Raw genomic sequence first — 230,686 nt, 5'->3', positions numbered from 1 at the left:
ATGCAGTTGCATCTATAACATTCAATGCTGATCAGACAATATCAGGTATTGCTATAAATTTATTAGGTGCAGGTTTCTCTTTATTTACATGTAGGTTATTATTTGAAGGAGCTACTATGACTAAACCAGTAGCTACTAAATTACCTAAAGTATTTGGCGTAGATATTACAGTTTTTATAGCGATTTTAATTACAGTAGTTATTTGGTTTATTTTATATAAAACTAAATGGGGATTACGTATTCGTGCTGTAGGAGAGCATCCAGCAGCTGCAGATACTCTTGGAATAAGTGTAACTAGAACTCGTTACGTGTGTGTTATGATCTCTGGAATACTTGCAGGGTTTGGTGGAGCATCTATGACACTTGCAATAATAGCGCAATTCACTCCAACAGCAATCAGCGGTCAAGGCTTTATTGCATTAGCAGCAGTTATTTTTGGTAAATGGACTCCACATGGCGCATACGGAGCTTGCTTATTATTTGGATTTGCTCAAGCATTAACAGTTGTATTAGGTGGCGGAAACTTTGCTATTCCTTCGCAAATACTTGCAATGCTACCATACATTTTAACAATTGTAGTATTGATTCTTTTTGTAGGAAAATCAGTTGCACCAAAAGCTGATGGAGTTCCTTACGAAAAAGGTACTCGTTAATTGAAAGGAGAAACATTGTTATTTCACAGGACTGCGAAAATTTCGCTGAAAGTTCTAAATTTCAGGTTGCACCACTAATGTTTGCTACAGATTTCCTAGGGAAACTCGACTCATTACATTCGCTGAGGAAGTTCGACAACCTAAAATGAAATTTTGGACTCTCACTTCACAAGCGTTAATGGAAGAACCATTAGCGGAAACTCGACTCACATACGTTTGCTGAGTAAGTGATAAGTGAATCACGTGTCACCTGTAATTTGTCACTAGTATCAACTTGTTATTTAATCAATCTAAACCATGAACTGCATGTTATAATTCTAATAATATTACAAGAATTTTATTCGTAATTGTGAATTACGAAATGTGTATTGTGCATTATGAATTATGCATTGTAAATTGTGAATTGTAAAATATATAGTTATAAAATAAATTTAAGGAGTAATGAAATATGAATATTGCCCAATATATAGATCATACAATATTAAAACCAGAAGCGACAGTAGAGGATGTAAAGAGATTATGCAGAGAAGCTAAAGAATACAATTTTGCATCTGTTTGTGTAAATGGATGTTATGCAAAATTAGTAAGTACTGAACTTGCAGGAAGTGAAGTGAAAACTTGTGTGGTAGTAGGATTTCCACTTGGAGCAATGACAAAAGAAGCGAAAGCATTTGAAACATCTCAAGCTATTGAAAATGGTGCGAGCGAAATAGATATGGTTATAAATGTAGGGGCACTAAAGTCCAAGGATTATAACTTTGTAAAAGAAGATATAGAAGCTGTAGTAAATGCAGCTAAAGGAAAAGCATTAGTTAAAGTTATTATTGAAACATGTTTATTAACTGATGAGGAGAAAGTTAAGGTTTGTGAAATAGCTAAAGAAGCTAAAGCTGATTTTGTTAAGACATCAACAGGATTTTCTAATGGTGGAGCAACTAAGGAAGATATTGCTTTAATGAGAAAGACTGTTGGACCAGATTTAGGCGTAAAGGCATCAGGTGGAGTTAGAGACTTCAAAGCTGCTATGGATATGATAAATGCAGGAGCAAGCAGAATAGGATCAAGCAACAGTATTGCTATTGTTAATGAGAGCAAATAATTTTTAGGCTATAAGCTAAAGAAAAGATAAAATGATAAATTGTGATAAATAGCTAGATAGAACCATGAGGCAAAAAATAATTCATGGTTCTATTATTTATATTACTCTGAAAATGAAAGAAGATTTAGTAAGGAAAATAATTTGATTTTTTGCAGAGAATTATGCTATTTTAAACTAATGTAGTGAGATAAGACTATATCAGGATTAATGTGAATTAAAATGAAGAGATTATAATTTTTAGATTTATTTATATAATCTGTAACATCATTGATAAATATCTGTTACAGAACTGTAACAATAATTTCCTATAATTAAATCGAATAAGAGATATGCATTAAAAAAAGATGTGGAGGAGCAATAACAAAAGATAAGGAAACTACTGTTATAGAAGCTTTCACTCCTTCAAAATAAAAAAACACGCTAACAAAATTTGGAGAGAGGATTAATATAAATTCTATAAATGAGTAAATTTTAAGGTTAGTTATGCAAATGAATAACTAGCCTATTTAATTTAATTGGAAAAAAATAAAACATTACATAACTACACTCTATAACGCGCACTTTGTATAAAAAGGAAATGTATAGATATATATGGTTAAAAACTAAATATTTATAATCTAAATTAGTAGTATGATAATAAAAAAATATATATATGTTGTAAAAATAATTCTTCATCATAATTCTAAAAATATTACAAGAATTTTAGCCATAATTGTGAATTGTGAAATGTGCATTGTGAATTTCAATATATATAAATAAAAACATATAAAATTGTAATAATTAGAAAAATTTATGTCGAAATGCTATTATATTTTAACAATTTTTGATAAAATATAATTTAGTAAGGGGTTGAAATAAGCTGCAAATTATTATTAACTTTAAAATTTTACTATAAGAGGGAGATGGTATACTGATGATAAAGAATTTATCAATAAAAACAAAATTGTTAATTGGCTTTATGAGTATGGTTATACTAATTGGAATAACTGGTTTCTTCGGAAAGTTTGGTCTATTAAATACTGAGAGTAGTATGGAACAAATATATTCTGATAATTTAAAAAGTATTGATGAAATACATTCGGTTAAAGAGAATTTTTTAATTGAAATTAAAATTGTTAATGATCTAGTTCTAGAACAGGATAATTCCAAGGTACAAACAGCGCTACAACAACTTGATCAAATCAAAACTAAAAATTCAGCTGTAGTTGAAGCTTTTGGTAATAGTAGTATGTCGACTGATGAGAAGAAAGAGTTTGATGATCTTAATTCTATTTTAGGAGATAAGTTTGCAACTGAAAAAGACAATCTTTTTGAGTTACTCAAAAATGGGAATTATTCAGAAGCAAAAATTAAATTATCTGAAATTAACCAAACCACAGAAATTATATCAAAACATCTTGATAACTTGGTTGAAATAAACCAAAAACAAGCAGATGAAGCTTATAGCAGTGCAAAAGAAAACTATCTCATAACAACTCATATAATGCATGCAATTCTAATAGTAGGGATTATTTTGGCGCTTATTATAGGGACAGGATTATCAATATATATATCTATGATAATTAAAAAAGTTTTATTATTTGCAGAAGCTTTAGGAAACGGAGATTTAACATATTCAATAGAAAGTAAAAATAAAGATGAATTAGGATTATTAATTAGAGCATTAAATAATGCAAAAGAAAAAATTAAATCAGTGATTGAAAATATTGTGATTCAGGCTCAGGGTGTAACAGCATCTAGTGAAGAATTATCCGCTACATTAGAAGAATTATCAAGCAATTTTGAAAGCATAGATAAGAACACATCTGGAATAGTAGAAAATATACAAGGAATAAATTCAATTACAGAAGAGTTAGCTTCAACAATGGAAGAAGTTAATTCTGGAATAACTCAGCTGGCTTCGAATTCAACTGAAAGTAGTCATCAGTCTATCGAAATTAAAGAAAGAGCTACTGAAGTAAAGGAAACTGGAATTAACTCTATGAAAGCTACAGATGAATTGTATGAAGAAAAGCAAAATAATATACTTAATGCAATAGAGCAAGGAAAAGTAGTTAGTGAAATAGGTATAATTGCACAATCAATAGCATCAATAGCAGAACAGACAAATCTGCTTGCCTTGAATGCAAATATAGAAGCTGCAAGAGCTGGAGAACAAGGAAAGGGATTTGCGGTAGTTGCAAATGAAGTAAGGATACTTGCTGAGCAATCAGCAGATTATGTTAAGAATATTCAAAATGTAGTTTCAAATGTCCAGGCTGCCTTTAATAATCTATCAGGTAATTCAAAGGAGGTACTACATTTTGTTAATGAGAATGTTAAAAAAGATTATGATTTATTGATTGAGACAGGGAATAAATACGAAAATGATGCTGCATATATTAGTGATTTATCACAAAATATTGCATCAATGTCACAGGAGTTAAATGCATCTACAGAAGAGATTTCTGAAGTTGTACAAACTATTGCTGAAAATATGAAAGATACTAAAAACAGTTCGGAGGAAATTAAAGTAGGTATAGATGAAACTAATAAAGCAATAGAACAGGTTGCTAGAGTAGCTCAAGATCAAGCAGAAACAGCAGAAAAATTAACTGAATTAGTTTTAAATTTTAAAATATAAATAGGTTTAACAATCCAAGTGAATCTTAGACATAACTAAGATCATTTGGATTGTTTTGTTAAATAGAAAATTTTTAATCATCAAAATTATTGATATGCTGCATTTAAAATTTCAATTTTACAAATGGATTAACCCCTCTTATAATAAGATAATCAACACCAAGGAGGGGAAAAATGAATAAAAAACTAAATACTATTTCTATAAGTGGACTGATGATAGGTCCAATTTTAGGTTCAGGTATTGTACTTTTACCACCTATTGCGATTCATATGATTGGAGACAAAGCGATTATTGCTTGGATAATAACTATGCTTATGGGTATTATATTTGCTTACATATTTACAAAAATGAGCATATTAACTTTGAGTAATGAAGGGGTGAATGTGGTAATTGGTGAGAAGCTTGGACAAAATTTTAGGGAATTATCTTCGAATTATTTAACAGCAGCTGTCTGCTTTGGACCTGTAGCTGTTTTATATACGGCTTCTGGATTTATTTGTAACATGTTTCAGGGAGCAAATAATTATAGGACTCTTGTAATTTTTATATTATTATTTCTTAATATAGCTGTGCTATTAATGGGAATAACTGCAATGGGAAAGGTTACTTTAGTACTCTCTTCACTTACTGGACTTATTCTTATTATAGGCAGTGTTTTTAATCTTTTAAAGCAAGATAATGTAACTTTTCCAAGTGGTATGCCACCAATTACAACTCTTGGATCTACGCTTTTGCTATTATTTTGGGCAATTATAGGGTGGGAAGTAATTGGAAGTTATGTTGAAGAGGTCATGAATCCAGAGAAAACGCTTATGCGTGCTATGAAAATAAGTTTATCAGCTGTTATTTTTATATATTTATTGACTACTTTTGCTTTGCAGAACAGTTTAGGAAATCAAATTATTACAAAAGAAACAGACATTAATGTGAGTTTGATTCTTATTCCTTTATTCGGTAACTTATCTTATATTGTTATGGGAATTGTAGCGGCTGGATTGTGTTATGCCACATTGATCATGATATTAGGTGCTGTTACAAGACAAATGGCTGCAAGAGCAGAAAATGGCATGCTTCCTGCTTTTTTAAGAAAGAAAGAATCAGAGAGATCGCCTAAAAGAGCTTTATTAGTATTAACTATATTTCATTGCATACTTATTGTCCTTATTCACTACAATTATATTACTGTAGAATGGACAGTAGGAATTGCAAATACATTTTTTATATGTAATGCACTTCTTGGACTTATTGCTAGTCTCAAATGTATAGATGGTATCATTATAAAAGTATCAATAATATTGCTTATTATAATATTAGTTATATTACTAGCATTTTCATCACCAATAGGATGGACTCTATTAGTTGTAGTGAGCCTAATGAGCATGTATAAGAGCATACCACAGTTTCAGCAGAAACTAAAAAATTAAATTTTTAAAAGAAAGCTAAATTAGCTGTTTATCATATAGCTAACCGAAATAAGGATCATGCTGTTGTTCCAGTTCCTAATGAAACATTTCATATTATGACCCTTGTGGTTACAAAAGCATAATTCTTATTTCTAGTTTGGATATATTTCATAGTATAAATATATATTGTAATTGTATCTATATGTACATTATTTTGATATTTCAAATTTGATTTATGGTATCAAAATGTATAAATATAATTATTTTGAAAAAAATAATTATTAAAGTATGGGGATTAGATTCTTCTTATTAGATGAACATATTTACAAAGTTGCTAAGACTTTAAGTTCGTATCTTCACTAGAAATCATAAATATATTTGTAACTACAAGGGTCGTAACAGTGCATCTTTGATTTGGTAAGAATTGTTTACTAAGCGAACGAATATGAGTCGAGTTTTCGCTAGCGTTTGTTTCATTTTAGTATACTCCAATTCTTAGTTTGATAAGCTAAAATGGAACAAAACATTTATGATTTTGGTAAGTTACCACATAAATTTAATTTTAGAGCTAGATACCTATATAGATAAACAACTTAAGAATTTGATTTGCACTTTGCAATAAATACCATACTAGAAAGTAGAAACATTTTTATGTAGCAGGCATTGAAAATGAGCTGTTAAAAGTTTTTAATTGTAGGTTGTTCAACTAATGCTTGTCACAATGAAATTGGGAGCAAGCATTAGTGGTGCAACCTTCAATTTAGCACTTTCAGCGAAATTTTCATAGTCCTGTGAAATAACAATGTTTTTACTTTCGGTGGATTATTTCATAAGTCTAAGTTATATATTGTTTATCTATATAAAGAATCATGAACCACAGTAAAAATATTTTTAAGAAAGCAAAAGATACAAATGAAAGGATGTTTTATTATGAAGATTTATGGAAGTAATGTGTGTCCATCTACATTAAAGGCTATAGAGGAACTAAAAGAAAAAAATATTAACTTTGATTATAGAGATTTTTGCGAAGATATAAAAGCTTTGAAGGAATTTGTTGCAATTCGTGATGAAAATTCACTATTTGATGATGTTAAAGATGAAAAGAGAATAGGGATACCATGTTTTGTTTTGGATAATGGAGTTATAACACTTGATAAAAATTATGCAATAGAAGAATCTATGAAAAATAGATAGGGGAGTTTACATAGTAGAGGATTTTTAGATTGTATGCTAGTCAAATGGATAAAAAACAGGATTTCATTATTAATAAATAGGCTATGTTTTAAGATAATGTTGAAATATAGCCTTGAAAATTATAGGTGGATTGTCCACCTATAATGCTCAATATTGTATATGTACTACATTACAAATATTTTCTTTGGTGAATAATATAAGAAGAACACAAACCATAACTTGAATAATAGAGTTATATCACAACGGCCTAAATATAACGTCTCACTTTATTCATATATTTTATATACTCTTCTCCGAATTTCTTAATACACCATCTTTCTTCTGAAAGAATAATCCAGTGTGCGGATACTTGAAAACAGATTAATAACGCAAGTAATATCAAGGAATGTGTTAGCAATGCACACCCTAAAAAATAAATAAAATATGCAATGTACATAGGATTGCGGGATACTGGGTATAATCCGTTTAAATTTATTCCATTCATTTTAGGCTTAGCATAATTTACTATAGATACGGCATATAAAATAATTCCTAAACTATATACTCCTAAACCTATGTAAAACCAATCAGAGTCAGTTTTGATTTTGAGTAATAGTGGGTATAGTAAAATAAGTACGGTTGTAATTTGATAAACCCAGAATGCTACTTTTTCTCTTCCGATTAATGGAGCAAAGAAACCCGCACGTTTAAGTGATTCTTTGTCTATTATACTTAAAATCCCATACCTAATAAGTATTAGTGGTATTACTGTCAAAAATGCATTCATTTTACCCCACCTTTTAGTTTTTTGCTCTATATCATTTCTATTTTAGTTAGTTCGCCTTTTCTAACCATTGTTCATTAGATTATAGTCCTGTATAATACTTATTATAACATAACTTACAAAATCTCACACATGAATTAGTTCTCTATTTTTTAAATCTTTTACTTTGGTATATGAATATGCTACATTGCTTTGAACTATAAAGTTTTTATGAATTAATTTTGTGGGATTTTAGTGAGCATAATATAATGATGATTCATACTATATTATTATATTAATTGTAATTAGGGATACATATGAAGAAGTGTAAATGTAAGAAAGATAGAAAATGTAGAGGTAGTAAGAAAACAAATAAACAAAGGAAATCGCAATGCAATCCCAATCCATTTGCAGATGCAGTTATTCCACCATGTGCGGAATATTTAGAAAATGAAAATATATTGGTATTAGATGGAGAGTTGATTTATAGAAATGCTAATAAAATATATACATTTATTACTACAAGTGCTTCAAATAATGGTACTACAGGCAGTTTAGGTGAAGCTCTTGAAACTAATGTTGAGATTAGCATTACAACATTTATAATTGGTCTATTTATTAATCAAGTTCAAATGGGTGTCATTAAGTATGACAAAACTAAACCAATTCACCCAGATGAAAAGATTGATTTACTAATACATGAATGTCTTCAAAATATATGTGAAGAAAATAATGAAGAAAATCAATCTGATGCAGAAATGAATGAAAAATCCAAGGAATCCCAAAAGGATGAAATGGGTGAGAAGTCAGATAAAAGCGAAGGAGATAACGAGTCTCAATCAAAAAATGCAGCAGAATTTAATTATATGTTAACATTCGTTATATCTAATGGCAATGCTATTGCGACTTTTGTAAACTATCAAATAAATATAACAGAACTTAATTATACTATATTATTGGCATTAAATAGGTTAGAAGGCGATCCAGGATTATATTTTCCAAATAATAATTATGCAACACCTATACCGGTAAATCTTTATTTAGCAGGATTAAATATAAAATTTCCAATAGATAAAAATTGTTTCTAATAGAACTGTGTATCGTGAATTATATATTTCTAAATGTTAAAGCATAATCACTGCTGTCAGCATTAGGTATTCAAATATCAGTTTTAATGTCAATTATCTTGAGCATGCCACTAGGTTTATTTAGTTAGTTTTTGCTAATAATCATATAATCGCCGCAAGTAAGTTGAACTACTTCTGCCCTTAAAGCCTTTGAAATATCATCAGTTAACTGCTTTTGCTCCTCTTGAGTTTGGGCAACTAAAATTAAGGGGTTTCCATTTTGTGCCCTATCTTTAGATAGGGTTATATATGCTATTATTTCATAACCAGTATTATAAAAATCTGTACCCATGGTATTCCTGCCTTTCTATTTATTAAGATTAGATTTCATTAAACTAGAACTCTTTTTTATACTCTCTAAAAGAGGGGTTTTCTTTATTGTTTCTATAAAAGAGCCTTCATTATAAATTATTGGAACTAGCATAACAGCGACTCTTCCTGTTTCGTAGTCACATTTAGTATAGTGATATCTTTTTAGTCCTAACATTCTGCACGCTTCAAATATTATGGCCTGCCTTTGACCGTGGTGATCAATTATTCTGTTGAAGTGCCTTTCATTTGGATAAATTATAGCTGCCATGCCACCATCTTTAACTAAATTCCTTGCCCTATCTGTACCTAAATGATTTGTAACAAATATATCATCCACATAGAGTTCGGAATTTTTTACAGTTATTTTGGCTAGCTTTACTTGAGCAATATCCCCGATAGATTTACCTTTTGAAAAATTTTTGAGTATATAAAAAATTATTCCTCCAGCTAAAATACCGCTTAATATATTTATTAGAATGATGTTATGAGGCACAAGGTGCATGGTTAAGCTAGTTAAAAAAGAAACTAACAATGATAAATAATTTCTCGCTTCAAAAGTTTTGGCAATGCCATCAATGTAAGCTTCTCCTCTAAAAACATGTTCCACATTATCAAGATCTTGAAGACTTTCTTTCTCTATTTTTCGTACTTCTCTAAACTGCTCAGTAGCAAGAACTAGGAATGTTATTGCTTCAAAGTTCCTTTCGAGAATGGCTGGAATTGCAATAGCGCCTATTCCAGAAGATATGAATCCAGCTACTAAATGAATTAAATATCCATTTGGATAGCTGGGATACTGCCTGTAATCAACTACTAGGGTAATATATCTAGCAACAGTACCACATAGTATTGGTATTAAGATTAAAAATATATAATACTGAGAAAGGATTTCTTTTTCCATATGAGCCTCCGAATATTTAGTAGTTAGAATATAAATAACCAATTTTATATATTAATTTTCTGCATTATATATAAAAAATATACAATTATCTTGAAATTTGAGACCTATATAGATAAACAGTATATAACTTGAACTTATGCATACAACTCGCCGAAATAGGAATTATGCTGTTGCTCCAGTTTCTAAGGAAATTATGATGGGTGATTCTAAGGCTATAAAGTTGCGCCCAAAGTGCTAGTCTCAAAGAACAAGCGCTCACAGAGAAAGTTCGAAGAACGAAATATAAAATTTCGATTCTCACTTTTTGAACTAGCACATTTGGAACAACTTATAGCCAAAGAATCACATCCATCAAAATTACCAATGAAACATTCCACAAAAGTATATCACTCATTTCTGGTTGGAAGATATTTTATAAACTATACTTAGGCTTATTCAATCATCCACCAAAAGAAGAGATATTTTTATTTCACAGGACTATGAAAATTTCACTGAAAGAACTAAATTGCAGGTTTTACCGCTAATGCTTGCTCCAAATTTCATTGTGACAAGAATTGGGAATAACCTACAATTAAGGGCTTTTAACAGCTCATTTTCAATGCCTGTTTCATAAAAATGTTTCTGCTTTCTAGTATGGTATTTATTGCAAAGTTTAAATGAAATTCTTAAATTGTTTATCTATATAAGTTTCAAATTTATTTGGTAACTTACCGAAGAAATCATAAATACTTTGTTCCAAAAAGCTATGAAAATATCCCTGAAGATTCTAATTGGTATGGAAATATTTCTATATTAGGATAAAAAATATGATCGTAAACATCTGTTAAAAGGTTAATATTTTAAGAATAAGCTAATAGGAGATTATGAACTAAAATGAAATATAATTCTTAAACAAGGAAAAGTATGTAATACAAGCTATAGGTGCTACTTTTACTAGTATTTTTATAGGTTATAAATTATCATACTGGTTAATATATTACTGCCAAGCAAAATTTATATTAATTAAGGGAGGTAGATGCATATGTCATCAAATAATAGTGGAAGAAATAGAACATTAGTACCAGAAGCAAAACAAGGATTAAACAGATTAAAAACTGAGGTTGCTTCAGAAGTTGGATTAAGCAATTATGAAAGCATGGATAAAGGAAACCTTTCTTCAAGACAAAATGGATATGTTGGCGGATATATGGTAAAACATATGATCGAAGATTACGAACAAGGTCTTAAGTAATAAGCATAAGACTAAGAGCATGAAAATAGCTGTTTAAGATATAAAGCGAAATTTTATATCTTAAACAACAAGACCTAAAAGATTGAATTAACAAATCTTTTAGGTCTATTTTTTTAATATAATATACTTGCCTTTATTTAAATTAATACAGAATTTAAATTGAATATACATTAGAGCAAGTCTTGCAAAATTTTTTGCAACACTTTTTCATAGCCCATTTATCCTTTGTTAATCAAAATCATTTGTTATACTAACAATATATTAGGCAGTATTAAAAGTTGTTACATAATATTTAGGTAAAGCTTAAGAAAATTCATTGTAATTTAAAATTTTAATTGATAATTCTAATCTAAATAAATTATTACTGTCTTCCAAAGAAATATCAAGTAAACTTTGAATCTTATTAAAACGATAAAATAATGTGCTTCTATGTATATTTAATTTATTTGATGTATGATTGGCATTTCTATTACATTGTAAGTAAGTTTTTAGGGTTATAAATAATTCAGTTTTATTCTTCTCATCGTATTTAATAAGCTTTTTTATTAGAGGGTTAACTAAGGTTGTTATATCAATTCTAGGTAAATCATTATTTTCTTTTGAACTTGCAGATATATGAATAAGATAATATTCAATGTAATCTTCAAAATAACTTATATTACTATGGATTTTCATATATGATGATAGCTTTAAAGCGCATATTGATTGCTTAAAGTAATCTTTTATATCCAATAAATTATTAAAATTAATACTAGCTCCACATCTTAAATTATTTAGTTTTAAAAATTCTAATAGATTCTCTTTTATGTATTCACTGATAATTTGTTCATTATCACTGCTAATAAGAAAAATAATTGTATCCTTATAATAAGTTGAGATACAATTTCCAAGTATACCTTTAAGTCTTTGAATTAATTCTCTTAATCCAAAGTTATGTCTATAATCCTCATATTTCTGTTTGAAGGGGATTGAAAGGATTAGATTGTATTTACTTAAAGTAAAGCTACTATATTTTAAGCGTTCACTGGCATATTCCAAATTATCTATGTCATTTACCAATAAATCCATCAAATAATATTCCTCATCTAAACCTGAATTACTTATAAATAGATTTTCTTTTTGTATTTGAATAGAAAGTAAATTGGATAATATATTTGTAAGTTCTAAATCTTCATCTTCAAAATCACGATTACGTTGAAGAACACTTATATATCCTATTGAAATTCCATTAACTTTAATAGAGCAAAATATTAAATTTTCATCGGAATAATGAAAAAATGAATTATTTGTTTTATAAATAGTATCCATGCATTTATTTTCTTTCATTAAACTAATAATACCTGATAATAAATAATCTTCACCATTATGGGTTTCAATACTTGAATTTTCACACTTAGCTAGATTAGAACGAGTGATGAGTCGATAGCTTGTATCTAAAATAAAAATAGGATTTCCTAAAAAGTTCTCAGCTATGCTAAGAATATCATCAATATTATTTTGAACAAATAAACTATCATAAAGTTCATATCTTTTCTTATATAAATCGTATTCCTTTTTCATTAAATTCTCCTTATTTCGTTTAAATTGAAAAAATGTCTAAACATTATAAACTTAAGGGCATTATTTTAAGACTTATTTTTGATGAATGACATTTTCTATAATGCTAAAATTATGGTAAATCGTTTGTTTTTGCAATTTCTAAATTTATGTAGTAACTTACCGAAATCATAAATATTTTGTTCCGAAAAGCTATGAAAATATCGCTGAAGCTTCTAAGCAGCAGGTTGTATCCACTTTAGCATGCTCCAACTTTCAGTTTGACAAGCTAAAATGGAACAAAAGTATGTTATTCATTTCGGCGAGTCATATGCATAAGTTCAGGTCTTAATTAGGTATCTATATTAGATTATAATTAGAAACTGCAAAAGTATAAACTGATTTTAACAAAATATTGAGCTATTAAAGGAGAAGTATTAATGAGTTTTACAGTATTAGGTATTACAGCAGGAAGAAAAGATTCAAATTCAGAAATCTTATTAAAGGAAGCATTACTTGCATGTCAAGAACAAGGTGCAGATGTTAAGATGATTAATTTAAGAGATTATAATATTATGGAATGTTCAGGGTGTACAGCTTGTACACATGGGATGAGTAATGGAAAAAATGTTGGATGTACGTTAAGTAAAAAAGATGATAAGGAAGAAATTATGAAAGTGATGTTAAATGTAGATGCTATAATTGCAACAGCACCAACATATGACTTAATGCCAACAGCAACATTTTCAAAATTCATGCATAGAAATCTAGCATATGAATCAGCATTCCTAGAATTTATTGGTGCAATTGAACATAAGGATAGAGTTGCAGGTTTAATCGCAGTTGGAGGATCTACTCGTTCTTGGCAGTCAATGGCACTTGAGAGCATGCAGGCTACATGTTTTACAAATGATTTTAAAGTAGTTGATATGTATTTAGCAACAAGGGTTCCGGCACCAAAACAGTGCTTATTATACGATGATATGATAGAACGTGCTCATAAAATGGGTGAAAATATAATGAAATCATTAAATACTCCAGTAGAAGAAAGAACTTGGCTTGGAGAAGAAGGTATGGGATGGTGCCCACATTGCCATTCAAATGCATTAATTCTTGGAGAAGTGCAATGGGACGGGCTACATTATCCAGTTGAATGTCAAGTTTGTGGCGCTGGTGGAAACTTAGAGAAGACAGAAGAAGGAAAATGGAAATTTGTTATCCAAGAAGATGGATTAATTCGTGATCGTACATCTGTTGAAGGCAGAGGACATCATGTAAAGGAAATTATGCATACACAGGGTGGTTTCTATACAGACGAGAATTTGACAGTTGTTAAAGAAAAATTTGCAAAATATAAGGAATTAAAATTTCCTACAATTGAAATCAATAAATAATTAATGCCGTATTACTAGAGGTATGTAGTTAAAAAAGGTTATAGAATTGGAAAATGAATGATGTCATTTAATGGCGTTATTCATTTTTTTATTTCGTAGAAAGCTGCATTAAAGTTAAGTACGAGTATAGTGTGGTCTGCTTACATGAATTATAAATAATGCAGATTAAGAAAAAATAAAAGAGAAAATGCATTCACATCTTGAAAAAATCATATTAAGTTTTAAGTAGAAATTTATCATATAAATTTTCCTGAACAGGATATTGAATATTATTCATTCTATTCTTTTCATAAATTACTTAAATTATTATACACAGTATTTCGTAAGTTATTCGACAGTTTTTATTAATGTGTCTTATATCCAACAAGCTTTTATAATATTGATGATTGAAATGAGAAATCCATCAAAATATAATATACACATGTCGACAAAACAATGACTATTAACGGAGGATGAATTTATGAGAAAAATATTAAAGCATCGTTTTAGTATATTGCTTATATGGATTATAGCCACAATAGTATTCGTAATTAATCAACCAAATTTTAATGCGGTACTAAGTCAGAAGGGTGGAGCTACTATAAGTGAAAACTCACCATCTGTAGTTGCTCAAGAAATGATAAATAAAATGGGTGATTCTAAAGGAGATTCATTGTTATTAGTATTTAATAGCGATAAGGAACTCTCAGATGATGATCTGAATGATATTGAACAAGGTATAGATAAATTAAATGAAAATAAAGAAAAATTGAAAATAAATGATATTATAGATCCATTCAGTAAGCCTGAAGCAAAAGATCAAATGATATCAAAAGATAATACAACTGTACTTGTATCAATTTCCTTTGATAAAGGTGAAAGAGATAGTAATGCTGTAATACAAGATTTTAATAATGAAATCAAAGATGTTAAGGTAAATCATTATATCACAGGTTCGCTTGCCATAAATAATGATTATCAAAATGAAGTAGCAAAGAGTGTTGATAAAAGTGCTTTAATAACTATAGGGTTTATATTAGTTGTACTAGTGCTTATGTTCCGTTCAGTTGTTACACCTTTAGTAACGCTTCTAGCAGTAGGGGTATCATATGTATCATCAATGGGTATTATAGGTGTGCTAGTTAATAAATTTAATTTTCCTATTACAAGTTTCACTCAAATGTTCATATGTTTAGTACTTTTTGGAATTGGAACAGATTATCATATACTCTTACTTAATAGATTTAAAGAAGAGTTATCTAATGGATTAACTATAGATGAAGCTATTATAAACAGTTATAAAACTTCAGGTAAGACAATATTATATAGCGGCTTAACAGTTTTAATGGCTTTTGCAAGTTTAACTTTTGTACAATTTTCTATATATAGATCAGCTAATGCTGTTGCTATAGGCATAGCTATTCTTTTAGTAGAAATGTTTACTTTTACTCCTATAGCTATGAAATTATTAGGTAGTAAGTTATTTTGGCCTTCTAAACAAGCAAGTGGTCATAAAGAAAGTGGTTTATGGGGAAGAATAACTTCAATGTCAGTTAAGCATCCAGTAGTTTCATTGTTAGTTGTTGCAGCAATACTTACTCCTGTAATAGCACTTAATGCAAATAAATTATCTTTTGATAATATTAAGGATTTAAGTGATTCAAATGAATCTGTAAAAGGCTTTAATATTATTACAGACAAGTTCAGTGCAGGAAAGGTTATGCAGACTACTGTTGTTTTAGAAAGCGATGAACCTTTGGACAATAATGAAGATTTAGCAGTTATAGATAATATTACTGAAAAGCTTAAAGGAGTAAAGGGAATAAAAGAAGTATCAGGACCAACTCAGCCTATGGGAACTATAATAGATAATTTTTATACAAATAAGCAGACAGATACTGTAGTGAATGGATTATCTAGTGCAAATGATGGGATTGGAAAGGTTAAGGATGGATTAAACAAGATGGATAACAGTCTATCAGCTCCAGATTTTTCATCAGTTAAAAATCTATCTGAAGGTACTGGTAATCTTGAAGGTGGAATGGATGCAATAACTAATGGATTAGTAAAAATCAATGATGGAATTGCACAAGGAGCAAATGGTGCAGATAACCTAGCATCAGGTATAGGGCAGCTTAAATCAGGCTTAGCTCAAATAAATGGTGGACTTAATAATATTTCAAGCAAAATCACAGAAATAAACAATGGATATAATACACTTGGAGAAGGATATAAGTCCCTAGAGACATCTATAAGTCAATTAAAGCAGATGTCATCAATGATGCAAGGAAGTATCGCAAAAGTTGATGAAAAATTACCAAATGATCCAGATGTAGCAGCACTTAAAGAGATGATTAACAAATTAGGTTCTTCACTAGATAGCATTACTTCAGCAATGAATACTGCTAATAATAACTACGATAAACTTACTTCAGGCTTGAATCAGGTCAATGATGGTTTAAAAACAGTTATTGCTAGTACAAGTTCAGATTCAGAGTTTGCAAAAGGTATTAATGAACTTGAGAATGGTGCCAAAGCACTTTCTAATGGATTAAAGCAAGGTAGTGCTGGACAAGAACAAGTTATTTCAAGTATGTCGCAACTAAAAAATGGTGCTGATAAAATTAAAACAGGACAAGATTCCTTATACAATGGATTAAATAATCTTAGTGGAGGAATGACAAAACTAAAGGATGGATTAAACGGAAGCAGTAATGGATTGTCTAGTATATCAAATGGAATTGATAAGAGTAACGATTTTTTAAATCAGCTTACTAATACAAAAAGTTTTTATATACCAGATGAAGCTTTTAGTAATTCAGATATAAGTAAAATGTTTGATGCATATATGTCTAAAGATAGAAAAATAGCGAAGTTAACTATAACTTTAGATTCAGAGCCATATTCTGATTCTTCAATTAATCTTATAGATAATATAAGTACTGTAGTTCAAAATAACCTCAGTGGTACAAAGCTTTCTAATGTAAAATATGGAGTTGCAGGGGCAACAGCTAATTCTAATGATTTAAGTAATGTTGCAACACATGATATAACTTTTACTCAAATAATAGTATTAGGAGCTATATTTATATTACTAGTTATTGTAATAAGGTCATTTTGGATTCCAGTTTATATAGTAGGTTCACTTGGAGTGGCTTATTATGCAGCTTTATCATCAACAGCGTTTATATCAAAAATGTTATTTAGCAGTGCAGCAGAAGGGTTGTCTTGGAATGTTCCTTTCTTCTCATTTATAATGATAGCTGCACTTGGTGTTGATTATAGTATATTCTTGATGATGCGTTTTAAGGAATATCCAAATATTTCTGCAAAAGAAGCTATAGTTTTAGCATCAAGAAAAATAGGTGGAGTAGTAATGTCAGCAGCTATTATTTTAGCTGGAACTTTCGCTACTTTATATCCTTCGAATATTGTTATATTAATGGAACTTGCAATAGCTGTTGTTATAGGATTATTCCTATTAGCTTTTGTTTTACTTCCAATAGCAATACCAGCGCTTATGTCACTATCAGAAGATATTTCAAAAAAATCGAATACTAAAATGAAAGAAATTGCACAAGCAATGAAAAATAATAATTATATAGAAGAAATATAGATTTAATCAAAATAAAGGTGCCGAAAAAATTGTGGCACCTTTATTTTTTGCATTACAACAAGTATATACTATATGGATATAGGTATAATTTGATGATTGGAATAGAGAGATTATAAAGATAATATTAAGTTAGAACATTTCTATTATGGTAGCAGCTAAATCTTTAGGTGGAACATTCATATCATCATTAAGCCACTGTTGTACAACTCCAATAAACCCTGAGATTGTATAAGGAATGTAATAATGGGCTTTTGTATTAGAAAATGAACTGTTTACTGGTAAATTAGCATATTTTATAAAGTTCTTAAATTTTTCTATAAAAGCATAATCTCCATCATGTCCAAGTAATATTTTAAACATATCTGCATTGGTTTTTATGAATTCAAGTAAATAAGTTAAAAATGATAATAAATTATCATAGGAGGCTGTTTCTTCTGAAAATTTGTCATAGGCCTCAGTAAAATCATTGAATAATCCTGTTTCGATTTTTTCTAACATATCATATATATCATTGTAATAAAGATAGAAAGTTGATCTGTTAACATCAGCCAAGTCAGTAAGTTCTTTAACAGTAATCTTATTTATTTTCTTTTCAGACATAAGTTTTGTTAAGGCTTCTATTAAAACTTTCTTAGTTTTTCGTATACGTCTATCTACTTTATTTTGCTCCATAATAAAAAACCTCCAAGTAAGCAGTTATGATTAGCGAATATTAAATAAATTAATCATTATATATTAAGTAGTTTGGCTATAATTACAAAAAGTATTAATAAATCCTAATTGAAATAGATAATTGTAATAGAATTGTATAAAGTCAGTGCTTTAAATTGATTATAATTTTAAGTATAATACTTTAAGGAGTACTAAGGTTAAAATTAAAATAGGATTATCCTAATTTAAAGAAATGGAGAGAAGTAATGACAGATTACCATAAATTATTAGGCGTAGAAAAGAATGCATCGAAAGAAGAGATAAAAAAAGCTTATGAAATGCAAGTAGAGAAAATAAAAAAAGAAGTGGTTAATGAAAAAAGACTTAATCAATTTTTAAAGATATTTGATGAGGCTTATGAAGCTTTAATCAGCTTAGATGAAAATCAATCGGTTAAAGAAAATTTAACAGTAGCTATAAATCCAAAAGAAATACAAAAAGAAAAAGATTATAGTAATGAAGATGAAGCTTATACAAGTAGGCGTAATTCTAAAAGTAAAGCAAAAAGTTCTGGAGGGAAAAGTAATAATCTAAAGAGAAAAGAAACTTCAAGAAATAAAGAGAGAAAAAATAGTTTAAACGATGATAAAGAGGAAAAAGGAAGAAAACAAAGAGCAGCCGAAAAAAAATCGCAAAATGATACTAAAAAGGCATTTAATTTGATTATGCTGCCATTTAAGATATTGGCGTTCCCATTTATAGTTGTATTGTCAGTAATAATAGCAGTATTACAGGTTATAAACATAATTTCGTGGATAGCAACTAAAGTATTAATCGTTGGATCTATATCTGTGGGAGCCATACACTTATATCAGGTTAAAATGGGACAAACGATAAATTATAATATATTAATTTTGGCTGGTGCAGTATTATTAGCATCATTTTTCTTACCATACATCTTAAAGTTATTATTAAAAGTTTTACAAACAATAAATGATGTATTAAAAGGCTTTGTTTTTTAGGATACATGAAGGAGTTATTAAATGAAATACTATTTAGCACCCATGGAGGGAATTACTGAATATATATATAGAAATTCTTATGAAAAGTTTTTTGGAAACGTGGATAAATACTTTACACCTTTTATTGTCCCAAATGAAAGTAGAAGTCTTAAGACTAAAGAGCTTGTAGATGTCCTACCTGAAAATAATAAAGGCATGAACATAGTACCTCAAATACTTACTAACGATGCAGAAGGCTTCATTAATACTTCTAGAAAATTACAACAACTAGGTTATAGCGAAGTTAACTTAAATTTAGGATGTCCTGCTAAGACTGTTGTTTCAAAGAATAGAGGCTCAGGATTTTTGGCAAAAAGGGAAGAACTAGACTCATTTTTAGATGAAATATTCAAGATGGATGATATTAAGATTTCTATAAAAACTAGAATAGGAAGAGAAAATCCAGAAGAATTTTATGAGCTAATAAAGATTTACAATAAATATCCTTTGGAAGAGTTAATTATTCACCCTAGAACACAAAAAGATTTTTATGGAAATAAACCTAATTTATGTGTATTTAGAGATGCCTTATCACTAAGTAATAACCCAGTATGCTACAATGGAGATATTTTCACAATTAATGATTATAATAAATTAGTAGCGGATTTTCCTGAGGTAAATACAGTAATGCTAGGAAGAGGCATACTTGCTAATCCAGGGTTGATTAACGTAATAAAAAATAATATTAATACAAGCAAAAATATATTAAAAGATTTCCATGATGAAATTTTAAATAGATATATAGAGGTGTTTCCAGAGGATACATATGCAATAAATAGAATGAAAGAGCTATTTGGATATATGATTTACATATTTTCAGATAATAAAGAATACGTTAAAAAAATAAGAAGTGCACAAAAGTTAAGCGATTATACTGAAGCTGTGCAAAGTTTATTTACAGAGCAAGAAATTATAAAGGAAGCTGGATTGTTTTATAATAAGCAATAAAAAATAGGACCTGATTTTAATAGCAATATTAAAATCAAGTCTTATTTAATTGGGCAGAAAATTAAAAGATATTCTAAAATAGATACATATATAGTATTGATATTTAATCTGAAATTTATTCAAAACATATATTGACAATTAAGGATTACAGTTGTATTCTAATTATAGATTACAATTGTAATACAAAAAAGAGGAGTGAAAGTTATGGGAGAAATACCTAAGATATCTGAGGCAGAATGGGAAGTTATGAAAATTGTCTGGACAGATTCACCACGCACATCAAATCAAATTATTGAGGCATTAGAAGATACAAAAGATTGGAAGCCAAAAACAATAAAGACATTAATAAGCAGACTAGTTAGCAAAAATGCACTTGGATTTAAAGAAGAAGGCAGAAAATACTTATATTATCCAATTGTAAATGAAAATGAATGCATACGTGCAGAGAATCAAACGTTCTTAAGTAAAGTTTATAATGGAGCTATTAAAAATATGCTAGTAAGTTTTATAAAAGAAAGTGATTTAAGCAAAGAAGATATAGATGATCTTAAAAGGATATTAGACGAGAGGAATAAGTAGTGTTGTATGTACGAGTATTTTAATTATCTTGACCAGCTATTTAAAATAATATTTCAAACATCTATTACTGGCAGCATATTGATTTGTTTCATTTTAATTTTTAGAAGATTTTACAAAGAGAGAATAGGTATAAAGTTTCAGTATGCATTATGGTTTTTAGTAATACTGCGTTTAACCATATTTAAGCTTCCTGAGAGTACTTTAAGCATGTTTAATCTTATAAATAAATTAGGAAAAAATATATTGTTATTAATTCCTAATAAGGAAGTACATTTTGGAAGTATGTTAGAAAAGGGGAGCAGTCAAGCTAATTCTATGTCTAATCATGATGTTATCCTAGGAACTATAAATTCCATTGATTTTAGTAATAACGAAATTAATAGTTATAGTTTATCAAGTTTAACTACATTGAGTCTTGTATGGCTTATAGGAGCAGTGTTTATATTCACATATATTCTATTTGCATATAAAAAACTGAGAAATAAGATAAGCAGCGAGTCCATACAAAATAACATCGAATTTTTAGATGTTTTAAAATACTGCCAAAATAAAATGAAAATTAAAAGAGATATACTGCTAGTCGAGACTTCTAGCGTAAAGACACCAGCGCTACTAGGTTACTTTAATCCAATGATTCTAATTCCAACAGATATTCATAAGATAATATCTGTTGATAAATTAAGATATGTATTTCTTCATGAATTATCTCACTTTAAACGTAAAGATATAGTTATTAACTGGATAATAATTTTTTTAAAGACTATTTATTGGTTTAATCCAATTATTCATTATGGTCTTAGAAAGATGAAAGAGGATATGGAAATATGCTGTGATTCACTTGCACTTTCTTATACAGAAGATGAAGAAGTTGCGGAATATGGATTTACAATCATAAATTTAATAGAACATTTTTCAAAGTCAGTTCATTTAGTTGGGGCAACTTCCATAGTAAATAATAAATCTGAAGTAAAAAGGAGAATTGTTATGATAAAAGTTTTTAATAAAAAGGCCTATAGATTTTCTGCAATGGCAGTTGCATCTTTGCTTGTAATTAGCGGAATTGCACTTACTGATGCAAAGGCATCTGCAAATATAAATGGAGCTAGTAATGCAGTAAATGTAGATAAAATTGATTATGCTTTTGTTAATGATCCTAATATAATAGGTGAGTGGCAAGGCGTAGATTTTGTTGAAAACATAGAAGATTTCAATGTAAATGATAAGAAATTCAAAGGTGATTTATATGTTAAAGAGTTAAACTTTACAGAAGACGGAAAGGTAGCAAAAACTGTATTTACATGGACTAAGGATCACATTCTTAATGATGCTGACAAAACTGACAGTAGTTATGTAATCAAAGATATTGATGGCTCAACTTATATGTTCTTTCAATGGAAGAGCGGGGATTATACAATTAGAGGAGAGAAACCTTGCTATTACGTATTGAAAAAAGTTAGTTCTACCCCATCACTTAATACTAATATATCTGGTAATGAAGTTGAAACGAGAGCTGATAAAGTTGACTACCCTTTTATTAATGATCCTGAAGTAATTGGAAAATGGGATAGCGTTGATTTTGTGGAGGATATAAATAACTTTAATCCAGAGAAAAAGTCATGGAATGGAGATTTATATTTAAATAATTTAATCTTTGATGAAAATGGTAAAATAGAGAATAAAAATATAACTTGGACAAAAGACCTAGTCTTAAATACTAGCGATAAAACTGCTTCTAAATATATAATAAAAGAAATAAACGGTTCAAAATATATGTTCTTTGAATGGAAAAATGGTGATTATATAGAAAGAGGAGCAACTCCTTGGTACTATGTTTTGAAGCAAGCTAAATAATAAAACAGGATAACATTAAAAATATATTAAGAAAATAGTCATTCACATAGATATCCAACTTTAAAATTAGATTTATGTGGTAACTTACCGAAATCATAAATATTTTGTTCCGAAAAGCTATGAAAATATCGCTGAAGATTCTAAGTTGCAGATTTCACCACTTTGGCATGCTCCCACTTTCCTAGGGAAGCTCGACTCATTACATTCGCTGAGGAAGTTCGAGAACCCAAAAGAAAATTTTGGACTCTCACTTCACAAGCTAAAGCGGAACAATCTACAACTAACAATCTTAGCAGCTCATTTTCAAATGTTTTCTTCACAAATATATTTATGATTTCTAGTTAAGGTAACCAATTATATATAGTGAATATGGAAATATGTTCACATAATAAGTCTAAAATTAATGCTGTTCATCTATAGAATGGCTATTTTTTTGTAAAAATTTCTTACTATTTGCAATGGAAAAATATAGTATCATATTATTAGAATTTATGGAAAAGTTACAGGAACAGAAGAGTAATAGAGTATTATGGAAAAGATTTATTGGTTTTTTAAAATTTACGGGAACATTTTTGTTTTCTGCCCCATCTAATGATTGTAATACTTAGCTAGGTAGTATAAATTAAGGAGGAAAAAGATGGAGTTGATATCATTTTTTGATTATAGGAAAAAGTCAACAGTATCTAAAGCGAAGAAAGGCGACAAAGAAGCTTTTTTAGCTCTTATAGATGAAAATAGATTGAATATTTACAGAGTAGCCAGAGGGATTTTAAAGGATACAGTGGATATTGAAGATGCGATTCAAAATACAATAATAAAATCATTTCAAAAGATAAATTCTCTAAAACAAGATGAGTACTTTAGAACTTGGTTGATTAAAATTTTAATTAATGAATGTACTCAAATATTAAGAAAAGGTAAGAGAGTTACTTATTTATCTGAAAATAGCGATACAGAGATCTATAATGATAGTTATGAAAATATTGATTTGACAAAGGCTATAAATTCATTAAGCGAAGAGTTAAGAGTGACAACAGTACTATTTTATTTTGAGGATATGAGTACTAAAGATATTGCAAAATTGCTGAAAATTTCAGATGGAACAGTTAGATCTAGACTCACAAGGGCAAGAATAAAACTTAGAGAAATAATGGGCGAGGTGGAGATATGATAGAATTAAATGATGATTTATTTGATGATAAAATAAGGAAAAAGCTAAAGGATGAAATTAATTATGTACCAAATGATATTAATAAAAAGATTGATAGTACACTTAACAAAATAAATAAGAAAAGATTTACTATAAAGAAAGCTTGCTGCATATTGGTAAGCTGTATAGGGGTAACACTATTACTTGGAATGGCTATGCCAACATATGCAAGCAATATTCCTATCATAGGGAATATATTTAAAATGTTTACCAACAAAACTTATGAAAATTATGATGAATATGCTTCTGATTTAAACATAACTAAGGAAAGTAGCGGCTTAAAGATGACTATTGATAAAGTGGTATACGATGAAGTTCAATTATCAATATTCTATACTATTGAAAGTGAAAAGGAAATACAAGATACTCCAAGATTTCCAGGAGCAAAATTAAGAATAAATGGCAAAGAAACTGCTTTTAGTGCAGGTGGAACAGGAAAGCTTATGAATGATAATAAAACCTTTGCGGGTTCTATAGAGTACAATGTGTCAAAGCATAATTCAGTGCCTAAGGAGTTTCAAAATGAACATTTATTGGGTGGATATGTAGAAATACCAGATAAATTTGTATTAAATCTAGATATAGATGAAATAGGATTAGATAATCCTATTAAAGGAACTTGGAACTTTAATATTCCTGTAAGTAGTGAAAAGGTTAATGGGAAAGTGAATGAAAAGGAATGCGATATAGATTTAAGCAATATAGTTAGTGGATATCATATAAACAAAATTATTACAACACCACTAAATACAGTGATACAAGGAACACGTATGGATGATGAAGAAAATGCTAATAGATTATCTTTTGCTGTATTTGATAATAAAGGAAGATATATTAAAAACAAGTCGGGAGAAGCAGTAGGTCATAAAGATAAAGATGGAAATTATATAATGTATTTCAGTAATGGTTTTAAAGAAATTTATGATGATACTGATTACCTAACATTTATACCATGGAAATATAAAAATAATGATAGCCATGAAACTGAAAATAATATTACTGAAAAACTAAATTTAAAAGGAGAAACAAAGTTATATTCCAGTGAGGGAAAAGAATATATGACTATTACTAAAGTGAATATTGAAGATGGAAAAACAAAGATTTATTATAAATCAAGATATGGAGTCAATGCAGCACCAATTGAAATAGTAGATAATAAAACTGGTGAAAATATAATCTCATTTAATGAGGATTATAATTTTGAAGAACAAAAAGAAGCTACTACTTATAATGCAGATACTGATGAGTATGCAATTACTTGTGATAAGGAAATTAAAGATGGGGACTATTCTGTTAAAACCATAGATAAATCAAAATCTATCGAAGTTTATGGTGATGAAAAATTCACAATAAAAATTAAATAGTAGATTATATATTTTTTACAAAAATAATTCTTCATAATAATTCAAAAATATTGCAAGAATTTTAGCCGTAATTGTGAATTGTAAAATGTGCATTGTGAATTGAAACTATATTTTTGAAGGTGCCTCTTAGGCTTATAGAAGAGGCACCTTCATTTTTTTAGAGATAGGAGATTTAGGATTGCCGTGGATATTACTTATTATATTTTAATAAAATATCAAAATAATTGGACTCTTTATGGCAAATCATTTAAAATTGATATAAGAAAATATAGGTTTATTTTTATTAGTGTGTATTTTAGGGCTTACTTAAGGATAAAAGAAAATAACATAAATTTTTTGATACTAATAAAAACCTATTAGACTATATATAAAACAATTTGGGGAGGAAACTTGATGAATTTACAAATTAAAGAGTTATTAGAAAAAAGAATACTAGTACTAGATGGGGCTATGGGGACTTGTATTCAAAATTATAAATTAGAGGAAAAAGATTATAGGGGGAATTTAAACATCTCTTGTAATCAAAAAGGAAATAATGATATTTTAAATCTCACTAATCCTACTATAATAAGAGAAATTCATGAAGCCTATTTGGAGTCTGGTGCAGATATAATTGAAACTAACACATTTAATAGTACGAGTATATCTCAAAAAGACTACGAAATGGAAGATAAAATATATGAACTTAATTTTGAAGGTGCAAAGCTTGCAAAAGAAGCTGCAGATAAATTTACAGCAGAAAATCCAGATAAACCGCGTTTTGTAGCAGGATCACTTGGACCAACAAATAAAACTGCATCTTTATCACCTGATGTCGAAAATCCAGGTTATAGAAATATAAGTTTTGATGAATTAGTTGAGGCTTATAAAGAACAAGTTTTAGGGCTTATAGATGGAGGAGTAGATTTAATTCTCATAGAAACAATTTTTGATGCATTAAATGCAAGAGCTGCTCTTATGGGAGCAAAGCAAGGATTTCAAGAAAAAGGCAAGAACTTACCTGTAATAATTTCTGGAACTATTGCAGATAAAAGTGGAAGAATTCTTTCAGGTCAGACTTTAGAAGCTTTTGCAAATACTATGGTAGATGAAAGTATAATTACAATAGGTCTTAATTGTTCCTTTGGAGCAAAAGATTTGATACCATTTGTAAAATATCTTTCAAGAACTCAAAATAGATACATAAGTGTTTACCCTAATGCAGGACTTCCAAATTCCTTTGGGGAATATGATGAAAAGCCAGAAGAAACTGCAGCTTTAATAAAAAGTTTAGCAGAGGACGGATGTCTTAATATTGTAGGTGGATGTTGTGGTACAACACCAGATCATATAAAAGCAGTAAGTGAAGCTATAAAAGACATTTCACCTAGAAAGATACCAGACATTGAAACTGAAACAGTTTATTGTGGTTTAGAAGCTCTTAGAGCAAATAAGGAAAATAACTTTATTAATATTGGTGAAAGAACAAACGTAGCAGGTTCAGCAAAATTTGCAAGATTAATTAGAGAAAAGAATTATGAAGAAGCTTTATCTATAGCTAAAGATCAAGTTGAAAATGGAGCACAAATAGTTGATATTAACTTTGACGATGCTCTCTTAGATGCAAAAGAAGAGATGGATAAATTCTTAAAGCTTTTAGCAAGTGAACCTGAAATTTCAAAGGTTCCAGTAATGATTGATTCTTCTAAGTTTGATGTTCTTGTAACTGGACTTAAAGCCATTCAAGGAAAACCAATTGTAAATTCCATAAGTCTTAAGGTAGGAGAAGAAGAATTTAAGAGACAGGCGTACATTATAAGAGATTTTGGAGCAGCTGTTGTAGTTATGGCTTTTGATGAAAATGGGCAGGCAGATTCTTATGAAAAGAAGATAAGTATTTGTAAAAGAGCTTATGATATTTTAGTAAATGAAGTTAATTTCCCTCCACAAAATATAGTATTTGACCCTAATATCTTAACAATTGCTACAGGAATAGAAGAGCATAATAATTATGCGGTAGATTTTATTAATGCAACTAAATGGATAAAAGAGAATTTACCTTATGCAAAAGTAAGTGGTGGTGTAAGTAATCTTTCATTTGCATTTAGAGGTAATAATGTAATAAGAGAAGCTATGCACTCAGTATTTTTATATCATGCAATAAAAAATGGAATGGATATGGGGATCGTAAACCCTGGAATGATACAAATTTATGATGAAATTGATAAAGGCTTACTTGAAAAAGTAGAAGCGGTTATTTTTAATAAAAGCGAAAATGCAGCAGATGAGCTTTTAGAATTTGCAGCCAGTTTCAATAAGGTAGACAATAAGTTAGAAGAAAACAAGGAAGCCTGGAGAAATGAAAATGTCAAAGAGAGGTTAAAAACTGCTCTCGTAAAAGGTATAGACAAATATATTAAAGAAGACGTGGAAGAGGTAAGAACAGAATATAGAAAGTCATTAGAAGTAATAGAAGGACCTCTTATGGATGGAATGAATGAAGTAGGGAAACTTTTTGGTGATGGTAAGATGTTCTTACCTCAGGTTGTAAAAAGCGCTAGAGTTATGAAAAAGGCCGTAGAAGTTTTAAGACCATATTTAGAAGAGGAAAAAAGCAGCAGCGGAAGCATTAGTGCTGGAAAAGTAGTTTTTGCAACTGTAAAAGGTGATGTTCACGATATAGGTAAAAATATTGTGTCAGTAGTGCTTTCTTGTAATAACTTTGAAGTTATTGATCTTGGAGTAATGGTTCCTACTGAAGTTATTTTAGAAACAGCTAAGAAAGAAAATGCAGATATTATCGCTTTAAGCGGTCTTATAACACCATCCTTAGAAGAAATGTCAAATGTGGCAGAAGAGATGGAAAAGCAAGGATTTAAAATTCCTCTAATGGTAGGTGGAGCTACAACATCAAAGGCTCATACAGCAATTAAAATTGCACCTAAGTATTCTGGTGGAGTAATTCATACAACTGATGCGTCAAAAGCTGTTGAAGCTGCTAAACTTCTTTTAAATAAGGATAAAAAAGCTGAATATCTTAATAAAATAGAATCAGAATATGAAACTTTAAGAGAAACATTTAACAAAGTACCTAGAAAATTTGTCACTTTAGATTATGCAAGGGAAAATAATTTCAAGAAAGAATGGGATAAAGAGGAAATCGAGAAGCCTAAAATGTTAGGTATAAAGAAATTTATTAATTTTCCTATAGGGAAATTAAGAAAATATATAGATTGGAGCTTTTTCTTCATTGCTTGGGATATGGGAATGACATATCCACAGATCCTTGAAGATGCAAAATACGGTGAAGAGGCTAAGAAATTATTAGCTGATGCTGAAAAAATGCTTGATAAAATGGAGCGTGAAAATATTTTAAAAGCAAATGCAGCCTTTGGTCTCTTCGAAGCTAATTCTATAGGCGATAATATTGAAGTCTATAATGATTCTGAAATGATTAACTTTAATCTTTTAAGGCAGCAAGAAGTGAAAAAAGATAACACATATATGTGCTTATCTGATTTCATAGCTCCTAAAGATACTGGAATAAAGGATTATATAGGTGCTTTCATAACAACAGGTGGAATAGGCGCAAAAGAATACGCAGATAAGCTCAAAGCCTCTGGTGATGATTATGGTGCAACAATGGTTATTTTACTTGCAGATAGACTTGCAGAAGCCTTTGCAGAATATGTTCATGAAAAAGTGAGAAAAGAATATTGGGCATATTCGTCAGATGAAAATTTATCCATCGAAGAAATATTTAAAGGTAAATATAGAGGAATAAGACCTGCAATTGGCTATCCTTCCCTTAGAGATCACTCAGAAAAAGTTAAATTATTTAACTTACTTGATAAAGAAGGAGAACTTAATGTAAAACTTACTGAAAGCTATATGATGTCACCAACTGCAAGTACCTGTGGTCTTTACTTTGGAAATAAAGATGCTAAATACTTTGACATTAATAAAATAGCTCAGGATCAGTTTGATGATTATGCCCAAAGGAATGGCAGAGATAAAGGTGAGCTTAAAAAGCTTATGTATACAATTATAGATTAGGATTCTTTTGATAAAAAACAGAAGACAGTTTAATTAAAAAATAAACTACATAGGTTTTTACTTTATAACAGCAGTTTAGTGTGTCAGTATGAGATGACATGTTAAACTGCTTTTTCCAGCATGTACATAAGTATAACTTATTTTAAAATTCTACATGAAGTAAATATTATCTGATTGTTGCCAATTATTCTAAATTTTAAAGTGAGATCTTATAAGTTGTTTTATTATATGACCAAAAGCTTACTGGTAAGCACATTAAACTCACATTGTATATAACCCATATAAACTTCATTTAACAATTTATATATTATCTTAATGAAGCTTATATGGGCCATTTTTATGGATTGGAATTTTATTTGAATTATTATATGCTTGCACTTTAATGCAATTAGTTTTACTTTAAGCTATTTGATGAATCTGAAGAACTTGTCATATTGCCTTTTTTAGAAGCAGACTTTTTAGAACTGCCAGAGTAAACACTACTAACAGAATTTTGTACTGAATCATCTGAATTTAATATCTTTAGACCTTTAACGTCGTATGCATTTCTAACCATAATTTATGTTCCCCTTTCAATTTTTATAAACTAGTAAAATTTAGATAGACTTAATTTAGCTAACAAATATATTTTGTCTTGATTTCTTTAGTTTATTACAGGAAGTTTATCACTTTGAATGATTATTATAGTATTAAAAATCAGCTGGAAATGGTCAAATTACTATTGAAAATAAGATTAGCATATTGTATAATGATAGAAATTAAAATTTAGGAGAAAGTATTATGAAAGCATTTAATATGAAAAAAATAAATTTCATACATCATCACCAGTAAGACTTGGTCTGTTAAAGCGGCAGATACAAGTCTATAATTCGTAGGCTTGTATCTGCTGGTGATGATAAATTAAATGTCAGTAATAATTTGTTAAGCCATGTGGGATATATGCCTGCATGGTTTTTTGTCATTTAAAGCAAAATATAAAACAATTTATTTGTCAAATATAAAAATTAATATTTAAAAGGAGATTAAGATTATGAAGAACAATAAAATACAACCAAGTATATTACCAGGATTTATGGAGCTATTGCCTAAGGAGCAACAAATATTTAAAGACATAGTAAGAAAAATAACTAAAGTATATGAAGAAAATGGATTTATGGAAATTGATACTCCAGTCATTGAAAAGTCTGAGGTATTATTAGCTAAAAGTGCAGGAGAGACAGAAAAACAAGTTTATAGATTCAATAAGGGAAGTAATGATTTATCTTTGAGATTTGATTTGACAGTGCCGTTTGCAAGATATTCATCACAGTATTTTAATGAATTAACATTCCCATTTAAAAGATATCAAATTGGAAAGGTATATAGAGGTGAAAGAAACCAGAGAGGAAGATACAGAGAATTTTATCAGTGTGATATTGATATTATAGGTAATAACAAGCTTAGTATTAATAATGATGCATTTGTAATAAGTATGGTTTCTAAAGGATTTAAGGCTATCGGTTTAAAAAAATATAAATTTCAAATAAGCAATAGAAAGATATTATCAGCTATTTTAAAAAGTTTAGAGATTGGTAATGTAACTGAAGCCCTAATATTAATTGATAAATACGACAAAATAGGAGAGGAGGAGTTTAAGAAATCATTAGATGAATTAATTGGAGTGGGAAAGGCAGATGTTATTAATAAAATTATAAATATAAGTGGAAGCAACGAATCTGTATTGGGTCAACTAAAGAAATTAAATTTCAATTCAGATGAGTTTACAAAAGGTCTAGAAGAACTTGAAGCAGTTAAAAAAATGCTTGAGCTTTTCGGTGTAGAAGATAATGAATATGCAATTAACTTAAAAATAATAAGAGGACTTGATTATTATACAGGGACAGTATTTGAAACATTTTTAATGGAGAATGAAAAATATGGCTCTATATGTTCAGGTGGAAGATATGATAACTTAGCACAAAATTACACAGATAAAGTATTACCTGGAGTAGGGATATCCATCGGTCTTACGAGATTATTTTTTGTATTAAAAGAAATAGGATTTCTTAATAGCTACAAGGTAGAAAAATCAATGGAATATTTAATAATACCGATTGGTGATACGCTTGAATATTGCACTGAGATATATAAAAAATTAATTGATAAAGAAAAATATGTAGAAATATATCTTGAAGATGATAAATTAAAGAAAAAACTTAACTATGCAAATAAATTGGGGATACAGAAAGTGATATTAATAGGTGAAGATGAAGTAATAAGCAAACAAGTTAAAATAAAAAATATGATTAGTGGTGAAGAAAAAATAGTTGATATTGAGAGTCTGGAACTTTTGTATAGCTTATAAAAAATAGGAAACACTTCTTTCAAAAAATAAAAAGGCAAATTGAAAGAATTTAGACAATGATAAATAAATTTAATCTTTCGCACTGTTTTCATATAAAAACACTATACTTTAAGTGAAATGTAGTGTATACTACAGTAGATTTATGAATGTTTAAAGTGCTAGTTTTGATGTTTATATTAAGAGTTATCTTACAATCTTTTTTTATAATTTAACCATTCATAAATTACAGATATAAAAAATTAAGCAATTAATGAAATAAAAGGTTGCAATTTAAAATAAAAGCTGTTATAATAAATTTTGTAAGAAAAAGAAAAAAGGTTTTTTATAGATAGTATGGATTTCTCCTTTTAGAGAATTATATGAATCGATATTAATCTTTAATTTTAGAAGGAGGAATTGAATATGCAAGATAAAACTTTAGTATGTAAAGATTGTGGAAATGAATTTGTTTTCACAACTGGAGAACAAGAATTCTACAAAGAAAAAGGATTTGACAACGAACCAGTAAGATGTCCTGATTGCAGAAGAGCTAGAAAGCAACAAAATAATAGAAGATAGTTTTGATTATTTTAGGAGTTATAAGATTTTCTTATAACTCTTTTTTAATTCTTTAGGAATTATAATCAAATCGGTGGATAACTTTTGGAAGCTACAGAAACATATAGTCTGCGAAGCGGATTTTGTTCTATAGTGTGAAAATTTTAAAATATATAAAAAACAGGTGAGAAAAATGATAAGATAATTGCTACATTTTAGATTTAATAGTAAATAAATTTTTGCTATAGAGGTTTTTATAATGTGAGGGTTCTTGAGCGGTTAATCCCTAAAAGCTGCTTTCCAAAAAATTAGTTAATACCAAACCAATAATAGAGCGAAGAATCTATTTTATATTTTGAGAAATTCTTGAACTTATAAAAAATCAACGTAGGAATATCTTATGTTGATTTTTTTTATTTATGGTGGTACAATATCATTAAATTTGAAATTTGAGGTGAAATGATGATTAAATTTTCTTGCTAATTTTTAAAGTGCAATATAATAGAGGAGTGAATGAGTGGACTCTGTTTATTTTGTTGTACCTATGCAAGAAAGTTATTCTATTTTCTCTTAATATATATTTTATGTTATGCTATATAAATTAGCTAAACTATGTGTATTTATGAGCTGTAAGGATAATAATTTCTTGCAGCTCTTATTTTTTTCTAAACTACGATGCAAGGAGGTGAAAAGTATCATGGAAAATAAAGATATAAACCTAACACATGACAATCTTCATATAAAGCCGGATACTTCAAGCGACGTTTATATTTATATGAAGTAGAAGCAGTCGCCTAATTTTCCGACTTTGTTATTTTAGACTAATAATAAACTAATTTCAAAGGAGGACAAATGCATGTCTTTAATAAATGTTACAAGCCTTACCTTCTCTTATGATGGTAATTACGATACTATTTTTGAAAATGTTAGTTTCCAGATTGATACTGATTGGAAATTAGGATTTACGGGAAGGAATGGACGAGGAAAAACTACTTTTTTGAATCTTTTACTTGGAAAATACGAATATACTGGAAATATTTCAACCAATGTAAATTTTGAATACTTTCCGTATGAGGTAGGAGAACAAGAAAATTTTACAATAGATATTATAAAGGAAATTAGCCCAAATTCAATGGATTGGGAAATAATGAAAGAATTATCCATGTTAGATATAGATGACGATGTTCTATACAGACAATTTTATACTCTATCAAAAGGAGAGCAGACCAAGGCATTGTTAGCAGCTATGTTTTTGAAGGAAAATTCATTTCTGCTCATTGATGAACCTACAAATCATTTGGATGCTGAAGCTAGAAAAAAACTTAGTAATTATTTGAGAAAAAAGAAAGGATTTATTCTAATTTCACATGATAGGGCTTTTTTAGATAATTGTATTGATCATGTTCTCTCAATAAATAAGACCGATATAGAAATACAGAAAGGTGATTTCTCAAGTTGGTGGGAAAATAAAAAGAGACAGGATGGATATGAGTTAGCAGAAAACGAAAAACTTAGGAGAGACATTAATCGTTTATCAGAATCTGCTAAGCGAACTAGTAGTTGGTCAAGTGAAGTGGAAAAATCAAAAAAAGGAACAACTAACTCGGGCTCTAAGCTTGATAAAGGCTATGTTGGTCATAAAGCTGCTAAAATGATGAAGCGTTCCAAATCAATTGAAAATAGACGAGAAGCTTCAATTGAAGAAAAATCTAAGCTTTTAAAAAATATTGAAAGTTCGGACAGCTTGAAAATCTCTCAGCTTGTCTATCATAAAAATAAGCTTTTGGAACTCGAAAATGTATCGATATTTTATGGAGATACAATGGTTTGTAAAGATATCAATTTAAGCATTGAACAAGGTGAACGAATTTCACTTAAAGGTAAAAATGGAAGTGGAAAATCAAGTATTATCAAGCTTATTTGTGATGAGAATATAAAATATACAGGAACTTTTAGAAAAGGCAGCGGACTAAAAATATCATACGTGTCACAGGATACCTCTTATCTTAAGGGAAATTTGACTAACTATGCTCTTGAAAACAGCATTGATGAAAGTCTTTTTAAAGCAATTTTGAGAAAACTAGATTTTTCAAGAGAGCAATTTGAGAAGGATATATCATCCTTTAGTGGTGGGCAAAAGAAAAAAGTACTGATTGCAAAAAGTCTTTGTGAAAAAGCTCACTTGCATATTTGGGATGAACCCCTTAATTTCATTGATGTTATCTCTCGTATGCAGATAGAAGAGTTGTTGCTTGAATATTCGCCAACACTATTATTTGTAGAGCATGACAGTGAGTTTTGCAAAAATGTTGCAACAAAGATTGTAGAGCTTTAGTTAAATCAATTTAAATTTATTAAAGTGGGGAGCAAGGGCTCTCCACTTCTTGGTTATCTATTACTTAAGTATTTTTATTTACATATTTCTTCATAGCCTCAAAACTCTCATTGCTTATAACATGTTCAATTCTACAGGCATCTTCAACAGCAATTTTCTCATCCACACCAATAGATTTTAACCAGTTAGAAAGAAAAGTATGCTTTTCATAGACCATATTTGCTATTTCTTTACCTGCGTCAGTGAGAACTATATTTCCCTCATCTGTTATAGCTATATATTCTTTTTTACGAAGATTTTTCATAGCAACGCTTACACTAGATTTTTTAAAATTAAGCTCGGTAGCAACATCAATAGAGCGGACAGAGTGTGATTTTTGGCTTAATATTAAAATTGTTTCTAAATAGTTTTCGACTGATTCATTTATAGCCATATAAAGACCTTCTTTCAATAAAATCTATGTAATGAAATTTAAATTTTAATGAAGTAAGTATATCATAATGCACATTTAACATCAAATTATAGATATCCAACTCTAAAACTAAATTTATGTGGTAACGTACCGAAATCATAAATATTTTGTTCCGAAAAGCTATGAAAATATCGCTGAAGGTTCTAAGCAGCAGGTTGTATCCACTTTAGCATGCTCCCACTTTCAGTGTAACAAGCTAAAATGGAACAACCTACAGCTAAGAACCTTTAACAGCTCATTTTCAAATGTTTTCTCCACAAATATATTTATGATTTCTAATGAAGATACAAACTTAAGTTCTTTGTAACTTTGTAAATATAGTCATCTAATAAGTCTAATTTTCAAGTTGTAAGATGCATAACAGCATATATCTCATCTGTAATTTTATGAGAAAAGTAATTAATGCACTGGACAATCTTACTAGAATATATTAAACTAATATTAGTTAGTTAAGACTAACTAAAGTTGCTTTATTATCCAATAGTGCAATTGATTTGAATTTTTGTGATGATTTTATCATGCATGTTATTGTGAAATAGGGGCACTATATAAATATAATATTGAGTTAGTTAAGACTAACTAAAAAAATAATATTAAGTAATTATAAAATATATGAACTTTAAGATTTTTTAATATATACGTTGCAAAAATAATTCTTCATCATAATTCTAAAAATATTGCAAGAATTTTAACCGTAATTGTGAAATGTGCATTGTGAATTGCAATATATATCATTAGATAAAACATAATAGTTAAATGAAATTATATATGTGAATTTCTAAAAAGTAAATTCGCTTAAAAATATTATTCTATAGTTAGATGAGAGAGGTGGAAAAGAGAAATGAGTATTGTTATAATTGGTGGCCATGATCGAATGGTTTGTGAATACAAAAAAATATGTAAGAATTATAATTGTAAAGCAAAGGTCTTTACTCAAATGCAAAGTAATTTAAAAAAGCAAATTGGAAAGCCTGACCTACTTGTATTGTTCACAAATACTGTATCACATAAAATGATACAATGCGTGTTATCTAATACTGATACAAATGAAGCTGAATTAATACGATGTCATCAGAGCAGTGGAACTGCCTTGAAAAAAATATTAGAATGCAAGTGCTGTAATATTAGTAATTAAAGTTTTAAATTTATTTAAAGGAATTCAGAAATATTGTACAACTATTTTAAGTAGCCGTACAATATTTCTTTTTATTCTCAAGGAGTCTATATTGAAGTGAAATCAATGGATATTGTAGCGAGGATAAATTACGAAAAAGAAGGAACTAGATAGTTATATCTCAAGAGAAAATATATTTGACTTCAAAATTCTTCTCATATGGTTCAAAAAAAGTAGATTCAAAAAATATGCTAGGCCGTTTATAAAATCAGATGAAATATGTTAAGCTTTTTGATATACTTAAAAATAGAAAAAATTATCTGGGTTTCTTTAAAATGTATTTGATTTTTATTAATCAGATTTGAGAGGAAGTTTTATCATGGGAGAATTATCAAAGCTACCTAATATCGGCAAAGAAGTGGAAAGGCAATTGAATCAAGTAGAGATATTTACTTATGATGAATTAAAAGCAATTGGAGCAGAGCAGGCATGGCTTAAGATACAAGAAATTGATTCTTCTGCATGTATCCATAGGTTGCTGGCACTGGAAGGTGCAATTCATGGTATTAAGAAAACAGAGCTATCACAGAAACGTAAAGAAGATTTAAAAGATTTTTATAATTGGAATAAAGGAAAGTAGTAATTTATAAGAGGAGAATAAAGAAATGGTTTTATTAGTAGTTGATACACAAAAATTAATAACAAACGAAAAATTATATAACTTTAATGCATTTGTATCGAGTGTAGAAAAAATAATCAGTGAAGCAAGAAAAAATGATATTGAAATAATATATATACGTCATGATGATGGGCCTGGGAGCGAATTAACAAAAGGAACTGATGGATTTGAAGTATATGAGAAATTTCAACCGATTAGTAACGAAAAAATATTTGATAAAAAAGTAAATAGTGCTTTTAAAGGGACAGGCTTATTAGAATATTTAATGGATAGAGAAGAAAAAGATATAATAATTGCAGGAATTCAAACAGATCTATGTGTTGACGCTACTATAAAGTGTGGATTTGAGCATGGCTTCAATATGATAGTCCCTGCTTATGCAAACACAACTGTTGACAATAAATTCATGTCAGCAGAACAAACATATAAATACTACAATGAATTTATATGGAATGGAAGATATGCAGAATATATTACGATGGATGAAACTATTAGAAGAATGAGTTAGATGCGAATCTCATTATTCTTCCATCAGGAAAGCATTTTATCGCTCGAGATGGATACACTAAATTTTCTGTTTTATTAAATGAAATTAAGAAATTAATTGACGCATAGAATATACGTTATTTAGAGTTAATGATCATAGTTAAAACTCTTATAATCCAATAATCGAAGGATATAATATTTAAAAAATATGTTGCGATTAAGGATATTGTGAAAGATAATATTTGAAGAAATAATATATTTCGCTGAATAATAACAGATTATATTAGGAATTATTTTTAGTATGGCTTTTTATGTAAAAATCTATAGATATCCAATTTAAGAATTCGACTTATTAGATGAACAGATTTACAAAATTGCTAGAATTTTAAGATCATATCTTTACCAGAAATCATAAATATATTTGTGAAGAAAACATTTGAAAATGAGCTGTTAAAGGTTCTTAGCTGTAGGTTGTTCCAATTTAGCTTGTCAAACTGAAAGTTGGAGCATGCTAAATTGGATACAACCCACTGCTTAGAATCTTCAGCGATATTTTCATAGCTTTTCGGAATAAAATATTTATGATTTCGGTGAGTTATATGCATAAGTTCAGGTATTAGTTGAGTTATCTATAGCTACAGATATTTATGGAATCATTTAACCATTATCGTATATAATTCACTACATTTAATTTTCTCTTAGGAGCAATTAATTCTTTGTTTAATGACTTATATCCTAGAGCAACACCATAATAGGCTTCATATCCTTCTGGAATACCGAGTTTTTTAGCTTCATCTTCTAATTTTAAGAAAAACGTTATGAGGCCAATCCAAACAGAGCCAATGTTTAAGCTTTCTGCTGCTAAAAGCATATTTTGTATCGCTGCGGAGCAATCAACTTTAGGGGAAAGTGCATTTTTATTACCAGATACAATTATTAAGGTTGGAGCATCATATATTAAATTTACTTTGGGGTTTGATCCCATATTTTTGATCCAACTGATTTCTGATTGAGCCATTAACTCTTTTGATTTATCATTGATATGTTTTAATATTTCTTTGTTTTGAATAACAGTAAAATGCCATGGCTGATCATTATGACCAGAAGGTGCATATATCCCAGATTCAATGATTAGATCTAAATCTTCTTGTTTTATTTGTGTAGGTAAATATGTTCTTACACTTCTCCTATTTCTTATAGCTTTCAAAACTTCATTCATATAATATATTCCTTCCTTATTGGTTTTATAAAATAATAGCATTAATAGAATTATCATAAAAGTACGCACAAATTTGATATGTGATATCAAAAATGATACCATTAAGGTAATTAAATAGAAGATAGATTGTTACAAAAATGTGTTAGGAGAATAAATTAATGTCAAAATCAATTGATTTAGAATCGAATTGCCCGATGAATTTAACTATAAATATACTTAGCGGGAAGTGGAAGATAGCAATTCTTTGGCATTTGTCAAGAGGAACTATTAGATTCAATGAATTACAACGATTATTAACTAATATTACTCAGAAAACATTGACAATGCAGTTAAGAGAATTAGAAAGAGATGGGATAATTTATAGAGAAGTTTATCCAGAATCACCACCAAGGGTAGAATATGGACTTACAAGCATTGGAGAAAGCATGAAGCCTATTCTAAGTGCAATGTGTGACTGGGGAAAAGGCTATAAAAAATTAATAAATGAAGACAATAGTGTTAGCTTATTATAGCAAATTCATATATTGGTTAATGGAAGATGCTTTTTTACTCATATATCGAATACAATTATTTTAATGATGTAAGTTTTGATAATAGTAGTCTAAATGAAAGGGGAAATTAAATGGCAGAATATATAATAGCTGTAGATGAATTTGATAACGAAATAGGTTCAATTGAAAAAATGGAGGCTCACCGTAAAGGAACATTACATAGAGCTTTTTCTATATTAGTATTTAATTCTAAAAATCAATTGTTATTACAGAAAAGAAATGTAAAAAAATATCATTCGCCTGGTCTCTGGACCAATACATGTTGTAGTCACCCTAAATACGGTGAAAATTTACAGGATGCGATTTATAGAAGGCTTAAGGAAGAAATGGGTTTTACATGTGAACTTGAAGAAGTATTTAGTTTTATTTATAAAGTAAAACTTGAAGATAATCTTTTTGAAAATGAATATGATCATGTATTCATTGGGAAATATGATGGAGAAATAATTGTAAACAAAGATGAAGTAGATGATTTTAAGTGGGTTGATATTAATGAAGTTAAGAAGGACATTATAGAAAGGCCAGAAGCATATACTTATTGGTTCAAGTATTTAGTTAATAAGGCAGAAAACAAAATATTTAAATAAGTAAGAATTTCGTCTAAATAAAGATTTGGAAATTAATTGTTTTTCAATCAATAGGCCAGCAGTAATACCTATCCCAATACCTTCAACAACAAGTCTTAATCTAAAACTATGCCAATGAAATAAAGTTTTATAGGTATTTGTTTTATGTTTTAATTCCATTATTATGCCTCAAATATTGTCGTGTCTCAAAAGTATATTGTATTAAAGTATTTAATACTACAACGTATATTATGTTAGCATATATATATCAATATGTTAATAGGAGAACCTTATTTATGGACTTTGTTATATATATTGGATATATATTGTAGATTGTTACACTAATGCTTGTCACAATGAAAATGGGAGCAAGCATTAGTGGTGCAACCTGCAATTTAGCATTTTAGCGATATTCTTATAGCTTTTCGTAATCAAAATATTTATGATTTCGGTGGATTATTGCATAAGTCTAAGTTATAAATATCAATATAATTCTTCAATAGGGAAAAATATTTAATACAAGCTATCAGTACTATTTTTGCTAGTATTTTAATAGATTATAATTTGTCATAATGGTTAATATATTAATGCCAAACAAAATTTATATTAATTAAGGGAGGTTGATGTATATGTCATCAAATAACAGTGGAAGAAATAGAACATTAGTACCAGAAGCAAAGGCAGGATTAAACAGATTAAAAACTGAGGTTGCTTCAGAAGTTGGATTAAGTGATTATGAAAACATCGATAAAGGAAGCCTTTCTTCAAGACAAAATGGATATGTTGGCGGTTATATGGTAAAACATATGATTCAAGATTACGAACAAGGTCTTAAGTAATAACTATAAGACTAAGGTCGTGAAAATAACTCTTTAGAAATTTAATAAGATTACGAAAAGCTAGTAGAACTATTTATATAATTAATTGTTCTACTGGCTTTTTTGTGATTTTAAAGTTATTAATATATCAAAGACTTCTGTTTATTATTTTATTAATAATGGTATAGATGATATAATAAATTAAATGTATTCTATTTGAAGAATTTATATTTTATATGCATTATGGAAATTCCATACATGTTATAAGAGTTTATATTTACGGAGGAAGAATCAATGCCACTTAATAGTAAAAGAAATCAAGAAGCATCTATTACTATTTCAAATAAGATAGTAATTAAAGTAAGCGAAGAATTTGTTGATTTAACAGGGTATTACAAAGAGGAACTATTAGGAAAATCATATAAAGAACTGAGTAAAATATTGAAATCTGATTTTTGTGATAAATTTGGAAGTGTTAGTGATGAAATAGATGTATACATATTCACTAGGTCACTTGAGCCAAGAGAAGTGATTATTTCTAAGAAGATAGATCACGAGAAAATGAATATATTATATTTTTTCTATGAAAAAGAGAATTCCCGTATTGAAAATAAATTTTTATATGCAGAGCAGTTATGCTTGGATAATAGATATGGGATTGGAATTTATTCAGCTCCAGATTTAACTTTATTAAAAGCTAATGAAAAATACATTTATTATATGGATGAACCATTTAATAGGAAAGAGAATTGCATTGGTAAATCAATAGAAGAAATAGCTAAAGATTTTAAGGAAGATAAAATAAGGGAAAAATGGACGAGTGTTATAAAAACAGGTAAGACGTGCTATGTAAAAGATTTTATGAGTGATAGACATGGAACAGGAGTAACATATTTTGATTCAGCAATAGTACCAATATATGAAGAGGGGAAAGTAAAGTATTATATTGAGAATCGTATTGATGTAACAGATAGAATAAGAAATAAAATGGTTATTGAGGCTCAAGCTGCTGAAATTGAGAGAAGAGATAAAAAAATCGAGGCTATAATGGATTTAGCTGATGAGCAGATAAGCATCTTTGATAAAAGTGGAAGGCTAATTAAAATAAGCAAAGTTATTTTGGAATTATTTCAAGCTAGTAAGATAAGCAATATAAATGATATAAAAGATGAAATAATGATTTTTGATGCAAATAAAAATAGAATTGAATTTGAAAAGAGTAAGTTTAGTTATATAGAAAAAGGAAAGGAAATAAATAACTATAGAGTAATAATTGGAGCTAGAAATTTCGAGAAACATGTTGTTATTAGTGGCAAACCTATATTTGATAGAAAAGGAAATTTTGAAAGATATGTTTTAATAATTGACGATATAACGGAAAAGGTACAAGCAAAAATTATAGAAGAGCAAAAGAATAAATTAGAAGCTATAATTAGAAATATGTCCGAGGGATTGTTTACAATTGACAAAGAAGGTAATATTAATATTCTAAATTCCAGTGCAAAAGACTTTTTTTATAATATTGAATTAGCAAACAAAATCAGTGAAAATTTGTTAAAAGTGAAATTCTACGATTCCAATGATAATATAATCAAACCAGAAAATTTGCCTAGCTATCGAGTACTAAAAGGTGAAAAGATTAATGAATATAGAATGACGCTTAAGAGAAAGGGATTAGAATATCACTTTAATGTAAGTGGCAGTCCTCTATATGATGAAGATGGAGATATAGTAAAGGCGCTATTGTGCACTCGAAATGTTACTGAACAGGTTAATAGTAATACAATTATAAAGATGCAAAAAAAGCAATTAGAAGCTGTCATTGAAAATATTTCTGATGCAATTTATATTGCAGATAAGGAAGGTAAAATAATTTTGATGAATGCAGAAGGAAGAAGTCTTCTTTCTGATTATTGTGCTGTAAAGAATGCAGAAGATTTTAACATAACTAAGCAAGCTTTTGATACATCAGGGAATGAAATCCATGTAGAGAATTTGTCTTTAAAATGCGCATTACGAGGCGAAAAAATAAAAAATAAAACAATCATAATTAAGCGTTCAGATAAAGAACTAACTATTAGAGTAAATTCTACTCCTATATATGACACAAGTGGAAATTTAATTATGGCTTTAGCTTGTTATCATGATATTACAGATCTAGCTGAAAAAGAAAAGATCATTGTTGAAAAATATAGGCAATTGGAAGTATTAAAGGAAGAAGCTGAAATTGCTAATAAAATAAAGTCGTTATTCTTAGACAATATGAGCCATGAAATACGGACTCCGATGAATGGCATTTTTGGAACAATTCAGCTTCTTGAAAAAACACCTATGAGTGAGGAGCAAAGTAAGTATATAACACTGCTAAAAAACTCTGGAAATAAACTATTAACAATTATAAATAATATTTTAGATATTTCAAAAATAGAGGCCGGTATACATAAATTAAATGATGGTAAATTTGCTTTGAAAAAGATAACAGATGATATTTATACAAATCTCTTGGAATCAGGAAATTCTAAAGGATTAGAGATAAGATATTATTTTGACCCAAATGCAGAATTTATAGCAATTGGAGATGAACTAAAGTTAAAACAAATATTAGATAATTTAATTAGTAATGCAGTAAAATTTACTGAAAAAGGATATATATCCTTTAGGGTAACAAAAGTATCGTCAGATAATGACTATGTAAAAATTAAATTTACAATAGCAGATACAGGGATAGGAATAGACGAAAGATTTAAGAGTAAAATTTTTGGCATATTTAGTCAAGGTGATATATCTGTAAATAAAAAATATACAGGAACTGGTCTAGGATTATCTATATCTAAGCAGCTTGCTATGATGATGAATGGAAATATAAGCTTTGAAAGCACACTAGGAGAAGGTTCTACATTTACGTTTACATGTAGTTTTAAAAAAAGTGATTATTATGAAAAGAATATAGAGGTAATGAACGATAATAAAATTAGCGAAGATGATAATATAAATAATTTATGGATGAATAGAGTCATACTTTGCATTGAAACTAATTCAATTGACAAAGAAGTTATGGAGAGTATAGTGGAGAGAAAAGGCTGCAAATATATCCATGCGCATAATATAAGCGAGGCATTGAAAATCCTAAATTGTAACTATGTAGACTTAATATTGCTAGATATGAAATTAAATAAATTAGAAGATTTTGAAAAAATTAAGGAAATGAGAATATCAAGAGTAAAAGGAAAAAATATTCCTATAATCGGAATGTCTTCATATACCATTATGGAAAATAGAGAGATACTTATGAATCTAGGAATTGATCATTGCATATCAAAACCATTTAATGTTGAAGAAATTTATAACATCTTCGAAATCTATTTATGAGAATGAAAGAGTGTGTTATAAAAATAATAAGGGGATGGTGTAAATTATGGTTAGCTCAGTATTAGAGGGAATATCATATTTAAATAATATTAATAACATAATATCTATATACGAACCATTAACTGATTCAAATCAAGTTATTTATGATTTCAGTGTTAAATTTATAAATGAAAGTTTCAGAAAGGAATTTGACTGTGAAAACTTACCCCATAACTGTGTTGATGAAATTAAAATGTATTTAAGAGAGTATTTATTTAGTTATTTAAAAAGAATTGATAACAATATTTATACATTAGTCATTAGAGATACTGTTTATGAAGTTAGTTTCAGTAAATTTGCTGAAAAGTATATATTTTGCACATTCATAAAAAGTAAAGGCATATTATCAAATGAAAAGTTGTTTATAGAAGGAAGAGATTTTATAGATAATGCATTAGAGAGTATTCTTGTAGTAAGCAGAAGTGGGGAAATACTTTATGGAAATAAAAAGGCTATTGAAATGTACGGGTATTCTTTTGATGAACTTGTAAATTTAAATATCTTTACCCTTAGAAATGAGGATAGCAGGGAATTCACCCAAAATCAATTAAATAAAGCTTTAGATAGAGGAATAAAGTTTAAAAGTTATCATCACAAAAAAGATGGGACAAGATTTCCGGTTGAAGTAAGGTCCGTCTGTAGTAATAAGAAATCAAGAGATGTGGCAGTCAGTATTATAAGAGATATTTCGGATATGGAAAGGTTATTTAAAGATTCAAAGATATTTTCAATATCTTTAGATATACTTGATGATCCATTTGTGATTTTTGACAAAGAAATGAACATATCTCGTTGGAGTAAAGGCGCTGAGACAAAGTTTGGATTTAAGGAAGCGGACATAATAGGAAATGATATGAGACGGCTAATTCCAAAAGATAAATTAAATGAATCACAAAAATTAATAGATATGATTACCAAAGGAAAGGTAATTAAAGATTATGAAACTGTCAGAATAGACAAGGAGGGAAACCTGGTTAATGTCTTAATGTCAGCATCTCCGATTTATGATGATAATAATCTCTTTTTCGGAGTAGTAGCAATGTATAAAGATATTACAGACAGGAAACTAATAGAAAAGGATCTGCGAGAAAAGTGTGAACAATTAGAATTGTTAAAACAGAAAGCAGAAGAAGCCAATAAAGCCAAATCATTTTTTTTGGCTAATATAAGCCATGAAATAAGAACTCCAATGAATGGAATTACGGCGGCTATACAGTTATTAAAGTTAGAAGATATTAATGAAAAGCAAAAAAAATATATTAGAATATTAAATGATTCAGCAAATACTGTGCTTAGGCTTATTAATAATTTATTAGATATGTCAAAAATAGAGTCAGGTACATTTAGAATTAATAGGGAACCGTTTAATTTAAAAGAGACTATAAATAGTATTTATAATAGCCTTTTAGTCACTGGAAATTCTAAGGGCTTAGAAGTAAGTTACTATTTAGACCATAACATAGATTTTGAAGTTATTGGTGATGAGCTGAGGTTAAAGGAGATATTATCCAATCTAATTAGCAATGCAGTAAAGTTTACAGATGACGGATATATATCATTTAGAGTAAGTATGATTTCAGAAGATAGTGATAGTGAAAAAATTCAATTTACGATTAAGGACTCAGGGATTGGTATAGATGATGAGTTCAAAGATAAGATATTTAATAATTTTACTCAAGGAAATATATCATCAATGAAAAAGTATATGGGAACAGGATTGGGGTTATCAATTTCAAAACAGTTTGCTAATTTGATGAATGGAGAAATAAGTTTTGAAAGCTCTTTTGGTAAGGGCTCAACATTTATTTTTACATGTGAATTTAAAAAAACAAATGATAAAAAACAAGTTATGGAAAGAAAAAACATTGAAAGTGATAAGCTTAATCAACATAATGATCGAGAGGATAAAGTTATCTTATATGTTGAAGATAACTTAATAAGCCAAGAAGTAATGGAAAACATAATTAGGAGTAACGGGTATAAATATATTTCAGCATATAATGGAAATGAGGCCATAAATATATTAAAAAACAATAAAGTTGATTTAATATTAATGGATATACAGATGCCAGAACTAAATGGTTTTGAAACAACACAGGCTATAAGAGTTGAGGAATTAGAAGGAAAACATATACCAATAATTGCAATAACCGCATATGCTATGCGGGAAGACAAAGAAAAATGCATAAAGGCAAAAATGGATGATTACATATCTAAACCATTTGAAATTGAAAATTTGTTAAATATTATAGAATTCAACTTAAGAACATAGAGGCTTATAAGGCAGCACTAATAATTGGTGCTGCTTTTTTTATTCTATAGGAATTTATAATGTAATAGAATCTGTGGATAACTTATGAAGAAGGCTATTTAATTAGTTTTTGTATAGAAAAAGAATAAAAAAGAAATCTTATTCGCCTGCCAGATTTTCCTCACATGCGTTCGGAAAGGCAGATGCGTAAAAAAATCTACGGCTCCACAGTCGCCTGCGATTTTTTTATTCTTTATAAATTTATATTTAATCTGGGCCGTGAATGAATCAAGGAAAAAATTAATTAAGAAGGTTGAGATTTATAAAGAAAATATAATTGTTAGATACATGTATTTGAATAGTGATATGATTACATTCCCAAAGAAGTCGTGTTCATTCAAAATGAGTCGAATTATGAGTAAAAATAGAGTACAAAATAAATTGAATGGGGAAAAATACAGTGATATGATTTATGTAACGAACGTTATATATATAATTTTGTAATTTATGAGAATAATAACAAAGTTATTAAAAAACTTTCAGTAAATTTGTAAATGGAGGTAAGTATTTTGGAAAATTCAACAAGAGATAAAATATTTTATACTTCTTTTAGACTTTTTCTGGAGAACGGATATGAGGCTACTAATATTAGAGATATTTGTAAGGAAGTTGGAGTTAAAGCATCAACAATATATTTTTACTATAAGTCAAAGCAGGATCTGTTTTTCTATATTTATGATTATATTTATAAAGATTATATTGATTACATGGAGAGTATTGAGACAATGGACAAGAATATGCCTCTTAAGGAAAAGCTTTATACTCTATTAAAAAAGAAGATAGAGTATTATATATTAGATATATCCAAGAGAAAGTTTATTCTTAGATGCCACATGTTTCCACCAGAAGAGATAGCAAATGTAATACGAGAAAAATATAAATTCTATATAGCTGAAGAAAACAAAATCATTCTTGATATCATGGGTAATCCTCAATATAATGATAAATTTATAACTAAAAATATAAATAGTTATTTGATTAAATGTAAAAAGCTTGAGGATTATTTACTTTATGAAATGATAACATCAAATATAAGAATAAACGATAAAGTTATTTCAAAGCTATGGGATATATTTTTTGAATTAATGTAATAAGAAAAACAATTCTAAAAGAGGTTTTAAGAAGTACATATGAATTTAATAAGCAAAGTTTTTGGGGAATTGAGAGGATTTTAAATTTAAAAGGGAGGGAATCTTATGGAAGTAATAGACCAAGTAAAAGAAAGGCTATCTATTTTTAAAAAATTATATGATGTTATAAGAATAGTGGATCCAATAAATAAAAAAGCGGCTCTTGTTAAGGACAATGAGCTACAAGGGCTAAATGGCACATGCTATTTGTTGTGGAAGAAACATACATTTTGTGAAAACTGTATTTCTATGCGAGCATATAACAACAATGATACATTTGTAAAAATAGAATATGATAAAGAAAAAATTGTCTTAATCACAGCAACACCAGTAGAATTAAATGGCAAGATATATATTGTAGAAATATTAAAGGATATTACCAATATCGGAAGCGTATTTCATAAGATGACTGAGGATTCTGACTTTGTGGAAGAATTAATTATCTCAATGAATGAAAAGGTAATTAAAGATGAATTGACAGGATTATATAATAGAAGGTATATAAATGAGAGACTCCCTGTAGATATTAACTACATGAAAATTAGTAAAATGCCTTTATCGATAATTATGGCAGATATAGATTTCTTTAAAAAAGTAAATGATCAATATGGTCACATTATAGGGGATAAAATACTCATTGATTTTTCAGATCTAATATTGAAATCGGTCCGAGGTAAGTCAGACTGGGTAGGTAGATTTGGTGGAGAAGAATTTATTATAATATTAAATTATACTGAGGCTAAAAATGCGTATAAAGTTGCCGAGAAGATGCGAAAAGTATTAGAAAATACATCTTTCAATTATGATGGTATTGAGATAAAAATAACAGCAAGTTTTGGCGTGTACGAAGCTTCTGATGAAGATGTGAATATTTATGATTTATTATCAAAAGTAGATAAGAATCTCTATAAAGCTAAAGCTAGTGGAAGAAATAGGACAATTGTAAATCAAGAAAGTATGTATGAATTTGATTCAACGAATATTAAAGAAAAAACAATCAAATTATCAGAGTTAAATCAAAATATAAGTGCTGTAAGAGAAATTTTGAATGAAGTTTGCTGCACACTTGATGGAAACGTAGATATAGATAATGGATTAACTATAAGCCAGCATTTAGATGATCTGATAGTAGAGTATATGAAAGAATTGAACAACCATAAAGAAGGTTATAATCATGAAAGATAATCAAATGAACTTATTTTTAAGGAGAGCAAAGAAATCTGTTATGGAGATAGAAAAAAGTGATTTGGATTATGAAGAAATATTAAAAAAATATAAACAAGCAATAGATGAAGCTAATATAGCAGTTTGGGAATGGAATATAAAGGAGGACAGTTTCTTTATTTCTGATGCATGGGAAGAAATTACTGGTTATAACTCAAAAGATTTTAGCAGTTTAATTGATTGTATTGAAAAAGTAGCTATAAGTAAAGATAGAGAGGATGCATTGACTGATTTAAATTTTTTTGTTGCAGATAAAGTGACCTTATATGTGAGCGAGTTTAGAATTATTACTAAAGATAATAAATTGAAGTGGGTATTGTTTAAAGGAAATGGCATAAAAGAGAAAGATGAAGGTGTAACTCGTATATTTGGATTGGTAAATGATATAACTGAAGAAAAGGAAAGAGAAAAAGGAATTGCAGATAATTTGTATCATGATTCTCTTACAAATCTTCCTAATAGGGATATGTTTCTAATGGATATAAAAAATATCTTAGATAAAAATATTCAACTGAATCAGGAAGGAGCTATAATTTTCATAGACCTAGATAATTTTAAATCTATTAATGATACCTTAGGACACGACTATGGTGATCTTATGTTAAAAGTATTCTCACAATTATTACATGTATGTATAAAGGACTATGGAAAGTTGTATAGAGTCGGCGGTGATGAGTTTATTGTAATTATAGAAAGAATTAATTCTATAGAAAAAGTTAAAGAGATGTGCAATACAATTTTAAAATATTGCAAGAATCCATTCGAACTTAATGAAAACCATCTGTATATTACAACAAGCATGGGAATATCAATTTTCCCAAGAGACAGCAATAATATGAATGATCTACTAAAATTTGCAGATCTAGCAATGTATAAGTCTAAAGCAGATGGAAAAAACACATACACCTTTTTCGAACAAGCTCTAAGTAGGTTATATACAAGAAGAATAATAATTGAAAATGAATTAAAAGAAGCAATTAAGAAAAATGAATTTTCCATTGTTTATCAACCGCAAATTGATGCATTAAATAATAAGGTAGTTGCTTTTGAAGCGTTATTGAGATGGAATAGTAAAAAGCTCGGTTTTGTATCTCCAGCTGAATTTATACCAATAGCTGAAAGGATTGGAATAATTGTAGATATAGGAGATTGGGTATTTGAGAAAGCATGCCGTAAAATTAGAGAGCTTAAGGAGAGGAAGTATGAATTTAATAATATCTGTATAAATGTTTCACCGGTTCAAATAAAAGAAAGAGATTTTAAAGACAAAATAATAAGAACTTGCGAAGAAAACAAAATTCATCTAAGTTTAATTGAAATAGAAATAACCGAAAGTACTTTAATTGAATTAGATGATGAGAAAATTGCTGATTTACATGAACTAATAAAAAAAGGTATAAATATTTCAATTGATGACTTTGGAACTGGATATTCATCTCTAAGTTATTTAACAATCCTACCTATAAATACTTTGAAAATAGATAAATCTTTTATTGATAATATTGGGAACGATAAGAACAGAGCAGTAATAGAGTGTATTTTGAGCTTATCGAAAAGTTTAAAGTATAAGGTTATAGCAGAAGGGGTTGAAGTTAAAGAGCAACTTAATGAATTAATGAATTTAGGATGTAATATAATTCAGGGATATTATTTCAGTAAACCAGTTTGTGAAGAGGAACTTGAGAAAATGCTAAAAAATGATTAAATGAACTATTAGGCCTGCTTATGCTATACTAACGACAATTATATTTTATGCTATCTTATTCGTTTGTTATTTAATTTACGGAATTTAAGGAGGGGTGATAGATGAGTAGTGAAACCAATGAAAATATTAATAAAAAAAAGTATAATTATTTGCAAATATATGAAGCTGCTATACGTAATGCTAATGACATAATAATTTTGTTTTCAAGTCAAGGTAATATATTAGAGGTTAATAGAAAGGCAGTGGATACTTATGGCTATACTGAAGAAGAACTACTTTCTAAGAATATATTTGAATTAAGAAATAGAGAAAGAATTGAACTTGCAATCATGCAGTTTGAAAAAGCTAAATCGGGTGATGTTGAGTTTGAAACTATTCACTTTAAAAGTGATGGTACTAGTTTTCCTGTAGAAGTCAAATCAATAGGAATAGAAATTAATAATGATAGATTTGTTTTAAGTATAATAAGAGATATATCAAACCGAATGAAAAATGAAGCAGAAATTAGGGGATTAGCTTCTTTAGTTGAAAATACTGAGGATGCAATTATAGGAAAAACTTTAGATGGAATTATAACAAGTTGGAATATAGGTGCTGAAAATATTTATGGATACAAAAAAGAAGAGGTGATTGGAAAGCACATATCTATCATAATTCCTGATGAGAAAATTAATGATTTTTATGAAATAATTAAAAAGATAAAAAATGGAGAAAGAGTTAGGGGATTTGAATCTAAGAGAAGAAAGAAAAATGGGCAGTTAATTGATGTTTCAATAACAGTTTCACCTATTTACGACTTTGAAGGAAATTTAATTGGAGCATCTAATATCACTAGAGATATAACAGAAAATAAAAAAGTGGAAAAAGAGTTAAGAGATAAATATGAAGAGATATCAGCTCTATATGAAGAACTTATAGCAATAGAAGAAGAGCTAAGAAGTAATTATAAGGAGCTAGAAAAAGCAAAGGAAGAAGCGGATAAGGCAAACAAAGCTAAAAGTGAATTTCTTGCAAATATTAGCCATGAAATAAGAACTCCTATGAATGGAATAATAGGAATTATAGACTTATTGAAGGTAACTGAACTTAATAATAACCAAAAAGAATATTTAGACATGCTCAGTAATTCATCAAGATTGTTACTAGGAATATTAAATACCATTTTAGATATTTCTAAAATAGAGTCAGGGAAATTTGAACTTACATTAAAGCCGTTTAATATGAAAAAAACTCTAGATAGGATTACTAAAGAGTTATCTATAGCATGCAGTAAAAAAAACTTAGAAGTATTTTACTATATTGATCCATATATAAATTTTGATTTAATAGGAGATGAAATTAGATTAAATCAAGTACTTATAAATATTATTAATAATGCTATTAAATTCACTGAAATGGGTCAAATAATGTTTAAGGTAAGGAAATTAAATACTACAAATAATAAGCTAACATTAGAATTTTCAGTGAAAGATACAGGTATTGGGATTAAAGAAGAATTCAAAAATGATATCTTTAAAAAATTTGTCCAACAAGATATGACTTACACTAAAAAATATGATGGAACGGGGCTAGGGCTTGCTATTTCAAAAGATATTGCAAAGCTAATGAATGGGGACATATGGTTTGAAAGTATTGAAAATAAAGGAAGCACCTTTTATTTTACGGCAGAATTTTTATTGAATTATGCAGAGGATATAAATAATGATAATTTAAATGCAGAAAATACTTGGATAGCATCAAGTAAAAATAAAAAGATATTATTAGTTGAAGATAACGAAATAAATATTAAGATAACTTGTGAAATGCTAAATAGATTGGGATATGAATATGAGTATGTATATGATGGGAAGCAGGCGTTAGAAAAGCTAAAAGAAAATACATTTGATTTAATACTCATGGATATTCAAATGCCAGAATTAAATGGATACGATGCCACTAGAATAATTAGAGAAAAAGAAATAAAGACAAAAGAACATGTTAATATAATAGCTATGACAGCTTATTCTATGAATGGAGACAGAGAACGATGTATTGAAATTGGAATGGATGATTATATTTCTAAACCATTTGATATGAATACATTAAAGAATGTTATTTTAAGATTTATATAATATTTATGAAAGAGAAATAATAGCATTCGATTTATAATTTAATCAGCGATTAATGAAAATATTACTTTCGATGAGTAAATCGTGATATATTTTTAAATATGTTATAGTCAATTATAAATAGCAGTTTGAAGGAGAATTTTAATGAGTAATTCTATTTTAATTTCAGTAGGTGCTGTTATTGCATGTGCTTTGGTTGCTATAAGCAAAAAAGATAGGAAAAAAATGAATTTTAAATCTAATGGTAAGTTTTATAGATAGTAGGTTGTAGAATGCTGTTTAGGCAACGTATTTAAGTTAAGAAAATAGTGAGTTTACTTATAAAGTATACTCGCTATTTTTAAATTCTTTAGACTGCTTATGAGTTACTAACTGGACCTGTATATGGCTTATAAGACTCTGGAATCGTAATTATTTCATTATCTAGTTTGTAAGGTGTATTTGCTATTGGGGGTTCATTGTTAATTAAATTCATTCCAATATTATAAAAGGCTTCAGCTACCATTTTCGTATCTTGAATAAGGGTGCCAGTCATTAATCCTTTGTCTATTAAATTTTTGGCTTCTTCCAGACCATCAATTCCAACAACGGCTATATTCTTATTTTTGTTCCCTTTGTTATATCCATATTTTTGTAGTGCTTCAATAGCGCCTAAAGCCATTGCATCATTATTAGCAATTATTGCTTCAATTCTACCATCATATTTGAGAAATAGATTATCAACTGAAGTTTTAGCTAATTCTCTAAACCAATTGGCATTTACTAGAGCAAGCTGTTCTGTTTGTATCCCGGCTCCATTAATTGTTGAAATAACATCATTTGTTCTTTCAATAGCATATGGGTTATTAGCTTCACCTTTTAGCAAAATGTATTGCAAAATATTATCATTATTCTTGTCTAAAAATTTCTTATCAGTATTCCATTTATCTACAAGAATTTTACCTTGCAAAACACCTTCGTGGCTTGAAGTTGAATACAGAAAAACAGCTTTACTGTAAAGTTTGGAAACTTTTGATACAACTTCGGGAATAACTTCCATAAAAATAATTGGAACATTTTTTAGATTAAGCATGATGTTTTTTATGGTTTCTTCTTTTGTATCAGCTAGTTTCAATATAAATAAATCAATACTACTCTTGCGAAGAGAATCTATTGTTTCGTTTTGTACAGCCATATTATTTTTTCCATCATAAAAAGTAAAGTGGACTTTATCTTTATTTTGATTTTCAATATTCTCCAAACTCTTTTTAATTTCTAACATATAGGGATCATCAAAACTATATAGTAATACTGCAACATTAGCTACTTTACTATTGCTAACATTTAAACTTGAACTAGCAAATGTATTAACTTGATATATATTTATTAGTATGAATATAATTAACACAATTTGAATGAATACTATTATTTTTTGAAATGCCTTCATTAAATGACCCCCCAACTTATGTAACTGTTTTAAATCATAATACTCATCATTAGGTTTGGTATAAATATAAAATTTATTCTAAGATTATAAAATAAAAAGTGCAATAAAAATTAGATAATATATCATTGAACAAGCATGTTATAATTATATATAAATGGTAAAATAATACTGAGTATATTTTATGATAGAGGTGTAAAATGCTAAATAGTTATTATAAAAATTATAAAGCAGAGGCATGGGATATTCTGCAATATCTTTTTAAGGCTAAAAGGATTAATGATCATACACTCCATTTTATAGCAAAGTTTTCTGGAAAACTTGATTTAGAACTATTGAGTAAGGCTATTGATATTTCTATTAATGTTTTCCCTTTGATTAGATGTAGATATAATGAATCCAAAAGGCAGCCTTATTGGGAAGAAGCAGGATATACTGCAAGTGACATAATTGAATTTGTAGAAATACAAAATGGAAACCAAGAATATATCAAACAATATCTTTATCAACAAATAGATGCATTTAATGGTCCACAATTAAATATAAAATTAATTAGAGTGGAAGAAAAGGATACATTATGTATATTAATGAGCCATATGTTATGTGATGCTGCAGGATTTAAAGAATATCTATATATGCTTAGTAATATTTATTCAAATATAGAAAATAATCAAGACTATCAAGCTATACCAAGAAAAAATCGTAAAGTTAAACAAATACTTAAGAATTTATCAATTACAGAGAAAGTAAAAATCATGTTTAGTAAAGCTAATATATTTACGTATGATGATGTGAAATTTGAGTTAGAGGGAGATCTAAACAATCCATTTATTGAAATTCGCACTATTAATAAAGAAGATTTTTCTAGGCTTAAAGTTTATGCTAAAGAGCACGAGGCTACAATAAATGATATTATGCTTACTGCCTATATACGAGTTTTGTTTGAATTGTTTGGAAGATGCGTGACTATACCTTGCACTGTAGATTTAAGAAAATATCTTCCAAATCATAGAGGGGAAGGTTTCTGTAATTTATGTACAAATCTTATTTGTAATATAGGTGATGAAACTGGTAGGACTTTTGAAGAAACACTTTATAAAGTAAAAAAAGAAATGAATAAACAGAAATCTAATATAGCTTGTGTTAAAAGTGTAGCTATGCTAGAAAAAGTTTTTGATGTATTTCCCTACAGGACTGCAAGAGGAATAGTTGAGAAAAAATTTGTGAATCCACCAATTGCTTTTACTAATATAGGTATAATTGATGAAAAACAGCTTGCATTTGGTGATAGTGATATTATCGAAGCGTATATGACAGGTTCAATCAAATATGATCCATACTTTCAGTTGGCTGTATCAACATTTGACAATGTGGCAACACTCAGCGTCAATCTATACGGAACTCAATCAGACAAAAATAAAGTAAATATCTTTTTAGATAAGTTTATTAACGAGTTACAAGCCAGTGTGTACTAGTAAAATTCTATCAGTGTCAATATTGAATATTGCTTTGTTCATTAGTAGATAGTGTTAAATTAGAAAAATAATATACGTAATATATATGTTGCAATTCACAATGAACATTTCACAATCCACAATTACGGATAGAATTCTTGCAATATTTTTAGAATTATGATGAAGAATTATTTTTGCAGTATATATATTATCAATAATTAAAATTAGGCAGAAATTTATAAGAATTTTATGGGGGTATATTAATGTTAATAAAATTTCAAGGAAATGATAGTATATTGGATTCTAAACCATTTACTGATGACGAAGTTCAGTTTAATTTACTACATTTAGTAAGAGAAAGTGAATCTCCATATTTATTTACAAATAAGAATAGAAGTATAATAATTGGACAGTCAGCGCTTAAATATCCAGCTTGGATATGGACAGAAAATAATATCACAAATTATGATATTAAGGAATTAAAAGATGATTTCACAGAATTATATAAAGATGTGGATATACTGACGTTTGTAGCTAAACCAAATATCGCAATCTTGTTAGCTGAACATTATTCTAAAGTCAAGCATAAAAATTATTCTGTTTCTTTGCAAATGGAGTCGTTTCAGTGTCCATCTGTAATTGAAGCAAAGCAGATTAATGGACAGCTTAGACAAGCTGCGATAAATGATATTAATATTATTTCAGAGTTTTTATCTGGATTTGTTTATGATTGCTTTGGGAAAGAAACTACATCAGAAGAGCAGTTAGAAACTGCAAAAATGTATATTGAAAGTAAGAACTTATATGTTTGGGAATGTGATAGCAAAATAATTTCTATGGCAAATATCGCTCATAATTCAAAGCGAAATGCTAGAATTAATGAGGTATATACTATACCAGATATGAGAGGAAATGGATTTGGAGCAAAGATTGTATCTGAATTGTGTAAAATTATTCTTAATGAACATAAAACTCCTGTTCTTTACACAGATTTAAGAAATCCAGCTTCTAATAAAGCATATAAAAATGTTGGGTTTACTGAATGTGGAAAGGTTACTCAAATATCATTTAATTTCGAGAGTAATGGCATCTAAAACTTTTTTTATTAAGATATTTTTCATTGTCTAGGAACGTATAAAAAAATCGGATTTTGAAAATTAGTTATATCAATGGTTAGGAGGATGTTTGCTTGTAAAAATATGATTAAGAATGAGCGTGGCGCACCACTTTTATTCTTATCAACTACTAAAAAGGAATTAGCTAATAATCATAGAACGCATTTCTTACTGGTGAAATATAACATTATGAATTGGTAAAAATAATCGAAAATAAGCCCCTAAAGATAAGGGACTTATAAAAATATTATTTCAGAATATTAAAGTATATAGATAAAAGATGAAGATTTATATATTTGTGATTAAAGAAGTTATTATTATTTAACATATTCAAAATAAGGCAGCTCAGTTGCGATTCCAGTTTCATCAAATTTATAATTAGTACCGTTTAGAGGAGGAGCACCAGAAACTAAATTCATTCCTATAGAATAAATTGCGTTTGCATGTTCGCGTGGATCTTGCTTAACAGTACCAGTCATAAATCCTTTTGCAATTAATTCTTGTGCCTCTGGTAAAGCATCAACTCCAACAACTGGAATATACTTAGAGGGATCTCCTTTATTGTATCCATATTTTTGAAGACCTTTAACAGCACCTATTGCCATGGAATCACTATTCGCAATTATTGCTTCAATTTTATTACTGTAATTTAAAAACAGTGACTCTATAGAAGTTCTTGCGCATTCTTCTAGAAAATCACAGGTAACCGATGAAATTTCCTGAGTTTTTATTCCTGATTCATTTATTGCCTGAATTGAATATTTGTTTCTTAGAGCTGTTATATTGCTATCAGATGGACCTTTTATAAGAATATATTGCATTATATTATCTTTATTTTTATCTAGAACATCTTTATTTGCATTCCAAGCATTGGCGAGAATTCTACCTTCAAGAATACCAGATTGAGCAAGATCTGTATTAAGAATTATAGATCTATTGCGGTAAGGTCTAAGTAAGTTTACTATCGATGGAGTTTTTTCATATAAGATAATTAATGGAATATTCTTTTGTTGTATTTTGTTAAAAGTACCTTCAATATCACTTAGGTTTTTACTAACAGGACGTATTACAAAAAGGTTAAAATCTTCATTAAGTGCGCTTTCAATGCTCTCATTTTGAATACTTTGATTTTCTTTTGCATAAAAAAAAGTAAATTGAACTTTACCTGAATTCTCAATTTGAATATCTTCTAAATTCTTCTTTACCTCATAAAGAAATGAATCTTCAAAATTATTTATAAATACAGCTACTTTGAGTTGAGGTTGAGCGGTAGTGTTTTGTAAAGCATATGTATTATATGGAATTATATTTGATAATAATAGAATAACTATAATAATCAATTTCGATTTTTTTAATAAATTCATTTTAATCCTCCATATGTTTTAATTTAACTATATACTCATAGGCTTTCTTTATTTATAAAATTTATTCGAACCTGTGCATATTGAATAAAATTTATAATCATGCTTGTAGTTAAACTTTAGAAAGATTAAAGTGACTTAATAAAAATAATAAGCATTAACTTGAAACTTTAAATTTTCAGTGCGAAAACTATATAAGAATATAATTGTAGATATGAATAATAAGAATAAGATTTTTAAAATAATTTTTAAGAATTTTAGATAGTCATTAAGGAAAAGCCTAATTCATATGAATTTCAGAAAAAAGGAATTGATAGAAGGATGAGATCAAAAAGACTTGTTAGAGATGAGTTATAAAAATTAAAAAATAATTGTGTGCAATAACACTAAACTTAAGCTTCAAATCAAAATCTCAAGTTTAGTGTTATTATATTTTTTGCATTTTGAATTAAACTTATATTTTTATAGAGCTTATTATAGATAAATTAATTATAGGTTAGATTTATATTATTTCATCCACTATAAATATTTTTCAATCAACTCTTTTAAAATCTCACCATGTCTACACTCATCTTCGCCAGCAGTATGTACAGCTTGAGCTGCTTCTTTAAGACCTAATTTATCAAGAATATTAGATAATTCTTTTATTTTTTCTCCTGCAGAGATTTCCCCAATAGACATTGAACTCAAAGCATCACGTAAATTTTCATTTGTATGGCCATTTAGTGATGCATATAATCCGCCATGACGAGCCTCATCAGCAGAAATCTTTTTTAGTTCATCTGCTAATTCAGGTAGACCTTTTTCCTGAGCCACTATTGCAAAAGCTTGATAAGTTGCAGCACCTATTGCTTCTGCCTTCCACATTTCAGTAATTTTTTCTTCTAAATCTGTACCTTTAGTTAGACCAATTAAACTCATAACGAACCTCCATATTAAAATTGATTAAAATAATATATAACATAATTTAATTGAATAAAACCAGATTAACATTTTAATAAATTAATGTCAATAGAATTTTATTTCTATTAAATATATATTCCCATAATATTTTAAGTTAATTTACAATCAATAAGTGAATTAATTACAACAGCTGTTCATGATTTTAAAAAATCATTATCAGTAATTAGAGGATTAGTTCAATTAGGAATGATAGCTTCTGATAAAGTTAAAATTGATAACTATTTAAGCAGGATAATAACACAATCTGATGAGATGAATGATATGATTATTGAACTTTGAGTATATTTAAGATAATAATTTGGAACTAAAAAATAAAAAGAAATAGAGATAGCATTTAAACTAGGTAGATAATAATAAAGCTATCTCTTTTTTGTTCTATGAAATTGCATTTTAATTATGTACAGTATTTAAAGAAAATATACTCTTAATTATAAACGATAATTGAGAAATGTATTTGTATTTAAGAAAAAGTTAACGCGCCTTGCCCCAATATTACAATTCTATCACTATTTCTAATGGGTTTAAGTGGAAACTTTTGAGAGCGTGGATCTAAGGAAATAGCTTGCTGTATTTTCTGTTCAGAATCAAATACAACCATAAATCCTCTATATTCAGATAAATTCTGTACACTGTAAGAAACATTTTCCATAAGGCCTAAATCTCGTATGTTATAAAATCCTTCTTTAAAAGTTCGTGGTTGATTTATATCAGCTACTGTAGCAGTAGTAATGCTAAATGATAGAAATAAAAAAATAGAAAATATTGAAATAAATTTCTTCAATTTAAGAACCCCTTTCATTAATCTTATCTCAGATTTATTATGTGAAGGTAGAGAAAATATATTCTCTTTAAAAGATTGTATAAGTGGCATTATAAGTTTGTCTAAAGCAAATGAGTGGTAATGGATATTAATAAACAATAATTTAATGTACTTTAGTATTATCTAAGTGCAAATATTACTAAATGATTTTTGGTAGTATTTACGCTTATTTTTTATTCCGTGATTTTATAGAGTTATTTAAGAATAGCGCAGTATTTAGCTAAGCCTTATGAAAATATAATTGAGGTTTAAACTAAATTGGTATACACTAGTGGTAATTGAAAGTTTGATAAGTTGCTCAATTAGGACTAGAACGTATAAACTTAATTAGAGGATAGATTATTTATTGAAATATATAAATTTATTCGCATAGAGGAGAATAGAAATGGAATTTAGAAAAGCATTTGAAACAGATATAAATGATATAATGAACATTATTAAGCAGGCACAATCTTACTTTAAAGAACAAGGAATTAATCAATGGCAGAACAATTATCCTAACTCTGAAACAATAAGAAATGATATTGCTAATAAACATAGCTATATTTTATTAAAAGACAATAATATTGTTGCTACGGCAGCGGTTTCTTTTGACGGAGAAAAAACATATGATTCTATTTATGAAGGCGAATGGATTACTAATAGCCAATATGCAGTTATTCATAGGATAGCTGTAGATAACACTTATAAAGGATTAGGCTTATCATCTAAAATTATTAAAAATGTGGAAGAACTTTGTTTAAGTAAAGGGGTACATAGCATAAAAATAGATACACATGAAGAAAATATATCTATGCAAAAGTTGCTTAAGAAAAACAAATTCCAGTATTGTGGGATAATCTATTTAGAAGACGGAAATAAAAGAATAGCATTTGAGAGGATACTATAATCTTATAAATAGTCCTATTCTTTCTGTAAATAATGGAGACAAGCGCCACGGGAGGTGAGTAGTATCATATAACAATGCTAATTTATAATTAGTAGAATTATAGCTTAGTTACTTTTTTATGATGATGAGGACTACAAATTAGGAAATGAGTGAAAAAGTCAAATAAGTCGAAAGTATTATTTTCGGCCTATTTGACTTTATAAAGCTGTATATTTGTGTAAAAATCACTTATACAGATATTAATTCATGTATGTTGTGGTAGTGAATTAATATGGGAAATAATACTATGATAATAAAATGCATAAATCTTTTATTCACTTTTGAAGTTTAATAGTAATGCTGAATTTATAATAACTGCAACTGAGCCTAAGTTATGAACTAGTGCTCCAAGTATCGGATTTAAGATACCTGTCATTGCAAGTATTATAGCTGTAAAGTTTAGTAGCATAGAAAGAGATAAATTCCATTTGATTGTATTCATGGTCTTTTGTGATAGACTGAGTAAATGTGGAAGAGCTTTTATATCATCACTAACAAGAGCAATATCTGCTGCATCAACAGCAATATCACTTCCAACACCGCCCATTGCGATACCTACATATGCTTTTTTTAGTGCAGGAGCATCATTAATTCCATCGCCTATCATACATATCATTTCATTGTTATTTTGATATTCTTCAATTACAGATAATTTATCTTCTGGCAAACATTCAGAGTGAACATTAATAATACCTACGTTTTTAGCAATATGAGAAGCAGCTTTAGGATTATCTCCTGTTAATAAGACACTTTCTACATTGATTGAGCTTAGCCTTTTAATCATTGACTTAGAATCTTTTCGTAAAGTATCAGATAAAACTATAAAACCAGAAGTTTGTGAGTTAACAGCTACATAGATAACGGTACAACCTTCTTTTATATAACTTAATGCCTTGTCCGATATTTTATTTGGTATTTCTATAGAACTTTCAGCTAGTAGTTCAGCATTTCCAGCAAAGATTGTATCATCATTGATAATTGATTTAACACCACGGCCAGCTATAAGTTCGAATCGTTGAGGATCTTCAGGGATAGATTTTGACGTGGTTTTAAAGTGTGAAACTATTGATTTACCCAGAGGATGCTCGGAACGAAGTTCAGCAGAAGCTGTTACTTCAAGTAGTTTTTCTGAATTAATATTTTCATTAAAACTTTCAATTGCTACAACATCAGGCTTTCCATATGTCAAAGTACCAGTTTTATCGAATGCAATTCTTTTTACACTTGCTAATCTTTCAAGTGCGTCACCTTCACGAACAAGAATACCATGCTTTGTAGCATTTCCTATGCCAGCCATTATGGCCGTAGGAGTTGCAAGAACTAAAGCACAAGGGCAGAATACAACAAGTATTGTAACAGCACGAATAATTTCTCCTGTAACAAACCAAGTGCCAGCTGCTGATACAAGGGCAATTACAACTATCCAAGTAGCCCATTTATCTGCCATTCCAACAATTTTAGCTTTGCTTGCATCAGCAGACTCAACAAGTTTGATCATTCTTTTTAGGGAACTATCTTCGTCAACCTTTGTGGACTTCATATCAAATGCACCAAATTGGTTAACTGTTCCACTGAAGACTTCGTCACCTACACCCTTATCAACTGGCATAGATTCACCTGTCATTACGGCTTGATTGATAGACGTTTGTCCAGAAATAATGAGACCATCAACAGCAATAGTTTCGCCAGGAAGCACACGGAGAATATCTAAAACCTTAACTTCTTCAGCAGGGATTATACTTTCAATTCCATCACGTACAATTCTAGCTGTCCTTGGAGTAAGATTTACTAACTTTTCAATACCTGCACGGGCTTTAGCAACAGTATGTTCCTCTAATAACGCGCCCAATGTCATAATAAAAGCAACTTCACCTGCAGCAAAAGTTTCTCCAATTAAAATAGATGCAACAAGTGCAATGGCAACTAAGACGTCTGCCTTAATATCAAATTCAGTTATAAGTCCTTCAATGGCGCCTTTTACAATAGGGAAGCCACATAAAATAATAGCCACCCAAGCTATATCAATTTTGAAATTTACAATATGTAAGAAACTAATAAGCAATGCAAAAGCAGATAAAAATAAAAATAGAAAAGTACGTTTTTCTTCATTTTCAAAGAATTCTTTTATTTTACTCATGTTATCACCTATCCCATCCTTGAAAAATGCTCTACTGCTTTAGCAAATTCAGCAATTGTTTTATCAGCATCGCCATGTTCAATGCCATCACGGACACAGTGTTGTAAATGTCCTTCTAAAACTACCTGACCAACTTTATGTAATGCACTTTTTGCAGCATTAATTTGTATTAAAATATCTTCACAAGGAACATCTTTATTTATCATTTCTGAAATAGCTCTAAGTTGACCCTCAATTTTTTTTATTCTAGTTTGAATTTTTGGAACATCCATACATTGACGCATATTAGCATCCTCCTTAATTAATTTTCTTGATATTATACCCTAGGGGGTATAGGTATATATTAATAATGATAATCATTTTTGTCAATTACTATTTGTAATAAATTTAGTAAGAATTGGAATACCTTGGCTGCATATGTTCCAAAAATATTAATTACTTTTATAAAATGAGCAATCCAATTACATTATGGATTTATTGACAGTCAATGGAACTAGATTGCAGGAACGCGAAGATATTGATTTAGAGAGAGAAGCTTATGAGCAGGAATATTTCTGGAATAGAATTATGGCTGAACATGCAAAATTCCTTCGAGGACTTCTTGATCCAACAGAAGATGAATTAATAAATATGTCAAATAACTTTGGACGTGAGTTTGATAAGTTAACAATGGAAGCAAGGGAAGCTATGAACCAATCAGTTACACTTTCTAAAGTTACAGATGATAGTTATAAAGCGACTTTAGCAATAGGTAAATTTAAAGAACAAGGTACAGTAGGGTTATTAGAGTGTAAAATTAAATCCATAATAGTACCACTATTAGGTGACCATATTTTGCGTGAAGCAAATCATTATTTGCGATTACTAAAAATATTTAAAAGGGTTGGGGAGTTAGAATAACAAATTATTTGTGGTAAGACTTTTAGCATAATACTTATTGTTATGTTAGAAGCCTTTTATTATGTTAGAGTGAAACATGTTGACATGTTGCTACCTGTTGATATAAATTATGAAAAAGGCCGATTCAGAAGGTTTTATGCCTCTTTTTTCGCAATTCTGAGGTTTTGATATTATTTGTAGGAACTAATAGAAATTCGTGTATAGTATCTAAAAAAATGGAATACTAAGCATGAGGTGATTTACATGGAAAGTGTATGGAGCTATGAAGTGAATTTTAGAAAAAGAGAAACTTTAAATCAAGACATTCAATGTGACATTCTTGTAATAGGTGCTGGAATGGCAGGACTGCTCACAGCATATATGCTAAGTAAAAGTGGAAGAGATGTTGTTGTAATTGATGCTAGAAGTATAGCAGGAGGAGTTACTAAAAATACAACTGCTAAAATAACATCTCAGCATGAATTAATTTATGATAAATTAATTAAAGAATTTGGAGAAGATGGAGCTAGTCAATATGCAAGAGCCAATGAACTTGCTATAAGGAGATACAAGGAAATAATTGATGCAGAAAAAATTGCTTGTGATTTTGAGCATAAAGATGCATACTTGTATACTTCCGACAACATTAAAGATATTGAGAACGAATATAATGCAGCGAAAAGATTAGGAATTGATGCGGAGCTTGTAGATGAAGTAAATATTCCTATAAAAGCTAAAAAAGCATTGAAATTTAAGAATCAAGCGCAGTTTCATCCACTAAAATTCCTAAGACCAATTTCAGAACAATTAACTATTTATGAAAATACAGTAGCTCTTGATATTACTGAAGATAATACTGTAGTTACAAAGAATGATATGAAAATTAAAGCGAATAAAATAGTTGTAGCATCGCATTATCCATTCTTAAATACTCCAGGTTACTATTTTATGAGAATGCATCAAGAAAGAGCATATGCTATAGCTTTAGAAAATGCGCAAGATGTTAAGGGAATGTATAAAGGTATTGATCAAAATACATATTCATTTAGAAATTATAAGAATCTATTAATACTTGATGGTGCAGCCAGAAGAACTGGGGAAAATGAAGAAGGGGGAGCATACGAGGAATTAAGAAAGGTTGCTAAAGAATTTTATCCAAATGCAACAGAGAAATATCATTGGTCAACTCAAGATTGTATAACATTAGACAATATACCTTATATAGGTCACTACTCATCTAAAACTCCTGATATTTATGTTGAAACAGGATTTAAAAAATGGGGAATGACAACTTCAATGGTTGCAGCAATGATAATAAGTGATATGATTCTTGAAAAGGAAAATGACTTCTCTGAAATATTCTCGCCAAGAAGATTTGACATGTCAGCATCCATGAAAAATGCTGCAAAGGATCTTGTCATAACTGCAAAAAATTTTATAGCAGAGAGGATAAATATTCCAGAGGAAACCTTAAATAGTATTGGAAATGGTCATGGAGGTATTATAGAATATAAAGGTGAAAAGGCTGGTGTCTACAAGGATAATGAAGGCAAAGTATATACAGTATCAACAAAGTGCGCTCATTTAGGCTGCGAACTTAAATGGAATGCTGATGATTTGACTTGGGACTGTCCTTGCCATGGTTCAAGATACAATTATGAGGGAATCTGGATTGAAAGTCCTACTAATAAATGCCTTCATGAAGTGTAGTAATATGTTATAGATAATAGCATAAGTATATTATTTAACATACATAATCTATACGTTGAAGAAGCTGTCTTAAAATATTTGAGTTTTAGATAGCTTTTTTTGATTTGGGTAAAACCAATGAAGCTTTTGTGTGGTTTTTGTTTTTGGGAAAACTATTTTGATATGATACCTTGACATTATTACTAATTAGTAATAATATTATATCCATGAATAAGAATAAAGTTACTTATGGAGAATTAAATGATTTAAATTTAAAGGCTATTATAGCATTAAGCCGATGCATACAAAGTGTTAATAAAAGAGAACTTAAGATCATCAAAGAAGGAGGATTGACTTATTCACAATTTGGGGTGCTTGAAGTACTGTATCATAAGGGAGATTTAAGAGTCAGTGAAATATTAGAAAAAACTCTTTCAACTGGTGGCAATATGACTGTTGTTATAGATAACTTGGCTAAAGATGATTTGATCGATAGGCGTCCTGATCCTAAGGATAGACGTGCAAGTTTAATAAGCATATCTGAAAAAGGAAGAAAGCTTATGAGTGAACTCTTCCCTAAACATGTAGATAATTTAAGTGAAATTTTTAGCGCTTTAAGTGTTGAAGAGAAAAAGGATCTAATAAATATGTTAAAGAAATTATCAGGTGTATAAAGTGAAACTTACACCTTAGTTTTTAAACAAATAGTACTAATTAGTAATTAACTAATTAGTACTGAAGTGTTAACCATATTTTAAAATAGAGCAAAAAGCAAGAGTGAAAAAGTAGGAGTAGTAGAAAAACTCTTTGAGTTTATTAGTAATACTTTTTAAATATTTACTATTATCTATTACTTATTTATAAATTATATTTTGCGAATATGATCTAAAATTTGATAGAGTTAGATAAAATGGAGGAGGATAAAAAATGTTAAGAGTAATTGATAGCGGAAATATGGGCAGTAGTAATTTAGGATGGTTAAGAAGTAAATTTCATTTTTCATTTGCAGAATACTATAATCCACATAATATAAAGTTTGGAGTTTTAAGAGTTATAAATGATGATTTAGTTGAATCTAACACTGGATTCGATACTCATCCACATAGAAACATGGAAATAATATCATATGTAGTTAACGGTGAACTTACACATGGAGACAGCATGGGAAATAAAAATACAATAACTCGTGGTCATGTTCAATACATGAGTGCTGGCACAGGCGTATATCATAGCGAGCATAATTTAGGAAAAGATGAGTTGAGATTTTTACAGATATGGATATTCCCAGATAAGGAAGATTATAAGCCTAATTATGGAGATTATAGATTTGACTGGAGCGATAGACAAAATAAATGGCTTCATATGGTTTCAAGTAAAAATGGAAATGCGCCAATAAAAATAAATCAAGATATAAATGTTTATTCTTTGGAACTTGATAAGGGAAAAGAAATTAATTTTCAAGTTAATGAAGGGAGACAGGCCTATTTGGTTCAAATAGAAGGTGGCGCTATAATAAATGACATTGAATTAAATAATAGAGATGGAATGGAAATAGTTGAGGAAGATATTTTAATCAAAGCTAAAAAGACATCTCATATTTTGATTTTAGAAATGAAGAAAGAAAATTAAGAATTGTATAAGTTCAACTAATCTTCAGAGGGAGGTTGGTTGAATTTCTTAAACAAAATAAGAATAAAAAGAGGGTTAATAATGAATGATTTTTTAAAAATTGTAAGAGAAAGAAGATCAGCTAATAAATTTATTGAAAATATTAAAATGCCTAGAGAAGATTTTAATGATATATTTAGAGAACTTTCACTGGCGCCTTCTGCTTTTAATTTGCAACATGCTAGGTACTATGTTGTAGAAGATAAGGAGCTTATGGAGAAAGTTTATGATGCATCATTTAAACAATACAAAATAAAAACTGCTTCAGCAACTATAATTGTAACAGGTGATAAAAACGCATACTTATCAGCAGATAAAATTTATGAAGGCTCAATGATGCTTGGAATGATCGATAAAACTGATTATGAAATCATGCTTAATACTATTAATAGTCTTTATGAAGGCTGGGGAGAAGAATTTAAACATGATGAAGCTATAAGAAATGCCTCATTGTCAGCAATGCTATTTATGTTATTAGCTAAAAATAAAGGCTGGGACACATGCCCAATGATTTATTTTGAGAAGGAGAAAATTGCTAAGTTATTAAATATTCCAGAGAACGAAGTTCCAGTTTTAATGATTACTATGGGGAAAATGGACAAGAGTAGTAATAAAATTAGAGGATATAGAAAGCCTGCTGCTGAATTTGTGAAATTTTATTGATCAGAGCTTTTACACCCCAAATATTAATATTGGATTTAGGGTGTAAAAGCTTTGAATTTCACTATTAGTATACATAATAAAAATAAAAGTGTTAAAACTATTCAGTGTAAAAAGCTTTATATTTAATCTAACAATAACTAAGGAGGCAATATAATGGATGATGATAAAGTAATATGCGGATGTAAAAATATTAAAGTAAAAGACATAAAGAATGCTATTGCTAATGGCGCAAAATCATTTGAAGAAGTTCAAGAAAAAACTGAAGTAGGAACTGGCTGTGGGCATTGCGTAGAAAACAATAAAGCATTAGTTGATGAATTATTAGGAAAATAGAATTTCATAACCATATATAACACATTAGAAGTAGAAAATACTATATATAATATAAGACTACTGTATAAGTTGTTTAATGCATATTTATACAGTAGTCTTATACTTTTTAAAGACATAGTAAAAATTCGGTGAAAATATAACAGCAGATAGCATAATTGGTAAATGAACTAATTTTGTGGTAAAAGTACCGAAAATAGTATAAAATATTTTTATACTATTTTCGTTTTTTTATACAAAAGATAAGTTTGATGTAACAAGGAGGAGGATTATGTTATTTAGGTTAAATGAATTTCTAATGGCTGTTTCATTTGCTTTAGACTTTGTGGAGATGGATATTCTCGGGATGGCATCTAACCATGGAAAAAGAACTGCATATATTTCAATTAGTATTGCTAAAGAACTGGGGCTGAATTCAGAAGAGCTCCATGATGTAGCTGCACTTGCAATGCTTCATGACAATGGGTTAAGTGAATATAGCCTGCATGAAAAATTAGCTACAAAAGAATTAAAAAATGCAGCATTATTAGAAGGTGTAAAAGAACATTGTACAATTGGAGAAAGTAATATTAAAAACTATCCATTGCTTACTAATGTGAAAAATATAATAAAGTACCATCATGAAAGGTATGATGGCACAGGATTCTTTAGTTTAAGAGGAGAAGAAATTCCTCTAATGTCGCAAATTATAGCAATCGCAGATGCTTTAGAAAAGACCTTTGATTTGCAGAATAATAATCAAGATATGCAAAACAAAGTTTGTGAATTTGTAAGAAATCAAGAAAATATATCATTTTCTTCAAGAATTGTAAAAGCGTTTTTTAAAGTTACTGAAGAAAAAAAGTTCTGGATGAATTTAGAAAATAGTTTTATTAGTATAGAATTAGAAAAAAGAATTCCAAAGCATAGTCTGGAATTATCATTTGAAGAGATTCATGGTATAACTAATGTGTTGTCAAAGATTATTGACTCTAAATCTAGCTATACTCAAAGGCATTCTCAGGGTTTATCAGAGAAGGCGGCTATTATGGCAGATTTCTATAACTTAGAGAAGGAAGAAAAGATGAAGCTAATTATTGCTGCAGATCTTCATGATATTGGTAAACTAGCAGTGCCAAATGATGTGTTAGACAAGCCTGATAAACTTTCTAATGAGGAATTTAAAATTATAATGAAACATCCAGAGTACACTAGATTAGCACTTCAAGAAATAAAAGGATTTGAGGATATAACTGAGTGGGCTTCAAATCATCATGAAAAGTTAAATGGAAAAGGATATCCTATTGGGATGACAGATAAAGAATTAGATTTTAATTCGCGTCTTATGACTTGTCTTGATATCTATCAGGCACTTACAGAGGAAAGACCATATAGAGAGGGATTAGCCCACGAAAAGGCAATGGAAATACTAAAAAGTATGATGGACAATGGATTTATAGATACTAAAATAACTAGAGATATTGATTATGTTTTTAGTAAGTTGAGTTAAATTATAATGAAGTATCTTCTTAGGATTTAGAAATAAGAATTAAATTTGAGGCTCAAAGCGTCAAAATTGACACAAGTTATTGTGATATAATATTATAGAATAAAAAGGAAGTGAATTCATTATGTTTCTAGTAATAGTAGTTAGCTCCATGCAAAGATTATAATATGTGAAAAACTTTTGCCTGGAGCCAATATATCAACATTAAGTTTTTCATATTATAATAGGTCTTTGCATCTTCATTTAGATATTAAATGTAGAGTGGAGCGAAGAAATTATGAAATATGAAAAAGCACAAAATATATTGCCATATAATATAATTGAACTAATTCAAAAATATACAGATGGTGGATATATCTATATACCAAGAAAAAATGAAAACAAAAAATCATGGGGAGAAAATACTGAGACTAAAAGATATCTTAGTGCAAGAGATAAAGAAATTTTTAATAAGTATTCATCTGGAATGTCCGTTAAAATTTTAGCTGAACAGTATTTTTTAACTGAAGGTAGTATTAGAAGAATAATAAGGAAACAAAAAAATTCTACTTAAATATAAGAGAAAAGGCATATTTTTCACAGTCATTACTATGGAGAATATGCCTTTTTTCAGTATGATTATAAACATTACAGATTTATTCTTAAACTTGGTCTTCATATTACATGATGATATCATTTATTATGAGGACACAAGGAGATGTAGAATATGAGTATTTTAACAATTGAAAACATGAGTCATTCATTTGGCGATAGAATATTATTTAATGATGTATCTTTTAGGTTATTAAAAGGAGAGCATATTGGACTTATTGGTGCTAATGGAGAAGGAAAATCGACTTTGATGAAAATCATTACTGATCAGATATTACCAGATAAAGGTACTATTGAGTGGAATAATAAATTCAGCATTGGTTATATGGATCAATTGGTTGATTTGAAAGAAGGAATTGATGCGTTAAATTTCTTAAAAGAAGCATTTGCTAATTTATTTAATATAGAAAGTAAAATTAATAGTTTATATATTGATATTCAAAATATGAGTGAGAAGGATATGGAAAAATCTTTAAATAAAATTGCTATTATGCAAGAAATATTAGATAAAGATGATTTCTATAGCATTAATTCTAAAATACAGGCAACTGCAGTAGGTCTTGGAATTAAGGAACTTTTGGATAAAGATGTTTCAACTTTAAGTGGCGGGCAAAGAACTAAGATTTTACTCGCTAAATTACTTTTGCAAAAGCCAGATATTTTATTACTGGATGAGCCGACTAATCATTTGGATGAAGAGCATATTGAATGGCTTAAGAATTATCTAGCAAATTATGAAAATGCATTTATATTAATATCACATGATAATGCTTTTTTAAATAATGTAGTAAACGTAGTTTATCATCTTGAGCACAAAGTATTAACAAGATATGAAGGGAATTATGATTATTTTATTAAACTATACGAAATACGAAAAGAACAGAGATTGATTGAATATAAAGAACAACAAAATGAAATAGAAAAGCTTGAAGATTATATAAGAAAAAATAAAGCAAGAGCCTCAACTTCAAAGCAAGCTAAATCAAGAGAAAAGAAACTTAATAAGATTGAAAGAATAGAAATAAAAAAAGAAATTATAAAACCTCATTTTAATTTTAAAACTGTAAAAATGCCAGAAAGTATAATCCTTGAAGTAAGCAACTTGATTATCGGATATAACAGACCTTTAAGCAAACCTTTAAACTTAAAAATGAAAAGAGGACAAAAAATTGCAGTAACAGGAGCTAATGGATTAGGAAAGACTACTCTGCTAAAAACCTTACTTGGAATGCTAAAACCTATAAATGGTGAAATTACTTTAAGTGAGCATAGAAAAATAGGATATTTTGAGCAGGAAATTGCATGGAATAGCACTAATTCAGTTTTATATGATGTTTGGAGTGAGTTTCCTCACCTAACTCAAACGGAGGTAAGAAGAGAATTGGCTAGGTGTGGATTAACAAGGCAGCATATAGATAGCCCCATTAATATATTAAGCGGAGGAGAGCAAGCCAAAGTCAGGTTATGCAAACTTATTAATGAATATACAAATGTATTAGTATTAGATGAACCAACAAATCACCTAGATATTAATGCTAAAAATGAACTAAAGCGTGCGTTAAAAGAATATGAAGGAAGCATGATTTTAGTATGTCATGAATCGGAATTTTATAAAGATATTGCTACAGATATATGGAACTGTGAAGAATGGGGGTGCTTTAGAAAATAATATTACATTGCGGATGTAATTCTATAAGAATGTATAAAAAGAAACCTTAAAAATAGAGCGTTTAGTATCTATTTTTAAGGTTCGTCCTATTTATATATAGCATTTATTTGTGATTTATTGGTAAATAAAATTATGAAAAAATCCTAAGTCGAATTAATTTTGATTCTGCGTAGTTTTTTTCATTCTTGAATCTTAGAAAAGTACTTATTAGTTGAGATGCATTAATTTAAGGAGAACTAGTGAATTGATATGGTTGTACAGGGAAGTTTCGTATAATTAAAAATTTTCTACTGTAAATAAGAATAGTATAATCGGAAGCTAATGGAATAAATTTCGACAATTTATATTAAGCATTATTGATTTTTTTGCATGAATATGATAATATTTCTATATATTAGGTAAGTGTATTTATAAAAAATAGAACAATTGGAAGCGATGAAAAATTCTCTATATCTGGGCACTTTGAGAATTTGGAGCTAGTTGTGCAACCGACCAATTAAAACTTAGTAATCCATAAACATATTAAGTTTTTGTTGGTTTTTTATTTTTTATTAATCATTTTAATAAATATATTGTAATAATGAAATTATATTTAAGATCCTAGTATTAAGATAAGGGGGACAATAAAATGACGTGGCTTAATAATTTAAAGGTAGGTAGAAAATTAGCGATGCTTATAATTTGCTCTTTAGTAGGATTATTTGCAGTTGGAATAACCGGTTACTATTTTTTACAAACGTCTAGTAAAAGTATGGAGGTCATGTATAGTGAAAGACTGCTATCTAGTGAATGGCTTAGTGAGTCTAGAGTGCATGCAAGGGCTATATCAGCTGACATTTTTAGAATTATGGTAACTACTGATAAAAATGAAAATAGTAATTTAACAAAAGATATAAATACTCGTGCTGAAGAATTTAACAACTATATGGCTCTTTATAAAAAAATGAAATTAGATGATTTTGAGGCTGATAAGATCAGTAAGATTGATAGTAATTTAGCTAAATATAGGGAAGGAAGAAAAGTCGCACTAGATTTAGCCATTGAAAACAAAAATCAAGAAGCGTACGAATACTATGAGAAAAACGTTGAATCATATGCTGATACTTTCTTAGCTGATTTAGTTGAACTTGGAGAACATAATAGACAAATTGCTGAAAAAATAAACGCTCAGGATAAAGCAAATTTAAAAATTGCAACAGCAACATTTATAAGTATTGTTATTATAGCTTCAATATTAGCAATTTTATTAGGAATACTAATAACAAAACGTATCACAAAGAGATTAAATGACTTTGTAGTATACATGGGTTCTTTATCACAAGGTGATTTTTCTGTAAAGATAAAAGAAGAAAGTCTTAATGATAAGAGTGAATTTGGTGTTGTAAGTAATGCGATAGATAAGATGACCAAAAACATTATTGAACTAATAAAACAATTAGGAAATACATCTGAGCAGTTAGTATTATCATCTGAAGAGCTTACAGCAAGTGCTGAGCAATCAGCAGATGCATCAAATCTAGTTGCATCCGCAGTAACAACAATGGCACATGGAGCAGATGAGCAATTTTCTTTTGCTAATAGTACAAACAAAGTGGTTGAAAACATATCTAATAAGATAAATGTAGTATCTGAAAATACAAAATCTGTTTCATCGTTAACAGATAAGGCAAAAATATCAGCAAATGCTGGCGAAGAGGCTGTAGTGAAGGCAATGAACCAAATGGAAATAATAGAGAAAAAGACTAGTGAAACATCGCATATTATAAGCGAGCTTGAAGAGAAATCAGTGAAAATTGGACAAATACTTGATACAATCCAAGGTATATCAGAGCAAACAAATCTTCTAGCATTAAATGCGGCAATAGAATCTGCAAGGGCTGGGGAAGCCGGGAAAGGTTTTAGTGTAGTAGCGGAAGAAATTAGAAAGTTAGCAGAACAATCACAAGAGGCAACTAAAGAAATAGCTGGAATTATTAATGATGTACAAAACAAAACCAATAGTGCAGTTGCTGTTATGAATGAAAACTCAAAAGAAGTTAAAACAGGAGCAGATGTCGTTGATGTTGCAGGAATAAGTTTTAAGGAAATCCTTCAAATGATAATAGAAATATCTAGTCAGATTCATGAAATATCATATTCTATCACTGAAGTAACTGTAGGAACTAAAGAATCTGTTGATTCAGTAAATAATATTAAAAACATAAGTAGTAATATAGCTGATGAGACTCAAACAATATCGGCAGCGGCTGAGGAACAATTAGCATCTGTTGAGGAGATAGCTTCATCTAGTAAACTTCTATCTCAAATGTCTGAAGAGTTAAGATGGATTATAGCTAAGTTTAAAATATAGGATATCTATTAATTGTGAATAAGAAAATATACCTTTGTAGTATTATATTAAATTAGAGGGAATGCTTTTTATTATTAAATATAACTAGTGAAATAAATGTTTCTGTATTCAACTAAGACAAAATTACAATTATAGAGGAATTAATTTTTGGAAGGAAAAAGCGTTTAGAATTATTCTAAGCGCTTTTTTTGCATCCTAATCATAGTATTTTATGGTGCTTTATAGATTCATTGAACTTTAAATTAATATTTATTTGTCTTATAATCTCTGGCACGTTTACTAATATAGTAAGTATGGCGCCAACTATATAAAATATTTCATTTTCATTATTTGGCATCATAAACACCTCATTTACTTTTAATATATTAGATACACTTAAGAAATGTTAAACAATATACACAGAGAACAATAGAAAATTAGGTTATAAAACAGATGTGGAATTATTAATCCAGAAATATATAATTTTCATGCGTTCATCATATTAAGTAATTACATTTGAAGTTCTGAGGTTATACATAGAATATATGTAAATAATATGAATATTTTGGCCGCAACCTATTTATGTAACAAGTGATACATAAATTTTACTATTTAGGGGTTATACTAATAAAAAAAGTAAGGAGGGTAAATATTTGGAATATTTAAAAGAAAAAGAGATGATGATTAGTAGAATGAGACAAGCCTTATGCAAAATTATGGACGATGAAGGAAATTCATTAGATAGGGAGGTGATTAGTGCGTGTAGAAGATTAAACTTTGCACTGAATGAGTACAATGAATTGCTAAGGAGAACAATTAAATAATATTCTCTTATATGGAAAATTGTCAGAGTGGTTTAATGGGCTGGCTTACTAAGCTAGTGAGTGTAAAAGCTCCACAGGTTCGAGTCCTGTATTTTCCAACAACTTATATTATAGTTTGTAATATATGCTTATAGCGAAATGTGAATAAAGCAATTGAGGCGCTCTAGTTAAGAATTTCTAGTTTGCCTCTTTATTATTTAACTTAACTGGTTACATATATGCCCAAGTATTGAATTAATATGAAATAAATGTTGAAATTAATTGGAAAATATAATAAAATATTAACCATGTGGTAATTAATGTATTGCTATATGAAATTAAATACTATATTTTAGGGGGAATAATAATGAAAAAAATCAAAAGAATTTCTACCATATTGTTAGCTGTTATGATGGTAACAATAATGCTAGTAGGTTGCGGAACAAAAGCAACTCCGGAAGAAAGTGCTAAAATATTTTTAGATCTACTTTTAAAAGATGATAAAACTAATATGGACAAGATAGGGATGAAGGAAGAAGATTATACTGAATTTAGAAGTAGCTTTGATGATGGCATGATGATGGCCTTTGGAAATTCAGGTTTAGATGAAAGCATTCTAACAGATGATATAAAAAATTCTTTTAAGAAAGATATTATTACAGGATTAACTAAAGTGGAATATGAAGTGGTTTCTGCGTCAACAGAAAAGGACACAGCAAAAGTTCAAGTTAAAATAAAAGGGTTTGATATGAAGAAAATCACTGAAAATGGCCAGAGTGAAATAATGAAAAAAGTTACTGAAAATCCTTCAATGACTGAACAACAAATATATACAGAAGCTTTTAAGCTTATAGGGGGCAGTATGGCGTCTGGTATATTAAAAGAAGAACCACAGACAGTAACAATAACATTAACTAAAAAAGGCGGTGCTTGGTTACCGGGTGAAGATGATGTTGTAACATTAATGAAGGCAATTGCCCAATAAAGTAAAACTAAAAGCAGTAGTTAGAAGAAATTTTTCTACTGCTTTATTTATTGCTTAAAATTTATAAATAAATGTGATAAAATATAGTTGTGAAAGTTGAGCTATTTTCAATTTTTACTTTAGATCCCATTAAGTGCAGTCATTAACTTGACTGCATTTTTTATGCTCTATTGCACTTATAAGAAGAGTATGTAAAATAAATATAAAATTCACTGTTGAGTAAATACATTTAAAAGCAGTAGATTAGAAAGTTTAACTGATGCTTTTGGTTTTGAAATTATATTGCTGCTATTGCAGAAAAAATTAAAAGTATATGAATTGAGAAAGTTTTTTAGGAGAAAGTAACAGGAGTATTCCCAAAAATTATAACTGAATAGCCATAGTTAAAAGGTTTAAGAGTTTGTTCGTTTGATTGAGAATCTAGCCTTGTAAGTTCTCTCATGTATTGGTTATTATCAATGACGAAGATAATAACTCTACCGTTAGGGTCATTAATTCTAGCCGTCACAGTAGAACCTATTGGTAGATTAATATCTCGTACATTATAAATACCTTGACTTAAACTTATGGGAGCAGCACTGGTATTTTGAGCTAAATTAGTAAATGACAATAATAAAAATATAAAAAACACTATAGTAGATTTTTTCATAATATATTTCCCCTTCCATAGTATATTTAAAGCAAAATTTACTAGTGAAATAAGTTCCTTTGAAGGAGCTGAATTAAGTAATTTACTTAATAGAATTAATCATTTTAATATATTCCAACATTAGTTATGCGTAATTCATAAAAAAGTATTCAATTACTCATTAGTTTGGATAATAATTAATCACCTATATGTGAATTTATAAATAAAGCTCAAAGGACTTATATTATTTCTTTGAGCTTTATTTATAGTGATTGCAGATTGTGTTAAATTTATAATATTAGCAAACGCATAATTAATAGAGAAAGACACTATAATAAAAAGTAAGACATGATTCTAATCTAAGATAAAGAGAAGGAGGAGAATTAGATGAATGAAAATCAAATGAACCGAATACATACAGGTAAAGGATTTATTGCAGCTTTAGATCAAAGTGGTGGCAGTACTCCAAAAGCGTTACTTGAGTATGGGATTAAAGAAAATAGTTATTCTAATGAGGAGGAAATGTTTGATCAAGTACATGAAATGAGGAAGCGCATAATAAAGAGTCCAGCATTTACTTCAGAATATATTTTGGGTGCTATACTATTTGAAAACACAATGTATCGTACTATTGACAATCAATATACACCTGATTATCTTTGGAAGGAAAAAAATATTGTACCTTTCTTAAAGGTTGATAAAGGCTTAACTGAAATTGAAAATGGTGTTCAGCTTATGAAACCAATAAGTAATTTAGATGATCTTTTAAAGCAGGCAGTAGAAAAAAACATTTTTGGAACAAAAATGCGCTCAGTTATTAAGGAAGCAAATGCTAAAGGAATTAAAATGGTAGTTGATCAGCAATTTGAAATTGGTAAACAGATTGTAGAAGCAGGTCTTGTTCCTATTATTGAACCAGAAGTTGACATCCATAGCACCGATAAGGAAGAATCTGAAAAACTTTTAAAACTTGAAATTTTAGAGCAATTATCAAAACTTGATAAAGAAACAAAAGTGATGCTTAAACTTTCAATACCAACTCAAGATAATTTCTACATTGATTTAATAGATGAGCCACATGTTGTCAGAGTAGTAGCTCTGTCAGGTGGTTATAGTCAAGCAGAAGCAAACGAAAGACTCGGACGCAATAATGGATTAATTGCCAGTTTTTCAAGAGCTTTATCTCAAGGGCTCACTGCTCAGCAAACTGAAGAAGAATTTAATGCAACAATATTAAAATCAGTTAAAGAAATCTATGAAGCATCAGTGAAATAATTTATTATTATTGCATTATGATTAATCAATGTCGTAAGCTAGGTGAATATTTATTGAGGTTTGGACACTTTTCATAGTCTTAAATAATTACCTATATTTATAAAATGTCGGAATGTAGTGAAAATTAAAACAAAATAGAAATTTGTGAATTAATATGTATTGACACCATATAATAAGGTATGATATACTTCATATAACTTAGGGGAGTAGCTTATAAGCTATAGAGCCAACAACCGGCAATTAAAACTGCCTGGTTCTATACTCCAAATGGAAAGCAAGACCTTTGATACGATTTAGTTGTTACTGAATCAGATCAAAGGTCTTTTTTGTTAAATTAAAACTATAAAATCAAGATAGTGGAGGGATAAACATGGACATTTATTATATTATTTTAGTTTTACCGGCATTGGCTTTTTCGCTTTATTGTCAATTTAAAGTAAAAGGAACTTTTGACAAGTATAGCAATTATGGCAATGCTAGAGGATTTACTGGTGCAGATGTTGCAAGGAGAATTCTTGATAGAAATGGACTTTATGATGTAGCTGTAGTTCCCACAGCAGGCAGCTTAACTGATCACTATGATCCTGGAAAAAAGGTAGTGAGATTATCTGAATCAGTATATTACAGCAATTCTGTTGCAGCCATAGGTGTTGCAGCTCATGAAACTGGACATGCAATACAACATAAAGTACAATATGCACCACTTTCTATAAGAAGTGGGCTTGTACCAATTGCAAATATAGGTTCTATGGCAGGCCCATATATGGCGATTTTTGGATTAATATTTCAAATTCCTTTGCTTGCACAACTAGGAATAGTGTTTTTTACTGGGGCGGTAGCATTTTATTTTGTAACTTTACCAGTAGAATTTAATGCAAGTAAAAGAGCAATATCAGAGTTAGAATCCCAAGGAATACTTAGTTTTAATGAAATGGCTCCTGCAAAAAAAGTGCTAAATGCAGCAGCTATGACTTATGTTGCTTCTGCAATAACTGCTGTTGCAAGTTTGCTTCACCTTATATTTTTATTCATGGGAAGTAGTGATAGAGAATAATAAATTATCATGCATGGAGCGTGTTAAAGTCCATACAATACAGATTATTTGGTTAAGGTTGTAATTTGCTAATATTAAAGGAGGAAAGTTTATGTTTCAAAATAGAAAAGAGTCGCCTAAAAAAAATGGATTACCCAATAAAAAGGAGTTACCGAAATACATTATAGCAGCGCTTATAATTACATTAGTAATAAATATAGTTATAAGTTTGATTTCTCAGTCAAATCATAAACAAATTGATTATAGTGAATTTCTTACAATGGTAAATAATAAACAAGTAGAATCAGTTGAGATTTATAGTGACAAGCTTGTTATAACACCAAAAAGTGATGAGGATGCTTCAGCTATAAATAAAAAATTATATTATACTGGCAACCTAGACTATCCTCAACTTGTAGATAAACTATATAATGCAGATGTAAAGTTTACTACCCCCGTAAAAAATACTCAGTCTCCAATTATTGGTTTTATACTTTCGTGGATTATACCTTTTGCTATATTCTATATGTTAGGTAATTGGTTCATGAAGTCTTTAAGTAATAAAATTGGAGGCGGCGGAGGAGGATTTATGTCCGTCGGAAAAAGTAATGCGAAGGTATATGTTGAAAAGACTACAGGAGTATCTTTTAAAGATGTAGCAGGTCAGGAAGAAGCTAAAGAATCTCTTAAGGAGATAGTTGATTTTCTTCACAAACCTGAAAGATATACAAAGATAGGAGCTAAGCTTCCTAAAGGCGCACTTTTAGTAGGACCTCCAGGTACAGGAAAGACATTACTTGCAAAAGCTGTGGCAGGAGAAGCAAAGGTACCATTTTTCTCACTTTCTGGGTCAGGTTTTGTAGAGATGTTTGTAGGTGTTGGAGCTTCAAGAGTAAGAGATTTGTTTGCTCAAGCTGAAAAGCAAGCACCATGTATTATTTTTATTGATGAAATTGATGCAATAGGTAAGAGTAGAGAAGGTAATATAAGTGGAAATGATGAAAGAGAACAGACATTAAACCAGTTACTTGCTGAAATGGATGGCTTCGATTCTTCAAAGGGAGTTGTTATTCTTGCAGCCACTAATAGGCCAGAAGTCCTTGATAAAGCGCTATTAAGACCTGGACGTTTTGATCGTAGAGTTATAGTAGATAAACCAGATCTTAAGGGAAGAGAAAATATATTAAAGGTTCACTCCAAGAATATAATAATGGATGAAAGTGTTAATCTAAAAGAGATAGCACTTGCTACTGCTGGTGCTGTTGGAGCTGATCTCGCAAACATGGTTAATGAAGCTGCTTTAAGAGCTGTAAGAATGGGGAGAGATACGGTTAGGCAGGATGATTTATTTGAAGCAGTCGAAACTGTAATTGCAGGTAAAGAGAAAAAGGATAGAGTAATGACTGAGAATGAGAAAAGTCTTGTTGCATTTCACGAAGTTGGACATGCATTAGCTTCAGCGCTTCAGAAAAAGACTCAGCCAGTTCATAAGATTACAATTGTTCCAAGAACAATGGGAGCACTTGGATATACTATGCAGATGCCGGAAGAAGAAAAGTACCTTATGTCTAAAGATGAATTGCTAGAACAGATAGTTGTTCTTCTTGCAGGAAGAGCAGCTGAAGATCTTGTGTTTAATGAAATAACTACAGGTGCTTCAAATGATATTGAAAGAGCTACTAGTATTGCAAGACAAATGGTAACAATGTATGGAATGTCAGAAAAATTTGGTATGATAGGACTTGAATCAATTCAAAACAGATATCTTGACGGCAGACCAGTAAGGAATTGTTCAGATGAAATATCTGCTGAAGTTGACCGTGAGGTTATGAATATAATCAATGAATCCTACGAAAAGGCAAAAAATCTCCTAAAGGCTAATATGGAAGCTTTGGGCAAAATATCATCGCATCTAATTTTCAAGGAAACCATAATGGGTGATGAATTTATGAAAATTCTGAACTCAATCCAAATAGACGAGCCGGTTAACGTTTAAAGCTAAGAAAGTTTCTTGATAAAAATTTTTATAATATATATTACAAAAATAATTCTTTATCATGATCTTAAAAATATTGCAAGAATTTTAGCCGTAATTGTGAAATGTGCATTGTGAATTGGAACATATATTATGTTGCAAAAAATAAATATTCTTCAGAATATTAGAATATTTATTCTGAAGAATACTAGAATATATATTCTAAACCATATATATTCTTAAGAATATGCTGGAATAATGCCAATCTTAGAGAAAGGTATGTGAAATTAAAGCAAGGTGATGATAATTATTTAATAACCAGTTTAAGCTCATAAATTTCATTCAATATTCATAAGATATGATTAGTAATATTTTATAAATATAATAAATAACATAAAATCATGTTATGAAAAAATATGGGGGAAATAAAATGAGAAAGTTAATATCTGGCGCTTTAGTGGTAATTTCAGTATTAGTTTTAAGTCCAACTGGAGCTAGTGCTGAATGGAGACAAGATAATAGTGGATGGTGGTACTCAGAAGGAAATTCATATGCTAAGGGATGGAGAGACATTAATGGAAAGACGTATTATTTTGATTCAAATGGATATATGAAAACTGGATGGGTGCAAGATAATTATTATGAGACTTGGCATTATTTTTATCAAGATGGAGCTATGGCACATGGTACTGTAATTTATGGATATGAACTAGATGAAGATGGAACTTGGATTAAACCATCCAAGGAAGCTGAAGAAGCAAGAAATTTAATATTAAAAGAAGACAGTAATTATATTTCAAAAATGAATGCTGCATATGGCGCTAAGCTGACAAAAAGATATTTTGAAGGGAATATTAATAAGTTCATAGCTAACGATAAATGGAATCTACCAGTAGAGGATGTATATGTGTTTAGCCTTACAGGCTCTTATAATGATGAATACTGTGGATACATGGTTGGTAAGACAAGTAAAAATGTATATTGCGTGCCACATCAAGGAGGACTTTCAATATATCAAATAAAGAATAATGAAATAGTAAAAACTTATAAGTGGCTTGATAGCAATGGATATGATGGTAATTGGCGTAATTTAGACAAAGATAAATAATTTTAAGTAAAGTTGATTTTTTCATTAAAAAGTTTATAGATATATTTATATTATGAAAATCCAAGGTTCATTGGCCTTGGATTTTTTAGTATGTGCAATTTTATAATTCATGCTTAGAAAATATGCTAAGCATGAATTATAAATGCAATTACAAAATTATTAAATCATAAGCAAGTCATTTAATCATTCCATTAATATGTTATTGGTTATTAGATAAAACCTGTAAAACTTCATTTATATCTGGAAGTTGTTCTGATGGGTAAACTTTTATCTTCCTTTCTCTTTAAATTCTCTTAATATAGAATTCCCTAAACGATAGTTTTTATGAAAATTAAGAAGAAAAAGTATAAAAGAGTTATTTTTTCTAAAGATTATTATAGATAAAAAATACGTGAAGATTTAGAAAAATCAAAGATCATGCAAAAAGTATATAAAAATGTACCACTTACAAGTGATAACTAACCACTTACTGCTATCGTGTTTACAACGTAAAAGTCAGCAAATATAATAAAGATGTGGGGAGTGAAAATATGAAAATACGGGTTGAACTTGATAATGAAATTAAAGAAAATGAAGTTATTATTAAATGTAATGAATTAAATGAAGAGGTTAGAAATATTCAAATTGTGCTTGGTGAGCTGCTATCGCAAAAAAAGCATATAACCTTTTACAAAGGAGAAACAGAGTATTATCTTTCACTGGAAGAAATTTTGTTTTTTGAAACTGAAGAAAGCGGTATTTGTGCACATACCATTAATAATATATATAACGTAAAGTATAAGCTATATGAACTCGAGGAATTATTGCCAGGATATTTTATGAGAGTTTCAAAATCAACAATACTAAATACAAATCATATTTACTCCATAACAAAAAGTATATCATCATCAAGCAGAGTTGAATTTCAAAATACTCACAAACAGGTGTATGTCTCAAGATATTATTACAAGCCATTAAAAATTAAATTATTAGAAAAGAGGAAATAATGATGAAAAAAGAAAGAGTCTTCTGGGGAATTTTATTTATACTAGCAGGTATCTTTATGGTTATAAGTAAACTTGGATACTTCCCAGATATAAATGCATTTAGTTTAATATTAACAGTTTTCTTAGTAGTGATCATAGCAAAAAGTATACCTCATCTTAACTTTTCAGGTATTCTATTCCCAATTGCATTTATTTGTATAATCTATGCTAGACAATTAGGAATTACAGCTATTACCCCTTGGACCGTGCTTATGGCAGCACTATTTGGTAGTATCGGCCTTTCCATGATTTTTCATAAACATGTTAACTGGATTCATCATAGTCATGTTCATGAGGATTATAAATTTGAAAAAATTGACATAGAAGATGAAGGTAATATTATATTTAGAAATTCATTTGGAGCTTGTATTAAATATATAAATACAAATGAATTTGAACAAGCTGATCTTAACTGCTCATTTGGAGCTATGAAGGTGTATTTTGATAATGCAGTTATGAGTAGCGAAAATGCTATAGTAAGAGTTAATGCTTCTTTTTCAGGAGTAGAGTTATATATACCAAGAACTTGGAAGGTTGATAATAAGACTAATGTATTTTTAGGTTCTGTTGATGAAAAAAATAGGAACAATGAGAGATCGACAAATACATTAACATTAGTTGGAGATGTTAGTTTTTCGGGAGTAGAAATAATTTATATATAAATGAGAAAATGTTATAGAAAAAGTGCTAAATATCATGAGATATAGCACTTTTTTTATGATTGCACAGGAAGGCAAAGCATTCACAAAGTATTTAGTTCTTTTTTGTGTCCAAATCTGCTATCAGGATTTTTTATCTCGTTTTTAAACTAACACAATTAATCAATATATTCTTGTCTAAAAATAAATAATATATGAAATATAATAAAAATTTATTGATAAACGATAAAAGGTGTGATATCTTATATATAGAATTTAAAAGTGAGGTGCTTTTTATGAAACGATATTCAACGATTTTTTTAAAGATAGCTGTTATTCTTATCGGAGTTCCAGTTCTTGCTTTATGTATATTTGGGGCATTTCGATTGACTAATAATCCAATAAATCCAGACTATGCAAATATGATATATCCAATTTTAGCAGGTGTGCTTGTATCAGTTGTGCCGTTCTTTGCTGCATTATATCAGGCCTTAAAACTTTTAGGGCATATTGATAAAAATGTAGCGTTTTCTGAGTTATCTGTAAAGGCATTAAAGAATATAAAATACTGTGCAGTTATAATATCTGCATTATATGTGGTAGTGCTTCCGTTTGTTTACTTGTTAGCGGAGAAAGATGATGCCCCAGGTCTCATAATAATTGGAATGACACCTATTTTTGCTTCATTGGTAATCGCAGTTTTCTCTGCTGTTCTTCAAAGGCTCTTAAAAGAAGCTATAGACATAAAATCAGAAAATGATTTAACAGTGTAAGGCGTAAAGATTAATAATCTTAATGTACAGAATGAAGAATGCAGGAGGAAAATAATATGGCGATTATAATTAATATTGATGTTATGCTAGCTAAAAGAAAAATGAGTGTGACGGAGCTTACTGAGAGAGTTGGAATAACAATGGCTAATCTTTCTATACTCAAAAATGGCAAGGCAAAAGCTATTAGATTTTCAACTTTAGAGGCAATATGCAAAGCCCTAGATTGTCAGCCAGGCGATATATTAGAGTATAGAAGTGATGTGGATACTTAAAAATAAGATAAATATAACTAGGTTTTCATCTTGTAAAAGAAAGATAATTTATAATTTGTAGATTCTTTTTTAGCAGAGTTCTATAGAGTATGAGTAAGATTACATATTTTATTCTAATAATAGTTTATGTTCAATATGTTAAGAATGATAATTTTAGCCAATAAGCATAATACTTTGAAATTAATAATTTCAAAATAATAATTTGAGGGGAAATACTATGAAGATTAAGTTAATTCAACCTGCAATGATTCCAAGGCCTATGGATACAAAATTAAAGACAAGAATGTCTCCTTCATTAGCTCTACTCACAATAGCAAATCTTACGCCTAAAGAACATGAGATTATTATTGAAAATGAAAATGTTGATAAGATAGATTTTGATGAAGATGTTGATTTAGTTGCAATAACTGTTACTGTAGATGTTATGAATAGGGCGGCAGAAATATCAAAGGAATTCCAAAAACGTGGAGTAAAAGTAATTGCAGGAGGTATACATATAACAGCAGATCCAGAAGGAGCTGCAAACAGCTTTGATGCAATAATTATAGGAATGGCTGAGAGGGTTTGGAAGAAGGTTCTTAAGGATATAGAAAATAATTCAATTAAAAAAATATATTATGATATGGAAAATATTAATGGAAATGAAATAGTATCTCCTGATTATGGCATGATAGATAATAAGAAATATTTATATACTAATATAATCAGTACAAGCAGAGGATGCCCTTTTAAATGTGATTTTTGCTATAATAGCTGCACTAATTCCATTAAAACTTATATTAATAGGCCTATAGAGGATGTAATTGAAGACATTAAAGTACTAAAAACAAAACATATTATGTTTATTGATGATAATTTTATTGGAAATCCCAAATGGACTAAGGAATTATTAAAAGAAATGAAACCTTTAAAGTTGAAATGGAATGCAGCAGTTACGTCTAATATAGTGGACATGCCTGATGTATTAGATGAGATGAAAGAATCAGGATGTCAAAGCCTTTTTATAGGGTTTGAAAGTATAAATAGTAAGTCAATAGAGAGCGTACATAAAACTCAAAACAGTGTAAGTAGATATGAGAAGCTTGTTGATGAAATTCATAAAAGAGGGATAATGATAAATGCAAGCTTTGTTTTTGGATTAGATGAAGATGATGCAGAAATATTTAAGAGTACATTAGAGTGGATAGTTAAAAATAAAATAGAGACAGTAACGTCTCATATAATGACTCCTTATCCAGGCACAAAGTTATACGCATCATTATTAAAGGAAAATAGAATAGTAGATCATAATTTATCTAATTATAATACTTCCCATGTTGTATACAAACCAAAGAATATGACAGCAGAAGAATTATATGACGGCTATCTATGGATGTATAAAGAAGTGTATACGCTTAAGAATATAATTAAGAGACTTCCTAAATCTAAAAAACAATGGATTCCATTTTTAGCTTTTAATTTACTTTATAGGAAGTTTGGAAAGCTAACTGAGTTGGTATGTAACATAGTTTCATTTGAAGTTATAGGAAGGTTATCAAGATGGGTTGCTTATAGAATAAAGTAAGTGGCAAACTTTGAAAGTAAATGCCTTTACTTTATTGCACGTGTAGTAATTTGTAACTTTATAATTGTTTTAACATGATATTTTATAAGTTATAATTAGAGTAAGTTCATATGATGAATAAATAATGTAATATTTTTTGTTTTTATTATCATTTTTTTAAGTATATTTTTATTAATTTATAATAAATTAATAAATAGAAAATCAAATAATTAGAAGGGAGTCTATATAAGTAATGAAAAAACGAAAAATATTTAAGGTTTAAGGAGGACAGTTTATGAGAGGGTATTATGAGAAAACGCCAGAAGAGTCACTGGAAATGTTAGGAGTTACTAGAAATGGCTTAAATGATGAAGAAATTACAAAAAGACGAGAGAAATATGGTTTTAATGAATTAGAGGAAGCAGCAAGGAAAAGTCCATTTCAGGTTTTTCTTGAGCAGTTTAAGGACTTTTTAGTAATTATATTATTAGGAGCAGCAATCATTTCAGCTTTTCTTGGAAAGCTTGAAAGTACCATTGTTATAATGGTTGTAGTTATTATCAATTCAATACTTGGCACAATACAACATATTAAAGCAGAACAATCATTAAAGGGACTTAAGGCCCTTTCATCACCTGTAGCAAAGGTTTTTAGAAATGGTCAAAAGATTGAGATTCCTTCAAGAGAACTTTTAGTAGGAGATAGTTTATATCTTGATGCTGGAGATTATGTTAGTGCAGATGGTAGAATTCTTGAAAGTTTTAGTCTTCAAGTGAATGAGAGTTCTTTAACAGGTGAGTCAGAAAGTGTTTTAAAATTTATAGATGTAATAAATAAAGATGATGTATCTATTGGTGACAGAAAAAACATGGTATTTTCCGGAAGCTTTGTAACTTACGGAAGAGGAGTTGTTTTAGTTACAAGTATAGGGATGAATACCGAAATTGGGAAAATAGCGAACTTGTTAGAAAGTGCAAAGGAAAAGAAAACACCGCTTCAAGTTGGTTTAGATAACTTCGGTAAAAAACTTGCTTTTGTCATTTTAATAATTTCAGCAATTATTTTTGGTTTAGATATATTTAGAGGGCGTAATATTATAGATTCTTTTATGTTTGCAGTATCTTTAGCGGTGGCAGCTATACCAGAAGCGCTAAGTTCAATAGTAACAATTGTTCTTGCACTTGGAACTCAAAAGATGGCTAAGAAAAATGCAATTGTAAGAAAACTTCATGCTGTTGAAAGTCTTGGAAGTATATCGGTTATATGTTCAGATAAAACAGGGACTTTAACACAAAACAAAATGACAGTACAGAAAGTTTTTGTTGATGGTAAAGTACTTGATCATGATAGTTTGGATCATGATAAGACTTTAGAGAAAAATTTAGTTTTAATGGCATTATTGTGTAATGATGCTGTTACAGTAGAAAATAAGGAAATTGGTGATCCAACTGAAGTTGCATTAGTTAATCTAGGTGAAGTATATGAACTAGATGAATTGATCATAAGAGATCAATATCCAAGACTTGGAGAAGTACCTTTTGATTCAGATAGAAAATTAATGAGTACTATTCACCAGTTTAATGATAAATACATAATGTTAACTAAAGGTGCATTAGATGTACTTTTATCAAGAACAGTAAAAGTTGAAACTTCAGAAGGAATAATGGATTTTACAGAAGAGCACAAAAAAGAAATTGAAGAGATAAATAGAAAATTTTCAATGGATGGGCTTAGAGTTTTGTCTTTTGCTTATAAGGAGATTTCAGAAGGAAAAGAAATTACTCTTGAAGATGAATATGATTTAATATTTGTTGGTCTTATAGCTATGATGGACCCACCAAGAAATGAATCGAAAGAAGCTGTTGAAAAATGCATTAAAGCAGGAATAAAACCTGTAATGATAACTGGTGATCATAAAATTACTGCATCTGCTATAGCTAAGCAAATAGGAATACTTAAAGATGAATCAGAGGCAATGGAAGGCTTTGAATTGGAGAAAATTAGTGATGAAGAGTTAAAAAACAAAGTAGATAAGATTTCAGTTTATGCTAGAGTATCTCCAGAACATAAAATCAGAATAGTAAGAGCATGGCAGGAAAAAGGAAATATTGTTGCAATGACCGGAGATGGTGTAAATGATGCCCCAGCTTTAAAGCAGGCGGATATAGGAATTGCAATGGGAATAACGGGGACAGAAGTTGCTAAAGATGCTGCTTCAATTGTACTTGCTGATGACAATTTTTCAACTATAGTAAAATCTATCTCAAATGGGAGAAGCATATATGCAAATATTAAAAATTCAATTAAATTTCTCTTATCAGGTAATACTGCAGGAATATTATCAGTATTGTATGCGTCAATAGGAGCATTACCAATACCTTTTGCAGCAGTTCACCTATTGTTTATTAATTTGGTTACAGATAGCTTACCAGCAATAGCAATAGGACTTGAGCCTCATAATGAGAACATAATGAAAGAAAAACCAAGAAATATAAATGTTCCAATACTTAATAAATCTTTTGCAATTGAAGTTATAATGGAAGGGTTGCTTATTGCAATAGTTACTATGGCGGCTTTTCACATAGGATTATATACAGGTGGTGCTGAGGTTGCAAGTACAATGGCTTTTGCAACTTTATGTTTATCAAGGCTGCTTCATGGATTTAATTGTAGATCTAAAGAATCGATTTTTAAAATAGGATTATTTACAAACAAAACTATATGGATTGCAGCAATAATTGGCTATTTGCTATTACTATTAGTTCTGACTTTTAGACCTTTAAGTGGAATCTTTGAAGTTAGTGCATTAAATTCAATGGAATTTAGTTATATTTATGGATTATCAGTTATCCCACTTATTATAGTTCAAATTTATAAATTATTATTTGTTAGAGATAAAGCATAAAAATGTTAAATTTATAGTTTAACTGTTTTGGATATCTAAGATATTATTATTTATATTCAATCAATTAGTTTAGGAGGTGGGAAGCTCTAATTTAGAGTATTCTCATCTTTTTTTATTGTCTAGGAAAGTATAGAATTTTTTGATTTTGAAAGCCAGTGATACCAATGGCTATAAGGATATTGGCCTGTAAAAAATGGTGTAAAGAAAGAGCGTGGCGCAGCCACTTTTGTTCTAATTAGGAACATGCCTTGCATATTGATGCATTAAATATTAATGCATTAAGTTTTCGTTTTAGGTTATATATAAGATAGAAAGGTGGAAAAGCAAGTATGAAGAATAAAATTTTAAATCCATTTATATACTTTTTTAAAAATGAATCTTCAAGTGGCATAATATTATTAATTTCTGCACTTTTGGCAATGATAATCGCAAATTCTAAATTTGCGTCAATATATGAGAATACATTACATACTTATATAGCCATAGGATATATGAATCTTTCTTTGTCGATGTCAGTTCTTCATTGGATCAATGATGGATTAATGGCTATATTCTTCTTAGTTGTTGGTATGGAGATAAAGAGGGAAGTTGTGTTTGAAGAACTTAAATCTTTTAATAAGACAATACTTCCAATATCAGCGGCAGTAGGAGGGATGATTGTACCAGCAATTATATACGCTTTAGTTAATTATAAAGCAGTGACAATTTCCGGATGGGGAATACCAATGGCAACAGACATTGCATTTGCGTTAGGCATTCTTTCGTTAGTAGCTAAAAATGCACCAAAAGGAATAGTAGTTTTTCTTACAGCGTTAGCAATAGTTGATGATCTAGGAGCTATTATAGTAATAGCGATATTCTATAGCAATCAAATTTCATGGCTTTCACTTGCCATAGGCTTGATAATTTTTGCAATACTTCTAATAGCTAATAAATTACAAGTTAAATATAAATCATTTTACATTATTATGGGGTTAGTCTTATGGATTTTTATTTTGAAATCAGGTATACATGCAACAATTGCTGGAGTTTTACTTGGGATAGCATTACCTACGGGAAAAAATGTTAACGAGTTTAAAACATCAGTTTTATATAAATTTGAACATGCGTTAACACCTGTATCCAGCTTTATTATTATGCCGATATTCTCCATTGCAAATTCTGGCGTGTTGATTAGTGTGGATAGTTTATCAAATATAATATTCTCACCAGTTAGTCTAGGAATTATAGCTGGGCTTTTTGTTGGTAAACAAGTTGGAATATTTGGGATTTCGTATATTTTAGTAAAATTAAAGTGGGCTGAGTTACCATCTAATGTGACTAAAAGACATTTATATGGTGCGAGTATTCTTGCAGGCATTGGATTCACGATGTCGTTATTTATATCTTCTTTATCATTTACTGATGAAGGGACATTATCTTTGGCTAAGATGAGTGTTATGATTGTTTCAATCTTATCTGCTATATTTGGTGCAATAATTTTTAAATTAATAAACTTAAAGGATAACTATAAAGAGGAGAAGATTACAAATTAAATTACATTAAAATAAAGTGAAACTTAAGCTTCAGATAAGATTCTTTATTACAAAATTGAAGCTATTGTTTCACTTAAATTGTTTCTATTTTAAATAAATATCAAAATTAATTTTTTTTACCAATCAAGGTTTCAAACTTATTTAGGTCTTTATTAGAGCCAAGAGCTACTAAAATATCTGTACGTTTAATAATATAATTTGCAGAAGGAGAAACATCTATGCTTTTATCGTTTTTTATTGCAACTATATTTATACCGTATTTACCTCTTATCTCAATATCTCTTATAGATTTGTTAAGCCATTCATCCAGTGGTTCAAGCTCTATCATGCTATAGTCTGAAGGCAGCTCTATATAGTCTAGTATATTAGAAGATACCAAATGATGAGCTACTCTAATTCCCATATCTTGTTCAGGTAAAATGACTCTGTCTGCTCCAATCTTATATAGAATTTTAGCATGTAAGTCACTAGTAGCTTTTCCTACTATATATTTAACTCCCATTTCTTTAACTAATAGGGTTACCATAGTACTAGCTTGAATATTAGTTCCAATTGTTACTATTGCTACATCAAAGTTTCTAAGACCTAAAGTTTTTAATACATTTTCATCGGTTGCATCCAATTGAATAGCATGAGTAACATTATCTGCGATTTCTTGAATTCTATCTTCATTAATATCAATAGCCAATACATGTTGACCTAAATTATATAATGTTGTAGCTATTGAAGTGCCAAATCTTCCAAGTCCAATTATAACAAAATGCTTATTTTTCAAGTTATGACCTCCTATCCAATTAATATTTTTCCTTCAGGATATTTAAGTTTATTTTTTTTCTTTTTATTAATAACAGCTAATAGGACTGTTAAAGGACCAACTCTGCCAAGATACATAGTTATAATAAGAGTTACTTTAGAAATAGAACCTATATTTTGAGTGACTCCAGTAGTCAGTCCAACAGTTGCAAAAGCTGATGTAGCTTCATACAGTAAATTTATGAAAAGTTCCTTTGGTTCCGTAATAGTAAGAATTATAGTTACTATTAACACTAATATCGTAGCAATAGATAATAGAGTAAAAGCTTTATATACAGTTCCCTTGGAAAATCTTCTGCCAAATACTTCAGTGTCTTCTCTTCCATTTAGCACTGACACTAAAGTAAATAGAAGTACACCAAAAGTAGTTACCTTAAGTCCTCCAGCTGTTGAACCAGACGCGCCGCCAATAAACATTAATATAATAGTTATAAATTTACCAGCCATAGTCATTCCATCAGTTGAAATACTATTGAATCCTGCAGTTCTTGGGGTAACAGAAGCAAAAAAAGCATTAAGAACTTTATCTCTAAAATTCATGGCTCCAAGAGTTTTTTGATTTTCATACTCAATAAAAAATATAAGTAAAAAACCAAAAATAATTAAAGCTACTGTTATGTAAAGTACAATTTTTGAATGAATCGAAAGTTTTCTGTTTTTTTTATAATTATATATTTCAAGTGAAACGGTAAATCCAAGCCCGCCAATAATTATAAGTGCACTTATAGTTAATAAAACAATAGGGTTGCTAGAATAACTAACTAAACTAGTATAATTTCCAAATAAATCAAAGCCAGCATTGCAAAATGCAGATATTGAATGGAATATGCTGTAGAATATTCCGACTTTTAATCCAAACTGTTGTATAAATTGTGTTGATAATAATACTGCACCTAGGCTTTGTATAATTATTGTGAACCCCAAAATATATTTAACCATCTTTACAAGCCCCTGTATGCTAAAAGTATTCATTGATTCCTGCATTATAAGTCTATCTTTAAGAGTAATCTTTTTTCCTAAAATTATTGCTATAAAAACAGTAAAAGACATGAATCCAAGGCCACCAGTTTCAATTAAAAGCATTATTACTATTTTGCCGAAAATACTCCAATAAGTGCCTGTATCTAAAGTTACAAGTCCTGTAACGCATACAGCTGAAGTTGATGTAAATAGTGAATCTAGAAAATTAGTATATTCGTTATTTGCTGATGAAATTGGTAAACTAAGTAGGATCGCACCAATTGAAATAACTAGCACGAAGCCTATTGCGAGTATTTGAACAGCACTAAGTTTTGGCTTTTTCATTAAAGCTTCTGTCATGTGTACCTCCTTAAGATTAATAAACTTGTAATTTATTATATATATATATTTCCCCATATTCATATTGGAAATATACAAAAATCTTTTTATTCTCCAGGAATTTATATTGAAGCCAATAAGATAAATATCCGATTTTGTAGTCATATATGCTAAGTATTTATTTGTATTTTAGCATTTTCTGAGTTTATTTCAATGTAATTATTTGTAATGTTAATAATATTAGGATTGAAATTTGACAGAAATATTATCGAAATATGATAGTGTTATCAAACGTTGAATAATGATAAGATTTTTATGGATAATTAGAGCCTTATTTCAAAATATTTACGTATTCTATCTATTAATGTATACTTGTATTGAGTACATATTAGATAATATTTTGTTATGAGGGAGTGATAATATGAGTAAATATAGAAGTTCGTACTGTAAAATTTTCATCAACACAGATGAAGAAAAAGAAGTTATATTGAATTTAATTGAAAAAATAACAATGGGTAGTAAAAAAAGATGGACAATCATCTCGGATTTAATGAAAATAGAATTGATAAACAATGAAGATTTTAGTGAAGAAAAAAGTGTTAAAGAAGAAGACGGTTTTCTATACTCAAAATATTATCTTGGTATTGAGCCTGGAGAAGGTATAAAGGAAGAACAGTATATTACAGGAGTAATAATCTTGCTGGAAAATCTAAGATCATCAGGATACAAGGTAGTTGCTTCCTGTGATTTTCAAAATGAACTTTCCAAATAAAGATATATGTAAATTAATTTAATTAGTTCTTTTAGTAAAATTGAAAGAGATAGCAGACATATCAGGTTAATGATAATAATGCTATCTCTTTATTTATTGAAAATAGGAAATCGTATTTTAATTATTGACACAATTTTTGAAAAACATACATTGTAAAAGCCTATTTTATGATAGCAATCTTAATTAAAGTTTGAGTTTTTTTGAATGGAAGACTATAAATAAAACTAGCTGATTGTAGCATGTCCAATGTTTTTAGGTAAAAATATTACTTCGATTACTGGATATAACATCAATAGACCAAGGAAAACAAAGCCTAATTTATAAGAGATAGTAATTGAAAAGAAAATCTGTAGTAAATTAACAACAACTGTAATAATTGATATACCCATTCCTTGTGCTAATGTTGAAACTACAGCATTCAAAGTATTTGCACTATTCCTATCTTGAGGGGCTATTTCAGAAAAGCTTAGTCCATTGTAAGCAGTTAAGGCTAATGAACGTCCTACACCTGAAACTAGCGCAAGAAACATTATCCAAGCAGGAAAAGTATTAATTTGAATGAATGCTAAACCAATTGATGTAACAAACACCATTCCAAATGATGATAATAGTGCACCGCGATAGCCTAATTTACGAATAATTATATTTGTAAAAGGTTTAATTCCAATGTTTCCAACAAAAATAAATAGCACATAACTACCTGCTTTTACTGCTGACCATTGAAAGACTGTTTGTAAAAAAATTGTTAATATGTACGGTAATGCTCCAACACATAGCCATAGAACAGATCCACTTGTCTGGAATATTCTAAAAGAAGTTATTTTTAGCGAATCAAGTGAAAATAGTGGATTATCTGATTTTTTTAAGTGCTTGAAAACTATAAATCCAAGTATTATTCCTAAAATTACTAATCCTAGCGCGCTAAACCAATAATCTTTTCCGTGAGTGGCTATTTCTGCTCCAACTAAAATTATGCCAGATGAAAGTGCAATTTCTATAAATCCTATAAGATCAAATGAAGTTTTATTCTTTACTTTATCAATATCAATTAATTTTGCTCCTATTAATGCTGTAATTAAACCTATTGGTACATTAATTAAAAAAATCCATTGCCAGTTCCAGTAGGTAACAATAAATCCACCAACTAAAGGTGCTATTGCTGGTGCGATGAGTGCTGGCCAAATCAAGTAACTAATCATTTTTAATAGCTGTGAAGCTGGTGTTTTTTCTAACACAATCAGTCTTGCGGTAGGTGTCATCAATGCACCAGAAATTCCTTGTATAATTCTCATTATCAAAAGGAAAGAGAAATTAGGCGCTAGTGCACTGCTTAAGGAACTAATGGTAAAGAGGATGACAGCAATAATCCAAATTTTCTTTTTCCCAAATTGATTAGCCATCCATCCACTTAAGGGAATAAAAATCGCAACTGTGATCAAATACACACTAACGAGTAAAGCAATTGTTGATGAACCCGTATGAAAATATTGGCCCATTTTAGGTAGTGCAGTTGTTACAATTGTTCCATCTAAAATCTCCATAAAGAGACTAGCAGCCATTAATAAGGCTATTTTTATTTCTTTTGTCATTCTCATCACCATTCTTTCTTCAGTTCATGTTTAAACTCTTTAATCCAATCAATTGCAACATTTGCCTGCTGTAGTCGCAATTCAAACCTTTTACTTGCATACCAGTGATCTTTTGAATTTTCCTCAGCTAATTTTTTTAGTGCAAATTGCGTATCTTCAATTATCTCTCTTTGTTCTTGATCGAATTGATCCAATAGTTGCATTTGTTCGTCTAGTGTAAGGTGCTGCATTACATCAAGTTTAATTAAATATATATCAGCAGTATGGGCTCCACTTGGAACAGGCATGTTCATTAGCACAAAAAAACGTTCTTTTCCTTTTTCCGTAATTGTAGCCATTTTCTTATTTTTTCCGTGTGATTCTACGTTAGTTATATCTAAAAAACCATCATTCTCTAATTTTTCAAGCAATGGATAAATTACTCCATAGCTGACTTTACGATGACGTCCTAAAGAAGCTTGTAAGGCATTACGTAGATCATAACCACTTTGTGGTTCTTCCATTAATTCACCTAAAATAAAAAGTTCATTCATTATTTTTATTTCCTCCAATATATCTTTTAGATATATCAAATATATATCTAAAAGATATATATTGCAAGTTATTTGTATAAAAAACTTTTGAAATCAGAAAAAATTATTGAAAAATGAAATTTTGGAGTTGTTTAGTAGGATATTAATACTATTTAAGCAATAGATAATGTGTTTTTGTTATTCAATACAAGGTAATGATAATCATTGTCAAATACAATTTGCAGTGATATACTTAAAATAAATAAATTTACATTAATTAAAGGAAGGTGTTTTTATGGCAACATATATATTAAGTGGAATAATACTTTTGATTATAGTTTTTTCAGTTAGGAGCTTTATAGAAAAATTAAGATTTGGATGCTGTGGGGGAACTATAGAAAAGAGTACAAAGAGAAAGAAGATAAACAAAAAGGAGTTATCAGAGTATCAGATATCAAAGACTATATATATTGAAGGTATGACATGTGGAAATTGTGCTAATCATGTTGAAAATGCCCTTAATAGTTTGGACAATGTATATGCAAAGGTTGATTTAAAGAAGAACTTAGCAAATGTCAGAATGAAAATAGATATGAGTGAAGAAATACTAAAAGGTTCAATAAATAAGGCTGGATACAGTGTAAAATACATAGATTAAAATTAATATGAAGTTTGCAACAAGATAAGGGGACAAGTTAATATTTAATATAGAACACTTACAGAAATGTAGGTGCTTTTTTGATATAAAAACTTGAAATAAGATAGGTACAATATGGTAGATGAATTTATTTGAAGCACTAGTTCTCGTAAAATGATTGATAAATAAAATTACAATATAGAAATAATTGCGTCTTATAGAACAATAAACGTAACTGATGATACATACTATTTTTCAGTATTATGATATTATATTTTCCAAAAGATAGGATAGGAGAATTTTTATGACAAGATATGAAAAGCAGAGAAATTTTTTGAAATCTAATTTTAACGAATTCAAAAATATAAAAACTGATAAAATGAAAGGTATACCTCAGCCAGATAGTATAAAATCTTATGATTCGCAATCTAAAATTGTTGTCTTACCAAGGGTAAGTGAAGAAACTGTAACGAATTCTAATATTTATAAGTGCATAGGTAATAGAAGAAGTACAAGGCTTTATGCTGAAAAGTCTATGAATCTTGATGAATTGTCGTATCTATTATGGGCTACTCAAGGAATTACAGAAACTAATAAAGCCGGTTTAACTTTAAGAACAGTTCCTTGTAGTGGGGCAACGCATTCTTTTGAAACATATTTATTTATTATGAATGTTGATGGGATACAAAAAGGTATTTATAGATATCTACCAGTAGAGCATAAACTTTTATTCATGTTTGAATTAGATGAAATTGACAATAAAATAGATGAAATTACTTTAGACCAGCCTTTTGTACCTAACTTTGCAAAGAAAGCGGCTGTATTATTTGCTTGGAGCACGACTCCATATCGTTCAGAATGGAAGTTTGATATTACGGCACATAAAAAGATTTTAATAGATGTTGGCCATGTATGCCAAAATCTTTATTTAGCAAGTGAATCAATTAAAGCGGGAGCATGTGCTATAGGTATTTATGATCAAAAGATGATAGATACACTTTTGGGGCTAGATGGAGATGAAGAATTTATTATATATCTTGCAGCTGTTGGAAAAAAGAAAGAATAAAAAGTTAAACCAGTGAGACATAAATGATATATCTCACTGGTTTTGTTTTAATTAGGTTTTTATATGTTTTCTGTGATTTTACTAATTCCTACTCTTGCGATAAATTCATTAAAAGTCTCATTCTCCAACTTGTTTTTTTCAAAGAAAGTTACTATTTTCTCAAGAACTATATGAACCTCAGTAGATTTTACACGGTAGTTTAGATTTTCTGCAAACTGCCCGCCATTGTTTAATGTACCACCAAGCCATATGGTAAAGGCTTCCTCACAGCTATCTTCAGTTTTTATTAATGCACCTTGGAGGCTGATATCAGCTATATGTTTTTGTCCACAAGAATTAGGACAACCTGTAAAATGGATACGCAACGGTGTATCTAGTTTAATTTTAGAATCAAGATATTCGATCACTTCTTTAGCACGTTTTTTTGTTTCAACAATAGCTAAATTGCAGAATTCTTTACCCGTACAAGAAACTGTGTATCCTGTAAAAATACTTGGATTTGGAGAAAGTTGTTTAAATACATCTTTTTTTAATAGAGAAGGTATCTCTTCATCACTTATACCTGTAATAATTAAATTTTGTGATAGTGTAGTTCTAATTTTTCTATCTCCGTATTTTTCTGAAATATCGGCAAGTTCTAAAAGTTGATCACAAGTGATTTCTCCAAGTGGTAAACTAACACCAATATAGCTTTTGCCATCTTCATTTTGGGAATGTACTCCAAAATAATAAGATGCATTCCATGAAGCTAATTTATCATCACCTGAGCTTGGCATATCCCCAGTGAATTCTAATAATTTATTCTTGAATTTTTCTGCTCCCCAGTCAGCTACTAAAAATTTTAAGCGGGCACGAGTACGTTTTTCCCTATATCCATAATCTCTAAAAATAGTACATACACCTTCAGCAACTTTTAGTACATCTTCTGGTTTAACAAATATATCTAGTTTTTGTGCTAAATGAGGGCTTGCTGAAAGTCCTCCTCCAACCCATACGTGGAAACCAATTACGCCTTGATTATCAATTTTTTTTGTTGCTGGAGTAAAGGCAAGATCATTAATTTGTGCATGAGCTGCATTATGTATACTAGCTGATATTGATATTTTAAATTTTCTTGGTAGATTAGAAAAATCCTTGTTTAATAAGAAGAAATTATTAACTTGTTCTACAAGTTCAGTTGTATCAATAAGTTCATCTTTATCAATTCCAGCAAGAGGATTTCCAACTATCGTTCTAGGGCAATCGCCACAAGCCTCAAAAGGACTTAGGCCACAAGCTTCTAATCGTTCATAAATAGAAGGTAAATCTTCTACCTGAACCCAGTGAAACTGTATAGCTCCTCTTGTAGAGACGTTTGAAATTCCACGTCCATAATCTTTAGCAATCCCTGCTAAAACTTTTGCTTGCTCTGAAGTCATTATTCCAGAATTAATACGAACTCTCATCATAAAGTATCCCTCTCTTGGCTTTTGTTCGTAAACGCCAGCCCATTTAAATCTATTCATATCTTTAGGCGTTATTGAATCATAACCTTCCTTCGAGTATTTGTCAATTATAGTTTCAATTACATCTAAGCCATCCTTTTCAAGTTTTATAATTTCTACGTCATTTAGTCTTTGATTTTTAGCCCAAATAGCTTGGTAAGACATATAGCTCCCTCCTTATCTTATTGCTCATTTTTAATATATCTGTATCCTTTGTTTATTCCATCCCCAAAATATAAAAGGTTATCAAATTTTGAAATATTTAATCTGTTTTCATCATCTAAATATTCCTTTGAAATAAGCCTGCCCTTTATAATTCCAAGAATATTAGTAATACCTGCATAGGCATCTTTCTCGATAACATCAGTTAAAGTGCATTCTATAGTAATTGGGCATTCTTCAATGATTGGCGCGTTTACAATTTTAGATTTAGAATAAGTTAATTTGGTAGCGTCAAACTTTTGAACTTCATGACCAGATTTAGTTCCGCAAAAGCTAATTTCTTTCCTAAGTGAACTGTCAGGGATATTAATTACAAAATCACGAACTTCTTTAATTTGATTAATTGCATATCCTTTGCTACTAAAGCCAAGAACTACCATATCCTTAAGGCTATAGGAAGATGAAAGAGTAGTTACATTTGGAAGACCATTTTTATCAAAAAAACTTATAAGAATTACAGGAAATCCGTAATACATTTTTTCATAGTTAACATTTATTTTTTCCATTTCTATATTCCTCCTAAAAACTTTGTTTATATAACTTTATAACATAAATGATAATGGTGCCGTGATATAAATCACTTAACTATTAACTAAAGAGGCCGTTTTATAACTTTGAATATCTATAGCAACATCAAGACTAACGGATAATAGAACGAGAACAGGCTAACTTCAAGAGATGACTTTTTCTGCATTATAAGCTGAAACAGTTGTAACAAAACTTACAACAACTAAATCAGAATATTTTACAACCCATGGATTTACAATTACTGAAAATTTAGTGAAATATGATTTAAATCACATTCTTTTTGAATATTTTAGATTAAAATTGTATTAAGAAACAGAGTTGATCAATTGGTACTAGAAGTTTCCATATATCTAAGGGCATGAACGAAGAAGCAGGATATAAAAATAATACAATATATAATTTAAGAAAAATCGATATATTTGAAAGAATTTAGGAGTGAGCTGAATGAACCTATTTAGAAATAAGAAAATTAAAGATTTAGAAAATAAGCAATCAATTTATGGTGAAGAAACTATAATAAAGGCAAAAAAGTTGCACGATGATACTAGTAATTTTCTTCAGAAAATGAGTGGATTATTAGCGGGGATTGTAAAACAACATCATAGAGTAGATGATCAACATGACGTTTTAGGAAAGCTTGCTGATAAAGTAAAGGTACATATGAATGCGATTTCTAGTTTGACAGAAAACACTAATGACTTGACAGATAAATTATATTTTGAAGGGAATAATCTTATCGAAATTACAAAAGATACAGTTAATAAATCATATGAAGGTAAAAGTGCTATTGAGGAAATTGTCAAAGTAGTAAGATTTCTAGAAGATGAGAATAGGAATAATACTGAAAATATAAATGAATTGGCAAGACGGTTTAGCAAAGTCAATGAGGTTGTAAAGTTAATAACGAATATAGCCAATCAAACTAATTTACTGGCTTTAAATGCTGCAATAGAAGCAGCAAGGGCTGGAGAACAAGGGAAAGGATTTGCAATAGTTGCGGGTGAAATAAGAAATCTAGCAGAAATGACTAAGCAAAGTACTAAGGATATTTCAGCGTTAATTGGTAATATAGAAGATGAAACAAATATTGTTATAAATAATTCAGATAAATCTAAAGAAGTTATTGCTAAAGGGGTTAATGCATCAGTGAATGCGGCAGAAAAGATAGAAGAAAGCTTATCTTCTATAGGAAAAGTTGAGCAGGAAGTAAGGAAAGTAATAGAAATTTTAACAAATCAAAAACAACATATCGAAAATATGAATAAAGAAATAATAAATGTGGATGAAATTTTAAGAGTAACATCAAAAACTATAACAAATCACATAGAAGAGGCAAGTATTGTAGATAGGCAATTAGAAGAAATGAAAATGCAATTAGAATCTTATAGTTAAGAAAGGAATTTCATAGTATTTTTTTATATCATTTAGTAACTTCTGGAATTTTGTTCTTACTTTATAAGTTATACAAAAACGTAAATTTAATATAATAAGCTAAAGAATAAAAATATATGAACATTATTATACTACTAGACATATTTTATATTATAAAGATTTGCTCTCTAGTAATGAAATATTAAAGCTAAAAGAATATTAGAATAAAATTAATATTAATCAGGAGTGTGAATGTATTATGGCAAATTCATTAGTGTCTCCAAGAAGAATAACTGTTGAGGCAGGCGAAACTTTTTGTGTTAGAATCCGTTCAGTAAGTGAAGGATCCACAGGATATCATTGGGAACTTGTTTATGATATTCCTAATAATATAGAGTTTTTAAGTCAGGAATGGATACCAGATAGTAATGCAATTGGTAGTCCTGGAACAGCTGTATTTAAATTTAAAGCACTTTATTCAGAGAAAGCTTCTCAAAAATTAGTATTTGTTCAGATAGCACCTGATAGTACAATTGCCGATTCACTATCAGTAAGTGTACGTGTTATTCCAAGAAACGCTAATTGTTAATAATACTAGAGGTTATATCATAATAAATTTGATATAGCCTCTTCTTTTTATGTATTATGTTTAGTGTAATTAAAAAAATGAATATTACGTAATAAAATTGACTCATAGTGCGTAGAAAAACGAGTACCTCAAAACAATTAGAAATTATCTTGAGACACCCATGTTAATTTAATATTAATGGAATTTGTTTATAAAATATATTAGCTTAATCCCATACCTTTTCTTTTTGCAATAATATGGGCTTCAATATTTTCAGCTACTTCAATAGGATTATCACCTAAAGCTATTTTACCACCAGTTACATCTTTTGCTTTTTCAGTCAAAAGTTCAACTAATTGAGGAGCACCGGTCATAAAAGGAGTAGGAGATAAATGAGTATAAGTACCATAAGCTAGTGCAAAAATTCCATCTATAGTTGCTTTTTGTTCCATCCATTCTGGAGCAGTAACAGCTATTGGAAGATCGGCTACATCAACATCTAAGTGATCTGCAAGAGCAGTAACTAACATTGAAATTCTTCCAGTATCTGTACAAGTACCAAAGCTTAATACTGGAGGTATTTTTAGCAAGTTACACACTTCTTTTAAACCTTCTCCAGCCATTTCATTTGCGGCTTCAACAGTACATAGTCCAGCTACTTCAAGAGCATGGTTTCCGCATCCGCCACTAACTACTAATATATCGCGTTTTATAAGTTCTTTTGTAAGGTTTATAGTCATAGAATCTTGAGGACCGTTTCTTAGAGTTGAGCAATTTGCAAGAGCTACAACTCCTTTAATTTTTCCAGCAGCTATTACATCTACTAATGGGTCAAGTTTGTTTCCAAGAGCACCTAAAACAGCTTCAGTTGAAAAACCAGCTATAGCTTTTTGAGTTTTCTTTGGAACTAATGGTTCAATTTTTCTTTCTTTTCTCTTTTTAAAGTTTTCAATAGCAAGTTCAATTAATTTATCCGCCATTTTATCAACTTCTGAAGGTTCATAAGGAATCTTATGTTCAATACCAGGTAAATCAATTATAGTACTTACAGATACTAAAGTAACTTGGTATTTTTCAGCGTACATATCTATGGCTGGAGGTGAACAATTTTCTTCCATTGCAAACACGTCAACAGTACCAGTAGCAAGTAATGGCTCTATAGTAAGCCAATTACCCATGTGACCTACAAAAACTTCATCCATTTCAAATCTTTGAAGTAATTCTTGACCTGTTTCTATGGAACCAACTATTCTAAGGCCTTTGGCACCTGCAGCTTTTGCCATGTCTTGAACTTCTTTTGTTCTTGCTTTTAATATTGTTGCAACTCCAGGCCAAGGTTGGTGACCGTTAAATACAACATTTACATAATCTGGGTCCATAATTCCTAAATCCATGTTAACTTCATGTGGAGTAGGAGTTCCAAATAGTATATCTTGAACCATTTCAAGCCCTATTTGAGTATTGTAAATTGTAGCGATTCCAAGTCTAAGAGCTTTCATTGCAAGTGAGACATGACTTCCATCTACGTTTGTAAGACAGCTGGCTACACAGTTTTGTTCTTCGTGTACTGTACCTGCTGGGTATATAGCTAATTTTCTCCATATTTCCTTTCTTTTCTTAGGGGCAAAAGCTTCTACCATAACATTTTTATCTTCTGAATCTATCTTTTGCTGATCTTCAAGCAATACTGCTAAGTCGATTGCCATTTTGTTAACTTCTTGATTTGTATCGATTCCAACTTTTTCACACATCCATTTTAATTTATCTACATCAGTAATTTTAAATGGAGTTTTTCCTTCTCCAGTAGCTTTTAAGGTTCTAAAAGCTTCATAAGCATGATGACTATATGTACCAGCCCCCATTATATTTTTTAGGAGAAAGTTTCTCATAGCCATAGCATTAGGGTCTATTCCGCAGACACCTTTTTCTTGGCCACCTTTTTCGTTAATTCTACAAGGACCATTTGAACAGAGTTGACAGCTTACCCCTTTAAGACAAAACGAACATCTTATCTTTTCTTGAGAAGCATATCTATCAAATACATTTGATAATTTATCAGCTCTTATTCTTTTTACCATCTCCTCTACAGAATCATGATAACTTACTCTTCCGTTAAATCCTTCTAATTCTTCTAGCATTTTTTCACTCACTAAAATTTCACTCCTTCAACTTTCCTATATGAAAGAAAATTAATAGAAATACAAGCATATTATTTTCTTTCATGCGTCTATTAATATCGATATTAACTTTTCCTATTTAGGAATTAATTATGTATATAATTTTTAAGTTTAAGGAGATATATGGCATGTGGAACTAATAGTTGCGATACAGGGAGCAGATGAATTTGTGATAAAGTAAAAGAAGCTAGAAATCTGGCTGATTTTGCTTTGTTTAAAACATAATATTATTTAGGAATTAAGTCTATTTGAATTATAATTCTGGCATTGGAATATATATTTTAAAATCTAAGTGCTACAAGCCCTAAGTATAATATACTAGGAAACTACGTATATTAAGGATTAAATTATACATTTTATAGAAATCATGAAGTGGAATTTAACAAATGGGAGGAATTAGAATGAAGAAACTTAGAGATGGAGTATATTGGGTTGGAGCAACTGATTGGAAAGTAAGACATATTCATGGAAATGAATTATCTACACATAGAGGAAGTACTTATAATTCATATCTTATTAAAGATGAAAAAACTGTTATTATAGATACTGTATGGGAACCTTTAACTGAGATGTTTCTTGAAAATTTGAGAGAGGTAACTGATATATCAAAGATTGATTATGTTGTTATGAACCATGGGGAACCTGATCATTCAGGAGCGTTACCTGCATTAATGGAGCATATTCCTAATGCAACAGTTTTTGTTTCTAAAAAAGGTTTAGAGTCAATACAGAAGCATTATCATAAGGAGTGGAATTTTAAGGTCGTTTCCACAGGGGAGAAGATAAATATAGGTAAAAATAATCTTGTATTTATAGAAGCTCCTATGCTTCACTGGCCTGATAGCATGTTTACATATCTTACTGGAGAAAATATATTGTTTTCTAATGATGCATTTGGACAGCATTATGCATCTTCGAGCATTTTTAATGATGAAGTAGATGAAACAGAAGTTAATCAGGAAGCTCTTAAATATTACGCAAACATACTTACTCCTTTTAGTAAACTGGTTACAAAAAAAATAGACGAACTTAAAAAACTTGGAGTACCTGTAGATATGATAGCTCCAGCTCATGGCATCATTTGGAGAAAAGATCCAATGATGATAGTGGAGAAATATTATGAGTGGGCAGCTGGAAAATCAAATAAAAGTGTAGTGGTTGCATATAATTCAATGTGGGGGGCTACTCATAAAATGGCTGAATTTATAGGCAAAGGCCTAGGAGAAGCAGGGGTAGAATATAAAATATTTAATGTCGCAACTTCAGATAAAAGTGATATATTAGCCGAAGTTTTTAAATCAAAGGGAATAATACTAGGATCATCAACAGTTAATAGTGGAATTTTAACGTCTTTATTACCTCTTATTGAAGACTTAATTGGATTGAAGTTTAATGAGAAAGTAGGTGCAGCTTTTGGAAGCTATGGATGGGGTGGAGAATCAACAGATATTCTTACAAACTATTTAACAAAGGCTAAAATTAAAGTTGTTGAAGATGGATTAAAGTTTAAATATATGCCAAATGATGACGAACTTGAAGAGTGCATAGCCTTTGGAAAGAATTTTGGTCAGAAAGTATTAGAAGAATTTTAAATATTAATAATAGTTTGATTAAATAGTGGGTGAGACACATATACTAAGCAAATAAATGTTATATTTAATTAGGTTGTTGAATAAACAGAATTTGTAAAAAATAAATAAGTCATCCCTTTGTGATATAATAATTTCGCGAAAAACCCAAATATATCACATAAGGAATGACTCAAATATGATTATATCATCAAATATTAAAAGTGAAAATGACCATTATAAAATTTTTGAAGCTGTTAAAATTGCATTTGCTAAATTAAATTCGGATATTAAAAGTACTAAAGGGCGACCACGTAAGTATTCAGATGAACAAATAGTTGCATGTATATTATATGGCGTTAAAAGTAGTATTTTCAGTTTAAGAGAGCTTGAATATCGTATAAAGCAAGACTATGTGTTTCAGTCTATAATTCAACTCAATCAAGTACCAGATTATTCTACATTCTCATTAAGAACTAAAATTTTAGAGAAACATATATATTATGGTATTTATGCTATGCTTGTTGAACTTATCAATCCTGAAACTAGACTGTGTGCAATAGATGGAACTGTGCTTTAAGAAGTTCAAAATACGATAGCGAAGCTAAATCCGGTAAGGGTACCCGCCTTGGATATTATAAAGGTTATAAATTACACTGTATTGCAGCAGTTAGTGATATTATAATTCCTCTAGTTTTTTATTTAACAACAGCTAATGTTTATGATAATCAAGTCTCAGATTTACTATATGAAGCTAAAATTTATAATCCATTTTTAATACTTGCAGATGCAGCATATGATTCATTAGAATGGTTTGAAATTGCTTCTAGTTTAGAATTTAATTTGTTAACTGATATAAATATGCGTAAGGCTAAAAGTATTGAGTCATTTACTGATAAACGATATGAAAATGCTTTGTTTATTCAATCTTCTATTGGATCAAAATTATATAAAAACAGATTGAAAATAGAGCAGTTATTCTCTGTATTAAAGGGATTATATAACTTAGAAAACCCAAGGCTTTATGGGCAAGCCCGATACGAACGTCATATAAAATGGGTCTTATTAGCGTACTTAATAGATGAATTTAACAAAAAGCAGCAAGGAATAAAAACTAGAAAATATCCTTGGAATATATAATTTCTAAGAATATTTTCTTAAATAACCATTTGTAAAAATTAGTTATTCAACAACCTATTAATATCAAAAGGATCTTAGGAAAGAAAGGCTGTTTTGTGCCTAATCTCACAAGATCCTTTTGATGTAGATTATAGATGAAAAATATCTACGGCAACTTTGGGCACTTTATTTCTTTTCATGCGCCTTATTTTAAATTGCACTAAACAATAAATCACTAGTATAGGTAACTATTCTATCAATGCTCTTTAGGTTGTCTTCTTTTGATGAAAATCTAATTCTTAGAGGTAATTCTATATCAGTCATACCAGTAGATTTAATTATATCAGAAGTATTTAATGATCTTAAATTAGTTTTATTTAAATAGTCTTGTATAACCTCTATAGCCTCTCCACTCCAGCCATAAGAACCAAATGCTGCGCCTAGCTTGTTTTCTAAATTTAGAGTTTTAAGATTCTTTAGTACCTCTTCCATATTTCCAATCATGTCACCATATTTAGTTGAGCTGCCAAAGAAGATTGCGTCAGCTTCATTAATAGCATTCATTATATTATCCATTGCATCTTTATTTACATCAATAATATTTGAAGTTATATTTTGCTCTTCAAACTTTTCTTTAAAAATGCCTGCAATCTTTTTTGTATTACCTGTCATAGTAGAGTATAGAATAAGTGCTTTTTTATCTAGCTCTGTATTTTTGCTCATATTATCATAAATATCTATAAAGCTTTGGACTTCATCTCTAATAATAAATCCATGAGAAGGAGCTATCATCTTTATATCTAAATCTTTGATTTTTTCAATCATTTCTTGAACATATCTTCTGTGAGGATGCATTATCAATTTATAATAAGTAATAAAGTCTTCCTTTATGTCTACTTGAGCTAAGTCATTGAAGTATTCATAATTGGCTACATGAGTACTGAAAATATCACAAGGAAATAAAATTTTATTATCTTCGCAATAAGTTATCATAGTTTCTTCAGTATGAAGATATGGTGTTTGTATAAATTTAAGAATTTTGCCTCCTATATCTAAAGTATCACCATCACTTACAACCAAAAATTCTCTATTATGAAGCCTGTACATCTCTTTAAGTTCATTTACAGCCGGCTCTGTGCATACAATTACAGCATTTTTTGCTTTGGCTGCTAAGCTTCCAAGGGCACCAGAATGATCAGGTTCTGTATGATTAATTACAATATATTTAATTCTATTAAGTTCAATCTTATTATTTAAGTTTTGTACAAATTCTCTTCCAAAACTCATATCAACAGTATCAATTACTGTAGGCTTTTCTGTCATTAATAAATAACTGTTATAAGTAGTTCCTTTAGTTAAAGTTAACCTATGAAAAGGCACATCTCTATCATCTACTTTACCAACCCAAAATATATTTTTACCTAGCATAATGTTTTGTTCCATAATATAAAACCTCCATAATTTGTGTTTATTTTTATATTTCAATTAGTTTTCTAAGTTGTTGTCTTTCGATGATTTTATTTTATATCCATATCAATTATAAAAATATGATTCAAATCAAAATATTAAGATTAAGTTTTCATGAGTTTTTTATTATAATGATACTAAGGAGAATATTACTTGAGTGGTTTTAGTTAGAATTAAATATACACGGGACACAACTTAAAGTAAGATAGTATTTGTAGATATATCTTATAGATAGGAGGATTTGTTATGAATATTCACTGTGGTAATTGCTGCAATAATTGTAGGGGAGGACTTTGTGCTAGTAAGGTTCCAATATTTGAAAATTTAAATAGAGACGAATTAGTGGAGATTGTAAATAAAATTAATCATAAAGAATTCAGTAAAGGCGATGTTATTTTTACTGAAGGTAATATAGCTAATACACTTTATTTTATAAATGAAGGAAAAATAAAATTATATAAATATACTAAGGATGGTAAGGAACAGATACTACATATACTTTCAGAAGGAGATTTCTTTGGGGAATTAGAACTTATAAAACCATCTAAATATGGATTTAATTCTAAAGCTATAGAGGATGCTAAAATATGTACTCTTACTAAGGAGGAAATGAAAGATATAATGATGAAGAATCCTGAGATTGGAATAAAGGTATTAGAAACAGTAGGAGAGAGATTATCAAAAGTTGAAAATCTTGTTCAGAATTTAGCAACTAACGATGTTGACTCAAGAATGGCTTATTTAATTATAGAGCTTATGGAGAAGTATGGAGAAAATGTTGAAGGTAATATTTCTGTAAAACTACCCATATCAAGGGAAGATATGGCGAGTTATATTGGGGTGACGAGGGAGACCATAAGCAGGAAATTAAAGAAATTAGAAGATGAAAATCTAATAAAAATAATAGGAACAAAAACAATAATCATTATAGATGAAGAAGGCTTGAAGAACTATATATAAAATAAATATTCATTATTGCTTATTAATGTAATAATGAATATTTATTTTTATATAGATATCAAACTTGCGTATATCAGATTTTTTCTTGATTTGATTTCAATCACATTTTATTTAAATTAATAAAGTTATACTTATATCAAGAAATAGATAAAAAATAAATTTTTAGGAGAAAAGTGATTGGAGGAAGTTATATGAAAATTGTATATTTTAGTCAAACAGGAAATACAGAAAAAATGGCAAACTTAATTCTAGAAGGAATAGAATCAGAGGGGAAGAAAGCCGAATTAGTTGAAGTATCAAATGCAACACTTGATGATGTTAATAATGAAGAAATACTTATTTTAGGATGCTCAGCTTATGGATCAGAAGAATTAGATGAAAGTGAAATGGAACCTTTTGTTAAATCATTAGAAGGAAGTTTGCAAGGAAAGAAAGTTGCTCTTTTTGGTTCATGGGGATGGGGCAATGGTGAATGGATGACAGAATGGGAAAAGAGAATGGAGTCATATGGTGCTATATTAATAAGCGAAGGTTTAACCGTGCAGGAATCTCCTGAAGGTGAAGATGAAGACAAATGCAGAGATTTTGGAAAATTAATAGCAAAATAGGAATAACAAAAACCATGCAATAAGGAGATTTATCTCACTTATTGCATGGCTTTTAATTTTATACAGTGGTTTTATGCATTTTACAATAGAACAATTTATTGTCCAACTTCAAAGTTTAGCCTAATATTTGTTTTAAATCCTCATCAGGAGTACTGATTGGTTTAAGATCGAAATTATCAACTAAGAAATTTAATACATTAGGAGTTAAGAAAGCAGGTAAGCTTGGCCCAATATACATTCCTTTTACGCCTAATGAAAGTAATGCTAGTAAATCACATACAGCTTTTTGTTCATACCAAGACAACACTATTGATAAAGGTAAATCATTAACTGTACAGTTAAATGCATCAGCTAAAGCTAAAGCTATTCTAACTGCTGAGTATGCATCATTACATTGTCCAACATCAAGCAATCTTGGAAGTCCTGCAACTTCACCAAATTGTAATTTGTTGAAACGATACTTTCCGCATGCTAAAGTAAGAATAATACAGTCACTTGGAATTTTTTCAGCAAACTCTGTATAATAATTTCTTCCAGGCTTTGCACCATCACATCCGCCTATTAAGAAGAAGTGTTTAACTTTTCCGTCTTTAACTGCATTAATAATTGTTTCAGCATGACTTAAGGTTGCCTTATGCCCAAAGCCTACTAAAATTTCTTTAACTTCTTCGTCTTCTGTGAAACCACCAAGTTCAAGTGCTTTATTTATTATTTCAGAGAAATCCTTATATCCATTTTCATCTTTTTCAATATGTTTAATACCATCAAATCCAACAACACTTGTTGAGAATATTCTATCTATATAAGAATCTTTTGGTCTCATTAAGCAGTTTGTTGTCATTAAAATACAACCAGGTATATTATCAAATTCTTTTTGTTGATTTTGCCATGCACTTCCGAAATTACCCACTAAATGAGGAAATTTGTTTAATTCAGGATATCCATGTGAAGGTAACATTTCGCCATGAGTATAAATATTTATTCCTTTACCCTCAGTTTGCTCAAGTAACATTTCTAGATCTCTTAAATCATGTCCAGAAACTACTATGAATGGACCTTTTTTAATATTTACATTAACTTTTGTAGGTGATGGAGAACTATAAGTAGTATTATTAGCAGTATCTAAAACTTCCATAATCTTAACACTCATAGTACCTGTTTCCATTGCAAGTTTAATCAAATCTTCAAGATTTAAACTATCATCAGCTAAAGCTGCTAAAGCTTTAAAATAGAAGTCATTTACTTCATCGCTAGTATATTTTATAAATCTAGCTTGATGAGAATAAGCAGCGATTCCTTTTAAACCATATTTTATAGTTTCTCTAAGAGAACGAATATCTGGATCTAAGTTCTCATCGTACATTATTCCAGCTTTTTCAGCATCTTCAAGTATAGATTCTTTAGAATCACTTAGGTTGTACAACGCTTCAGGAGAGGTGATATTTTCAGATTTAACCTTTGCTCTTAAAGACTCTTTAATTTCTTGAGACTTTTTAAGTTGAATAAGGTGAGCCTTAGGGTCAAAATTAACATTAGTTAATGTCATAAATAAAGAATCTTCAACAAAAGAGGCTACTGATGTGTCAACCTTTTCATTTTTGTTTAAAAGTTCTTTTGCGTAAACACTGATTCCTTTTAATTGATAAATCAATAAATCTTGCATTGCTGCAATTTCAGGTGTTTTACCACACACACCTATTTTAGTACATCCCTTACCCCCAGCAGTTTGTTCACATTGATAACAAAACATTTTTTCTACCATAATAAAAACTCCTCTCATATTTACATAATATAATGCTACGGATATATTATACAATAAATTGGATAAAAATAAAATATAATAATATAATTTTCATAAAAATGTAAAAATAACCACAATAAATAACGAATTTTTGTCAAAACTTTGATTATAATTTAAAAATTTGTGATGTTTTGCTGATTCTTCTATGAGAAATTCCGAAGTTATTTATTTAAATAATAATACTATCGAAAGGAATTAAATCTTATAAAGTTAAGGATTGGAAATAGAGTATAGCATTTTTAAATTATTATAATCATATACTTTAGCTGTAGAAATGATTGAACGCATTTGCAATCTAAAACCAGTACATAATTTAGCTTATATTAATGATAATTATTATAGAAAATGAAAAGTTCTAATTTTTTAATAAGTTGAAAGAAGTAATAAATTATGGAGGAATTAAATTGACTAGTGGAAAAGTATGTCCACTTACAAAAGCTAAGATTCATACGTCAAAGAGACTTGCAAACGATGTTGTAGGAATGCTAAAAGATAAAAAGTCTAAAAAGATGAATGCTATATGGCTTGAAGTGACAGGATGTTCAGGAAATATAATTTCCTTACTTAATAGTGAAAATCCTGGGCTTTATGATATTTTAACTGACATGTTGAATTTTACTTATAACAACACACTTATGGGATTAGAAGGGCAGCTTGCTTTTGAAAAGTTTTTAGAAACACTAGATACAGAGTTTATATTATTAGTGGATGGGGCAGTTTCAACAAAAGAAAATGGGCGTTATAACATTGTAGCAAATTATAATGGGACAAATATCACAGCATTAGATGCAATACAATTAGCTGGCGGAAAAGCGAAATATGTTGTAGCAGTAGGAACTTGCGCCTCTCATGGGGGCATATCGGCCGCAAAACCAAACCCTTCAGAAAGTAAAAGTGTACAGGAAGTTTTAAATCGTCAAGTTATTAAACTACCAGGTTGTCCTTGCCATCCAGATTGGGTAGTAGGAACTTTAGCACATTTGATTGGTTATGGTGTACCTGCATTAGATAGTGAGGGAAGACCATTACTTTTCTATGGAGTTACAATTCATGATAATTGTACGAGGCGAGGATTTTTTGATCAAGGTATATTTGCACAAAAGTTTGGAGATGAAGGCTGCATGATCAAACTAGGATGTAGAGGGCCTGTCACAAAAACTGATTGCCCAAGGAGAAAATGGAATGGATACGTTAACTGGCCTATTGGAGATAATACAAATTGTATTGGGTGTGCAAATGCGCAATTCCCAGATGGAATGGAACCTTTTGTAAAGTATTAGGCACATGAAATAAAATAGTGGACAAGTATACTGATCAATTGTTTTATTTCATGTACCACAAGGAGGAGTTATGGGCAAAACAATAACTATAGATCCGGTAACAAGAATCAGTGGTTTTTTGGAAATAAAAGCAGAAGTAGAAGGGAATACAATTGCTAAAGCAAATGCAAGTGGACTACTCTTTAGGGGATTCGAAAAAATGTTAATAGGAAGATCACCTTTAGATGCTGTATATTTTACAGAGAGAATTTGTGGAATATGCTCTACTGCTCATTCAATGGCTTCTACTTTAGCGTTAGAAGATGCATTAAAAGTAACAGTTAGTTTAAATGATAATTATATTCGAGATATTTTACATGGCTTTGAATTTATACAAAACCATTTAAGACATTTTTATCTTCTGTCTATGCCAAGTTATGTAAAAATATCAAACATAAAATTAATAGAAGAACAACAATATACTGATTATAGACTACCAGATAAAATAAACAAAAAAATAGAAGAGGATTATGTAAAAAGTATTGAACTCAGTAGATTAGCTCATGAAGGATTAGCACTTCTAGGAGGAAAAGCTCCTCATAACCATGGTATTTTTGTAGGTGGAGTTACGGTGAATATAGATGCGTATAAACTAGAAAAAGTAAAAAGTATTATTAGAAAAATAGAATCTTTTGTAAAAAATATAATGAAAGAAGATGTAGAGATAATTTCTAAATATTACTCTGACTATTTTAAAAAAGGACAATCTTATCCATATTTTATGACTTATGGAGTATTTGATAAATATGAAGATCCTGAGATTACTTATGTTAAGTCAGGAGTAATGAAGGATAATGTAAAATATCCTTTGGAAACAGATAAAATCACAGAGCAAATCCATTATTCGTGGTATAAAAAGGACGAAGGGCTGGAAGAAGTAGATTTATCTAAATTAGATGCGTACACTTTTATAAAAGCTCCCCGTTATTTAGGACTTCCTATGGAAGTTGGTCCTTTAGCAAGGTTAATAGTGAGTGGACAATACACAAATGGACATTCATGTATGGATAGAAATATAGCAAGGGTATTGGAAACAGAAAAGATTATAGGAATAATGAATAAGCTTATTGAAAGAGTAGAACTAAGACCTAATAATCAAAAAACTTATAATATTCCAGAAAAAGCTTATGGTGCAGGCTTAACTGATACTACTAGAGGTGCTCTCGGTCATTGGATTGAAATAGATAAAAATGTTATTAATCATTATAATATCATAACACCAACCGTATGGAATTTATCACCTAAGGATGAATCAAATCTTCCTGGAACTATAGAAGGAGCCTTGATTGGAACTAAGTTAAACAATATTAGAGAGCCTATAGAAATCGGTCGTATTGTAAGATCATTTGATCCATGTGTATCTTGTGCAACTCATTTGATTGGATCAGCAGGTGATACAGAAATAGTAGAGGTTTTGGTGTAAAAATATATGCATAGATAAACAAGTTAAAAATCATACTTATGTGATAACTCGCCGGAAGAATGAATACTCTGTTGTTTCGGTTACTGGAGAATACAGCTGTGGATTTCTAATAGCAGAAGTTGCACCCACTGTTGCATGCTCCTGAGGGAAGCTCATGACAAGCAACAGGAACAACTTCTGCTAAAGAAATACCTACAGCGATATTCTCAGATGAAACACTACACAAAAGAGTATTCATTCTTTCTAGTGTGGAATACATTTTAAAGTACAAATTTAGATCGAAATTCGTTTATCTATAGAAAGTGGAGAAATATATATTATGGTAAACTCTAATATTAAAGTGATTGCGATTGGAAATGTTTTAATGAGGGATGATGGTATAGGAATTGAAGTAGCAAAAAAGATAGAAAAGAAGCTTTTAGAAAAGAATATTAAAGTTATTTATGGAGAAACCGATGTTCAATACAGTATTGCCAGTGTAAAAGAAGATGACTATATATTTATTTTAGATGCTGCATATTATGGAAAGAGTCCAGGTGAAATCACTTGTTTTCAGTTAGATGATTTTGTTTCTAAGAAAAAGGGATATTCCCAGCATAGTTATAATTTCTTGGATTTATTAAAACTTTTTTATCCTGGTGCTAAAGGGCAAATTTATGGAATTGAAGTTAATGATGTTGGAATTGGCTTGGGATTGAGCGAAGAATTACAAGATAAATTGGAAGGAATTTCTAAAAAAATTTTGGATGAAATAGAAATAAATATACTTAATTTATAGTCAAAAAATAAATGAAGGGATAGTGAAAAATATGCATGATACTATTTTATTAAGTAAGATTTCAGAAGAATTAAAGAATATATGTGAAACTAATAATATTAATAAAGTTAAAACATTCACTGTTATTGTAAATCACAGAAGTCATGTTAATGAGGAGAATCTTTATGAACATCTTCAGAATTTTAATTCAAAGTTAGTTGGAAAATGGACAAAAGTTAATGTACAGAGGGAAGATATACAGGATCAAACAGCAATTCTTAAAAGCATTCAAGGCGAACAAAATGAAAATTAGAAGTCTATATTGGAAACTCGATATTATCCCAATATATCGTTAGATAGGATCAGGGTGAAAATCAGAACAAGGGTCTGTCACTCTAGTAATGCATTATACAATATATTGAGTTTGCCTTTTTGTATACAAAACAGTATATATAATGAAAATTACTTAATGCGATAGCTCATAACATATAAATAGAGAAGGTCTTTAATATATGAGATATATAGTAAAAATTTACGGAATTGTTCAAGGGGTAGGATTCCGTCCATTTGTATATGAAAAGGCAAGGGACTTTAAAATTCGTGGATCTGTTCAAAATATAGGTGGTGCCGTAGTAATTGACTGTTTAGGTGAGAGGGAAAACATAAAACGGTTTATGTTTAATGTTATAAAAAGACCTCCCAGTATTGCAAGAATAGAAAAGGTTCAATGTACGTTAATTAAAAACGATTTAAGTACTACTCCATATTCCAGCGAAAACAAATTTATAATTAAAGAAAACATTGATCAAAAATTTGTTATTAGGGAAAGTACTAAACAAAATAATGAAATGAGATTTGTTTCACCTGATATAGCAGTTTGTGATGAATGTTTAGAAGATATTCGAAGTAAAGGAAACCTTCGTTATAAATATGCTTTCACAAATTGCACTCAGTGTGGACCTAGGTATTCAATTATCAAGGCTTTGCCATATGACAGACAGAATACTACTATGAAAGAATTTTATATGTGCGAGGAATGTAAAGAAGAATATGAAAATCCACTCAGTAGGAGATTTCACGCGCAACCAAATTGCTGTGAAAATTGTGGACCTAAACTCTTTTTAACAAATAATCATGGAGAACAAATTAAGTGTGAAGATCCTATTAAAGAAACTATTTCACTTATTGAGGAAGGAAAAATATTGGCGATTAAGGGAATCGGAGGATTTCATCTGGTTTGTGATGGAAGAAATGAGCAAGCTATTAATTTGCTTAGAAGTAGAAAACAAAGGAAAGATAAACCATTAGCTTTGATGGCAAAGGATATTGGAATTGTTAAAGAGATTTGCTATATATCTGATAAAGAAGAGGAAGTAATAAGCAGTAATAAGAGACCTATTGTAATTTTAAAGAAGAAATATCCTTTTGTATTACCAGAGGCTATAGCACCAAAGCAGAATAGTTTAGGAGTAATGCTTCCGTATACTCCCCTTCATTATCTATTATTTAATGAAAAGTTAGATCTTTTAGTTATGACTAGTGGAAATATAAGCAGCATGCCAATGGAATATAAAAATGAAGAAGCACTAAAACATTTAAATACAGTGGCAGATTATTTTCTGATGAATGACAGGGAGATTTACGTCCAAGTTGATGATTCTGTTGTAAAAGTCATAGGGGAAGTAGAAAAGGTTATTCGTGGTGCAAGAGGATATAGGCCTTATTCATTAAAAACAGGAGTTGAAAATGATATTATAGCAGTTGGAGGGCAGCAGAAAAGTACTATTTGTGTTTCTAAAAATGGATACGCATATTTAAGTCAGTATTTAGGTGATTTAGGAGAATTTAATTGTTATAAGAATTTTAAATATGTACTAAAACATTTTTGCAATTTATTTGATATTAATGAAGAAGTATTGGCATGCGATATGCATCCAGCATACTCAAGTACTAAATATGCAAAGGAAAAGAAAATGAGAAAAATAGAAGTACAGCATCATCATGCTCATATGGTTAGCTGCATGGCTGAACATTCTATTTATGATTCTGTAATTGGAATTATATTTGATGGTACTGGATTTGGACTTGATGGATCAATATGGGGTGGCGAATTTTTGGTTGGAAATCGAAGAGTATTTAAAAGAGCAGGGCAATTGAAATATGTAAATCTCCAAGGAGGAGAACAAGCTATAAAAGAACCTTGGAGATGTGCTTCAAGTTATTTATATGCTTTAGGTTATGATCCAGAAAAAATAATTCAAGGAGTAGATAATGAAAAAATTAAAGTAGTTAAACAAGCTTTAGATTCAAAAATAAATTGTTTTGTATCTTCAAGTGTTGGAAGATTGTTTGATGCAGTAGCAGCCTTATGTGGAATCAGAAATAGTATATCTTATGACGGACAGGCAGCAATAGAATTAGAAAATATTATTGATTATAAAATTAAAGAAAGTTATTTATGTGATATCAACGAGGAAAATAGTATTTTTAATATTCAATATAAAAGCATTATTGAAGGAATCTTGGGGGATATTCAGAAAAAAGAATTGATTTCTAAGATATCGTCTAAATTTCACAACTCACTTATTAAAGCTTCATGTGATTTAGTTTGTAAGCTTAGAGAAAAGGAGCATATAGATAAAGTTGTTCTTAGTGGTGGTGTTTTTGAAAACCATTATCTTTTAAAAGGAATATATATAAATCTGATTAAGCAAGGATTTAAAGTGTTTTATAATGAACAAATCCCAACTAATGATGAGGGAATTTCTTTTGGCCAGCTCCATGTGGCAAATGCAATTATTGAAAAGAAATAATATATTTAAATTTGTTATGTATATTTTTCATAAGACTAAGAAGCAAAGTGAATTCATCTACTAATGCTATGTTAGAAAAATAGGTTGTCAGATTGATTTACGATTTTTATAAGTGTGAATAAAGAAGGAAGGTAAGTTTATGTGTCTTGCAATTCCAGCACAAGTTAGAAGCATAGATAACTATAGTGCAATAATGGATATTATGGGATTAGAGAGTAGAATTAATATTCAGCTTATTGAAGAACTAAAAGTGGGAGATTATGTTTTAGTTCATGCAGGCTGTGCTATTCAAAAGATTGACAAGGATTATTTTGAAGAATTACAAAGTATATTTCAATCAATACTTAATAGCGAGGAAAAAGTATGAATAAAGAAATTTTGATTAAAAATATTCTTAATGAAATTCAAAAGTCTCAAGTCAAAAAGTTTAATGTCATGGAAGTTTGTGGAACTCATACTCAGGCACTTTCAAAACTTGGAATTAGACAATTGGTTAATCCTAATATAAATTTACTGTCAGGACCAGGATGTCCAGTTTGTGTTACTCCAGAAGGTTATATAGATGCAGCTATAGAATTACTTAAGAATTCAAATGTGATTTTAAGTACTTTTGGAGATATGATTAAAGTAAATGGAAGTAGAGAGAATTTAATTAAGCAAAGAGAAAAAGGAAAAGATATTAAAATATTATATTCACCTTTAGATTCAATAGCACTTGCAGAAGAAAATAAAGATAAGGAAATAGTTTTTCTTGGAGTAGGCTTTGAAACTACAACTCCTATAATTGCTTTAGCTGTAAAGATAGCACAGGAAAAAAATATAAGAAATATTTCATTTTTAATAGGAATGAAAAGAATGGAGCCAATACTCCATTACATACTTAAGCAGCCTAATCACAATATAAATGGATTAATGTGTCCAGGACATGTAGCAGCAGTAAAGGGAGCAGATTATTTTAAATTTATTGTAGAGGAATATAATATTCCAGCAGTAATTGCAGGTTTTCAAGCTCTAGATATTGCTAGTGCTTTATATTTTTTGACGAAACAACAAAATAAAACTGAAAAAAGATTTGAAAATTTATATAAAACTTGTGTAAGCCAAGAAGGAAACAAAAGAGCAAATGAATTAATAAGTGAAGTATTCACATATTGCGAACATGAATGGAGAGGAATAGGAGTTATTAAAGATTCTGGATTTACTTTGAGGGAGAAATATAAAAAATATGATGCTTCTGAAAGATTTGGAATAAATTTAAGTAAGACTTCTGAGAAAAACTATATTAGAACTTGTGCATGCAGTGAAATTTTATTGGGGAAGAAATTACCTAATAAATGCGAGCTTTTTGGAAAAGGTTGTACACCAAAGCATCCAATAGGACCTTGTATGGTATCTACGGAGGGATCTTGCTCTATTTTTTATAAGTATGGGGGAGTGGAATAAATGAATGAAATGATTAAGCTTATTCATGGTGATGGAGGAAAGCATACAAAAATATTAATTGAGCAGCTTTTTTACAAATATTTTAATAACAATATTCTTTTACAAGAACAAGACTCAGCAACATTTACAGCAGTACAAGGAAAAATGGCTTTCACCACAGATTCTTTTGTGGTAAAGCCACTGTTTTTTTCTGGGGGAAACATAGGAAAGCTTGCAGTTTGTGGTACTATTAATGATTTAGCTGTATCTGGAGCACAGCCATTTTATTTAAGTTCGAGTTTTATAATTGAAGAAGGATTTTCAATGCAGAGCCTTGAAGAAATTGTTAAGTCTATGGGGCAAACCTGTTTAGAATGTGGGGCTAAGATAGTAACAGGAGATACAAAGGTAGTTGAAAAGGGAAGTGTAGATGGAATATTCATTAATACTAGCGGAATCGGATATATAATTAACGGATATGAAGTAAAAACTATTGAAGAAGGAGATAGAATTATAATAACTGGTGGAATCGGCGAGCACGGAACAACAATTGCAGTAGAGAGATATAACTTAAAAGTAAAAGGAGACTATAAAAGTGATTGTGCACCACTATTTGCTTTTATAGAAGAACTTAAGGAACAGTTTCCTTCAATAAAAATAATGAGGGATGCAACTCGAGGCGGATTAGCCACTGTATTGCATGAATTTTCTTCACTTTGCAAGCTTGGGATACACCTAATAGAAAAGGAAATTCCAATTAGTGAAAGTGTTAAGGCTATAAATAATCTTTTAGGATTAGATCCATTGTATATGGCTTGTGAGGGAAGAATGGTACTAGTTGTTAAAGAAACCGAAGCTGAAAAAGTATTAGATATAATTCACTCACTTGATCAAGGAAAAGGAGCTAGAATTATAGGTGAATTTGTTAAAGAGTCTAATCAGAACATATTTATAGAAAACGGATTTGGTGGAAAGAGATTATTATCGCCTTTAGAGGGAAGTATGTTGCCTAGAATATGCTAAGGTGCGTAAATAAGAAATAACATAATAATGATTTTAATTTTGTAAATATGATAATATGGAGTAAAACTGCTATAGATAATTAATATTATTTATAGCAGTTTTACTTGTTTCTATATTTTGCTTTAATGGGTTTGTATAAAAGTATATGTATATTATTTATTATTATGATATTTTATGGTGAAAAGTAAAAAATATGAAAAATTATATTGACAATTCAGATAAAAATGGTTAGAATTAAAAACAACAAAACACACTAACCCTATAGGGAATATGTAATAAAGTCTTTTTATTATATATAAAGGGAGGACTTTTAATGATAGAGTTGAAAAATATACAAAAAATATTTAATAAAAAGGGCGTAAAAGTAGAGGCTTTAAAGGGCGTCAATTTACAAGTTGATAAAGGAGATATTTTTGGCGTTATTGGATTTAGCGGAGCGGGAAAAAGTACGTTAATAAGGATGGTAAATTACTTAGAACAACCTACTTCAGGCGAAGTGATTGTTGATAATAAAAATTTGGGAAAGCTTACAACTAAAGAACTTCGTGAGGTTAGGAAACAGATAGGAATGATATTTCAACATTTTAATTTACTTGAGTCTAAGAATGTTTTTGAAAATATTGCTATTCCTCTTGTATTAAATCATAGAACAAAGGATGAAATTGAAAGCAGGGTAAATGAACTATTAGAGTTTGTTGGGCTTGAGGATAAAGCTAAAGCTTATCCTAGTGAATTATCAGGAGGTCAAAAGCAAAGAATTGGTATAGCGAGAGCACTTGCTACTAATCCATTAATACTTTTATGTGATGAGGCAACTTCAGCATTAGACCCTCAGACTACAGGATCTATATTGCAGCTGCTTAAGAAAATAAATAGAGAGTATAATATAACAATTTTAATGATCACTCATGAAATGGCTGTAATTAGAGAAGTTTGTAATAAAGTAGCTGTTATGGAAAATGGAGAAATTATTGAACAAGGCAATCTATTGGAGGTATTTGGTAATCCTAAAGAACAAACGACAAAGAATTTTGTTAAGACTGTTGTGCATGACGAGGTACCACAAGTTATATTGGATGAAATTAATAGTGAAGATGAGAATAGCAAAGTCTTAAAACTTAAATTTATAGGTGAAAATTCAAAGAAGGCTATACTTGCAGAAGCATGTAGTGAATTCAATGTACAACCAAATATATTATTTGCTAATGTTACGGAATTACAAGGGAACATACTTGGGAATCTCATAGTTGAATTAAAAGGTGAAAAAGAAGATATAGAAAATGCTCATAAATATATGAAAGATAGAAAAGTTGGAGTTGAGGAGGTTTTGATATGACAACAATAACAGGACCGCAGATTATTAAGGCTATTATTGAAACTTTACAAATGGTAAGTGTGTCGCTTTTGATTGGCTCCCTTTTGGGAATTCCACTTGGAATATTACTTGTTATTACTAATAAGGGAGGAATTATAAAAAACAAGGCTGTATATTCAGCACTAAATAATGTGATTAATATTGTTCGTTCAGTACCATTTATAATTTTGCTTGCAGCAATTGTTCCATTTACAAGACTTATTGTTGGGACCTCAATTGGAACTAAAGCAGCAATTGTTCCACTTATAATATATATAATTCCTTATATTGCAAGGCTTATAGAAAATTCTTTGCTGGAAGTTAATGATGGAATAATTGAAGCAGCAGAGTCAATGGGAGCAACGCCAGTACAAATAATATGGCACTTTCTTTTGCCGGAGGCAATGGGATCTTTAATATTATCGCTAACAACAGCAACAATTGGATTAATCGGAGCAACTGCAATGGCAGGAACCATCGGAGCAGGTGGAATAGGTGATGTGGCTATTTCTTATGGATATCAAAGATTTGATACAAAAGTAATTCTTATTACTGTAATAATATTGATAATTTTCGTACAAGCTATTCAGAATTTTGGAAATAAATTAGCTAGAAAGGTAAGAAGGCATTAAGAAATAGCATGCCAATTATTATAAATTTATAAGAATAAATAGAATTGTTATACCTTTAAATGCCAGTGAAACCATAGGAAATATAAAAATAGAACTAAATAATCAATAAGTTAGGAGAATAAAAATGAAAAAGAATATAGTTACTAAAATTATTATAGGTTTAACAACAAGCTTGTTTGCATTAGGGTTAGCAGGATGCGGAAACAGTGGAAGTACTGATACAAAAGCTACGGAAAAGAAGGATTTAACAATAGGAATATCTCCTGGACCATATAGTGAGCTATTTACAAGCGCTGTTAAGCCTATATTAGAGAAGAATGGTTATACAATTAAAGAAGTGAATTTTTCTGATTTGAGACAAGCTGATGTGGCATTAACAGAAGGAAGTATTGATTTTAATGTAGATCAACACAGTGCATATGCAAATAATTTCAATAAAGAAACTAACAATAAGCTAACTCCAATTACTCCTATTCCAACAGTTCCAGCAGGAATTTTTTCGAATAAGCATACTTCAATTGACCAAGTAGCTAAAGGTCAAAAAGTAGCAATTCCTAATGATCCATCAAATACAGCAAGAGCTTTTAGACTTCTAAAAAAAGCTGGATGGATTAAGTTAAAGGAAGATGCAAATCCAACAACATTAACTATAAATGATGTAAGTGAAAATACTTACAATCTTGATATAACACTAATGGATTCAGCACAAATTCCACGTGCATTAGATGATATAGACTTTGCAGTACTTCCTGGAAGTATGGTTTACGCATCTAAAATAGATCCTTCAAAATCATTATTATCAGAAGATGTTAGTAAAGAATTACAACTTCAAGTAGTTGTTGATGAAAAGAATAAGGATAGTAAATGGGCAAATGATATAGTAGAGGCATATAAATCTGAGGAGTTCAAAGATTATATGGCAGAACACAATAAGAATAATTACTGGTTCATACCAGATGAAATAAAGTAAGACAGTTTTATATAAGCAATTATATATTGATATTTAATATTAAAAGGTTACTCTGATTAATTTTTTTAAAAGAGTAGCCTATATATTTATTGAATATGAAATTATAGAATATTACTAACTTGAAAGACCGATGAAATTACGATTAGTAGATCTATTATAAAAGGAGGGAATAATTATGAATGAAATTGAAAAAAAGATAATAGATATCATTGATAAAAATAGAGATAAAATTATTGCTTTTGCAACAGATATATATAAGCATCCAGAGCTTGGCTATAAGGAAAAGAGAACATCAGAAAAGGTATTAAAAATTTTAAAAGAGAATAGTGAAGAAATTGAAACCAATCTTGCAATTACTGGTATAAAGGGGTATTTAAAGAGGAAAAATTCAGAGGAGATAAAGGTGGCATTAATTGGTGAGTTAGATGCTGTTGTATCACCAGATAACCCATTTGCTGATAAAAAAACAGGAGCCTGTCATGCATGCGGTCATCATACTCAATTGGCTGGAATCATAGGAGCGGCATTTGCACTGTCAGATGATGAAATAAAGAATTCATTAGATGGAAATGTAGTGTTTTTTGCGGTACCCGCTGAAGAGTATGGTGAAGTAGAATTTAAACTTTCTTTAAAAGAAAGGAATTTAATTAAGTATGGAGGAGGAAAAAGCGAGCTTATTAGAATTGGAGCATTTAATGATATAGACCTTTCTGTGGTACATCATTCTGATCCTACAGGAGCTGATATTGTAGTAGGAGATAGTACAAGCAATGGTTTTGTATCGAAAGTTACAAAATATAAAGGAAAAGCATCTCATGCAGCAGGAACACCACACTTAGGTATTAATGCTGTAAACGCAAGTTCACTGGGCTTGAATGCAATAGCATATCAAAGAGAAACTTTTAAAGATGAAGATTCAGTTAGGGTTCATTCAATAATAACCAAAGGAGGCGGATTAGTGAATGTAATTCCTGATGAAGTAGTAATTGAAAGTCTAGTCAGAGCAAAAAATGTTGAAGCTATTAGAGATGCCAGCAGAAAGGTGGATAGAGCCTTTAAGTCTGGTGCTTTAGCAGTTGGAGCGGAAATAGAGATAATTACGGCACCAGGGTATCTTCCAGTAGTACCTTTAAGACCGTCAAAAGAAATTTTAGAAATAGCACATGAAATACTGCCTAATGGAAGGGTTGAGGAAGTTGATCCTAATAAACATACAGCAGGCTCTAGTGATGTTGGGGATTTGACTCATATTATGCCAGTATTAAAATTTACTACAGGTGGAGTTGAAGGCGGATTACATTCAGAATATTTCAAAGTAGTAAATGATGAAATAGCTTATATTGCTACTGCAAAAATCATGGCTTTAACAGCCTATAGATTACTAAAGGAAAAAGCAAAGGAAGCTAAAAAGATTAAGGAAGGGTTTAAGCCTAAGTTTACTATTGACGAATATAAAGAATACATGGATAATTTTGATGAGATATTTAAGGGTGATTATAAAAATGAATAAACCCGATAGCAGGCACATTTAGTGAATCAAGAATATATTGTTCACTAAATGTGCTTTATGCTTAAAAGACAGATATGTAAGCATAAATAATAATTTGGAACTAGAATTAAGGAACAAGTAAAAAAAATAACAATTTAACCACATGCTTAAATTAAAACTTATATCCATAATGGCTAAAAGATGATATACTAATATGAGAAAGGGAGCGGGTTTCTTGGAAGCATATAAAAGTTTTGAATCATTAAATGATAGATGTAGATATATCTTTCGAATCATACAAGAAAATGGTCCTATAGCTAAAAATGAATTGGCAAACGTAACTAAGATAAAATTAACTACATTAAATAGAGATCTTAAAATATTAATTGACGAAAAAATTATTGTGGAAAGTGATATTGGAAAATCTACAGGGGGAAGAAAGCCTAGTTTATATGATGTTAATCATAGTGAATTTTATATTATTGGAATTGATATTTCAAGAATTTATACTAGAATAGTTATAACAAATTTGAAATTAAAAATAATAGAAGAAAAATTATTAAGCCATGAATATGATATGGATACAATATCTGAAATTATACCTAATGTTATAAAAGAATGTTATATGAAATTAAAAATACAAAAAGCATCAATTGTTGGAATTGGAATAGGAATAGTTGGTGGATTTAATTCAGATCAATTAAAAGATGAATTAAAAAGAGAATTTGATACAATGATATGTATAGATAATGGTGCAAATGCAGCTGTTATAGGTGAATATAACTTTGGGATTGGAAAAGGTAAAAAGAATATTGCATATATTAACTGCGGTGTAGGAATAAGAACGGGGATCATATCATCTGGAGTTCTAATTCGAACTATTAACAACGTAGAAGATGCATTTGGACATATGGTTGTTGATGCTGACGGGGAATTGTGTTCCTGCGGAAATTATGGATGTATAGAAAGTTATGTATCAATATCAAATATAACAAAAAAATTTATAGATGAAATAAAAGAAAATGAATTATCTTTGTTAAAGAAAAATTTAAATGATATTAATTATATAGATGTTTGTAACCTTGGGGAAAGAGAAAATGAAGAGGCTATGGGTATTATAAAAGATTCGGCTTTATATTTTGGAATAGGACTTTCAAATTATATTAAGTTATTTAATCCAGAGCTTATAATTTTAAGTGGCCCATTAATACAACAATCAAAGTTGTTTTATGAAACTACAAAAGAAATAGCTCTTCAGAAGTGTCACATAAAAAATAATAATATTCAATTTATTAGGGGTGGATATTTTGAAGATAAATCTATAGCTGTAGGAGCTTGTGCTATGGTTATACAAAAAATACAAAACGAGAAGATAAGGAAGTGAAATTATGAATCCAGTAGCATTTTCAATTGGAGGATTTGATATTAGGTGGTATGGGATATTAATTGCAACAGGTATTATGCTTGGAATACTAATATCTCAATATAATTGTAAGTGGAGAGAAGTTGATTATGATAATTTGCTAAACATTGTATTATTATCTATTCCAATTGGTATAATAGGTGCAAGACTGTATTATGTAATATTTGAATTTGATAACTATAAAGATAATATTATTAATGCTTTTAATATAAGAAATGGAGGACTTGCGATCCATGGGGGGCTAATTTTTGCATTAGGAACAGCATTAATTTATACAAGAGTTAAAAAATTAAGCTTTATTAAGTTTGCAGATGTGGCAGCACCGTCAATTATTTTAGCTCAGGCTCTAGGAAGATGGGGGAATTTCTTTAATCAAGAGGCACATGGGGATGTAGTTAGTTATGAATTTATTAAGCATTTTCCTATGTTCATTCAAAAGGGGATGAATATAAATGGATTATATTACAATCCTACTTTTTTATATGAATCTCTCTGGAATTTAACTATATTTATAATACTGATGATTATGCTCAGAAAATGCAAAAAAAATGGAATAGTATTTTTTACATACATAGGATTGTATTCTATAGGTAGATTCATAATTGAAGGAATGAGAACAGATAGTTTAATGATAGGAAGTTTTAGAATGGCTCAATTGGTAAGTTTAGCAGGAGTCATTGCATGGATAATATTTATAGCTGCAAGTTATTATAATAGCAAATCTAAGGAGAATACTTATAAAGAGTAAAATTTATAATTTTATTTGTTAAAAAGGAGCTCAATTTAGGGTTCCTTTTTTATAATGTTATAAAATATCATTTGATTTGTTTAATAACTGAAATTTTAAAAATAATTTAATGAAGTTAGAATAATGTTAAGTAAAAGGTAAGCTGATATTTTAATGATATATCGGCTTACCTTTTTTTGCATTAATATATATGTCGCAAAAATAATTCTTCATCACAATTCTAAAAATATTGCAAGAATTTCAGCCATAATTGTGAAATGTGTATTGCAACATATACATAGTTTTATTGTGTGATAAAGTTACTGATAATAGAAGAGCAATTTTATAAAATAAAAAGAGACAAACAAGTAAGGTTAGAAGTTTAGTTGGAAAGTGATTAGTTACCTTTTAAACTAAGCCATCCAGATTGTATTCAATGTGGAAAGTGTGTTATTGAATGCCTAAAAAAGCAATTGGATATAATAAAATTACTATAATGTAAGGAACTAAGCACAAAATTGTGTTTTGAAATATAAAATTTAAAACTTATATCCAAAATGGTTAAAAGATAGTGTATAATATAGGAGAGTTATATTAATATAATTAATAGTTTTTTAATTTTAAAAACTTGTTTAATTATAATGCATAATTGTTATGGAAGAAGGTTTTAAATTTGATACAATTTTTATGGTTAACCCCATTGGGATTTTTAGTTGGAGCATTTGGAACTCTAATAGGTGCAGGTGGAGGCTTTATATTGGTACCTATTTTATTATTGTTATATCCAGATAAGAGTCCAGATACAATAACTAGTATTTCTCTAGCAGTTGTATTTTTTAATGCATTATCTGGCTCTTTTGCTTATTCTAGAATGAAACGTATTGATTATAAATCAGGAATAATTTTTGCAATAGCAACACTACCTGGCTCAATATTAGGATCAGTTATAACATCATACGTACCAAGGCAGCTTTTTAATGGGATATTCGGTGTGTTATTGGTTATTATATCTGTATTTTTGATATTAAGGACCAAGGAGGAGAAAGTAGAAAATAGCTTGGTAGTTAAGAATGGCTACATTACAAGAACAGTGGTAGATATTGAAGGGGTAGAACATACATTTTCATATAATCCCGTAACTGGAATAGTTGTAAGTATTTTTGTTGGCTTTATGTCTAGCTTTTTAGGCATAGGAGGAGGAATAATACATGTTCCAGTACTTGTCAATATATTAAATTATCCCGTTCATATTGCAACGGCTACTTCGCATTTTGTTCTAGCAGTAATGTCATTATCAGGAACTATGGTTCATATAGTCAATGGAGTGCTTCAGTCAAGCTTTATCCAAACAGCTGCATTATCTATAGGTGTATTATTTGGAGCACAGTTAGGTGCGAAGCTTTCAAAAAAGATTCACGGAGTAGCGATAATTAGAAGTCTTGCAGTTGCGTTAGCTATTGTAGGGGTAAGAATATTTATTATGGCATTTTAAATCTTGAATCATTAAATATTTTAATGGTTATCATTAGGTATTTATATTATATTTATTATCATATATCTATTATACTGAAACAAAATGAGAAAGAATTAGTAATTCATAGTTAGGGAGATGTATGATTATTATGGTTAATGAGAAGAGACAAAAAGAAATGAAGGCATTAGGTTTTTTATTACAAAATGATAGGGAACATTACGCAGTAAGGTTTTTAAGTAGAGCAGGAAATTTTACAGTTGAAGAATTAAACAACATAAATGGGATTGCTAAAAAATATGGACGAGGGTATTCAGGACTTACAACAAGACTTCAAATTGAAGTTCCTTGGATTAAAGATGAAGATGCAGAAAAAGTAATGGAAGAAGCAAAATCTTTGGGACTACGTCATGGTGGAACGGGTCAAAAGATAAGGCCATTAGTTGCATGCAAAGGAACTGTATGTCTGCATGGTAACATTGATACTCAGGCAATTTGCAGAGAACTAGAGGAAAAATATTTTGCTACAGATACTCCTCATAAGTGCAAAATAGGAATAGTTGGTTGTGCAAATAATTGTGCAAAAGCTAATATAAATGATATTGGAATAATGGGAAAGACAATCCCAGAATTTAATTTGGACAACTGTGTTGGATGTGGAATTTGTGTTAAAGGTTGCAGGCAAAAAGCATTAGAGGTAGTAAATAGAAAAGTAGTATATCATGAAGAATTATGTGTAAGTTGCGGTGAATGTTCTAGACTATGTAGAACCAATGCAGTTGGTATTAAAGAAAAAGGTGCAGAAATTTTTGTTGGTGGAAGATTTGGACGAGGAATAAGAATAGGAGATTCTTTAGGAAAGATATTTAAAGAAAAAGACATAGTATTTGTAGTTGATAAGATTATGGAATGCTATAGAGAAATTGGAGTAAAAGGAGAAAGAATCTCGACAGTAATGGATAGAGTAGGAAAAGAAAAATTCATATCTGAAGTATTAAGCAGACAATAAGACATTTTATTTGTTGTCCTTTATAAACCTTAGCTTAGTTATAGAGAGAAAGACTATGAATTGGTTTTATCTCTCTTTTTTGTTATAATTTGTTTATGTGACTATGTCACTTATATTTTCTAAAGATTTATATATAATAAAGTCATAGAAGGAAATAGGTAAGTAATTGTGGAAAATAGACATAAGGTAACTTAACAGAATTTTCACTAATTGTGATTAACTTAATTAGCAGAATACTAATAAGTATAAAAAGAAAATACATAGAGCTTAATAGGTATAAAATCATAATTGATAGAGATTTATATTAAAATTATAAGTTGAGGTTAGGAGGAAATGGTCATGAAGAAAAAAATATTAATAGTTGGAGGGGTTGCGGGTGGAGCATCTGCCGCAGCAAGACTTAGAAGACTTAGTGAAGAAGATGAAATAATAATGTTTGAAAAAGGACCTCATGTATCTTTTTCAAATTGCTCACTCCCATATCACTTAAGTGGAATAATAGACGAGGCTGATAGGTTGGTTCTAATGAGTCCTGAAAAATTTCTTGTTCAATATAATATTAAAGCAAGGGTGAACAATGAGGTTTTATCAATAAATAAAGAGGAGAAGTATATAACAGTTAAAAACTTAGAGAATGGTGAAACATATAAAGAAAACTACGATAAGTTAGTATTATCTCCAGGGGCTAAGCCAATTGTACCTAATATTCCCGGAATTGAAGAAGTGAATATTTTTACAATAAGAAATGTTGTTGATATAGATAAGTTAAATAAATATGTTAAATCAATTTATACACAGGATATTGCAGTTATTGGTGGTGGATATATAGGAGTTGAAGCAGCAGAAAACTTAAGAGATGCTGGTTATAATGTATCCCTAATAGAGGCAACTGACCAAATATTAAGACCTTTTGATTATGATATGGTTCAAATATTTCATAAAGAATTATATGATCATAGTATAAATTTAATTGTTGAAGATAAAGTTGAAAAGTTTGAAAAAGATACGGTGATACTATCATCAGGCAAAAGAATTAGTGCGAAGGTTGTTGTAATGGCAATAGGAGTATCACCGGAAACAGCCTTAGCAAAAGGAGCAGAGTTAGATATTGGAGAAACTGGAGCAATAAAAGTAGATACAAATTACAAAACTAATGATGATAGTATATATGCGGTAGGAGATGCCATAGAAGTTTATAATTCATTAACTCATTCCAATGTGAAATTATCACTTGCAGGCCCAGCTCAAAAGCAGGCAAGATCTGTTGCAGATCATATAAATGGAAAGAAAGGCTTAAATAAGGGATATATAGGTTCATCAGCTATAAAAGTTTTTGATTATAATGGAGCATCAACGGGGTTAAATGAAGCACTTATAAATGTTCTCAACATGAATATACAATATGATGTTGTAAGGGTAATACTTACAGATAAAGTTGGAATAATGCCTAATTCATCGCCTGTACATTTAAAATTATTATATGAAGTTCCAACAGGAAAAATTTTAGGAGCTCAAGCTATAGGTAAAGGTGATGTTACAAAAAGAATTGATGTAATTGCTACTGCTATAAAGTTTGGTGGAACAGTAGAAGACTTAAAAGATTTAGAATTATGTTATGCACCACCATTTGCTACAGCAAAAGACGTTGTTAATTATGGTGGTTATGTTGGTTCTAATCTTTTAAATGGCGATTTTAAGCAGGTTAATATAGATCTAGTCAGAGGACTTGTTGAACATAATGCTTATATAATAGACGTTAGAGAAAGAGGAGAATATGCTAATGGGCATATTAAAAACGCAATTAATATTCCATTAAGTGAACTTAGACAAAGGATAAATGAGATACCAAAAGATAAACCAGTATATTTACATTGTAGAACTGGTCAAAGAAGTTATAATGCAACATTAGCACTACAAAACTTAGGTTTTAATAATGTTTATAATATTACAGGTAGTTTCTTAGCACTATCATTTTACGAATATTTTAACGACCAAACTAAGAATAGAGAAAGCATACTTACTGAATATAATTTTAAGTGATTTTTAATATTTAATTTATTAGTTGCAAAAGGAAAAGTAAGTAAATTATAATATTCAAAAGGTTCAAGTGTTGAATAAGAATAGCACTTGGACCTTTTATTAAATGCAGATGTAAAAAATAATTAGATATATGGTATCTTCATAATTCCTCCACAGTTAAGCGGTAAAATGAATATATAAAGAGAAGATAATTAAAATATAATTTGTATTACTATCATCGACTTCTTCATAAAATCTTTACAAATATTTTGTATTATAAAATAAAAAAAGATTAAAGATATTGATAAGGAGAAGAGATCAGTGGGATTTAAAACAATAATAAAACTTATGGATATAAAAACCCTTGTTGCAGGGTTAGTTCCTGTAATTTTAGGTTCAGTTTATTCAAAGTATGCTTTTGGAAAGTTAAATGCTTTGTATGTTATATTATTAGCAATTGCTATGATATTGATTCAAAGTGCTACTAATATGATTAATGATTACTTTGACTATAAACGTGGAGCAGACAGTAATAAGAGTGGAGATGAAAAAGCTCTAGTTAGTGGTGAAATCACATCTAAGCAAGTATTATTTATAATAATCTTATATCAGTTTATTGCTCTTATGATTGGTCTTTTTTTAGCTAGCCAAACAAGCTATTACATTTTACTAGTCGCTGTAATAGGAGGCCTTATCTCAATTTTATATGCTTTTGGTCCTTTACCTATTTCATATACGCCATTTGGAGAGATTATATCTGGAGTTACTATGGGGATTGGTATAACTACTACAGTGATTTATATTCAATCAGGCATATTTAATATAAATACAATTTTGGTTGCAGTCCCTACAGTATTATTTATTAGTACTATATTACTAACAAATAATTTAAGTGATATAGAAGAGGATAGTGAAGCTGGAAGAAAAACACTGCCTATTATGATAGGTAAAAAAAATGCAAATAAGCTTTGGGTTTTTAATATAATAATGTTACTTGTACTAACAGTCTGTTTAGTGTTAATGAGCATTTATCCCATTGTCGTGTTATTACCTGTAATTTTAATATATCCCTATAAATCAATTAGGAGTTTTCTTTCATATGAAAAAAGTTCTAAAACAAAAGGTAGGAGTATGGGACTTATAGGACAGGTTGGTCTAAAATATCATTTGGCCGTAGTTATTGGATTGATAATTGCAATTATAATGTAAAAAATTATTATGATGTAATGTATTAAAATTTAGATTCTGTCTGATTTGAAATTATAAAAATCCTATGAATATGCAAAAGGTTCAAGTGTTATAATCAATATAGCACTTGAACCTTTTATTATATATAATTAGAATATTTTTTGAAAATATATTATCTTCATAATTACTCCATAATTGAGTAGTAAAATAAGTATATAAATAAGAAGAAAATTAAAGGAGTGATACACAATGAAAAAGAAAGTTATGATTCTAGCATTAGCAGGTATATTAACTGTAAGCGGAATATCACTTGCATATGCGGCAGATAACAATAATACAAGGTTTAATAAATTTAATGGACAAATGATGAATGTGAAAAATGGTGAGGTTAAATCATCATCAAATTATAGAGGAACAATGATGAGCATGATGGGGTCTGGAGCGCAATCAGATGATAATATCAATAAAATGACTGAACTAATGAAAGAGAATGGTTTTAATGATGAAGCAAATGCTATGGAAAATAGAGATTTTAATGCCATGAAAAATTTAATGTCTAATATAAGTGATGAGGATTATAACAAGATGATTGATGTAATGAAAAATAACGGATATGGATCTATGGCAAATATGATGCAATCTGTAGGAAAAGAAAAGATGGCAAAACTTCATCAAAGCATGATGAGGAATTAGTATCATCAAATTTTAAAAAATCGAAATAAATTTAGAATGATAATATGAGAATGGAAGGATGGTCTGGAATGATGATTATACCAATAATTTTAATTATTGCTGTTATATATTTAATTTTCAATCAAGAAGAAAGTAAAAAGCTTAAAGTTTGCAGTGTTAGAGATAATTCTCTAAATATACTAAATGAAAGATTTGTTCGCGGAGAAATAAGTGAAGATGAATATAATAGAATAAAAAGTACATTAAGATCATAGGTAACAGTAAAAAGTCATGTAAAAGGAGTATAGATAATTCTTCTTTTACATGACTTTTTCTGTATAGAGAAAAGGAGTTATCTTAATACATATTGATCGATTTGTAAGAATTTTAATTTTTAAATGTAATAAGGGCATAATGTATATTTTTACGAAAATTTTTCTACATAAAATCTTTATAAATATTTTGTATGATAAAAAATAAAAGTTAAATAATTAAATACGTGTAATAAGTCGCTTATTAATAGGAATAATGCAGTAAAACAGAAGTTTGTATTTTATAAACCTCTGCTTTTTTGATATTTATTATGAATGGCTTTAATAAAAAATTCTTTAAATTTACTTTAATAATGTCTCGGATTTCAGCGGCACATGTGGAATAATTTGAAAATTATGTGTTAACCTATAGGATTTCTACATAATAACTTCATAAAAACTTGTTAATATGTGAGCAGATATAAAATTATTAATAACTTTTAGACTTTGTACCTGTAGAAGGAAGGTTTGACGTGTTGATTTTGATTTTAAAGTAAATTGAAAGGGGATAAAAATGATACAAGATTATTTGATTATTGGAATTTTTCTTATAGCTTCATTTATTTTTGGAATGGTCGTCTTATTAACGGCTTCCTTAGTAAGACCGAAGAAGCCAAATAAAGAAAAATTATCTACTTATGAGTGTGGTGTTGAAACTACTGGTTCAACGTGGATTAGATTTAAGGTCAGTTACTTTATGTACGGCTTAGTATTTCTACTCTTTGATGTTGAAACAGTATTTTTATTGCCATGGGCAGTGAAATTTAAATCATTAGGATTATTCGCACTTTTTGAAATGGTTATTTTTATAGGCATTTTAATCATTGGTTTATGGTATGCGTGGAAAGAGGGGGCATTAGAGTGGAAGTAAATTTTAAACAAGATAAAGAGATTCAAGAGCAAATAGAAAAAAATATTATTTTAACTAAATTAGATGATACTTTAAATTATTTCCGCGTACATTCTTTTTGGCCGTTAACATTTGGACTCGCATGCTGTGCTATTGAAATGATGGCAGCAGGAGGTGCTCGTTATGATATTGCACGTTTTGGATATGAAGTTTTCCGCGCTTCACCAAGACAAGCAGATTTGATGATTGTTGCAGGAACAATTACTGAAAAAATGGCACCTATAGTTAAAAAGATTTATGACCAAATGCCGGAACCTAAATGGGTAATTGCTATGGGAAGCTGTGCAACTAGTGGGGGACCGTTTGTAGATTCCTATAATGTTGTTCCAGGTGCTGACATATTTTTACCAGTAGATGTTTATATTCCAGGATGTCCTCCACGGCCAGAAGCATTAATCCATGGGCTTTTAACGTTAAAAGAAAAAATTATTCATCCGAAAGAGGTGGGAAGAAGTGAGTAAGACTTGTGAAAATCTAATTTTTGAACTGAAAGCAGAATATAAGCAAGATATTGAAATTATAGAAAATACGCAGATTGCTATTCACACAGAAGCAAGTAAATTTCTAGACGTTATAAAAAAGGTAAAGCAATATGGATTTGATTTTTTAGTTGATTTAACAGCTATTGAAGATGATGTATTAAGCTGTGTTTATCATTTTATGTCATTAACTACTCATGAGATGATTAGAATTAAGGTAAAACTTAATGAAAAGCTTGAAATTCCATCATTAACTAAATATTGGCTTGCAGCAAATGTTCAGGAAAGAGAAGCTTATGATTTATTTGGAATTAATTTTATTGGCCATCCAGATTTAAAAAGGATATTATGTCCTGATGATTTTCTAGGACATCCGCTTAGAAAAGATTTTAAGGTTGAAAAGCGAAGGTAGAAAGGAGGAAGTTTGAGAATGGAATATAACAGAGAGTTGCACACTGAAGAAATGACTTTAAATTTTGGACCACAGCATCCTAGTACCCATGGTGTATATAGAGCAATCTTTACTTTAGATGGTGAGCATATTGTAAATGTAGAAAATATCATAGGCTATTTGCACAGAGGTATGGAAAAGCTAGCTGAATCCAGAACCTATACTCAATTTATACCTTATACTGATAGATTAGATTATTTATCTGGAATGTTAAATGAGTTAGGTTACGTTCAAACAGTAGAGAAGCTTGCTGGGATTGAAGTTCCAGAAAGAGCAGAATACATTCGTATAATAATGGCTGAATTGCAGAGAATAGCAAGTCATCAAGTTTTTTTAGGAAGTATGGCTCTTGATTTAAATGGGCATACCCCTTGGATGTATTTCTTTAGAGATAGAGAAAAAGTTTTGGATTTATTCGAGATGGTTTGTGGTTCTAGAATGACTACAAATTATATGCGTATCGGTGGAGTAAGCTATGATCTGCCTGAGGAATTTATGCCTGGCTTAAAAAGCTTTCTTAATGATATGGATAAGAGCCTTATAGAGTATGAACGAATCATCACTGGTAATGAAATATTTCAAGCAAGAACTAAAGGTGTTGGAATAATTAGTGGAGAAAAAGCTTTAGCTTATGGTTTAACAGGTCCAAACCTTAGGGCTTCTGGTATAGACTTAGATTTAAGACGTGATGCGCCATATGGTATTTATGATCGTTTCAATTTTAAAGTGATTGTCGGTAAAGATGGCGATTGCTATGAAAGATGGATAATGCGTATTGGAGAAATGGAAGAGAGTATAAAAATAATTAAACAGGCGCTAGAGCAAATAAAAGAAGGTCCAGTTTTAGCTAAAGCTCCAAGGCTGATAAAACCGCCAAAAGGAGATATTTATCATCAAATTGAAGGCTCTAAAGGTGCACTCGGATATTACTTAGTAAGTGATGGGTCTGATAAACCTTATAGAATTCACATACATGGCCCATCTTTTGTTAATATAGGTGCCTTTCCTGAAATGGCGACTGGAAGCACTATTCAGGATGCTGTTGCAATACTCGCATCACTTGATCCTATATTAGGCGAAATTGATAGGTAGTTCAGGCGCATTCAAAAAATAACAAGTCCATTTGCCAGCCTATTTTCCATCATGGGAAGCTCGATTCTCATACGCTCACTGAGTAAGCGATTCACACCAAATCATAGATTTGGGTTCACTGCTCACATTGGCAAATTGACCTGATAGGCCTGCTATGAGGGCAACTTGTCTCCTTGCCTGATGAAAAATAATCATGGCAACTTTGAACTTGTTATTTATTTTCATGTGCCTTAGGAGGTAGAAATGGAGAATATATTTTTAAACATATCTAATTGGATTAAGGGTTTAACTTCGGCATTGGCAATACCAAATGCCTTTGTAAGTATTATTATGAGCTTAGTTTATTTTATTGGGATTGTAGCTTTTGTTTTATTAAATGCTATGTTTTTGATTTATTTAGAAAGAAAATTTTGTGGTTATCTTCAGCAGCGTCCAGGGCCTAATAGATTTGGGCCACAAGGAATATTTCAAAGTGTAGCTGACGTTGTTAAGCTTCTAGGTAAAGAAGATATTATTCCAGAAAAAACAGATAAATTAGTTTTTGTAATGGCATCATTGTTAGTTATGGTTCCTGCTTTATTAATATATGCTGTGTTACCTTTTGGAAAAAATATGGTCGCTGTAAATTTAAATTTAGGATTGCTTTATTTCTTAGCTATATCTGGAGTTTCTTCAATACCTATATTAATGGCAGGCTGGGGATCTAATAATAAGTATTCCATTTTAGGTGGGATGAGAGTAGTTGCTCAAATGATAAGTTATGAAATACCTATGATTTTTTCTCTTCTTGGAGTAGTTATGATAAGTGGTTCTTTAAACTTAACAGAAATTATAACAGCACAAAATAAAGTGTGGTTCATTTTTTTACAGCCTGTTGCATTTATTATTTATCTTATTGCCGCTACTGCAGAGTTAAATAGAGCTCCTTTTGACTTAGCTGAAGGAGAGCAGGAAATAGTAGCTGGTCCATTCACAGAATATAGCGGAATGAGATATGCGCTTTTTTATCTTGCTGAGTATACAAATATGTTTGCTATTTCGGCACTTACAGCTACTTTATTCTTAGGAGGAGCTAGTGGTCCGTTATTACCTTCTTGGATTTGGTTTATCCTAAAAACTTACGTAATAGTGTTACTGCTTATGTTAGTTCGTTGGACTTTTCCTAGATTTAGGTTAGATCATATGATGTCTTTAAACTGGAAATATCTTATTCCTATTTCTCTAATAAACATTTTACTAACTGGAATTGGTATTAAAATATTTCAGTTAGGTATATGAAAGAAAATAATAAGTCCATGATGCGATGTATATTTTCAGTCAGACACGGAAGTATTTTTATCTCATAGTGGGCCTATTAGGTAAAAATGCTGATGTAGTATGACTAGAAATAGACTAGCATGATGACTTATTATTTCTTGAATATGCCACAATTAGTTGAGAGGTGAATTTAATGTTTGGTAAAGGATTATTAAATGGTCTTAGAGTGACACTTGGACATTTATTTGAAAAAAATATTACTCAGCAGTATCCAGAAGAACATCCAAAGCTTCCATTGCGTTCTCGTTGTTCTTTTAAACTGGATTCAGAAAAATGTATTTCATGCAGCATTTGTGCTTTGAGCTGCCCGAATAGAGTTATTAATGTTGAAAGTTATAAAGATGAAAATAATAAAAAACATTTAACTAAATATGAAATGCAATTAGAATATTGTCTTTTTTGCGGACTTTGCGTTGAAAGCTGCCCAACTAAGGCACTTCAGGTTACTTCAGATTTTGAATTAAGTGCTTATAGTAGGGCTGAAACTAAGTTAACACTATTTGATGAATATTCAAAGAAGTAACAGGTCAGAATACTTTTTTGCATGATGAGAAACATGCATTATATTAATGACCAATATTTACTTCATATTCTTAACAAGGAGGATTTATAATGATTTCAGCTTTTGTTTTTTGGCCTATAGCATTTTTAATTATAGCTTTTGCTATAGGTGTCGTTCATTCAAAAAATATTATTCATAGTGCTTTATCAATGATTTTAACATTTATAGGTATCTCAGTAGTTTTCATTTTGCTACAAGCTGATTTTCTAGCTTTAGCACAGATTTTAATTTATGCTGGAGCAATTTCAATATTAATCGTATTTGCTATAATGCTTACACGAAAAAATGATATGAAAAACAGTAATCCCTTTAATAAATTAAGATGGACAGGTTTAGCATTTTGTTTAGGATTCTTTGGGCTTATTACACGTTTAATTTTACGTAGTAACTTTACGTATAAGAATTTAAATATAGAAAATACCATTAGTGCTATTGCAGATGGATTCTTTGGAAATTATATGATTCCATTTGAAGTTTCTGCATTACTTTTATTAATAGCATTAGTAGGAGCTATTATTTTAGCAAAAGGAGTGAAAAATTAGATGGTTGGTTTAGAAGGTTATTTAATACTCGCAGCAGCTTTGTTTTGTATTGGTCTTTATGGAGCAGTTGTTAAAAGAAATGTTATCAGCGTATTAATGTCAGTGGAAATCATGATGAATGCAGTCAATATTAATTTAGTAGCTTTTAATAGATTTTTAGCACCAGAAAAGGTTACAGGACACCTTTTTGCTATATTCGTTATTGTTGTTGCAGCAGCGGAAATTGCTGTAGGTTTAGCTATTATCTTAAATATTTATCGAAGTCTACCTACATCTAATGTAGAAGATTTCAATATTTTAAAATGGTAGGTGTTATGATGAGATTTATAGATTTGGCTTGGATGATTCCCATATTTCCTGCAATTGCATTTTTAATTATTGGATTTGTTACGAAGAAATCTAAAGGGATTAGTTCAGCAATTGCAATAGTTGGAATGTTTATTTCTTTTATATTTTCTTTAGGAGTTTTTTATGAGGTTATTACTTCAAAAGTTAGTATTAATCAACCTGTTGAATATGCTGTTTCGTGGTTGTCAGTTCCCCTTAAGATTGAAGTAGGAGTATTAATTGATCCACTTACAGCAATTATGCTTATAATTGTGACTTTTATAGGTTTATTGGTTGAAATATATTCTTTGGGATACATGAAAGGTGAAGATGGTTTTTCTAGATTTTTTGCGAATTTATCATTATTTAGCAGTTCAATGCTCGGACTCGTAATTTCTAATAACTATTTTCAAATGTTCTTTTTCTGGGAACTCGTAGGGTTATGTTCTTATCTTCTAATTGGTTTCTACTATGACAGGCCTTCAGCTGTAAAGGCTAATAAAAAGGCGTTTGTCGCTAACAGAGTTGGAGATTTCGGATTTTTAGTCGGAATGCTTTGCCTTTTCATGGCTTTTGGAACTTTTAACTTTAGAGAACTAGCCGCAAGTATTCCATCATATCAAGATGTTGTTTATTTAACTATAATAGCATTATTAATTTTTGCAGGACCAGTAGCAAAGTCAGCTCAATTTCCACTTCATGTTTGGCTTCCAGATGCCATGGAAGGACCAACACCAGTAAGTGCATTGATTCATGCAGCTACTATGGTTGCAGCTGGAGTATATCTTTTAGCGCGTGGTTATATATTATTTTCTTCTTTACATGAAGTAAGTTTAGTAATTGCGTACATTGGTGGAATAACTGCATTCATGGCAGGTACAATTGCAATAGTTCAAAGAGATTTAAAAAGAATATTGGCTTTTTCAACTATGAGTCAATTAGGATATATGGTTATGGCAATGGGAGTAGGCGGATTTACTTCTGGAATGTTTCATCTTACAAGCCATGCATTTTTTAAGGCATTATTATTTTTAGGTGCAGGTAGCATTATTCATTCTATTGGTGTACAGGACATTTTTAAAATGGGCGGCTTAATTAAAAAAGTGAAACTTGTAAGCATAACTTTTATAATTGCATCTTTATCACTAGCTGGAATTCCACCTCTATCAGGCTTTTTCAGTAAGGATGAAATTTTAACTGTAACTTATGAGCATGGATATATATTTTTATATTACTTAGGTTTAATTACAGCGTTTTTAACAGCATTTTATATGGCTCGTTTAGTTTTAATAGTCTTCTTTGGAGAGGAAAGAGAAAAACATTATGTCCATAAAATTCCTTGGTGCATGACTGTGCCATTAATCATATTATCAGTTTTCTCAGTATTTTATGGTTTTATAAATGAAACTTTTGCTTCATTTATATATTTTCAAACCTCTCAAATTCCAGAAGCAAATTTAATGGTTATGAGTGAATCAGTAGCAGCAGCTTTTGGTGGAATACTACTAGGATGGCTTATTTATGGTAAGAAAGTAATATCAGGTGAAGCTCTTAGTGTGAAGTTTAAACCAATACATCAATTTCTTTTTAATCAATATTATATAAATGAACTTTATCAATGGATATATGAAAAAGTAGTTTTAAATATTTCTTATCTTTTTAATTGGTGTGACCGCAAGATTGTAGATGGAATTTTTGACAATACTACTTCTTTGATATGGAGAATGGGAGCTAAACTTAGACTTATTCATTCAGGAAGGGTGCAAAATTATGCTCTAGTCTTTTTCATAGCAATTGCTTTAATAATTTTATGGCTCACAGCACCGATTTTAGGAGGGATGTAGATGCAATTTCCGATATTAACATCAATATTATTAGCACCCATTTTGGGTATAATCATAATACTTTTCTTGCCAGGAACTAAGAAAAAGGAAATAAAAGTTACTGCAGCAATTGTTACGTTTATTTCATTGTTGCTTTCGATTATAGCTTTTGTTACTTACAATAAGGAAATGGGAGGGCTTCAATTTCAAGAAACCTATTATTGGGTACCTGCCTTCGGAATTAATTATTCTGTGGGTGCGGATGGTTTAAGCATACCTTTAATATTGCTTACTGCTATCGTTATTTTTGCAGGTGTTTTTTCATCATGGAAAATGGAAAAAAGAATAAAGGAATTTTTCATTTTCCTGCTTTTACTAGTTGCAGGTGTTTTTGGAGTATTTATTTCAAGAGATTTATTTTTATTCTACGTATTTTTTGAAATAGCTGTTATTCCAATGTATATATTAATTGGAGTTTGGGGAAGTACAAGAAAAGATTATGCTGCAATGAAACTTACTTTATATTTATTAGTAGGAAGTGCATTTATTCTAATTGGAATTATTGCGACCTTTGTATATGCTAATAATTTAGGAATAAGAAGTTTTGATATACAAACTCTTAGTACTATTGAGTATAGCGCCAGCTTTCAAAAATTTACTTTTTTCCTAATGTTAATAGGTTTTGGGATATTAGTCCCTATGTGGCCTTTTCATACATGGTCTCCAGATGGACACGTGGCTGCACCAACAGCTGTAAGTATGCTTCACGCAGGAGTTTTAATGAAGCTTGGTGGTTATGGAATTATCCGTGCAGGTGTATTTTTATTTCCAGAAGGTGCAAAGTACTGGGTTCCTTTAATTGCAGTATTATCCATAGCTAATATACTATATGGAGCTATGGTAGCCATGGCTCAAAAGGATTTAAAATTTGTAATTGGTTATTCCAGTGTAAGTCATATGGGGTACGTACTACTCGGAATTGCTTCATTAAATTTTGAAGGAATAGACGGAGCTGTAGCTCAGATGTTTGCCCATGGTATTATGACTGCATTATTCTTTACTTTAATAGGTAATATTTATTATCAAGCTCACACAAGAGAAATCGCTAAGTTTGGTGGTTTAATACATCAAATGCCAAGAGTGGCAATTGGTTTTATAATTGCTGGTTTTGCATCATTAGGATTACCAGGACTAAGCAACTTTGTTGCTGAATTTCTAATATTTTTAGGATCCCATGATGAGCCAAGAAAACTATTTTCAATAATACCTTTTAAAGCAATTTCAATAATGGCTATTCTAGGAATTGTTATTACGGCTGCTTATATATTGAAGGTGGTTCAAAGCACTTTCCTTGGCCCAAGAAAAGAAGAATGGGATCATTTAGAAGATGCAAAAGGGGTGGAAATGGTACCTATAGTTATGCTTGCAAGTGTATTAATATTTTTTGGTTTATTCCCATCACCACTAATTGATCTTATTCATAGTGGAGCAATGTCACTTATGGGTAAGATATCAGATATAGGAATGATAATGGGGGGATTTTAATTATGAGTTATATAGTTGAACTTTTAACTGCAGCTTTATGTCTTGTACTTTTGATAGCAAGTTTATCACTGCAAAGGTATAAAGAAAAACTTAGTTTATTTACAGGAATATGTCTATTTATAATTTTAATAGTATCATTATTTAGTGAGGCACTATTGAATGGGAGTCAGTCACAATCTCTTTTTGGTGGAGCTTATATTAATGATCCTTTTAGTACTTTTTTTAAACAGCTTTTCTTGATAGCTGCAGTATTAACAGTGTTAATTTCTAGAGATCATCTAGTTTCAAAACAAGGAGAGTTCTATGCATTAATTGTGTCTGCGCTACTTGGAATGATGATTATGGTATCATCGGGAGAACTCATTGCAATATATATAGGACTAGAATTAATGACTATATCATTTTGCGTTTTAATTGCTTATAAAGGTGATGATAAATCAAAAGAAGCAAGTTTAAAATACCTTATTTTAAGTGCAATGTCTTCAGCAATTTTCTTGTATGGATTAAGTTTAATATATGGGATTACTCAAACAACGGCTATTAAAGAAATTGCAGAAGCACTGGTGACAGGACAGATAGCACCATTAGAAATACTAGGCGTGATATTTTTAATTGCAGGTTTTGCTTTTAAAATAGCCATTGTTCCTTTTCATATGTGGGCTCCAGACATTTATGAAGGAGCACCTACTTCGATTACAGTATTTTTAGCGGTAGCATCTAAAACAGCAGGTTTAGCAGTTTTATTAAGATTATTTATGACTGGAATGTCATCTGTGTCTAACTACTGGATTGATTTAATAATAGTATTATCTGTTATAACTTTAGTGCTTGGAAATTTAGTTGCTATTCCCCAAACTAATATTAAAAGGCTGCTTGCTTACTCAAGCATTTCACAAGCAGGTTATTTTTTACTAGGGATTATTGCGAATTCAAGTCTTGGCATCGCATCAATTTTGCTTTATAGTTTGTTTTATCTGTTTGCAAACATGGGAGCATTTGGAGTTGTAATTGCAGTTTCAAAGGCAACAGGAAGTGATCAAATTAAAGATTATGCTTATTTAGCTAAAAGATCACCATTTTTAGCTGCTGTTATGCTTATCTCCTTACTTTCTTTAGCAGGAATTCCACCTTTAGCAGGATTTATAGGCAAGTTCTATTTATTCTTATCTATAATAGAAAAGGGACAGATATGGTTAGCATTTTTAAGTATTGGTATGAGCGTTATATCAGTATATTACTATCTTAAAGTTGTTAAGGTTATGTATTTTGGAGAAAGTCCTACTAAACTTGAATCAATTCCGGTATCCATAAGTACAAAATTAGCATTAACTATATCTATGACAGTACTTGTTATTCTTGGAATTTATCCTAGCCAAGTAGTAAATGTAGTTTTGTCAGTATCTAAAGCATTTTTATCCTAATATAAGAATTACTAAAAATTCTATTTTGTAATAATCATTATCTTCATAATTTCTACATAATTTTAATGTACAATAAGAATCATTTTCAAATGATAGATAGTAGGAAGGATGAGGAAAATGGTTGCTACAATATTAATAATTGCAGTTATTGCTTTTATAGTTTTTAGAGTATTCAAAGGCGGTGGAGGATGCTGCCATTAAGGATGTACTTCAAAATGATTTTTTTATCATTTTGAAGTACTTTCTTTTATTAAGTGTAACAGAATTTGAAATTTAAAATAATAAAAGAACTTATTGGAGGAATAATTTTTAGTTAAATTATTAAATATATGATAAAGTAATATTAAAATTAACTATATGGGGGGAATATTATGAACAACATTTTAATAATTGAAGATGAAAAAAGCGTATCAGACGTTGTAAAAGCATATTTGGAAAGAGAAGGATATGGGGTGTATTCCACTGAAAATGGATTAGATGGAATTGAAGTTTTTAGAAAAGAAAGGATTGATCTTGTAATTTTAGATTTAATGCTTCCAGATATTGATGGTGAGGAAGTTTGTAAGATATTAAGAAAAATATCAGATGTATATATTTTTATGCTAACTGCTAAAAGTACATTAAGCGATAAAATTGAAGGGTTAAATATTGGAGCAGATGAATACCTAACAAAACCATTAAGTCCAAGAGAACTTACTGCGCGTGTAAATGCATTGTTCAGAAGAGTAAGAACAAGAAAAGAAAATGTACTTTCTTTTAATAATAACAAATTAATAATTGATTTTGATAAGAGATTAGTTAAATTGAGTGGAGAGGAAGTAAGTTTAACTCCAAATGAATTTGATATATTATATATTTTATCTTCAAATCAAGGAAAAGTATTTACACGGGAAGCAATAATAGAGAGAGCTTTTGGAATCGAATTTGATGGTTCAGACAGAAGTATAGATGTTCATATCAAAAATTTACGTAAGAAAATTGAAGAAGATACCAAGTCTCCTCGATATATAGTTACTGTTACAAAAATTGGTTATAAATTTGGTGATGAAGTATGAAGCAAAGTATTAGGGGGAGATTGAGTTTTATTATAATATTTTGCGCAGTAGCTACCGTATTATTATCAGCTTTATTAGTAAATATAACTATAACGAATACATTCAATAAGTATATGGAAAATATACAAACTCAAAGAAATACAAGGTTAGTAGAATATTTTCAACAAGTTTATAAAAGTGATGGTGGATGGAATATTACTTCGGGGGAAGAAATGATGCATGAAGCGTATATGAGTAATTACTGTTTAAGTCTTTTGGATGATAATAAAAAAGTTGTATGGGAAATGAACCATGAAGATATACAAAATAAAAATCATATGACAGTAAATGGCAAGGAAGAAACCGGAGTGTATACTTCCAATACTTTTGATATAAATGTAAATGGAAAAACAGTAGGTTATATTATTGTCGGACAGTATTCGCCTGTTCTGCTTTCACAGGAAGATATAAGCTTCAAGGGACAAATTAATAAGAGTATTGTATTTAGTGGAGTATTAACACTAATAGTAGTAGCATTGATAAGTCTTATTATATCAAAGCAATTTTCTGAACCAATAAAGGAAGTTTCAAAAACTTCTGTAAGTTTATCAAAAGGAAATTATAATTCTAGATCAAATATAAAAAGTAATATTGAAGAAATTCGGAATTTAACTGAGAGCATAAATGATTTAGGTGAGAAATTAAATAGTCAGGATGTATTAAGAAAGCGTCTTATTTCAGATATATCCCATGAAATTAGAACTCCATTAAATGTATTACAAAATAATTTAGAGGCAATGATAGATGGAATTATACCTGTAACTACTGATAAACTTAATAGCTTAAATGATGAAGTAATAAGATTTGGCAAGCTTTTAAATAATTTGAATTCATTAAAACAAATAGAGTCAGATGAAATAGTGCTTAAATTAGGAAGGGTTAATATAGGGGAGCTTATTTCAAATGTAATTAGTGATTTTAATATTGCTGCTGATGAAAAAAATATAAAGTTAATTATTAATAAAGAAGAAGGTAAAAATTTTATTGTAGTAGGCGATTACGATAAATTGAAACAAGTATTTATAAATCTTATATCTAATGCAATTAAATTTAACAATATAAATGGAACTGTATGGGTCAATATTAGTAGCGATATAAACTCAGTTATCATTAAAATTAAGGATAATGGAATTGGAATTAAAAAAGAAGATTTACCTTATGTTTTTGAAAGAATGTATCGTGGAGATAAAAGTAGACATAAAATTGAGGGAAGCGGAATAGGTCTTACACTTGTAAAGAAAATATTAACTTTGCATTCTGGAACAATAGATGTAGAAAGTAAGGAAGATAAGGAAACTGTATTTACAGTATGCATAAACAAAAGTAATTAATACATAAATTTTTATCACAAACTACATAAAAAAAGAAGGTATCTATAAACACTTTAAAAAGTGATTTTAAGATACCTTTTTTGTTTTTTGAGAATTATTAAATTGACATTTATTTCCTTAAAATATAGATGATTTATTATGTTTTAATAATAGCATATAACTACCAATATAATTTGACAGAAATTTCATATATCATCCTTATAGAATCTTCATAACTTTTTATTATACTTTACTATATAATAAGCGACTTTTTTCTGAAATAATATATTTATAATTATAGAGGTGACAAGCATGAATATTATAAGAAAAGTTAATAAAGCAATATATAAATGTTTAAACAACAGAAAATATGTAAGATTATTTGCTATAGGTGCAATTATTCTATTATTTAGTACTATTGTATCAAGTTTTGATATGAGTGAAAAATTAAAACATAACTTATCAGTAAATAAAGCTAATGCATCTCGCTTAAATATAGCTAATGCGTCTATTGAAAATGGGGTTCTGGTAGTAAGAATAACAGTAGATAATAATGGTTATACCCCTGATGTTATTTATGTTCAAAAAGATATTCCTGTTAAGTTGATATTTGAAGGAGATCAACTTAATTCGTGTAATAATGGAATAGTATTACCATCTTTCAATATAGATAAAGATTTCAAATCAGGAGAAAATATAATAGAATTTATCCCCAAAGATGAAGACATAGAGTTTAGTTGCTGGATGGGAATGATAAAAGGAATAATTAAAATTATAGATAGCATTGAGTCCATAAATGAGACCGAAAAATTTTAATAGAAATTCAGATTTTATTGTGAAAGTTATGTAATATAAGCACTAATTATATAGAGGATTACATTTATCCTGATAATTAGATTTTAATTAATATTTAAAATTTATTTTTATCTACACAATATCTTCATAACATTTATTTATAATGTATTTACAGGGAGGCGATAGTGATGAAAAGCTATAGTTTACGTTTTAAACAAGAAAATATGCTTTGTCATAGGTGTCTAATGAATGTTGTAAAAACATTAAGCTCCATTCAAGGTTTATTAGGAGTTGATGTTAGTTTAGAATCAAAGAAAATTAAAGTAATCTATAGAGATAAAGAGATATCAAGAGATGATATTAAAGAAATAGTAAATAGATCAATTTTAAGTGGTAAAGTAGTTAAGCTTAAACATTAATTATAATGAGAATATGAGGGGGAATTTATTATGAATTGTCATGGAAATAATAAAAATGAAGGAAATAAAAAACATAATCCAATAAAGCATATGTTAATGATGGTGCTTTGTTGTGGATTACCGTTTATAATTGTAGCAGCACTTCCTTTTTTAAGTGTTGGAACAGGTCTTAAAGCAGCTATAGGTGGGATAGCACCTTTCATATGTCCAATAATGATGGTACTTATGATGGGAATGATGTTTAAAGGAAAGCATGGAAGCTGTTGTAGTGAGAAGAAAGAAGTTAATGAAAATCAAAACAAAATAGAGCAATAGGCTAATAAAAAAAGAGGTTAATCAGTATCGTATGTTACTATTAACTTCTTTTTTAGTTAGAGAAATAAATAAAGAATGAACAGTTATTAGATTGGTTTTGGGTATAATAAAAGGTAATTTACAAATAATAGATTAGGTATTTAAAATATCTAAATATTATTTGTAATTCAAATTTAACATAATATAAAATATATTTAATAAAAGGGAGTGAATGAAAATGAGAACAATAACATGGGTATTGGTTGTTGCAGCTGCTATAAGATTAGGAATAATAGGTTTTTTGGGAGATGATTTCATAGGGCTTGCCTTTGGTTCTGCACCTGTAACAATGTCTTGGCTCGATCGGATAGTTTGTGGCATTGTTGGTATAGCAGGGATATATGCAATTTATTTATTATTCAAAGGAACGAATAGTGAAGTAGCCTAGAAGGATAAGAAAAGTAACACAATCATTTTAAATATGTTTAAGCAAAAGTACCATGGATATGTAAAAGGCTCAAGTGCTGTAAAAGCTAAAATTTGAGTCTTATTTTATTTGAATTGATTATAAGAATGTTGTAAAATAGCAGATAGTAATCAAGATAGTACGTGATAAATAGATGGCATTTAGAAATTAAGATTTTAAGTTAGAATATTAATAAAGGAGAAATCCATGTTCAATATAAATGATGTAGTGGAGATCTTGAGAAATAATAGCTCTATTGCGATACCTATAAGTCTAATAATAAGTATAGGCATTTCCCTTGTTGGTATATTACCGTCAGTATTTATAACAGGAGCGAACATAGTTTTCTTCGGGCCTATTAATGGCTTTTTCATATCTCTGTTAGGTGAAGCAATAGGAGCATATATTACTTTTATTATCTATAGATTAGGTTTTAAAAGGAAGATTGAAAAATTCACAGATAGAAATAGGTTAATTTCTAGAATAGTTAAAAGTGATGGAAGAGAGGCGGGGCTACTAATATTTCAAGGAAGAATCATTCCATTTATACCATCAGGAATTATAACACTTGCAGCATCAATAAGTAGTGTTGATAGTACAATATTCACTGTTGCAACATTGATTGGAAAGGTTCCATCTATAGCGTTAGAGGCACTTGTTAGCTATGACATAATTAATATTTACGATAATTGGATAAGGCTAGGCATAACATTTATTAGTCTAATAGTTATTAAATTTACAATTGCAAAGAAAAAAGATTATTAAGTAAAAATGAATTAGAATAATCTCAGATTAGAGAGTTCTAATTCATTTTTTTATTAAAGCCGGTTATTTATCTAGAGTTTTGATATAGGCTTTCATTTGGTCGATATTCATGGCACCAACATGCTTAGAAACTATAATTCCGTCTTTATCAATAAAGTATGAAGTAGGAATTGAAGTTATGTTATATTTTGTAGCTACACTTTGATCAGGGTCTATAAGTACCTTAAAGTTATATTTGTTACTATCAATAAATGATTTAACAGTATTTAATGGCTCACCGATTTCTACAGAAACTATAACTAAGTCACTATCCTTTGTTTCTTGATATAATTTTTCTATCTCGGTCATTTCAGCTTTACAGGGGGGACACCAAGTTGCCAAAAAGTTAAGAAACACTTTCTTGCCTTTTAAATGGTTAATCCCCAATATATATAAGTCAATAATTATCATAAGTAAAATTATTATATAAAAAAGATATGAAGATTATATGTATTTTTGATAACTTATTATTAAAATAAAAAAAGTTAAATTTACATGGTGTGAAATTTATTATATTAGACAGCGTAAAATTAGGGAATTAGAAATTGAATATATTATTATGAATTGGAATATTCTTCATAAGTTCTTCATAATAGAATGGTATTATTTGAGTTGTTAAAAGTTAATATTTTAAGAATGATTTAGAAAACAAAATAATGTGTGTATTCAATTAGGAAATAACATATAAACTGAGGAGGAACAATATGAAAATATTTAATAATTTAAAACTTGCACAAAAACTTATATTTTGCTTCTTATTAATTTCATTCCTTATAGGGATCATTGGATTTAAAGGGATATCAGAAATAAAAAAAATAAATGCAAATTCAACCTCTATGTATGAAGATAATTTGAAACATTTAAAAACAGTTGAGGAGTTAAAAGCAAACTTTCTACAGATACACTCAGATTTATTAGCGCTTTTAACAACAAAAGATGCAGCTAAAAAACAGGATATTGAAAGTGAAATAGAAAAATTAACAAATGAAGATATGATGATTTCCGAAGAATTTAAAAATGCAGGTGAAACAGGTGAAGAAGAAAAATTATTAACAAATTTTATAAAGCTTCACGAAGAATATATGATGTCACGTAAAGATTTTATGGATTTAATAAATGCCAATAGATATGATGAAGCACAAACGGCTTTTCAAATGGTAACTGAGGCTAGGGATAAGACTTTTGATAGTATTAATAAAATAATTGATTCAAATATAAAAGAAGCTGAAAATGCAAATAATGTTAATAATTTAATATTTAAGAATTCGTTTAATTTAATGATTGGTATAGTTATATTCGGTTTCATATTTGCAATTTTACTTGGAGTTTTGATTTCAACATTAATATCAAAACAAATAAATAAGGTTTTAGTATTTGCGGATGCTCTAGGTAGAGGTGATTTAACTCAGAGAATAGATTTCTATTCAAAAGATGAAATAGGAAAAATATCAAATGCTTTAAATAAAGCTGCTGAAAACACTAGAAGTCTTATATCAACAATAATTTCAAATTCTAGCAGTATAAAAGAATCAAGTGAAGAAATCTATAACACTATAGAAGGAATTTCTACAAAAATGAACAATATTAATGAAGCTACAAAGGAAATAACAACTGGTACAGAAGAATTGAGTGCAACATCACAAGAAGTAAATGCATCAATTGAAGAAATAACTTCAAATTCTATTGAGTTATCAAATAAGGCAAAGGATTGCGATCAAGCTTCTAATGATGTTCAGATACGTGCCTCAGAAATAAAAGATAAGGGATTAAAATCAATAAATATTTCTAAGAAAATATATAAAGAAAAGCAAGAAAATATATTAAAAGCAATAGAAGAAGGAAAAGTTGTTGAAAAAATTAAAGTAATGGCTGATTCTATAGCAAATATAGCATCGCAAACAAATCTTTTAGCATTAAATGCGGCCATTGAATCGGCAAGAGCTGGTGAAATGGGAAAAGGTTTTGCTGTAGTAGCAGATGAGATACGCAAGCTTGCAGAACAGTCAGCAGAGAATGTTTCAAACATAAAAGAAGTTATTACCCAGGTAAACAATGCCTTCAATAATCTTTCGAATAACACTCAAGAGATATTGGCGCATATTGATAATAATGTAAATCCAGATTATGAGCTTTTTTTAGAAACTGCTTTTAAATATGAAAAGGATGCAGTCTTTATTAAATCTATGTCAAAAGAAATTGCAAATGGTACAAATCAAATACTTAGTTCTATAGAGCAAACTAGTGCTGCAATAGAAACAGTTTCGTCTACTGCTCAGCAATCGGCAGAAAGTTCAGAAGGAATATTAAATAGTGTAGATGAAACAACTGCCGCAACTCAAGAAGTTGCGAATTCTGCACAAAGGCAAGCTGAATTATCTGAAGAACTTAATTTCTTGGTACAAAAATTTAAAATATAGATAATATGTTGTATAAAAATATAAAGGGAATGGTACTATCGCAGTAGGAAAAGGACCTACCCAAGTTTACATTGAATCAGATGATAAATATTCATTCTTAGCAAATCAAGGAACTGAAGATGCACCATCAAATACTGTTTCAAAGATAGATATGTCAACTAAGAAAGTAGTTGCAACAATAGAAACTGGAAAAGGAGCTCATGGAGTAGTAGTTAGCCCTGATAATAAATATGTTTATGTTACTAATATGTATGATGGAACTGTAAGTGTTATTGACAATAGCACAGATAGGGTTATTAAAACTATAAAAGTAGAAGGAGAACCAAATGGAATAAGCTACAGGTAATTAATATTCTAATGAGAATAAATTTAATTTGAGTTAATTAAATTTAGTAATTTATGCAATCATAATTTATAGTTCTTAATATATAAAAAAGTGTATTGAATTCTAAAATAATTAGTTTTCAATACACTTTTTAGTATCTTTTATGATTTATACTTTTAAAAATTTAATTAAAGACCAGAAGCTTCCTACACTTCCAATTAAAATCCCAACTAATATAAACTGCCATTGGAGGGTTTGCGTAATATAAGATGGTGATATTAAGTTTATTAAAAGTAAAATTTCATTTATCTTTATAAAAACTAGTTTATAGAGATAGTATATTAATATATTTGAACATATGGCTCCAAACAAACCAATAAGTGCACCTTCAATAATAAGCGGCCATCTAATAAACCAATCAGTTGCTCCAACAAATTTCATTATTCCAATTTCTCTACGTCTTGAGTAAATAGCTAATTTTATAGTATTACTAATAAGGAATATAGAAACTGATACCATTAATATGAATAAAGCAATTCCAATCCATTTCACGTTTTTGGATATTGAAATTATTTTATTTGTAAATTCCTGATCATTGCCAATGGATTCTATACCAGGCATATTTTCGATTGCGCTTATCACTTGATGTGATATTTCAGGATTTTCTAGATCTATTATAAATGAATTAGGCAGCGGATTATTGGAAGAATCATAATTATTTAATAAAGAAGTATTATCTTCAGAAACCTGTTTATTAAACTTTTCTAAAGCCTTTGATTTATCTTCAAATTTAACACTTTTGATACCAGAAATATTATTTAACTTTTGCTCTAAGTTTTCTTGATCTTTATTAGTGATACTATCATTTAAAAATACTTGTATTTGAACCTGTGATTCAACATTGCTCATTCCTATATTTATATTTTGCATTAATAGTATTGAAACTCCCATTATAAATAAAGTTGCAGTTACTGTAATAACTGATGCTATACTAATGGTTCTATTTCTATTTAAACTCTTTAATGCATCAATAATATAATATTTGAAGGTATTAAAATTCATTATCGTAAGTCCCCCTAAGTTCATCTCTTATTATAGTTCCATTCTCAATAGCAATAACTCGCTTCCTCATTGAATCAACGATATCTCTTGCATGAGTAGCCATAAGTATTGTAGTACCGTTTTTATTAACATTGTCGAGCGTGTCCATTACTCCCATTGCAGTTTCAGGATCGAGATTTCCTGTTGGTTCATCGGCAATTAAAATATTAGGATCATTCACTATAGCTCGAGCAATTGAAACTCTTTGCTGTTCACCGCCTGACAATTGGCTTGGAAATGACCTAAATTTATCAGATAATCCAACTAGTGATAAAGCCATAGGTACCTTCTTTTTTATATCTTTAGTACTGACACCAATAACCCTTAATGCAAAAGCTACATTTTCATAGACATTAAGAGTTGGAATTAGTTTAAAATCTTGAAATATTACACCTATCTTTCTTCTGTAAAACGGTATTTGATTCTTATTTAGATTGGTTACATCAGTATCATTTAATATTAACTTACCATGTGTCGGCTCAATTTCTTTAAAAAGCATTTTTATTATTGTTGATTTGCCAGCACCACTTGAGCCTACTAAAAAAGCAAAAGCACCTTTTTCTATAGTTAAGTTAACATTTTTAAGAGCCAAGGTGTTATTGTCATATACTTTAGTAACGTCTACAAATTTAATCATTAGTAATCCTCCAATTAGATGTTAGTTAAATATACTTGTGTGTTTTTGTAATATTATAACTTATTATTATGAAGAAATTATGTGTTTCCTTATGGAATGTATTCCTTTATATGAATCTACATAATTTCTACACAATTTTAGTGTAGTATAGGATTGAATTTACAAAAGAGAGACAAGTATTACTCTATAAATAAAAGAGAATATACTCTATAAATAAGGGAGCGATATAAGTGAAAAAAACAATTAAAACGGTTATGCTTGCAACAGCATTAGTGATGATTACTCAAGTTTCAGCATTTGCTGCACCAACATCTAACCAAGCACAAACTCAATTGGAGCAAAATAAAAATTCTTTAAAGGAATTACAAGATAAACGACACAAGCTTGAAGCAAGCATTGAAGAGTTGGATAATCAAATCGAAGATTATATGATGAAGATTGAAGCAAATAAGAAGAACATAATTGGAATGGAAAACGATATCAAAACAACAAAAAAGCAAATTACTCAGGTTGAAAAAGAAGTAGAAGCTAAGCAAGATGTATTAGATCAAAGAGTAAGAGCTATGTACATAAATGGGCAGTCTAACTATCTAAAAATCTTATTGGAATCTGAAAGTTTCAGTGATTTAATAACAAGAGCTGAAGCAATTAGAAAAATAATTGGACTTGATAAACAAGTAATAAGTGATTTAAATGATAAGAAGTCAGAAGTAGAAAGTAAAAAAACATCTCTTGAAGTTAAGTATAATGATTTGCTTGCATTAAAAAGCGAAAATGAAGACAAGCTTATAAGTCTAAATACAAATATAGCAGATCAAAAGAAGCTTATTCAAGAGGCCAAAGATCAGGAAAAATTATTTGCATCAAAAGTAGATGAATCTCAAGTGCAAGTAAGCGCAACTATGAATCAAGTAAATAAAATAAGAAATGAAGCACCTAGAGTTACTAATGCATCGAGAGGCGCAAAATCTGCACCCGTTTCTGATAATAACATAATAGCATATGCTTCAAATTTCTTAGGAACTCCTTACCTGTGGGGAGGAACAAGTCCTTCTACAGGATTCGATTGTTCTGGTTTTACACAATATGTATATGCACACTTTGGTATTAGCCTTGGAAGAACAACTTATGACCAAATAAATGATGGATATGAAGTTTCAAAATCCGAACTACAGCCTGGAGATTTAATATTCTATGGTAAGGGCGGAAATCCTACTCATATGGGAATGTATGTAGGGAATGGGACATATATTCATGCGCCGAGAACAGGTGATGTAATAAAAATATCATCAATAGATAGACCAGATTATATTACAGCAAGAAGAGTTAAATAAGCTAATATTTTTAGCCATTAGAATAGAAAATATCAAATTTTAAATTAAGATATTGTAGTTGGAGGTATGAATGATGGTCATTGAAGTAGCAATAACGGTGGTAGTAGTTTTATTTGTTGCGCATATTCTTTATCACAAAGTAATAAAAAAAGCTTCAGGGGGATGCTGTTGTAATAAAGATGGTAAGTCCAAGAAAAAGTGTAGTAAATAGTTTTATAGTTATTTTAAATTTGTAGGAAGGAAGTTAATAGTATGAAGGAACTGTTTAGTTTTGGCCCAATACATATATACTTTTTTGGACTAATGATAGCAGTAGCTGCAATTACAGGCGGAGCATTTGCAATTAAGCAAGGGGAAAAAAGAGGAATAAATGAAGACATAATATTTAATCTAATTTTTATTGTTGTTATAGCGGGTGTATTAGGAGCTAGATTATTTTATATTCTTTTTTATAATCCATCATTTTATTTTAGTAATCCAGGAGAAATATTTAAAATAAATGAGGGTGGGTTATCTATACACGGAGGAATTGTTTCCGCTGTGCTTGCAGGATACATATACTCTATTAAGAGTAAGATATCATTTTTAAAACTTGCAGATATTGCAGTGGTGGGGATTGCATTGGCTCAAGGTATAGGTAGAGTAGGCTGCGATGTATTTGGCAAACCAATGGCAAACATAATGATATGGGGGATTAACTATAATGGGCAACTGCTTCATCCTGCACAAGTATATGAGTTTATTTTAGACTATATATTATTTATAGTTCTATGGAGAAGAAGTTACAAGAAAAAATTTGAAGGTGAATTATTTATAATTTACTTAATCGCTTTTGCCATAATAAGAGGTATTGTAGAATTCTTTAGAATAAATCCTGTTATCTGGGGTCCGTTTTCAATTTCGCATTTATTAAGTCTTGCTTTAGTTATTATAGGATTAGCCATTTATATATTCTTATCCAAGAGGGTCGCAGGAAACGATAGGATTTATGTGGAAGAGAATAAAGTAAATTTAACAAGTTCAATAATTATTTTAATTGCATTGGTGGTAATATCTGTATTTGTATTTTATTTTGTGCAAGGATAACTAATGAATTGTGTTTGTGTTTCAACTAGAGGTAAATAAAATATTATAAAGTTAAAGAGCTCTAATAAAATTTTGGTTTTTATTGGAGCTCTTATTATATTTTTAATGCCAGAGGTTACGGGTGACACTGACTAAATTTGAATTACATATAGCAGATCTGAAAGTAATTATTATTTTGATTATTTATAAAATTATCTTCATAATTTCTACACATGTTCTTTGTATACTCTCTAAAGAACAGTAATTCAATTATATAAAAATTAAAATAAATAATTATACTAAAAGATTAGATTATTGAGAGGTGGTGAGGTCATGTCAAATTTTATAAAAGCTAAAAATGCTGTGAGTAAAGAGCTTTATGAAGTTGAGATGATTTTAAAAAATATTGGAAAAGATTTTAGTTCGGGTTCAACTCAAGAGATATTTGAATATTTCTTTAAGGTTCCAGGAAAATATCTTCGTCCTAGTTTGATAATACTTTCAGCTAAAGCTATAAATCCTGAAATGACTATAGATGAGAGAATGCAATTAATTAATTTATGTGTAGCAATTGAGCTAATACATAGTGCTAGTTTGGTACATGACGATATAATTGACAATGATTTATTTCGCCGTGGTCAAAAGACGTTAAATAATATATATGGTAGAAAGATAGCGGTTCTCGCAGGGGATGCCTTTTATGCTAAAGCATTTTCAATATTATTAAAACTACCAACAAATGATGCAGAACAAATAATTACACAAGTTATTGAAAAAATGTGCGTTGCAGAAATTGAACAAGCTCAAAATCATGAAATTACAAAGCAGGATTACTTTAACATAATAGAAGGCAAAACTGCATCCTTTATGGCTGCCTGCTGTAAGCTTGGAGCAAAAACAGTTAATGCAAAAGAAGAAGAAATTGAAGCCTTGGAAAATTACGGCTTAAATTTAGGAATGTTATATCAAATCATTGATGATTGCACAGATGGTGATTCTAACGCTACTAAAAATAATATAACGGTTGAAGATGCTAAAGAGTTTGCTTTAAAAGCTGAACAAGCAATTAAAAATTTAGAGACTTCGGTTTATAAGGATAGCATGAATAGTCTTTTAAATCATATACTTGAATCTTCAAATAAGAAAACAAAAAATGCTTAATCTTAAATTCATAATAAATATCACAAGGGAGATGACATTAAATGAGATTTTTTAGAAATAAATATTTAGTTCCTGTGTGGACAATTTTGCGTATATGGCTAGGCTATCAATGGATAGTTCCAGCAATAGAGAAACTTAAGGATCCAACCTGGGTAGGAAGTCAATCAGGTGTAGCGATAACAGGATTTTTAAAAGGAGCTTTAGCTAAAGCAACCGGAGATCATCCATCAGTACAGTTGTGGTATGCAAGATTTGTTGAAAGTGTTGCTTTGCCAAATGTAGGAGTATTCACGTATGTAGTTCCAGCCGGAGAACTTCTTGTTGGTATTAGTTTAATCCTTGGAGCTTTTACTATAGCAGGTTTGATTGGTGGAGCATTTATGAATCTAAATTACTTATTAGCAGGAACTACTAGCACTAATCCAATTTTATATACTGCAGCTATAATTTTAATGGCAGCTGGAGCAAACGCTTATAAAATTGGGATTGATCAGTTAATTGTATCCTTTTGGAAAAAGAAATATGGTAAACAATAAATATAGCATAGAAAATAAAAATATAACAAAAAAGAAATTAAGTCTTTAGACGTGATAATGAAGGGAGTCAAAAAACAATGAAAAAGAAAACAATTAGAGGTGCAATATTAAGTTTAATTCTTACGTTAGGCCTTTCAACAGCAGCTTTTGCTGATGGAATGGGTAACATGGATATGGGGAAAGGAACAGAAAAAAGTGTAAATGGTATAAATGCAGAATTAACGTTTAATAAAGATAACAAAGTTAAAACCGGTGATAATGATGTAATGATCACATTGCATGATAATAATGATAAAAAAATTGAAAATGCTGATGTTAAGATTAGTGCAGAAATGGACAAGAACTCTGATATGGGCATGGATATGAATGGTAAAAAGCCAATTGAAGTATCATTAGAAAATAGTAAAGATGGTCAATACATGGGGAAAATTAATTTCACTGATAAAGGTAAATGGGTTATTACAGCTAACATTATGGTAAATGGAGAACAGAAGGATGTAGAGTTTGATGCGGATGTGGTTAGCAGTGGACCAAACTGGGTAGTTATAGGTGGATTTGTAGGAATAGTGGTAGTAATAATTATAGTAGCTGCAGTAAAGAAAAAAAGTAGCAAATAAAGATAAAGAATAGAGGTGATAGTTTAATGTCGAAGTTGGACAAGAAACTTAGTGATGAAACAAAGGCATCACAAGAGCAAAGAGGAAATAATTTATTAAATAATAAAATACTTAAGAGCTTCATTAAAAGTAAGTGGTATCCAGGAATATTTCAGCTATTTGTAGGAATAGTATTTGCATTCATCGTGTTTGAATTACTAACTGGACCTGACGAAGCTCACGATAACTTTGGTACAGCGGGAACTTGGGTATTGTGGTGGCCTATACTTCCAATACTATTATTTTTAACAGGTAGGTTTTGGTGTGCTATATGTCCATTTGGAGCCTTAAGTGATGTAGTACAAAAATTTGTAGGAAGCAAAAAGCCAGTACCCAAATTTCTAAGAAAATACGGAGTATGGCTTATAGATGCAATGTTCTTAGCAATTACATGGAGTGATCACGTTTTTGGAGTCGTTGAATCACCTAGAGGTTCAGGAACATTACTCCTACTTATTACAATTGGTGTAATATTCTCAGGTGCTTTTTGGGAACGTAGAACCTGGTGTAGATATCTATGTTTCTTAGGCGGATTATCTGGAAATTATTCAAGAGCAGGGATGCTGCAATTACGTGGAACAAAAGATATATGTGCTAAATGTACAGCAGCACATTGTTATAAAGGGAGTGAAAGGGCAGAAGGATGTCCTATGTTTGAATTCCCAAAAACTATGGAAGATAATGCAGAATGTAATTTCTGTGGTAATTGTGTAAAGAATTGTCCTAACAATTCAATTCAAATATCATTGCGTCCACCTACTAAAGAATTATGGTTTATTAGAAAGCCACGATTAGATGCATCATTTTTAGCTGTTGTAATTATGGGTATAGTATTTGTACAAAACATTACAATGTTAGAAATATGGGATGGAATGCTTGCATGGCTTGAAAATGTAACAGGAACACAAAATTATGCTATTACTTTTACTATAACATTTATTATAGCTATGGCTATACCAGTAGCATTGTTATCTATAACAGGATTAGTTGCAAAAACATTTAATAAAGCTTCATTAAAAGAAAATTTCACGAAGTATGGATATGCGCTCATACCATTAGATATGGCTGCACATATAGCTCATAATTTATTCCATTTACTAGCAGAAGGAAAATCTGTATTCTATACATTTATAGAATTATTTGGAGTTGAAATTCAACATACATCTTCAGCTATTTTAGATGACCCAACGATACAAGCGTTTCAGTTTATATTAATAGCAATTGGAACTCTTGGTTCAATATATACTGTATATAAAATATCGAAGAATAATTATGAATCTAAAAAAGTTAGCACAACAATAGTATATTCTATTCTTTTAATATTACTAGCAGTAGTTAATATAATGTTATTCTCACTACCTATGGCAATGCGTATGTAATGATCCTTTATAGCTTATCTAAAAATTATTTTAGATAAGCTATAATATTATTTTTCTTGCATCTTATAAGAAGAATAAATTAATACAAATGAAGAAAGATTAGTTGATAGAGGAGATTAAAAGAAAATGACAATTGAAAAAATTAAGTTATTTATCAGAGCTTCAAGACCTTTTTCTTTAACAGCTTCAGCAATTCCAGTTGTGCTTGGGGAAATATTAGCATTAAAAGAGCCTAATTTTAATCTTGAATATTTTATACTTTCGATCATAGCGATTGTTTTTCTGCAGGCTTCAGTTAATTTACTGAATGATCATGATGATTTTATAAATAAAGTTGATACAAAGGAATCTCATAGTTCTAGCGGAGTTGTTGTTGAAGGCTTGCTGACTTTAAAAGAAGTTTATAGAAGCGGTATTCTATTACTTATTTTAGGATGTTTAATTGGTTTGTTTTTAGCTTACAATGTAGGCATTATGATTCTCATTTTAGGGATTGTTGGAGCTTTATGTGGATATTTTTATACGGGAAAACCGTTAATGATCAAATATAGAGGATTAGGTGCACCTTTAGTATTTATAATTTTTGGACCATTGATGACACTTGGAGGGTATTATTTGCAGATGCAGGAGTTTACCGTGCAGTCGTTTTTAATATCAATCCCAACAGCACTTCTTACTACTGCAATATTGCATGCTAATGATATTAGGGATATAAAACATGACAAGAAAGCTGGTATTAAAACACTGTCAATAAGTGTAGGCTATAAGAATGCACAAATAGTATATTCAAGCTTGATTATACTTTCGTATATTTCACTCATCATAATGATTATTTTTAAATATATTCCTTATTTAAGTTTGATTTGTTTATTAACAGTATCAGCTGCTGTTAAAAACATTAACAAATTAAGAACAGCTGGAGATTCAAGTAGTAATATCGCAGAACTTGATAAAGAGAGTGGAAAGCTTCAAGGTCAATTTGGAATTCTTTTAATTTTATCTATACTTTTAGCTTATATTTTATAGAAAGGTGGCAAAGTTTTGGAGAGAGAGAAAAGTAAGAATAAGATCATTATTTCTTCATTAATTATAGCTACAATATTGTGGTTTGTAATATTTGTATTAAAACCATTTAATTTTTGGATTGAAATGGGAGTATCCATATTATCGTTAGTAATGGTAGCTTTGTTTTCTGAAAAGAACTTAATTTCATTTAGAAATATAAAGTTAAGACACATATTAATCGGAATTATTTCAGCAATAATATTGTACTTTATTTTTTATGCTGGAAATATAATTTCAGGATATTTGTTTCCATTTAAAGATGCTCAAATCGCATCAGTTTATAGCAATAGAGCACAAGGAAATTCATTACTTATTGGAGCTCTACTATTATTTATAATAGGGCCGGGAGAAGAAATATATTGGCGTGGATTTATACAAAACAATCTTGCAAAAAAATTTGGAGAAGATAAAGGATATATATTTGCAACGCTATTGTACGCTGGTGTTCATATAATTACATTGAACTTTATGCTTGTGGTAGCTGCCTTAGTATGTGGAATGTATTGGGGATGGATTTATAAGAAAGAAAAAAGCCTTGTTCCAATAATAATATCTCATGCAATTTGGGATTTCACAGTATTTGTTTTGTTTCCACTAATGTAATAAGATATATGGAAATCAAAAATAGTAGTTAAAAAGCTTAATTTAAAGAAATATAACTAATTTAAATACTTATTAGGTTTTATAAGCATAAAATAAAAGAATGTGTGGTGGTTATAATGGCTGAAATTAATGTAACAGATGTGGAAAAGATTTTTTCTGTTATTGCAAAGAGATATGATATGTTAAATTCAATATTAACTTTAAACATCGATAGATTATGGAGAAGAAAAGCAATAAAGATATGTAATATTAAGGAGGGGCATCAAGTATTAGATCTGTGCTGTGGTACAGGACAAATGATTAATTATGAATGTAAGGCGGTTGGAAAAAATACAACAGTTATTGGTGTAGATTTTAGCCAAGAAATGCTTAACGTTGGGGCGAAAAGGCTAAATCAATCATTAAAGGATTATACGTATGAATTAATTAAAGGCAGTATTTTAGAATTGCCCTTTGAAGAAAATACTTTTGACTGCATCACAATTGCTTTTGGGTTAAGAAATATTCCAGATAAAAATAAAGCATTATCAGAAATGTATAGAGTTTTAAAACCAGGAGGGAAAGTGGTATGTTTAGAGCTTTCTAAACCTAATATACCTATTTTAAAAAATATATACGACTTATATTTTAATCATGTGTTACCAGCAGTAGGTTCAATAGGTACAGGTGATAAAAAAGCGTATTATTATCTTAGAGATTCGGTAAATAATTTTATGAATAAAAAGCAGCTTAAGGATGCGCTTGAGAAGATAGGTTTTAAAAATTCAGAATATGAATCTTTAACTTTTGGAATTGCATCTATACATTATGGCAATAAATAAAGTTAAAGTTATATCTAATATATTTATTATAAAATGGAATGTTAAACTATAGTAATATTAAACAATATAAAGGTAGCTAGCTATTAGCCGCCTTTATTTATTTTGATGAATTAAATACAAGTATTAACACAAATTTGAAGCATTTTATTTAATCTAGTATAATTAAATATATGGTTTCATTAATAAACTTATATTTAAACTTTTAGTAAGTAAAGTAAGGTACTTGATTAAGAAAAAAATATAGGAACTTAACCTTATCATATATATCAATATTTATAATAGATTTAGGTATTACGTGCTTTAAATATATAGTAATCCAAGGAGGATAAAAAAGTGGCAAGACCAACTAAATTTAGAAGAGTGGAATTTTTCCCAGAAGATGATTATTTTGTACCATGTGGAAAGCCAAAATGTCAAATCGAAGAAATAGCTTTAAAAGTGGAAGAACTTGAAGCCATGAGATTAAAGGATATTGAGGAGTTAAATCAAGAAGAATGTGCTGAAAAAATGCAGGTATCGAGGCAGACATTTCAGAATATAATAGATAGCGCAAGAAAAAAAGTAGTTACAGCTCTAACAGAAGGTAAGGCAATAAGGATAAGTGGTGGTCATTATACTACAAAGCTTTGTAAATTTAAATGTGCAGAATGTGAAACAATTTATGAAATAAATTATGATCAAGATAGAGCGGTATGCCCAAGTTGTGGATCTGATAAAGTTATGTGCAATAAAAAAGCAGGATTTTGTAAAAATTGGTGTAAAGGAAATAATATAGAGTAGTAAGTTATTTAAAGTTATAGAAGCTTAAGCTTATGAAAGTAAATAATAATAGACCAATATAATATTGAGTCTATTATTATTAGATATATTAGTTATGACATTCGTGATTGTGACACGAATCTCCAGAATCTATAAGAGAACCTTCAAGCCATTTTTCAGCAACTGCTTTTACATCTCCAGAACATCCACGTAATACTTCTATTCCTGCGTTGCTTAAAACTCTTACCGCTCCTTCACCCATATTGCCAGCAAGTAAAACTTTAATACCCATATCAGAAAGCGTAGATGCTATATTAGATTTGCAGCCACATCCAGCTGGAGATTCAAGGGTTTCAGAATCTATTATTTTTTTGGCTTGTGTATCAACTGTGAAGATCGTGTAATATTCACAGTGTCCGAAATGATCATCGATATTGTTATTACGTGAGGGTAATGCAATTTTCATAATATAAACCTCCAATAAGTATATAAATCTAGCATATGTAGCAAATAAAATTGTTGGCATATGCTATTTATATATTATAATAAACTTATTAATGGCATATGTCAATAATATAAAATTAATAAAAAAATATGTAATTTCAGTTAATTACAACATAAGTCTAAGTTAGTAAAAGCTATTTATCTATATATTAGGTCTTTATTAAAATGTGACTAAATCACATAAAAATTTTTATAAATAATTTATAATGTATAATAAAGGTAATATATCATAAAATCTCATGTTTATAAGGAAAGGACAAGCTATGGAATATTTTCTATTATTTTTAGAAGGAATTATAGCATTTATATCACCATGCATTTTGCCTATGATACCTCTTTACATATCGTATTTTGCAGGAGACAATATAACAAATAATAAGAATAAGTATAATGCATTAGTAAATTCTTTAGGGTTTGTATTGGTATTTACAGTGATATTTACGCTGCTTGGAAGTCTTGCAGGGTCTTTTGGAAGTTTCATAAAAACTGAAAGTAATATCATTAATATAATAAGCGGATTAATATTAATTGTTTTTGGAATCAATTATATTGGGTTATTTAAAATATCATTTTTAGAAAGAAGTTCAAAGATAAATGTGCAAATAAGAACTTTTAAGTTTTTATCATCAATTTTATTTGGAATGATTTTTGCAATAGGATGGACACATTGTGTAGGCACATTCTTAAGTGCAGCTTTAATGATTGCAGTTAACTCTCACGATATATTAAAAGGGACACTAATGCTTTTAATATACAGTATAGGACTTGGAATACCTTTTATAATATGCGCTATTTTAATAGATAGCTTAAAAGATACTTTTAACTTAATAAAACGAAATTACAAAATTATAAATATGTTATCTGGGTTAATCCTTATAATTGTAGGAATTGCAATTATGACTGGATATCTAAACAAATTAATTTCATTCCTTACAATCTAGGAGGTTTTTATGAAAAATAAAAAATTAATATTAACAGTAACAGCAATAGGTTTTGCAGGATTTTTAGCTATATCATATTTGGCATATAACTCATTAGGTCCCAAATATGATAAGAAAGATATAAACATAAGTAAAGATACTTCTCAGGATAAAGAAGAAGAGACTGACACTCCTACTGTACAAGATAAAAAAGCGGAAAAGGACTTTGTTGTATATGATGAAAAGCTTAATAAAGTGAAGTTATCAGATTATAAAGGAAGACCTGTTATAGTAAATTTTTGGGCTAGCTGGTGTCCTCCTTGTAAAGAAGAAATGCCTCTATTTAATAAACTTTCAAGTAAATATAAAGCAGAAGAATTAACAGTTTTAATGGTGGATTTAACAGATGGTCAAAGAGAAACAATGGATAAAGCTAAAAAATATATATTAGATAATGATTATGAGATGAAAATTTTATTTGATAATGATGGAACTGCTTCAATAAATTATAATATTATATATATACCTAGAACTTTATTTATTGATAAAGATGGAAATATAATTGAAGATCATTCAGGAGAAATAACTGAAGATGAATTAAAAAGTCAAGTGCAGCTATTATTGAGTAAATGAGATAAACATTAAATTAAAATTAAAGTATTGATTAATCAAAGAAGTAAAATATATGGTGATTAAGTCACAGAATTAATTTGAAAATAAGACTATACTTTAAGTGTAGGAAAAGAAAAATTTAAATTATAAATTGGAGGAGTTAATTATGGCTAGAATAATAAGCAGTAATGAATTTATTGAAAATGTTGAGAACTCAAAAGGAATAGCAGTTGTTGATTTTTTCGCAACTTGGTGTGGACCATGTAAAATGTTAGCTCCAGTATTTGAAGAAGCTAGTATGGAAGCTAGGGGGAAAGCTAAATTCTTTAAAGTTGATATAGATGCAAGTGAAAGAATAGCAGAAAAGTACGGAATATATGCAGTACCGACTATGATTGTATTTAAAGATGGGAAACCAGTGGAGAATTTAGCAGGCTTTATGCCAAAACAAAATATACTAAATAAAATTAATGCACATTTATAAATAATAGAATATAGGTTTAAATTCAGGCGGATTGCAAAAATCTACTTTTAAAAGTTTCGCTTTGTTTGAATAACTTTTAAAAGTGTATGAAGGCAGATTTGCAAATAAAGCGGTGGAATATGTTTAATCCATCGCTTTATTTAGTATAACTGTATCTAGATTATTATGATTATATATTCTGTATAGCTTAGCTTTAATCACACTTATTCTTACATTTAGCGCAATTAGGATTATACTCTGAAGATTCTAAGTGAATCATAATTTCGGAGTAATTTAGAGATTTTTTTATATCATTTTCAATTCTATCACATACGTCGTGAGCATCTTTAATTCGCATATTTTCAGGAAATACTAAATGTAATTCGATATACCTAATTCGTCCAGATTTTCTTGTTTTAAAGTTATGGTAATTACAATAGATACTCGAAAACTTATTTATGCTATTTTGAATAATTTTGATTTCATCATTAGATAGCTTAGTATCTAAAAGTGGATTGAATGCAGAGATCAATAGTTCAATGGCTTCTTTTAATATAAATATGGCAACTAAAATAGCCACAACTGGGTCTAAAAAATTCAACTTAGTTATCCATATAAGAAACAAACCAATTCCTACACCTAATGATGTATAAACATCAGCTTTTAGATGAAGCGCATCAGCTTCAAGAGCTATAGAGTCTTCTTGTTTAGCAACCTTATATATTTTTCTGGAAACCATAAAATTTATAGCAGAGGAAATAAACATAACTATAAATCCAAGGCCAATTGATTCCACAGATCCAGGAATTGTTAATTTTTTTACTGCTTCAATTATTATCCAAATAGAAGCTGATAGTATAAGAATTGCTTCAATTACGCCAGAAACATTTTCTATTTTTCCATGTCCATAGGGATGTATATCATCAGCTGGTTTATCAGATATTTTAACTGAAAAAAACGCTATTATAGCGGCTAACAAATCCATAGTCGAATGTATAGCTTCAGATATTATGCTTACTGAACCAGTAGCAAGTCCAACAATTAATTTTAGAGTTATTAGGATGCTATTTGATAATAGAGATAATCTTGCAACTTTAACTTTTGCATTCATATAAAACGCCTCCATAATTTAACATAAGTTTTATCATTTGATAAAACAAATTAACACTATATTATATTTATATGCTCTAAAAGTCAATAGGTTAATGTTGAAGTGATTTATCAATTGATAATGATAGCTATTGTGATAAGAGTTAGTGTTGGAATTGAGATTATAATGATTAAATTAATCATTAGCTATGGAATAGGGTATAAGAATTATGCTAGATTTAAAATATATAAAAAATATATTACTGCGCAGGTCAATATGGCCCTTTTGAAAAAATGATTAGTAAATTTAAAGCCTGGAGATAGTGGCTCAGATGTTTTTGAGATACAAAGAAAAATGAAGGAAAAAGCTTATTATCCTGGAAATTTAGATGGCATATATGGAGAAGGAATGAAGCAATATGTAATAAAATTTAGGAAAGATAATAGTATTAAAGAATGTCATGATATTAATAAGGAATTCTATGAAAATCTTGGGATAACCCTAGTAGATTAAGTATATTTAATCTACTAAAGCTAACCAATTATTACATCATCAGCTGCAGTTGATTTAGCAGCATTATTATTATTATTATTATTATTATTATTGGTGTTGTTGCTGTTATTGTTGTTATTTTGTGTAGAATTAGAATTCCTAGATTCCTGTAATACAGTTAAATACTGTTGTTGTGAGGCTATTGTCAGTAGTAAACAACCTATACCCACAAGGAAATTTCCAATAACATTTATTTCATCAGCGTTTTTACCTTTTGCAAGTGAAATAGCAATTGCATTTGTTAAAATTAAAGAATCTTCAGGAGTTAAGTTTTCAAAACCTGTCATGACTTACACCCACTTATATGTAGATTATAATTAATAACTATGATATTTATTTAAATAATATGAGTATAGGATGTATTAAATAAATAATTATAATCTTCATAAGGCGTCTCTAAATCTTTATGTTTTAAAGTAGATATTAAAAATTAAAAAATATCTTTTAATATGAATATTTACTAAAAAATAGAACATCCATGAAATTATAACATATTATATTTTTGAAATAATAAACAAGGAAGAAAAGTATGAATAATGATGGAATGTATTCAGTAGATTATTCAACTGAAACATCAGATTATAACTTAGAGAACGGATACAATAATAATTGGACATATCAGAATTCTAATTTCAGGTCTGTTCCATATTCTATGCTATTTGATGAAATGGAGTACGATTATAGGGCTGATATTCCACAATCAGCAACTGGAAATAGCAAAATGGATCTTAAAGACTATGGACCACAACCTTTGGTAATTAACATTGATAAAGCTACAAAGCAAAATACCAACTTTCGTACTGCTTTATGGACAGGAGAGCATTTCCAAGTTACATTAATGAGTATCAATGTCGGCGATGATATAGGTCTAGAAATCCACCCAGATACTGATCAATTCATACGTATTGAAGATGGTCAAGGAATTGTTAAAATGGGAAAAAGCAAAGATAATCTAGAGTTTCAAGCAAATGCCCGTGATGACTTTGCAATCATGGTTCCTGCTGGAACTTGGCATAATGTTATTAATACAGGTAACAAACCTCTTAAAGTATACGTTATTTATGCACCGCCTCATCATCCACGAGGCACAGTGAATGTAAATAAACCTTCTGAATAAATTTTTGAAGAAAATTAGAATTAAGATAATATAAGTCTAACCCAGCAATTTACGGTCATAGGGTTAGACTTTTTTAGTTTCTGTGAAATTATATATCTAGACAATCTGTGGCATTGTATCACTTATGGGTATAAATTGTGAAAATGGCGGATTAGTAAAAAAATCTAAACTCGCACAGTATGATTATACTGATTAGTATAAAGATGTTAGAATTGTGTTAAAAAACTGCAAGATATATCCATTGTATTTTTATCTAAATTAAGTAACATAACATAGATTTCATTCATATTATATAAGTGAAAAATAGCTTATTATAGCTAAAAAATACGAAAGAGGTGTTTTATATGGGAGCTTATCAAAATGAGTCATATAAAGGACATGGATATTATAAAGCAAGCAGATCTAAAAGCAGTGACAGTAAATCAAGAAGTAATTCAAGTCATTCTAGAAGTAACGAAAGCAGGTCAAAGAGCAATGAAAGTAGATCAAGAAGTAATGACAGCAGATCACAAAGCAACGCAAGCTATTCTTACAGCAGACCATATAGTGAATCCTATAGCAGATAATAGAATTATAGATAGATTTTTATAGAGATTAGTAATATGGATAGGTATTACAACATCAATGAAATAGTAAATGGATATTCAATTATTAAGGTAATAGGCGAGGGAAGATATGGGATTGCATATTTGGCTATAAATGACAAAGGTGAAAAGTTTGTAATAAAACAATTAAAAGAAGATATGCTTGAAAAAACTAGAGAAAAATTGTTCTATGAAGAGAAAATATTACAAGGTTTAGACAATCCTAAATTCCCAAAGTTTATATCAAATTTTAAAGATGAATATAGAGAAGGATATATTTTAGAATATATAGAGGGTATAGTCTTTGAAGACTTGTTAGTTAGAGATGAATATGAATTTAGTAGAAGTGAGATTTATGAAATCGGAGGACAGATCCTAGAACTAATACAGGTACTGCATAATAATAATGTTGTACACCGGGATATTAGACTTCCAAACGTAATATTGAAAGAAAATAAAGAATTATCGCTAATTGATTTTGGGTTAGCTAGAATTATAGATAATAAAAAATATGTTAGAGAGATGGACTACTGGTTTATAGGTGACTTTCTAATTCATTTATATTATTCATCATATGAAGAAACTGAATTAGAAGAAAGACCTTGGTTTGAAGAACTTGATTTGAATTCAGAGGAAAAGATATTTCTAAAAAAACTCATGGGTATTGAGGAAAGTTATAAAGATATTGAAGAAATAAGAAAACAACTTGAAAAAATAAAAAGTATGAATAAATTTTAAAAAATAAACCATGTGATTTAATATTATATATTTAACATCACATGGTTTATTTCAAAACAATCAAAAGATTAAGTGAAGGAGGCATGTATTATGTCAAATTCAATAGAAATATTAAAAATATATAATGAAAGTTTCAGAGCTAATGTGTATTCTAATAAACCTTTTAGAATGATTGGCTTAATTGATGTAAGTATTGAATATATTTACGGAATAGAAAAAGTAACTCTAGCTTTTTTTAGATCATCAGGAACAAATAGTGGAAAAATCAAAGGACTATGGTATCCGATTGTTGGAATAAAGACTATTACAGGTGAATTTACTGAGTTCTCAGAATACTTGAACTTTGTTTTAACAAATACCACAAGAATGGGAATTGCTGATGAGGGGTGGCTTGCTAAATCTTTATTTTTTGCCAGCGAATATACAGATGAATCAGAAATCAGAGGATTTTCAAGTGGGATTCATTATGAAAGTCTTCTAAAAATAGGAGAAACTTTAAGAGATTTATATGAAGAAAACAAATTCCAAGCTATGAGAATACTAAACGCTGAAAAATTAAATAATATACTAACTTCAAAAGAGATATATAAAGATAATAAGCATACTCAAAGGGAAAACTTTGAGAAATTTATACAAGATATATTTAATGAAGTTAATATGATAGATTCAGAAAATTGAGTTAAGAGCAAAGGAAATGAAAAAAGACAACGAGCCAATAATAAATTTAGGTTATTAGCATTTGACAATAAGGCCAAAAAGAATGATATAAAATTGACAAATGCTAATAATTATTGAAATATATTATAAATTAGTGGAACAGTTTTAATTCTATTTTTTCAAGCAATTGGTCAAGTAATGTTTCATCAGAAGCTGTAAAAATTTGGCGCTAATAGATGAATACTTCAAACGGTAGCAATTAGAAAATATAATGAATGTTTATTATGTTACTTGTTAACACTATTATTACAGATATACCATTAAGGGAGATGTGTTTATATGGAATTAATTAAGGAACTTCTAATAGTAGGGGGAAGAATAGTAACAATCATGCCACTGATGCTAGGAGTAACATTTTATATGGGAAAACGATCCATTGGAGAACTTCCGGTTTTTGATTTTCTTATAATAATAACTTTTGGGGCAGTAGTTGGAGCTGATATAGCAGATCCAGCAATACCACATATTCATACTGCAGTAGCAATTGTGCTAATAGGAATATTACAGATAATAGTTTCAAAACTTATAATTAAATATAGAAAGTTGGGTCATGTTATTACTTTTGAGCCTACAATAGTTGTTGTAGACGGTAAACTGATAAAAAGTAATCTTAAAAGATTGCGTTATTCAATAGATAACGTACTACAAATGATAAGGGAACAGGGGATGTTTGATATAAAGGACGTATATTTGGGGATTATTGAAGCAAACGGTAAATTATCTATACTAAAGCAGCCTAGTAAGGAAAACATTACAATAGAAGACATGAAGTTAGAAAAAAAGAACTCGTCATTGTCGTATCCGGTAATAATTGATGGAAAGGTGTATGAAGATGTGCTTGCTAAACTTGAACTTTCTAATGATTGGTTACATGAAGAATTGAGAAAGCTTGATGTAAAAAATTTGGATGAAGTTTTCTTTGCATCTGTGAACACAAAAAAAGAACTGCACGTTTCTCTTGAAAATTATATGAAAGATAAGAGAAGTATTCCTCCAATATATAATTAACTCTATTTAGTATTTTAAAAGAATAAAAAATAGAAATGTTAACCTAAGATTTGGTTGTAAAATAAAAATACTCAATAATTATACTAATCAGTATAAAACTGTTAGAATTGCGTTAAGAAACTACAATATATGACAAATTAGTGCTATAATTACTTATATTGTTGCAATAGATTAGAACATAAGGGGGGACACGTTGCATGATTAAAAAGTTTAATTTAGGGACAAAAATAAGCATAATAATAGGATCAATAATTCTTGTGTGTTATATAGGAGTGTTTGCAAGTATATTAGTACAAATAAAGTCTAAAAGCATAATGGATAGTGAAACTTTAGCAAAAGAAATATCTTTATCTTATGCAGCACAAATCACATCTAACTTTGAAAAGCTAGAGACAATAGGTAAGGATTTAAGGGGGGCACTAACCAATGAAATTAAGCTTAATTCTCAGAATAGAGATCTTGTTATTGAAATTCAAAAAGAAATATTAAAGACTGATCCTGAAATTTTTGGAGTTACAGTTGCATTTGAGGCGAATGCATTTGATGGAAGAGACGATTATTATAAAGGCAGAAAAGAGTTTGCAGATGATGGAAAGTTCATACCTTATGCAAGTAGAAATGGAGATCAAATAGTAGTATTACCAGCCTATGATGATCAGACAGATATGACATGGTACAATAAGCCAAAGGAATTAAAAGGAACTTATATTACAGAACCAACAGTTTATACTGTTAATGGACAAGATATTTCAATGGTATCTTTAGCTATGCCTATATTGGACGATAGTGGAAAGTTCTTGGGAGTAATATCTATAGATTATAAGCTCGATACATTAGAAAAACTTGTATTAGAAAAAACACCACTAGGAGGCACAGTTGAACTAATATCTAACCAAGGTATTTATGTAGCAAGTGGTGAAGATCCAAGCCTAAAGATGAAAGATGCAAAACAAAATAATGCAACTTGGGCAAAAGTTATAAGTGAAACTTCACAAGGTAAAGAATTTTATACTTATGGAACTTCGGTAAAAAAAGGACAGGAAGTTTTAATGGTAGCAGATCCGGTTAACTTAGAAAATACAAAGACTAATTGGATACTATGCAGCCAGATTCCAAAAGAGAAAACATTAGAAAGCTATAATAAAATATTTAATGTTATTTTAATTTCAGCAGTTTTATCATTATTAATTGTTATTGCTGTAATACATATTGTAATTAAAAGAATGACAAAAGGAATAAGATACGCGGAAGAACAAATGGAGTTACTGGCTAAAGGAGATCTTACAGTAGAGGTTGACAAAAAATATGTGGATAGAGAAGACGAAATAGGAAAAATGTTTAAGTCTATAAATGAAATGCAAAAATCATTAAGGAATATAATAACTGGTGTTAAAGGTGAATGTAATGTGGTTTTAGATTCAATAAACTTTACACAAGATAATATAGTAGACTTAAATAACCAAATTTCAGATGTATCCGCTACAACTGAGGAGTTATCTGCAAGTATGGAGGAAACGGCAGCATCTACAGAGGAAGTAAATGCTTCATCAGTAAATATGAAATCCATAATAAAGACTATGGAATCAAGAGTTGGAAGCGGAGAGGTAACTGCAAAGGAAATTGAGGAAAGAGCTAAAAAACTTAAATCTGACGCATTGCAATCAAGGGAGCAATCTAGCAGCATAACTTTGAAAATGCAAGAAAGCTTAAGCGTTGCAGTGGAGAAATCTAAAGCAGTAGATAAAATAAATGAATTAACAGCTAGGATATTAGAAATAACCGAGCAAACAAATCTATTAGCACTAAATGCAGCAATAGAATCAGCAAGAGCAGGAGAAGCTGGTAAAGGATTTGCAGTTGTTGCAGATGAAATAAGGAAGCTTGCTGAAAACTCAAAAGAAACGACAATGGAAATACAGCAGATAAATAAAGAGGTTGTTATGGCTGTGAATGACCTTAAAGGAACATCAAATGAAGTAATTAATTTTATTGGAACTCAGGTGATGAAAGATTATGACAAACTTGTAGACACAGGGGAACAATATAGAAATGATGCTATTGTATTTAATGAATTAGTTAGCACTATAGGTGAAATATCAGACGAGCTTATTAATTCCACAGAAGATATTATAACAGCTATAAATGAAGTTGCAGAGGCAACTAATGAAGGCGCTACAGGAACAACTTTAATTGCAAATAAGTCAAATGAGGTAGTTAATTTAACAGAAGAAGTTGTAGAACAAACACATAAGACAAAAGAATGTGCAGATAAATTATTAGAAGCAGTATCCATATTTAAGATATAGGGAATTAACATCGAAAAATAGAAGCTTGTAAAGGCTTCTATTTTTTATATAAAACTAATCTACTTTAAATTTTGAAACTTGTCTTTGATTTAATTGGGCACCAGATTTTTTAACTAAATCTCCATAATTCCTCCATAATTGACTTATATAATTAGTTACATAGAAAATAATTAATTTATAAGTGTAAGGAGGAAAGTATACATGTTTTGTAGCGGTTTTGGAGGATATGGAGGTTTTGGGGCAGCAAGCTCTATAGGATATGGGGGAATGTTTTTAGCTATGGGAGTTAGAATGTTAATATTTATTGCATTAATTGTACTTGCTTTTAAATTATTTAAAAACTACACCAATAAATCTAATGATGCAATGAAAATACTTAATGAAAAATTTGCTGGAGGAGAAATAACTCAAGAAGAATATTTGAAGAGAAAATCAGTACTTTCACAAAAGAATTAGGTTTATTATTAAGATTAGAGTGGAGAGATGTTTATAATTTATTGTCTCGCTCTAGTCTTTTTTATAGGCTTACACTATAATATAATCACGAAAAGAGAGTTGGGGGTGTAAATGTGAATAATAAATTCAAAATATTAGTTGTAGATGATGAACAAAATATATTAGATGTAATAAAGGCATACCTCGAAAAAGATGGCTTTGATGTTATTACAGCCATGGATGGTAAAAGTGCGTTAGATATATATAGTAACGAAAATATTCATTTGATTGTTTTAGATTTAATGCTTCCTAAAATGACTGGTGAAGAAGTATGCAATAGAATCAGAGCAATATCGAGTGTTCCCATTATAATGCTTACTGCAAAAGCAGAAGAGTACGAGAAAATAGAAGGCATATCGATGGGAGCTGATGATTACTTAACAAAACCATTTAGTGTTCGTGAGCTTGTAGTAAGGGTTAGGGCATTGTTAAGGAGAGCTTACAGAGATTTTTCTCCAATGGCAGATATTTTGATTTTTAATAACGGAGATTTGGAAGTAGATATTAAAAAGATGGTAGTTAAGAAGCAAGGCGTGGTTGTAAATTTGACAGCAAATGAATTTAAAATTTTAATAATTTTTCTTTCAAATCCAGAACAAGTATTTTCAAGAGAAAAATTAGTAGAAAAAGCTTTTGGAGCAAACTATGAAGGGTTTGACAGGACAGTTGATTCTTATATTAAAAATATCCGTCAAAAAATAGAAAGTAATCATAAGGAACCTACGTATATAACAACTGTATATGGAATGGGATATAAATTCATTCCGAGTAATGATGAGGTAAAAAAATGAAGGTATCTTTAGTGAAGAAATTATCTTTAGGCTTTATTTTAGCAGTATTGGGTTCGATAATTTTAGCAAGTGCTATATCAAATTATACAGTAGGAAATAAATTTAAAGACTACTTAGTTGATGAACACAAAGAAAAAATAGATAATGCGGTAAAGATTATAGATGATTTATATGGTGGACAAAAAAACTTTTCACAAGTAAATAATGATGAAATTCAAAGGTATGCTGAATTACAGGAATTATATATAGAAATTAGGGATTTAAATGATAATACAATATATACTTCAGGAAAATCTTATTTGCAGCATAGAGGAATGATGGGAAGTGGAAATATGATGGGACCTATGGCTGGGATGATGCGTAATTATTCTGGAATAAACATGGGGGAATACACTGAAGAAAATTATCCTCTAAATATTGATGAAAAGGAAGAAGGCAAGATAATTGTGGGTTACTTTGGAACTTCTTATTTATCTTCTGCATCAGTAACGTTTATAAGTACATTAAATCACTCATTTTTGATATCAGCTATTGCAGCTTTAATATTTGGAGTTATTATCAGCATAATCATTTCAAGACAAATATCAAAACCTTTAGCTAAAATAACGGAAACTGCAAACGAAATGAGAAATGGTAATTTAAATGTAGAGGCAGTGGTAAATTCAAGTACTAAAGAAATAGTTGAGCTGTCTGATTCTATGAATTATCTTGCAAAATCTTTAAATAATCAAGAAATGCTAAGAAAAAGATTAACTTCAGATATGGCGCATGAATTAAGAACCCCTTTAACTACATTAAAAACTCATATAGAAGCATTTGCAGATGGAATTTGGGAACCAACTAGTGAGAGATTTGAAGTTTTTTTTGAAGAAATTGATAGAATGACTAAAATGATTGATGACCTTCGTGATCTATCAAAACTTGAGCAGACTAGTATAGGATTAAATAAAAGCAGGATTAATATTTCTAAAGAATTAGAAAAAATTATATATACCTTTAAACCACTTTATAGCAAGGAAAATTATGAGTTAGATACTAGTATAACTCCTAATATAGTTGCAATGATTGATGTGGATAAATTTAAACAGATTATAACTAACTTGCTTTCAAATTCTTACAAATATCTAAAACCTAACGGAAAAGTAAAAGTTGAATTAAAAAATGAAAATGAGAATGTAGTTATCAAAGTTATTGATAATGGGATTGGAATACCTGAAAAAGATATACCTTATATTTTCGAGAGGTTTTATCGAAGTGATTTATCAAGAAATAAAAAGACTGGAGGATCAGGTATAGGACTTACAATCACAAAAGCATTAGTTGAAGCCCATGGAGGGGAGATATATTTAGAGAGTAAAATTAATCAAGGTACTAAATTTACTATTTATTTTCCGTTAAACCATTAATTATAACTGGTCAAAGAAATTATAATACAGCTTTAATGATGTAAAAAAAGAGGTTGATAAATTTCAATTATAAATGAATAAAAAATAGAACACTTTCAAAGAATAAAAATGGAGGTGTTTTATTATGCAAGTAAATTTAACACAAAAAGAAAGAATGTTACTAGAAGATCAAAAAAGTCATGAAGAAATTTGTATACAAAAATATTCAAATTATGCTAATCAGGTACAGGATCCACAGTTGAAACAAATTTGTAAGAATAATGAGCAAATTGAAAGAAGTCATCTTAATACAATTAATCAGTTACTAAGTGGCAATGTTCCTCAGATGAATCGACAACAAGGTGGACAAAAAAACCAAGGTGTTGATCAAAATGTAAATAAATCTCAAGCTTCTACGAGTAATTTGTCAGATAAGGAAATATGCTCAGATTTATTAATGACAGAAAAATATGTATCAGGAGCTTATGATACTGCAATTTTTGAATTCAAGGATACTGAAGTACGAGATGTATTAAATCATATACAAAAAGAAGAACAAAAGCATGGAGAATCTATATTTAAGTATATGGAGAGTAAAGGCATGTATAATGTTCAATAATTAAAAAACATTATTAAAAGTATAAGAAAGTTTAGCTTTTTTTAGGCTGAGTTTTTTTGTACTTTTAATAATTTATATCTATGTTTTATAGGGTAAAATTGACTACATAAGAGTTTTAGTGATAAAATTTAATGAAAAGTTATTTTGTTAAATTAGTTGTAACAAAAAAATAGATTATATTGCAATTAAAAAACTAGAACCGATAAAAAATAGTTTTTATAATAATGGAGGAAAATGAATGATTTTTTTTGGACATTTGGGGTTAACAACTGAAGCGATAAAGGCATATGAGGTGATTTTACATAAAGATAATAAGTTAAGTGGCAAGGAAGTTTTTGTTGATTATAGATATGTTTTGATTGGATCAATATTACCTGATATTATTGATAAGCCAATTGGTGCTGGGGTATTTCGCAGTGTATTTCATAATAGCCGAATATTTGGACATACCTTGATGTTTTCTCTAGTTCTGATTTTGATAGGCATATATATGATAAATAGAAATGGAAAAAATAATATTTTATTCTTGGGTATCGCCAGTTCTATTCATTTAGTATTAGATAGCATGTGGTTATATCCTAATATATTGTTTTGGCCATACTTGGGATGGAAGTTTCCTGCAAGACCAGAAGGTAATTGGGTAAATAGCGATATTGTTAGACTTATCACAGATCCAACTTATTATTTACCTGAATTAATAGGCTTTGCTATTATTGCATATTTCTTTATAAGACTTTTTAGGAGAAGGCAAATAAAATGTTTTTTAAATAAAGGAAAGTTATAGCGTTAATCATGATAGGTATACTTGTGGGGAAAGAAATGACTTTTGATGAAGCAACTAGTAAGATAGAAGATTGGGAAACATCTGGTATATCTAAACTTTTAGATAAGAGTAAAGTGACTCGAAGTAATATTATATTTACAGAACGTTAAAAACTCAAGTGATTCCAATAAGAAATTACTTGAGTTTTTAATTTTATGTTTTGGTGTTTAAAAAACCAACTGCAAGCGAGTAGTTCTGACTGTATTTAGTAAAATAATATACATTGATCTAGAAGTGAAAATTTATTAGAAAATTTAAATTATTAATTCGAGATATTATGGTATAATACCTAATTATAGTAATTTATCTTAATGGAAGGAAAAGTATAATGAATTTTGCTACCTGTCATTATATAGTGTGTAAATATGGATACAATTTTGAATGAAGAAAGAGACGTATTACTGCAGAAGAAAGATATAATAAAACAAGAATTAAAAGAAAAGAAACAAAAATTTGAAGAAGTAGGGGAAAAAATTAAAACTTTAAATAAACAAGTAAAGAGCTTTAGTGAAGAAAAGCAGGCTAATGAAAGAATATTTAGTTATTTATCTCAAGATATTGAGAAATATGAAGAGTCTTTAATAGAGCCTTATTTTGGTAGAGTAGACTTTAGAGAAAATATGGGGTTTACTGAAAGTATATACATTGGGAAAAAAGGTATAAGTAATAGCAAAGATGGAGAAGAAATTGTTGTTGATTGGAGAGCTCCAGTTGCGGATCTTTATTATAGCGGAACTGGTGGAGATGCGTATTACAAAGCACCACAAGGAATAGTTGAAGGAAAGCTAGAATTAAAAAGAAAATTTTTATATAAGAATAGTGATATAGAAAAAGTATTTGATGAAGGAATAAATAACATCATTATAAATGAAGAAGAAGGACAAAATTTAGTTGATGAGTTTTTAAAGATAAATCTTGAAGAAAGCAGTGGTAAAAAGCTAAAAGAAGTTGTTGCAACAATTCAGAAAGAACAAAATGAAATAATAAGATGGCCTAAAAATCTGCCTATAATAGTACAGGGGTCAGCAGGTTCGGGTAAGACAACAATAGCGTTACACAGGTTAGCTTATCTCATTTATAGATATAAAGAAAGCATGAGTGGAGATGAAATTTTAGTTTTAGCTCCTAATAAACTATTTCTAAGTTATATTTCAGATATTTTACCTAGCCTTGGAGCGGAAGAAGTAAATCAAAGTACTTTTGAGGAAATGGTATTATCAAAGTTAAAACTAAAAGGAAAAGTTTATAATAAGGATGAAAAATTATTAAAGATAATAGAAGAAAATGATGAAAATCTAAAAAAGCTTATTGTAAATTCAAGCAAAGTTAAAGGAACCATGCTATTTAAAACAATGCTTGATAGATATATAGCATTAATGGAAAGAGATGCAATTCATATTGAAGATATTAAAGTTGGAAATGAGATATTATTTCATAAAAAAGAAATAATGAGGTTATATATAAAAGATTTAAAAGCTTATCCTATTAACAAAAGAAAAAAGGAGATAAAAAGATATTTAAATTTGAAAATAAAAGAAAGAATAGAAAGCCTATTAATAGAAATAGATAATGAATGGGAAAAGAAAATAAGAGAAATAAGAAGAGAAAATGAAGATTCACTGGAAAGAAGAAAATTGCTTATAAGTCTATATGAAGAGAGAGACAAAATAAAGGAAAATGTAAAAACTAACGGTAAAAAGGAATTTAATAATTACTTTAAAGATTGGAAGGATATAAATTCTAGAGATATCTATTATAATTTTTATAATGATGAATTATTTGAAACAGCAACTGGAAGTAAGATTCCTAAGGTATTGGCAGATTATATGAAGGAAGAATTTAATAGTAATTTTGAGAAGAATATAATCGATGAAGATGACTTGCCAGCTCTTGCATATATAAGAATTTTACTTGAAGGAATTGATGAGGAAGAAAAATTTAAATATATTATAGTGGATGAAGCTCAGGATTATAGCCCATTCCAAGTATATTTAGTTAATAGTTTTGCTAAAGGTAATGCGTTAACCTTAGTAGGAGATTTAGCTCAAGGTATTTATTATTATAAAGGTCTAAAGACGTGGGAAGATATAACCAAACAAGTATTTGAAGGAAATGCAACCTACATTCAATTGACGCAAAGCTATAGATCAACAGTTGAAATAATTGATTTTGCAAAGAAAACATTACAATCTCAAAACTTAGGACTAAAGGATGCTAAACCAGTTTTAAGACATGGTGAAAAGCCTAGAATAGTAAAAATTTCGAGTGGATATGAGTATATTTCAGCTATAGAGAAAATCATTAATGAAGTGCAGAACCACGGAAAAAGAACAGTAGCAATAATTACAAAAAATATGTTACAAGGTGAAGAGATATACAAACTTCTAAAAGGAAAAAGCAAATATAATTTTGAACTAATATTAGGCAAGGAAAAAGAAATAGCAGAAGATCTAATAATAATCCCATCATATTTAACAAAAGGATTGGAGTTTGATTGTACAATAATATTGAATCCAAGTGAAGACAACTATAAAGAAAACATTTTAGATGAAAGGTTATTATATGTTTCTTTAACTAGGGCATTACATTTAGAATATATAATAATAAAAGATGAAGCTACAAATTTAATTTAGAGAGAATTTATCTGCTATAAAAGTTACTGGAAAGGAAAGAACATATAGGCTAATACATTACTTAAAGTTATAGAAGTTTAGGTTGATTATATAATAAAAGATTATTAACATATGCCGTTTATATATTATGATTATATTATTAGTGGCATATGTCAATAATCTTTATTAAGTAAAAAAGAGAAATAAATAAATTTGAAAGTTTTTGAATTTATTTATCTATAAGTTCATCAATATGAACTGTAACATAATTATCGGATTTAAGAGTTTTAACTATTTTTTGCAACGGAGAATTTTCATCATAGGTTACATTAAGTTTATTATCATCAATATTAAAATGTATATAATTTAATTCAACAAATGGATGATAATAAAAACTATGAAGTATATCAGGATCATCATTATTAAGCCCATCAGTTATGGATGTAGGGTCTGAATTGTGTACATATCCTAAAGGTGTTGGAACAAATAAATGGTAGTCATCTAAATTATATATATTGTTTCGTGTACTGTCGAAAGGTTCATATATAAATTGAAAATAATCTTCAATAACGTTTCTTTGAAGTTCAGTTTCCCCATAATGAGGACTTTCGTAGTAAGAAATAGGAATATTTAAAGCACTTGCAGTATCAATTCCCTTTTCGACTATATCACGTACTTGATCAACTGTATTATTCACATCTTTAGTCATTTCATTCCCAGGTCCACTTTTTTCATCATCATGTTGATGAGTATAACCATGCAGTCCTATTTCACCACCTTTATTAATGAGATAATCTAATAGATTGACAAATCCAACATTTGTTATATTGTCAGTTGTCAATAAATCATTATCAATATTCTCAGTAGGAGATTTAAATCTAGGAATCCAGCTAACGTGATATTTCATTCCTTGTGAATAAAAAAGATTCGCCATTAATTTTATTTTTGTTTGATTTTTATCACTAGAATAATTACCTCCACATCCGAAATCTTCTAATCTTATTAAAGCAACTTTATCACTATAAGATATTGAAGAGTTTTTAGGTATTGAGACGCTGTTATCAAGTAAGCTTATATTATTGTTTTTAAAGTCAAAAATAGAAATTAAATTAAAAAGTTCCTCTATATCAGAAATAGAAATATAGTTAACGCCATCATTATTTATCAGATCCCCACGAAGAGAGCCTGTCCTAGAATTTTTAGTATAAGAATTTTCAGTTAAAGAAATTTTATTATCTTTGTTAGATAAAGAAATTTTATTATTTGAAATATCAATAGTATAGTTGAGTTTATTACAAATAAAATTGAGTGGTATATAGTATCTCTGTGATTTAAGCAGCATAGGAACATTAGTAATATTAGATTCATCTAAAATATTTAAACTTATGCTGTTAACCTTTGTTACAGGTCTATCTTCGAATTTGATTTTTGGAGTATATGTGCTTTTAAAAGTATTATCTGGAAGTGAACTAGCATATACAGTATTGTTTATAACAGTTAAATCCTTATCTAAAAACTTGTAGTAAAAAAGTGGATGAAAGAATATAAAAACTGATAAAGATATTGATAATATTAAAAAAATGGATACTTTCTTTTTCTTCTGCATAAATTTTTTCGCCTCTTTATTAATAAAATAATTTCCAAAAAATATACTACTACAAGTTTGTGGCAAATAGTTGTCATAAATATATGCAAAGCAAATAGAATATTCAAATACTTAAATATTTTGAATGTCTTGGAAATGTTTTTAATAGATATTTCTGAAGAATACGACAATGTATATTCTTCAGAATATGTGCAGCTGAAAATTAAGAGCATTTATTCATTCGATAACTATTTTATTCTCAATTATGTAGACGGAGGTGATTTTATGAGATATGAATACCATATGGGATTTGGAAATGGGTATGGTTATAATATGGGATATGGCTTTTGGGGTTCAGATATTTTAATATTTGTTTTTATAATTTTTGCAGTTTTCTTATTTGTTCTATTTAGAAATAAGAAAATTGAAAATCCATATTTAATAAGATTAATTGATATTCTTAAAGAAAAATATGCTTTAGGAATAATTAATGCTGATGAATATATAGAAAGAAAAGCTATTATTGAAGATACAAAGGATTCTAATCCCTATATTACAATACTTCTAAAAAGATATGCACACTGTGAAGTAGACACCAAAGAGTTTTTTTGCATTAAGAATGAAATTGAAAGTACTAATATTGATAATATTACAAAGGAAAGACTTGCTAAAGGGGGATTATCCTATGATGAGTTTAAACTTAGGAAATAGAATTGCTTTTCATAAAGAGAATATAAATTCATAAAAACTATTGAATGGAAACAAATAAAAAGTATTAGGGGGGAAAATAAATGCCAAATAATAAAGTTTTAAAAAGTCTACGTTATATTCTACTTGCGATATTTTTGATACATAGTACTGTAGAAGCTTATCTCCACCAGCTTCTAGGAGGAGGAGGTAAGGACCATCTATACATGCTTTGTGTCCTTATGGAGGATTAGAGTCACTTTACAACTTAATTTTTGGAGGAACATTTATAGATAAAATATTTTCAGGTACAATAATTATTTTTGTAATAACATTGATTATAGCATTAATTTTTAGAAGAAGTTTTTGTGGGCTTATATGTCCATTTGGAGCACTTCAAGAATTCTTTGGAGTCATAGGAAAAAAAAGTATTTAGAAAAAGATTTATTATTCCAGAAAGCATGGACAAGCCTTTGAGATACCTTAAATATATTATTCTCATAGTTACATTGTATTTTGCTTGGATAACTGCTGGTTTATGGGTAAATCCATATGATCCTTGGGCTGCATATGGACATGCATCTGCAGGATTTGAATCTTTAATTGACGAATATTCAATTGGTTTAATTATTTTAATAGTTATTTTAATTGGTTCATTATTATATGATAGATTTTTCTGTAAATATCTTTGTTCTATGGGTGCATTTTATGGAATAGCTTCAAAATTAAGTCCATCAAAAATCATAAGAAATGAGAATACTTGTGTTAATTGTGGGATATGCAATAAAAACTGTCCTGTGAATATCAAAGTTTCTGAACTTAAGGAAATTAAATCTGCTGAATGTATTAATTGCCAAAGCTGTATACTTTCATGTCCTAAAAATAATACATTAGAATTTAAGATTAGTAATAAATCCATTAAACCAGTGTTTGTGTTATCATTAGTTTTTGTACTATTCTTTGGAGGAATAGGAATCACAAAACTTATGGGAATATATGAGATTACGCCGCCGCCTATAACTTCGGAAACAAAAATAAATCCAGAAGAAATAAAAGGGTATATGACTTTGGAGGAATTATCAATTGGATTAAGTATGCATATAAATGAAGTGTATAAAAAACTTGATTTACCAGAATCTATTTTAAAAGATACTAAAGTAAAAGATATTAAAAATACAATTCTTGATTTTGATGTAGAAGGGGCGAGGGAAAAGTTAAGATAATCAAATTAAGTGATGATACAGGAAGAACAAGGAACACTTGTAGCAGGAATTACGAAGTTTTATTATTAAATAGATTTAGAAAATAGTAGCTCTATTGCTGCTGTTTTTTTATTCTATAGGAATTTATAATGTAATAGAATCTGTGGATAACTTATGAAGAAGGCTATTTAATTAGTTTTTGTATAGAAAAAGAATAAAAAAGAAATCTTATTCGCCTGCCAGATTTTCCTCACATGCGTTCGGAAAGGCAGATGCGTAAAAAAAATCTACGGCTCCACAGTCGCCTGCGATTTTTTTATTGGTATATTCGATTTAATACATGTGTTTAAAATTTAATTTTAATAAGTATTTGCGCATTTATAGATAATAGTAATGTTAGATAAAAGGAGAGATTTAAATGAAACTATTGAAAAAGATATTATTAATTATAGAATTAGTAGTTTTTATTTTTACTATGATATTTTCAAATAGCTATAAAGAAGCCCATGCTCAAACAGCAAACCAACAGCAAAATTCTGTAAAGGCATCTGTATTATTATATAGATTTGATGATGCTTATATTTCTTTAGTTCGCCAAAGTTTAGAAGATATCCCAAAGAACAATGAAGGTAAAATTGAATTCACTTTTTATGATGTCAGAGATAGCCAAGCAATACAAAATCAAATGTTGTTACGGCTAGAGTTTTGCTAATCATCATAAATGATTGAACTACCTCCACAGCCTGTTTTGTTTTTAGAGATTGTGGAGGAATTATATTAAAGTAGATGTTTAATGTAAAAAATACTTATTCCTAGAATGATTAAAAGATTATATCCTTAGTATTAAGAAAGGAAGCGAGTTTCTTAAAAATGTATAATAGCTTTGAAGCGCTAAATGATAGAGATGGATATATTTTTAGCATCATACAGGAAAAATGGAATTAAAAATTTTAAAAGGACATTGGATTGATATTTTTATTTTAATTATTTATTAATGATAAACTTGCTATTTTAAATTAAATGGCAGGTTATCATTTTTATATTCAAAATTTATGATAGTTCGTGACAAAGTTACAGAGAATTATAGAATGATTTAATAGAATAAAGAAGAAGTGTTTAAACAATATAAAATTTATATGAAATAATTATAGTGAATTCGGGGAGGATAATAATGGAAAAAAGTTCAAAGTTATGGAAGAAGTATTCATTTACACTATTAATAGCATTTATAGTATTAGGTATGTTTGATTTAAGATTTGCTGTAGTTGCAGCCGTTTGTATGATAGCACCGATAATTGTATCTATTTATAAGGGGAGATTTTGGTGCGGGAATTTATGTCCAAGAGGAAATTTTTATGATAATGTAGTTTCAAAATTTAGTAATAAAAGAATACCACCTAAATTTTTTAAGTCATATTATTTTAGAGCTATAATACTAACAGTAATGATGAGTGTGTTTACTTCAGGTGTATATAAAAATTGGGGTGACCTTTACGGCATAGGAATGGTATTCTATAGGTTGATTGTTGTAACAACGATAATAGGTATAGCATTATCATTAGTATACAATCATAGAACTTGGTGCAACTTTTGCCCTATGGGAACTCTAGCATCAATTACAGGAAAATTTAGAAAAAGTAAAAAAGTATTGCATGTATCATCTTCATGTGTTTCATGTAAAATTTGTGAAAAGAAATGCCCAATAGGTTTAGTGCCATATGATTATAAAGGTGATATATTAAGTCATCCAGATTGTATTCAATGTGGAAAGTGTGCAACAGCATGCCCTAAAAAGGCAATAGGGTATAATAAAATTACTATAAAATAAGAATAGAAAAATGATTCTGATTTAAGGTACAAAATTAAAAATTGCATACCCAAATGTATAAATTTCATTGGAGCCTTAGAAAAGAGTTTCAAATGGAATTTGTTTTATTATATTTTAGCAATAAAGTTTGTGGAGCTATTAAGTGAATTAGCTTTCGAAGTTGATTCGGTAAGAGAAGTTATAAGCAGGAATTTGAAAAGCATTGAAAAAAGAGGATATATAAAAATTAAGGGAGGAAGAATAATAGTACTAAAGGATTTAAATGAAATGCTAAAAAGTTAATGAAATATGAGGAATTAAAGAAAACTATTAGGATAAATTTTGAGGAGGAATTAAAATGTTTGGATTATTTAAGAAAGATAATGGAAGAGTAATAAATGTAAATGATATTGATGGGTTAATAGGGAAGGTTGAGTTGATAGATATTCGAGAAGATTATGAGTATAAAGGTGGTAGTATAAAAAGTGCTAAAAATATACCAATGGGTAAACTTTTAAATGAGCCAGAAAAATACCTAAATAAAAGTAAAGAATACTACATAATGTGTCAATCAGGCGGCAGAAGTGCAAGAGCCTGCAATACACTTACAAGTCAAGGATTTAATGTTGTTAATGTTTCAGGGGGTATTGGATCATATGTAGGAACTAAAAGAAAATAGTTTAGTCTCAGGAAATTTCACAATTTAAATAAGAATTTATGAGTTAAATAGGAGGTTTGTGATTATGAAGAAGAAAATATTAATAGTTGGAGGAGTTGCAGGGGGAGCATCAGCTGCAGCAAGACTTAGAAGGCTTAGTGAAGAAGATGAAATAATAATGTTTGAAAGAGGACCACATGTATCTTTTTCAAATTGTGCATTACCATATCATTTAAGTGGGTTAATAGATGAAGCTGATAGATTGGTTTTAATGAGTCCAGAAAAATTTCTAGTTCAATATAATATTCAAGCGAGAGTAAATAAAGATTTAACAATAGAATTTAATTCTCATCATGGAGTGATTACAAAACTTAGCGGAATACCTAAGATTGGAATACTTGTAGAAAGTAAAAATACTGCATCTAAAGCTAGGGTAGCATTGGTAGATACATATGATTTTAGCCCTGATGATTGGATTGGATATATTACTCCATTAGTTGATGATGCATTAGAAGAAGCTACTGGTGGAGTTAGTTTAGAACATTTATTTCAGAAATATATTATGGTAGGTATACTTGTAGGGCAAAGAATGACTTTTAAAGAAGCCACTAATGAGATAGAAAATTAGGAAAAGTCTGGTGTATCTAAACTGTTAGATAAGAGTAAGACGACTCAAGGTTATTAATAGTAGGTTTAATGTAGCTTAAAGATGGAATTCCTGTAGAAGACTTAGCAGGTTTTATGTTAGAATAAAATATAACAAATAAAGTAAATGCATATTTATAAATAGTGGCATAAGAATTAATGTGCAAAACAGGTAGTCTAAATTGTGGTTAGACTACCTGTTTTAATATACAGAAATTTTATTATAATATTGCACAATATATATAGGTTGCAGCATTAAACAGGATAAAAATATAACACAATTTTCAAAAGAATAATCTAAAAAGTCATATGTGTGATAAAGTCACAGACAATAATAACTATATAAATTAAACTTAAATTAAGATATATTGCAATGCAGAAAACTAGATTAATGAATATATCTTGAAGATATAAAAGAATAGCAATTTTATGATTTCCAATACTAGTTAGTTAATTAAAAGGAGAGATTCTTATGAATAAAAAGATTATTATTGTTGGTGGCGTTGCAGGTGGTGCATCTACAGCAGCTAGACTTAGAAGGCTAGATGAAAATGTTGATATAATTATGGTGGAAAAAGGTGAATACATATCTTTTGCTAATTGTGGACTTCCATATTACATAGGAGAAACTATTGATGAAAGAGGAAAATTAATAGTTCAAACAGTAGAAGAAATGAGCAGCAAGTTTAATTTAGATATAAGAAATTTAAATGAAGTTATAAGTATAGATAAAGAAAATAAAAAGGTTAAAATAAAGAATTATAGAACAAATGAGGAATATGAAGAAACTTATGATATTTTGGTTTTATCTCCAGGCGCAGCTCCACTTAAACCAGGGATACCTGGGATAAATGAATGTGATAATTTATTTACTTTAAGGAATATACCAGATACAGATAAAATTAAATCTTATGTAGATAACAACAAGCCTAAACATGTAACTGTAATCGGAGGTGGATTTATAGGACTTGAAATGGCCGAAAATCTTCATGCTAGAGGAATTGATATTACACTTGTAGAAGCAGGTGAGCAGGTAATGGCTCCTCTAGATATAGAAATGGCAAGTATAATACATGAACACTTAATTGATAAAAATGTAGAATTAATATTAAAAGACGGAGTGTCTGCATTCGAGAGTAAAGGTAAAAAGATAATACTAAGTAGCGGAAAAGAAATCACAACTGATATGATTATATTATCAATTGGTGTTAAGCCAGAAACAACAATAGCAAGAGAAGCTAATCTTAACTTAAATGAAAGAGGCGCCATAGTAGTTGACAAATTTATGAAAACTTCTGACCCAAGCATTTATGCATTAGGAGATGCCGTAGAAGTTATGGATTTTGTAAATAAAAAGCCAACAATGATTCCACTTGCTTGGCCAGCTAATAGACAAGGAAGAATAGTAGCAGATAATATATGTGGAAAAAATACTGAATACAAAGGAACTCTTGGATCATCAGTTGCAAAAGTGTTTGACTATACGGTAGCAACAACAGGTAATAACGAAAAGATACTAAAGAGATTAGGGATAGCATACGAGACTATTCATATTCATCCAGGTTCTCATGCTGGATATTACCCTGGATCATTCCCAATAGCTTTTAAATTGCTATTTGATCCAAAGTCAGGAAAAATATTTGGGGCTCAAGGTGTAGGACTTGATGGAGTTGAAAAAAGAATAGATGTACTTTCAGCTGCTATTAAAGGAAATTTTACAGTCTTTGATTTACAAGATTTTGAACCTTGTTATGCACCTCCATATAATTCAGCAAAAGATCCTGTTAATATGCTTGGATACTATGCATCAAATATTATTGAAGGATTTGAGAAAACAATTCAATGGAACGAAATAGATAAATTAGACAAAGAAAAATCATTAATAATTGATGTTAGAGAAGAGTTCGAATTAGTTACGGGAGGTTTTGATAATTCTATTCATATTCCTCTTGGGCAATTAAGAAGTAGATTAAATGAAATTCCAAAAGATAAAAACATATACGTAACTTGTCAGGTTGGACTTAGAGGATATGTTGCTTGCAGAATTCTAGAACAAAATGGAATACGGTGCGCAAATATAGATGGTGGTGTAAAGACATATCTATATGTAAAAAGAGCAGAAGAAAGCATTAAAAATCAATATGAAAATAATGAAGAAATAAAAGATGAGGTGGCTGTAATGAAATTAGAAGATCTAGATATAACAGAAATAAATGCAAATGCTATGTTAAATGCATGCGGTCTCCAATGTCCAGGTCCAATAAAAAGAGTATTTGAAGAAATTAAGAAGATGGAAGATGGCAATATATTAGAAGTTAAAGCAAGTGATCCTGGATTTACAAAAGACATAAAATCATGGTGTGATTCAACAGGAAATACTTTATTAAAATCTGAATTTGATAATAAAGAAAAGGCCTTCATAGCATATATTCAAAAGGGAACATCATCAGACTTAAGGAAAAATGCTTCTTCACCAAATGTTGTGGAAAAGAATGGAGCAACATTGGTTGTATTTAGTGGAGATTTAGATAAAGCAATAGCTTCATTTATAATAGCAACAGGAGCAGCATCTATGGGGAAAGAAGTTACTATGTTCTTTACATTCTGGGGGCTTAATATACTAAAGAGTGCAGATAAGCCTAGTGTTTCTAAGGATATGATGGAAAAAATGTTTGACGTTATGTTACCAGCTCATCCTGGAAAATTACCGTTATCACAAATGAACATGATGGGAATGGGACCTGCAATGATAAAGCAAATAATGAAAAAGCATAATGTCGATAACCTAGAAACTTTAATAAAAAATGCCATAGACATGGGTGTTAAAGTTGTTGCATGTTCAATGAGTATGGACTTAATGGGAATAAAAAAAGAAGAATTTATTGATGGAGTTGAAATAGGTGGAGTTGCTTCATATCTGGGGGCAACAGAAGATTCTGGATTAAATTTATTTATATAGTATATAATATCTGCTATTCTTGATATTATATTTAAGGATAGAGTTTAGTAAGAAAATGGACTTTGTGAAAAAATACAATATGGAAAATAAAAAAGTGCTTAAAAAATTCCATGTAAAATCTTTATAGGCTTCATATTATTAATTGAAAAATAAAGATATATGAAGCTTATAGTATATTTTTAAAAGGAGATGACTATCATTTTAGAATATAAAGTTATATTTCATATAGATGAACTAAGTAAATGGAGTATAGTCCTAAAAAATACAAATAATTTATTGGAGGCTATAAATACTAACAATTTTAATATTGAAATTTTAGCAAATTCAGAAGCTGTAAAGGCTTATGCTTACGATAATGAATTAGATTTAAGGATTAGCAGTGAAATGAAAGAGTTAGATCATAAAGGGATTAAGTTTGTTGCGTGTAACAATGCGTTAAAATCTTATAGTATAAAAAAGGAAGATTTAATGTCGTTTGTAGATATTGTTCCTACCGGAATTTTGGAACTTGTAAATAATCAAAGTGACGGCTATAGTTACATAAAACCATGAATAATTTATAGTTTTATGTATTTTAACAAGCAGATTATTCATTTAGAAAAGCTCTAATATTTATTTTCCAAGGTCATTCCAATGAGCATAAGCCTCATTTAAAGCAATAAGTGAACTGGATTTATCTCTAGCCATTATGGCACCGCGAAGATGTGAGATGCATATATCAAATTGATTTATTTCATCTCTTTCAGAACTAAATTGAACTCTTTTGGCTATTTTTTTCCATGAATTAGAGAGGTTGTCTGTTTTAATATTGGCACTTTCCCAATTTCCTGATTCTATATCCTGTATAAGTAGCTGTATTGATTCAGGAATGTTATCATCATTGCCCATAGGTTCCTTCAAAATATTGCCACTAAGCATGATTAATACAAAAAAAATTAGTGCAACTATAGGTATCGATATTACTAAAAATTTTCTCATGATAAATTCCTCCTTTAATATGGTCCTTTATAATCACCAATATCAGTTACTTTTACCATATGATCATCATATTTGTCTATATATAAGGAGCCAGAAGGAGTTAAGGTCGCAAGAAATACTTCTGAAACATCCTTAACTTTATGAATTTTTAGTTGATTCATAAGCCATTTTTCAGTTTTATTAAGTTGTTTCAAATTTTCATTTATAAGAATTCCATCATATATGAGTTCAGTACTTATACCGCTTGGTTCTTTTTGAATACTCATATCCTTAGGTGTTAAAGGTTCATACTCTGGTTTCTTTAGAACAGATAATTGGCCATTTGGCTCAATAATTGCAAAATCTACTTGAGACAAATCAAAAATATCTTTAACTCTTAATAGTCCCATGAGATCTGATGCTGTATATTTCATTTTTTTTAATGCACTTTCCATTATCTTGCCATTCATAATTACAATTGTAGGTTCGCCTTCGATATATTTTGCAGCGTATCTCCATTTCTCGGTAATGTACTCCATTAAATATCCAAGTAAACACCAAGTAAGCAATCCAACAAAATGAGGCCATGCCCTGCTTGATAAGTCCGTAGTAAGAGTTGCAGCAATTGATCCAATTGTTATTCCAAGGGCATAATCAAAGAATGTCAGTTGACTTATTTGTTGTTTTCCAAGTATCTTTGCGAAAATAAGTAAAGAAAAGAATGCAATAATAGCACGCACAAAAACTACTAATCCTTCATTCAATTATCAGTACCTCCGATCTTAACAGGATATATTTATTATTCTACTTGAATCATATTTTATACTGTTAAATTAATTTTTATGTAGTTCCGGAAGAATAAAAGGTTTTTCGGAGGTAGCAAATAAATACATAAAAACCGAGAAGGGATCATTAGGACGTGTATGGCTTATATCGATCTTTACTTTTATAGATTATTGTTTCCACGCTATATCTACAGGAACAATTGGAAAGGCATTGATAGAAAAAACTAAAGGAATCAAAGAAAAATTAGCCTTACAACATTGCTATCATAATAATTTCTGTTTACTATTTTGGAATTTACATATATAAATATATAACATAAGAGTTATTTTTGATTTTTAAGAACCAATAGAACCGATATAATGAATTACTAAGTTCTATTGGTTTTTTTTTGTTATTTTTTTAGGATGTTTTTAATTTTAATGAAAGCACCTTGGCTTGAAGGGGATACATATCTTTCCTTTGGATATCTGTCTTCTACTGCTTTTATGTATTTATCTATAATAGAATCAAAATTAGTGGATTCTGTCAGCTTAAAGTATGTATATTGCTTGTTTTCTAGGGAATGTATATTATTTTTGAAATAAGAATGAATCTTCATCCAATTAAATTGTTTTGATATATTTTTTTGATTAAATCCAGTAGCATAGCTTCCTGGCTCTATTAATATTACAGGAATATTAACATTTTTAAGTTCTTTAAGCTCTTCGTTTAAAGACGGACATATGGATTCCAGTGCAAATTTAGTTGCGCAGTATGGAGATAAAAATGGAATGGGGGAGCGTCCAGCCAAAGATGATACAAAAATTATCCTTCCTTTTTTTCGAGGAATCATTTGTTTTAATACAAGTTGAGTCAATTCAATTGGACAAAAAACGTTTGTTTCAAAAGTTTCCCGATATATATCAGAATCCACTTCAGCCACTGAACCTGAATTTCCAATGGCTGCATTATTTATTAAAACATCAATTTCAAGATTAGTTATCTTCAATCTATCATTGCTATTTAAAATATCCAATTTAAAGCTTTCAATAGGAAGGTTATATTTTTTATTGAAAGAGTTAATTTCATTGGCTTGTTCTTCAGTATGAGTTGTTGCATAGACATAATGACCTCTATTTGCTAAAGCAAATGAAGCTTTACGTCCAAGACCGGAACCACAGCCGGTAATTAGAATTTTTTTCATGAGATCACCTTAATTTACTTAAGTATAGTATATGATATTTATAAATTGTATTTTTGAATAAAAACTTAAAAATGCAATTTATATGAATACATTTATGTAAGAGTTACGTTATTATTATCTCTATATTTAACAAAAATATTAATAGAGTGAATATATCTATAGATGAATTAAATTAATATAGCTTAAATACCGCACGTTCACAATAGGAATTTGCGGTATTTTATTTTAAAACTATTTAATTATGAAATTAAAAATACAGATGTATTATATGTCTAATAAATTAGACTTTTGATTATAAAATGGTTATTTGAGATTCTTCATCAACTCTTTGGATAGCGCCAATTATTCGTAATAAAGCACCAATACAAGAATATGTGAAACCAATAGTTATATTTATATTAGGGGTAATAGTAAAGTTAGTATTACCTTCTTGAATATTGTTATATACTTTGTAAAGTCTAATAAAAGAAACATTAGTATATGAAAGAACGGCATATAAAGAAATAAACAGGTATGATTTTATATAAAGAAATCATACCTGTTTATTTTTATTTAAAAGACAAATTAAATTATAATATATTTATTTTAGAGTGTCAGAAGTTTCAGACATTAATAATAGGGTATCATTTATTTTAGGAACTCTATCCTCATTAGTTAAGACAGTTAAATAGTCTCCAGGCAAAATAACAGTATCTCCCTTAGGAATTATTTCATTTTCGCCACGTCTAACTGCTACGAGGAGACAGCGAGATGGCCATTTTACATCTTTGATTTGTTTACCATCTAACTTCGATCCTATACATACAGCAAATTCCAGTATAGCTTTATTTATCTTATCGCCAATGGGTGTTCTATCACCTTGATTTTGCAGAAATTTTTCTAGTAAAGCTTCATATATAGGCTTAGAAGCAAGAAGGTCTGCTACAATATATGATATTACCGAGACAATAGCCAAAGCAAGCAAATGGTTAAATGAACCTGTCATTTCGGTAATTAGGATTGTTCCTGTTATTGGCGATTTTACTACTGAGGCGAAATATCCAGCCATAGCTAAGATTATAAAATTATTTATGTAAATGCTATCTAAGTGAGCAATGTGAATAAGAACTTCGCCATATACATTTCCAATTAGTGCTCCAATTGTAAGTAGCGGAAGGAAAATTCCTCCGGGAGCACCTGAGCCGAAACTAGCCATAGTAAATGAAAATTTAATAACTAGAATAATAACTAATAATATTAAAGAAAATTTATATTCAGTTAATGAAGTTATTAGTTCATGACCTCCACCTAAAGCTTCTGGTAATAAAAGACCTAGGGCTACTGATAATAATAGAGGAATTATAATTCTAAATTCTTTTTTTAGCCAAGCTTGTTTTATATATAGGTTTTGCGTCTTTAAAAGAACTTTATTAAAAAGGACCCCGAGAAATCCTACAATTACACCTAATATGATTACATAAAAGTAAAAGTTTAGTGGCAATGTAGCAAAAGCTCCAAAATTAAATACTGGTTTTAGTCCAAAGAAGCTGCTTGCAATAAAATCTGCTGATAATGCAGAGGAGAGTGCAGAAAGTAAAATTAATGGTGAAAAGTTTTTATGAACTTCCTCTAATGCAAACATTGCTCCAGCTAAAGGAGCGTTAAATGCAGCTGCGAGTCCTGCACTAGCACCACTAGTAATAAGATATTTTTCCTCAATTTTTATTCTTCTAAAGACTTTACTAAATCCTTGTCCTATTGCTGCACCTAATTGAACAGAAGGACCTTCTCTTCCTAATGAAAGGCCAGAACCTATTGAAAGGACACCTCCAAAGAACTTACCGAGAATGACTTTCCACCAAGTCATATCTAGTTCCCTAAGTAAAACTCCTTCAACCTGAGGTATTCCACTACCACTAATCATAGGTTCGTTTTTTACCATCAATCCCACTATGTAGCCAATGATTATCAGCAGCATAATCCATGGTAATAGAATAATGGGGTTAATTGATATAAGCTTATAAATATAACTTAAAAGATATCCTGCTTCTTCAAGTGCTAAACGATATAGCACAATTACTAAACCAGTGACCATACCTATGCATATTCCTTCAAATACAAGTTTTAATTTAAAACTATGCCAATGAAACAAAGTGCTATAGGTACTCTGTTTTTTTTCCATTTCTATTCCTCCAATTTATTTATATGAAAATTATTTGCTATATAATTATACAAACATATATATGTTATCATATGTATGAGAACATGTTAATAGTTAATGTGATTTTTAATTTTATTAAAGGTGAATAATTCATAACAAATTTGCACTAGTTTATAAATATAAAAAAGACTGCCTTTTCTCTAAAACTGAAAAAGCAGTCAATTAGTTCTTATTAAATATATTATAATTTAAGCTTAAGCTCCAATTATTAATTAATATTCTTTACCCAAATATTCATATCTTCAAAAGTGCCACATATATTGCAGTTGTTTACCATTCTTCCTGTAAATTTATAATTATGCTTACTTAATACAAAGTTTATACTAGGGTTTATAGCTCTACATAAACTATATAAAGTAAGGAAACCTTTAGCTTTAAGATCGCATTCTAAAGAATAGATTACATTTGCAAGAATCCCTTTACCTCTATATGCAGGAGAAGTAGCGCAGTCTGTTATTTCAGCATTTAAATTTTCCATATCCATATCTGCTGAAGCTATGCTAACTATTTTTTCATCATAAACGGCAACTTTATATAAAATTTTATTATTCATAGTCTCTTTTAAATAATTTTGATTATATATAGGGGTAGGGTAAGTTAAAAATACTGTAGAAAATAGCTTGATCATTTCAGGAATATCGTTTTCAGTAGCAGTTCTTATTTGATATACCTGATTATTTTTATTGTATACATAGCTGTTTTGCAAACTTAGACATTGCTTTACGAGTAGGTCTTTTTGAGTAAAATTACTGCATATATTTCTATCACTATTAATATAATAAGACATACAAAATGCATCTTCACCTTTAAAATATCCATTAATTCTACCTTCTATAGCAAAGCCAGCACTTACAAAAGATTCCAAAGACTCTTTGTTAGAATTGCATATAATTTTTCCTAGGTGAAGTTTTGATGAAAAATGAATTATTCTTTTAAGACTTTGAAGCGAAATAGCATTTAAATCAAGTATTTTTAGACGTTTATTTGTTAAATCAACAAAGGCTTTTGTACGATCTATCTTAGTATAATAATCATTGTTTAAGTCGCATCTATCTGCTCTCATAAAATTGTTCTCTCCTTTTCATTCTAACGTTACTTTTTGGCGTCAGACAAATTCTTTCATCCCTATAGAGTTTTTCAAGACCTTTATATTCGTCTTTCTTAAATTTATCACATATTCCACAATTCTTGCATTCATGGCTTTTATCAGAAGGTTCAGTATAGGTGCACAATGTACCTTCATAATTTCTTTTACAAATTAAAAACTCCTCTCAAACGTTAACATATTTAATTGTAAATTCTAATTGATTATTGAATATCTGCTGCTATTAGACTATCAAGATTATTATTAGAGTCAAAATTATTTTCATGAGCATATAAATCTTTTATTATCTTTGATAGGCTTAAAACATCACTCATTTCATAGAATCCAATCTTATCTTGTATAAAACTTATTGCATGGATTGCTCCACTGGCAAAAACTTTTCTCGAAAAGGATTCATGAGAAATTGTAATTCTGTCATTTTCTCCAACAATCATAACTTCATGTTTTCCAACAACACCACCAGCTCTAACTGAATTAATTGGAATATTTTCTTTAGAAATATCCTTACCTAAGTAAACTAACCCATCTTTTATTTCATTAGCTATCTTTAAAGCAGTACCAGATGGAATGTCCTTTTTTTCTCTATGATGTATCTCAGAAATTTGAAAATCATAATTATTTAATAGGATGGAAGCTAATTTGGTTAATATCATCAGCACATTTACTCCAAGAGTTATGTTGGGAGCATACACTATGCCAGTGTGATTTCTATAGGCTAGATTTCTTATTTTATCTAAATCTACTTCTGAAAATCCTGTGGTACCTATTATCATATTAATCCCCATTTGAGATATTGTTCTAGAGTTCTTTAAAGTAGCTTCAGGCGTAGAAAAATCGACTACAACATCTGGCCTGCAAAGTACAAGTGTTTCTTCTAGTTTATTAGTTCCTTCAATTTTTATACCAATTTCTTGAATTCCAATTACTTCACCTAGATCAATATGCTTTTTCAAGCTCCCAGGGCTGCACATGGCAGCTACAATTTTCATATTCCTTTGGTTGAATATCATTTTTGCAATTTCTTTTCCTGTTTTTCCAAGTCCAATTAAACATACTTTTAACATAAAAAGCCTCCTTTTTTAAATTACTAGTTAAAAAATAATAAGCTATAGAGAAGTCTCTATAGCTTATTAAGCAATAATATTTATGGGTATACTAAAAAAAAGTATATTAGCAGTATACAAAAACTTCTCTTCAACGCTTACGAGATTAGCTGACGGATTCGGATTGAAGAAAAATAACCCTACTTATCCTAAAATAAGATTCACCCCAAAAAATGGTTCTCCCGCTCAAAAAGATTCAGCGTTATAATTATTCTTTTTTTTGTCATTATCTGTATATAAGCATATCATGTCAACATATATATGTCAATATATATAGATATGTATATATTAAATCAAATATTGGCTTTTGCTTAACATACATATGAATTTAATATTTTAGAAATTATAATAAATAACTTTAAATATTCATAGGATTTTTGAATATATGGCATAGCAAAAAGGATATTAATGTTTAGTATATATTGACGCATATATATGTTGGTGTTAGTATAATTAAGTCATGGTATATTTATAAGAAAATAGAGTGATTTATAATAAGTAGTTAATTATATATGGAGGTTATTTATGGATAACAAGCTTACATCAAAAGAGGAATTAATAATTAAAATGGAGGAATTAATATCTAATAATGAAGGTCCTTTTAGCATAGTTGTTGCAGATATTGATGATTTTAAGAATTTGAATAATTTATATGGTAACTCTATTGGAGATGAGGTAATAAAAAAGCTTATTTCAATTTTAAATAACAATTTATCTTCAACAGATATGGTATTTAGATCAGGTGATGAATTTAATATATTACTTGTAAAAAAGGGAGCGGAAAGAAGCTTTATGGAGCTTGAAGAAATAAGAAGGTATTTATCAGATAATACATTTAATTTAGATGAAAATTCTGATGATAATGTTTATTTTACTTTAAGTTTCGGTGTAGCGAGTTATCCAAGAGATGCTAAAAATGTAGTTGAACTTTTTAGAGTAGCTGATAGTGCATTATTTAGGGCAAAAGAATTAGGTAAGAATAGAGTATGTCTTTCTGAAGCAGAGAGTATGGTACTAAAATCTAATTATTTCACTAAGACTCAACTTGATAGATTATCAAGGTTGTCAAAAGCAACTGATAGAACCGAAGCATTTCTTCTTAGAGAAGCCCTAGATGATTTGTTTAAAAAATATAGCAAATAGTCATTAAGCGCATTGAGCAAATCTTGATTATTACATTAATGTGTAATATAATATATAATATAAAATGAATTAATGTGGTTAGATACGGTTGGGCAAATTATATAATTTGTTTTCAAGCAATTAGTTTCTGGGGTGGGAAGCTCTTTTTTGAGTTTTACCGCCTCTTTTTTTTATGGAGATTTTTAATAAAGCCAAAACATTTTTAAGTAATATTCTAGCTAGCATCGCATTAAAAAGGAGGGTAATAATGAAAGATAAAATAAAAACTAAAATATTAAGTCCATTCTTATACTTTTTAAAAAGTGAGTCTTCTAGTGGTATAATTCTTTTAATTTGCGCTATTGCAGCAATTATGATTGCAAATTCGAGCTTTTCAGGAGGCTATGAGCATATATTCCACACAAATATAACGATTGGATATGGTGTGTTTTCATTATCAATGTCAGTTCTTCACTGGATTAATGATGGATTGATGGCTATATTTTTCTTAGTTGTTGGTATGGAAATAAAAAGAGAGGTTGTGTTTGGTGAACTAAAATCTTTTAAAAGGACAATACTTCCAATATCTGCAGCTATAGGAGGAATGATTGTGCCTGCAATTATTTATGCATTATTTAACTATAAGGAGCCAACCATTACAGGATGGGGGATACCCATGGCAACAGATATTGCATTTGCACTTGGAATGCTTTCTTTAGTTGCAAAAAATGCTCCAAAAGGAATAGTTGTATTTCTTACTGCGCTCGCTATAGTTGATGATTTGGGTGCTATTATAGTAATAGCAATATTTTATAATAGTCAAATTTCATGGATAGCGCTTTTATTAGGATTAATAGTTTTTACTACGCTTATCTTGGCTAATAAATTTAAAATTAAATATACATCTATTTATATTATTTTAGGTATAATTCTATGGATTTGTCTTTTAAAATCCGGTATACATGCAACAATTGCAGGAGTCTTACTAGGCATGTCATTGCCAATTGGAGAAAATATTCATAAATTTAAAACTTCAATATTGTATAAACTCGAACATATTTTAACACCATGGTCTAGCTTTTTGATTATGCCAATATTTGCGTTTGCAAATGCAGGTATAATAATTAATACTGATAATTTTTCAGGCAGTTTGTTTTCACCAGCTTCATTAGGAATTATATTTGGTCTTTTTGTAGGAAAGCAAATTGGTATATTTGGAACTTCATTTATTTTAATAAAATTGAAAATAGCTAAGTTTCCATCTAATGTAACCAAAAGACATTTATATGGTGCAAGTGTTTTTGGTGGCATTGGATTTACTATGTCAATATTTGTGTCATCATTGTCATTTGCAGATGCCAATATATTATCTGAAGCAAAAATGTGTATTATGATTGCATCAATTTTAGCTGCAACATATGGTACAATAGTATTTAAATTTATAAATTTTAAAAATGAGAAATTAAACTACAAACAAAGCTAAAGGCTATAAGCATTGAATTTTCAATGTTTATAGCCTTTACTTAAGCCACTTTATTAGAATCATCACTAAGAGTTACATCTAGAGCTATTCAAAGTTTTGCTGATATTATAGTATTTAATTTATTAATTGAATTAGATAGGCTTCCAATTTGTTTTTCCAAGCGGATTAGTAATATGCAGTTACCGCTATAGGAAAACCATTGTTAGCCACGATACTAATTAATTCATTAGTATCCATTATGTTATCACCTCCTATTAAAGATATATGGCTAACATGTATATTTAACATGGTGAATTTAAATACAAGTTGATATTTGATGACTAGTTTAACAATAGAATATTTAAAATTGTTAAATTTTCGATATTATCAATTGCAATTCATAGTAGCGCTTTCATGAAAGTAATACAGTGCCATTTTTTAAATATGAGCTTTGGATATATGTTTAAATATCGTATGATGCTAATATGGCAAAGAATAAATATTGTGAAGAATGTTACCATAGAAGAATACATGTTCTTCAGAATATTAGAATTTAGAAAATTGATGTATAATGTATTAAGAAATATCAATAAGAAAAGGAGGGGGCATAACATATGCTTGTACCTAATAAAAATCCAAAAGTATATGATCAAGTTATAGAGAAAATTAAGGATAAAATAAAATATGGAGAAATAAAAAAGGGAGATAAATTGCCGACAGAAAGAGAAATGGCAGAATCTCTTGAGGTATCGCGTGCATCTGTGAGGGAAGCGATGAGGGCTTTAGAAGTCATAGGATTAATAGAAAGCAGGCATGGAGCTGGAAATTATATACGAACAAATTTTAATAACTCTTTGCTTGAACCTCTTTCAATAATGTTTATGCTGCAGGAGAGTTCGCCAAAAGAAATGTATGATTTAAGGGAAACACTAGAACTTCAATGTTCTAAATTAGCAGCTAAGAATATAGACGATGGTGAGCTTAAAATCTTAACAGAGTTATTGGATAAGATGTATGTTGCTAGTAGTGAAGAAGAAAGTGTTGAATTAGATATTAAGTTCCATCAATTAATTGCAAAGGCTTCAAGAAATGTATTATTAATTAATGTACTTAATGTTATATCTCAACTTGTAGACGAATTCATACGGAATGCTAGAATGCAAATTTTTCATGAGGGAAATACCAAAGAAAGCTTATTATGGATACATGAGAATTTATTAAGAAATTTAAAGAAAAGGGATGAGTCACTAGCTTACAATGCTATGCAAGAACATTTCGATCTAATTAGGAAATCTTATGGATACGAAAATTAGAATTGTGTTCTAAATGAAAATATAAAATCTTATAAGAGTGATCTTAAAAAATTTAATAACGCTACGTGTTAAGATTTCATATCTAATTGAAGAAGATATTATATATTTTAGACAAGCCACTGAGAGAATGGGAGGAGTAAGATAATTTGAATAAAAATCCATATGAACAATTTCCTCATATTTCAGATGATGAAATAACACTAAGAAAAATTTTTGATATTGACCTTGACGAAATTTTCGAAATATATAGAAATGAAGAACTTTTTAAATATTCTCCTGTAATGATTAAAAAGAATAAAAATACCGTTGTTAATATGATAGGACATTTTGAGAGAGATTTTCATAAGAAAAAATGCATATTTCTTGGCATATGTCTAAATAATGAACCGGAGAAGGTTGTTGGAATAGCAGAGATATTTGATTATTCTAACGAGGTAAATATGATAACTATAGGCTATAGGTTGAACAATAAGTTTTGGGGTAATGGAATTGCGACTAAAGCTGTAAGGGTGATGGTAGACTATTTATTTAATGACATTGGAATTAATAGAATACAAGCATTTGTAATGCCAGAAAATATTAAATCCCAGAATGTATTGAAAAAAATGGTTTTATTAAAGAGGGGACAATTAGGCAGGGATATACTTGGAAGGGACAAGATGTTGTTGATTTGAATCTATATTATTTATTAAAATCTGAAGCTGAAAAATAGATATTTTTATTTCCTAAATTTCTCATTTTGTATACAAACAATCAAATCACATATAATACTATAAAGGATAAAACCAAGGAGCTTATTTTAATGCTAGATGTAGAAACTAATTTTGATGAATTAGTGGATTATTCTTTGAGTTAGAAAAAAGTGATAATAAATATCTAATCTGTAAATTTAAGATTTATGGAAAGAAAATCCTAATAAACATAGATTCTTCTCTAATAATATGTTACTATAATTATATCCATAATATTACTAGAAAGCACCAATAAAGGTAGGTCAGTTAGAAATACTTGGCATGCCTTTTTTGTAAATTTTCAGAATTTTATATGCAAAAATCAATCATGAAGCAGAAATAATCATATTAATTGCCAGGAAAATAAAAATTAATAAGTATGTATATTTTACTTTGTTCTTATAAAAGTATTGTTTTATGAAATGTTGGGAATACTTAATAATGGGAAAAGTCTAGTAAACTATAAATCATAACTTGCTTCTACAAGTGATGATATGCTTGACAAATCAAAATACAATATTTTTATAAGGAGGATATTTATGAAAACAGGTACAGTAAAGTTTTTTAATTCAGAAAAGGGATTTGGTTTTATAGAGGTAGAGGGAGAAAAAGATGTTTTTGTACATTCATCTTCTCTTTCAGGATTTAGTATACAAGAAGGAGATAAAGTTCAGTTTGATGTTGAAAAAGGTACAAAAGGTCCTCAAGCAACCAATATTCAAAAAGTATAAAATAGCTTCTTGATGTTTATTAACAACATAATAGGTGATTTTTGCCGCCTTGTTTTAAGGTGGCTTTTTATTGAAATAAAGTAAAATTTGATTAAGGTGGGGGATTGGAATCTCCATCTGAATCTTAGTTGAACCAATCTTAGGGCATGTTACTGTTATCTACAACCTAAAAAGAGGTGGGAGTGTTACATTGTCTAGAGATCAGATAAATTTATAAAAAAGAAAGAAGGGGTTAATTTGGGAAATAAGGTATTTAGTGAATTAGGTCTTGATGAGAGTATTCTTAAGGCCATTGATGCAATGGGATTTGAAGAACCTTCTAAGATTCAAGCTGAGGTAATACCAGTTCTTTTAGAAGGTCATGATGTTATTGGGCAGGCACAAACAGGAACAGGAAAGACACTGGCATTTGGTGCACCAATATTAAGCAGAATTGGAAAGCAAGATGGTAAGGTAAATAGTATAATACTAACGCCTACAAGAGAACTTGCTATACAGGTAAATGATGAATTGAATCGTATAGCTAAATTTACTAAGATTAAGTTGCTTCCTGTATACGGTGGTCAACCTATTGACAGGCAGATTTCAGCTTTACGTAGAGGGATAGATATAGTAGTAGGAACTCCAGGTAGAGTGTTGGATTTAATAAGAAGAAAAGTTTTAAATTTGAGCTCTATTAGATTTCTTGTATTAGATGAAGCCGATGAAATGTTAAACATGGGATTTATTGATGATATAGAAGAAATAATAAAAAATTCAAATCAAGACAGACAGACAATGTTGTTTTCAGCTACTATGCCTGAAGAAATCAAAAGACTTGCTAAAAGATATATGAAGTCTGAAACGAAACACATAGCCATTTTAAAAAATGCAATGACTGTAGCTACAGTGGATCAATACTATTATGAAATTAAAAACAAGGATAGATTTGAAACACTATGTAGGATACTTGATGTTGATGAACCTACATCTGCAATAATCTTTTGTAAGACCAAAAGGAACGTTGATGAACTTGTTGAAGGTCTTCAGGGAAGAGGGTATACTGCTGAAGGAATGCATGGAGATATGAATCAAAATCAGAGAATAAATACCTTAAGAAAATTTAAAGAAGGAAATTTAGAATTCCTGATAGCAACTGATGTTGCTGCAAGAGGCATAGATGTTGAAAATGTAACGCACGTAATAAATTACGATTTGCCTCAGGACGTAGAATCCTATGTTCACAGAATAGGCAGAACAGGTAGAGCAAATAGAAAAGGTGTTGCTTACACATTGGTTACTGCAAGAGAATATATGTCTCTTAAACATATTGAAAAGGTTATAAAAAGCAAGATAAGAAGAAGAGAAATTCCTACTGTTGATGAAATATTTGTTTCAAAGTACAAAAATATGTTTTCAAAGATAAAGGAAACTTTGGAGCAGGATAGTTATAAGAAATTTATACCAATGGCAACAGAACTTGATGAAGAGTTTAACCTCGTAGAAGTAGCAGCGGCATTAATGGATATGGTATATAGTAAAGAAGTGAACTATGACTATACTGAAAATGAAATAGGTTCGAAGACAGATTACAAGAGACTGTTTTTGAATGTAGGACGCTTGGATAAGATTAATCCAAGGAAGCTAGTGGATTTCTTTAATGAGAATGCAAAGGTAAAAAGAGAAGATGTTGGAGATATTGATATTCTTGAAAAGTTTTCATTTGTAAATGTAACAGAGGCTGCAGCGGAATCCATAATGAAGCATTGCACTGGAAAGAAATTTGCTGGAAGAAAGCTAAATGTCGAAATTTCAACAAAATCAAAAAGATAATTTAAAATTATACCTATGAACAAGACACATGAAGAAAGTGTTTGGTCTATAGGTATTTTTTTATTGTTCTTAGTATAGGGTCAGAACACTAGAACAAATATGGTAATATTATAAAAAATATATATTCTTGAGAATATGCACTTTAAAAAGAAAAAATGGTGGAACTTGCATCTATTAAGGATTATGATTTATTATTGCAAATATTTAGTATTGCATTTTATAATTTCCAATGTTATACTTCCTATAAGGTACTTTGGTACCTTATAGGAAGTATAACATTCGTACCTTTAGGTTTTGTAAATTCTAGATTATTAATTGGATTATTAGAGTGGTGATTTATCTCCGATGGCCACAAAAATATTTTCTTATACTTGCTGCTATAAGCCGGCAAGCACCATCAATAGAATTAGAAATCGCTGATTATGGTTCATTAAGAGAAGATCTAATAGTACTATTTAAGGTTTTAGATCCAATCTTTGAAATTATAAGACCTGATGATATACGAGATGTAATTTCAAATGAAGGCATAAAATGAATTAGTTTGTTAAAGGAGTAATTAATTTATGAAGAAATATGTATTGCTAATTATATTACCAACGCTTATAGGAACCTCTCTTTTTACGGGATGCGCTGTAAAAAATAATAAGAATGAAAATGCTATTCAAGTAGAAGAGGTTAATAAGCAAAATTCCATATATCTTATGGCTGGAATGATTGAGACTGATAATCAAGTTAATGTATCTTCAAAAATTTCCGCTAGAGTTTCAGATGTATTAGTTAATGTAGGATCAACTGTAAATCAAGGTGATGCTGTGATTACATTAGATACTCAGGATCTTCAGGCACAGGTAGATCAAGCGCAGGCAGCAGTAAATACTGCAAATGCAAATTTAAATAATGCTATGAATAGCACTCGGCCTGAACAAATATCACAAGCGCAAGCAACTTTGGATAGCGCTAAAGCAACCTATGATGTTGCTAAAAAGAATTATGATCGTACAAAAGCTTTAGTTGATGCTAGCGCAGCTACAGAGGTGCAGCTTGAAACTGCACAACAGCAACTCACCTCAGCTGAGTCAGGACAAAAGTCTGCAGAAGAACAATTAGAAATGCTTAAAAATGGTGCTACAGAAACAAGTATAGATGTTTACAAGGCTCAAGTACATCAAGCTGAAGAAGCAGTAAAAACAGCGCAGGTGGCATTAAATAATGGAACCATTACAGCACCTATTTCAGGTAATGTTACTGTTAAGAATATAAATAAAGGCGAAATGGCAGCACCTGGCAGCACACTTATCTCAATATCTAATCCAGATGCTTTGTGTGTAAATGCATATGCGCCTCTAAGGATTGTAAAAGATTTAAAAGAGGGACAAACTGTAGCAGTTAAAGTATACGAAATAGAAGATTCAGAATTTGAAGGAACCATATCAGTAATAAATTCAACATTAAACTCTCAAAACTCCAATGTTTTAGTTAAAATAGTTTTAACAGATTCAAAGGGGCAATTGAAACCAGGTATGTTTGCTGAAGTTGGTATAAAAGGCTAAGAAAGGATGACAGGGATGAAAGAAAAACGTAAAACAATAATTTTATTAATATTATGTGCAATGTTAATTACCCTTGGTGGAGTAGGTTTTTATTACTGGTATAACAATGAAAACTTTGTTTCAACAGAAGATGCAAAGGTTGACGGAGATTTTATCAGCATAACTCCGCAAGTATCAGGTAAACTTCTTGAATTTAATGCAAAAGAAGGGGATAAAGATATAAAAGATCAAATTTTAGGTCGTGTGGATGCTAATGGTTTAGCAGATGCTAATATTGATTCAGCCTTACTTAGAGCACCAACTAATGGGATAATTATTAAAAAGGAAGCTGAGGAGGGACAATATGTTTCGGCTGGATCGACACTTGCTGTAATGACTGATCCAGAAAAGCTTTATATAACTGCTAATATAGAAGAAATCAAGGTTGAAAAATTACATGAAGGACAAAGTGTAGATATAAAAATTGATCAATTTGAGGGGAAATCATTTAAAGGCAAAGTTGAGTATATAGGAAAAGCTTCAAATTCAGCATTTTCACTTCTACCATCCTCTTCTGGTGGAACTTTCACTAAGGTTGTTCAAAAGGTACCTGTAAAAATTGAATTTGAGAAAAATGATGCTAATCTTCTACCTGGTACAAATGCAGATATAAAAATACATATAAAGTAGGTGGGAGTATGGAAAATAAAAAAGAATCTTCATCTAAATGGCTTATTATGAGTGTTGTAATCATGTCAATTTTTATGGCAAATCTTGATACAAGCATTATTAATATCTCTATTACTAAAATGATGCAGACATTTAACGCATCAATAGATCAAATACAATGGGTTGTTAGTGCATACACTCTAACTTTGGGAGTTACAATTCCATCAACAAGTTATTTTGGAGATAGATTTGGAACTAAAAATGTATTTGTTACTGCGTTGATTTTATTTACTTTAGGTTCGTTACTGTGTGGTGTTTCATGGAATGAAACTATAATGATAATTGCAAGAGTAATTCAAGGAATTGGAGGAGCTTGTATAATATCACTTGGTATGACAATATTAATGACTACTTTTGATAAAAGTGAGCTAGGAATGGCAATAGGGGTAATGGGAATGTGCGTAATGGCAGCACCTGCCTTAGGACCAAGTTTAGGTGGATATATTATTCAACATTTTAATTGGAGATTTCTCTTTTTTATAAACCTTCCAGTTGGAATAGTGGCTACAATAATGGCTATACTTATATTTAAGAAATCAGAACATAAGTCTTCAAAGAAATTCGATATCATTGGATTTTTAACTTCAAGTATCGGAATGTCATGTGTTCTTTATGTACTTGGCAAAAGTGATTTGGACTGGAACGATATAAAAAATATCGTGCTTATGATTGTCGGATGTTACAGCCTTTTAATATTTGTTGTGAATGAATTACTTATTGAAGAACCATTGCTTGATTTAAAACTTTTAAAGAATTATACCTTCTGTATGAGTAATATTATAATGAATGTTGCGATGTTAGCACTTTATGGTGGTGTGTTTCTAATGCCAATATTTCTTCAACAAATAAAGGGTCTTGATTCAATGAATACAGGCTTGATTTTATTTCCAGAAGCAATAGCGACAGCCATATCTATGGTTTTGTATGGGAAAATTGGTAATAAATTTGATGTTAGGTTGTTTGCTGTATTTGCGTTGATTTTGATAGGCATTAACAGTTATAGTATGTCAAAAATTACGTTGGATACTGCCAATATAGAGATTACAGTCTTATTAATGATTAGAGGTTTTGGCGTAGGATTTCTTATGGCGCCAGTTCAAACAGTAGGTTTTAGCGGATTGCCAAAGGCAGCAATGTCAAATGCCTCTGCTTTGACTAATACAGTTAAGCAAGTAGGAACTTCCATAGGTGTCACAATTATTACAAGTATTATGCAGCATAGAAATGTGGTCGATTATTCTAACTTAGCTTCGCAAGTGACATCTTTTAATAAAAATAGCATGAAGCTATTTGAAATGCTTCAAGGTACCCTTATTAAGGGCGGGATATCAAGCAGTGATGCTAAAGGAATTGCTTTAAGTAAGATTTTTGGCGAAGTTGCAAGTCAGGCACAGCTTCAAGCACTTAATGAGACAATGTTTATAATTTCAATCATAACTGCTATTGTAATAATTCCAACACTTTTATTAAAACAAGGCAAACAAGAAGAAACAGATGCAGCAGTGGCAGAATGATAAAAACGACTTAATGAGGTATTTTACGAATAAAATCATTAATTGTCAGAATGATATAGAATTAATAAATATGCAGTTACAATTGTAAGCGTATTTTTCATGAAATTTATTAATACATTAATAATAACAGCTCTAAGGTAAAGATTGACCTTGGAGCTGCTATACTTTCATCTCATGCCTAGATAAAGTGAAAATTTATACATATAAGGAGCAGATGTGTAAAAATGAGTAGTTTTATAGTAGCAGTAGGCCATATTATTATAAGTGGACATATTGGTTGTGAAGTTATTGATAGGTTAGTTTAGAATGATTGAATTATTAAAATACTAACATTGATTAACGATGGATAAAGTGGTATTTTATATTATAATTATGTTAATTTATGAGAGTAAGCTAAAAATTAGCCATTTTGGTGGGGCATACTTTAGCAAAAGTATTTGATTAACAGAGAAATTAGAAGGAGATATTGTAATTATGATGATAAAAAAACGGCTGGCTATGTCAAATATTTTTATGTTGATAGTTCCAGCAATATTGATAGTAGTTATTGCAGTTGGAGTTCTAGAAGGATTTACAGAGATATATGGTAAGAAAATAAAAGTTTTTGAAGAGGATAGTGGAATATCATTTATTCAGAAAACTTTATTTATGTATAATAAAGAAATTAGGAATAATTATGATAAAATTAATGATTATAACAAGACGAAGGAAGATCTTAAAAATGCCGGTTATGACTTTATAATTACAAGTGACGGCGACACAATATTTTCTAATATAACTGATGCTGATAAAAATGCTATGTCCAAGCTTGAGCGAGACGTTCTTACATCTTCAGATTCAATAGTCCTCGAGGTTAATTCTATTAGTTTAGTTAAAAATAGTTTAACTAAAGATGGAAAAAATATTAATATGCTTGCTGTAAAATCAAATAATAATTTAATGAGCAGACAGCAGATGAAAGCAGAAGCAAGAACTTTTTTATTAAGTTACATGGGGGTTGTATTCATAGTAGCGCTGCTTATAATTATTTTAACTAATGGGATATTATCGTCACGAGTAGCTAAAAGTTTGATTAAACCTTTAGAGTTACTAAGCTATGGTGCGGGACAAATAGAAGAAGGGAACCTTGATTTTAAGCTGAGTTATCAAGGGACAGATGAATTTGCAAAAGTTTGTAGGGATTTTGATAAAATGAGAGTAAGGCTTAAAGAATCAATTGATATGCAGCTAAAATATGAGCAAAATAGAAAGGAGTTGGTCGCAGGAATATCTCATGATTTACGTACACCATTAACAACAATTAAAGGATATTCAAAAGGATTAAAGGATGGAATTGCAAATACAGATGAAAAATGTGAAAGATATTATGAAATTATATATAGTAAAACTTGTGATATGGACAAGCTTGTAGATAAATTATTTTTCTTTTCCAAATTAGATACCGGAAAATTTCCTTTTAACTTTGAAAATATAAATTGCAATGAGTTCTTTTTAGATTTTTTTAGCAATGCTATACCAGAATTTAGAGGTAAGGGGCTTGATTTAACTTATAAAAATAATTGTAAAGATAATATTTTTATTAGAATGGATTTTGAAGAAATTCGAAGAGTGCTTACAAATATACTCGAGAATAGTGTAAAATACAAAGTGAAAGAATATGGTAAGGTAGATATTACCATAGAAGAAATGGAAGACAGCGTTGTTTTAAAAATAAAGGACGATGGACCAGGGGTTTTAGAAGAAAATTTGTCAAAACTATTTGCTAGTTTTTATAGGGAAGATCAATCGAGAGCCAATTCAAGTGAAGGAAGTGGACTTGGGCTTTCAATTTGCGAATATATAATAAAAGCTCATAATGGCACAATTACTGCTGAAAATGATAATGGATTAGCCATTATTATAACTTTGCCGATTAATAATAAAATTTAGCATATATACTCTAAAAAGTTTAATTTATAAAAATATATCTTAAGCTAGAAGGAATTGTGTACTAAACGATAAAAAATGAATTGTATTGCTTTGAATTCGTATATTGACTGTTATAAGAAAAATTATATTGTTTATCAGGCTTAATTGCATGTAAACATAATGGGAGAAAAGAAGATGCGAAAAATATTGATAATAGAAGATGATAAATTGATTGCAGAACTAGAAAGGGATTATCTTGAGGTAAGCGGATTTAAAACTGAAATTGCATTTAATGGAGAAGACGGATTAAATTTCGCATTGAATAGAGAATTTGATTTAATACTGCTTGATTTAATGCTTCCAAGTAAAGATGGGTTTCAGCTTTGCAAAGAGATAAGAAGTAATAAAGAGATACCTATACTAATGGTTACAGCTAAAAAGGATTCGGTAGATAAAATAAAAGGTTTTAATCTTGGAGCGGATGATTATATTGTCAAGCCTTTTGATCCAAGTGAGCTTGTCGCTAGAGTAAATGCACATCTTGCGCGTTATGATAGACTGACTTCAATTGGTAAAAAAGACAATATAGATAATGGAGTCATGGTATTTAAAAGATTAAAAATATTAAAAAGGGAACGAAGGGTATATGTTGCTGATAAAGAAGTTAAATTGGCTAACAAAGAATTTGAACTGTTACTATTTTTAGCAATAAACCCTAATATCGTATTTTCAAAAACAATTCTTTTAGATAGAATTTGGGGCATGGATTCTTTTGCTGACGTTGCAACTGTTACTGTGCATATTAATAGAATAAGAGATAAAATTGAGGAAGATAGTAGCAATCCTCAATTTATTGAGACTGTGTGGGGCGCGGGATACAGATTTAAATTATAGTTAATTATTAAAAATATCACAAATGAGATAAGAAGCATTACTTATATTTAAGTTATAATTTCTAATGAATATGTAGGGTTGAAGTTTTGGCAAATTTTTAAATATGTTTATTTAAAAAGTTGAATGTTTAAATTATACATCTATAAAATTAAGAAAAGATCTTAGGATAATAATAAATTTATTAATCTAAGATCTTTTTATTTTCTAGTATTTATAATACTAGAAGGGAGCGAAACGTTTGTGCTCTTAAAAGTAGTTATATAAATAAATAGATAAATAATATGAGTCTAACCTGCAAAAAAATGATTAAAAGAGAGCGTGGGGTAGCCATTTCAGTTTTTATCTTGAAAATTATATCGTTAATTTTAGATTATATTTTAAAATCTAAAAAAGTTTAGAAATTGTTTATAAAGATATGAAAAAATATACATAGATGCCTAGATTAATAGAATTCTACATAATATGGAAATATGACTAATGACAATGGGATTAGATAAAATTATACTTCTAAGAATTATAGATAAGTTAAATGTTAAATTCTCAGAAGTTTAATAAACATGAGCAAAAATGAAAATTATCCTATAGGAGCATTTAAGAGGAGTGGAAGCAAAAGGGGATGTACAAGTAAGTATATAAGAAAAGCGAATATATGATGTTGCAAATAGAGGAGGATCAAAATGAAAAACGTAAAAAAAATAGTTGTGTATGCTGTGATTATCGCAGTTGTGGTAGGAGGGGCGATTTCACTTAAAAGTAGGTTATCAGCAAGTGCAAAAGGCAAACCAACTCAAGCAGTTGCAAGCAAAACATCAGTAGAAGTACAGACAGCTAAAACAGTAGAAAAAAATACAGGAGGTACATACAAGGCTAGTTTAGAGGCTGTTCAACAAGGTACAGTAACAAGTAAAATAGCAGCGAAAATTGTTTCCGTATCAGTTGAAAATGGACAATATGTAAATGCGGGTGATACAATAGCAACTTTAGATGACCAAGATATACAAAATAGTATAAAGACTGCGCAAGCTCAAATAGCTGTAAATGAGAAACAAGTAGAAGTAGCTGAGCAATCATTAAATGTATCCCAGGTAGCCCTGGAAAAATATAAAATTAATTTAGATGATGCTCAGCGTAATTACGAAAGACAAAAAACATTATTTGATGGTGGAGCCATATCACAAACAGATCTTCAAGTAGCGGAAAAAACTTTAAACTCAGCTAAGGCTGATTATGATTCAGGAAATGCAAGTATTCAAAGTTCACAGGCAAGTATTGAAACATCAAAAGCAAATTTAGAAGCACAGAAGGTAGCGTTAGCTAAAAACCAAAGTGATTTAGCTAACATAGTAATTAAAGCACCGATAAGTGGAGTAATAAGTGGTAAAAGTATGAATATTGGGCAAATGGCATCTACAGGTACAGCTCTTGCAATTGTTAATGATATATCATCCGTATATGCAACAATACAGGTACCACAAGAAAAAATAAGTGAAGTAAAAATAGGACAGGCAGCTACCGTTATAGTTGAAGGAAGTGACCAAACTCATAATGGAACAATACAAACTATTGATGCAGCAGCGGATCCAACTTCAAGGGTATTTAACTGCAAAGTTAAAATAGATAACAGTGATAAGTCTTTATTGCCAGGCATTTATGGAAAGGTGACGCTTGTAAGTGATCAAAACAATGAAATAATCACTGTACCAGTTAATGTTTTAGTGGGAAATGAAGGGGACTATTATGTTTTTATTAATGATAATGGAACGTCTAAGAAAACTAAAGTTACTATCGGGGAAACTAATGGTAATAATGTAGAAATAACTTCCGGCATTAAAGATGGAGATCAAATAATCTGTTCAAATACAAGTACACTGCAAGACGGTAGTGAAGTAGATGCAGTAGTAAAGCAAGATGACAGCACAGAAGACACAACTTCTAAGTAGGAGGGACCATAGGTGAATATAGCAAATGTTAGTATTAAAAGACCAGTATTTATAACAGTTATCATGTTAGTTTTTGCGATTGTGGGTATGGTATGTTATGAAAGATTAGTTGTTAATGACATGCCAGAAGCTGAGAATGCATCAGTTTCAGTTTCGATTACAGAAACAGGAGGATCTCCAACAGATATAGAGACAAATGTTACAAAAACTGTAGAAGATGCGGTTGGAAAAATTTCAGGAGTTAGTCATATAACATCAACTGTGACAGAAGGAAGTTCAAGGACTAATATACAATTCGATTTAGATAAGGATCCAGAAGTTGCAGCGCAAGAAGTTAGAGATAAAGTTTCAAGTATTAGGGGATTACCAAGTGACATAGATACACCTATTATTTCTAAATTCGATTCATCAGCAACATCAATTTTATCTGTTGCTGTTTACGGACTAGATGATAACCAACAATTATCAGATGTTGTTGATAATATTGAAAAGAAACTGTACACAGTGTCTGGTATTGGGTCAGTAAATATATCTGGTGAAGATACAAGAGAAATCCATATAAAGTTAGATAATAATAAGCTTTTAAAGTATGGACTTGCAACAACTGATGTATCAAATGCCATTAAAAAAGATAATGTAGACCAATCTACAGGTAAGATTACTGATAAAGATAATGAGATTTCTGTTAAAATAAGCAGCAAGATAAAAAAAGTAGATGATTTTAAAAATATTTTAATAGCGAATAAAAATGGTACAGAAATTAGAGTAAAAGATATTGCAGAAGTTGAAGACGGAGTTGCAGATAGAAGCAGTTATGCATATTACGATGGAAAGCCAGCAATTGGTATTGATATAGTTAAGCAATCTGGTTCAAATACTGTTCAATTGGCAGATGATGTAAAAAAGACATTGACTAAGCTTAAATCCTCTTTACCAAAAGGGGTACATGTTGATATTGTAAGTGATGACTCAGTATCAATACAAAGCACTATAGATAGTGTTTTAGAAACTATGAGGGATGGTTGTATACTAGCAGTTGTCATAGTATTCTTATTTTTAAATGAATGGGAAAGTACCCTTATAAGTGCAACAACACTTCCAATTTCAATAATAACAACTTTTGTTTGCATGAAAGTAAAAGCTTTTTCTCTAAATACAATGACTTTAATGGCATTATCAGTTGCAGTAGGACTTTTAATAGATGATGCTATAGTTGTTATAGAAAACATTGTGCGGCATTTGCATATGGGAAAATCACCAAGAGAAGCAGCTAGAGAAGCAACTTCTGAAATAGGCTTTGCCGTAATAGCTACAACATCAGCTGTTATCTCTGTATTCTTACCAGTATCAATGGTAAGTGGAACAATTGGAAGATACTTCTTTCAATTTGGACTTACAGTTGTATTTAGTATGGCAGTTTCATTATTTATATCCTTCACTCTTGTGCCTATGCTGTCATCTAAAATGCTAAGACTAAAAAGAAATAAGAAAGAAAATATTCTTAGCAAATTCTTTAAGGGATTTAATAGTAAGTTTGATATCTTAGCGCATAAGTATTCAAGGCTTTTAGTTATGTCTCTTCATCATAGACTAATAATTATAATAGTTGCAGGAGTTATGTTTGCAGGAAGTCTTACACTTATTTCATCTCTTGGATTTACTATGATGCCATCAACAGATAATAATCAAGTGACTGTAAGTGCAAATTTTGATTCAGGTATAACATTAGATAATGCATCAGAAAAAGCTAAACAAATTGAAAGTATTATTAAGAAATATCCAGAAGTCAGTGGTATGTATACTACTGTTTCAAAAAATAGTTCATCAATTAAAATAGAACTAACAGACAAAAACAAACGTAAAGAAAATTCAAGAGATTTCGCTAGAAAACTTAGTGGAAATCTACAGAACATACCAGGAGCACAAGTGTCAGTAGCAGCTGCCTCTATGGCAAGTGGTGGAAGATCATCAAAAGATGCTACTTTTGAGCTTGTTGGAGACAATAGGGAAGAGCTTCAAGCTTTTGGACAAAAAGTAAAAGAAGAATTGGCTAAAGAGTCTGGGGTAAGAGAAATAAGTAGTAATGATAAATCAGGTCTTCCAGAAATAGCTTTAGAAGTTAATCGCGATAAAGCGGCAGATTTAGGAGTAAGCAGTTCGGATGCTGCGACTACGTTAAAGACTTTATTTAGTGGTACGACTGTAACTAAATATGATGATGGAAAAAATAGAGATGACGTAGTATTGTATTTACAAAAAGATCAACGTGCAAGTCTTGACAATCTTAAACAAGTTTATGTTTCAGGTTCAAATAATAAGCTTGTTCCGCTATCAGAAGTAACGGACGAGGTTTTTGAAACAGCGTCAGCACAATTGACTAGATATGATAGACTTGCAGAATTGCAGATCTCTTGTAATATTTCGGGTTCAGCTTCAGGTACTTTCATGAATACCTTCATGAAAAAGATTCAAACTCAAATGAATATGCCAGAAGGTATTTCAGTATCTTTAGGAGGAGCTGGGGGATCTATGACAAGCAGCCTTGGAAGTTTAGAACAAGCAATGGCTATGGCTGCATTATTCTTATATTTAGTTATGGCAGCGCAGTTTGAAAGCTTTGTTGATCCTATATCTATACTATTCTCTTTGCCACTTGCAATCATTGGAGCTGTTTTAGGCTTATTTGTTTGCAAAACTCAATTAAGTTTAATGTCTATTATAGGAATAATAATGCTTATGGGGTTAGTTGCAAAGAATGGAATATTGCTTATAGATGCTGCTAAACAAAGGATTAATGAAGGCATGGAAAGAGAAGAGGCTATCAAGCAATCAGGGTTAATAAGATTGCGACCAATAGTTATGACTACTTTAGCTATGATCTTTGGAATGATTCCTCTTGCCGTATCTAAGGGTATGGGTTCTGAAATGCGTGCACCAATGGCAGAAGCTGTAATTGGTGGATTAGTTACTTCTACAATTTTAACATTATTTGTAGTACCAATCATGTATACAGTTTTTGATGATTTGAAAAGAAAGTTTAGAAAAAAGATTCATTCTAAAGAATCACAAGGAACAGAAGATATGAATGGAAATATAAGTTTATAAAGTGAAAGATAAAAGAGATTATTCAAATTCTAGGTTGTTGAATAACTAATTTTTACAAATAGTTATTTAAGAAAATATTCTTAGGAATCAAAGATTCCAAGGATATTTTCTCGATTTTATTCCCTGCTGTTTTTTATTAAATTCCTCTATTAAATAGGCTAATAAAACCCATTTTATATGACGTTCGTATCGTGCTTGCCCATAGAGCCTTGGATTTTCTAAATTATATAAACCTTTTAAAACTGAGAATAATTGCTCTATTTTCAATCTATTTTTATATAGGTTCGCTCCGATAGGAGATTCTAAAAATAAAGCATTTTCATATCGTTTATCAATGAACGCCTCAATGCTTTTAGCTTTACGCATATTTATATCAGCTAATAAATTAAATTCTAGTTTTGCAGCAATTTCAAACCATTCAACTGAGTCATATGCTGCATCAGCAAGTATTAAAAATGGATTATAATTTTTAGCGTCATATAGTAAATCCTGAACTTGATTATCGTAAACATTAGCTGTTGTTAAACTAAAAACTAGAGGAATAATAGTATCAGTAACCGTTGCAATGCAGTGTAACTTGTAACCTTTATAATATCCCAGACGTGTACCTTTGCCGGATTTAGCTTCGCTATCGTATTTTGAACTTCTTAAGGCAGTAGCATCAATTGCGCATAGTCTAGTTTCTGGGTTAATAAGTTCAACAAACATAGCATAAATACCATAATATATATGTTTCTCTAAATTCTTAGCTCTTAACGAAAAGGTAGAATAATCAGGTATTTCATTAAGATCAATTATAGATTGAAACACATAATCTTTTTTTATTTCGTATTCAAGTTCTCTCAGACTGAATATACTATGTTTAACACCATATAACATGCAGGCAACTATTTGCTCATCTGAGTACTTACGTGGTCGGCCTTTAGCATTTTTACTATTAGAATTTAATTTAGCAAATGCAATTTTAACAGCTTCAAAAATCTTATAATTATCATTTTCAGTTTTAATCTTTCGTGATATAATCATATTTAAGTCATTCCTTGTGTGATGTGATTTGGTTTTTAGCGAAATTATTATATCACAAAGGAATGGCTTATTTACTTTTTACAAATTTTGTTTACTCAACAACCTAAAATTCATTTAATAGAAAGCAAAGCTTTGAATTGTTTGGGGAATTAAGATAAAAAATAGAATTTAATATATAGAAAAGAGATAGCAGGGAGAATGGGGGAATTGCTATCTCTTTTTGTGTTTGAGTCTGAACAACTATATTATTTGCAGAACATTGAGAAATATTCATTAAAGATAATTAAAAATTACTTAAAGAGCATTCTGGCCAGTCAATCCTTTATTCCTGTGTAGGATTATTTAGATTATATTCAAATATATCATCATTATCTGACATATAAATATTTCCGTTCGAATCCACATCAGTACTATAGTAATTTTTATCAGGCAAAATGTTAAGTAAATTGCCATTAAGGTCAAATTTATAATTTCCATTAAAACTTTTTACATATAAATTATCGCTATTATCTATAGAAATTGTCTCAATGTTGGTATCTTCATTATTAAGTTCTAAATCTAAATATTTAATGAAATCTCCATTAGAATTATATACATATATCTTTTTGCTATATTCACTAAAGATATAAATATTACCAGAACCATCTAATGCCAAGTCAGCATTCATACCTGGATCATCTTTATTAGCTTTCTTTATAATATTATTAAAACGAGCAAGTATTGCTCCATCAGAGTTTAGCTTAAATAATGTGTTTTCTGTTGCTGAAGAAGTTAGCAAATATATATTATTATCCTTATCAACTGCTAAAGGTCCATAATAATCATTTCCCTTAAAAGTTGAGGATAAACTACCGTCAGCTGTTTTGTATTTTTGAATCGTGCTGCCAGAAGAGACGTATAAATTTCCATTCATATCTGCAGATAGTCCTTTAATCAGTTTGGAATCATTTTTATCTCCATTTATTTGAATCATCTTAATGAATTCACCAGAGTTATTAAACTGCTGAATCCTCCCATCAGTGTAATCTGCTATCCAAACATTATTATCAGAATCTACTGTAATATATCTTGTGTCATTTAATTTTCCAGAATCTGTACCTTTTCCGCCAAATATAGCGACTAATTCTCCAGCAAAATTACTGTTATTAATAGAAAGAATTTTTATATTTAACTCTTCAAGCTTTTTCTTGAGAGTAGAGTTTTCAGGATCCAGTTTTAATTGATCTTCTATATTAGATCTTTCTAATAAATAATTATTAAGCTGAAGCTTTGTTGCGTTTTCACTAGTATTACCACTATTGCTATCAATAATAGATTGAATTTTATTGTCCAATTCTTTAAGTTTTTCTTTAAGATCAGAGTTTTCAGGATCCATCTTTAGTTGGTTCTCTATCTTAGATTTTTCTGATGAATACTTATTAATCTGAAGTTGTCTGCCATATTCACTATCATCATTGGCTATAATAACAAAAGCTTTTGGATAAGCTTTTATATACTTTACATTAAACTTGACTCCAGTTGAAGGATAGGAGTATCTATTAAGTGAATCGTTATGAACAATATTAAAATCTGAGGATAAAAAGTAAGTTGAAATAGCATTGCCATCATTCTCTGGCTTAATCATAACATTATAACGATAGACTCTTTCATTATTATATTGGTCTGATGTTGGCGAATTATCTAAAATCATAGCTTCCCCTTTTTTACCAAAATTGTCAATAATGATATTGGTGAAAAAATGTCCTACAAAAATATTAGCAATAATAATCACAAAAAAGATTATAGAAAATTTTGCTAAATGGAATCTGGCTCTTTTGGGGAAAGCAAACTGACTAATGATAACAAAAAGAATGCATCCCCAAATACTCAGCACTGGGTGAGATTTTAATACAACCAAAAGAATAGCTATATATGTCATTTTATTACCTCCATAATGTTAAAAAATCCTCAATGCAAATAGCCTCAATTTTAAATTATGTTTTTATATATATTCATAATATGGCTTTTTAGATATGTATTGAGTAGATTTAAATTTATTTTATTAAAATTAGCTTTAGTAATATGAAAGAAAATAGCAAGTACAAAATGTACAGACAGATTGACTTGGTATTTTTTGATAATGACTTATTATATCAATAATAAAATTTTCAATCAAGAAAGAATTAAAAAATATGTTATATTATGCTAAAAACTATATACTTTTTGTAAAATTTAGTTTCAATCTTTTTATGTAATGTATATTTGAAAATTGCTACTAAATGCAAATATTTACTTGAATTCAGAATATATTTGAGATAGATTTAAAAGATATTTATATTTAGAATGAAAGGAACTATTTGAATGACATTGTAATCTTGAATTCTTTATTTTTTAGAAATATTGATTACTTGTAGTGACAGGATAAATATAGATAAACGCGTTGTGCTAGTTAAAATTTAATAAAGAAAAACTCTAACAAAATTTAATCATCCCAATTATAATTAAATTAACACTAAAAGTATAATAAGGAGATGATTAAAATGTTAGAGTTCACTTATTATAATACTGAAAAAATTGCTAATTTAAAAGATTTTTTTACAGTTTCTTTTGTGTTAATCGATGATGTTTACAATGAAGTAATTCCTGAATCCATCAAAAATAGAAGAAATATTTCTGAATCTAAGCTCTCAGACTCAGAAATAATAACAATTAGTATCGTAGGCGAAGCCCTTACAATTGATTCTGAAAAAGCTTGGTTCTATTTTGTTAAAAAGAATTATTCAGATTTATTTCCTAATATTTGCGATAGAACAAGATTTAACAGAACCAAAAGAAATTTATACAAAGTAATTTTAGAAATCCAAAGATACTTTTCAAGTCTGGCAATATTTAGTGATGAAGATACTAGAATTATTGACAGTATGCCTATCCCAGTATGCAAATTCGGAAGAGCCTACTTTAGTAAACTATTCAAGGACATATCAACTTATAGTTATTGCGCTTCAAAAAAGGAAACTTATTTTGGATTGAAACTTCACGCTTTAATTACTACTGATGGTTTCATAACAGATTTTCTTTTAACGACTGCTAATACTGATGATAGAGATGCTGTATTCGAACTCATTCAAACAAACGCCAATATAAAGATACTCGCTGATAAAGGATACATCGGTAATGAGCTTAAAGTATCATTAGCTAAAGAAAAAGAAATCTTGTTTTTATCGCTGAAGAGAAAAAATAGTAAGACACCACTAGAAAAACGACTTCGTAACGCTTTATCAAAAGCGCGTCGGAGAGTTGAAACTAGTTTTTCTCAATTAGCTGGCCAATTTAATATTGCAAGAGTTCTAGCTAAGTCAAAGTGGGGGTTAATGCTGAGAATTACTCTAAAAATACTTACTCATAATATATCATTTGTACTAAATGCAATTACAGGAAATACTATTCATATAGCTCAAATTAAACATCTTGCATTTGGTTAAAATTTATTAAATTTTACTCAAGGATATTTTGCGCATTTTTATACTATAATAATTGCAATACAAAAATTAGCACAACGCTTTAGATAAATAAAAATTTAATGTAAAAAATAGGCTGTGCTTTTGTTAAAATATGCTATAATTTGATTATATCAATTGGTAATATGGGTTAAATATTTGTTTAAGAATTCCAGTATGAGGAGAGTAGAGAGAAATCTTTATTCTCCTTATTTGTTTTATATCAATAGATACATAATATAATAATAGTAGTAGTAACTAATTATCTGACTACTGATTTCTATATCTTATGATGCGATAAATAAACAAATAAAAGCTTGTATTTGACGTGAAAATATAATTTTTAAAACAATATAATAGATTAGGTTTTTATAATTTTTATATAATAAAACTGTATGGGGGAATATTAGATGATCAGAAGATATACTTATAATGAAATAATAAAGGAGTCACATAAAAGATGTAATGATTATGGTATAAAAAAGGATATACCATGTCCATCTAAAATTCTTAGGGGGGAAGAATTTAATGTGCTTATACAAAAAAACAAGTCATTAATAGAAATAGCCAGACCATTTATGGAAATACTATATAATTTTTTGAAAGGGTCAGGTTTTTCATTATATTTTACGGATAAAAATGGAGTAGTTTTAACTATTATTGGTGACCAAGATATAATTAGAGATCAAATTCACATGGGCATTATTGAGGGAGCTGATATGAGCGAAAAAAGTGCTGGCACTAATGGAATTGGCACTGCAATTGCTGAAAATATTTCTCTTCAAATTTCTGGAGAAGAGCATTTTATAAAAGTTTTTCAGGTATGGACTTGTTCCTCGTCGGTTGTTCATGACGAGGATGGAAATATAATTGGGTGCCTTAATTTAACTGGACGCCGTCAATTGGCTCACCCACATACATTAGGTCTTGTAGTGGCAGCAGTAAAATCTATTGAAAATCATTTGAAAGTTAAAAACACACAAAAGGAATTAGTTAAAACATATCAATATTTAAATAAAATTATGAATTCAGTAAATCTAGGAATTTTCGCGGTAGATACAAAAGGAATAATAAAAGCCATAAATAATAGCGCATGCGGTATGTTACACATGAAGGAGGAAGAGGTTATAAATAGGAATGTAGACACAGTTTTAGATAACTGGAAATACATACTTGAACAACTAAGGAATGGACAATCATATGAGGATGAAGAAATTGTATATTCGGATAAAAAGAAAAGGTTCAATATAAATGTATACCCCATTAAAGATAAAAATTCTAATATTACTGGGATGGTAGGAATATTTAAAGATATTCAAAACGTCTATAATCTGGTTAATAAATATATTAGCAGAACAGCAAAGTATACATTTGACGATATTATTGGCCAAAGTGAAGAGGTTCATAGATTGAAAGAACAAATAAAGAGCATATCTAATAGCCCTTCTACAGTACTTATTCAGGGAGAAAGTGGAACGGGGAAAGAACTTATTGCTCAATCAATACATAACAATAGTAATCGAAGAAATAAAAGTTTTGTGGCAATAAACTGTGGAGCTATACCTAAAAGTTTAATAGAAAGCGAGCTTTTTGGGTATGAAGAAGGATCATTTACGGGGGCTAAAAGAGGTGGATGTCCAGGAAAATTTGAACTTGCAAATGGAGGAACTTTATTTTTAGATGAAATAGGTGAAATGCCATTAGATATGCAGGTAAATCTTTTAAGAGTTCTGCAAGAAGGATTTGTTACTAGGATTGGTGGAAGTAAATATATTAATGTAGATGTAAGAATTATTGCAGCTACAAACAAAAACTTAAAAAAGGAAATAGAAAATGGAACATTTAGAGATGATTTATACTATAGACTAAGTGTAATTCCAATATATGTACCACCTTTAAGGGAGAGAGCTAAGGATATAGAAATTCTTATAGATCATTTCTTGAAAATAAAAGCTGCTAAATTAGGAAAGCCTATTCCAAAAATACAGAAAAATATATATGAAAAACTCTTAAATTATAATTGGCCAGGAAATGTTAGAGAATTAGAAAATTGTATTGAAAATATTGTAAACATGGATGGAAATACTTCCTTTAGTTTTGAAAATAAAACGATAAAAAGAGATTTGAATTATTGTAATAATGAAATACTGGAATATGATATGTGCTCACTAGAAGAATTAGAAAAAAGAGCGATTTCAATTTGTATTAATCAATGTGAAGGAAACGTATCTAAATCATGCAGGATACTAGGAATAAATAGGAGTACAATGTATGCAAAAATGAAAAAATACAATATACAAGTAAAATAAGTTTTTTCATGCGTTTTTTTTTAACAAGTTAATTACATAAAAATTGTATTAAAATGCAACAGTGTTTAATAATCCAACAGTAATTAAAGATAAAAGTGTAGAAATTTACAACAGTATTTTGAATAAAGATGAATAATAATATTAATGTTATGAAAAAAAGAGAGCTATATTATTAGAGAAAACAGTGATGAATTGCTAAATATCATTAATTAAAGCATCGTAATATGTTCCTTGCAATATATCTTGGCATTATATTTGCTTAAGTATATATATGAAACTAAATTAGGTCTAAAAAATAATTTTTTAACAATGTATTTAGGATATTAAAGGAATATTTTTAAGGAGGAACATATTTTATGAAAGGTTTTGCAATGCTAGGTATCAATAAATTAGGATGGATTGAAAAAGAAAGGCCCGTTGCTGGTTCATATGATGCTATTGTACGTCCATTAGCAGTATCTCCGTGCACATCAGATATACATACTGTTTTTGAGGGAGCTCTTGGAGATAGGAAGAATATGATTTTAGGGCATGAAGCTGTAGGTGAGGTTGTTGAAGTAGGAAGTGAAGTGAAAGATTTTAAAACTGGTGATAGGGTTATAGTTCCTTGTACAACTCCAGATTGGAGATCTTTAGAAGTTCAAGCTGGTTTTCAACAGCACTCAAATGGTATGCTTGCAGGATGGAAATTTTCAAATTTCAAGGATGGAGTTTTTGGTGAATACTTTCATGTAAATGATGCGGATATGAATCTTGCAATTTTACCAAAAGACATGCCATTAGAAAATGCGGTTATGATAACAGATATGATGACTACTGGATTTCATGGAGCAGAACTTGCAGATATTCAAATGGGTTCAAGTGTTGTGGTAATTGGCATTGGAGCAGTTGGTTTAATGGGAATAGCAGGTGCTAAATTACGCGGAGCAGGTAGAATAATTGGAGTGGGGAGTAGACCGGTTTGTGTTGAAGTTGCAAAATTTTACGGAGCAACAGATATTGTAAATTATAAAAATGGTGATATAGTTGATCAAGTTATGAAATTAACGAATGGAAAAGGCGTTGACCGAGTAATTATGGCAGGCGGTGGTTCTGAAACATTAGCCCAAGCAGTATCTATGGTTAAACCAGGAGGAATAATTTCTAATATAAATTATCATGGAAGTGGAGATACTTTACCAATACCACGTGTAGAATGGGGATGCGGAATGGCTCACAAGACTATAAAAGGAGGTCTTTGTCCAGGAGGGCGTCTAAGAGCAGAAATGTTAAGGGATATGGTAGTATATAATCGTGTTGATCTAAGTAAATTAGTTACACATGTATATCATGGATTTGAACACATAGAAGAGGCTCTGCTATTAATGAAAGACAAGCCAAAAGACTTAATTAAAGCAGTAGTTATATTATAACATAGTAGATCATGATCAGGAAAAAGGAACAGTAACTATAGTTTTTAAAACTGTAGGAAAAGGAACAAAAACAGTTAGAATGAATTTAAGTGGACTGGATCAGGTATGCTTAAAAAATTAGTTAATAATCAAGCTAAGAAATATGATCATGCAATTATTATTAGATCAATGATAATGATGAAATTTACTTCTATGTTAACTAAGGAATTAGGAATTTCAACAAATAGTCTTTTTTGTGCCACAATGATAAATATAGGTATCATTATATTTGATTTTACAGAAGAATAAAATAAATTATGGAAATAAACCCAACAGAGAATATAAGTTTTTCTGTTGGGTTTATTTTATCATTTAATTCATATAATATTGCATTTTGTTAGAGTATAATTTTAGTAGGCAAAAATAGTAAAGAATACTATATAAATGATAAAGTAGATGCCAAAACCATCTACTCAATACATAAACTATCTTTGTGGTGTATTAGCTCAAAGGATGAAGGGCATAAAAATGAGCTGGTCTATTAAAATTCTTGCCAACTTTTACTTGACTCAAATTTGAATTTTAAGTTCCGTAGAAAAATGTCAGCATAGTATGTTATAATGCTATTAATGTAAAAAATATGGAAAATAAAAATGACAGTTATTGAAAAAAGGAGTAATAAAATGAAAAGTGGTGTTTTTAGTAAAAGAAATTATTCTTCCATTATAATAAGTGGAATTTTGCTTGTACTTGGTTCAGGTTTACTTATTTCATGTGATTCTAATAAAGAAAAGACTATTGATTATTCTAATGGGGATAAATATGTTGGACAGATAAAGAGTGAGAAGAAGGACGGAGTAGGAACATATACTTATGCAAATGGTGATGTATATGTGGGTGAATTTAAAAATAATAAAAGAGAAGGAAAAGGTACATTAACTTATTCCAATGGTTGTAAATATACAGGCGAGTTTGCAAATGATGAAATGGAAGGTAAAGGGATATATTCTAATCCTAATGGCGATAGATATGAAGGCTCATACAAGAATGGATTAATGGAAGGAAGCGGTACATATGCATATACAGATGGTGATGTGTATGTAGGTGAATTTAAAAATGGAAAAATGGAAGGCAATGGGGAACTAACTTATTCTACTGGCAATATCTATAAAGGTGAATTTGTAAATGATAAAATAGAAGGAAGAGGTATATTTAATTACGCAAATGGTGCAAAGTACGAAGGTAAGTGTAAGGCTGGAGAAATGAATGGAATAGGAACATTAGTTTATGCCAATGGTAATAAATATGAAGGGGAATTCAAACATGGTAGAGAAGATGGGACAGGCACATTGATTTTGATAAATGGAACAAAAAAGCAAGGGCAGTTTTTAAATGGCGAATTCCAAGGATAAGATACATAAAAAGATAGTTTCAAATCTAAAGATATATTATATATAGTGATTTTGTAAAGCAAAAATTTAAACTGTATGCAATTCTTAACCCCTTAACAGACATGGTTCAGAATATATATTCTAAAGAATATGTACTCAGAATGGGAGCTTAGAGTTATTTGGTATAAAATAGAATTTATATTTAGTATTTTTTGTTTATTATGTGCTTCAATTATAGAATTGATGGAAGAAAAAACTAGGGAATAATTTTATAAGCAGTAGCTAGGTGATTCAGCTACTGCTTTTGTGGTTTATATTCTTGATAAGGGATGTTAATTGTAACTCCACTTTCATCAAATTTATAATTGGTACCATTAAGAGGATTGTTGCCAGAAATTAGATTCATTCCTATTGTATAAATTGCATTAGCATGAGCTTGTGAATCTTGTACAACAGTACCTGTCATAATACCTTGATTAATTAATTCTTGAGCTTTTGGCAAACCATCAATACCAACAATCGGAATGTTTCTTGAGTTATAACCTTTATTATAACCATATTTTTGGAGCGTTTTAATGGCACCTATTGCCATGGCATCATTATTAGAAATTATTGCTTCAATTTTACCATCAAGTGTTAATAAAGTTGATTCCATTGAAGTTCTGCCACATTCCTCTTCCCAATTGCAAGGTATTGATAAAAGCTCTTGAGTTTTTATTCCCGCTTCATTAATTGTTAATATAGAATATTTAGTTCTTTCAATTGTTTCCGGACTATTAGATGGGCCCTTTAACATAATGTATTGAATTATATTATCTTTATTTTTATCTAAATTTTCTTTATTAGCATTCCATGTATCTACTATGATTTTGCCTTGAATAATTCCAGACTGATCAACATCTGTATCAATAATAACAGAATTATGATAATTTTTTATAAAATTTACTATTGGTTTAGTTTTTGCATAGTATAAAATTAATGGAATGTCCTTTTGTGCTACTTTATTAAGAGTATCTTGAAGCTGATCCATATTAGTGCTGACAGGATTTAATACAAGAAGATTAAAATTATCATTGAGTGCTTTGTCAACATCTTCATTTTGAATAACTTGATTTCCATTGGCATTAAAAAAAGTAAATTGAACTTTGTTTTCATTTTGTTTTTGAATATCCTCTAAGTTTTTCTTTACGTTAGAAATAAATAGATCACTAAAACTATTTAAGAATACACCTACTTTAAGTGGAGCTTGAGAACTAATATCCGGGCTAGCATATGTAGTTTGGCTAATAATATATAATAAAAATATAGATATGAAAGTAAGAGACAGTATCTTTTTTAATATCTTCATTTTAATCCTCCGTGCACACTTGTCAAATTATAATATTCAATATTAGATTATCTCTCAATGAAAAATTTATACTATATGGAAATCATTTTTTTTAGAATTAGAAGTGCAACACTAAATGTAAAATAACATAAAAAATCGTAGGTGACTCTGGAACTGTAGATTTCAGAATTAGTCTCTCTAATAACTTCTCATAGATTTAACTTAAATATGAATTTCTAGAAAATAGAAAATAGGCTTATAAAAATAAAAGCCTATTACCTTAAAACATCACTTTCAATATAATTTAGATTTTTTCTTAGTTCAGATGCTATATTCCAAGTTATATCTCCATTTTCAAATAAAGATTGTATAGTATTTCTTTCTAGTTGCATTGCTTTAATTTGAATTTTTTTCTTTTCATACTTGCTAGCTTTTCCTAAGATTGGTTTGCTTGCAACCCAATAGACACCTTGATAATATAAAATTATTTTCTTTAGCGTTTCTTCATTTTCAGGAGTAATGATAGATTTAACATATTGAATTAAGTATTTTGCATTAGTAGAATAAAGGTCTTTCATGGCCAAATCTTTTAATTGTTGTTCACTTCTTTTTTTGTTTTCAATTCCTCTTAATATATACCTAAGTTTTTTAATATTAAAAATTAAAGAAGAAATCCGCATTAAAGCCTCTTTGAAAATCAACGAAAAACCTTCAACTGATGACATTAATTTGATTTTATTTCTAACTGATTTTTCATAGAAGTATGCAGTTGATTCATCTATCTTATTTTCTTGTAACATCTTTCTGGTATTTTCAATTTCTTTTTTAAAACATATAAGCATCCATTTCTTTTCCTCTTTGCTGCTCCTGTTCCAGTTCTTATAATAAGAATTTCCACGTTTTAATTGATGAATACGATATTTATACTCGCTTATAATCATATTAATGTACTTTTTATTATCAATTTCTAATTTTAATTTATTTATAGTGTTAGCCCAAACTTTTATCTGTGCTTTATTCATTATCTGTAAATAATCGGTCTCTTTAGGGATATTTTTGTTAGCAAATAGGGGTAATATGAAAGTTGTAATAAGAAGTGTAGTTAGAATTACCCCAACGGACAAAAATAAAATTAATGTTCTCTCAGGAAAGGGTTCACCATTTTCTAATGCCAAAGGAATCGAAAGAACTGTAGCTAATGTGACAGCTCCTCTTACTCCTGAAAGGGAAGTTAAAAGTGCAGCGTGAAATTTAACACTTCTTTTTTCTGCTTTGCAGGCATTATCTCCAAACTTATACATAAATAAAACCCATAGATATCTAAGTGTAAGTAAGGATAATGTTATTAATAAAACATCAATGATAGCTTCAAAATTATTGATTGTAGCTTCATAAAAAGCAATTTTAATTATATTTGGCAGTTGCAATCCAACTATTATAAATATAAGACCATTTAGAACGTAGGCCAAAACTGACCAAGTATTTTCTGATACAGCATTTAGTCTAGCATTTCTAAACTTCAGTTTTTTAGATGATAGTGAATATACCATTCCAGCTACAACCACAGCTAATATACCTGAGACTTTAAATACTTCCTCTGATACAAGATATATTATAAATGGAGTTAGAATTTGAAGTAGTATTTCAACTGTAATATCTTCCATTCCAAGACTTCTTATCCAAAGCTCGAACTTAATTAGAATATGCTCTAAAACTAATCCTGCAATGATTCCCCCAATAGAGACTATAAAAAAACTTATAGTTGCATCGAATAATGAGAATGTTCCAGTTAGTGCTGCAGCTAATGCGAATTTAAAAGATACTAGGCCTGATGCGTCATTCATAAGTCCTTCGCCTTCGATAAGATGAAGTACTTTCCTTGGAAGTGAGATTTTTTTTGAAAGTACGCTGACAGCAACATAATCAGTTGGAGATAAAGCAGCTGCAAGTGCAAAAGCTGAAGGCAATGAAATAGATGGAATTAACTTATTTATAATTAATCCAACTAATATTACAGTTGCGATAACTAAAGCTAGTGCCATTAAAAGGATATTTCTTCTCTGTTTCCATAGAGATCTTTTATCTGCATTTTTCCCATCACGGAAAAGAAGGGGAGCAATAAACATTACTAGAAATGTATGAGGATCCAGCTCAATACTAAATTCTGAATGTATTATTGCAATTAGTGATCCAATCGCAATTTGTACAATAGGAACTGATAAGGAAGGTATAAATCTACTTATTATAGTTGATAGTAAAATGCAAATTAATAATATTAAGATATAAGTAAACATATATAATCCTCCTTATTTAATATTTATGTGAAAGCATATAATTAATACTTAATGTGAAAATTAATAGGCTGACAGAAAATACACTAATTATAGTATATTAAATTGCTGAGAGTTTATGTAACAGATTTATTTCTGAAATTTAATGATGCAATTTTATATTGTACCTATATATTTTTTAGCATTAATAAATTGATGAAAACTTTGTGTACTGAGATTTAATAAGTTCTTTTGAAGAAACAGATAATTAACTTGCATTGCTTTATAGATTGAGATGGCTTTTGATGAATTAATTTTTTTAGAATATATATTGCAAAAATAATCATTTATGATAATTCTAAAAATATTACAAGAATTTTAGCTGTAATTGTGAAATGTGCATTGTGAATTAAAATATATATTAAAAAATATTTGCTAATTTACAGTAAAACATTTATCGGTAATCAAATAGTATGAATTCTAACAATTTTCGATAAAAATAATAAGTATTGACAATAAAAGACACTACATATATAATGGCAATATGATTAAATGATGGTAAAAGTTAATATAATTAAAATTATAATGAGTCTTATTTTGTGAAATTTATGAAATGAGACTTTTTTGTTTTTATAACACAGTAATACTACTTTACAATAAAATTTTGTACAACAATATTTATAAATATTTAATATACTTGCGATAAAGGGGAAATAATAATGAAGTTAAAGAAAATTAAACTAAAAAGTATTAGAACCAAGCTTGTTATGAGTTTATTAGGAATATGCTTAATTCCTTTGATAATTCTTGGATTTGGTGCCAATGAACAAGCTAAATCGATTCTTAATCAAAAATTGAAACTTACAAGTCAACAAACTCTTTTAGAATTAAATGATGGAATTGATAACTATTTTAGTGGGTTTGTAAGCATGACTAAAGCATTATCAACTAATTATAATTTTGTTAATTCGGATAAAGATGAATCATACTTAGCTATAGCTAGTATGTTAAAAGATGTCAAGGAAAGTGATAACGATATCTTTAGTACATATTTTGCAAGTATAGATGATAAATTTGAAATATATCCTAGTGAGAAAATGCCAGATGGATATAAGGCTAGTGATAGGGATTGGTATAAGCAAGCAATAGAACATAAAGACCAAGTTATAATAACTTTACCATTTAAAAGTGCTCAAACTGGGAAAAATGTTGTAGCTATAGCTAAGGCGGTGGAAAAAGATGGGAAATTAGTTGGAGTATGTGCAATGAACGTGTCTTTAGATACAATTACAGAAAAGATATCAACTAAGAAAATAGGTAATACCGGATATATATTTGTTTCAGATATAGATGGTAAAAATATGATAGCGCATAAGAATAAAGATTTAATTGGAACAGATGTAGCATCTAAGCAATCATTTTGGGAAGATGTAAAAAATAATAATGCGGGATTCTTAACATATGAATTTAATAATACAAAGAAATTTGGAGTATATGGGACAAACCCTACTACTGGATGGAAGGTCGTAGCTACTCTTGATGAGAAAGAAGTAACTAATGATACCAATTCAATACTTGCGACAACAGTATACATATCTTTAGTTATATTAATAATTTGTATAATGCTATCATTATTTTTAAGTAAAGGTATAGCACAAAATATTAAAAAGTTAAAAGAAGTATTTGAAAAAACTTCAAAGGGAGATTTAACTGCATCGATAAATTTATCTACAAAAGATGAATTTATGGAACTGTCACAATCTTTTAATGATATGATATCTAATATATCAAAGCTTATAGAAAATGTTACAGAATCATCTAAAACAGTATTAGAGACATCGTCAAACCTAGCGAATATGTCAGAAGAGGTAACAGCATCAA

General features: G+C 29.4%; 203 protein-coding genes, 1 tRNA gene, 6 pseudogenes, 2 riboswitches and 1 other annotated feature (2 of these 213 only partly in view). Of the genes and pseudogenes, 166 read left to right on the top strand and 44 right to left on the bottom strand.

All coding sequences use genetic code 11. The annotated features are described in order from the left end of the window. The 5 genes from F3K33_RS15825 to F3K33_RS15805 all read left to right on the top strand — a co-directional run. Nucleotides 1-653, top strand: partial view of an ABC transporter permease gene (locus F3K33_RS15825; RefSeq protein WP_023973130.1) — the 3' portion only. It extends 232 nt beyond the left edge of the window; only the last 653 of its 885 coding nucleotides appear in the window; the start codon falls outside the window, past its left edge; the stop codon is at nucleotides 651-653. A gap of 448 nt (nucleotides 654-1,101) precedes the next feature. After that, on the top strand, nucleotides 1,102-1,752 hold the full coding sequence (deoC, locus tag F3K33_RS15820) for a deoxyribose-phosphate aldolase (protein WP_039773390.1): 651 nt from the start codon (nucleotides 1,102-1,104) through the stop codon (nucleotides 1,750-1,752). Between the two features lie 913 nt (nucleotides 1,753-2,665). After that, nucleotides 2,666-4,375, top strand: coding sequence for a methyl-accepting chemotaxis protein (locus F3K33_RS15815; RefSeq protein WP_039773389.1), 1,710 nt, complete (start codon nucleotides 2,666-2,668; stop codon nucleotides 4,373-4,375). Nucleotides 4,376-4,548: 173 nt separating this feature from the next. Continuing rightward, nucleotides 4,549-5,799 carry an APC family permease gene (locus F3K33_RS15810; protein WP_039773388.1) on the top strand — a complete coding sequence of 417 codons (1,251 nt, stop codon included), beginning with the start codon at nucleotides 4,549-4,551 and terminating at the stop codon, nucleotides 5,797-5,799. 909 nt (nucleotides 5,800-6,708) lie between these two features. Beyond that, the gene (locus F3K33_RS15805) at nucleotides 6,709-6,972 is read left to right on the top strand and encodes a glutaredoxin (RefSeq protein ID WP_051144895.1); all 264 of its coding nucleotides are present in this window, start codon (nucleotides 6,709-6,711) and stop codon (nucleotides 6,970-6,972) included. A 247-nt stretch (nucleotides 6,973-7,219) separates the two neighbouring features. On the opposite strand, the gene F3K33_RS15800 is transcribed toward F3K33_RS15805, so the two are convergent. Further along, nucleotides 7,220-7,738, bottom strand: coding sequence for a methyltransferase family protein (locus F3K33_RS15800; RefSeq protein ID WP_039773387.1), 519 nt, complete (start codon nucleotides 7,736-7,738; stop codon nucleotides 7,220-7,222). 293 nt (nucleotides 7,739-8,031) lie between these two features. On the opposite strand from F3K33_RS15800, the gene F3K33_RS15795 reads away from it, so the two are divergent. Beyond that, on the top strand, nucleotides 8,032-8,802 hold the full coding sequence (locus tag F3K33_RS15795) for a hypothetical protein (protein ID WP_039773386.1): 771 nt from the start codon (nucleotides 8,032-8,034) through the stop codon (nucleotides 8,800-8,802). 124 nt (nucleotides 8,803-8,926) lie between these two features. Here F3K33_RS15795 and F3K33_RS15790 read toward each other — a convergent pair whose 3' ends face one another. Together F3K33_RS15790 and F3K33_RS15785 are read right to left on the bottom strand one after the other, a co-directional pair. Further along, nucleotides 8,927-9,133 (bottom strand): capping complex subunit for YIEGIA, encoded by a 207-nt coding sequence (locus tag F3K33_RS15790; protein WP_012059301.1) that lies wholly within the window; start codon nucleotides 9,131-9,133, stop codon nucleotides 8,927-8,929. 15 nt (nucleotides 9,134-9,148) lie between these two features. After that, a complete protein-coding gene (locus F3K33_RS15785; RefSeq protein ID WP_039773385.1) occupies nucleotides 9,149-10,054 on the bottom strand; it encodes a YIEGIA family protein in 906 nt (301 codons plus the stop codon). 1,021 nt (nucleotides 10,055-11,075) lie between these two features. Between F3K33_RS15785 and F3K33_RS15780 the strand changes: the two genes are divergently transcribed. Next, nucleotides 11,076-11,285, top strand: a complete 210-nt coding sequence (locus F3K33_RS15780) for an alpha/beta-type small acid-soluble spore protein (protein WP_023974968.1) — start codon at nucleotides 11,076-11,078, stop codon at nucleotides 11,283-11,285. 303 nt (nucleotides 11,286-11,588) lie between these two features. Here the strand turns inward: F3K33_RS15780 and F3K33_RS15775 are convergent, their stop codons facing one another. Beyond that, nucleotides 11,589-12,845, bottom strand: coding sequence for a PucR family transcriptional regulator (locus F3K33_RS15775; RefSeq protein ID WP_039773384.1), 1,257 nt, complete (start codon nucleotides 12,843-12,845; stop codon nucleotides 11,589-11,591). Between the two features lie 416 nt (nucleotides 12,846-13,261). On the opposite strand from F3K33_RS15775, the gene F3K33_RS15770 reads away from it, so the two are divergent. Together F3K33_RS15770 and F3K33_RS15765 are read left to right on the top strand one after the other, a co-directional pair. Continuing rightward, nucleotides 13,262-14,215 carry a flavodoxin family protein gene (locus F3K33_RS15770; protein WP_039773383.1) on the top strand — a complete coding sequence of 318 codons (954 nt, stop codon included), beginning with the start codon at nucleotides 13,262-13,264 and terminating at the stop codon, nucleotides 14,213-14,215. A 460-nt stretch (nucleotides 14,216-14,675) separates the two neighbouring features. Continuing rightward, on the top strand, nucleotides 14,676-17,810 hold the full coding sequence (locus tag F3K33_RS15765; protein WP_039773382.1) for an MMPL family transporter: 3,135 nt from the start codon (nucleotides 14,676-14,678) through the stop codon (nucleotides 17,808-17,810). Between the two features lie 129 nt (nucleotides 17,811-17,939). On the opposite strand, the gene F3K33_RS15760 is transcribed toward F3K33_RS15765, so the two are convergent. Further along, a complete protein-coding gene (locus F3K33_RS15760) occupies nucleotides 17,940-18,482 on the bottom strand; it encodes a TetR/AcrR family transcriptional regulator (RefSeq protein ID WP_039773381.1) in 543 nt (180 codons plus the stop codon). 245 nt (nucleotides 18,483-18,727) lie between these two features. Between F3K33_RS15760 and F3K33_RS15755 the strand changes: the two genes are divergently transcribed. The 7 genes from F3K33_RS15755 (at nucleotide 18,728) to metH (ending at nucleotide 29,509) form a co-directional block, all read left to right on the top strand. Next, nucleotides 18,728-19,483, top strand: coding sequence for a molecular chaperone DnaJ (locus F3K33_RS15755; RefSeq protein ID WP_039773380.1), 756 nt, complete (start codon nucleotides 18,728-18,730; stop codon nucleotides 19,481-19,483). Nucleotides 19,484-19,504: 21 nt separating this feature from the next. Then, nucleotides 19,505-20,470: a tRNA dihydrouridine synthase gene (locus F3K33_RS15750; protein ID WP_039773379.1), complete on the top strand. Its 966-nt coding sequence runs from the start codon at nucleotides 19,505-19,507 to the stop codon at nucleotides 20,468-20,470. Nucleotides 20,471-20,674: 204 nt separating this feature from the next. Beyond that, nucleotides 20,675-21,049, top strand: a complete 375-nt coding sequence (locus F3K33_RS15745; RefSeq protein ID WP_009170362.1) for a CopY/TcrY family copper transport repressor — start codon at nucleotides 20,675-20,677, stop codon at nucleotides 21,047-21,049. Nucleotides 21,050-21,055: 6 nt separating this feature from the next. Continuing rightward, nucleotides 21,056-22,900 (top strand): M56 family metallopeptidase, encoded by a 1,845-nt coding sequence (locus F3K33_RS15740; protein ID WP_039773378.1) that lies wholly within the window; start codon nucleotides 21,056-21,058, stop codon nucleotides 22,898-22,900. A 637-nt stretch (nucleotides 22,901-23,537) separates the two neighbouring features. Then, on the top strand, nucleotides 23,538-24,071 hold the full coding sequence (locus F3K33_RS15735) for an RNA polymerase sigma factor (protein ID WP_039773377.1): 534 nt from the start codon (nucleotides 23,538-23,540) through the stop codon (nucleotides 24,069-24,071). After that, nucleotides 24,068-25,474: a DUF4179 domain-containing protein gene (locus F3K33_RS15730; protein WP_039773376.1), complete on the top strand. Its 1,407-nt coding sequence runs from the start codon at nucleotides 24,068-24,070 to the stop codon at nucleotides 25,472-25,474. Before F3K33_RS15735 ends, F3K33_RS15730 begins: the two co-directional genes overlap by 4 nt. Before the next feature lie 393 nt (nucleotides 25,475-25,867). Then, nucleotides 25,868-29,509 carry a methionine synthase gene (gene metH, locus F3K33_RS15725; RefSeq protein WP_039773375.1) on the top strand — a complete coding sequence of 1,214 codons (3,642 nt, stop codon included), beginning with the start codon at nucleotides 25,868-25,870 and terminating at the stop codon, nucleotides 29,507-29,509. A 394-nt stretch (nucleotides 29,510-29,903) separates the two neighbouring features. Here metH and F3K33_RS26425 read toward each other — a convergent pair whose 3' ends face one another. Then, a complete protein-coding gene (locus tag F3K33_RS26425; protein ID WP_167514416.1) occupies nucleotides 29,904-30,065 on the bottom strand; it encodes a hypothetical protein in 162 nt (53 codons plus the stop codon). Between the two features lie 474 nt (nucleotides 30,066-30,539). Here F3K33_RS26425 and hisS point away from each other — a divergent pair, with 474 nt between their 5' ends. From hisS to F3K33_RS15710, 3 genes are all read left to right on the top strand, one after another. Next, the gene (hisS, locus tag F3K33_RS15720) at nucleotides 30,540-31,853 is read left to right on the top strand and encodes a histidine--tRNA ligase (protein ID WP_023974962.1); all 1,314 of its coding nucleotides are present in this window, start codon (nucleotides 30,540-30,542) and stop codon (nucleotides 31,851-31,853) included. 402 nt (nucleotides 31,854-32,255) lie between these two features. Beyond that, the gene (locus F3K33_RS15715; RefSeq protein ID WP_008425645.1) at nucleotides 32,256-32,411 is read left to right on the top strand and encodes a zinc-ribbon domain-containing protein; all 156 of its coding nucleotides are present in this window, start codon (nucleotides 32,256-32,258) and stop codon (nucleotides 32,409-32,411) included. An 835-nt stretch (nucleotides 32,412-33,246) separates the two neighbouring features. Then, nucleotides 33,247-34,725, top strand: coding sequence for an Lsa family ABC-F type ribosomal protection protein (locus tag F3K33_RS15710; RefSeq protein WP_039773374.1), 1,479 nt, complete (start codon nucleotides 33,247-33,249; stop codon nucleotides 34,723-34,725). 64 nt (nucleotides 34,726-34,789) lie between these two features. On the opposite strand, the gene F3K33_RS15705 is transcribed toward F3K33_RS15710, so the two are convergent. Beyond that, on the bottom strand, nucleotides 34,790-35,158 hold the full coding sequence (locus tag F3K33_RS15705) for a metal-dependent transcriptional regulator (RefSeq protein ID WP_039773373.1): 369 nt from the start codon (nucleotides 35,156-35,158) through the stop codon (nucleotides 34,790-34,792). An 880-nt stretch (nucleotides 35,159-36,038) separates the two neighbouring features. Here F3K33_RS15705 and F3K33_RS15700 point away from each other — a divergent pair. The 3 genes from F3K33_RS15700 (at nucleotide 36,039) to F3K33_RS15690 (ending at nucleotide 37,498) form a co-directional block, all read left to right on the top strand. Next, entirely contained in the window at nucleotides 36,039-36,332 is a 294-nt protein-coding gene (locus F3K33_RS15700) for a DUF2325 domain-containing protein (RefSeq protein ID WP_039773372.1), read from the top strand. A 358-nt stretch (nucleotides 36,333-36,690) separates the two neighbouring features. Then, nucleotides 36,691-36,951, top strand: coding sequence for a TfoX/Sxy family protein (locus F3K33_RS15695; RefSeq protein ID WP_039773371.1), 261 nt, complete (start codon nucleotides 36,691-36,693; stop codon nucleotides 36,949-36,951). Between the two features lie 25 nt (nucleotides 36,952-36,976). Further along, nucleotides 36,977-37,498 carry a cysteine hydrolase family protein gene (locus F3K33_RS15690; protein ID WP_039773370.1) on the top strand — a complete coding sequence of 174 codons (522 nt, stop codon included), beginning with the start codon at nucleotides 36,977-36,979 and terminating at the stop codon, nucleotides 37,496-37,498. A 642-nt stretch (nucleotides 37,499-38,140) separates the two neighbouring features. Here the strand turns inward: F3K33_RS15690 and F3K33_RS15680 are convergent. Beyond that, complete coding sequence (locus tag F3K33_RS15680; protein ID WP_039773369.1) at nucleotides 38,141-38,695, bottom strand: nitroreductase family protein; 555 nt, start codon at nucleotides 38,693-38,695, stop codon at nucleotides 38,141-38,143. A 158-nt stretch (nucleotides 38,696-38,853) separates the two neighbouring features. Between F3K33_RS15680 and F3K33_RS15675 the strand changes: the two genes are divergently transcribed. From F3K33_RS15675 to F3K33_RS15635, 9 genes are all read left to right on the top strand, one after another. Continuing rightward, the gene (locus F3K33_RS15675; protein ID WP_023977046.1) at nucleotides 38,854-39,207 is read left to right on the top strand and encodes a winged helix-turn-helix transcriptional regulator; all 354 of its coding nucleotides are present in this window, start codon (nucleotides 38,854-38,856) and stop codon (nucleotides 39,205-39,207) included. Nucleotides 39,208-39,317: 110 nt separating this feature from the next. Further along, nucleotides 39,318-39,833, top strand: coding sequence for an isopentenyl-diphosphate Delta-isomerase (gene idi, locus F3K33_RS15670; protein ID WP_023977045.1), 516 nt, complete (start codon nucleotides 39,318-39,320; stop codon nucleotides 39,831-39,833). A gap of 608 nt (nucleotides 39,834-40,441) precedes the next feature. Continuing rightward, nucleotides 40,442-40,651, top strand: coding sequence for an alpha/beta-type small acid-soluble spore protein (locus tag F3K33_RS15665; protein ID WP_012059270.1), 210 nt, complete (start codon nucleotides 40,442-40,444; stop codon nucleotides 40,649-40,651). Between the two features lie 273 nt (nucleotides 40,652-40,924). Continuing rightward, nucleotides 40,925-43,999 (top strand): PAS domain-containing hybrid sensor histidine kinase/response regulator, encoded by a 3,075-nt coding sequence (locus F3K33_RS15660; protein WP_069187768.1) that lies wholly within the window; start codon nucleotides 40,925-40,927, stop codon nucleotides 43,997-43,999. A 46-nt stretch (nucleotides 44,000-44,045) separates the two neighbouring features. Continuing rightward, the gene (locus tag F3K33_RS15655) at nucleotides 44,046-46,310 is read left to right on the top strand and encodes a PAS domain S-box protein (RefSeq protein WP_023975515.1); all 2,265 of its coding nucleotides are present in this window, start codon (nucleotides 44,046-44,048) and stop codon (nucleotides 46,308-46,310) included. A 548-nt stretch (nucleotides 46,311-46,858) separates the two neighbouring features. Beyond that, on the top strand, nucleotides 46,859-47,440 hold the full coding sequence (locus tag F3K33_RS15650; protein WP_039773368.1) for a TetR/AcrR family transcriptional regulator: 582 nt from the start codon (nucleotides 46,859-46,861) through the stop codon (nucleotides 47,438-47,440). 105 nt (nucleotides 47,441-47,545) lie between these two features. Then, entirely contained in the window at nucleotides 47,546-48,664 is a 1,119-nt protein-coding gene (locus tag F3K33_RS15645; RefSeq protein ID WP_031276002.1) for a GGDEF domain-containing protein, read from the top strand. After that, complete coding sequence (locus tag F3K33_RS15640; RefSeq protein ID WP_039773367.1) at nucleotides 48,654-50,408, top strand: sensor domain-containing protein; 1,755 nt, start codon at nucleotides 48,654-48,656, stop codon at nucleotides 50,406-50,408. Before F3K33_RS15645 ends, F3K33_RS15640 begins: the two co-directional genes overlap by 11 nt. A gap of 101 nt (nucleotides 50,409-50,509) precedes the next feature. Continuing rightward, nucleotides 50,510-52,519 (top strand): PAS domain S-box protein, encoded by a 2,010-nt coding sequence (locus F3K33_RS15635; protein WP_023975511.1) that lies wholly within the window; start codon nucleotides 50,510-50,512, stop codon nucleotides 52,517-52,519. A gap of 355 nt (nucleotides 52,520-52,874) precedes the next feature. On the opposite strand, the gene F3K33_RS15630 is transcribed toward F3K33_RS15635, so the two are convergent. After that, on the bottom strand, nucleotides 52,875-53,942 hold the full coding sequence (locus tag F3K33_RS15630) for a galactose ABC transporter substrate-binding protein (protein ID WP_039773366.1): 1,068 nt from the start codon (nucleotides 53,940-53,942) through the stop codon (nucleotides 52,875-52,877). A 197-nt stretch (nucleotides 53,943-54,139) separates the two neighbouring features. Between F3K33_RS15630 and F3K33_RS15625 the strand changes: the two genes are divergently transcribed. Both F3K33_RS15625 and F3K33_RS15620 read left to right on the top strand, forming a co-directional pair. After that, a complete protein-coding gene (locus tag F3K33_RS15625; RefSeq protein WP_039773365.1) occupies nucleotides 54,140-55,414 on the top strand; it encodes a condensation domain-containing protein in 1,275 nt (424 codons plus the stop codon). A gap of 242 nt (nucleotides 55,415-55,656) precedes the next feature. Further along, nucleotides 55,657-56,487 (top strand): GNAT family N-acetyltransferase, encoded by an 831-nt coding sequence (locus tag F3K33_RS15620; RefSeq protein WP_039773364.1) that lies wholly within the window; start codon nucleotides 55,657-55,659, stop codon nucleotides 56,485-56,487. A gap of 338 nt (nucleotides 56,488-56,825) precedes the next feature. Here the strand turns inward: F3K33_RS15620 and F3K33_RS15615 are convergent, their stop codons facing one another. Beyond that, nucleotides 56,826-57,872: a galactose ABC transporter substrate-binding protein gene (locus tag F3K33_RS15615; protein WP_039773363.1), complete on the bottom strand. Its 1,047-nt coding sequence runs from the start codon at nucleotides 57,870-57,872 to the stop codon at nucleotides 56,826-56,828. A 516-nt stretch (nucleotides 57,873-58,388) separates the two neighbouring features. Beyond that, a complete protein-coding gene (locus tag F3K33_RS15610) occupies nucleotides 58,389-58,790 on the bottom strand; it encodes a ferritin-like domain-containing protein (protein WP_023975507.1) in 402 nt (133 codons plus the stop codon). A 150-nt stretch (nucleotides 58,791-58,940) separates the two neighbouring features. Between F3K33_RS15610 and F3K33_RS27050 the strand changes: the two genes are divergently transcribed. Then, complete coding sequence (locus tag F3K33_RS27050) at nucleotides 58,941-59,111, top strand: histidine kinase dimerization/phospho-acceptor domain-containing protein (protein WP_338032049.1); 171 nt, start codon at nucleotides 58,941-58,943, stop codon at nucleotides 59,109-59,111. A 181-nt stretch (nucleotides 59,112-59,292) separates the two neighbouring features. Here F3K33_RS27050 and F3K33_RS15605 read toward each other — a convergent pair whose 3' ends face one another. Next, a complete protein-coding gene (locus tag F3K33_RS15605; protein ID WP_023975505.1) occupies nucleotides 59,293-59,613 on the bottom strand; it encodes a hypothetical protein in 321 nt (106 codons plus the stop codon). 424 nt (nucleotides 59,614-60,037) lie between these two features. Here F3K33_RS15605 and F3K33_RS15600 point away from each other — a divergent pair, with 424 nt between their 5' ends. Further along, complete coding sequence (locus tag F3K33_RS15600; RefSeq protein WP_023975504.1) at nucleotides 60,038-60,541, top strand: GNAT family N-acetyltransferase; 504 nt, start codon at nucleotides 60,038-60,040, stop codon at nucleotides 60,539-60,541. 310 nt (nucleotides 60,542-60,851) lie between these two features. Here F3K33_RS15600 and F3K33_RS15595 read toward each other — a convergent pair whose 3' ends face one another. Together F3K33_RS15595 and F3K33_RS15590 are read right to left on the bottom strand one after the other, a co-directional pair. Further along, entirely contained in the window at nucleotides 60,852-62,717 is a 1,866-nt protein-coding gene (locus tag F3K33_RS15595) for a heavy metal translocating P-type ATPase (protein WP_031276000.1), read from the bottom strand. Nucleotides 62,718-62,725: 8 nt separating this feature from the next. Continuing rightward, nucleotides 62,726-63,001 (bottom strand): metal-sensing transcriptional repressor, encoded by a 276-nt coding sequence (locus F3K33_RS15590; RefSeq protein ID WP_012059254.1) that lies wholly within the window; start codon nucleotides 62,999-63,001, stop codon nucleotides 62,726-62,728. 211 nt (nucleotides 63,002-63,212) lie between these two features. On the opposite strand from F3K33_RS15590, the pseudogene F3K33_RS15585 reads away from it, so the two are divergent. The 10 genes and pseudogenes from F3K33_RS15585 to F3K33_RS15540 form a co-directional block, all read left to right on the top strand. Continuing rightward, nucleotides 63,213-63,617: pseudogene (locus tag F3K33_RS15585) on the top strand (DUF2935 domain-containing protein); the annotation flags it as partial. A gap of 243 nt (nucleotides 63,618-63,860) precedes the next feature. After that, a complete protein-coding gene (locus tag F3K33_RS15580; protein ID WP_039773362.1) occupies nucleotides 63,861-65,306 on the top strand; it encodes an FAD-dependent oxidoreductase in 1,446 nt (481 codons plus the stop codon). 206 nt (nucleotides 65,307-65,512) lie between these two features. Continuing rightward, nucleotides 65,513-65,959 carry a MarR family winged helix-turn-helix transcriptional regulator gene (locus F3K33_RS15575; protein ID WP_023975501.1) on the top strand — a complete coding sequence of 149 codons (447 nt, stop codon included), beginning with the start codon at nucleotides 65,513-65,515 and terminating at the stop codon, nucleotides 65,957-65,959. A 253-nt stretch (nucleotides 65,960-66,212) separates the two neighbouring features. After that, entirely contained in the window at nucleotides 66,213-66,914 is a 702-nt protein-coding gene (locus tag F3K33_RS15570; RefSeq protein WP_023975500.1) for a pirin family protein, read from the top strand. A gap of 81 nt (nucleotides 66,915-66,995) precedes the next feature. Then, nucleotides 66,996-67,616, top strand: coding sequence for a nitroreductase family protein (locus tag F3K33_RS15565; RefSeq protein ID WP_039773393.1), 621 nt, complete (start codon nucleotides 66,996-66,998; stop codon nucleotides 67,614-67,616). A 153-nt stretch (nucleotides 67,617-67,769) separates the two neighbouring features. Next, complete coding sequence (locus F3K33_RS15560; protein WP_039773361.1) at nucleotides 67,770-67,949, top strand: (2Fe-2S)-binding protein; 180 nt, start codon at nucleotides 67,770-67,772, stop codon at nucleotides 67,947-67,949. Between the two features lie 268 nt (nucleotides 67,950-68,217). Beyond that, the gene (locus F3K33_RS15555) at nucleotides 68,218-69,435 is read left to right on the top strand and encodes an HD-GYP domain-containing protein (protein WP_039773360.1); all 1,218 of its coding nucleotides are present in this window, start codon (nucleotides 68,218-68,220) and stop codon (nucleotides 69,433-69,435) included. A gap of 274 nt (nucleotides 69,436-69,709) precedes the next feature. Next, nucleotides 69,710-69,985, top strand: a complete 276-nt coding sequence (locus F3K33_RS15550; RefSeq protein ID WP_017209248.1) for a CD3324 family protein — start codon at nucleotides 69,710-69,712, stop codon at nucleotides 69,983-69,985. Between the two features lie 153 nt (nucleotides 69,986-70,138). Continuing rightward, complete coding sequence (locus tag F3K33_RS15545; protein ID WP_039773359.1) at nucleotides 70,139-71,692, top strand: ABC-F family ATP-binding cassette domain-containing protein; 1,554 nt, start codon at nucleotides 70,139-70,141, stop codon at nucleotides 71,690-71,692. 419 nt (nucleotides 71,693-72,111) lie between these two features. Continuing rightward, a riboswitch (cyclic di-GMP riboswitch) is annotated at nucleotides 72,112-72,195 on the top strand. Between the two features lie 125 nt (nucleotides 72,196-72,320). Next, nucleotides 72,321-74,042, top strand: a complete 1,722-nt coding sequence (locus tag F3K33_RS15540; RefSeq protein WP_039773358.1) for a methyl-accepting chemotaxis protein — start codon at nucleotides 72,321-72,323, stop codon at nucleotides 74,040-74,042. A 199-nt stretch (nucleotides 74,043-74,241) separates the two neighbouring features. On the opposite strand, the gene F3K33_RS26420 is transcribed toward F3K33_RS15540, so the two are convergent. Next, entirely contained in the window at nucleotides 74,242-74,382 is a 141-nt protein-coding gene (locus tag F3K33_RS26420; protein WP_155715502.1) for a hypothetical protein, read from the bottom strand. A 292-nt stretch (nucleotides 74,383-74,674) separates the two neighbouring features. On the opposite strand from F3K33_RS26420, the gene F3K33_RS15535 reads away from it, so the two are divergent. The 3 genes from F3K33_RS15535 to F3K33_RS15525 all read left to right on the top strand — a co-directional run bounded on the left by F3K33_RS15535 (nucleotide 74,675) and on the right by F3K33_RS15525 (nucleotide 75,809). After that, the gene (locus tag F3K33_RS15535) at nucleotides 74,675-74,845 is read left to right on the top strand and encodes a Spo0E family sporulation regulatory protein-aspartic acid phosphatase (protein WP_154861640.1); all 171 of its coding nucleotides are present in this window, start codon (nucleotides 74,675-74,677) and stop codon (nucleotides 74,843-74,845) included. Between the two features lie 13 nt (nucleotides 74,846-74,858). Further along, nucleotides 74,859-74,943, top strand: a tRNA-Ser gene (locus F3K33_RS15530). Nucleotides 74,944-75,191: 248 nt separating this feature from the next. Next, nucleotides 75,192-75,809: a DUF5105 domain-containing protein gene (locus F3K33_RS15525; RefSeq protein WP_039773357.1), complete on the top strand. Its 618-nt coding sequence runs from the start codon at nucleotides 75,192-75,194 to the stop codon at nucleotides 75,807-75,809. A 331-nt stretch (nucleotides 75,810-76,140) separates the two neighbouring features. Here the strand turns inward: F3K33_RS15525 and F3K33_RS15520 are convergent, their stop codons facing one another. After that, nucleotides 76,141-76,458: a hypothetical protein gene (locus F3K33_RS15520; RefSeq protein WP_039773356.1), complete on the bottom strand. Its 318-nt coding sequence runs from the start codon at nucleotides 76,456-76,458 to the stop codon at nucleotides 76,141-76,143. A 366-nt stretch (nucleotides 76,459-76,824) separates the two neighbouring features. Here F3K33_RS15520 and F3K33_RS15515 point away from each other — a divergent pair, with 366 nt between their 5' ends. The 11 genes from F3K33_RS15515 to nhaA (F3K33_RS15465) all read left to right on the top strand — a co-directional run bounded on the left by F3K33_RS15515 (nucleotide 76,825) and on the right by nhaA (F3K33_RS15465) (nucleotide 90,519). After that, nucleotides 76,825-77,712: a fructose bisphosphate aldolase gene (locus F3K33_RS15515; RefSeq protein ID WP_039773355.1), complete on the top strand. Its 888-nt coding sequence runs from the start codon at nucleotides 76,825-76,827 to the stop codon at nucleotides 77,710-77,712. A 370-nt stretch (nucleotides 77,713-78,082) separates the two neighbouring features. Continuing rightward, entirely contained in the window at nucleotides 78,083-78,766 is a 684-nt protein-coding gene (locus F3K33_RS15510) for a zinc metallopeptidase (protein WP_039773354.1), read from the top strand. Nucleotides 78,767-78,857: 91 nt separating this feature from the next. Continuing rightward, entirely contained in the window at nucleotides 78,858-80,741 is a 1,884-nt protein-coding gene (gene ftsH / locus F3K33_RS15505) for an ATP-dependent zinc metalloprotease FtsH (RefSeq protein WP_051144894.1), read from the top strand. A 409-nt stretch (nucleotides 80,742-81,150) separates the two neighbouring features. Next, the gene (locus F3K33_RS15500; protein WP_039773353.1) at nucleotides 81,151-81,828 is read left to right on the top strand and encodes a cell wall-binding protein; all 678 of its coding nucleotides are present in this window, start codon (nucleotides 81,151-81,153) and stop codon (nucleotides 81,826-81,828) included. A gap of 530 nt (nucleotides 81,829-82,358) precedes the next feature. Continuing rightward, nucleotides 82,359-82,814, top strand: a complete 456-nt coding sequence (locus F3K33_RS15495; protein ID WP_017209231.1) for a LytTR family DNA-binding domain-containing protein — start codon at nucleotides 82,359-82,361, stop codon at nucleotides 82,812-82,814. Nucleotides 82,815-82,816: 2 nt separating this feature from the next. Further along, a complete protein-coding gene (locus tag F3K33_RS15490; protein ID WP_039773352.1) occupies nucleotides 82,817-83,515 on the top strand; it encodes a LiaF transmembrane domain-containing protein in 699 nt (232 codons plus the stop codon). A 272-nt stretch (nucleotides 83,516-83,787) separates the two neighbouring features. Further along, entirely contained in the window at nucleotides 83,788-84,264 is a 477-nt protein-coding gene (locus F3K33_RS15485; protein ID WP_039773351.1) for a DUF2975 domain-containing protein, read from the top strand. 56 nt (nucleotides 84,265-84,320) lie between these two features. Next, nucleotides 84,321-84,536 (top strand): helix-turn-helix domain-containing protein, encoded by a 216-nt coding sequence (locus tag F3K33_RS15480; protein ID WP_023975479.1) that lies wholly within the window; start codon nucleotides 84,321-84,323, stop codon nucleotides 84,534-84,536. 217 nt (nucleotides 84,537-84,753) lie between these two features. Then, nucleotides 84,754-86,100 carry a B12-binding domain-containing radical SAM protein gene (locus F3K33_RS15475; RefSeq protein WP_039773350.1) on the top strand — a complete coding sequence of 449 codons (1,347 nt, stop codon included), beginning with the start codon at nucleotides 84,754-84,756 and terminating at the stop codon, nucleotides 86,098-86,100. Nucleotides 86,101-86,374: 274 nt separating this feature from the next. After that, entirely contained in the window at nucleotides 86,375-88,984 is a 2,610-nt protein-coding gene (locus tag F3K33_RS15470; RefSeq protein ID WP_039773349.1) for a cation-translocating P-type ATPase, read from the top strand. A 329-nt stretch (nucleotides 88,985-89,313) separates the two neighbouring features. Then, nucleotides 89,314-90,519 carry a Na+/H+ antiporter NhaA gene (gene nhaA / locus F3K33_RS15465; protein ID WP_039773348.1) on the top strand — a complete coding sequence of 402 codons (1,206 nt, stop codon included), beginning with the start codon at nucleotides 89,314-89,316 and terminating at the stop codon, nucleotides 90,517-90,519. A 106-nt stretch (nucleotides 90,520-90,625) separates the two neighbouring features. Here the strand turns inward: nhaA (F3K33_RS15465) and F3K33_RS15460 are convergent, their stop codons facing one another. Together F3K33_RS15460 and F3K33_RS15455 are read right to left on the bottom strand one after the other, a co-directional pair. After that, complete coding sequence (locus F3K33_RS15460; RefSeq protein WP_039773347.1) at nucleotides 90,626-91,294, bottom strand: potassium channel family protein; 669 nt, start codon at nucleotides 91,292-91,294, stop codon at nucleotides 90,626-90,628. Nucleotides 91,295-91,305: 11 nt separating this feature from the next. Next, entirely contained in the window at nucleotides 91,306-92,652 is a 1,347-nt protein-coding gene (locus F3K33_RS15455) for a TrkH family potassium uptake protein (RefSeq protein ID WP_039773346.1), read from the bottom strand. 400 nt (nucleotides 92,653-93,052) lie between these two features. Here F3K33_RS15455 and F3K33_RS15450 point away from each other — a divergent pair, with 400 nt between their 5' ends. Further along, entirely contained in the window at nucleotides 93,053-93,403 is a 351-nt protein-coding gene (locus F3K33_RS15450; protein WP_012059221.1) for a hypothetical protein, read from the top strand. Between the two features lie 224 nt (nucleotides 93,404-93,627). Here F3K33_RS15450 and F3K33_RS15445 read toward each other — a convergent pair whose 3' ends face one another. Together F3K33_RS15445 and F3K33_RS15440 are read right to left on the bottom strand one after the other, a co-directional pair. After that, nucleotides 93,628-94,992, bottom strand: coding sequence for an MFS transporter (locus tag F3K33_RS15445; protein WP_039773391.1), 1,365 nt, complete (start codon nucleotides 94,990-94,992; stop codon nucleotides 93,628-93,630). A gap of 5 nt (nucleotides 94,993-94,997) precedes the next feature. After that, the gene (locus tag F3K33_RS15440) at nucleotides 94,998-95,525 is read right to left on the bottom strand and encodes a PadR family transcriptional regulator (protein WP_039773345.1); all 528 of its coding nucleotides are present in this window, start codon (nucleotides 95,523-95,525) and stop codon (nucleotides 94,998-95,000) included. A gap of 274 nt (nucleotides 95,526-95,799) precedes the next feature. On the opposite strand from F3K33_RS15440, the gene F3K33_RS15435 reads away from it, so the two are divergent. Together F3K33_RS15435 and F3K33_RS15430 are read left to right on the top strand one after the other, a co-directional pair. Further along, on the top strand, nucleotides 95,800-96,162 hold the full coding sequence (locus F3K33_RS15435; RefSeq protein ID WP_031275995.1) for a heavy-metal-associated domain-containing protein: 363 nt from the start codon (nucleotides 95,800-95,802) through the stop codon (nucleotides 96,160-96,162). A 283-nt stretch (nucleotides 96,163-96,445) separates the two neighbouring features. Beyond that, nucleotides 96,446-97,207: a SagB/ThcOx family dehydrogenase gene (locus F3K33_RS15430; RefSeq protein WP_023975471.1), complete on the top strand. Its 762-nt coding sequence runs from the start codon at nucleotides 96,446-96,448 to the stop codon at nucleotides 97,205-97,207. Between the two features lie 59 nt (nucleotides 97,208-97,266). On the opposite strand, the gene F3K33_RS15425 is transcribed toward F3K33_RS15430, so the two are convergent. Beyond that, on the bottom strand, nucleotides 97,267-98,856 hold the full coding sequence (locus F3K33_RS15425) for a nitrite/sulfite reductase (protein WP_039773344.1): 1,590 nt from the start codon (nucleotides 98,854-98,856) through the stop codon (nucleotides 97,267-97,269). 17 nt (nucleotides 98,857-98,873) lie between these two features. After that, nucleotides 98,874-99,419 (bottom strand): flavin reductase family protein, encoded by a 546-nt coding sequence (locus tag F3K33_RS15420; RefSeq protein WP_023975469.1) that lies wholly within the window; start codon nucleotides 99,417-99,419, stop codon nucleotides 98,874-98,876. A 466-nt stretch (nucleotides 99,420-99,885) separates the two neighbouring features. Here F3K33_RS15420 and F3K33_RS15415 point away from each other — a divergent pair, with 466 nt between their 5' ends. After that, nucleotides 99,886-100,833, top strand: a complete 948-nt coding sequence (locus F3K33_RS15415) for a methyl-accepting chemotaxis protein (protein WP_039773343.1) — start codon at nucleotides 99,886-99,888, stop codon at nucleotides 100,831-100,833. Between the two features lie 238 nt (nucleotides 100,834-101,071). Further along, nucleotides 101,072-101,401: a protease inhibitor I42 family protein gene (locus F3K33_RS15410; RefSeq protein WP_017209212.1), complete on the top strand. Its 330-nt coding sequence runs from the start codon at nucleotides 101,072-101,074 to the stop codon at nucleotides 101,399-101,401. A 200-nt stretch (nucleotides 101,402-101,601) separates the two neighbouring features. On the opposite strand, the gene cooS is transcribed toward F3K33_RS15410, so the two are convergent. Next, a complete protein-coding gene (cooS, locus tag F3K33_RS15405) occupies nucleotides 101,602-103,530 on the bottom strand; it encodes an anaerobic carbon-monoxide dehydrogenase catalytic subunit (protein ID WP_039773342.1) in 1,929 nt (642 codons plus the stop codon). A gap of 428 nt (nucleotides 103,531-103,958) precedes the next feature. Between cooS and F3K33_RS15400 the strand changes: the two genes are divergently transcribed. The 3 genes from F3K33_RS15400 to F3K33_RS26805 all read left to right on the top strand — a co-directional run bounded on the left by F3K33_RS15400 (nucleotide 103,959) and on the right by F3K33_RS26805 (nucleotide 106,265). Beyond that, nucleotides 103,959-105,149, top strand: a complete 1,191-nt coding sequence (locus F3K33_RS15400) for an oxygen-binding di-iron domain-containing protein (protein WP_023975465.1) — start codon at nucleotides 103,959-103,961, stop codon at nucleotides 105,147-105,149. Nucleotides 105,150-105,324: 175 nt separating this feature from the next. Continuing rightward, nucleotides 105,325-105,705 (top strand): transposase, encoded by a 381-nt coding sequence (locus tag F3K33_RS26810; RefSeq protein WP_243141292.1) that lies wholly within the window; start codon nucleotides 105,325-105,327, stop codon nucleotides 105,703-105,705. Beyond that, complete coding sequence (locus F3K33_RS26805; RefSeq protein ID WP_243141291.1) at nucleotides 105,678-106,265, top strand: transposase; 588 nt, start codon at nucleotides 105,678-105,680, stop codon at nucleotides 106,263-106,265. Before F3K33_RS26810 ends, F3K33_RS26805 begins: the two co-directional genes overlap by 28 nt. A gap of 189 nt (nucleotides 106,266-106,454) precedes the next feature. On the opposite strand, the gene F3K33_RS15390 is transcribed toward F3K33_RS26805, so the two are convergent. Then, nucleotides 106,455-107,687 (bottom strand): FprA family A-type flavoprotein, encoded by a 1,233-nt coding sequence (locus F3K33_RS15390; RefSeq protein ID WP_039771534.1) that lies wholly within the window; start codon nucleotides 107,685-107,687, stop codon nucleotides 106,455-106,457. A gap of 270 nt (nucleotides 107,688-107,957) precedes the next feature. Here F3K33_RS15390 and F3K33_RS15385 point away from each other — a divergent pair, with 270 nt between their 5' ends. Next, nucleotides 107,958-108,671, top strand: coding sequence for a Crp/Fnr family transcriptional regulator (locus F3K33_RS15385; RefSeq protein ID WP_039771532.1), 714 nt, complete (start codon nucleotides 107,958-107,960; stop codon nucleotides 108,669-108,671). 191 nt (nucleotides 108,672-108,862) lie between these two features. Continuing rightward, nucleotides 108,863-109,279 (top strand): flavodoxin, encoded by a 417-nt coding sequence (locus F3K33_RS15380; RefSeq protein ID WP_012059207.1) that lies wholly within the window; start codon nucleotides 108,863-108,865, stop codon nucleotides 109,277-109,279. A 115-nt stretch (nucleotides 109,280-109,394) separates the two neighbouring features. Here F3K33_RS15380 and hcp read toward each other — a convergent pair whose 3' ends face one another. Next, nucleotides 109,395-111,041, bottom strand: a complete 1,647-nt coding sequence (gene hcp / locus F3K33_RS15375; protein WP_039771530.1) for a hydroxylamine reductase — start codon at nucleotides 111,039-111,041, stop codon at nucleotides 109,395-109,397. A gap of 443 nt (nucleotides 111,042-111,484) precedes the next feature. Here hcp and F3K33_RS15370 point away from each other — a divergent pair, with 443 nt between their 5' ends. The 39 genes and pseudogenes from F3K33_RS15370 (at nucleotide 111,485) to F3K33_RS15180 (ending at nucleotide 148,714) form a co-directional block, all read left to right on the top strand. After that, nucleotides 111,485-112,360, top strand: a complete 876-nt coding sequence (locus F3K33_RS15370; protein WP_039771529.1) for a hydrogenase small subunit — start codon at nucleotides 111,485-111,487, stop codon at nucleotides 112,358-112,360. Between the two features lie 70 nt (nucleotides 112,361-112,430). After that, the gene (locus F3K33_RS15365; protein ID WP_039771527.1) at nucleotides 112,431-113,822 is read left to right on the top strand and encodes a nickel-dependent hydrogenase large subunit; all 1,392 of its coding nucleotides are present in this window, start codon (nucleotides 112,431-112,433) and stop codon (nucleotides 113,820-113,822) included. 319 nt (nucleotides 113,823-114,141) lie between these two features. Beyond that, complete coding sequence (locus tag F3K33_RS15360; RefSeq protein ID WP_051144828.1) at nucleotides 114,142-114,600, top strand: hydrogenase maturation protease; 459 nt, start codon at nucleotides 114,142-114,144, stop codon at nucleotides 114,598-114,600. Between the two features lie 31 nt (nucleotides 114,601-114,631). Next, on the top strand, nucleotides 114,632-114,892 hold the full coding sequence (locus F3K33_RS15355; protein WP_039771525.1) for a hypothetical protein: 261 nt from the start codon (nucleotides 114,632-114,634) through the stop codon (nucleotides 114,890-114,892). A gap of 199 nt (nucleotides 114,893-115,091) precedes the next feature. Continuing rightward, nucleotides 115,092-117,392: a carbamoyltransferase HypF gene (hypF, locus tag F3K33_RS15350; protein WP_039771522.1), complete on the top strand. Its 2,301-nt coding sequence runs from the start codon at nucleotides 115,092-115,094 to the stop codon at nucleotides 117,390-117,392. Between the two features lie 139 nt (nucleotides 117,393-117,531). Next, complete coding sequence (locus F3K33_RS15345) at nucleotides 117,532-117,759, top strand: HypC/HybG/HupF family hydrogenase formation chaperone (RefSeq protein WP_023975572.1); 228 nt, start codon at nucleotides 117,532-117,534, stop codon at nucleotides 117,757-117,759. Then, the gene (gene hypD / locus F3K33_RS15340; RefSeq protein WP_039771520.1) at nucleotides 117,756-118,835 is read left to right on the top strand and encodes a hydrogenase formation protein HypD; all 1,080 of its coding nucleotides are present in this window, start codon (nucleotides 117,756-117,758) and stop codon (nucleotides 118,833-118,835) included. Before F3K33_RS15345 ends, hypD begins: the two co-directional genes overlap by 4 nt. Beyond that, nucleotides 118,836-119,837 (top strand): hydrogenase expression/formation protein HypE, encoded by a 1,002-nt coding sequence (hypE, locus tag F3K33_RS15335; RefSeq protein ID WP_039771517.1) that lies wholly within the window; start codon nucleotides 118,836-118,838, stop codon nucleotides 119,835-119,837. A gap of 313 nt (nucleotides 119,838-120,150) precedes the next feature. Next, nucleotides 120,151-121,173 carry a methionine ABC transporter ATP-binding protein gene (locus F3K33_RS15330; protein WP_023975569.1) on the top strand — a complete coding sequence of 341 codons (1,023 nt, stop codon included), beginning with the start codon at nucleotides 120,151-120,153 and terminating at the stop codon, nucleotides 121,171-121,173. Then, nucleotides 121,170-121,823 (top strand): methionine ABC transporter permease, encoded by a 654-nt coding sequence (locus F3K33_RS15325; RefSeq protein WP_023975568.1) that lies wholly within the window; start codon nucleotides 121,170-121,172, stop codon nucleotides 121,821-121,823. Before F3K33_RS15330 ends, F3K33_RS15325 begins: the two co-directional genes overlap by 4 nt. 124 nt (nucleotides 121,824-121,947) lie before the next feature. After that, nucleotides 121,948-122,793, top strand: coding sequence for a MetQ/NlpA family ABC transporter substrate-binding protein (locus tag F3K33_RS15320; RefSeq protein WP_039771515.1), 846 nt, complete (start codon nucleotides 121,948-121,950; stop codon nucleotides 122,791-122,793). A gap of 175 nt (nucleotides 122,794-122,968) precedes the next feature. Next, on the top strand, nucleotides 122,969-124,303 hold the full coding sequence (locus F3K33_RS15315; protein ID WP_023975566.1) for an amidohydrolase: 1,335 nt from the start codon (nucleotides 122,969-122,971) through the stop codon (nucleotides 124,301-124,303). A gap of 214 nt (nucleotides 124,304-124,517) precedes the next feature. Next, entirely contained in the window at nucleotides 124,518-125,666 is a 1,149-nt protein-coding gene (locus F3K33_RS15310; RefSeq protein WP_174775796.1) for an ROK family transcriptional regulator, read from the top strand. Nucleotides 125,667-125,670: 4 nt separating this feature from the next. Next, the gene (gene lgt, locus F3K33_RS15305) at nucleotides 125,671-126,453 is read left to right on the top strand and encodes a prolipoprotein diacylglyceryl transferase (protein WP_039771511.1); all 783 of its coding nucleotides are present in this window, start codon (nucleotides 125,671-125,673) and stop codon (nucleotides 126,451-126,453) included. Nucleotides 126,454-126,845: 392 nt separating this feature from the next. Next, nucleotides 126,846-126,934: pseudogene (locus tag F3K33_RS27155) on the top strand (4Fe-4S binding protein); the annotation flags it as partial. 171 nt (nucleotides 126,935-127,105) lie between these two features. After that, the gene (locus tag F3K33_RS15295; protein WP_039771509.1) at nucleotides 127,106-127,924 is read left to right on the top strand and encodes a sulfite exporter TauE/SafE family protein; all 819 of its coding nucleotides are present in this window, start codon (nucleotides 127,106-127,108) and stop codon (nucleotides 127,922-127,924) included. 121 nt (nucleotides 127,925-128,045) lie between these two features. Then, nucleotides 128,046-128,912 (top strand): ferredoxin-like domain-containing protein, encoded by an 867-nt coding sequence (locus F3K33_RS15290; protein ID WP_171780782.1) that lies wholly within the window; start codon nucleotides 128,046-128,048, stop codon nucleotides 128,910-128,912. Nucleotides 128,913-129,251: 339 nt separating this feature from the next. After that, nucleotides 129,252-130,952, top strand: coding sequence for an FAD-dependent oxidoreductase (locus F3K33_RS15285; RefSeq protein ID WP_039771506.1), 1,701 nt, complete (start codon nucleotides 129,252-129,254; stop codon nucleotides 130,950-130,952). A gap of 300 nt (nucleotides 130,953-131,252) precedes the next feature. After that, on the top strand, nucleotides 131,253-132,140 hold the full coding sequence (locus tag F3K33_RS15280; protein WP_039771504.1) for a prenyltransferase: 888 nt from the start codon (nucleotides 131,253-131,255) through the stop codon (nucleotides 132,138-132,140). Between the two features lie 228 nt (nucleotides 132,141-132,368). Further along, nucleotides 132,369-132,812 carry a hypothetical protein gene (locus tag F3K33_RS15275; RefSeq protein ID WP_023975559.1) on the top strand — a complete coding sequence of 148 codons (444 nt, stop codon included), beginning with the start codon at nucleotides 132,369-132,371 and terminating at the stop codon, nucleotides 132,810-132,812. Between the two features lie 68 nt (nucleotides 132,813-132,880). Next, nucleotides 132,881-133,066 carry an SHOCT domain-containing protein gene (locus tag F3K33_RS15270; protein WP_023975558.1) on the top strand — a complete coding sequence of 62 codons (186 nt, stop codon included), beginning with the start codon at nucleotides 132,881-132,883 and terminating at the stop codon, nucleotides 133,064-133,066. A gap of 550 nt (nucleotides 133,067-133,616) precedes the next feature. After that, complete coding sequence (locus F3K33_RS15265) at nucleotides 133,617-133,973, top strand: NADH-quinone oxidoreductase subunit A (RefSeq protein ID WP_012059188.1); 357 nt, start codon at nucleotides 133,617-133,619, stop codon at nucleotides 133,971-133,973. Next, nucleotides 133,964-134,473: an NADH-quinone oxidoreductase subunit B gene (locus tag F3K33_RS15260; RefSeq protein WP_023975556.1), complete on the top strand. Its 510-nt coding sequence runs from the start codon at nucleotides 133,964-133,966 to the stop codon at nucleotides 134,471-134,473. Before F3K33_RS15265 ends, F3K33_RS15260 begins: the two co-directional genes overlap by 10 nt. Then, nucleotides 134,466-134,903 (top strand): NADH-quinone oxidoreductase subunit C, encoded by a 438-nt coding sequence (locus F3K33_RS15255; RefSeq protein WP_039771502.1) that lies wholly within the window; start codon nucleotides 134,466-134,468, stop codon nucleotides 134,901-134,903. Before F3K33_RS15260 ends, F3K33_RS15255 begins: the two co-directional genes overlap by 8 nt. Before the next feature lie 18 nt (nucleotides 134,904-134,921). Then, nucleotides 134,922-136,034, top strand: a complete 1,113-nt coding sequence (locus F3K33_RS15250; RefSeq protein ID WP_039771501.1) for an NADH-quinone oxidoreductase subunit D — start codon at nucleotides 134,922-134,924, stop codon at nucleotides 136,032-136,034. Between the two features lie 243 nt (nucleotides 136,035-136,277). Further along, the gene (gene nuoH / locus F3K33_RS15245) at nucleotides 136,278-137,312 is read left to right on the top strand and encodes an NADH-quinone oxidoreductase subunit NuoH (protein WP_039771499.1); all 1,035 of its coding nucleotides are present in this window, start codon (nucleotides 136,278-136,280) and stop codon (nucleotides 137,310-137,312) included. Between the two features lie 172 nt (nucleotides 137,313-137,484). Then, nucleotides 137,485-137,874, top strand: coding sequence for a NuoI/complex I 23 kDa subunit family protein (locus F3K33_RS15240; protein WP_039771498.1), 390 nt, complete (start codon nucleotides 137,485-137,487; stop codon nucleotides 137,872-137,874). An 89-nt stretch (nucleotides 137,875-137,963) separates the two neighbouring features. Further along, nucleotides 137,964-138,455 carry an NADH-quinone oxidoreductase subunit J family protein gene (locus tag F3K33_RS15235; RefSeq protein WP_023975551.1) on the top strand — a complete coding sequence of 164 codons (492 nt, stop codon included), beginning with the start codon at nucleotides 137,964-137,966 and terminating at the stop codon, nucleotides 138,453-138,455. Further along, nucleotides 138,456-138,764 carry an NADH-quinone oxidoreductase subunit NuoK gene (nuoK, locus tag F3K33_RS15230; protein ID WP_012059181.1) on the top strand — a complete coding sequence of 103 codons (309 nt, stop codon included), beginning with the start codon at nucleotides 138,456-138,458 and terminating at the stop codon, nucleotides 138,762-138,764. 8 nt (nucleotides 138,765-138,772) lie between these two features. Continuing rightward, nucleotides 138,773-140,626 (top strand): NADH-quinone oxidoreductase subunit L, encoded by a 1,854-nt coding sequence (gene nuoL / locus F3K33_RS15225; protein WP_308463435.1) that lies wholly within the window; start codon nucleotides 138,773-138,775, stop codon nucleotides 140,624-140,626. Continuing rightward, nucleotides 140,627-142,150: a complex I subunit 4 family protein gene (locus F3K33_RS15220; protein WP_039771495.1), complete on the top strand. Its 1,524-nt coding sequence runs from the start codon at nucleotides 140,627-140,629 to the stop codon at nucleotides 142,148-142,150. A gap of 2 nt (nucleotides 142,151-142,152) precedes the next feature. After that, nucleotides 142,153-143,571: an NADH-quinone oxidoreductase subunit N gene (locus tag F3K33_RS15215; protein WP_023975548.1), complete on the top strand. Its 1,419-nt coding sequence runs from the start codon at nucleotides 142,153-142,155 to the stop codon at nucleotides 143,569-143,571. 371 nt (nucleotides 143,572-143,942) lie between these two features. Then, nucleotides 143,943-144,626 carry a response regulator transcription factor gene (locus tag F3K33_RS15210; RefSeq protein ID WP_039771490.1) on the top strand — a complete coding sequence of 228 codons (684 nt, stop codon included), beginning with the start codon at nucleotides 143,943-143,945 and terminating at the stop codon, nucleotides 144,624-144,626. Then, complete coding sequence (locus F3K33_RS15205) at nucleotides 144,623-145,996, top strand: sensor histidine kinase (RefSeq protein ID WP_023975546.1); 1,374 nt, start codon at nucleotides 144,623-144,625, stop codon at nucleotides 145,994-145,996. Before F3K33_RS15210 ends, F3K33_RS15205 begins: the two co-directional genes overlap by 4 nt. Nucleotides 145,997-146,287: 291 nt before the next feature. Beyond that, nucleotides 146,288-146,791, top strand: a complete 504-nt coding sequence (locus tag F3K33_RS15200) for a hypothetical protein (RefSeq protein WP_039771486.1) — start codon at nucleotides 146,288-146,290, stop codon at nucleotides 146,789-146,791. Nucleotides 146,792-146,958: 167 nt separating this feature from the next. Then, nucleotides 146,959-147,189, top strand: coding sequence for a heavy-metal-associated domain-containing protein (locus F3K33_RS15195; protein WP_012059175.1), 231 nt, complete (start codon nucleotides 146,959-146,961; stop codon nucleotides 147,187-147,189). A 30-nt stretch (nucleotides 147,190-147,219) separates the two neighbouring features. After that, nucleotides 147,220-147,504 (top strand): hypothetical protein, encoded by a 285-nt coding sequence (locus F3K33_RS15190; protein WP_039771484.1) that lies wholly within the window; start codon nucleotides 147,220-147,222, stop codon nucleotides 147,502-147,504. A gap of 217 nt (nucleotides 147,505-147,721) precedes the next feature. After that, nucleotides 147,722-147,931, top strand: a complete 210-nt coding sequence (locus F3K33_RS15185) for a DUF378 domain-containing protein (RefSeq protein ID WP_012059172.1) — start codon at nucleotides 147,722-147,724, stop codon at nucleotides 147,929-147,931. Nucleotides 147,932-148,156: 225 nt separating this feature from the next. Next, on the top strand, nucleotides 148,157-148,714 hold the full coding sequence (locus F3K33_RS15180) for a TVP38/TMEM64 family protein (RefSeq protein ID WP_039771482.1): 558 nt from the start codon (nucleotides 148,157-148,159) through the stop codon (nucleotides 148,712-148,714). A 63-nt stretch (nucleotides 148,715-148,777) separates the two neighbouring features. Here F3K33_RS15180 and F3K33_RS15175 read toward each other — a convergent pair whose 3' ends face one another. Beyond that, on the bottom strand, nucleotides 148,778-149,110 hold the full coding sequence (locus tag F3K33_RS15175; RefSeq protein WP_039771480.1) for a TlpA family protein disulfide reductase: 333 nt from the start codon (nucleotides 149,108-149,110) through the stop codon (nucleotides 148,778-148,780). A gap of 347 nt (nucleotides 149,111-149,457) precedes the next feature. Here F3K33_RS15175 and F3K33_RS15170 point away from each other — a divergent pair, with 347 nt between their 5' ends. Further along, nucleotides 149,458-151,170: a methyl-accepting chemotaxis protein gene (locus tag F3K33_RS15170; RefSeq protein WP_039771478.1), complete on the top strand. Its 1,713-nt coding sequence runs from the start codon at nucleotides 149,458-149,460 to the stop codon at nucleotides 151,168-151,170. A 151-nt stretch (nucleotides 151,171-151,321) separates the two neighbouring features. Continuing rightward, on the top strand, nucleotides 151,322-151,516 hold the full coding sequence (locus F3K33_RS26800) for a YncE family protein (RefSeq protein ID WP_039771476.1): 195 nt from the start codon (nucleotides 151,322-151,324) through the stop codon (nucleotides 151,514-151,516). 147 nt (nucleotides 151,517-151,663) lie between these two features. Here F3K33_RS26800 and ftsX read toward each other — a convergent pair whose 3' ends face one another. Together ftsX and ftsE are read right to left on the bottom strand one after the other, a co-directional pair. Next, nucleotides 151,664-152,557 carry a permease-like cell division protein FtsX gene (ftsX, locus tag F3K33_RS15160; protein WP_039771473.1) on the bottom strand — a complete coding sequence of 298 codons (894 nt, stop codon included), beginning with the start codon at nucleotides 152,555-152,557 and terminating at the stop codon, nucleotides 151,664-151,666. Further along, complete coding sequence (gene ftsE, locus F3K33_RS15155) at nucleotides 152,547-153,233, bottom strand: cell division ATP-binding protein FtsE (RefSeq protein WP_039771470.1); 687 nt, start codon at nucleotides 153,231-153,233, stop codon at nucleotides 152,547-152,549. The genes ftsX and ftsE overlap by 11 nt, the downstream gene beginning before the upstream one ends. Before the next feature lie 230 nt (nucleotides 153,234-153,463). Between ftsE and F3K33_RS15150 the strand changes: the two genes are divergently transcribed. The 11 genes from F3K33_RS15150 to F3K33_RS15105 all read left to right on the top strand — a co-directional run bounded on the left by F3K33_RS15150 (nucleotide 153,464) and on the right by F3K33_RS15105 (nucleotide 162,633). After that, nucleotides 153,464-154,567, top strand: coding sequence for a C40 family peptidase (locus F3K33_RS15150; protein WP_039771467.1), 1,104 nt, complete (start codon nucleotides 153,464-153,466; stop codon nucleotides 154,565-154,567). A gap of 70 nt (nucleotides 154,568-154,637) precedes the next feature. Continuing rightward, nucleotides 154,638-154,778, top strand: coding sequence for a hypothetical protein (locus F3K33_RS26415; RefSeq protein ID WP_155715492.1), 141 nt, complete (start codon nucleotides 154,638-154,640; stop codon nucleotides 154,776-154,778). Nucleotides 154,779-154,819: 41 nt separating this feature from the next. After that, nucleotides 154,820-155,653, top strand: coding sequence for a prolipoprotein diacylglyceryl transferase (lgt, locus tag F3K33_RS15145; RefSeq protein ID WP_039771465.1), 834 nt, complete (start codon nucleotides 154,820-154,822; stop codon nucleotides 155,651-155,653). 312 nt (nucleotides 155,654-155,965) lie between these two features. Beyond that, nucleotides 155,966-156,793, top strand: a complete 828-nt coding sequence (locus F3K33_RS15140; protein ID WP_039771463.1) for a polyprenyl synthetase family protein — start codon at nucleotides 155,966-155,968, stop codon at nucleotides 156,791-156,793. A 41-nt stretch (nucleotides 156,794-156,834) separates the two neighbouring features. Further along, the gene (locus F3K33_RS15135; RefSeq protein ID WP_039771460.1) at nucleotides 156,835-157,329 is read left to right on the top strand and encodes a DoxX family protein; all 495 of its coding nucleotides are present in this window, start codon (nucleotides 156,835-156,837) and stop codon (nucleotides 157,327-157,329) included. A 77-nt stretch (nucleotides 157,330-157,406) separates the two neighbouring features. Beyond that, on the top strand, nucleotides 157,407-157,946 hold the full coding sequence (locus F3K33_RS15130; RefSeq protein WP_039771458.1) for a FixH family protein: 540 nt from the start codon (nucleotides 157,407-157,409) through the stop codon (nucleotides 157,944-157,946). Nucleotides 157,947-157,972: 26 nt separating this feature from the next. Next, entirely contained in the window at nucleotides 157,973-159,364 is a 1,392-nt protein-coding gene (locus F3K33_RS15125) for a 4Fe-4S binding protein (protein ID WP_039771456.1), read from the top strand. 126 nt (nucleotides 159,365-159,490) lie between these two features. Next, nucleotides 159,491-160,390, top strand: coding sequence for a 1,4-dihydroxy-2-naphthoate octaprenyltransferase (gene menA, locus F3K33_RS15120; protein ID WP_039771454.1), 900 nt, complete (start codon nucleotides 159,491-159,493; stop codon nucleotides 160,388-160,390). Nucleotides 160,391-160,405: 15 nt separating this feature from the next. Continuing rightward, nucleotides 160,406-161,032, top strand: coding sequence for a CPBP family intramembrane glutamic endopeptidase (locus F3K33_RS15115; protein ID WP_039771452.1), 627 nt, complete (start codon nucleotides 160,406-160,408; stop codon nucleotides 161,030-161,032). Between the two features lie 116 nt (nucleotides 161,033-161,148). Further along, nucleotides 161,149-161,853 carry a bifunctional demethylmenaquinone methyltransferase/2-methoxy-6-polyprenyl-1,4-benzoquinol methylase UbiE gene (gene ubiE / locus F3K33_RS15110; protein ID WP_023975530.1) on the top strand — a complete coding sequence of 235 codons (705 nt, stop codon included), beginning with the start codon at nucleotides 161,149-161,151 and terminating at the stop codon, nucleotides 161,851-161,853. A gap of 333 nt (nucleotides 161,854-162,186) precedes the next feature. Then, a complete protein-coding gene (locus tag F3K33_RS15105) occupies nucleotides 162,187-162,633 on the top strand; it encodes a DUF134 domain-containing protein (protein ID WP_012059156.1) in 447 nt (148 codons plus the stop codon). Nucleotides 162,634-162,721: 88 nt separating this feature from the next. Here F3K33_RS15105 and F3K33_RS15100 read toward each other — a convergent pair whose 3' ends face one another. Then, the gene (locus F3K33_RS15100) at nucleotides 162,722-163,078 is read right to left on the bottom strand and encodes a NifB/NifX family molybdenum-iron cluster-binding protein (protein WP_012059155.1); all 357 of its coding nucleotides are present in this window, start codon (nucleotides 163,076-163,078) and stop codon (nucleotides 162,722-162,724) included. Nucleotides 163,079-163,379: 301 nt separating this feature from the next. Here F3K33_RS15100 and F3K33_RS15095 point away from each other — a divergent pair, with 301 nt between their 5' ends. From F3K33_RS15095 to trxA, 3 genes are all read left to right on the top strand, one after another. Next, nucleotides 163,380-164,057 carry a cytochrome c biogenesis CcdA family protein gene (locus F3K33_RS15095; RefSeq protein WP_039771449.1) on the top strand — a complete coding sequence of 226 codons (678 nt, stop codon included), beginning with the start codon at nucleotides 163,380-163,382 and terminating at the stop codon, nucleotides 164,055-164,057. A 9-nt stretch (nucleotides 164,058-164,066) separates the two neighbouring features. Beyond that, entirely contained in the window at nucleotides 164,067-164,669 is a 603-nt protein-coding gene (locus tag F3K33_RS15090) for a TlpA disulfide reductase family protein (protein WP_039771447.1), read from the top strand. 145 nt (nucleotides 164,670-164,814) lie between these two features. Beyond that, a complete protein-coding gene (trxA, locus tag F3K33_RS15085; RefSeq protein ID WP_012059152.1) occupies nucleotides 164,815-165,132 on the top strand; it encodes a thioredoxin in 318 nt (105 codons plus the stop codon). Nucleotides 165,133-165,325: 193 nt separating this feature from the next. Here the strand turns inward: trxA and F3K33_RS15080 are convergent, their stop codons facing one another. After that, complete coding sequence (locus tag F3K33_RS15080; protein WP_012059151.1) at nucleotides 165,326-166,222, bottom strand: cation diffusion facilitator family transporter; 897 nt, start codon at nucleotides 166,220-166,222, stop codon at nucleotides 165,326-165,328. A gap of 333 nt (nucleotides 166,223-166,555) precedes the next feature. On the opposite strand from F3K33_RS15080, the gene F3K33_RS15075 reads away from it, so the two are divergent. Further along, nucleotides 166,556-166,714, top strand: coding sequence for a peptidoglycan-binding domain-containing protein (locus tag F3K33_RS15075; protein ID WP_012059150.1), 159 nt, complete (start codon nucleotides 166,556-166,558; stop codon nucleotides 166,712-166,714). A gap of 20 nt (nucleotides 166,715-166,734) precedes the next feature. Here the strand turns inward: F3K33_RS15075 and F3K33_RS15070 are convergent, their stop codons facing one another. Next, complete coding sequence (locus tag F3K33_RS15070) at nucleotides 166,735-167,040, bottom strand: hypothetical protein (protein ID WP_039771444.1); 306 nt, start codon at nucleotides 167,038-167,040, stop codon at nucleotides 166,735-166,737. 242 nt (nucleotides 167,041-167,282) lie between these two features. On the opposite strand from F3K33_RS15070, the gene F3K33_RS15065 reads away from it, so the two are divergent. The 12 genes from F3K33_RS15065 (at nucleotide 167,283) to helD (ending at nucleotide 179,969) form a co-directional block, all read left to right on the top strand. After that, entirely contained in the window at nucleotides 167,283-167,870 is a 588-nt protein-coding gene (locus F3K33_RS15065) for a cupin domain-containing protein (RefSeq protein WP_039771442.1), read from the top strand. Nucleotides 167,871-168,230: 360 nt separating this feature from the next. Then, nucleotides 168,231-168,461 carry a hypothetical protein gene (locus F3K33_RS15060; RefSeq protein WP_039771439.1) on the top strand — a complete coding sequence of 77 codons (231 nt, stop codon included), beginning with the start codon at nucleotides 168,231-168,233 and terminating at the stop codon, nucleotides 168,459-168,461. Between the two features lie 11 nt (nucleotides 168,462-168,472). Next, nucleotides 168,473-169,192 carry a serine/threonine-protein kinase gene (locus tag F3K33_RS15055; protein ID WP_039771437.1) on the top strand — a complete coding sequence of 240 codons (720 nt, stop codon included), beginning with the start codon at nucleotides 168,473-168,475 and terminating at the stop codon, nucleotides 169,190-169,192. Between the two features lie 90 nt (nucleotides 169,193-169,282). After that, nucleotides 169,283-169,870, top strand: a complete 588-nt coding sequence (locus tag F3K33_RS15050; protein WP_039771435.1) for a hypothetical protein — start codon at nucleotides 169,283-169,285, stop codon at nucleotides 169,868-169,870. 318 nt (nucleotides 169,871-170,188) lie between these two features. Beyond that, nucleotides 170,189-170,917 carry a YetF domain-containing protein gene (locus tag F3K33_RS15045; protein WP_039771433.1) on the top strand — a complete coding sequence of 243 codons (729 nt, stop codon included), beginning with the start codon at nucleotides 170,189-170,191 and terminating at the stop codon, nucleotides 170,915-170,917. A gap of 197 nt (nucleotides 170,918-171,114) precedes the next feature. Continuing rightward, on the top strand, nucleotides 171,115-173,223 hold the full coding sequence (locus F3K33_RS15040; RefSeq protein ID WP_039771431.1) for a methyl-accepting chemotaxis protein: 2,109 nt from the start codon (nucleotides 171,115-171,117) through the stop codon (nucleotides 173,221-173,223). A 201-nt stretch (nucleotides 173,224-173,424) separates the two neighbouring features. After that, complete coding sequence (locus F3K33_RS15035; protein WP_039771429.1) at nucleotides 173,425-173,679, top strand: SHOCT domain-containing protein; 255 nt, start codon at nucleotides 173,425-173,427, stop codon at nucleotides 173,677-173,679. A 113-nt stretch (nucleotides 173,680-173,792) separates the two neighbouring features. Beyond that, nucleotides 173,793-174,509 (top strand): response regulator transcription factor, encoded by a 717-nt coding sequence (locus F3K33_RS15030; RefSeq protein WP_039771427.1) that lies wholly within the window; start codon nucleotides 173,793-173,795, stop codon nucleotides 174,507-174,509. Next, nucleotides 174,506-175,915 carry a HAMP domain-containing sensor histidine kinase gene (locus F3K33_RS15025; protein WP_039771425.1) on the top strand — a complete coding sequence of 470 codons (1,410 nt, stop codon included), beginning with the start codon at nucleotides 174,506-174,508 and terminating at the stop codon, nucleotides 175,913-175,915. The genes F3K33_RS15030 and F3K33_RS15025 overlap by 4 nt, the downstream gene beginning before the upstream one ends. A gap of 124 nt (nucleotides 175,916-176,039) precedes the next feature. Further along, nucleotides 176,040-176,513, top strand: coding sequence for a spore coat protein (locus F3K33_RS15020; protein WP_039771423.1), 474 nt, complete (start codon nucleotides 176,040-176,042; stop codon nucleotides 176,511-176,513). A 238-nt stretch (nucleotides 176,514-176,751) separates the two neighbouring features. Then, nucleotides 176,752-177,297 (top strand): metal-dependent hydrolase, encoded by a 546-nt coding sequence (locus F3K33_RS15015; protein ID WP_039771421.1) that lies wholly within the window; start codon nucleotides 176,752-176,754, stop codon nucleotides 177,295-177,297. Between the two features lie 404 nt (nucleotides 177,298-177,701). Further along, on the top strand, nucleotides 177,702-179,969 hold the full coding sequence (gene helD / locus F3K33_RS15010) for an RNA polymerase recycling motor HelD (RefSeq protein ID WP_039771419.1): 2,268 nt from the start codon (nucleotides 177,702-177,704) through the stop codon (nucleotides 179,967-179,969). Nucleotides 179,970-180,177: 208 nt separating this feature from the next. Here the strand turns inward: helD and F3K33_RS15005 are convergent, their stop codons facing one another. Then, nucleotides 180,178-181,554: a DUF2334 domain-containing protein gene (locus F3K33_RS15005; RefSeq protein ID WP_039771418.1), complete on the bottom strand. Its 1,377-nt coding sequence runs from the start codon at nucleotides 181,552-181,554 to the stop codon at nucleotides 180,178-180,180. Nucleotides 181,555-181,818: 264 nt separating this feature from the next. On the opposite strand from F3K33_RS15005, the gene F3K33_RS15000 reads away from it, so the two are divergent. The 10 genes and pseudogenes from F3K33_RS15000 (at nucleotide 181,819) to F3K33_RS14960 (ending at nucleotide 190,043) form a co-directional block, all read left to right on the top strand. Further along, complete coding sequence (locus tag F3K33_RS15000; protein WP_243141289.1) at nucleotides 181,819-182,244, top strand: SHOCT domain-containing protein; 426 nt, start codon at nucleotides 181,819-181,821, stop codon at nucleotides 182,242-182,244. Between the two features lie 208 nt (nucleotides 182,245-182,452). Next, nucleotides 182,453-182,656, top strand: a complete 204-nt coding sequence (locus tag F3K33_RS27045) for a 4Fe-4S binding protein (protein ID WP_308463433.1) — start codon at nucleotides 182,453-182,455, stop codon at nucleotides 182,654-182,656. A 37-nt stretch (nucleotides 182,657-182,693) separates the two neighbouring features. Then, nucleotides 182,694-183,443, top strand: coding sequence for a 4Fe-4S binding protein (locus tag F3K33_RS14995; RefSeq protein ID WP_338032037.1), 750 nt, complete (start codon nucleotides 182,694-182,696; stop codon nucleotides 183,441-183,443). 397 nt (nucleotides 183,444-183,840) lie between these two features. Then, complete coding sequence (locus tag F3K33_RS14990; RefSeq protein WP_039771416.1) at nucleotides 183,841-184,134, top strand: hypothetical protein; 294 nt, start codon at nucleotides 183,841-183,843, stop codon at nucleotides 184,132-184,134. A 459-nt stretch (nucleotides 184,135-184,593) separates the two neighbouring features. After that, a complete protein-coding gene (locus F3K33_RS14985) occupies nucleotides 184,594-185,250 on the top strand; it encodes a 4Fe-4S binding protein (RefSeq protein ID WP_039771415.1) in 657 nt (218 codons plus the stop codon). 141 nt (nucleotides 185,251-185,391) lie between these two features. After that, nucleotides 185,392-185,532, top strand: a pseudogene (locus tag F3K33_RS14980) (Crp/Fnr family transcriptional regulator); the annotation flags it as partial. A gap of 55 nt (nucleotides 185,533-185,587) precedes the next feature. Further along, nucleotides 185,588-185,908 carry a rhodanese-like domain-containing protein gene (locus F3K33_RS14975; protein ID WP_039771410.1) on the top strand — a complete coding sequence of 107 codons (321 nt, stop codon included), beginning with the start codon at nucleotides 185,588-185,590 and terminating at the stop codon, nucleotides 185,906-185,908. A gap of 64 nt (nucleotides 185,909-185,972) precedes the next feature. After that, nucleotides 185,973-186,218: pseudogene (locus F3K33_RS26620) on the top strand (FAD-dependent oxidoreductase); the annotation flags it as partial. A gap of 786 nt (nucleotides 186,219-187,004) precedes the next feature. After that, nucleotides 187,005-189,491, top strand: a complete 2,487-nt coding sequence (locus tag F3K33_RS14965; protein ID WP_039771407.1) for a CoA-disulfide reductase — start codon at nucleotides 187,005-187,007, stop codon at nucleotides 189,489-189,491. A gap of 189 nt (nucleotides 189,492-189,680) precedes the next feature. Further along, the gene (locus F3K33_RS14960) at nucleotides 189,681-190,043 is read left to right on the top strand and encodes a DsrE family protein (RefSeq protein ID WP_039771404.1); all 363 of its coding nucleotides are present in this window, start codon (nucleotides 189,681-189,683) and stop codon (nucleotides 190,041-190,043) included. Nucleotides 190,044-190,103: 60 nt separating this feature from the next. Here F3K33_RS14960 and F3K33_RS14955 read toward each other — a convergent pair whose 3' ends face one another. The 7 genes from F3K33_RS14955 to dapB all read right to left on the bottom strand — a co-directional run bounded on the left by F3K33_RS14955 (nucleotide 190,104) and on the right by dapB (nucleotide 196,786). After that, nucleotides 190,104-190,469, bottom strand: coding sequence for a DUF4363 family protein (locus F3K33_RS14955; protein WP_039771402.1), 366 nt, complete (start codon nucleotides 190,467-190,469; stop codon nucleotides 190,104-190,106). A gap of 14 nt (nucleotides 190,470-190,483) precedes the next feature. Then, nucleotides 190,484-191,212, bottom strand: coding sequence for a DUF421 domain-containing protein (locus F3K33_RS14950; RefSeq protein WP_012059136.1), 729 nt, complete (start codon nucleotides 191,210-191,212; stop codon nucleotides 190,484-190,486). A gap of 413 nt (nucleotides 191,213-191,625) precedes the next feature. Beyond that, on the bottom strand, nucleotides 191,626-192,417 hold the full coding sequence (locus F3K33_RS14945; protein WP_012059135.1) for an SDR family NAD(P)-dependent oxidoreductase: 792 nt from the start codon (nucleotides 192,415-192,417) through the stop codon (nucleotides 191,626-191,628). Nucleotides 192,418-192,997: 580 nt separating this feature from the next. Next, nucleotides 192,998-194,578, bottom strand: coding sequence for a chloride channel protein (locus F3K33_RS14935; protein WP_039771399.1), 1,581 nt, complete (start codon nucleotides 194,576-194,578; stop codon nucleotides 192,998-193,000). Nucleotides 194,579-194,825: 247 nt separating this feature from the next. After that, nucleotides 194,826-195,680: a putative beta-lysine N-acetyltransferase gene (gene ablB, locus F3K33_RS14930; RefSeq protein WP_039771397.1), complete on the bottom strand. Its 855-nt coding sequence runs from the start codon at nucleotides 195,678-195,680 to the stop codon at nucleotides 194,826-194,828. After that, nucleotides 195,667-195,849, bottom strand: coding sequence for a hypothetical protein (locus tag F3K33_RS14925; RefSeq protein WP_241395457.1), 183 nt, complete (start codon nucleotides 195,847-195,849; stop codon nucleotides 195,667-195,669). The genes ablB and F3K33_RS14925 overlap by 14 nt, the downstream gene beginning before the upstream one ends. A 76-nt stretch (nucleotides 195,850-195,925) precedes the next feature. Next, the gene (dapB, locus tag F3K33_RS14920; RefSeq protein ID WP_039771395.1) at nucleotides 195,926-196,786 is read right to left on the bottom strand and encodes a 4-hydroxy-tetrahydrodipicolinate reductase; all 861 of its coding nucleotides are present in this window, start codon (nucleotides 196,784-196,786) and stop codon (nucleotides 195,926-195,928) included. Between the two features lie 119 nt (nucleotides 196,787-196,905). Beyond that, nucleotides 196,906-197,037, bottom strand: a riboswitch (cyclic di-AMP (ydaO/yuaA leader). A gap of 313 nt (nucleotides 197,038-197,350) precedes the next feature. Between dapB and F3K33_RS14915 the strand changes: the two genes are divergently transcribed. Together F3K33_RS14915 and nhaA (F3K33_RS14910) are read left to right on the top strand one after the other, a co-directional pair. Beyond that, nucleotides 197,351-197,968, top strand: coding sequence for a GGDEF domain-containing protein (locus F3K33_RS14915; RefSeq protein ID WP_023975804.1), 618 nt, complete (start codon nucleotides 197,351-197,353; stop codon nucleotides 197,966-197,968). A gap of 86 nt (nucleotides 197,969-198,054) precedes the next feature. Beyond that, nucleotides 198,055-198,110: a sequence feature (sodium ion sensor (DUF1646 type); this cis-regulatory element may regulate processes involved in with the transportation of sodium ions), on the top strand. A gap of 105 nt (nucleotides 198,111-198,215) precedes the next feature. Next, nucleotides 198,216-199,430 (top strand): Na+/H+ antiporter NhaA, encoded by a 1,215-nt coding sequence (gene nhaA, locus F3K33_RS14910; protein ID WP_039771393.1) that lies wholly within the window; start codon nucleotides 198,216-198,218, stop codon nucleotides 199,428-199,430. Nucleotides 199,431-199,518: 88 nt separating this feature from the next. Here the strand turns inward: nhaA (F3K33_RS14910) and F3K33_RS26795 are convergent. Beyond that, nucleotides 199,519-199,667: pseudogene (locus tag F3K33_RS26795) on the bottom strand (YvrJ family protein). A 356-nt stretch (nucleotides 199,668-200,023) separates the two neighbouring features. Between F3K33_RS26795 and F3K33_RS14900 the strand changes: the two are divergent. The 11 genes from F3K33_RS14900 (at nucleotide 200,024) to F3K33_RS14840 (ending at nucleotide 215,615) form a co-directional block, all read left to right on the top strand. Beyond that, the gene (locus F3K33_RS14900) at nucleotides 200,024-200,722 is read left to right on the top strand and encodes a FadR/GntR family transcriptional regulator (RefSeq protein WP_039771391.1); all 699 of its coding nucleotides are present in this window, start codon (nucleotides 200,024-200,026) and stop codon (nucleotides 200,720-200,722) included. A gap of 146 nt (nucleotides 200,723-200,868) precedes the next feature. Continuing rightward, the gene (locus F3K33_RS14895) at nucleotides 200,869-201,396 is read left to right on the top strand and encodes a GNAT family N-acetyltransferase (RefSeq protein ID WP_243141288.1); all 528 of its coding nucleotides are present in this window, start codon (nucleotides 200,869-200,871) and stop codon (nucleotides 201,394-201,396) included. A 596-nt stretch (nucleotides 201,397-201,992) separates the two neighbouring features. Beyond that, nucleotides 201,993-202,184 carry a cold-shock protein gene (locus F3K33_RS14885; protein WP_039771389.1) on the top strand — a complete coding sequence of 64 codons (192 nt, stop codon included), beginning with the start codon at nucleotides 201,993-201,995 and terminating at the stop codon, nucleotides 202,182-202,184. 237 nt (nucleotides 202,185-202,421) lie between these two features. Further along, nucleotides 202,422-203,996 (top strand): DEAD/DEAH box helicase, encoded by a 1,575-nt coding sequence (locus tag F3K33_RS14880; protein ID WP_039771387.1) that lies wholly within the window; start codon nucleotides 202,422-202,424, stop codon nucleotides 203,994-203,996. A gap of 563 nt (nucleotides 203,997-204,559) precedes the next feature. Continuing rightward, nucleotides 204,560-205,546: an HlyD family secretion protein gene (locus tag F3K33_RS14870; RefSeq protein ID WP_039771382.1), complete on the top strand. Its 987-nt coding sequence runs from the start codon at nucleotides 204,560-204,562 to the stop codon at nucleotides 205,544-205,546. Between the two features lie 15 nt (nucleotides 205,547-205,561). Then, nucleotides 205,562-206,215 (top strand): HlyD family secretion protein, encoded by a 654-nt coding sequence (locus F3K33_RS14865; RefSeq protein ID WP_039771381.1) that lies wholly within the window; start codon nucleotides 205,562-205,564, stop codon nucleotides 206,213-206,215. An 8-nt stretch (nucleotides 206,216-206,223) separates the two neighbouring features. Beyond that, nucleotides 206,224-207,768, top strand: a complete 1,545-nt coding sequence (locus tag F3K33_RS14860) for a DHA2 family efflux MFS transporter permease subunit (RefSeq protein WP_039771379.1) — start codon at nucleotides 206,224-206,226, stop codon at nucleotides 207,766-207,768. Between the two features lie 474 nt (nucleotides 207,769-208,242). Further along, nucleotides 208,243-209,697: an ATP-binding protein gene (locus F3K33_RS14855; protein ID WP_039771377.1), complete on the top strand. Its 1,455-nt coding sequence runs from the start codon at nucleotides 208,243-208,245 to the stop codon at nucleotides 209,695-209,697. A gap of 174 nt (nucleotides 209,698-209,871) precedes the next feature. Beyond that, nucleotides 209,872-210,570 (top strand): response regulator transcription factor, encoded by a 699-nt coding sequence (locus F3K33_RS14850; protein ID WP_039771375.1) that lies wholly within the window; start codon nucleotides 209,872-209,874, stop codon nucleotides 210,568-210,570. A 677-nt stretch (nucleotides 210,571-211,247) separates the two neighbouring features. Beyond that, entirely contained in the window at nucleotides 211,248-212,510 is a 1,263-nt protein-coding gene (locus F3K33_RS14845; RefSeq protein ID WP_039771373.1) for an efflux RND transporter periplasmic adaptor subunit, read from the top strand. A gap of 12 nt (nucleotides 212,511-212,522) precedes the next feature. After that, nucleotides 212,523-215,615, top strand: coding sequence for an efflux RND transporter permease subunit (locus F3K33_RS14840; RefSeq protein WP_039771371.1), 3,093 nt, complete (start codon nucleotides 212,523-212,525; stop codon nucleotides 215,613-215,615). A gap of 87 nt (nucleotides 215,616-215,702) precedes the next feature. On the opposite strand, the gene F3K33_RS14835 is transcribed toward F3K33_RS14840, so the two are convergent. Together F3K33_RS14835 and F3K33_RS14830 are read right to left on the bottom strand one after the other, a co-directional pair. After that, nucleotides 215,703-216,641, bottom strand: coding sequence for a transposase (locus tag F3K33_RS14835; RefSeq protein ID WP_039771370.1), 939 nt, complete (start codon nucleotides 216,639-216,641; stop codon nucleotides 215,703-215,705). A 322-nt stretch (nucleotides 216,642-216,963) separates the two neighbouring features. After that, nucleotides 216,964-218,559, bottom strand: a complete 1,596-nt coding sequence (locus F3K33_RS14830; protein ID WP_039771368.1) for an NHL repeat-containing protein — start codon at nucleotides 218,557-218,559, stop codon at nucleotides 216,964-216,966. A gap of 601 nt (nucleotides 218,560-219,160) precedes the next feature. On the opposite strand from F3K33_RS14830, the gene F3K33_RS14825 reads away from it, so the two are divergent. The 5 genes and pseudogenes from F3K33_RS14825 to F3K33_RS14805 all read left to right on the top strand — a co-directional run bounded on the left by F3K33_RS14825 (nucleotide 219,161) and on the right by F3K33_RS14805 (nucleotide 225,229). Next, entirely contained in the window at nucleotides 219,161-220,102 is a 942-nt protein-coding gene (locus F3K33_RS14825; protein ID WP_039771366.1) for an IS982 family transposase, read from the top strand. A 425-nt stretch (nucleotides 220,103-220,527) separates the two neighbouring features. Beyond that, nucleotides 220,528-222,426 carry a sigma-54-dependent Fis family transcriptional regulator gene (locus tag F3K33_RS14820; protein WP_039771363.1) on the top strand — a complete coding sequence of 633 codons (1,899 nt, stop codon included), beginning with the start codon at nucleotides 220,528-220,530 and terminating at the stop codon, nucleotides 222,424-222,426. A gap of 356 nt (nucleotides 222,427-222,782) precedes the next feature. Continuing rightward, nucleotides 222,783-223,838 (top strand): NAD(P)-dependent alcohol dehydrogenase, encoded by a 1,056-nt coding sequence (locus tag F3K33_RS14815; RefSeq protein ID WP_039771361.1) that lies wholly within the window; start codon nucleotides 222,783-222,785, stop codon nucleotides 223,836-223,838. 81 nt (nucleotides 223,839-223,919) lie between these two features. Then, a pseudogene (locus F3K33_RS14810) lies at nucleotides 223,920-224,060 on the top strand (sulfide/dihydroorotate dehydrogenase-like FAD/NAD-binding protein); the annotation flags it as partial. Nucleotides 224,061-224,500: 440 nt separating this feature from the next. Continuing rightward, nucleotides 224,501-225,229 carry an MORN repeat-containing protein gene (locus F3K33_RS14805; protein WP_051144826.1) on the top strand — a complete coding sequence of 243 codons (729 nt, stop codon included), beginning with the start codon at nucleotides 224,501-224,503 and terminating at the stop codon, nucleotides 225,227-225,229. Nucleotides 225,230-225,503: 274 nt separating this feature from the next. Here F3K33_RS14805 and F3K33_RS14800 read toward each other — a convergent pair whose 3' ends face one another. Together F3K33_RS14800 and F3K33_RS14795 are read right to left on the bottom strand one after the other, a co-directional pair. Beyond that, the gene (locus F3K33_RS14800; RefSeq protein WP_039771358.1) at nucleotides 225,504-226,556 is read right to left on the bottom strand and encodes a galactose ABC transporter substrate-binding protein; all 1,053 of its coding nucleotides are present in this window, start codon (nucleotides 226,554-226,556) and stop codon (nucleotides 225,504-225,506) included. 254 nt (nucleotides 226,557-226,810) lie between these two features. Next, nucleotides 226,811-228,829: a Na+/H+ antiporter gene (locus F3K33_RS14795; protein WP_039771356.1), complete on the bottom strand. Its 2,019-nt coding sequence runs from the start codon at nucleotides 228,827-228,829 to the stop codon at nucleotides 226,811-226,813. A 695-nt stretch (nucleotides 228,830-229,524) separates the two neighbouring features. On the opposite strand from F3K33_RS14795, the gene F3K33_RS14790 reads away from it, so the two are divergent. Beyond that, nucleotides 229,525-230,686, top strand: partial view of a methyl-accepting chemotaxis protein gene (locus F3K33_RS14790; RefSeq protein WP_039771354.1) — the 5' portion only. 842 nt of this gene lie beyond the right edge of the window; only the first 1,162 of its 2,004 coding nucleotides appear in the window; the start codon lies at nucleotides 229,525-229,527; the stop codon falls past the right edge of the window.

It is taken from the genome of Clostridium beijerinckii, assembly GCF_008705175.1.
GTDB classification, from domain to species: Bacteria; Bacillota; Clostridia; order Clostridiales; family Clostridiaceae; genus Clostridium; species Clostridium beijerinckii.
The sequence above is the reverse complement of the archived record's forward strand: the minus strand, read 5'-3'. Positions and strand labels throughout refer to the sequence as shown.

Bases quoted from the DNA above. Each gene is read 5' to 3' on its own strand.
- F3K33_RS15565 (WP_039773393.1), top strand. From the start codon at position 66,996: ATGAATGATTTTTTAAAAATTGTAAGAGAAAGAAGATCAGCTAATAAA.
- F3K33_RS15140 (WP_039771463.1), top strand. From the start codon at position 155,966: ATGTCAAATTTTATAAAAGCTAAAAATGCTGTGAGTAAAGAGCTTTAT.
- F3K33_RS15575 (WP_023975501.1), top strand. From the start codon at position 65,513: ATGAATAAGAATAAAGTTACTTATGGAGAATTAAATGATTTAAATTTA.
- F3K33_RS15450 (WP_012059221.1), top strand. From the start codon at position 93,053: ATGAGTAAATATAGAAGTTCGTACTGTAAAATTTTCATCAACACAGAT.
- F3K33_RS15770 (WP_039773383.1), top strand. From the start codon at position 13,262: ATGAGTTTTACAGTATTAGGTATTACAGCAGGAAGAAAAGATTCAAAT.
- F3K33_RS15135 (WP_039771460.1), top strand. From the start codon at position 156,835: ATGAGATTTTTTAGAAATAAATATTTAGTTCCTGTGTGGACAATTTTG.
- F3K33_RS15100 (WP_012059155.1), bottom strand. From the start codon at position 163,078: ATGAAAATTGCATTACCCTCACGTAATAACAATATCGATGATCATTTC.
- F3K33_RS15710 (WP_039773374.1), top strand. From the start codon at position 33,247: ATGTCTTTAATAAATGTTACAAGCCTTACCTTCTCTTATGATGGTAAT.
- F3K33_RS15755 (WP_039773380.1), top strand. From the start codon at position 18,728: ATGACAGATTACCATAAATTATTAGGCGTAGAAAAGAATGCATCGAAA.
- F3K33_RS15695 (WP_039773371.1), top strand. From the start codon at position 36,691: ATGGGAGAATTATCAAAGCTACCTAATATCGGCAAAGAAGTGGAAAGG.
- trxA (WP_012059152.1), top strand. From the start codon at position 164,815: ATGGCTAGAATAATAAGCAGTAATGAATTTATTGAAAATGTTGAGAAC.
- F3K33_RS14935 (WP_039771399.1), bottom strand. From the start codon at position 194,578: ATGGAAAAAAAACAGAGTACCTATAGCACTTTGTTTCATTGGCATAGT.
- F3K33_RS15015 (WP_039771421.1), top strand. From the start codon at position 176,752: ATGATTTTTTTTGGACATTTGGGGTTAACAACTGAAGCGATAAAGGCA.
- F3K33_RS15525 (WP_039773357.1), top strand. From the start codon at position 75,192: ATGAAAAAAATCAAAAGAATTTCTACCATATTGTTAGCTGTTATGATG.
- F3K33_RS14820 (WP_039771363.1), top strand. From the start codon at position 220,528: ATGATCAGAAGATATACTTATAATGAAATAATAAAGGAGTCACATAAA.
- F3K33_RS15200 (WP_039771486.1), top strand. From the start codon at position 146,288: ATGAATATTATAAGAAAAGTTAATAAAGCAATATATAAATGTTTAAAC.
- F3K33_RS14965 (WP_039771407.1), top strand. From the start codon at position 187,005: ATGAATAAAAAGATTATTATTGTTGGTGGCGTTGCAGGTGGTGCATCT.
- F3K33_RS15285 (WP_039771506.1), top strand. From the start codon at position 129,252: ATGAAGAAAAAAATATTAATAGTTGGAGGGGTTGCGGGTGGAGCATCT.
- F3K33_RS15775 (WP_039773384.1), bottom strand. From the start codon at position 12,845: ATGAAAAAGGAATACGATTTATATAAGAAAAGATATGAACTTTATGAT.
- F3K33_RS15380 (WP_012059207.1), top strand. From the start codon at position 108,863: ATGAAAATTGTATATTTTAGTCAAACAGGAAATACAGAAAAAATGGCA.
- F3K33_RS14805 (WP_051144826.1), top strand. From the start codon at position 224,501: ATGAAAAGTGGTGTTTTTAGTAAAAGAAATTATTCTTCCATTATAATA.
- dapB (WP_039771395.1), bottom strand. From the start codon at position 196,786: ATGTTAAAAGTATGTTTAATTGGACTTGGAAAAACAGGAAAAGAAATT.
- F3K33_RS14900 (WP_039771391.1), top strand. From the start codon at position 200,024: ATGCTTGTACCTAATAAAAATCCAAAAGTATATGATCAAGTTATAGAG.
- ftsE (WP_039771470.1), bottom strand. From the start codon at position 153,233: ATGATTAAATTTGTAGACGTTACTAAAGTATATGACAATAACACCTTG.
- F3K33_RS15095 (WP_039771449.1), top strand. From the start codon at position 163,380: ATGGAATATTTTCTATTATTTTTAGAAGGAATTATAGCATTTATATCA.
- F3K33_RS14795 (WP_039771356.1), bottom strand. From the start codon at position 228,829: ATGTTTACTTATATCTTAATATTATTAATTTGCATTTTACTATCAACT.
- F3K33_RS15235 (WP_023975551.1), top strand. From the start codon at position 137,964: ATGATTTCAGCTTTTGTTTTTTGGCCTATAGCATTTTTAATTATAGCT.
- hcp (WP_039771530.1), bottom strand. From the start codon at position 111,041: ATGGTAGAAAAAATGTTTTGTTATCAATGTGAACAAACTGCTGGGGGT.
- F3K33_RS14870 (WP_039771382.1), top strand. From the start codon at position 204,560: ATGAAGAAATATGTATTGCTAATTATATTACCAACGCTTATAGGAACC.
- F3K33_RS15040 (WP_039771431.1), top strand. From the start codon at position 171,115: ATGATTAAAAAGTTTAATTTAGGGACAAAAATAAGCATAATAATAGGA.
- hypD (WP_039771520.1), top strand. From the start codon at position 117,756: ATGAATAAAGAAATTTTGATTAAAAATATTCTTAATGAAATTCAAAAG.
- F3K33_RS15345 (WP_023975572.1), top strand. From the start codon at position 117,532: ATGTGTCTTGCAATTCCAGCACAAGTTAGAAGCATAGATAACTATAGT.
- F3K33_RS15440 (WP_039773345.1), bottom strand. From the start codon at position 95,525: ATGAATGAACTTTTTATTTTAGGTGAATTAATGGAAGAACCACAAAGT.
- F3K33_RS15805 (WP_051144895.1), top strand. From the start codon at position 6,709: ATGAAGATTTATGGAAGTAATGTGTGTCCATCTACATTAAAGGCTATA.
- F3K33_RS15195 (WP_012059175.1), top strand. From the start codon at position 146,959: ATGAAAAGCTATAGTTTACGTTTTAAACAAGAAAATATGCTTTGTCAT.
- F3K33_RS15630 (WP_039773366.1), bottom strand. From the start codon at position 53,942: ATGAAGGCATTTCAAAAAATAATAGTATTCATTCAAATTGTGTTAATT.
- F3K33_RS15780 (WP_023974968.1), top strand. From the start codon at position 11,076: ATGTCATCAAATAATAGTGGAAGAAATAGAACATTAGTACCAGAAGCA.
- F3K33_RS15800 (WP_039773387.1), bottom strand. From the start codon at position 7,738: ATGAATGCATTTTTGACAGTAATACCACTAATACTTATTAGGTATGGG.
- F3K33_RS26415 (WP_155715492.1), top strand. From the start codon at position 154,638: ATGATGGTCATTGAAGTAGCAATAACGGTGGTAGTAGTTTTATTTGTT.
- F3K33_RS15555 (WP_039773360.1), top strand. From the start codon at position 68,218: ATGTTATTTAGGTTAAATGAATTTCTAATGGCTGTTTCATTTGCTTTA.
- F3K33_RS15625 (WP_039773365.1), top strand. From the start codon at position 54,140: ATGCTAAATAGTTATTATAAAAATTATAAAGCAGAGGCATGGGATATT.
- F3K33_RS15750 (WP_039773379.1), top strand. From the start codon at position 19,505: ATGAAATACTATTTAGCACCCATGGAGGGAATTACTGAATATATATAT.
- F3K33_RS15415 (WP_039773343.1), top strand. From the start codon at position 99,886: ATGAACCTATTTAGAAATAAGAAAATTAAAGATTTAGAAAATAAGCAA.
- F3K33_RS15360 (WP_051144828.1), top strand. From the start codon at position 114,142: ATGGTAAACTCTAATATTAAAGTGATTGCGATTGGAAATGTTTTAATG.
- F3K33_RS14850 (WP_039771375.1), top strand. From the start codon at position 209,872: ATGCGAAAAATATTGATAATAGAAGATGATAAATTGATTGCAGAACTA.
- F3K33_RS15560 (WP_039773361.1), top strand. From the start codon at position 67,770: ATGGATGATGATAAAGTAATATGCGGATGTAAAAATATTAAAGTAAAA.
- ftsX (WP_039771473.1), bottom strand. From the start codon at position 152,557: ATGAATTTTAATACCTTCAAATATTATATTATTGATGCATTAAAGAGT.
- metH (WP_039773375.1), top strand. From the start codon at position 25,868: ATGAATTTACAAATTAAAGAGTTATTAGAAAAAAGAATACTAGTACTA.
- F3K33_RS15020 (WP_039771423.1), top strand. From the start codon at position 176,040: ATGCAAGTAAATTTAACACAAAAAGAAAGAATGTTACTAGAAGATCAA.
- F3K33_RS15705 (WP_039773373.1), bottom strand. From the start codon at position 35,158: ATGGCTATAAATGAATCAGTCGAAAACTATTTAGAAACAATTTTAATA.
- F3K33_RS14865 (WP_039771381.1), top strand. From the start codon at position 205,562: ATGAAAGAAAAACGTAAAACAATAATTTTATTAATATTATGTGCAATG.
- F3K33_RS15715 (WP_008425645.1), top strand. From the start codon at position 32,256: ATGCAAGATAAAACTTTAGTATGTAAAGATTGTGGAAATGAATTTGTT.
- F3K33_RS14885 (WP_039771389.1), top strand. From the start codon at position 201,993: ATGAAAACAGGTACAGTAAAGTTTTTTAATTCAGAAAAGGGATTTGGT.
- F3K33_RS15180 (WP_039771482.1), top strand. From the start codon at position 148,157: ATGTTCAATATAAATGATGTAGTGGAGATCTTGAGAAATAATAGCTCT.
- F3K33_RS14960 (WP_039771404.1), top strand. From the start codon at position 189,681: ATGACTATCATTTTAGAATATAAAGTTATATTTCATATAGATGAACTA.
- F3K33_RS15025 (WP_039771425.1), top strand. From the start codon at position 174,506: ATGAAGGTATCTTTAGTGAAGAAATTATCTTTAGGCTTTATTTTAGCA.
- F3K33_RS15170 (WP_039771478.1), top strand. From the start codon at position 149,458: ATGAAAATATTTAATAATTTAAAACTTGCACAAAAACTTATATTTTGC.
- deoC (WP_039773390.1), top strand. From the start codon at position 1,102: ATGAATATTGCCCAATATATAGATCATACAATATTAAAACCAGAAGCG.
- nhaA (WP_039773348.1), top strand. From the start codon at position 89,314: ATGAAGAATAAAATTTTAAATCCATTTATATACTTTTTTAAAAATGAA.
- F3K33_RS15355 (WP_039771525.1), top strand. From the start codon at position 114,632: ATGCATGATACTATTTTATTAAGTAAGATTTCAGAAGAATTAAAGAAT.
- F3K33_RS15425 (WP_039773344.1), bottom strand. From the start codon at position 98,856: ATGTCTTACCAAGCTATTTGGGCTAAAAATCAAAGACTAAATGACGTA.
- F3K33_RS15385 (WP_039771532.1), top strand. From the start codon at position 107,958: ATGAATATTCACTGTGGTAATTGCTGCAATAATTGTAGGGGAGGACTT.
- helD (WP_039771419.1), top strand. From the start codon at position 177,702: ATGGATACAATTTTGAATGAAGAAAGAGACGTATTACTGCAGAAGAAA.
- F3K33_RS15290 (WP_171780782.1), top strand. From the start codon at position 128,046: ATGATTATTATGGTTAATGAGAAGAGACAAAAAGAAATGAAGGCATTA.
- F3K33_RS15675 (WP_023977046.1), top strand. From the start codon at position 38,854: ATGTCAAAATCAATTGATTTAGAATCGAATTGCCCGATGAATTTAACT.
- F3K33_RS14830 (WP_039771368.1), bottom strand. From the start codon at position 218,559: ATGACATATATAGCTATTCTTTTGGTTGTATTAAAATCTCACCCAGTG.
- ablB (WP_039771397.1), bottom strand. From the start codon at position 195,680: ATGAGAGCAGATAGATGCGACTTAAACAATGATTATTATACTAAGATA.
- F3K33_RS14845 (WP_039771373.1), top strand. From the start codon at position 211,248: ATGAAAAACGTAAAAAAAATAGTTGTGTATGCTGTGATTATCGCAGTT.
- F3K33_RS15125 (WP_039771456.1), top strand. From the start codon at position 157,973: ATGTCGAAGTTGGACAAGAAACTTAGTGATGAAACAAAGGCATCACAA.
- hypE (WP_039771517.1), top strand. From the start codon at position 118,836: ATGAATGAAATGATTAAGCTTATTCATGGTGATGGAGGAAAGCATACA.
- F3K33_RS15745 (WP_009170362.1), top strand. From the start codon at position 20,675: ATGGGAGAAATACCTAAGATATCTGAGGCAGAATGGGAAGTTATGAAA.
- F3K33_RS15815 (WP_039773389.1), top strand. From the start codon at position 2,666: ATGATAAAGAATTTATCAATAAAAACAAAATTGTTAATTGGCTTTATG.
- F3K33_RS15470 (WP_039773349.1), top strand. From the start codon at position 86,375: ATGAGAGGGTATTATGAGAAAACGCCAGAAGAGTCACTGGAAATGTTA.
- F3K33_RS15475 (WP_039773350.1), top strand. From the start codon at position 84,754: ATGAAGATTAAGTTAATTCAACCTGCAATGATTCCAAGGCCTATGGAT.
- F3K33_RS15080 (WP_012059151.1), bottom strand. From the start codon at position 166,222: ATGAATGCAAAAGTTAAAGTTGCAAGATTATCTCTATTATCAAATAGC.
- F3K33_RS15795 (WP_039773386.1), top strand. From the start codon at position 8,032: ATGAAGAAGTGTAAATGTAAGAAAGATAGAAAATGTAGAGGTAGTAAG.
- F3K33_RS15205 (WP_023975546.1), top strand. From the start codon at position 144,623: ATGAAGCAAAGTATTAGGGGGAGATTGAGTTTTATTATAATATTTTGC.
- F3K33_RS15065 (WP_039771442.1), top strand. From the start codon at position 167,283: ATGAATAATGATGGAATGTATTCAGTAGATTATTCAACTGAAACATCA.
- F3K33_RS15615 (WP_039773363.1), bottom strand. From the start codon at position 57,872: ATGAATTTATTAAAAAAATCGAAATTGATTATTATAGTTATTCTATTA.
- F3K33_RS15785 (WP_039773385.1), bottom strand. From the start codon at position 10,054: ATGGAAAAAGAAATCCTTTCTCAGTATTATATATTTTTAATCTTAATA.
- F3K33_RS15660 (WP_069187768.1), top strand. From the start codon at position 40,925: ATGCCACTTAATAGTAAAAGAAATCAAGAAGCATCTATTACTATTTCA.
- F3K33_RS15320 (WP_039771515.1), top strand. From the start codon at position 121,948: ATGAAAAAGAATATAGTTACTAAAATTATTATAGGTTTAACAACAAGC.
- F3K33_RS15600 (WP_023975504.1), top strand. From the start codon at position 60,038: ATGGAATTTAGAAAAGCATTTGAAACAGATATAAATGATATAATGAAC.
- F3K33_RS15005 (WP_039771418.1), bottom strand. From the start codon at position 181,554: ATGCAGAAGAAAAAGAAAGTATCCATTTTTTTAATATTATCAATATCT.
- F3K33_RS14825 (WP_039771366.1), top strand. From the start codon at position 219,161: ATGTTAGAGTTCACTTATTATAATACTGAAAAAATTGCTAATTTAAAA.
- F3K33_RS15325 (WP_023975568.1), top strand. From the start codon at position 121,170: ATGACAACAATAACAGGACCGCAGATTATTAAGGCTATTATTGAAACT.
- F3K33_RS14855 (WP_039771377.1), top strand. From the start codon at position 208,243: ATGATGATAAAAAAACGGCTGGCTATGTCAAATATTTTTATGTTGATA.
- F3K33_RS15580 (WP_039773362.1), top strand. From the start codon at position 63,861: ATGGAAAGTGTATGGAGCTATGAAGTGAATTTTAGAAAAAGAGAAACT.
- F3K33_RS15510 (WP_039773354.1), top strand. From the start codon at position 78,083: ATGGACATTTATTATATTATTTTAGTTTTACCGGCATTGGCTTTTTCG.
- F3K33_RS15270 (WP_023975558.1), top strand. From the start codon at position 132,881: ATGATGATTATACCAATAATTTTAATTATTGCTGTTATATATTTAATT.
- nhaA (WP_039771393.1), top strand. From the start codon at position 198,216: ATGAAAGATAAAATAAAAACTAAAATATTAAGTCCATTCTTATACTTT.
- F3K33_RS15390 (WP_039771534.1), bottom strand. From the start codon at position 107,687: ATGGAACAAAACATTATGCTAGGTAAAAATATATTTTGGGTTGGTAAA.
- F3K33_RS15050 (WP_039771435.1), top strand. From the start codon at position 169,283: ATGTCAAATTCAATAGAAATATTAAAAATATATAATGAAAGTTTCAGA.
- nuoK (WP_012059181.1), top strand. From the start codon at position 138,456: ATGGTTGGTTTAGAAGGTTATTTAATACTCGCAGCAGCTTTGTTTTGT.
- F3K33_RS15330 (WP_023975569.1), top strand. From the start codon at position 120,151: ATGATAGAGTTGAAAAATATACAAAAAATATTTAATAAAAAGGGCGTA.
- nuoH (WP_039771499.1), top strand. From the start codon at position 136,278: ATGGAGAATATATTTTTAAACATATCTAATTGGATTAAGGGTTTAACT.
- F3K33_RS15430 (WP_023975471.1), top strand. From the start codon at position 96,446: ATGACAAGATATGAAAAGCAGAGAAATTTTTTGAAATCTAATTTTAAC.
- F3K33_RS15570 (WP_023975500.1), top strand. From the start codon at position 66,213: ATGTTAAGAGTAATTGATAGCGGAAATATGGGCAGTAGTAATTTAGGA.
- lgt (WP_039771511.1), top strand. From the start codon at position 125,671: ATGAATCCAGTAGCATTTTCAATTGGAGGATTTGATATTAGGTGGTAT.
- F3K33_RS15480 (WP_023975479.1), top strand. From the start codon at position 84,321: ATGGCGATTATAATTAATATTGATGTTATGCTAGCTAAAAGAAAAATG.
- F3K33_RS14915 (WP_023975804.1), top strand. From the start codon at position 197,351: ATGGATAACAAGCTTACATCAAAAGAGGAATTAATAATTAAAATGGAG.
- ftsH (WP_051144894.1), top strand. From the start codon at position 78,858: ATGTTTCAAAATAGAAAAGAGTCGCCTAAAAAAAATGGATTACCCAAT.
- F3K33_RS15075 (WP_012059150.1), top strand. From the start codon at position 166,556: ATGAAGGAAAAAGCTTATTATCCTGGAAATTTAGATGGCATATATGGA.
- F3K33_RS15635 (WP_023975511.1), top strand. From the start codon at position 50,510: ATGAGTAGTGAAACCAATGAAAATATTAATAAAAAAAAGTATAATTAT.
- F3K33_RS14860 (WP_039771379.1), top strand. From the start codon at position 206,224: ATGGAAAATAAAAAAGAATCTTCATCTAAATGGCTTATTATGAGTGTT.
- F3K33_RS26800 (WP_039771476.1), top strand. From the start codon at position 151,322: ATGTCAACTAAGAAAGTAGTTGCAACAATAGAAACTGGAAAAGGAGCT.
- F3K33_RS15365 (WP_039771527.1), top strand. From the start codon at position 112,431: ATGGGCAAAACAATAACTATAGATCCGGTAACAAGAATCAGTGGTTTT.
- F3K33_RS15275 (WP_023975559.1), top strand. From the start codon at position 132,369: ATGAAAAAGAAAGTTATGATTCTAGCATTAGCAGGTATATTAACTGTA.
- F3K33_RS15655 (WP_023975515.1), top strand. From the start codon at position 44,046: ATGGTTAGCTCAGTATTAGAGGGAATATCATATTTAAATAATATTAAT.
- F3K33_RS15810 (WP_039773388.1), top strand. From the start codon at position 4,549: ATGAATAAAAAACTAAATACTATTTCTATAAGTGGACTGATGATAGGT.
- nuoL (WP_308463435.1), top strand. From the start codon at position 138,773: ATGAGATTTATAGATTTGGCTTGGATGATTCCCATATTTCCTGCAATT.
- F3K33_RS15765 (WP_039773382.1), top strand. From the start codon at position 14,676: ATGAGAAAAATATTAAAGCATCGTTTTAGTATATTGCTTATATGGATT.
- F3K33_RS14975 (WP_039771410.1), top strand. From the start codon at position 185,588: ATGTTTGGATTATTTAAGAAAGATAATGGAAGAGTAATAAATGTAAAT.
- F3K33_RS15185 (WP_012059172.1), top strand. From the start codon at position 147,722: ATGAGAACAATAACATGGGTATTGGTTGTTGCAGCTGCTATAAGATTA.
- F3K33_RS15090 (WP_039771447.1), top strand. From the start codon at position 164,067: ATGAAAAATAAAAAATTAATATTAACAGTAACAGCAATAGGTTTTGCA.
- F3K33_RS15410 (WP_017209212.1), top strand. From the start codon at position 101,072: ATGGCAAATTCATTAGTGTCTCCAAGAAGAATAACTGTTGAGGCAGGC.
- F3K33_RS15590 (WP_012059254.1), bottom strand. From the start codon at position 63,001: ATGCGTCAATGTATGGATGTTCCAAAAATTCAAACTAGAATAAAAAAA.
- F3K33_RS15645 (WP_031276002.1), top strand. From the start codon at position 47,546: ATGGAAGTAATAGACCAAGTAAAAGAAAGGCTATCTATTTTTAAAAAA.
- F3K33_RS15055 (WP_039771437.1), top strand. From the start codon at position 168,473: ATGGATAGGTATTACAACATCAATGAAATAGTAAATGGATATTCAATT.
- F3K33_RS15070 (WP_039771444.1), bottom strand. From the start codon at position 167,040: ATGACAGGTTTTGAAAACTTAACTCCTGAAGATTCTTTAATTTTAACA.
- F3K33_RS15595 (WP_031276000.1), bottom strand. From the start codon at position 62,717: ATGAGTAAAATAAAAGAATTCTTTGAAAATGAAGAAAAACGTACTTTT.
- F3K33_RS15210 (WP_039771490.1), top strand. From the start codon at position 143,943: ATGAACAACATTTTAATAATTGAAGATGAAAAAAGCGTATCAGACGTT.
- F3K33_RS15485 (WP_039773351.1), top strand. From the start codon at position 83,788: ATGAAACGATATTCAACGATTTTTTTAAAGATAGCTGTTATTCTTATC.
- F3K33_RS15220 (WP_039771495.1), top strand. From the start codon at position 140,627: ATGCAATTTCCGATATTAACATCAATATTATTAGCACCCATTTTGGGT.
- F3K33_RS15060 (WP_039771439.1), top strand. From the start codon at position 168,231: ATGAGTCATATAAAGGACATGGATATTATAAAGCAAGCAGATCTAAAA.
- ubiE (WP_023975530.1), top strand. From the start codon at position 161,149: ATGGCTGAAATTAATGTAACAGATGTGGAAAAGATTTTTTCTGTTATT.
- F3K33_RS15130 (WP_039771458.1), top strand. From the start codon at position 157,407: ATGAAAAAGAAAACAATTAGAGGTGCAATATTAAGTTTAATTCTTACG.
- F3K33_RS15035 (WP_039771429.1), top strand. From the start codon at position 173,425: ATGTTTTGTAGCGGTTTTGGAGGATATGGAGGTTTTGGGGCAGCAAGC.
- F3K33_RS15540 (WP_039773358.1), top strand. From the start codon at position 72,321: ATGACGTGGCTTAATAATTTAAAGGTAGGTAGAAAATTAGCGATGCTT.
- F3K33_RS15265 (WP_012059188.1), top strand. From the start codon at position 133,617: ATGATACAAGATTATTTGATTATTGGAATTTTTCTTATAGCTTCATTT.
- F3K33_RS15000 (WP_243141289.1), top strand. From the start codon at position 181,819: ATGAGATATGAATACCATATGGGATTTGGAAATGGGTATGGTTATAAT.
- F3K33_RS15610 (WP_023975507.1), bottom strand. From the start codon at position 58,790: ATGAGTTTAATTGGTCTAACTAAAGGTACAGATTTAGAAGAAAAAATT.
- F3K33_RS15620 (WP_039773364.1), top strand. From the start codon at position 55,657: ATGTTAATAAAATTTCAAGGAAATGATAGTATATTGGATTCTAAACCA.
- F3K33_RS14955 (WP_039771402.1), bottom strand. From the start codon at position 190,469: ATGAGAAAATTTTTAGTAATATCGATACCTATAGTTGCACTAATTTTT.
- F3K33_RS15495 (WP_017209231.1), top strand. From the start codon at position 82,359: ATGAAAATACGGGTTGAACTTGATAATGAAATTAAAGAAAATGAAGTT.
- F3K33_RS26420 (WP_155715502.1), bottom strand. From the start codon at position 74,382: ATGATGCCAAATAATGAAAATGAAATATTTTATATAGTTGGCGCCATA.
- F3K33_RS15215 (WP_023975548.1), top strand. From the start codon at position 142,153: ATGAGTTATATAGTTGAACTTTTAACTGCAGCTTTATGTCTTGTACTT.
- F3K33_RS15045 (WP_039771433.1), top strand. From the start codon at position 170,189: ATGGAATTAATTAAGGAACTTCTAATAGTAGGGGGAAGAATAGTAACA.
- F3K33_RS15640 (WP_039773367.1), top strand. From the start codon at position 48,654: ATGAAAGATAATCAAATGAACTTATTTTTAAGGAGAGCAAAGAAATCT.
- F3K33_RS15665 (WP_012059270.1), top strand. From the start codon at position 40,442: ATGTCATCAAATAACAGTGGAAGAAATAGAACATTAGTACCAGAAGCA.
- F3K33_RS15500 (WP_039773353.1), top strand. From the start codon at position 81,151: ATGAGAAAGTTAATATCTGGCGCTTTAGTGGTAATTTCAGTATTAGTT.
- F3K33_RS15400 (WP_023975465.1), top strand. From the start codon at position 103,959: ATGAAGAAACTTAGAGATGGAGTATATTGGGTTGGAGCAACTGATTGG.
- hisS (WP_023974962.1), top strand. From the start codon at position 30,540: ATGAAGAACAATAAAATACAACCAAGTATATTACCAGGATTTATGGAG.
- F3K33_RS15250 (WP_039771501.1), top strand. From the start codon at position 134,922: ATGGAATATAACAGAGAGTTGCACACTGAAGAAATGACTTTAAATTTT.
- F3K33_RS15315 (WP_023975566.1), top strand. From the start codon at position 122,969: ATGAATGAAATTGAAAAAAAGATAATAGATATCATTGATAAAAATAGA.
- F3K33_RS15420 (WP_023975469.1), bottom strand. From the start codon at position 99,419: ATGGAAAAAATAAATGTTAACTATGAAAAAATGTATTACGGATTTCCT.
- F3K33_RS15680 (WP_039773369.1), bottom strand. From the start codon at position 38,695: ATGAATGAAGTTTTGAAAGCTATAAGAAATAGGAGAAGTGTAAGAACA.
- F3K33_RS14800 (WP_039771358.1), bottom strand. From the start codon at position 226,556: ATGAAGATATTAAAAAAGATACTGTCTCTTACTTTCATATCTATATTT.
- F3K33_RS15740 (WP_039773378.1), top strand. From the start codon at position 21,056: ATGTACGAGTATTTTAATTATCTTGACCAGCTATTTAAAATAATATTT.
- F3K33_RS15435 (WP_031275995.1), top strand. From the start codon at position 95,800: ATGGCAACATATATATTAAGTGGAATAATACTTTTGATTATAGTTTTT.
- F3K33_RS15760 (WP_039773381.1), bottom strand. From the start codon at position 18,482: ATGGAGCAAAATAAAGTAGATAGACGTATACGAAAAACTAAGAAAGTT.
- F3K33_RS15700 (WP_039773372.1), top strand. From the start codon at position 36,039: ATGAGTATTGTTATAATTGGTGGCCATGATCGAATGGTTTGTGAATAC.
- F3K33_RS26425 (WP_167514416.1), bottom strand. From the start codon at position 30,065: ATGGTTAGAAATGCATACGACGTTAAAGGTCTAAAGATATTAAATTCA.
- F3K33_RS15455 (WP_039773346.1), bottom strand. From the start codon at position 92,652: ATGACAGAAGCTTTAATGAAAAAGCCAAAACTTAGTGCTGTTCAAATA.
- F3K33_RS15735 (WP_039773377.1), top strand. From the start codon at position 23,538: ATGGAGTTGATATCATTTTTTGATTATAGGAAAAAGTCAACAGTATCT.
- F3K33_RS15545 (WP_039773359.1), top strand. From the start codon at position 70,139: ATGAGTATTTTAACAATTGAAAACATGAGTCATTCATTTGGCGATAGA.
- F3K33_RS15515 (WP_039773355.1), top strand. From the start codon at position 76,825: ATGAATGAAAATCAAATGAACCGAATACATACAGGTAAAGGATTTATT.
- F3K33_RS14990 (WP_039771416.1), top strand. From the start codon at position 183,841: ATGAAACTATTGAAAAAGATATTATTAATTATAGAATTAGTAGTTTTT.
- F3K33_RS14945 (WP_012059135.1), bottom strand. From the start codon at position 192,417: ATGAAAAAAATTCTAATTACCGGCTGTGGTTCCGGTCTTGGACGTAAA.
- F3K33_RS15445 (WP_039773391.1), bottom strand. From the start codon at position 94,992: ATGACAAAAGAAATAAAAATAGCCTTATTAATGGCTGCTAGTCTCTTT.
- F3K33_RS14985 (WP_039771415.1), top strand. From the start codon at position 184,594: ATGGAAAAAAGTTCAAAGTTATGGAAGAAGTATTCATTTACACTATTA.
- lgt (WP_039771465.1), top strand. From the start codon at position 154,820: ATGAAGGAACTGTTTAGTTTTGGCCCAATACATATATACTTTTTTGGA.
- F3K33_RS15790 (WP_012059301.1), bottom strand. From the start codon at position 9,133: ATGGGTACAGATTTTTATAATACTGGTTATGAAATAATAGCATATATA.
- F3K33_RS15190 (WP_039771484.1), top strand. From the start codon at position 147,220: ATGAATTGTCATGGAAATAATAAAAATGAAGGAAATAAAAAACATAAT.
- F3K33_RS15240 (WP_039771498.1), top strand. From the start codon at position 137,485: ATGTTTGGTAAAGGATTATTAAATGGTCTTAGAGTGACACTTGGACAT.
- F3K33_RS14835 (WP_039771370.1), bottom strand. From the start codon at position 216,641: ATGATTATATCACGAAAGATTAAAACTGAAAATGATAATTATAAGATT.
- F3K33_RS15520 (WP_039773356.1), bottom strand. From the start codon at position 76,458: ATGAAAAAATCTACTATAGTGTTTTTTATATTTTTATTATTGTCATTT.
- hypF (WP_039771522.1), top strand. From the start codon at position 115,092: ATGAGATATATAGTAAAAATTTACGGAATTGTTCAAGGGGTAGGATTC.
- F3K33_RS15550 (WP_017209248.1), top strand. From the start codon at position 69,710: ATGAAATATGAAAAAGCACAAAATATATTGCCATATAATATAATTGAA.
- F3K33_RS15730 (WP_039773376.1), top strand. From the start codon at position 24,068: ATGATAGAATTAAATGATGATTTATTTGATGATAAAATAAGGAAAAAG.
- F3K33_RS14815 (WP_039771361.1), top strand. From the start codon at position 222,783: ATGAAAGGTTTTGCAATGCTAGGTATCAATAAATTAGGATGGATTGAA.
- menA (WP_039771454.1), top strand. From the start codon at position 159,491: ATGACAATTGAAAAAATTAAGTTATTTATCAGAGCTTCAAGACCTTTT.
- F3K33_RS15490 (WP_039773352.1), top strand. From the start codon at position 82,817: ATGAAAAAAGAAAGAGTCTTCTGGGGAATTTTATTTATACTAGCAGGT.
- F3K33_RS15690 (WP_039773370.1), top strand. From the start codon at position 36,977: ATGGTTTTATTAGTAGTTGATACACAAAAATTAATAACAAACGAAAAA.
- F3K33_RS26810 (WP_243141292.1), top strand. From the start codon at position 105,325: ATGATTATATCATCAAATATTAAAAGTGAAAATGACCATTATAAAATT.
- idi (WP_023977045.1), top strand. From the start codon at position 39,318: ATGGCAGAATATATAATAGCTGTAGATGAATTTGATAACGAAATAGGT.